This window comes from Actinokineospora baliensis, from assembly GCF_016907695.1.
Classification (GTDB): domain Bacteria; phylum Actinomycetota; class Actinomycetes; order Mycobacteriales; family Pseudonocardiaceae; genus Actinokineospora; species Actinokineospora baliensis.
Map to the genome: position 1 here is coordinate 3,613,186 of NZ_JAFBCK010000001.1, position 230,686 is coordinate 3,843,871.

The following is a 230,686-nucleotide window of genomic DNA, read 5'->3' on the forward strand; positions in this document are numbered from 1 at the left end:
GGCGGAACCCGGTGCAGCGCGCGGGTTCGGTGCCCTCGAACTGGATCTGCTGGCTGTACTCGGCGACCGGGGCGAGGAACTGCCGCCAGTAGAACGACACCGGCGGCCCGGGCGCCGCGGCGAACTCGTACTCCACCACCGCGTGCTCGCCGACCCGCAACGGCCGGTCCAGCAGCAGTTCGGCGACCATCAACCGGCCCGATTCGTCCACCCGCACCCGTCCCCGGCTGCAGAACCGCACGTCGACCAGCGCTGGCGGGTAGTCCGGGTTGTCCGCTTGGTACTTCACCAGGCAGCGGGTGACCCGGCCGCGCTCGCCGCGCACCACCAGCCGCGTCCAGGTCCCGCGCTCGGTGTGGTCCTCGGCCACGGTGAACACGTCGTGCGCCGAGACCAGCGTGTACTCCCCCTCCTCGGGGTCGTCGAACTCGGCGGACAGCGGCATCTCGCTCTGCCTGCGCAACCACCTGCCGCGCGGCTTCGGCGGCCCGAGCAGGGTGATCAGCGAGGTCGCTGGCAGCCCGAGCAGCGCCTCCAGCGCCCGCACCGCCCGCAGCGACTCCTCCCGCTCCGGCCGCCTGCGGTCGCGCCGCCAGTAGCTCAACGTGGCAACGCTGACGTCAACGCCCTGCTCGGCGAGGTGGTAGCGCACCCGGTCCAGGGTCAAGCCCCGCGCGGTGATGGCCGCGTCGAGCACCTGGGCGAACGAGCCGCCCCTGGGGACCCGGCTCAGGTCGCGCCCCAGTTCAGGTAGACGGGCCGATCGCGCCATCGACTGCCTCCATGGGGTCCCGGCCACGGGTGGGTTACCACTATCGGTCGCCGCGACCCCGGTGTCCAGCACTGGGCGTGCAGGACAACCAAGACCGCGTTCTGCGGGCGCGGACCTGCGGATTCTCGCTCGTTTCCGCCGTTTTCGCGTGGTCGATTCATTACCCCGCTCAGACCAGCGAAACAATAGGGGGAGTACTAGGTAGGCACCCCTGGAAATTGCGTTCCGGGTCGCGCGGGGCGCTGGGCGCGGTGCCCGGCACCGCAGGCGGTTCGGGGAGCGGGCGAGCGGCCCGCGGCTGTCTGTGATGATCACGGGTCTTCCGGCCCTTGTTCGCTCACCGTGATCGGGCCGATTCCCGCTGTGACGATTTGCCTCGCGCGCGCGGGTAAAAGCGTGCCCGCGCCTGTTGAATAACCCGACCCGATCACTGTTAAGCCGCCGCGGCGATCCCTGTTATGCGCGGGTGCCGGTCGGCGGATTGACTGGGGGACCCGGGTGCGGCTGGCTGGTGTTCCCTGCAAGCAGTGAAGGAGCACGCATGCGGTCCCCGTACCGTGTCGCGCTGGTCGCCGCGCTCGTCGTCACCGGTGGTGTCCCCTTGGTCACCGGAACAGCGGGCGCGCGCGAAGGCGCGACCACAGCCATGCTCGAAGAACGCGTCTACGTCGAGACGACTGTGGACACCGACAACAACGGGCGGCTCGACCGGGTCGCCATCGACATCTCGCGTCCCGCGGGTAGTACTCGGGTGCCGGTCGTGTTCGAGCACAGCCCCTACGTCAAGGGCTTGAACACGGCGCCGAACCACAACCCCAACGTCGACCGGTTGCCCCAGGAGGGGCTCTTCGGCCTCAACGCCGCCGGGGGAGTGGACGCGCTGCGCCCCGCCCCCGACCTGCCGGACTGGTACGACGACTACTTCGTGCCCCGCGGCTACGCCGTGGTCATGGGGCACAGCATCGGCACCGGCGACTCCGACGGCTGCCCGAGCACCGGCGACCGCAACGAGACGCTGGGCGCTACCGCGGTCATCGACTGGCTCAACGGCCGCGCCAAGGCCTACAACGCCTCGGGCACCGAGGTCCAGGCGAGCTGGAGCACCGGCAACGTCGGCATGATCGGCATCTCCTACAACGGCACGCTGCCCAACGCCGTCGCCGCGTCCGGGGTGGCGGGCCTCAAGGCCATCGTCCCGATCGCGGCCATCTCCCGCTGGTACGACTACTACCGCGCCAACGGGCTGGTCGTCGCACCAGGCGGGTACCAGGGCGAGGACGCCGACGTGCTCGCCAAGGCCGTCGTGGGCAACGCCTCGCGCTGCTCGGGGCAGATCGCCAACCTCACCCGCGACCAGGACCGGGTCAGCGGTGACGCCACCGCGTTCTGGCAGCAGCGCGACTACCTGCGCGACGCCAACAAGGTCACCGCGGGCGTGTTCGTCATGCACGGGCAGGCCGACTGGAACGTCAAGGGCCAGCAGTACGCGCAGTGGTGGGAGGCGCTCAAGGCCAACAACGTCCCGCGCAAGATCTGGCTGCACCGCGGCGGCCACGGCGCACCGTCGCGTTCGGACTACCAGGCGACGGTGCTCAAGTGGTTCGACTACCACCTCAAGGGCATCGACAACGGGATCATGACCGAGCCCAAGGCCGAGGTGCAGTTCCCCGACGGCACCTGGCAGCGGTTCGCCGACTGGCCCGACCCGGCCGCCCGCGAGGCCGTGTTCCGCTTCGGCGCGACCTCGGCCACCGCGCCCGGTACGTTGACGCTCAACGGCACCGGCGGCGACGTGAAGCAGACCTTCGTCGACAACGGACGGACGACCAACGCGACCTCGCTGGTCGCCAGCCCGGACACCGCCAACGGCAGCAGGCTCGTCTACCGCAGCGAGGCGTTGCCCAGCCAGGTCAAGCTGTCCGGGACGCCCAGGGTGACGTTGCGGATGGCGGTCGAGAACCGCAAGGACGCCAACGTGACCGCGCTGCTGGTCGAGTACGGCGGCGCCTCACCGGTGATCGTCACCCGCGGCTGGATCGATCCGCAGAACCGGGCGGGCTCAGGCTCCGGCCAGGCCGTGGTGCAGGGCCAGGAGTACGACCTGACGTTCGCGCTGCAGCCCAAGGACCACGTGTTCGCCGCGGGCAGGCGCATCGGGCTCGTCGTGATCTCCACCGACTACGACTACACGCTGCGGCCGACCGCGGGCACCCAGTTGCGGCTGGCGCCGTCGCAGAGCTCGGTGACCATCCCGTTGACCGGGGTCGCCCAGCCCAGCGGCGACTTCTCCGTCGCGGTCAGCCCCGCGGGGGGCACCGGCATGCCCGGCCAGACGACCACCACCACGGTCACCACCGCCACCACCTCGGGCAGCCCGCAGCAGCTCAACCTCACCGCGACCGGCCTGCCCACCGGCGCCACGGCGACCTTCACCCCGGCCACGGTCACCTCCGGCGCCCAGTCGACGCTGTCGATCGCGCTGGCCGCGAACACCCAGCCGGGCAACTACGCGGTCACCGTCCGGGCCCAGGGCACCAGCACGGCCAAGACAGCCAGTTACACGCTGCAGGTCCCGGTGGTGGACAACGGGTGCCTCAACCGCAACGACACGCGGGTACCGATCCCGGACAACTCCACAGTGGAGAGTTCGCTGCGGATCTCCGGTTGCCCGCAGGCGCCGTCGGCCACCAGCAAGGTCGACGTCGACATCGAGCACACCTACCAGGGCGACCTCGTCGTCACCCTGGTCGCCCCGGACAACACGACTTACGTGCTGCACAACCGGACCGGTGGTTCGGCGGACAACATCGTGCGCAGCTACACGGTGAACCTGTCGACGCGGCCCGCCGAGGGGCTGTGGAAGTTGCGGGTGCAGGACGCCGCGACCAACGACGTCGGCGCCATCCGCAGCTGGGCACTGAACATGCGCTGACCGCGCGCCAATCTTGTTAGGAGACAAGGTGAAACCCATCAAGGTCGTACTAGCGGGCGCGGTCACCACGCTGCTCGCCATCTCCGTCACGGCGGGCATCGCCAACTCGGTGCCCGCGGCCGTGCACGCACCGGCGTCCGTGTCGGCCGCACCGGAGATCCCGGTCGAGAACGTCATGGCACACCTCAACCAACTGCAGACCATCGCCACCAACAACGGCGGCAACCGCGCGCACGGCAGGCCCGGCTTCCGCGCGTCGGCCGACTACGTCAAGGGCAAGCTGGACGCGGCGGGCTTCACGACCACGCTGCAACCGTTCACCCACAACGGCGCGACGGGGTGGAACGTCATCGCCGAGTGGCCCCACGGCGACGCGACCAAGGTCGTCATGGCCGGGGCGCACCTCGACAGCGTCCCCGCGGGGCCCGGCCTCAACGACAACGGATCCGGCACCTCGGCCGTGCTGGAGGTCGCCCTCGCGGTGTCGCGGGCGAACCTGCGGCCGGAGAAGCGGTTGCGCTTCGGGTGGTGGGGTGCGGAGGAACTGGGCCTGATCGGCTCGAAGTACTACGCCGACAACCTCGCCGCCACCGAGCGCAGCAAGATCACCGCGTACCTCAACTTCGACATGGTCGGCCAGAAGGACGTCACCACCTGGGGCGTCTACAACCACAACGCCACCATCTCGGGGTACTTCAAGGAGTACTTCCAGGCCAAGGGCATCCCGACCACGGCCATCTCGTGGAACGGCAGCTCCGACCACTCCTCGTTCACCAAGTACAACATCACCGTCGGCGGCATCGGCTCGGGCACCGACCCCTGCTACCACGCGGCCTGCGACACGATCAGCAACGTCGGCTCGCGCACGATGGGCCACAGCACCAACGCGATCGCGCACGTGGTGTGGAAGCTGGCGGGGGTTTCGGACACCCCGGTGAACGACTTCTCGGTCTCGCTGTCGCCGACCGCGGGTGAAGGGATGCCGGGCAACACGGTGACGACCACGGTCGCAACAGCCACGACGTCCGGTCAGAGCCAGCAGGTCTCGCTGTCGGCCTCCGGCCTGCCCGCCAACGCCACGGCGACCTTCAGCCCGCAGACGGTGACCTCGGGCCAGCAGTCGACCTTGACGATCGCGCTGACGGCGGCGTCCCCGGTGGGGACGTACCCGGTGGTGGTGACCGGCACCGGCACGGGCGCGACCCGCACCGCGACCTACACCCTCACAATCCGCAACGACGCCCCCGCGGGGTGCCGGGCGACCAACGGGGCGGACGTGGCGATCCCGGACAACACGACCGTGGAGAGCCGGATCACGCTGACGAACTGCCCGCTGCAGGGCGCCGCGAACAGCACGCTGGCGGTCGCCATCCAGCACACGTACCAGGGTGATCTGGTGGTCACCCTGGTAGCCCCGGACGGAACCCCCTACGTAGTGCACAACCGCACGGGGGGCAGCGCGGACAACATCAACAAGACCTACCCGCTCGACCTCCGCTCGGAAACCGGCAACGGCACCTGGACCCTCCGAGTCCGCGACGCCGCCACCAACGACACCGGCAAGATCGACTCCTGGACCCTCGACCTCCAACCGGCGGTCCGCTGACCCACCGGCCGCCGCGGGACCGCGGCGGCGCCCTGAATCGAGAGCGGTGCTCACATTGTGAGCACCGCTCTCGACCATGAGCACCGCTCTCGCGGTATCGGGATCAGCTGGCTCGCATGATGCGGTGGCCCAGGGCGGGCGACACCCGCATGATGGCGTTGAGCAGGCCGGTCTTGCCGATGTACGCCGTGGGGGTGCCGCGGCGGGTGCTGGTGAGCACCGCGGCCGCGGCTTCGGCTGGGGTGATCTTGTTGCTTCCCCTTCCCCGGGTCATATCGGTGTCGACCAGGGGGAAGACGGCGTCGATGACCTTCACGCGGGGGGCGTCGGCTTCGCACTGGTAGCGCAGGGCCCTGGTGAAGGTCCGCACGGCCGCCTTGGTCGCGCAGTACACCGGGGCCGAGGCCTTGGGCGCCAGGGCGAGACCGGTCGTGATGTTGACGATGGCCGCCGAGTCGTGGGTGCTCAGGTGCGGCAGCAGGCCCGTCGACAGGGTGATCACGGCGTCGAGGTTGACCGCTATCTCCTGGCGCGCCGCCGCGAGGGTGGTGGGGGTGGGGTCGTGCAGGTAGGCCACCGGGGTCTGCACCCCGGCGTTGTTGATCACCACCGACAGCTCCGGGTGCGACCGGACCACCTCCGCCACGAACGCCGAAGTCGCCTCGGGGTCGGCCAGGTCCACCACGTACCCCGACACCCGGGACCCGTGTTCAGCCGCCACCGCGTCCAGCGCCGCCGAGTCCCGGCCCACGGCGACGACGTGCGCCCCCAGGTCCACCAACTGCCGGGTCAGTTCCCGGCCCACTCCCCGCGCCCCGCCCGTCACCAGCACCGTCCGCCCGGCGAACTCCACGACCTACCTCCTCCATCACGGCGCCACCAGCGGCGCGCATCAACGTCAGTCCTGCCCGAACGCCGCTCGGTACGCCGACGGGGTCATCGCGGTGCGGCGGGTGAAGTCGCGGGTGAAGTGCGGTTGGTCGGCGTACCCGCAGGCGAACCCGATCGTGCTCAACGAATGCCCGCCGGACAGCAGCAACCCCGCCGCCGCCTCGGTCCGCGCCGCCCCCACCATGTCCTGGAAACCGCCCGCCGCCCGCAGCCGCCGTTGCAGCCCGCGCCGCGACACCCCCAGCCGTGCGGCCAGGTCATCCACGGTCCACCGCCTGGCGAGATCGCCGCCGAGCAGGTCGCGTGCCGCCGCCGCCAGGTCGGCCTCGGGAACCTCCACCGGTTCCGGTTCCGCTGTTCCCGTCCACCGCAGACACCACGCGCCGGCCCCGGCCTCCGGCAGCGGCGCGACGAACTCCCCGTCGACGCACACCACCCGCCCGCCGGCAACGACCCCGACACCGCGGACGCCGATCAGGACGAGCAGCGACACCAGTACCCCCAACACCACCGCGTCCTCGGCGGGTTCCGGCGCCAACCCCGGTGGCCCGACGTGCGCCAACCGCAGTTCACCGGCACTGGAGCCGATGACCTCCACCCGGTGCCGCGAGTGCGTGAACCGCGACAGCCGCCGCCACCGTTCGACGAGGTCCCCGGGGGTGTCCGACCGCGACAGTGCCGACACCGCGGGGTCCGCCGCCAGTTCCGGGAGCACAGCACCCACCCGCGACAGCGGCAGCAACCCGTGCACCCGCGCTATCTCCGCCAGGTACTGTCGTTTCGCCGACAGCGGCAGCAGCGCACCCCGGCTCGGCGGAGCGGTCGTCTCGATCCCCGCGGCGGCCAGGCCCCGGCGCACCAGGCCCACCAACCGCGCGCTGGCGAACTCGTCCACTGGAACCTCCCCGCCCGTTCGGCCGCGATGGGGCAAGCGTAGGTCCGAACGGGTGCGTGGTCTTGAACGATCGCGCCACCGCGCCGCCGGGATCTTCCGCGCTCGCGCGACCGGCATACGGTTTACAGCCGACCGGGATGAATAGGTGGTTCCGGTTCAATTCTGTCAAAGTAAGTACCGCTTCTACAATTTATACGTGTCCGGTACGGATTGATCACCCTCTGTCGCCATCAGCACTATTTGCGGGTGTCCCCCTGCACGGCCCGGTGTCCCGCCGGGCCGGTCGACAATCCGCGCACCCCTGTCCCGGCGCGGAGGAAAGCGATGGCACATGAAGGTGTTCAAAGCTGTAGTCGCACTGGCCGCGGTCGCCACGGCGATCGTCCTCGCCCCGTCCGCCTCGGCCAAGCCCGCCCCGCCGGAGGAGCCGGGCGCCAGCGTCCAGATCATCGGCGGCGGTACCTACAACCAGAGCGCGCCGTGGGCGGCCCGGCTGTTCCTCAACGGAACGCAGAACTGCACCGCGACGCTGATCGCCCCCCGCTACATCCTCACCGCCAGGCACTGCGTCGGCGGGTCCCTGTCCTTCCGCATCGGCAGCCTCGACCAGACCTCCGGCGGCACCATCGCCTACGGGTCGCAGACCACCACCCACTCCGCGGCCGACCTGGCGATCGTGCGCCTGGACCGCGCGGTGAACAACACCCCGTCGCCGTTGGGCACCACCGCCGACGTCGCGGTCAACCAGTACGTCTCGGTGCTGGGCTGGGGCGCCACCTGCACCAACCAGGCCGAGATCAACTGCCAGTCGCGCTACCTCAAGGTCGCCACGGTCCGGGTGTCCACGGTCAACGACCGCGACTACTTCGGCGGCGTCGGCGTGGGTGCCTACTGGTACAACGGCATCACCGCGGGCGGCGACTCCGGCGGCCCGATGTTCGCCAACGGCCGCCAGGTCGGGGTCGCCTCGACCAGCAACCGCTACGACTACACCACCTACACCAACATCACCCGCTACCGCTCGTGGATCCAGTCCATCGCGGGTGTCTGATGTGGACTGATCACTGAAGTGACCAGGGGCGGGTGGCAACGGCGCCACCCGCCCGCTGGCGATGGGAGAGCCATGACCGGCCACGAACCGCACACCCAGCTCATCGGTCGCGACCACGAGCTGGGTCTGCTGCAACTGGTGGTGCGCCGCGGTCCCGCTCTCGTGCAGGTGGAGGGCGAGGCCGGGGTCGGCAAGAGCAGGCTGGTCCGCGAGCTGGTGGCCGCGATGGGCGCCGACGCCCCGATCGTGCTCATCGGCTACTGCCAGCAGTTGCGCGAGCCGTTCGTCCTGGGCGCGGTGCTCGAGGCGCTGCGGCACGCCCGCGAGCGGTTGTCCCGCTGCGCCGAGCTGAGCCCGGTCACCTCGGTGCTGCGCACGGTGATCCCGGAGTTGGCCGACGTGCTGCCGCCGCCGCAGACGGTCACCGCGGACCCGGCGTTCGACCGGCACCTGCTGTTCCGCGCGATCCGCGAGGTGCTCGCCGCGCTGGGGCCCGCGCTGCTGGTGGTCGAGGACCTGCACTGGGCCGACGACGGAACCCTGCAGCTGCTGCGGTTCCTGATGGCCGACCCGCCCCCGGAGCTGGCGGTCGTGGTGACCTACCGGCGCGAGGACGTCTCCGGCGACATGCCGCTGGGCACCGCGTACCGGCCGGGTGCCGGGGTCGGCGCGGAACTGGTGCGGTTGCGGCCGTTGGGGCCTGAGCAGGTCCGGCTGCTGGCCGCGGCGATCCTGCGCACCGACGCGGTGAGCGCCGCGTTCGCCGCCGAGCTGCACGAGCAGACCGCCGGGCTGCCGTTCGTGCTCGAAGAGGTGCTGCGCGCGTTGCGGGCCCGGGCGCTCGCCGAGGGCACCGACGTCACCGAGATCACCGCGCGGCGGCTGTCGGACCAGGGTGAGGTTCCGGTGCTGCTGCGCGAGTCCGTCGCCGAGCGCCTGGCGGCGTTGTCGGAGGAATCGGGCCGGTTGGTGCGCGCCGCGGCGGTGTTCGCGATCCCGGCCGGTGTCGAGCTGCTCGGGCAGGTGGCGCGGTTGTCCGGCGACCGGTTGCGGGCCGCGGTGGAGGAGGCCGCCGCGTGCTCGATCCTGCACGACCAGGGCGACGGCACCTGTGCGTTCCGGCATACCCTCGCCCGCCAAGCCGTGTACAGCACGATCAGCGCGATGGAGCGCCGCGAGCTGCACGCCAGGGCGGTGCGCCTGCTCAGCGTTCTCGACCCGCTGCCGCTGGTGCAGCTCGCCGAGCACAGCAGGCTCGCCCACCGCCGCGCCGACTGGCTGCGCTACGGCGAGGCGGCCGCGGACCAGGCGCTCGCGGTCTCCGACGCGACCACCGCCACCCCGCTGCTGCGCCGCCTGCTCGCCGAACCGGCGCTGACCGGCGCCGACGTCGACCGCCTCGGCGTGAAACTCGGTGAGGCGTCGCTGATCGGCGTCGACATCCGCGGTTCTGCGCTGCTGCTCAAGCGGTTGCTGGTCGACCGGCGGCTCTCGGCCGCGGCGCGCGGTGAGGTCCGGATGCAGTTGGGGATACTGCTGTCGCGGCAGAGCGATTCGATCGCCGAGGGCCGTGCTCAGCTGGAACTGGCCGTGGACGAGCTGTCCGGGCGCGAGGACCTGGCTGCCAAGTGCATGAGCGCGTTGGCGCAGCCGTTCACGGGGGACACCCCGCTGGCGTTGATCGCTCCGTGGATGCGCAAGGCCGACGCGGTCGTGGCGCACTGCGCTGACCAGGAGTCGCGGATCTGGCTGATGGCCAACGTGGTCGGCTCGATGGTGGCCATCGGTGACCCGGAGCTGCGCGACCGGCTGGAGACGCTGCCCACGGTGGCCAGGACCCTGGGCGAGCAGCGGCAGATCGCCCGCGCGCACAGCAACCTCGGTGATTCGCTGACCATCATCGGCCGCTTCGACGCCGCGCGGCACCACCTGCGTTTCGGTACCCGGGCCGCGGAGGAGAGCGGCGCGCTGTACGTGCTCAGCACCGCCCGCAGCACCGCCATCCGCCTCGACTGGTTCACCGGCTCCTGGGACGGGCTGGCCGCGCGGGCCGAGTCGCTGCTGGTCGAATACCGCGAACTGGTCGCCGTGGCCACCGAGCTGAACCTGGTCCTCGGCCAGCTCGCCCTCACCCGGGGCGAATGGGCCGCCGCCGCGACGCACCTGACCGACACCGGCATCCGCACCCCCCGCAACGCGATCACCCCCATCGCCTTGGGCGGTAGCGCGGGCCTGATCCGCTTGGCCCTGCGCGACGACGACCCGGTGCTGGCCGTGCTGGAGGCCGACGCGGGCATGGCTCTGTTGCGCCGCAAGGACGTCTGGGCTTGGGCGGGCGAGTTGGCCCCCGCCGCGGTGGACGCCTACCTCGCCGCGGGCCGGGTGCACGACGCCGAGGACGTCGTCCGGTGGTTGGCCGAGGGCCTCACCGGTGTCGTCGCGCCCTTGGCCGCCGCGGCCCTGCACACCTGCAAGGGCGCCGTTGCCGACTACCTGGGCAAACCGGGGACGGACCACCACGTCGCCGCTGCCCGCGCGTACGAAGACCTCTCGGCCCCCTACCTGGCCGCTGTCGCGTGGGAACGGGCCGAAGCCCACCGGCTTCCCGCTGGCGATCCCGCCGCAAGCGAGGCGTACAGCCGCTGCGCGGAACGCTACGAGGACCTGGGCGCCAGCCACGACGCTGCCCGGTGCAGGCACCTGTTGCGCACCCTCGGCATCGCCACCCCGTCCCGGCAGGGCCGCCGCGGCTACGGCAACACGCTGTCCCCCCGAGAACGCGAGGTGGCGCACCTGCTGGCCGCGGGCCACACGAACAACCAGATCGCCGAGATCCTGTTCCTGTCCCCCCGCACCGTCGAACAACACGCCGCCCGAGTCCTGCGCAAGCTCAAGGTCGTCTCCCGCCGCGACCTGCGCGCCGCCGACCTGCAGTGACCGGGTAGCGCCGGGTCACTGGCCGCGGAACTGGTCGAGCACCCGCCGTTCCCGTTTCGTCGGCCGACCCGCGCCCCGCTCCCGCTTGGCCACCGGGACCACCACCTCCGGCGGCGGCTTCGGGGTGCGGTCGATCATGCAGGTGGCGGCGACCGCCGCGCCCACGCGCTTGCGGATGGTGTCGGTCACCTCGACCACCCGGGTGGTCCCGGCGACTCGGAAGCGGACCTCGTCGCCGGGCACCACCACGGTCGAGGGTTTGGCGGGGCGGCCGTTGACCCGGACGTGGCCGCCCCGGCAGCCCGCCGCCGCTTCCGGCCGCGTCTTCACCAGCCGGACCGCCCACAACCAGGTGTCCACCCGAACCGACTCCATCAGCCCATCATGCCGGCAGGTGGCTGGGCCGGTGGGGTCCTATGTGGCGGGCGGGATGTTGTGGTTCACCCGGAACAGGTTCGTCGGGTCGTACTGCCGCTTCACCTGCCGCAACCGCTCGTACGCGCCCGGTTCGTAGGCCGCCCGAACAGTGGCTTCACCCGCCTCGTAACTGCCGATGAAACACGCGTAGGGCCCACCGGTAGACCAACGGCTCACCGCCTCGATCACCTTCGTCTGGTACTCCAGAGCCTCCGCGACCCCCTCCTCCGGCGGCACGCTCGCCAAGAACAGACTGAACGCCGCGTCCCGGAAACCCACCGCGCTGGGAACAGCGGGCTCCCGCGAGAGAGCACCTCCCAGTTGTCGGATCTCCACGGCCAGCAGCGGGCTGTTCGCCTCCGGCCCGATCAACCCGATGATGGTCTCGAGCGCGTCGTCGTCCAGCGACCGCAGAAGCGTCGAGCGCTCGTAGTACGGCCCGGGCTCCGTGGGGTCGTTGTTGATCGTCCCCATCTCCGTGTAGGGCATGTCCGCCACCGTGTCCACCAACCGCGGACCGATGGCGCGCAACGGGGTGATCAACCGCTCGCCGTCGGCCTCTGAGCCGAAGTAGAACACCCTGATGTGGGCGATGTACCTGCCCCGCAGGGGTTCCGGGAAGACCTCGAGGTCGGGGAAGCGGATGAACGCGATGGAGGAGGCGAGCGTCTCGGGAGTGGTGGTGGTCCAATCCCGGTAGGTGCGCAGGATGTCGGCGGCGTTGGTGCCGTCGAAGAAGAGGCCGCCGCCGTAGAGGCGGGTGACCGGCAGGAGGGCGATCTCCATGGCGGTGACGACGCCGAAGTTGCCCTTGCCGCCGCGCAGGGCGAAGAACAGGTCGGGGTTGACCTCCGCCGAGGCGGTGCGGGCCTCACCGTCGGCGGTGACCACGTCGAACGACCGGACGTGGTCCACGGCGTAGCCGTGGGCGCGGCCGAGGGGGCCGACGCCGCCGCCGATGGTGTAGCCGATGGCCCCGACCAGCGGCGATGACCCGTTCGGCGGTGCCAGGCCCTCCTTGGCCGCCTCGGCGACCACCTTGCCCCAACGGGCTCCCGCCTCGATGCGCGCCACGCGCCGGACCGGGTCGACGGTGACGCCGTCGAGGGCGCGGGTGACGACGAGCAGGCCGTCCGCCGCGGTGGTCGACGGGCCGTGGCCCGTGGCCTGGACCGCGACCGGCAGGCCGTTGGTGGCGGCGAACGCCACGGCTTCCCGGACGTCGTCGGCGTCGGCGGCCAGCACGGCCACCGCGACCCGGTGCGGCGCCGTCTGGTTGTGCGCCGCGACGGCCTCGGCGTAGCCGGGGGCGTCGGGCAGCAGCACGTCGCCGCGCAGCCGGAAGTCCAGGTCCAGTGCGGCTTCCCGCAGCGCCGGGGTGCCAGTGCTCACTGCGTGTCCTTTCTCGTGGGGGGTGCGGACCGGCGGGGACCGGGGCGGGCCGATCGGCTCAGTAGCTGAAGAAGTCCTCGGTGATCGCGGTGTGCAGCACCCGGTAGCCGCCGGTGTAGAACACCAGCGGGTCGCCGTCGCGGAAGTCCAGGTGCTCGACGTGTCCTATGTGGAGCACGTGGTCACCCGCCTCGTGCGCGTCCACGACGCGGCAGGCGATCCGCGCCAGCGCACCGACCAGCAGCGGTGTGCCCGCGACGTGCTCGAACTCCGGATCGAGCGAGGCGACCGGGCGACCGGCGAAGTGCCGCGAGTGGACTTCCTGGTGGTCGGCCAGGATGCTCACCCCGAAGCGGCCGGTCTCGGCCAGCAGCGGCAGCATCCTGGTCTTGCGGTCGAGGGAGATCACCACCAGCGGCGGGTCCAGCGACACCGACATGAACCCGTTGGCGGTCATGCCGTGCACCTGGCCGTCGGCCTCGGTGGTGATGACGGTGATGCCGGTGCTGAACCGGCCCATCGCCGCGCGGAAGGTGGTGCTGTCGAACCGGGTTCCCGTCGCCATGGCCGTCCTCAGGCCGCGAACGAGGCCAGGTAGGCGTGGGTGCGCTCGGCCGAGGACATGATGTCCCACTGCCGCTCGGGGAAGTTGAAGTTGTCCACCACGTCGCGGCAGACGCGGTCGTCCTCGGCCATCGTGGCGAACAGCTCCAGCAGGTGCGGGGCGGGCTCGCGGCGGACCATGAAGTTGGCCCACTCGGCGGCCGACATCAGGTGCCCGGCCCTGCGGTTGGCGATCCGCTCGCACAGCCGCTCGTCGAAGCCGAGGTCCTCGACGATGGCCGCGCCCACGGTGAACGCCGAGTACGACGCGGTGTTGGCGCCCTGGCCGATCATCGGGTCGACGGTCAGGTGCGCGTCGCCGAGGGCGATGGCGTACTTGCCGTTGGGCAGCCGGGTGTAGTCCTCGCGCACGACCGGGGTGACCCCGCCCTGCAGGACGTCCTGCGGCCGGGTGACGCTGAACAGGTTCGGGTCGACCCGCTCGAACACGCCGGGGAAGTGCTGCTGCAGCTTGGCCAGCACCAGCTTCTCGAACGCGGCCGGGTCCTCGTCGTAGCGGGTGAGCGAGAGCTCGTTGAGGTCGCTCGCGCCGGGGATGGCCTCGAAGAGCAGGCCGGTGACGTGGCCCTCGTGCGAGTACATCGGGATCTCCAGCAGCTCGCCGTGCCCGGGCGAGACGCTCAGCGACAAGCCCTTGGGGGCGTTGTCGGCGACACCGTGGTAAAGCCCGACGGCCAGGTTGCGCTGCGGCGAGTCGTAGGGCGACTTGTCGGCGCGGCGGGCGAACATCGCGCCGAGGCCCGCGCGGCCGGTGGAGATGACCATGATGTCGTGCCGCTCGGAGAGGTCGACGATGGTGCTCGGGGTCACCGGGCGCACCTCGAGGGTGCCGCCGCGCTCCTCGAAGTCCTGCGCCAGGCGGGGCAGGTAGACGCGGTAGTCCAGCGCGCGCGACGGGGTGGGGAAGTCGCCGCGGAAGTACAGCGGCTCCGGGCCGCCGATGTAGTGGTGGTTGCAGAAGTAGCCGTACTCGTCGAGGTCCCAGTGGTCGACGCCGAGTTCGGTCTCCCGCTCGAGCGTGGTGCGGTGGTGGGCGACGGTGTTGAGCAGGCGCCCGCCCGCGAGCTGCTCGGCGGTCTTGTCGCTGTAGATGGTCACGTCGATGTCGTGCTTGCGCAGGTAGAGGCCCAGGTGCAGGCCTGCGATACCGCTGCCGACGATTCCGATGTTGGGCACGGGCGGCACCTCTCGTTCTCGGGGTGGGGTGCGGGTGGGATAAGCGGAATCGCTTCCTCTTACGGTCGAGGCTATACGCGGCGCGGTCGGTCCGCAACCGTAAGTGGAGGGAATTCCGGTAATCTCGGCGCAGGGGTGCGCGGGGCCCCGCACCGCCGCGTAACCTGCGTGGCGAGCACGCTGCAGGAGGGAGCCGGAGGTGGCGAGCGAGCCAGTGGAGCTGCCCGTGGACGGCCTACCCGTCCTCGGCCTGCCCCCGACCGAACGGGCCGACGCGGCCCGCAACCGCCGCAAGATCCTCGACGCCGCGGCGCACATCGTCGCCACCGCGGGCGTGGACGGCCTATCGATGGAAGAGGTCGCCCAACGCGCGGGCGTCGGCATAGGCACCGTCTACCGCCGCTTCGGCGACCGCGCGGGCTTGGCCTACGCGCTGCTCGACGAACGGGAACGCGAACTGCAAACCGCTTTCCTCACCGGTCCGCCCCCGCTCGGCCCGGGCGCGCCACCGCTGGAGCGCATCAAGGCATTCCTGCACGCCCTGCACGACCGCGTGGAAGCCCAGCCCGACCTGCTCACCGTCGCCGAGATGAACTCCCCCCACGCCCGCTACACCGGCGGCGCCTACGCCGTGCACCACACCCACCTGGTCACCCTGCTCACCCAGGCCCACCCCGCCTGCGACGCCCACTACCTCGCCGACGCCTTACTGGCCCCACTGGCGGCCAGCATGATCACGTACCAGCACACGAGGGGCATGAGCTCGAAACGGATCAAGGCCGGGTTGGACGAACTCCTCGCGGGACTGGCGAAGCCGACCACTTGAAGAGCGGTCCTCCGCCCAGCTCCCCGACGTCGCAAGCGTTCGCGGGGCTAACCGTCCCCTGTGGATGATCACCTGCCGCGGGGCAGGGTCACGCGCAACACTGTAGGGCCGCCGGGTGGGCTGGTGAGGTCTGTGCGGCCGTCGAAGGCGTCTGCGCGGCGGCGGATGCCGGTGAGGCCGGTGCCCTGGGACTCGTCGGCGCCGCCGTGGCCGTTGTCGGTGATCTCGATGTTCACGGTGTCCGGGGTCGCGTGGAGCGCCACCGTCACCGTGGTGGCGCCGGAGTGCTTGGTGGCGTTGGTGAGGGCCTCGGCGATGATGAAATAGGCAGCCGCCTCCACTGCGGCGGGTTGGCGGCCTATAGGGGAGATCGCTAGCACGCAAGGGATGGGGCAGCGGGCGGCTAGGGCCGTGACCGCTCCGTCGAGTCCTCGGTCGGAGAGGATCGGCGGGTAGATGCTGCGGACCACGTCGCGGAGTTCGGTCAGGGCTGAGAGTGCGGTGTCCTGGGCTTTCTCGACCATGGCGAAGGCGGCGTCGGGGTCGCGGGTGCGGAGTTGGCCGACGATGCCCAGTTGCATGATGACGGCGGCGATGCGGGCTTGGGTGCCGTCGTGCAGGTCGCGTTCGATGCGGCGGAGTTCGACCCCGTGAGCGTCGAGGGCGGCGGCTCGGGACGCGGTCAGCTCGGCGACCTGGTCGGACAGGACGACGCCCTTCGCGGGCCGGAGCAGGGCGTGGCCGAAGTTCGCCTGCCACCGCGCGGCGGGCGGCAGCACGAGCAGGGCGACGGTGATGCAGCCGAGGGAGATGCCCAGGCAGAGCCAGGCGATGCCCCACGACGTGACGGCGATGCCGAACGAGGTCACCACGGTCTCCGGCACCCACCACCAGTAGGCCATGAGCAGCGCCCCGTTGATCGACTCCGAAGCCAAGCCGATGGCCAACGCGCCGAGGAGGGTCCCGGTGACACAATGCAACACCAACCACGCTGCGTCACGTCGAGTAGCCGGGTCGAGCGCGAGAGTGCGCAGCTGCGTGCGCAGAGCCCCCGACAGCGGCCTATAGGGCTCGGGAATCACCAGGTCCAGCCGCCGTCCGATGCGGCGCCTCTCCAGGTTGGCCAGTCGCCGGACCATGCGTAGTGCCTCGGGGACCGCGGGCAGCCCTAGCCCGAAGAGGAGGCACAGGATCGTCACGACCACCAGGCCGCTTAGGGCGATGAGCGCCATCATCGCGGTGAGGCCACCGAGTAGCAGGTAGCGCAACGCGGGCCAGCCCCGAGCGAACACAGCGTCGAGGCGGCCGAAGGTGGACGTGGCGCTCATACCGCCGATTGTGCGGTAGTGCCGCCTGCCACAGTCAGGCGGTAGTGCAGGCACCACCATCGATTCGCCCGCCAACGGGATCGAGCTCTTGGCGCAAGAGAACCAGACTTTCCCCAGATCAGAACACCGGGCGAAGGACATGGGGATGCAGGCGCTGACGTTGGAGGCCGTGCGGAAGGTGTACGGCAAAGGGGACGGCGCGGTCACTGCGCTGGACGGGGTCACCGTAGGACTGCCCAAGGGCAGCTTCACCGCCGTGATGGGACCGTCGGGTTCCGGTAAGAGCACGTTCCTGCACTGCGCGGCCGGGTTGGACCGGCCGACGGCGGGCCGCGTGATGCTCGGGGACACCGACCTGGCCAGCCTGAGCGAGAACGACCTGACCCGGCTGCGGCGCGGCAGGATCGGCTTCGTCTTCCAGGCCTACAACCTGCTCCCCTCACTCACGGTGGTGCAGAACATCACGCTGCCGCTGCGGCTGGCCGGTGAGCAGCCGGACCGGGCCTGGTTGCGGCAGGTGGTGGACCGGGTCGGGATAGGCGACCGCTTGGGCCACCGGCCCGCCGAGCTCTCCGGTGGCCAACAGCAGCGGGTGGCGATCGCCCGGGCCCTGGTGACCCGGCCGGAGGTGCTGCTGGCGGATGAGCCCACCGGTGCCCTGGACACCCGCACGGGCAGGCAGGTTCTGGAGCTGCTGCGCACCTTGGTCGACACCCTTGGCCAGACAGTGCTGATGGTGACCCACGACCCGGTCGCCGCTTCTTACGCCCATCGAGCCCTGTTCCTCGCGGACGGTCGGTTGGCGGGATCGCTGGAGCGCCCGAGTGCCGCCGCGGTCGCCGAGCGCATGACGCACCTCGGGGAGTGGTGAGCCGTGCTGAGCCTTTCGTTGCAGACGGTCCGGACCCGGTTGAGCGGGTTGGTGGGCGCGTTCCTCGCCGTGTTGTGCGGGACTGCGCTGGTCGGAGCATGCGGGGTACTGATCGAGTCGGGCATCCGCGCGGGGGTGCCCACCCAGCGCTACGCGGCCGCGGCGGCGGTCGTCGGCGGCAAGCAGTCGGTGCGACCGGAGGGGGTCGATGCGATCGCGGCGTTGCCCGCGTCGGAGCAGGCGGCGGTCGACGCGGGCCTGATCGATCGGGTCGCCGCGGTGCCGGGGGTTCGCGCGGCGGTCGGTGAGGTGGACTTCCCCGCGACGCTGGTCACCGCTTCCGGTCCGGTGGCGACCGATACTCGCGGGCACAACTGGGCGGCGTCGGTGCTGGGGCCGTTCCCGATCACCGCAGGCGCCGCTCCGACCCGTGCCGACCACGTGGTGCTGGACGCGAACCTGGCTGCGCGTGCCGGGGTCGTGCCAGGTCAGCGGGTACGGGTGGAGACACCGCTGGGCATCCGGGAGTACGAGGTGAGCGGGCTCGCGGCGGCGGACGGGCTGACCAGGCAGTCGGCGCTGTGGTTCGCCGAGGACCAGGCAGCCGCGTTGTTCGGCAGGCCGGGGCAGGTGCACGCGATCGGGGTGCTCGGCGACGCGTCGGGGGTCGAGCGGGCGCTGGCGGGCGCCGACCTGGAGGTGGCGACGGGCAACGACCGCGGCACGGTCGAGTTCGCCGACGTCAGCCAGGCCAGGGCGATCCTCACCGCGCTGGCCGCGTCCCTCAGCGGCGTGGTGGTGCTGGTCATGGTGTTCGTCGTGGGCAGCACCCTCGCGCTGTCGGTGGCGCAGCGGCGGCGTGAGTTCGCCCTGCTGCGGGCGATCGCGGCGACGCCGAAGCAGATCCGGGCGCTGATCGGTGCCGAGACGCTGCTGGTGACCGGGGTCGCGGGCCTGCTCGGCGCGGTCGGGGCGATCCCGGTGGCCGGGCTGCTGCGGGACGCGTTCGCCCGGATCGGCATCGTGCCGTCCGATTTCGAGCTCGCCATCGGACCGCTGCCCCTCGTGGCGGCCTTGCTTCTCGGCGTGGGCGCGGCCAGGTTCGCTGCCTACACCGCCGGTCGCGGCCCTTCGCGGATCTCACCGGTCGAGGCGCTGGGGGAGGCCGTAGTGGAGCGGCGCGCGCTAGGGCGTGGGCGGACCGTGGCTGGGGTCATCGCGCTGGCGGTCGGGGTCGTCGGGTCAACGCTGCCGCTGTTCCTGCACGGCCCGATCGTCGCCGGGCTCAGTGCGCTGGCGGCGTTGGTGATCGTGATCGGCGTAGGCGCGCTCGGCCCCCGGGTCGTCGGTGCGGCGATCCGTTTCGTCGCTGGACCTCTTGGCCGCGTGTCGCGGGTCGGTGGCTACCTCGCGGCAGCCAACAGCCGCGCCAACACACGGCGGTTGGCGGCCGCGATCACGCCGCTGATGCTCGCGGTCGGGTTCGCCGTCGCCCAGTTCTTCAGCCAGACGACGCACACCGCGGCCGTGCAGCGGCAGACCGAGCTGAGCACCGTCGCCGACTACGTAATCACCAGCCAGTCAGGTGGGCTGCCACCGTCGGCCGCGGTCGCTGTGCGCGAGGTTCCTGGCGTCGCGGCGGCGACCCCGGTGGTGCGCACGCAGGTGTTCACCACGACGAAGATGGGCGAGAACGTGGAACTCCGCGCGGGAGCCGCCCTCGGTGTCGACGGCGACCAGGTGCGCGGCACCGTCGACCTCGGTTCGGTGACCGGTGACCTCACCGCGCTGACCGGCGACACCGTCGCGCTGAGCGAGTCCCAGGCGAGCTGGATGGACAAGCGGATCGGCGACCGCGTCCCACTGCACTTCGGTGACGGCCGCGCGGCCGAACCCCGCCTGGTGGCCACCTACACCCACGACCTGGCCTTCGGCGACTTCGTCCTCCCCGCCGCGACCGCCCGCGCCCACACCACCAACCAGACCGACAGCTCCATCCTGGTCCGCCTGACCCCCACCGCCGACGGCGCCCCGGTCGCCGACGCCCTACGCGCCCTGACCGCCCGATTCCCCACCCTCGTCGTCGGCGACCGCACGGCGATGACCGCCGCGGGCACAGCCGTGCGGGAGCAGCAGTTCTGGGTCAACGTGGTCGCCTTCGGCGTGGTCCTCGGCTACATCGTCATCTCGGTGGCCAACACCCTCGTGATGACCACGGCCCAACGAGCCCGCGAGTTCGCCCTGCTCCGCCTCATCGGCGGCACGAGGCGCCAGGTCAAGCGCATGATGCGGATCGAGGCCCTGCTGGTCGGCGGCATCGCGGTCGTGGTCGGCAGCCTGATCCCGTTGCTACCCTTGACGTTTCTCGGCATCGGTCTGGCGGGCAACCCGGTCCCTTCCGGACCGTTCCTGACCTACCTCGGCATCATCGGCTCAGCGCTGCTGCTCGGCCTGATCGCGATCACCGTCCCCACGCGACTGGGGTTGCGCGCCCGCCCGATCGACGCCATCGGCCTGCGGGATTGAGACTTGGAGGGATTGCTCATGTTGTTCTGGCGGGCGGGAATGGCGGATCCGATCATCCAGTGGAGGTGGTGGTTGCCGCCGCTGGTGCCCAGCCGGGAGGGGAGCACGGAAGGTGGGCCCGGCGAACCGGGCCCACCTCCCTACACCCGCGCGGCCGTCAACCCCAACCGCGAAACGACCTCGCGGGTCGCCTTGGAGCGGTTCAACGTGTAGAAGTGCAGTCCGGGAACACCTTCGGCCAGCAACTCCTCGCACAACTCCGTGGCCAGGTCGATGCCCGCCGCCCGGAACGACACCTTGTCCTCCAGCCACGGTTCCAGTCTGGACAGCACCCGGGCGGGGGCGGGCACCCCGGCCAACTCCACCGCCTTCGCGAACGTGCGCGGTGCGGTGAACGGCATCACCCCGGGCAGCATGACCGCGTCGCACCCGCGGTCGGCGACCCGGTCCCGCAGCCGGAGGAAGTCGCCCGCTTCGAAGAACAGTTGGGCTATCGCGAAATCCGCTCCCGCGCGCAGCTTGCGCACCAGGTACTCGGTGTCGGTGGCCAGGTCGGGGGAGCGGGGGTGGCCGTACGGCGAGGCGGCCACCCCCACGCAGAAGTCGCCCAGTTCGCGGATCAGGGTGACCAGTTCCGCGGCGTACTGGAGACCGGCGGGGTGGGGGACCCACTCGCCGTGGATGTCGCCGGGTGGGTCGCCGCGGATGGCCAGGATGGTGCGCACGCCCACGGCGGCGTACCAGCCGATGACGTTGCGCAGTTCGGCCACGGAGTGGTCCACCGCGGTCAGGTGGGCCACCGGGAGCAAGGTCGTCTCGGTGGCGACCCTGGCCGTGGTGCGGATGGTGCGGTCCCGCCGCGAGCCGCCAGCGCCGTAGGTGACCGAGATGTAGGCCGGGTCGAGGGGTTCGAGTTCGCGGATCGTGCGCCACAGCAGGCGTTCCTCGTCGTCGCTGCGGGGCGGGAAGAACTCGACCGAGAACACCGGGGCGCGGCCGCGCAGGCGGTCGAGGGCGGTCGTCATCGCCTAGCCGACCACCTGGCGCAGCGCGTCGGCCCGGTCGGTGCGCTCCCACGGCAGGTCGACGTCGGTGCGGCCGAAGTGGCCGTAGGCCGCGGTCGGCGCGTAGATCGGCCGCAGCAGGTCGAGGTCGCGGATGATCGCCGCGGGCCGCAGGTCGAACACCTCGCGGATGGCCTGCTGGATCTTCACCGGGTCCAGCGTCTCGGTGCCGAAGGTCTCCAGGAACAACCCCACCGGCGCTGCTTTGCCGATGGCGTAGGCGACCTGCACCTCAGCCCTGGTGGCCAACCCGGCGGCCACCACGTTCTTGGCCACCCAGCGCAGCGCGTACGCCGCCGAGCGGTCTACTTTGGACGGGTCCTTGCCGGAGAACGCGCCACCACCGTGCCGCGCCATGCCGCCGTAGGTGTCGACGATGATCTTCCGACCGGTCAGCCCGGCGTCGCCCATCGGCCCGCCGATCACGAACCGGCCCGTCGGGTTCACCAGCAATCGGGTGTCCGAAGAGGACAGCCCGAGCGCGGCCACCTCGGGCTCGACCACCTGCTCGCGTACGTCCACCGCGAGCATCTTCTCCAGGTCGACCCCGTCGGCGTGCTGCGAGGACACCACCACGGTGTCCAATCGCACCGGCTGGTCACCCGCGTACTCCACGGTCACCTGCGTTTTGCCGTCCGGGCGGAGGTACGGCAGCGTGCCGTCCTTGCGGACCGCGGTCAGCCGCCGCGACAGCCGGTGCGCCAACGCGATCGGCAGCGGCATCAGCTCCGGGGTGTCGGTGCAGGCGTAGCCGAACATCAGGCCCTGGTCACCGGCGCCCTGCTGGTCGATCTCGTCGGCGGCGCCGCCCACCCGCCGCTCGTGCGCGGTGTCCACGCCCTGCGCGATGTCGGGCGACTGCGCCCCGATCGCCACGTTGACCCCGCACGAGTTCCCGTCGAACCCCTTCGCCGAGGAGTCGTAGCCGACGCCGAGCACCACTTCCCGCACGATGGTGGGGATGTCGGCGTACGCCCCGGTGGTCACCTCCCCGACCACGTGCACCTGGCCGGTGGTCACCAGGGTCTCCACCGCGACCCGCGAGCGCGGGTCCACCCGCAGCAGCGCGTCGAGCACCGAGTCGCTGATCGCGTCGCAGAGCTTGTCCGGGTGGCCCTCGGTCACCGATTCGCTTGTGAACAACCTCGAGGACATGTCTTCTCCTAAGTCAGCGCTTGTGCGCGATGACGACCCCGTTGGCGCCGACCGCGTCGAAGGCGACGACCTCGGGCTCGGCGAACCCGACGTCGGTGAGCCACGCCGCGTACTCCGCGACGGTGTAGTTGCGGCCCTCGGTCTCGACGAGCTTGTTGAGGCTCATCATCGCCGCGGGCAGCGGGCCGGTCTTGTCGTCGTCGACGAGCAGCTCGCACAGCACCACCGCGCCGCCGGGCTCCAGCGCCTCGAACGACTTGCGCAGCAGCACCCGGTTGCGGGCCTCGTCCCAGTCGTGCATCACCATCGAGAACAGGTGCAGGTCGTGCCCGCCGGGGAACGCCTCGTCGGTGAAGAAGTCCCCGCTGATCGTGCCGACCCGCTCGGTGGCGCCCGCCGCCTTGATGTTGTGCTCGGCGATCTCGGCCACGAACGCGAGCTCGTAGACGTTCGCGCGCAGCTGCGGGTAGGCGAGGGTGAGTTCGATGTCGAACGCCGCGGAACCGCCGCCGACGTCGAGCAGCCGGTGGTAGCGGCTCAGGTCCACATGGGACGCCAGGGTGCGCGCGGTCTGGGTGGACATGGCGTGCATGGCCTCCCAGAACACCTCCAGCATCCTCGGGTCGGCGCTCTCGAACAGCGAGCGCTCCCGGTCTGGGTCCCAGGTGGTCGGCCGGTTGGTGCGGATCGCGGTGGTCAGCTTGTCCCAGCCCGCGTACAGCCGCTGGTCGAACATGGTGATCAGGCCGCCGAGGTGGCTCGGCTTGCCCGGCACCAGGTACTCTTCGCTCATCGCGCTGTTGCCGTAGCGCCCGTCGCGCTTGTCGAGCAGCCCCAGCGCGGTGCAGCCGGTCAGCAGCATCTCCGCGGGCCGCTCCTCGATCCCGAGGTCCGCGGCCAGCTCGGCGGCGGTGACGCCCGCGGTGCCCGACAGCCGCGCGAACAGGCCGAGCTCGTAGGCCGAGGCCAGGGTCTTGAACTGCCAGAAGCTGGTGGCCAGCCCCATCAGCGGCAACGGGGACGGCGAGTCGGTCGGTGCCATGGTTGGGTCCTCTCCGGTAACGGGCTCAGGCGGGGACGGCGACGATCACGCTGGTCGGCGACGAGGTCGGCCGGATCTCGGTGATCCGCAGGCCCGCGGCCTCGAACAGCGGGACGAGCTCGGCCTCGGTGCGGATGTGCCCGGTCAGCAGGGTCAGCATCACGATGTCCTCGAACTTGCCGAAGTGCGGCGCGTCGCCGGGCGGCGGGACCTCGTCGATGACGATCAGCGTGCCGTCGGCGGGCAGCACGGCGCGGATGTTGCGCAGCAGGGCAACGGAGTCCTCGTCGTCCCAGTCGTGCAGCGTCCACGACACGATGTACAGGTCGCCGCCGTCGGGCACCCACTCCAGGAAGTCGCCACCCACGCACTTCGCCCGGTCGGCCACGCCCTCGGCGCGCAGCACCTCCTCGGCGGCGGGCACCACGCGCGGCAGGTCGTAGACGACCGCGGTCATCTCGGGGTAGCGCTTGAGGATCGAGGCGACCAGGTGCCCCTTTCCGCCGCCGACGTCGACGAGGTGCTTGGCGCCGCTGAGGTCGTAGCTCTCCAGCGTGGCGCCGTTGACCAACTGGGACATGTTGCCCATCGCCGCGTTGAACACCGAAGCGAGTTCTCCGTGCGAGGTCAGGTACTCCCACCAGCTCACGCCGTGCACGTGGTCGAACGCCGGGGTGCCGGTGCGCACGCTGTGCAGCAGCGCGCCGAACGCCTGCTGCCGCGGCGCCAACCCGACGTAGCGGGCGAGGTCGCGCATCGACCCGTCCGCGTCGCCGCGCAGTGTCGCCGCCAGCGGGGTGAGGCCGAACACGCGCTCCTCGACCTCGGTGAACACACCGATGCTGGCCAGCGCGCGCAGCGCCCGGTACAGGCTGCCCGGGTGGCTGTCGGTCAGCTTCGCCAGGTCGTCGACGTGCCTGGACTCGCCGTCGCCCAGGTGGTCGGCCACCCCGAGCTCGGCGACGGCGATCAGGAGTTGGCTGGTCACCGAGCTGTACAGCAGCTCGTACATCCGCACTGCGGGGGGGACGTCCTGCGGCATCACGACTCCATCGGTCGGGGGTTCGGGGACCGCACCGCCGCACCGGCGCGTGCGCTCGTCACCTGCTCCTCCATCTTCACCGCGGCCGCGCGCCGCGCGCATCACGCGATCGCGCGACCTGGCCGCTCAGGTGGCGACCTCGTCGCGCTCGCCGTCGCGGACCACGACCTTGCGGGTCAGCTCGACCCGGCTGTTCACCCCGAGCTTGCTGAAGCTGTGCCGCAGGTGACTGTCCACAGTGTGCGGTGAGAGGAACAACCGGTTGGCCACCTCCCGGTTCGTCAAGCCCTCGGCGACCAGCCGCACCACCCGCAGTTCCGACTGGGTCAGACTCGCCCAGCCACCCGCGGCGGCCGGTTCCCTGCGGAACCGACGTCGGACCCCCATCCGCCGCAGCGCCCGCTTCGCCCGCGCGGCGTCCCAGGTCGCCCCCGCGTCCAGCCACACGCCCAGCGCCTCTTCCATCAGCTCCACCGCGTCACCCGCGTGCCCGGCCGCGTCCTCGGCCAACGCGAGGTCCTCCACCGCTGCCGCGCGGGCCAGCACGCGCGGGCTCGACCGGTAGGTCCGCACCGCGGTCCGCAACAGCCCCAGGTCACCGCGCCACACCCCTTCGGCGTGCTGGGCGGCGGCGACCAGCGACGGCACCTCGGCGTTGCGCTCGGCCAGCAAGCGGGTCGCGGTGACCGCGGATTCGGCCCGCGCGTCGGCGCCCGCGCTCCGGGCGATGCGCACCACCTGCGCGCCGACCCGGGTGTCGTGGGTGAACAGCTCCAGCCGGTCCGGCACGGCGGTGAGGGCCTCGGCCAGGCTCGACATCGCCGCCGCGGGCTCGCCCGCGATGTCGTGCAGCAGCGCGGCGGTCCACGCCACGTCCTCCCGCGCGGCACCGACCCCCTCGCGCACCAACGACTCCGCGCGGTCGAGGTGGTGGCGCGCCAGGTCCAGGTCTTCGCGCTGCATCGCGATCCTGGCCAGCAGCGTCAGCAGCGGCACACCCCTGGCGACGGTGGCCAACCGCTCGGCGAAGCGCAACCCCGCCAACGCCTGCGTCTCGGCCTCGTCGAGCCTTCCCCACGCCAGCAGCAGTTCCGCGCGGTAGAGGTGCCACAACGGCTGCGACCACGCAGTGCCCAGCTGCTCGGCTTCGCGCTGCCCCATGGTGAACGCGGCGTCGGCGTCGGCGAAGCGGTCCACCGCGGTCAGCGTGCGGCCCAGCCACAGCTGCGGGTGCTGGTGGCGCACGATGCCACCGATGCTGTCGGCCAGCCCGACCGCGGTCTCGCCGTGGGTGACCGCCTCCGCGAGCTTGCCCTGGATCCGGGCGGCGACCCCGCGCGCGGCGTTGCCGCACACCCACGCCGGGTTCACCCCGATCGACTCCGCCAGCGCCGCCGCGTCCCGCCCGGTCCGCTCCGCCTCCTCGACGTTGGGCTTGTCCAGCAACGCGTACGCGCGGATCGCCATGAGCTGGGCGCGCACCGGCCCGGCCAGTTCGGGCCGGGCCAGCGCGCGGGCGGTGTACTCGGCCGCGGGATCGGTGAACCCGGCGATGTAGAGCGCCTCGGCCAGCCCCAGCAGCAGCGTCGCCTCGTCGTCGACGCTCAACCCCGCGTGCAGCGCCCGTTCGCCCAACTCCCTGGCGTGCTCCACCCGGCCTGCCGAGGCCAGTAGCCGCACGGCGTGCGCGACCAGCCGGGGCCGGGGCGCGTCGTGCTCGCCCATCAGCTCCAGCATCCGCAGGATGAGGTCCGCCGCTGTGTGCGGTGCGGTCGGGGCGAGCTCGCGCACCGCGTTGCCCAGCACGTCCATCGCCTGTTCGTCGCCGGTGCGGCCGCTGCGCACCAGGTGCTCGGCGACCTCGACCGACGAGCGGCCCTCGCCCTTGACCACCTCGGCCGCCTCGCGGTGCAGCGCCAGCCGGATCGGGCCGGGCAGCGCGGTGTAGAGCGCTTCGCGCACCAGGTCGTGCCGGAAGCTCAGCTCGGTCCCGCCGACCAGCACCCCCTCGTCGACCACCTCGTTGACCAGCGGCACCACGTCGACCGCGGGTTGCCCGAGCAGGCCGGCGACCTCGTGCACGGTGAACGGCCTGCCGAACACCGATCCGGCGTCGAGCAGCCAGCGGGTGCGCTCGGAGAGCCCGCTCAGCCGCCGGTGCACCGAGTTCAGGAACCCCACGGGCAGGTCGTCGCGGTCGATGGCGGCCACCCCGTTGGCCACGCGCACGGTGCCCGCGTGCGGCAGGGTGGTGAGCAGTTCCTTGAGCAGGAAGGGGTTTCCCTCGGTGCGCTCGGCCAGCGCCAGCAGCCGCCGGTCCGGTGCGCCGCCGAGCACCCGCGCGCACAGGTCGGCGATCGCGGTGGAGTCCAAGGGGCCGAGGCGGACCCGGGGCGCGCCGTCGGCGATCAGCGCGTCGATGCTGTCCTGGCTGGGGCCGCGGGTGGGGGAGGGGCGCCGGGTCAGCAGCCACAGCACGGGCGCGTCGGCGAGCGTGGGGACCAGGCAGCGCAGGATGAGGCCGGTGAGCTCGTCGGCCCAGTGCGCGTCGTCGAGCAGGACCAGCAGCGGGCGGGTGGCGGCGCAGCGGGCGACGCGGTCGCCGAGCTTGGCGGCCAGCCGGGCCGGGTCCGCCCTGGGGTCGGCGGTGTCGGCCTCGTCGAGCGCGACGATCTCGTTGGCCCGCAACAGGGTCCGCAGGGTGCGCAGCGGCGCGGCCCGGTCGAGCCGGGCGGCCCGGCCGAACACCGTGGTCACCCCGGTGCCCGCGGCGTCGGCGACCGCGCCGATCACCCGGCTCTTGCCGGTGCCCGCCGGGCCCTCGACCACGAAGCAGCCCCCGGTGCCGCCCGCCGCCGCCCGCACCGCGTCCCCCAGCAGTGCCACCGCTGAATCCCGGCCCACCAGCGGAAATTGGACCATCGCCGGTTCACCCCTCCCCATGATGGATTCCTTGGATGTCCACGCAGCATCTTTCTTGACCGCCGCGGGGGACACGGACCACCATTTGGGTGAAAGGGAAACAAACTACCGGTCGGACTAGTTGATCTTGTTCGAGATGTACCCACCTTTCGCACCGCATGGCGAAGGGGTAAGTGCCATCGGGGCGGGTGGAATGGAAAGGGCGGGGCCGACCGGGCGCGCGGGCCCCGCCCTTTCCCCCTTCATACGCCCGGCGGGCGCAGGGGGTTCAGGAGCGGTTCGAGTGGAACCGCGCGGCGGTCAGCGCGACCCGCCTGCCCTGGAAGTTCGCCGCGGCCAACTCCTCCTTGGTGGGGTCCTTCTCCACGTGGATGCTGCTGGCGCCGTAGGGGTTGCCGCCCGCGGCCGAGACCACGTCGTCGGCGTAGCCGGGGGTGACGATGATGGCGCCCCAGTGCATGAACACGTTGTACATGCTGATGATCGTCGACTCCTGGCCGCCGTGCACCTCGTCGGAGCTGGTGAACCCGCTGACCACCTTGTCCACCAGCTTGCGCTCGAACCACAGGCCGCCCGTGGTGTCGATGAACTGCTTGAGCTGCGCGCTGACGTTGCCGTAGCGGGTGGGCGAGCCGAACAGGTACGCGTCGGCCCACAGCAGGTCCTCCAGCGTGGCCTCCGGCACGTCCGCGGTCGCCGCGGCGTGCTCGGCCCAGTCCGGGCTGCCCGCCACGACCGACTCCGGTGCCAGTTCGCGCACCTTGCGCAGCCGCACCTCGGCGCCGGTCTCCAGCGCGCCCTCCTCGATCGCCTTCGCCAACTGGTACACGTGCCCGGTGGAGCTGTAGTAGATGACCGCGACTTTGACGCCCATTGTTGCTTCCTTCGAAGGGTGGGGTTGTTGTTTACCTGAGAGTGCGCCGCGGCATTGCCGGGAGTGCCGTCGCGTCCGTTGTCCGCGTTGTGCGTTCGAACGCGGGTACACCGGCCATAAAGGACCGCCGAACGCGCAAATGGGTGTTTATGTGCTCAGTCGATGGCCCGGCGCAGGAGATCCTCGTACACTGTTGGATCATCACGCTCGATCACCGGGAATCCGATTCCCCATTCGCCTTCCCAGCGCAGCGCGATACCCGGGTTGTGGTGCGCGGACCCGTCGGGCAGGAACAGCGTCGGCGAGCCCTGCACGGTGTCCCCGGCGCACAGCGGGACCTGGCGCTCGATCTCCGCGCGCGCCGAGCCGTCCACCAGCCCGGCCTTGATGGCCTCGGCGTCGAGCCCGGCCTCGGCGGCGACCGCCAGCACCACGTGCCGCATCGAGATGTTGCGGCTCTGGCCGAACAGCGCCACCCGCAGCGCGAGGTCGAGCGCCTCGCTCGCGGCAAGGCCCTGCTTCTTGGCCACCTCCACCGCCTCCATGGCCAGCACGGTGGTGACCGGGTACTCGTGCGCGGGGGCCTGCCACACCTGCCAGCGCGCCTGCGGAGCCAGTGCGCCCGCGACCGGGATCTCGGCGTCGAGGATCAGCTTCGGCGTGGCCATGTCGTTGATCAACTCGAGCGGGAACGCCCGCACGTCGAAGCGCACCCGCTCGGTCAGGCCGAGCCGTTGCCGGGTGGTGTGCAGCCGGTAGGCGGCGATGTGCGCCCACGGGCAGCCGAGGTCGGCGTAGAAGACGATCGTCCCTGGGGCGACCTCGATCGCTGGGGTGTCCACGTGGTGCTCCTCACCGGGGTCCACCGGAGCGGCTAACCGGAACCTGCTCCGCATCTGTGCCCAGGTTATCCGGAGTCGCCTCCGGGTGCAACAAGCGGAGGTGATTCCGGATCGTTGCGGCGCGCGTGCTAAAAGGCCCCCGACCTCGGTGAGGTCGGGGGCCGTGAGCCGGGGAGCGGGCTAGCGGGCGGCGTAGACGGGAGTGGGTGCGCTGGTGGGCAGCCACGCCAACGGGATGTGCGCGTGGGTGTAGAGACCCGCCGCGGCCCACCGGGGCCGTGTCGTGAGTGCGAGGCTCGCGCGGGCGATGGCATCGGCGTCGCCGAGGATCACCGAGTCGACCCCCGGCCGGATCCCGGCGGCGGTGACCCAGTGCACGGCCTCGGTCGGGATCCCGAAGGCGAACCGCCGCGAGTGGGCGCGGCCCTGCCCGTCCAGCACGTGATAGGGCCGCCTGGTGACGGCGAGGCCGCCGGTCTCGTACTCACCGATGCGGTACGGGACGCAGTCCCCGCTCGCGCGCAGACCCCCGATGAGCGCATCGGTGGTGTGCCGGACATCGACCTCCGGCAACCGCGCCTCGACGAGCGTGCTGACCACCACCGCCGACCCCGGCACCAGGTCCGCGCGCACCTGGAACCCGTCCGGCAGCGGCCGCACCGCCATCCCCGGGCCGAGCACGCGCAGCACACCCGCCTCGACGAGCGCGATCATCTCCTCGATCCGGCTGGTCGGCGGCCCGATCGACAGGTAGGCGTTGAGCGGGGTGTACCAGCGCTGCAGCTCGGTGCGATAAGACCGCCCGCTGATCCCGCTGTGGTCCACGACGAGCCGGATCTCGTTGCGCAGGTCCCGCAACACGTCCAGCGCCGCCTTGAGCGGATCGCTGACGTTGCCCCGCCGCGCGGCGGTGACATCGGCGCGCAGGTGCTCGAGCAGCCAGTCGTGGAACCGATCGGGGTCGCCGAACTGGCGGTCCCCGTAGGGCTTGGCGATCAGGTCCCAGTCCCAGCGGGCCTCGATCCCGTACTCGGTGAGCAGCTCCTCCTCGCCCGCGCCCGCGATGTAGGACAGCTGGAACCGCTCGGCGTCCTCGGTCCGGCCCTGTTGTACCAACAACGCCCGGTAGTAGGTCAAAGTGACCTCTTTGGACACCAGCGGCCACACCCGATCGCCGAACTCCGCCGGGGTGCCCGCTTCCGCCGCGGTCCGCAGGTCCGCGATCACCTCGGCGGTGACGAACACCGGCTCGTGCCTGCCCGACACGCCCTTCTCGTTCTCGCCGCGCGCGTGGTACGGCACCCCGCGCCGCGAACCCGCGACCAGCACCGGCTCCGCGCCAGAGGGCAGGTACACCAACCCGCGCTCACCGTCGACGAACCGCCCGCCCCGGCCGGAGGTCAGCAGCGTCAGGTAGTCGAAGAAGTTCAACCCCATGCCGCGCAACGCGACGACCTCCCCCGGGCGGATGAAGTCGAGGTCGACGTCGGCCGGGTTCGACGGCGGCACGTAGCCGAGGCCGTGCTCGGCGGCGTGTTCGGCCAGCCGCAGGTCCTGCGCCGCGATCGGCATGTCCACGTGCCCCTGCGCCAGGACCACCGCCGACAGGTCCGCGAGCACCCGGCCGTCGGCGAGGGTGACCACCTGCCCGCCGTCGGGACCGTCGGTGACCGACACCGCCACCGTCCGGTGCGTGCGCACCGTGACACCCGGCGGCGCGGTGAGCACCAGCCTGCGCAGCACCCAGGCCAGGTAGTGGCCGTAGAACGCCCGTGACGGGTAGGAATCCGGGCCCAGCGCCGCCGCTTCCCGCCGCAGCGGCTCGGGGTGCTCGGCGAAGCCGTCCACGGTGGCCAGGAACCGGGCCCACTCGTGGAGGCTGGGTCCGGGCACGACCGGCCCCGCGCAGCCCACGCTGTCGTCGGTGTACATGGTGACCTGCGAGGCGATCGTGTTCATCAGCAGCAGGGGCGACTGCCCGACCCGCCACACCCGCCCACCCTCGCCGACGTGCGGGTCGACCACGTGCACCACCACCGGGTGTGTGGCGTTGGCGCACAACCGTTCCACCACCGAGATCCCGCGCGGGCCCGCGCCGATCACGCAGACCGCGGCCGTGCGGTCGCCTGGTGCACCCATCAGGCCTCCTGTGCTCGAAGGGAGCGCGTGGAATCCACAAAGGACATCCTGCGGCGCTCTTTCGCCCGCACCACAGCCTAGTCGGCGGCGCCGCCCGCGCATCCCGTCTTGACGTGATGTTCGCGTGGCGCGACGGCTCCGACCGGCAACATCACGCGTTCCCGGGATTACCGACCGCGACCGGCTGGGTAGAAAGGGAAGCGTCCGCTGTCGAGTCCTGCGGGGGTGCGATGAGCACGACCGTGTTGAAGTTCGGTGGGACGTCACTGGCGACCCCCGACAAGATCCGCCGGGTCGCGGCGCTGGCGCACCGCGCGCACGCCACCGGCACCGGCACCGTGCTCGTGGTGTCGGCCAGGGGGAAGACGACCGACGCGCTGCTGGCCGCCGCGGCCGAGGTCAACGCCGCGCCGTCGGCGCGCGAGTCCGACCAGTTGCTGGCCACAGGGGAGAACGCCTCCGCGGCGCTGGTGGCGCTGGCGCTGCAGGAGCGCGGCGTGCAGGCGGTGTCGCTCACCGGACCGCAGGCGGGCATCCTGGCCACCGGTCCGCACGGGGCCGGGATGATCGCCGCGATCGACCCTGGCCGGGTCGGCTCGCACCTGGCCCGCGGTCGGGTCGTGGTCGTCGCCGGGTTCCAGGGCGAGGGCGACGACGGCGACATCGTGACCCTGGGCCGGGGCGGTTCGGACACCACGGCCGTCGCGCTCGCGGTCGAACTCGGCGCCCGCGCCTGCGAGATCTACACCGACGTCAACGGGGTGTTCACCGCCGACCCCCGGCTGGTCCCCGGCGCCCGCGTGCTGGCGCGGGTCGACCCGGTGGTGATGGCCGAGATGGCCTTCTCCGGCGCGCAGGTCATGCACTCGCGGGCGGTCGAACTGGCCTCGGTGCACGGGCTGGACGTGCTGGTGCGCAACACGATGACCGACGGCGGCGGCACCACGATCCTCGGACGGAGCAGCGACATGATCGAGAAGCGGGGTTTCATCACCGCGGTCACCCACGACCGCGCGGTGCTGCGGGTGGTCCTGCGCCGCGGCCGCCGCGACGTGGACCTGGCGACCACCGTGCTCGGCCCGTTCGCCAGGGCCGCGGTGCCGGTGGACATGCTCGCCTGGCACACCGACCGCGGCCGGGTCGACCAGGTCGGCTTCGCCGTGCACGCCAGCCACCTGCTGGCCACCCGGCGGCTGCTCGGGCACCTGGGCACCGCGCACGGGCTCGACACCGAACTCGACGAGGGCGTCGGCAAGCTCTCGGTGGTGGGCACCGGCTTGCTCAACCGCCCGGAGTTCCTGGCCAGGATGCTCGCCGCGCTCGCCGGGGTCGGCGTGGCGCCGGACTGGTTCGCCACCGCCCAGTCGCGGATCTCGGTGCTGGTGCCCGCCGACCGGCTCACCGGGGCGGTCATCGCGCTGCACCGCGAGTTCGAGCTCGACCGCGACGGAGTCGCCGCGCAGTCCATGACGCCCGCCTAGACCACCCGGCCAGACGAGAGGGGACACCAGTGTCCGCGAACAGATCTTTCGGCTCCCAGGTGCGGCTGCAGCGGCTGTTCCGCCACGCGGCGAACCGGCTGCTGGTCGTGCCGCTGGACCACTCGGTCGCCGACGGCCCGATCGTGGCCAACGGCGACCTGCCCGGCCTGGTCGGCTCGCTGGTCGGCAACGGGGTGGACGCGGTGGTGCTGCACAAGGGCAGCCTGCGCGCGCTCGACCCCAGGGTGTTCACCGGGACCTCGCTCATCGTGCACCTGAGCGCGAGCACCGCGCACGCCCCCGACCCGGACGCCAAGTACCTGGTGTCCACTGTGGAGCAGGCGCTGCGGCTGGGCGCGGACGCGGTGAGCGTGCACGTCAACGTCGGCTCGGCCGACGAGCGCCGCCAGGTCGCCGACCTCGGCGCGGTCGCCGACGCCTGCGACAGGTGGAACATCCCGCTGCTGGCCATGATGTACCCGCGCGGCCCCAGGGTGGCCAACCCGCCGACGCCGGAGCTGGTCGCGCACGTGGCCACCCTGGCCGCGGACATGGGTGCCGACGTGGTCAAGTCCGTCTACGCCGGGTCGGTCGCGGCGATGGCCGACGTGGTGCGCGCCTGCCCGGTCCCGGTGATCGTCGCCGGTGGTCCGCGCAAGGCGGGCGCCGAAGCCGTGAAGTCCTATGTGGACGAGGTGTTGCGGGCGGGTGCGGCCGGGGTCGCCATGGGGCGCAACATCTTCCAGGCCCCCGACCCCGGCGCCAGGGCCGCGCAGGTCGCCGCCCTGGTGCACGGCGGCCACGCGGGCTCCTCGCTGGAGCTGGAGCTGGCCGCCAGCCTGCCCAGGCGCTGAACCGCGCCGCACAAGACAGAGACGTCCGGGAAAGACAGACGAAGGAGCGAACACCGATGAAGCTCTGCTGGCTTGATGTCCGCGACACCGGGCCGTCGCGGGCGGCGATCCTGGAGGAGGCCCTGCACCAGCGGGTGGACGGGGTCGTCGCCGACGACGCCGCGGCGCTGGCTGGCCTGCCGCCCACCGTCACCAAGGTCCTGCTGCCGCGCGGCAAACCGCTGCCCGAGTCGCTGGAGGGTGTCGACGTCGTCGTCGTCGACCCCGACCGCGACGCCGACCACGCCGAACTCGCCGCCCGCCACCCGTCGGTCCAGTTCGGCCGGTTCGTCGAGATCGTCGACGCCGACACCCTGGAACTGGCCTGCCAGGCCGCGCGCACCGAGGCGTGGTCGGTGCTGCTGTTCCGCGACCCGACCAAGATCCCGCTGGAGATCGTGATCGCCGCCGCGGCCAGGTCCACCGGCAGCATCGTCACCGTTGCCGCCGACGTGGAGGAGGCCGAGATCATCTACGGCGTCCTCGAACATGGCTCCGACGGCGTGCTGATGGCCCCGGCCAAGGTCGGCGACGCGACCGCGCTCAAGACCGCCGCCATCGCCACCACGCCCGACCTGGGCCTCGTCGAGCTGGAGGTCACCAGGACAACGCACATCGGCATGGGCGAACGGGCCTGTGTGGACACCTGCACGTACTTCCGCGAGGACGAGGGCATCCTGGTCGGCTCGCACTCCAAAGGCATGATCCTGTGCGTCAGCGAGACCCACCCGCTGCCGTACATGCCCACCCGCCCGTTCCGGGTCAACGCGGGCGCCATCCACTCCTACACGCTCTCGCAGGACGAGCGCACCCACTACCTCAGCGAGCTCAAGTCCGGCAGCAAGGTCCTCGCCGTCGACGTCAAGGGCCAGACCCGCCTGGTCACCGTCGGCCGGGTCAAGATCGAGACCCGCCCGCTGATCTCCATCGACGCCGTGGCCCCCAACGGCACCGAGGTCAACCTGATCCTGCAGGACGACTGGCACGTCCGCGTCCTGGGCCCCGGCGCCGCCGTCCTCAACAGCACCGAACTCCGCCCCGGCGACGTCGTCCTCGGCTACCTCCCCTCCGCCGACCGCCACGTCGGCTACCCGATCGACGAGTTCTGCCTCGAGAAGTAACCCGCCTCGTCTTGTGCCCGGCGACCGCGCCCCCTCGGTCGCCGGGCACAGCCCTTTCAGTGGCACGACGCGACGAAACCCCTCCCGGGTCGCCGGGAGGGGTTTCGCGGGTGGGGCGCCTTCAGTTCGGGTGGGCGATGAGCAGGCTGGTCGGGGCGGTGGTGGGGCGGGTTTCGACGTGGGTGAAGCCCGCTCGGGACAGGAGGGCGGCGAACTCCGACTCCGTGCGGGAGCGGCCGGTCAGCAGGGTCAGGATGACGATGTCCTCGAACTTGCCGAAGTGCGGCGCGTCGCCCTCGGGCAGGACGTCGTCGACGAGCAGGAGTTGGGAGCCGGTGTCGGCCATCGCGGTGCGGACGTTGCGCAGGATCCGCACCGAGTCGTCGTCGTCCCAGTCGTGGATGGTCCAGGACAGCAGGTAGGTGTCGCCGCCGGTGGGCACGGACTCGAAGAAATCGCCGCCGACGCAGGTCGCCCGGTCGAGCACGCCAGCGGCGCCGAGCACCGCTTCGGCCTCGGGGATCACCCGGGGCAGGTCGAACACGACCGCGGTCAGCTCGGGGTAGCGGGCCAGCAGGGTGGCGACCAGGTGCCCCTGACCGCCACCCACGTCGACCAACCGCCGCGCGCCGGACAGGTCGTGCGCGGCCAGCGTCGAGGAGTTCACCATCCGCGCCATGTTGCCCATGGCCCGGTCGAACAGCGTCCCCAGTTCGCCGCGCGTGGTCAGCAGCGACCACAGATCGGTGCCGTTGACGTGGTCGAACGCCGGTCGCCCGGTGCGCAGCGTGTGCGCCATCGCGCCGAACGAGCGCTGCCGTTCGGGGCGGCCGAGGTAGCGGGCGAGGTCGCGCATGGAGTCCGGGCCGTCGCCGCGCAGCGTGCGGGCCAGCGGGGTCAGCGTGAACACCTTGGGCGCGACCTCGCTGAACACCCCGACGCTGGCCAGCGCCCGCAGCGCGCGGTAGAGGGACTCGGTGTGGCACCCGGTGCGCCGCGCCACCTCCGCCACGTGCTCGGGCCCGTCGCCGAACACGTCCGCGGCCCCGACCTCGGCGACGGCGATCAGCACCTGGCTGACCAGGGAGCTGTAGAGCATCTCGTACATGCGCACCGACGGCGGGACCTCGGGCGCGCCCTGGTGGGTGTCGGTCATCTCGCTCCTCCGCGTGACTGGGCCTCAGGGGCGCTCCGGTACCGCTGTCCGCTCGCGTGGGCGCGTCAGCGCGTCGGCGAAGTGCTCCCTTAGCTTGCGCTTGAGTACCTTGCCGGTAGCGCCGGTGGGGAAATCGGCGTCGTCGACGGCCAGCACCGCGCCGTGCAGCCTGCTCAGTCCGCGAGCCGCCAGCGCGGCGTTGAGCGTGCTGAGCACGTCCTCGGGCGCGCTGTGCCCCGGGCCCATCTTGATCGTCGCGAACGGGACCGAGCCCGTGCCGGAGGGTGCGTCGACGGCCACCACCGCGCAGTCGGCGATCTCCGGGCAGCCGACGAGGATCGCCTCCTCCAGCGGCAGGCTGTACACCGGGCCGGTGGCGGTGTGGATCACGTCCGGCACCCGGTCCAGGTGGAAGAACCGGTTGCGCTCGTCGCGGTAGACCACGTCGCCGGTCAGCCAGAACCCCGACAGCGACGACTGCGCGGTCAACTCCGAGTTGTTCCAGTACCCCGGGGTGCGCGTGGGGGTGCGCACGCCGAGCCTGCCCACCTCGCCCGGCCCCAGCGTGCGGCCGTCGTCGTCGAGCACGGCGGCCTCGGTGACCACCTTCACCGGGGATCCGACGCAGCGGCCGTAGTCGGTGCTGGTCGGGTCGCTCACCTTGCGGAACAGGGCCATGCCCATCTCCGAGGACCCGAGCCCGTCGACGAACTCCGACCCCGGCTTGCCCGCCCTGCCGCGCTTGCCCGGCCGGTACCCGTTGCGCACCAAGGCTTTGATGTGCGCCTCGTGCGCGGAGTCGCCGGTGTTGATCCAGGTGCGCACCTCGTCGGCGGCACCGGTCAGGTCCAGCTGCGCCAGCTCGGCCCAGGTCTGCGGGAAGGCGAGCACCAGGGTCGGCCGGACGGCGAGCATCATCTCGCGCACCGCCGCGCCGGAGGTGTCGGCCATGACCACGATCGGCAACCCGAGCAGCGTCGCGGTCATCAGGTAGCTGATGCCCGCCGAGTGCGACTGCGGCAGCGCCGAGAGCGCGCGGTTGCGGCGCGCCGCCGGGAAGCTCCACAGCCGGTGCCGCTTGCCGAGGAAGAACTGCCGGTGCGCGAAGACCGCCGACTTCGGCGGCCCGGTGGTGCCCGAGGTGTGGCACAGCATCACCGGGTCGTCGTCACCCGGCGGGTACGGGAACAGGGAAGGCAGCGCCGACCGGTTCGGCGCGGTCGTGGGCAGTTCCTCGACCGCGGTCTGGAAACGCAGCGACCCGGGCAGGGCGCCGGAGGCGTCGAGCGCGTCGAGCCCGCCGCGGTCGGCGACCACGCCGACCGCCCCGATCCGCGCGGTGTAGGCGGCCGCGATCGCCGGGTCCATCCGACCGTTGACCAGCGCGGCGACCGCGCCGAGCGAACTGAGCGCCAGGAAGTGCAGGAACGGGTCGACGCCCTCGCCGAGGTACACCGCCACCGGGTTGCCCTTGCGCACCCGGTGCCCGTGGTACCAGGCGGCGAGGGCGTCGCGGATCTCGGTGATCCGGTCCAGGCTCAGCGGTTCGACCGCGCTGCCCCGGTCGGTGATCCGCTGCGCGAACAGGAACGGCGCCGCCGGGTCCGGGCTGACCGCGCGGGCCTTGTCGAGGAAGTTGCCGACCCCCAGCTCACCGTCGGCCAGCAGCCGCAGCCGGGCGGGCAGCGGCATGGCCGCCGCGGTCGTGATGGCGGGGGTCGCCGTCAGGGTGTCAGTCATGTCGTGGGCTCCCGTCGGGGAGGACGCGGTGGTTTCGGGGGTGGTGTCGGCAGCGGGCGCCACCGGCGCCCGCTGCCCGTGCCGATCAGCCCTCGTAGACGGTGAGCTCGTAGCCGTCGGGGTCCTTGAACTGGAACTCCCGCCCGCAGAACCCGTCGCACGGCGGCTTGGTGATCGTCACCCCCGCGCTGGCCACCACCTCGGCCAACTTGTCCGGGTCTTCCGCCTTGATCCACAGCACCACGCCCCACCCCAACTCCGGCACGGAGTCCAGGTCGATGACCGCCTTGCGCAGCGCGATCTTGATCGGCTGGGTGTCGAGCACGACGGCGTTGGGCGCGGCGGTCTCGGTGGTGGTGAACCCGACGGTGTTCGTGTAGAACTCGCGGGCGCGCTCCAGATCGCGGACCTGCAGCGTGAGGAAGTTCGGTCCGATCGCGTTGTTGGGCATGGGATCTCCCTGTTCACGTGCGGCTCTGACCATCCCAGCTTCGCCCCGGCGGCCGAGGCGATCATCACGTGTTCGCGTGATCCTGCCGCCAGACGGTCTACTGTGGACCTGCGGTCTCCTTGTGGCGCGGCCAGATGCCGTGTTCCAGCTGCCAGGCAAGCCGTTCGTGTGCCGCCTCGGCCGATATCCGGTGTGACACTTCGCGAACGGCCTGCGTGGGAAGAGAGTTCGCGTGGCCAGATCTTGTGCTCTGATTGCCGCGCCAGCTGTTCGCGCGCCGCCTCGCTCGAGGCGCACGGCGCCGCGCGGGCCACGTTCGACTGCCCCGTAGCGGAGACAACGGTGTGGCCGCGTCACCTCGCCCCAGTCCGGCCTGCTGTTCGCTCTCCGCAGTAGTCGGCCGGTGGTGGAGGCGGCTATCACCTGCTCGCCCGATTCCGCCGCCAGTTCGTCGACTATGGGCATCGGAGTTCGCTGTGGCGCGGCCAGATTCCGTGTTCCGGCCGCCAGGCAAGCTGTTCGTGTGCCGCCTCGGATGACACGCGGTGCGATATCTCCCGCACCGCCTCGGTCGAGGTGCCCGGTGCTCGTGCGCCTTCGTGGTCGGCCAGTCCGCGCAGGTAGTCGGCCACCAGCAAGGGCTCGTCGGCGATGTTGAGCACCGCGCCGCGCAGGCCGCGTTCCACCGCCGCCGCGGTGGCTGTGGCGAAGTCGGCCGTGTGCACCAACGAGACGTACCCGTCGTTCGGGTGGGGGTGGGCTGTGCCCGCGCGGATCCGTTCGCGGATCGTGTCCTGGGTCGTTCCGGCGCCGACGAACCGGGCGCCGCGCAGGATTGTCCATGCCACTTGATCTCCGCCGATGTCGCGGACCGCCTGCTCCATCGCGGCCACCGGTGCCACGATCGAGGCGCGGGCCGGGTCTTGGTCGAACGGGGCGGTTTCGGTCAGCCAGTGGTCGCCGCCGTCGGCGTAAGCCATGGTGACGCTCATCTGTACGACAGCGGGGACGTCCGCTGCCACCACCGCCCGCATCAGTCGGGCTGTGCCTTCCACGCGCAGGTTGGTGTTGCGGTCCCAGGCGCCCGGTGCGGTGAAGTCGCGGGGGATGGCCGTCGCGGCGTTGACGACCACGTCGACCCCGGTCAGCGCTTCGGTCAGCCGGTCGGTGATCCCGGGGTCGAGTAGGTCGGCGCGGACCCGGCCGACCCCGGGCGGGAGGCGGTCCAACCGCGCTCCCGGGGACATCACGACCACCTCGTGGCCGCGTCGCACCAGCTCCGGCACCAGGTGGCGGCCCAGCACGCCGGTCGCGCCGACGGCGAAGACGCGCACGCCGCTCACCCGCTCAGCGCGTGGGCGAGTTCCGGTACCACTTCGGCGAAGTCGCGCGGTGGCCGCCCGGTCCAGTCGAGGACCGCGGTGCTCACCCGCTCCGCCGTGCCCGCGCGCAGCGTGCTGTAGAGGCCGATGCGCGCCGCGACCGCCCAGTCCGGCATGCCGTTGCCCAGCATGACCGCCGCCGCGTCCGCAGGCGAGATGTCGACGTGGGTGATCCGCCGACCGACCACTGTGGACACCAGCGCGGCCAGCGCCGGGTAGCTGATGGCCCTCGGTCCGGTCAGCTCCAGCACCTGGTCGTCGGTGCCGCCCTCGGTGAGCACAGCGGCGGCCACCTCCGCGATGTCGCCAGCGTCGATCATGCTGACGCGAGCGTCGCCGACCGGCAGCACGATCGCGTCCCGCGCGCGGATGGTCGGCGCCCACTGCGCCACGTTCTGCATGAACGTGTTGGAGCGCAACAGGGTGTACCGCAGCCCGGACTCCAGCACCGCCTGGTCGCCCTCGCCGTGCTGGCGGTGCACCGACACCGGTGACGCGGGATCGGCACCCAGCGCCGACATCCGCACCACGTGCTGAACCCCGGCGCGTTTGGCGACGTCCACCAGGCCCCGGTGCACCGCGCCCTGGTCCGGGTGCAGCGGGGTCAGCAGGAACAGGTCGCTCACGCCGTGCAACGCTTCGCGAAGGCTCTCCGGCCGCTCCAGGTCCGCTTCCACGACCTCGACCAGCTCCCCGGCGGGCCGCCGTCCGCCGGGGCGAACGACCGCGCGCACCCGGCAACCGCGGCCGACCAGCCGCGACACCAACCGCAGGCCAACGGTTCCGGTGGCCCCGGTGACCGCGATGACCATCTACGCCGCCTCGAGCGCGTCCGCACCCGCGCGCTCCAGCGCCTCGGGCAGTTGGTCCTTCTCCGCGGCGTCGGCGAGCAGTTCGCCGAGCGCGGGTGCCATCTTGAACAGGTTGTGCCCGGCGATGGTCGTCACCCCGGGTCGGTGCCAGGCCCGCAGCGCGTCGCTTCCCTTGGGCAGCTTGGTCATCACGCACACCCGCGCGCCGACCGGCTCCGGGTCCAAGCCGGGCAACGCCTTCGCCACGTACGCGCTGACCCGCCGCACGTGCTCCTCCATGTCGGTGCCCGGGGGGAGCCCGCCGTCCGGTCCAAAGGGGACATCGACGGCGGGGCCGATCATCCCGACCACGTACGTGCCGGTCGCGCCGATGGGGGAGCCGTACACGTTCACGCCGAACTCGCCGGAGATGTCCACCCAGCAGGGCAGCGGCGTGCCTGCGAACTCCGGGCGCACCCGGAAGTGCGGGCGCGCGTGCAGCGCGCTGCGCACCGGGATGTCGAACCCGACGCTCGCGCCCAACCGGGTCACCGCCGTGCCCGCGCAGATCACCACGTGCCTGGCCCGGTAGATCGCCTCCGTGGTCTGGAACTCCGCTCCGTCGCCGTCGGAAGGCACCGTGACGCTGTGCACGTCGGCCTGGACGATCCGGTCGCCGACCCAGTGCGCCAGCGCATCGATCGTCCGCTTCGCCCTGATCGCGCCCGCGCCCGGGTCGACCAGCAGCGGCGTGCCCACCCGCGCCAGCGCGGGGAACACCTCGCCACCCACCGCACCGGGGACGAACGAGTGCTCGACCCGCTGCGCCGCCATCCCGGTGACGTGCGAATGGTCCATCCCGTGGTACACCGCGCCTTCCGGCCCGATCAGCTCGCGCCCGAGCCGCTGCTCCCAGCGGGCGAACCCGCGCCGCCCCTCCACCGCCATCGCCACGTGCAGCTCGTTGTCGTGCCGGTGCCGGAACGTCCTGGTGAGACCGCCCGAGAGCCCGGCGCCCGGCGGCCGCCCGTCGAACACCAGCACGTCGGCCCCGCGCCGCACCAGCGCCTCGGCCGTGGCCAGCCCCAGCACCCCGGCCCCGATGACCGCGATGTCGACTTCCCGTCGGTGAGTCATGTCCCTCTCCCGCGCCGAAGGTCCACCCCTACCCCTCCGAGCCTCGCGCCGAGGGCTCCCCTGCTCCATCCCGTGTTCGCGTGATCTGCCGAGAACCAGGCCCCGCCCCGCTCGGGGCCTGGGCGACACACCCACTACATGTGGGGTCCCGGAACCGTCGGGACGGCCATGTATGGTGCCGACAGCTGGTTCGGCCGCTCAGCCAGAGCGGTCGTCGCAAGAGGGAACCCGGTGCGAGTCCGGGACTGCCCCGCAGCGGTGAACGGGAACGAAAGCCGTCAACGAAGCACTGGACGCCCGCGTCTGGGAAGCGACGGCCGGTAGGCGCCTGCCCAGGCACGCCCGTGAGTCCGAAGACCTGCCAGCACCCCGCCCGCGACCCGCGGGCGGGTGTCCGCGGCCCCGTGGGAGGGCGTGAGGACGTGGCGGTCGCGCGCGCCCGTGTCCTCCTCGACCCCGGGGCCCAGGCTCGCGAGGAGACAGGTTGTGACGACCGTCGACACGGTCACCACCATGCGGGTGCGCAAGCGCGACGGGGCGCTGGAGCCCGTCGACGTCGACAAGATCGTGCGCGCCGTGCGGCGCTGCGCGGAGGGGCTGCGCGAGGTCGACCCGCTGCGGGTGGCCACCAAGACGATCAGCGGTCTCTACGACGGCGCCACCACCGCCGAACTGGACCGGCTGTCCATCCAGACCGCCGCCGAGCTCGTCGCCGAGGACCCCGAGTACTCCCGGCTCGCCGCCGGGCTGCTCAGCGCCTACATCGACAAGGAGGTCCGCGGCCAGGGGGTGCACTCGTTCAGCCAGAGCATCGCCCTCGGGCACGCCGAGGGCCTGATCGGCGACAGCACCGCTCGGCTGGTCGCGGCCAACGCGCGCAAGCTCGACGACGCCATCGACCTCACAGCGGACCGCCGGTTCGAGTACTTCGGCCTGCGTACCGTCTACGACCGCTACCTGCTGCGGCACCCGTCGCGCCGCAGCGTTGTCGAACTGCCGCAGTACTGGCTGCTGCGAGTCGCGTGTGGCCTGTCGCACACCGCCGCCGAGGCGATCGACTTCTACCGGCTGATGTCGTCGCTGGCCTACCTGCCCAGCTCCCCGACGCTGTTCAACTCCGGCACCGTGCACACCCAGATGTCCTCCTGCTACCTGCTGGACTCCCCGCGCGACGAGCTCGAGTCGATCTACGAGCGGTACGCCCAGATCGCCAGGCTCTCGAAGTTCGCGGGCGGCATCGGCGTGCAGTGGTCGCGGGTCCGCTCGCGCGGCGCGCTGATCAGGGGCACCAACGGGCACTCCAACGGGATCGTGCCGTGGCTGCGCACGCTCGACGCCTCGGTCGCGGCGGTCAACCAGGGCGGGCGGCGCAAGGGCGCGGCGTGCGTGTACCTGGAGACCTGGCACCCCGACATCGAGGAGTTCCTGGAGCTGCGCGACAACACCGGGGAGGACGCGCGCCGCACGCACAACCTCAACCTGGCCAACTGGATCCCCGACGAGTTCATGCGCCGGGTCGAGGCGGACGCGGACTGGTCGCTGTTCGACCCCGACGAGCTGCCCGAGCTCGTCGACCTGTGGGGCGACGACTTCGACCGCGCCTACCGGGCCGCCGAGGAGGCCGGTCGCGCGGTGCGCACGGTCAAGGCGCGCGAGCTCTACGGCAAGATGATCCGCACCCTGGCGCAGACCGGCAACGGGTGGATGACCTTCAAGGACACCGCCAACCGCACCTGCAACCAGACCGCCGAACCGGGCGACGTGGTGCACCTGTCCAACCTGTGCACCGAGATCCTGCAGGTCACCAGCGACGACGAGACCGCGGTGTGCAACCTCGGGTCGGTCAACCTCGGCGCGCACGTGCTCGGTGACGAGGTGGACTGGGAGCGGCTGCGGTCCACTGTGCGCACCGCGGTGGTGTTCCTGGACCGGGTGATCGACATCAACTACTACCCGACCGAGCAGGCCGGGCGCGGCAACCCGCGCTGGCGTCCGGTCGGGCTCGGGGTGATGGGCCTGCAGGACGTGTTCTTCAAGCTGCGCCTGGCTTTCGACTCTGAGGCCGCCCGCGAGCTGTCCACCCGCCTCGCCGAGGAGATCTACCTCACCGCGCTGGAGACCTCGGCCGGTCTGGCCGCCGCGGCGGGCGCGCACCCGGCGTACTCGCGGACCCGGTCCGCGCGCGGTCAGCTGCAACCGGACCTGTGGGGTGTCACGCCGACGCAGACCGAGCGGTGGGCCGCGGTGCGCGAGCGCATCGCCGAGCACGGCCTGCGCAACTCGTTGCTGGTGGCGATCGCGCCCACCGCGACGATCGCCTCCATCGCGGGCTGCTTCGAGTGCATCGAGCCGCAGGTGTCCAACACGTTCAAGCGCGAAACGCTGTCCGGTGAGTTCTTGCAGATCAACTCGTACCTGGTGCGAGAGCTCAAGGGCCGTGGCATGTGGACTGACGAGGTCCGGGCCCGGCTCAAGCGCGACGAGGGATCGGTGCAGGGGCTCACCGAACTGCCCGACGAGGTGCGGTCGTTGTTCCGCACCGCGTGGGAGTTGCCGCAGAAGGCGCTGATCGACCTGGCCGCCGCGCGTGGCCCGTACATCGACCAGAGCCAGTCGCTGAACCTGTTCGTGGCCTCGCCGACGATCGGCAAACTGTCCTCTATGTACCGATACGCCTGGCAGAGCGGCCTCAAGACCACGTACTACCTGCGTTCCCGCCCGGCGACGCGCATCCAGCAGGCCACCGTGACCGCGGCACCCGCCGAGGCCATCGCCTGCTCCCTGGAAAACCCCGAGTCCTGCGAGGCCTGCCAGTGACCACGCTCGAGAACACCACCCGCAAGCACGCCCTGCTCGACCCGGGCATGGACCTGACCCTGCGGCCCATGCGGTACCCGCAGTTCTACGACCGCTTCCGCGACGCCATCAAGAACACCTGGACCGTCGAAGAGGTCGACCTGCACTCGGACCTGGCGGACCTGGCCAAGCTCTCGGCCGCCGAACGGCACCTGGTCAACCGCCTGGTCGCGTTCTTCGCCACCGGGGACACCATCGTCGCCAACAACCTCGTGCTCAACCTCTACCAGCACGTCAACGCCCCGGAAGCCCGCCTCTACCTCTCGCGGCAGCTGTTCGAGGAGGCGGTGCACGTCCAGTTCTACCTGACGCTGCTCGACACCTACCTCCCCGACGACAACGACCGCGCCGAGGCGTTCGCCGCCGTGGAGACGATCCCGTCGATCCGCGCCAAGGCCGAGTTCTGCTACAAGTGGATCGACTCGATCTCCGCTCTGTCGCGTTTGGACACCCGGGAGGACAGGCGGGGTTTCCTGCTCAACCTCATCTGCTTCGCCGCCTGCATCGAGGGCCTGTTCTTCTACGGCGCCTTCGCCTACGTGTACTTCCTGCGCTCCCGAGGCCTGCTCAACGGCCTGGCGTCGGGCACCAACTGGGTCTTCCGCGACGAGTCCATGCACATGGCCTTCGCCTTCGACGTGGTCGACACCGTCCGCCGCCAGGAACCCGACCTGTTCGACGACGACCTCAACGCCCAGGTCCGCCAGATGCTGCGCGAGGCGGTCGACGCGGAGACCCAGTTCGCCGAAGACCTGCTCGACCAGGGCGTGGCGGGCCTGTCGGTACCGGACATGCGCGCCTACCTGGAACACGTCGCCGACCGCCGCCTGGCCGCCCTCGGCCTGGAACCGGTCTACGGCAGCAAGAACCCGTTCGGCTTCATGGAATTGCAGGACGTCCAAGAACTCTCGAACTTCTTCGAACGCCGCGTCTCCGCCTACCAGGTGGCCGTCCCCGGCACGGTCACCTTCGACGAGGACTTCTGACCCGACCGACCCGCGACACCCGCCCGGGTGCCGCGGGTCGGCCGTTCACCGAGCAGGTCACCCGGGAGCGAGACGAGTGCGCGCTTAGTTCTCGTCGGCCCCGGGCCCGTGCCGGGCGGCGCGCACCAGTGGCCGGGTCAGTCCCACCACCGCCGCGCCCGCCAGCGCGAACACCCCGCCCAGTGTGAGCCAGCCGAGGGTGCCCGCGGTGACGCACAGGGCCATGGCGCTGGGTCCGACGATGTCCTGGCCGACCACGCCGAGGTTGAACACGCCGAGGTAGACGCTGCGGCGCGCGGGCGGGGCGAGGTCGTAGGAGATCTCCCACGCGCCCGCCGAGTGCAGGAGCTCGCCGAGGGTGTGTGTGGCCACGGCGAGCACGAGGGCCGTGATCGCCAGCCACAGCGCGGGGGTGGCGCTGACGGCCAGGCAGGCGCAGGTGGCGGCGAGCGCGAGGCCAGAGCCGAGGCAGCAGTTGGCCGCGTGCCGCAAGCTGCGCACCCGGCTGGCCACGACCGGCTGGAACAGCACGGCCAGCACCATGTTGCCGGAGATCAGCAGCGGTACGTACGCCCCGTCCACCGCCGTGTGCGTGGTGACCCACAGCGGGAGACCGACCGAGAGCACCGTCAGGTACATCGCCAGCACCCCGTTGACGGCGGCGAGCAGCAGGTAGCGCCGGTCCCGCAACACCGCCGTCCTGGATACCCGCCCGCGCTCCGGTTGTCCGCTGTGGACGATCGGTACCAGCCACACCAGCACCGCCGCCACCGCGAAGGAAGCGCTGTTGCCCAGCGGGACCACCTGGTCCCAGCCGAGCGCGAGCGCTCCCGTCGCGGTCAGCGCGCCGACGGTGAACCCGACGTTGCGGACCGCCCGCACCACACCCATCACCACGACCCGGTCGCCCGCCGGGGCGACCGAACCGATCGCGCTCTGCAGCACCGGCGAGGCCACCCGGTCGGCGATCCCCGTGAGCACCGCGACTGCCAGGTAGCCGCCGAAGCCCGTGACGAACGGGTACGCGCAGAACCACAACGCGCGCCACGCGTGCAACACCCCCAGCAGCCGGACCGGGGGGTACCGGTCGCCGAGAGCGCTGATCGGGACCGAGCACACCAGTCCGCAGACCGCCGCGACGCTGAGCCCGAGCAGGACCTCGCCCGAGCTGAGCCCGGTGCGGGTGAGCAGGTACACCACGAACGCCGACCGGAACAGGCCCGTCCCGACCGCGTCCACCAGCGCGGCCCGCACGAGCCGACCGGTCGCGCCGCGGTCGGTCAGCGCCCGTCGGACGCCGGGGCGGGTGGTGGTCGAGGTCATGGTCGCTCCTAGTCGGGGGCGGTTCACCCGCCCCGGTCGGCGTTGTGGTCCTAGATCGCCGCGGCGCGCGACATCGCGGCCAGTTCGAGCACCGAGGTGGACGCGATCAGCTCACCGCAGCCGGTTTCCACCAGGCCCCGAGCGGTCTCGGGGTCCTTGCGCACCTCGCCGCAGACGAACACCGGCGTCCCGTGCTCGGCGGCCACGCGCCGGATCTGCGCGACCACCGAGCGGTTGACCGCGCTGAACGGGTCGACCGCGAGCTCGGGGTGGTTGCGGTCCACCCCGTTGATCAACGCGAACAGGTCGGAGGTGCCGATGCCGATGAACGCGGGCCTGCGCTCGGCGAGCAGGTCCGAGAGCGCGTAGACCATCGCGGGCACCTCCAGCGTGATGCCCAGCCCGATCCGGTCGAGCACGCCTACGTCGGCGAACATCGCCGACACCACGTCGAACTCCGCCACCGTGGACACGAACGGCACGCTGACCTGGAACTCGGTGTCGGGGAACCGGGTCACCACGTGCTCGATCGCGCGGACCTCGACCGCCCACCGCCCCGGCGCGCGCGGCCCGCGCACCCCCAGTTCGGGGTTGTCCTCGACCGGCACCTCGACCCCGAGCTCGCGCAGCTCGGCCGAGGTCGGGTCGGAGAGCACGACCCGGATCCGCCGCCAGCCGTGCTCGGCCAGCGCCACCAGGGTCGCGCTCAGGTGCGCCTCGACCGCCGCCGGGTCGCCGTAGGCCGTCCTGTCCCCGGCCAGCAGCTCGAACAGGCAGAACTTGAGCCGGAAGTAGCCGATGTCGGTGACGTTCCACGACCGGTACAGCTCGACGTTGGCCCGGGTCATCGTGGAGCAGATGGCGGTCACCGGCACCGACAGGGCGCCGAGGTCGACGATGCCCTCGGCGTCGACCTGCAGCCGGTCGCCGTCGGCGATGCGCGCCAGCGGCTCGTGGCAGGTGACCAGCGCGACCCGGCCCTCCTGCAGCATCTTGCGCGCGTGGTCGGCGATCCGGCTGGATCCGACGACCACCCCGCGCACCCGGGGATCGCGCAGCGCCGCCCCGGTGATGTGGAAGGTGAGCTCGGGTGCCACCAGGACGATGGGGCCGTCGTGGTCGGCGGGAGCGGCACCGTGGAACGCCGTCGCGGCGAACGGCAGGTCGGGTCGGACGACGGTTTTGGCGGCGATCGTGGCCGACCCGCTGATCGGGTCGGTGCGCTCTGGCGTGGCCAGCGTCATGTCAGCATCCCCTCGTCGGTGCTCACAGCAGCGTCACCGGGCCCCGGCCGAGCAGCCGGGCGCCCGCGTCGAGCACCGCGCCGCAGTAGCCGGTGGTGTTGTGCACGAAGGACTGGGTGATCACCTCGACGATCCCCGACCCGGGGAACGGGTCGCGGGCGACCAGCAGGTGCTCCGGTGTGGTGATGACGGTCGCGGCGGCCGGGCTGAGCGAGAACGCGCGCGACCCGATGGCGACATCGGTGGTGCCGATGACCCCGGGCAGCGCCGCCGCGGCGGCGAGCATGCCCGCCCGCACCGTCTCGTGGTCCAGCGGTGCGCGCACGAAGAACCGGCACACCTGGTAGCCCGGCGGCTGGGTGAGCACCCGCAGCGACACGGTGTTCACCGACGACACCGGGGCCAGGCGCGCCATGGACGCGCTCAGCTGCGAGTGCCCCGGCCGCAGGTTGTCCCTGGCGTCCTCGGCGCGCGCACCGACCCCGGCGGTCCCGAACCGGCTGGAGGCGGTGTCGGGGTGCACGATCTCCACCTCGACGCGCACCAGCCCGAGGTCGTCAACCCCGGCGAGCACCGCGGCCTCGATCAGCCCGCGCAGCGGGACCGCCCAGCCGACGCACTGGCAACTGCCCAGCGCGTACACGCCCCCCTCGGGGTCGAACGGCCGCGGTACCCGCCCGATGCGCGAGAGGTCGGCCCCGGCGAGCGGCGCGTAGAACCCCGGCAGTTCCGCGTTCTCGGCGACCCCCACGACGTGCTTGGCGACCTTGCGGAACCGCCCCATCAGCGCGGCGTCGCGCACGTGCGCGCGGGTGGTCGCCACGATGGCCAGGCCGAACTGGCCCAGCTCCAGCACTTCCGGGTCTTCCGCGTCGAGGAAGTGCACCCGCACCAGCCTGCCGTCGACCAGCAGCGCCTGTTCGCCCTCGACCGGTTCCACCCGGCCGAGCATCGCGGGATCGGCCAGCAGCATCCGCGCGACCAGTTGGCCGAGCGCGGTGACCCCGGGGCCAGGGCGGACGGCGTGGGTGACCACGTCGCCGATCAGGAAGCCGTCGCGGTCGGGGTCGTTGCGGGCGATGAGGTTGCTGCCGATGTCGGCGCCGAACCCGAGCAGCAGCGCGCGTTCAGCCACGGTTCTCGCCCCCGGCGAAGGCCAGACCCAGGTCCGCGCCCGCGTCGAGCAGCGTGCGCACCTGCCCGGCCGCCGTGCGGGTGGTCGTGGCGCGGGCGGTCCAGTCGACCGCGTGCGCCATCCTGGCACGCAGGGTCGGCTCGTCGTCGGCCCGCAGGATGAGCCAGCCGCCGTGGTCGCGGTTGGCTTGGCGCAGGTCGGGCATCGTGGCACCGGGCAGGGTCGCGGTGTGCGCCGCCACGGCACCGGGCAGGGCCAACAGCTCCTCCACCCCGGGCGCGGACTCGACGTACCCCGGGACCACGGGTAGCGCGGTCTTGCCGAAGATCCCCGGCTGCGGGGCCGGTAGCGGCGCGGCCGGGGCCCCGAGCACCGCGTCCACCGCCAACCCGACGAGGTCGACGCCGAACTTGTGGGCCACCAGCTCGATCGCGGCCCCGCCGCCCGGCCGAGCCGCGCACTCGCCGAAGGACACGGTTCCCTTGCTGTGGAACAGTTCCATGTGGAACGCACCGTCGCGCAAGCCGAGGGCAGCCAGCGCGGGACCGGCGGTGGCCAGGGCCAGGGCGTACCGGTCGGCGTGCGCGTCGGGGTCGAACACGTACTTCTGCGGCAGGCCGCCGCCGGTCACCGCCAGGGGAGGGGCCACGTACCGGCCGACCGAGGCGAACCGGAGCACGCCGTCGCCGACGACGCCGTCGACGAACCACTCCTCGTCGAAGGCGACCAGGTCCTCCAGGACGAACTGGCCGGTGACCCCGTCGGCGAGCAGCGCGGCGGCGGTCTCGCGCACGGCAGGGGTGTCGGTGACCAGCCGGGTCGCCTGGCAGGCGACCCCACTGGTCGGTTTCAGGACACCACCGGTGAAGCCGGGCAGGTCCAGGTGCGCGAACTCGGCCAGCCCGGCCACGGCGCGCACGGTCGCGGTCGGTATCCCGGCGGCGCGGACCCGCTGCTTCTGGACGACCTTGTCCCGGCACGCGACGGCTGTGTCCACCGGCAGAGCGGCGACCCCGAGCGCGGCACCGAGCAGCGCGGCCGCGACGACGCCGGTTTCCTTGGCCGAGAGCACGCAGCCGATGTCCGACAGCGGCACGCCCGCGCGGGCGAGCGCGCCGAGGAGCTCATCGGCGTTGGCGTGGTCGGCCACCTCGACGAGGGTTTCGCCCGGTAAGGCGGGATCGGTGCCGGTGGCACAGGTGATGGGGCGCAGGCCGCGGTGTGCGGCGGCCGCGCGCAGGTGGGGGTGCGGGCCGAGCAGCAGTGCTCGGCCCAAGTGGACAGACATGCTGGAGTCCCTTGTGTGGTGGGGTTTCAGGCCGCTTCGCGCAGGGCGTGGCGCAGGATGCCGAAACCGAGGTCCAGGTCGGTCGTGGTCGCCACCAGCGGGACCAGGACGCGGATGACGTTGCCGTGCGCACCGCAGCTCTTGACCAGCAGGCCCGCCCCGCGCGCCGCCTCGACCACCGCGGCGGTCGCCTTCGGCGCGGGTTCGCGGGTGTCGCGGTCGGTCACCAGCTCGATGGCCTGCATCGCGCCGAGGCCGCGCACCTCGCCGATCAGCGGGATCTCGGCGGCGAGCTCGTCGAGCCGCGATCGCAGGTCCGCGCCGAGGTCGGCGGCCGCGCGCTGGAACGCCGGGTCGAGCACCTGGTCGAGGGTGACCCTGGCCGCCGCGCAGGACAGCGGGTTGCCCCCCATCGTCCCGCTGGCGATGCCGCCCGGCGGTACCGCGTCCACCAGTTCCGCCCGACCGGTGACCCCGGCCAGCGGCAACCCGCCGCCGAGGGACTTGCCCCAGGCGATGAGGTCGGGGACGGCGCCGGGGACGTGGGCGCAGGCCGCGGGCGGGCCGGTGCGGCACATCCCGGACTGGATCTCGTCGAACACCAGCGCGATGCCGTGCTCGGTGCAGATCTCCCGCAGCCCCAACAAGAACTCCGGCGGCGCGGGGAGGAACCCGCCCTCGCCCTGCACCGGCTCGAACACGACCGCGGCGACGTCGGCCGGGTCCACCTCCCGCGCCAGCAGCGAGCGCACCGAGGCCAGGGCGTCCTCGGCGCTCACCCCGCGGTAGGGGTAGGGGGCCATGGCCCGGTGGGTGTCCGGCACGGGGAAGGCGCCAGGCCGGTCGGTCAGCGCGGCGGTGAGCAGGGTTCTGCCGTGGAATGCGCGGTCGAACGCGATGACCGCGCTTCGCCCGGTCGCCACCCGCGCGATTCGCACGGCGTTCTCCACGGCTTCCGCACCTGATCCCACCAGCAGCGCTTTGTACGGCCCCTCGCCAGGGTGGCAGGCCACCAGCCGCTTGCACACCTGCGAATAGCCGTCGTATTGTGCGGCCGAATAGCCTACGTGCAGGTGTGCTTCGAGTTGTTCCCGTATGGCTACGACGACGGCGGGCGGGGTGTGCCCGCCGTTGAGCGCGCCGACGCCGCCCGCGAAGTCGATGTACTCGTTGCCGTCGACATCGCGGATGCGCGCACCCTCAGCACTGGCCACGACCAGCGGGGATGTCAGCACAGCCGCGGCGACGTACCTTCTGCGCTCAGCGTCCAAATCGGCTGAAAAAGGGTGCACACGGGCACCATTGTGAAATGTGAACAAAGCAAACCCCCAAGGTTCCTCTGTGTCTCGTGGGCAAGCATAGGTGGCGGCGCGACCAAGATCACCAACGTTCTTGGATGCTGAGATATAGCCAACAGACGCCGTCGCGCACCCGACCGGTCTATTGCTCGAAAGCGCGCGGCTGCGATACCCGCGCACTGCGGTGCGAATGGTCCTTACCAATTGCGCTGCGGGTCTGAATTGTCTGTCCACAAAGGAAGTGGCTATTCGATGTGGACATCGATCACGCCGGAGGCCGCGCCCGCCACCAGGTCGATGCGGTGCGGCCGCTGGGCGGGGGCGAGGGTCGTCCACCAGTGCAGGGCCGCCGCCGTGGCTGAGGGGGTGGTGGTGGAGGTGGCCGCGATGGCCGGGCCGACGCGGGGCCAGGCCCGGGTGGTGCCGTCCGCGCCGACGGCGGTGACCAGGCGGGCGGCCGGGTACCTGGCGAGCAGGTCCCGCGCGTGGGTGCCGTCGTCGGCCGCGATGGTGGTCCAGACGACCGCGGCCGCTTCCAGGAGGGCGATGTCGGTGGTGGTGTCGGCGGTGCTCAGCCAGCCGGGGGACCAGCGGCCGGTGGTCCTCGCGATCGCCAGCCGCGCGCGGCCCCCGTCGAGGTGGGCCTGGGTGACCGTCGTCCGGTAGTGCGACGGTTGGGGGAGGTCGACGCGCGGCCGGGGGACCGGGGTGACCGTCGGCCGCGCCACCGGCAGGCCCATGAGCTCGTAGAACACCTGGTCCACGGTCGTCGGTCCGGGGTGGAAGACGGCATCGGTGACCGACCGGGGCGCCGGGGCGGGCAGGTCGTCGGGGACCCCGTCGGCGGGGAGCCGGGGCAGGGTCGACAGCAGGTCCGCGAGCGGCGAGTGCGGGACGACCTCGGGACCGCCGTCCGCGGCGAGCAGCACGGGACGGCCCGCGGCCGCGGCGTAGGCGGTCACCGAACCGTGGTCGGAGACCACGACGTCGGCGGCGAGCAGCCCGGGGCGCCAGTCCTCGGTCGGGGGGATCAGCACCAGGCCCGCCTCGACCGCGGGCCGCAACCACGCGCGGACCTGCAGCGGGCCGTGCCGCTGCCAGACGTTGGGGTGCAGGGTCATGGCCACCCGGTACTCGTCGACGGGCAGCGACGTGACCAGTTCCTCGGCCAGTCCCGGGTTCGTGCCCAGCAGCGAGTGCCTGCCCCAGGTCGAGCACAGCAGCACCACCCGCCTGCCCTCGGCGTCGAAGTGGCGGCGGTGGTGCGGGCGGTGCGGTTCGCTCGCGGTGATCCGGTCCAGGCACGGGTCGGTCGCCACCACCGCGTGCCCGGCCAGCCGAGGGTCGACCGACGCCAGCGCCGCGACCTGGCGCGGGTGCGCCACGACCACAGCGCGCGGCAGGACCCGGCCACCCGCGACCAGCGCCGACGCGCGCAAGCCGGAGATGGCCGCCGGATCGCTGGTCGAGCGGCGGTGGTAGCCCGCCCCGTGCGGCATGAGGACCAGCGGGGCGGCGAACCGGCGCAGGTCGCTGTTGTCGCTGGCGGCCACGGCCAGGTCGAACTCGTCGCGGCCCGCCCGCGCCCAGGGCACCACCAGCGCACCCGAGTCGACCAGCCGCTCGGTGAGCCCGGCGGAGAACACCGACCCGGTGTCGACGGTGAACACCACCTCGACGCGGGGATCACCGACCACCGTGCCGAGCGCGTCCTGCAACCGCAGCAGCGCCGCGGGCGTCCGCACCACCACCAACACCCTGCGCTGCGGCGCGACGGTGTCCCACCGCCCCGCTCGTGCCGGTGTGCCCACCGTCCCCCGCGATCTCCGCCCCGAACTCCCGCAGCGGGCACCGTAGCAAGGCGCCGCGCGGGCCGAGCCCGTGCAGTACCGTGCTGCTCACGGATCATCACGGGGGGCCGAGTGGGTACCGACGGAGTGCACAACGTGCAGGCCGGTGTTGCGGCGCAGGTGGTGCAGGCCCGCGACATCGGGACCGTCACGTTCCTGGCGCCGCAGGCCCCGGCGTCGATCCCCGCGCTCGTGCCGCCCGGCCCGGCCGCCTTCGTCGACCGCGTCGAGCACCTCGCCGCCGTCCGCTCGCTGATCGGGGCCGAGCCGACGCCGGGGCGGCCGGTGGTGGTCGCCGTCCGGGGCATGCCGGGCGTGGGCAAGACGGCGTTGGTGCGCCAGGTGGCCACCGTGCTGGCCGCGGACTTCCCCGACGGTTCCCTGCACGCCACTTTCGGTGTCGGCGGCGAGTCGCCGTCGGAGGCGCTCGGCAGGCTGCTCAAGGCATTGGGCGTGCCCGACGCGTCGGTGCCGACCGACTTCCGGCGCAGGCGGGACCTGTACCGCTCGCTCACCGCGCGGACCAGGCTGATCACCGTGCTCGACGACGTCACCGACGCTGGACAGGTCGAGGCGCTGCTGCCCAACTCGGCCGCGGGTCTCGTCCTGGTCGCGAGCAACACGGCCCTGGAAGACCTGCACGCCGACGGCGCGGTGCCGCTGGTGGTGGAGCCGTTGGAGATCAACGACGCGCTCGACCTGCTGCGCCAGGTCTGCGCCGATGGACGGGTCGACCGCGATCCGGCCGCGGCCGCCGAGCTCGTCGACCTGTGCGGGCGGTTGCCGCTGGCCATCAGGGCGGCGGGCGCGCGGCTGGCCGTGCGCCCGCGGTGGGCGCTCGCGCGCCTGGTCGAGGAGCTGCGCGGCACCGAAGCCGATCGCGTGCTCGACCGGGTCAACACCGTGTTCGACACCGTCTACGCCGACCTGCCGCCGCGCGCCCGCGCCGTCTACCGCGTGCTCGGTTTGCTGGTGGGCCGGGACTTCTGCGTCGAAGTGGTGGCCGCGGTCGTCGACGAACCGGTCGCCGAGGTGCGCGAACTGCTCGACCAGCTCGCCACGGCCGCACTGGTCGAGGAGCGCGCCGACGACCGCTACGCCGTGCACCGCCTGGTCCGGGCGCACGCGCTGCGGGTCGCCGACGAGCACACCACCGGGCACGACCGCGAGAACCTGTTGCTGCGCGCCGTCGACTGGTGGCTCTTCGGCGCCACCGCCGCCGATGTCGCCGCCACCGGCCGCGAACGCCTGCGCGTCGCCGACCCCGACCGCCTCCTCAGCGGCGTCGAACTCACGATGAGCCCCCACGCCGCACTGGCCTGGTTCGACCGCGAGCACACCAACATCGCGGCCGCCATGCGCGCGTGCGCCGAAAAGGGGTGGCACACGCTCGTGTGGCAACTGTTCGAGGCCACCTTCGCCTACTACGACGCCCGCAGGCCGCTCGCATCCTGGGTCGAGACCGGAATCCTCGCCGTCGAATCGTCCGTTGTGGACGGTGATGTCGCCGCCGAGGCCCGCTGCCGGTGCCTGCTCGCCAAGGCGTACCAGGAGCTGGAGCGCTACGACCTCGCCGAGTCCGAACTGGACAAAGCGAGGGCTCTGCCGGTCGGCGACCGTCTCCAGGGGTCGACCTACGATTTCACCGGGAATCTGGCCCTGCGCACCGGCGACTTCGAGGACGCGCTGCACTGGTTCACCATGGCCCGCGACATCAACGTCCGACTGGATCGCAAGCGCGGCACCGCCATGCAGACCCTGTTCGTCGGCCGAGCCCTCGCAGGCCTCGGCCGCACCGCCGAAGCCCTGACGACCTTCACCGAAGCGGCAGGCTTGGCGCTCGACGCAGGCGCCCACAGCGTTCTGGCCAAAGCCTTCCTGGCCACCGCGGCCGCCCACTCCACCACCCACCACCACGCCGAGGCCGACCAAGCCCTCGCCGAGGCCGAGCGGATCGCGCACGAGCTCGACAACACCGCGCTGCAAGCTGAGATCCACCTGCTCCGAGCCACCACAGCCACCACCCAAGGCGACCTGGAAGCCGCCCACTCCCACCGCCAAGCCGCCGCGGCCGCCTACGAACGCATGGGAAGCCCGAAGGCCGCCCGCCTACTGGCAGGCCACTAGCCCCCGCCTGTCCACGCTGGGGGAGCCGGCGGGCTGATGCTGACAAATTGCCCAAGTTCCACACTTGGCCCGCCTGAGGCCGCCTCGCCGTCATCTGCGGCCACCCTCCGAGGGGTGCGCCCGCACGCCTGCGGCCCCGCTCAGACCCCAGTCACCGCCGGGCCTCGAACGGCGTCGCCAGGTCTGTCACGGGTTACGCCGTGCAGCATGTGCTCTAGTACTTCCGGTCCCCGCACCACCTGCGGCCACACTTGGCCCGCCTGAGCCGTGTCTCGGCCATCCTGCGAGGCCGCGCCGCCCGGAGCGCCGCACAGACCCGGTCACCCGCCGGGCCTTCAACGCCTCGTGCCATTCCTCCGCCTCCGCGCACCACCTGCGGCACGCTGGCCCAACAGAGGCCACCCTGCCAGGTCCGCGCCCGCCCCCGGAACGCCGCTCAGACCCCAGTCACCCGCCGGGCCTCCAACGGTGTCACCGGATCTCCCACAGCCACCCCGTGCAGCACCCACGCCAGTACCTCCGCCCCCCGCACCACGCGAGGTCCCGGCCGGTTGAAGTACGCGGGTCCGTCAACCACCCACACCTCTCCCGTCCGAACCGCGGGCAGCTCCGCCCACCCCGCCCTCCCGGTCAGCGCCCCCACCTCCGCCACCGTCCGATCAGGCGCCAACCCACAAGGCATCAACAGCACCACATCCGGACGAGCCGCCACCACCGCGTCCCACTCCACCGGTGACGTGTGTTCCCCCGCCGCCGCCAGCAGCGGCGAGCCTCCAGCCGCCGTGATCTGCTCGGGCACCCAGTGCCCGGCAGGCCACACCGGGTCAAGCCACTCGATCGCCACCACCCGGGGCCGCGCCCGCCCCGCCACCGCTGCTTCGACCGCCGCCCAACGGTTCCGCAGCTCGGCGACCCGCGCGCCTGCATCAGCAACGCCCAGCATGTTGCCCACCCGGGACACGCAGTCGAGCACATCCGCCGTGGTGCGTGGTTCCAGGCTCACCACCCGAGGCCCGACGTCCAGTACCCGTACCGCGTCGGCGACCCGCTGGTAGGACACCGCGCACACGTCGCACAGGTCTTGGGTCAGGACCAGGTCCGGCTCCAGTTCGGCGAGCCGCGCTACGTCCAATGTGTACAGTGATGAGCCGTGGTGGCCCGCCACCGCCGCGGAGATCTCCCGGCTGGTCAGCCGGTCGGGATCCACCCCGGTCGCGGTGACCACCGGGACGGAAGCCACCTCGGCTGGCCAGTCGCACTCGTGGGTGCGGCCGACCAGGTCGCCCGCCCGGCCGAGGACCGCGACGATGTCGGTCGCGGCGGGCAGCAACGACACGATCCGCATGGGGTCAGGGTAAAACACGTCCGGGCCCGCCGAGGTCGGCGGGCCCGGACGCGGGGTCGATCGGATCAGACGTCGTAGCGGTCGAGGTCCATGACCTTGGTCCAGGCGGCCACGAAGTCGGCGGTGAACTTCTCGCCCGCGTCGGCGGAGGCGTAGACCTCGGCGACGGCGCGCAGTTCGGAGTTAGAGCCGAAGAGCAGGTCCACGCGGGAGCCGGTCCACTTGACCTCGCCGGTCGCGCGGTCGCGGCCCTCGAAGGTCTCCGCGTCCGAGGAGGTCGGCTTCCACTCGGTGGCCATGTCGAGCAGGTTGACGAAGAAGTCGTTGCTCAGCGTGCCCGGCCGGTCGGTGAGCACCCCGGTGCTGGACTGGCGGTGGTTGGCGCCCAGCACGCGCAGGCCGCCGACCAGCACGGTCAGCTCCGGCGCGCTGAGCCCGAGCAGGTTCGCCCGGTCCACCAGCAGGTACTCCGCCGGGAGGCGGTGGCCCTTGCCCAGGTAGTTGCGGAAGCCGTCCGCGGTCGGCTCCAGCGGGGCGAACGACTCGGCGTCGGTCTGCTCGGCGGTGGCGTCGGTGCGGCCGGGGGTGAACGCGACGGTCGCGCCGCTGGCCCGCTCGACCGCGGCGCTACCACCGAGGACGATCAGGTCGGCCAGCGAGACCTTCTTGCCGCCGGTCTGCGCGGAGTTGAAGCGCTCCTGGATGCCCTGCAGGGTGCTCAACACGCCACCCAGCGCGTCGGGCTCGTTGACCTCCCAGCCGCGCTGCGGCTCGAGGCGGATGCGGGCACCGTTGGCGCCACCGCGCTTGTCGCTGCCGCGGAAGGTCGACGCCGACGCCCACGCGGTGCTGACCAGCTGTGCGGTGGTCAGGCCCGAGTCGAGGAGCTCGCGCTTGAGCGCCGCGATGTCCTCGGCGTCGACCAGCTCGTGGTCGACGGCGGGCAGCCGGTCCTGCCAGATCAGCTCCTCCTGGGGCACCTGCGCGCCCAGGTAGCGCTGGATCGGGCCCATGTCGCGGTGGGTCAGCTTGAACCAGGCGCGGGCGAACGCGTCGGCGAACTGGTCCGGGTTCTCCAGGAAGCGCCGCGAGATCTGCTCGTAGACCGGGTCGAAGCGCAGCGCCAGGTCGGTGGTCAGCATTGTCGGCGGGCGGGTCAGCTCACCGGTCTCCGGGTCGGGCACGGTGTTGGCGCCCGCGCCGTCCTTGGGCTGCCACTGGTGCGCGCCTGCCGGGCTCTTGGTCAGCTCGTACTCGTGGCCGAACAGGTTCTCGAAGAACCCGTTGCTCCACCGGGTCGGCGTCGAGGTCCAGGTGACCTCGAGACCGCTGGTGATCGCGTCGCGGCCCTTGCCGGAGCCGAAGGAGTTGCGCCAGCCGAAGCCCTGCTCCTCCAGTGCCGCGCCCTCGGGCTCGGCACCGACGTGCACGTCCGGGTCGGCGGCGCCGTGCGCCTTGCCGAAGGTGTGGCCACCGGCGATGAGCGCGACGGTCTCCTCGTCGTTCATCGCCATCCGGCCGAAGGTGTCGCGGATGTCGCGCGCGGCGGCCAGCGGGTCCGGGTTGCCGTTGGGGCCCTCCGGGTTGACGTAGATGAGTCCCATCTGGACCGCGGCCAGCGGGTTCTCCAGGTCGCGGTCACCGGAGTAGCGCTCGTCGCCCAGCCAGGTGCGCTCGGGGCCCCAGTAGACGTCCTGGTCGGGCTCCCACACGTCGGCGCGGCCACCGGCGAAGCCGAAGGTGGTGAAGCCCATGGTCTCCAGCGCGCGGTTGCCCGTGAAGATCATCAGGTCCGCCCAGGAGACCTTGCGGCCACACTTCTGCTTGACCGGCCACAGCAGGCGGCGCGCCTTGTCCAGGTTGCCGTTGTCCGGCCAGCTGTTGAGCGGGGCGAAGCGCTGCATGCCCGCGCCAGCGCCGCCGCGGCCGTCCTGCACGCGGTAGGTGCCCGCGCTGTGCCAGGCCATCCGGATCATGAAGGGGCCGTAGTGGCCGAAGTCGGCTGGCCACCAGTCCTGCGAGGTCGTCAGCACCGCGTCCACGTCGGCGGCGAGCTCGTCGAGGTCGACGGTCAGGAACTCGGCCGCGTAGTCGAACTCGCCGTGGAACGGGTCGGCGACCACGGAGTGCTTGCGCAGGATGGCCAGGTTGAGCTGGTTGGGCCACCAGGTGTGGTTGGTGCCGCCCTCGGTGGGGTGGTTGAACCGGCCCGCGGACACCGGGCAACCGCCGGCGCCCTCCTCGTTCATGTCACCAACGCGGGCGTTCGGGCTGTCGGACACGCGAATCCTCTCAGGACGGGAACGTGGTTCAGCAGGAGCAGGTGGGGCACAGGCCCCGGTAGACGACCTCGGCCTCGTCGATGGTGAAGCCGTGGGCGTCGGAGGCGGTCAGGCACGGGGCGAACCCCACGGCGCAGTCGACGTCGGCGATCGCGCCGCAGGAGCGGCAGACGACGTGGTGGTGGTTGTCGCCCACCCGCGCCTCGTAGCGCGCGACCGAACCGGGCGGCTCGATCCGCCGCAGCAGCCCGGCCGAGGTCAGCGCCCGCAGCACGTCGTAGACGGCTTGGTGCGACACCCCGCCGAGCTCCCCGCGGACGACCCCGATGATCGAGTCGGTGTCGGCGTGCGGGTGCCCGTGCACCGCGGAGAGCACGGCCAGTCGAGGCCCGGTCACCCGCAGTGACGCGTCGCGCAGCATCTGCCGGAAGTCGGAGGCTGTGGGCACGCGCCGAAGTCTGGTGGGCTTTCTGGAATTAGTCAAGTTAACACCACCCATCGCCACCCGGTCGTGGCGGTGACGCGACCATGATCCACATCCGGCCCGACTGTTGTCACCGCGGGTGCCCGCGCACCGGCACTGTGCTCCGCCGTGCCCGTGGTCCGCAGGGCCACGTTGATGCGGCTATCCCGCCGCGCCTGCGCATGCGGCCACCATCCAGTCGTGGCGGTGCCGCCTCCATGATCCATATGCGGCCCGCTCGCCGGCGCGGCGCCGTCTTCCTGCGCATCGGCACTGCGCTATATCCCCCGTGGTCCGCGGGGTCACGCTGGATCCGGGCTATCCCGCCGCGGCGGCCACCATCCCGGTGGTGGCGGGGTTGCCTCCGTGGTCCACATCCGGCCCGACTGCTGCCGTGGGTGCCGCGCGGCGCCGTCTCCCTCCACATCGGCACCCGAGCTACATCGGCGCCGAGTTCCGCCGTGCTCGCCGTCGGCTGTCGCCGCGCTGATCCGAGTCATCCCGCTGCGGCATCCGCTCCATGCGTCCACCATCCGGTCGCGACACTTCCGCCTCCACGCAGGCGCGCGTGCTGTCAGGTGGGGAGCACGCAGACGGGGCAGGCACCGGGTGGGTGTCTGCCCCGTGGGGTGTGGGACTACTCGAACTCCCACCACTGCTGCGGCTGGAAGTTCTTGGCCCACAGCTGCGCCTTCGCGCCGTTGCCGCCGTGGGAGACGTCCCGGTCGACGACGGTGTTCTTGCCGTTGAAGAAGCGGCCGTTGTAGATGGCCAGGTCGTCGTAGTAGCGGAGCCACTTCTGCTGGTCGGAACTGTTGCAGGTCCACAGCTGCAGCTTGGTCCCGTTGGCGCCACCGCCGTTGAGGTCGGCGTCGAGGCACGCCCAGAACTTCTTGTTGATGAGCTGCTTGTTCTCGAAGTCGAGCAGCCACTGCTGCTGGTCAGAGCCGTTGCAGTCCCACAGCTGCACCTTGGTCCCGTTGGCCCCGCCGCCGTTGAGGTCGGCGTCGAGGCACTGGTTCTGGCTGCCGTAGAGGCTCCGGATCTGGATCCACTCCGCCGTCGCGGAAACCTCGGGTGCCGGGCGGTTCGGCGTGGTCGAGGCGTTGGCCGGTGTGGCTGTCAGCAGCAGCGGGGCCGCCGCCGCGATCGTGATGAGTGTCCTCAGGGATCTCCGCACGGGTTCTCCTGTCACATGACGGCCACCGACCCGCGCCGACATCGCGGCGCGTCACCTCCGGTGGCCTTCTCCCCAGTGGGCGGGCGGTCGCGCCCGACCCGGTTCGATCGTAAGCAGGAGAATCACCGTGGATCAATTGGCGCCGGGTGTTTCCGCCGGTTCCCTGAGAGAACTGTCATTCGGCCGCTACCGGGCCTCGACCACCCACCACTGCTGCGGCAGGAAGTTCTTGGCCCACAGTTGCGCCCTGGCGCCGTTGCCCGGTTGGTTGGCGTCCCGGTCGACGACGGTGTTGTCGTTGTTGCTGAAGCGGATGTTGTAGAGGGCCACGTCGCCGCCGCCGTTGAGGTCGGCGTCGAGGCGCCGGTCCTTGTTGCCGTAGAGGCTGCGGAAGCGAACCCACACGGCCGCGGCGGGCGCCGCGGTCGACTTGCCGGATTTGAGCGTGGCGCCGATCGGAAGGCGCTCGGCTGTCGGGGACGCTCCGCTCGGGGTGGTGCGCAGGGAACTGTGAACAGTTAAGAGAGCGTCGGAGGATCGGGAGCCCCTGCGGCACTGGGTTTTTCACCTGTCTGGTTGCCATTGGCCGGTGGGAACCGGTGGGAATGCTGGGAAAGGGATCCGTGATTCGATGCGTACCAGGCGCGGTAGCGGTAGGTAGAGATATCCGTATGGCCACCCCACCTGCGAATATGCGATTTGTGCGATACGTCTTGCTTCCTCGAGTGCGGTACTCGTACGGTGTGCGCGGGTCGGCCGTCCCCTGTGTCCGGCCCGTTCACCCTGCGAAGTGAGGAATTCGGCAACCCATGAGGAAAACAACGCTGAAGGTGGTCGCCGGTGCGGCCGCCGTATCGGGAATGGTCGCGTATTTCGTGACGCCCGCGTTTTCGGCCGAGCAGGCCGAGCAGGCCGCCCAGCCCGCCGCCATCGTGAACGCGAACTCCGCCGACGCGGTGCCCGGCCGCTACATCGTGGTGTTCAAGAGCCAGGGCCAGGGCGTCCAGTCGGCCAGTTCGACCGCCTCCGCGGTGGCCGGGCAGTACGGCGGCACCATCCGGCACACCTACGGCGCCGTGGTCGACGGCTACTCCGCGGCGATGTCGGCCGAGCAGGCGGCGAAGGTCGCGCTCGACCCGAGGGTCGGCTACGTGCAGCAGGTCACCCGCTACACCGTCGCCGACACCCAGAACAACCCGCCGAACTGGGGCGACGACCGCATCGACCAGCGCGACCTGCCGCTCAACAGCGCCTACACCTACCCGAGCAACCCCGGCCAGGGCGCGCGCGTGTACGTGATGGACTCCGGCATCAACGCCGGCCACACCGACTTCACCGGCCGCATCGCCCAGGGCTACGACTTCGTCGACGGCGACAGCACCCCGCAGGACTGCCACGGCCACGGCACGCACGTCGCCGGTACCGCGGCGGGCACCACCTACGGCGTGGCCAAGAAGGCCACCATCGTCGCGCTGCGCGTGCTCGACTGCTCCGGCAGCGCCACCGACGACGACCTGATCGCGGCCATGAACTGGGTCAAGACCAACGCGGTCAAGCCCGCGGTCGTCAACTACAGCATCGGCTGCCGCTCGCGCTGCACCAACCAGACCATCGACAACGCCGTGAAGGCCGTTGTGGACAGTGGTGTGCAGTGGGTCCAGGCGGCGGGCAACTCCAACGACGACGCCTGCTACTACAGCCCGCAGCGCCTCGGCGCGGCGATCACCGTGGGCAACAGCACCAAGACCGACACGCGGCGCAGTGACAGCAACTACGGTTCCTGCCTGGACATCTGGGCGCCGGGCGACAACATCGTGTCCGCGTCCTACAGCAGCAACACCGGCAGCGCCACCATGTCCGGCACCTCGATGGCCTCCCCGCACGTCGCGGGCGCCGCGGCGGTGTACCTGGCGAAGAACACCTCGGCCACCCCGGCGCAGGTGCGCGACGCCCTGGTCACCAACGGTTCCACCAACAAGCTGACCGGCATCAACACCGGTTCGCCGAATGTGTTGCTCTACAGCGGTTTCCTCAACACCGACACCCCCGGTTCGGTCACCGTCGCCAACCCCGGCAACAAGACCGCCACCGTCGGGCAGGCGTTCACCCTGGACAACTCGGCCACCGGCGGCACCGCGCCCTACACCTGGAGCGCGACCGGCCTGCCCGCTGGCCTGTCCATCGCGTCGTCGACCGGCCGCATCTCCGGCACCCCGACCGCCGCGACCACCGCGAACGTCACCGTGACCGCCACCGACGCGGCCAACAAGTCCGGCTCGGCGAGCTTCACCATCACCGTGTCCACCACCGGCGGCTGCGGCGCGGTCACCAACGACACCGACGTCGCGATCCGCGACAACGCCACCGTCGAGAGCCCGGTCACCGTCTCCGGCTGCTCCGGCAACGCCTCCGCGACCGCCTCCGTGGCGGTCAACATCGCCCACACCTACATCGGCGACCTCGTCGTCACCCTCGTCGCCCCCGACGGCAGCACCTACGTCCTGCACAACCGCACCGGCGGCTCGGCCGACAACATCATCAAGACCTACCCGGTCAACCTCTCCGCCGAGGCCAAGAACGGCACCTGGAAACTCCGCGTCGCCGACCAGTACGTCAACGACACCGGCAAGATCGACACCTGGACCCTGACGGTCTGACCCACCCGCGTTGATCGAGATGCCCGGCGAGTCCCACTCGCCGGGCATCTCCGCGTTTGGCCGATCCCCGGGATTGTCTCGATTGTCTAAACTTCGCGTGGAGGACTGACGGGCGCACGGGAATGTTCGACACTGGGCAACGCCGGGACTCGAAGTTGATCGCCTACGTCCACAGTAGAAACATCTACCCCGCGATACCGCTGTGTGGTAGGGGATCCCGCGCGCGATGGCGATTCGCCGCGATTACGCCTTTGGGCGTATTCCCAGCGGCCACCCCGGTCTGGTTGAGTCCAGAACTGCTGTACTCACTGGGGCTCGTGATTTCACTGGGGTGTGAAATGGATCAACGGCTGTCCTACGACGCTGTCCTGATGCCGCGACGCGGCAGATCGGTGCTGGTGCCGATCATCGTGCTTGTTCTGATCTTCTCCGGCCTCACCGCGGTGCGGCCACCCGAAACCGCCGCCGCGCCGTCGCGGCTGCCGAAGGCGGCGCCGGACAAGGTGGTCGGTCACACCGTCCACGTCCCGCCGCCCAGGGCCGCCGCCGCACCGACCGATACCGGTCCGCGCGCGGCCACGGCCTGGCCCGCCGCGGGATCGGCCGAGGTGGTGCTGGGTGCCGACCGGCCGACCGGGCGCGCCGAGCGGGGCAACGCCGCTGAGCGCGCCGCCAGGACCCCCTCGGTTCGCCGGGCCGGTTCCCTGCCGGTCACCATCGCCTCGGGCACCGAGGAGCGGGTCCGGGTCGAGGTCACCGACCAGGCACTCGCGCGCCGCGCTGGCGTGCGTGGCGTCTTGGTCGGCGTGCGCTCCGCCAAGGCCGTCGACTCGGCCACGGTGTCGGTCGACTACGCCTCCTTCCGCCACGCCGGTGGCGCCGACCTGGGCAGTAGGCTGACCCTGGTGCGGCTCCCGGAGTGCGCCCTGACCACCCCGGACGTGCCCGCCTGCCAGGTGCAGACCCCGCTGGCCGCGCGCAACGACTCCGCGGCCCAGTCGGTGTCCGCTGCCGTCCCGGTGCGCGGCACGACGGTGCTGGCCGCCACCGCGAGCGGCTCGGGCGCCAACGGCGCGTTCACCGCCAGCTCGCTCACCCCGGCCACCGCCTGGGGGGTCACCGGCAACTCCGGGGCGTTCACCTGGAGCTACCCGATCGAACTGCCGCCGACCGCGGCGGGTCCCGGCGCGCAGCCCAAGGTCGAGCTGTCCTACAACTCCGCCTCCGTGGACGGGCGCACGTGGGCGACCAACAACCAGAGCTCGTGGGTCGGTCAGGGCTGGGACTACGCGCCCGGATTCGTCGAGCGCACCTATCGCCAGTGCTCCGACGACACCACCCTGCCGCAGGCCCAGCGCACCGGTGACCTGTGCTGGGCGGGCCAGGTCGTCACGATGAACCTCAACGGCCGCTCGACCTCGCTGGTCCGCAACGACGCGGATGGCACGTGGCGTTCGGCCAAGGACGACGGCACCCGCGTCGAGCTGCTCACCGGCGTCAGCAACGGTGCCCGCAACGGTGAGCACTGGCGCATCACGACCACCGATGGCACCCAGTACTACTTCGGCCGCAACGACGGCCCCGGACGCACCACACAGGACACCACCAACTCCACCTGGACCACCCGCGTCTACGGCCCGCGCTCAGGCGACCCCTGCTACAACGCGAGCGGATTCGCCCAGTCCCACTGCGCCCAAGCCTGGCGCTGGAACCTCGACTACGTCGAAGACACCCACGGCAACGCTGCCCTCTACTACTACACGCCCGAAACCAACTTCTACGGCGCCAACAACGGCACCACCGGCATCGCCTACACCCGCGGCGGCACCCTCAAGCGCATCGACTACGGGCTCCGCAAGACCAGCGGTTCGGTCTACGGCGCGGTGGCTCCTGCCCAGGTCGTGTTCGACATCGCCGAGCGGTGCACGCCTTCCGGCGCGATCACCTGCGACCCGGCCCAGTTCACCGCGGCCAACGCGGCGTCGTGGCCGGACACCCCGCAGGACCAGCAGTGCCTCTCCGGCGCGACCTGCAACATCCACTCGCCGACCTTCTGGTCCACCAAGCGGTTGACCACCATCACCACCACGTACGACACCGGTTCCGGTCCGGTCAGGGTCGAGTCGCACGCGCTGACCCAGACGTTCCCCTCGATCGGTGACCCCGAGCTGCGGCTGGACCAGATCGTGCGCACCGCCTACGACGCCGCCCAGGTCGGTACGGCGCTGCCGCCGGTGACCTTCACCAGCCAGCTGCTGGACAACCGGGTCAGTGGCTACAACGGACAGTCCGCCATGGCGCACTGGCGGTTGACCACCGTAGGCACCGGCACGGGTGGCCGCGTCCAGGTGTCCTACCTGCCGACCGAGTGCACCGCGACCACGGTCCCGACCGACCTGGCGAACAACACCAAGCGCTGCTTCCCGGTGTACTGGACGCTCCCGCTCAACCAGAACCCCACCCTGGACTTCTTCCACATCCACCCGGTGTCGCGCGTCGAGGTGCAGGACGCCAACGCCATCTCGCCGACCGGTCGCACGGACTACGCCTACCTGGGCACCCCCGCCTGGCACTTCGACGACAACGAGCTCGTCAAGCCCGCCAACCGCACCTACGGCCAGTTCCGCGGCTACGCCCAGGTCGAAACCCGCACCGGCAACCCGGCCAACCTCACCGACGGCGTCGCCGACCAGCAAACCCTCACCAAGACCACCTACCTGCGCGGCATGCACGGCGACACGCTGCCCGGCAACCAGCAGCGCACGGTCTCGGTCACCAACTCCCTCAACGAGTCCGTGGTGGACGACAACCTCTTCGCCGGTGGTGAACTGGAAACCCAGACCTACCTGGGTTCCGGCGGCACCCGCCTCACCTCGACCCTGACCGAGCCGGTCAAGGTCGCCACCACCGCCACCCGCGCTCGCACCGGGTTGTCCGCGGCGACCGCCGACATCGTCGCGATCAACCGCACCCGGACCATCACCGACCTCGCCGCGGGTGGCACCCGGGTGACCTCATCGGTCAACCGCTACGACGCGATCGGCCGCAAGGTGTCCACAACGGACTCCGCGACCGGTTTGCCGGACAAGTGCACGACGACCTCCTACGCCGACAACACCACGTCGTGGATCCGTGGTCGGGTCGCCGAGGTCCAGCAGTCCTCGGTGGCGTGCCCCACGTCCGGACCGGTCGTCGCGCCCAGCCCGGTCGTCGCGGCCGAGCGCACCTACTACGACGGCCAGGGCACCCTCGGTGCCGTCTCCGGAGCGGGTGACGCGACCAGGGGCGACAAGGCCACCGCCAACACCGGGGGGTCGCTCACCTTCGCCACGGTGTCGACCGCGCAGTTCGACGCCTCGGGTCGTCCGGTGTCCCAGAAGGACGCTCTCAACCGCGAGACGAAGACGGCGTACACCCCGGCCGATGGCGGGATCGTCGCACAGGTCGTCACCACCAACCCGAAGAACCAGACCACCACGACCACCCTCGAGCCGAGCCGGTCGAACACCACCAAGGCCGTGGACGTCGGCAACCGCGCCACCGAGGCGACCTACGACGTCTTCGGCAGGACCACCGCGGTGTGGAAACCCGGTCGGGTCAAAGCGAACGGCGACGCTGCCAGCGCCTTGTACACCTACCTGGTGCGCGACGACGGTCCGCTCGCCGTCACCACGAAGACCCTGGTCGACTACGGCACCGGGACCAACTACGTCACCTCGGTGACCCTGTACGACGCGCTCGGCAGGGTGAAGCAGACCCAGACCGACGACGTCAGCAACCCCGTCGCGGTCGCCAACCGGGTCGTGTCGGAGACCTTCTACGACTCGCACGGCTGGGCCGTTGAATCGCACAACCGCTACGTCACCACCGGTGTACCGAGCACAACTCTGGTGACCGCGCCGGACGCCTCGGTCGACGACCGGACCGTCACCGGCTTCGACAACAGCGGTCGGGTCGTGCGCGTGGTGTCGCACCAGGGGCTGACCGCGAAGGCGACGACCACCACCGTCTACGGCGGCGACCGGGTGACCACCATCCCGCCGACCGGTGGTGTCACGAAGATGGTCGTCTCCGATGCCCTGGGCAGGAAGTCGGAGATCCGCGAGTACAGTGCCGCGCCGACGGTGACCGGCAACGTCGTCAGCGGTGGAACGAGCCGCAACTCGGCGTTCGAGTACGACGCGCTCGGCAACGTGGCGCGCGCGACGGACGGCGCGGGCAGCCAGTGGGTGTACGCCTACGACTTCCTCGGTAGGCAGACCGGCCTGACCGACCCGGACGCGGGCCAGGCAGGCCTCGCGCTGGACCCCGCGGGCCAGATCACCTCGACCACGGACGGTCGTGGCCAGGTGCTCAGCTTCGACTACGATGTCCTCGGGCGAAAGACCGCCGAGTACAGCGGGGTCGGGCCGGGGCGGACGATGCTGGCGTCGTGGGTGTTCGACACGGCGACGGCCGGTGTCGGCAAGCTCCACTCCTCGACCCGCTACACCCCGTCCGGCAACTACCAGGTGGGCGTGTCCGGGTACAACTCGGTCGGCCTGCCCACCAACAAGGTCGTCTCCGTGCCCGCCGCGGAGACCGGGCTCAACGGTTTCCACACGACGACCTACTCGTACACCACGACCGGCCAGCTGACCGGGACGGCCTTGCCGACCAAGGGCGGGTTGCCCGGCGAGGCGCTGACGTTCGTGGTCAACAAGTACGGCAAGGAGTCGCAGACCCGCAGCGGCGTGTGGGACTACGTGTCCGACTCTGTCTACACCGCCGCGGGTGAGGCCTCGGAGTACTCGCTCAGCTCGGGCAACAACGCGGGCAAGCTCACCTACGAACGCGACCCGCGCACCCACGTCGTCAACCACACCAACCTGTCGGTGCAGGCGGCCACCCCGCTGGTCGACGACCTGCGCTACACCCGTGACCCGGCGGGCAACCTCACCAAGGTCGTCAACGCCCGCCCGGCCAACACCCGCACGCAGTGCTTCGGCTACGACTCGCTCAACCGGCTCGACAACGCGTGGACCGCCACCGACGGCTGCGCGGCCCAACCGAGCGGCTCGACCGTCGGCGGCCCGGACCCGTACTGGACTTCGTGGACGTTCAGCGCGGTCGGCCTGCGGACCGGTCAGACCAAGCACGGGATCGGCCAGGGCGACACCACGACCACCTACACCTACCCGGCCGCGAACGCCGCACGACCGCACGCGGTGACCTCGACCTCGACCACCGGACCCGGTGGCACGGTCGGCGCGAGCTACGGCTACGACAACGCGGGCAACGCCACCACCCGCGGTGCGCACACCCAGACCTGGAACGAGAACGGGAAGCTGGCCCAGGTCCAGTCCCCGGCGGGCACCACGTCGTACGTCTACGACGCCGACGGAAACCAGTTGCTCCGCCGCGACCCCGGGAAGGTGACGCTCTACCTGCCCGGTCAGGAATGGGCTCGCGACACCGCGACCGGCACGATCACCGGTACCCGCTACTACACCCACAACGGCACCGTCGTGGCCCGCCGCGTCGGCTCCGGCAACCCCGCGTACCTGTCCTCCGACCAGCACGGCACCACCCAGGTCTCGGTCTCGGCCGTCGGCTTCGCGGTGACCAGGCGCGAGGTGGACCCGTACGGCAACCAGGTCGGCGCCGTCCAGGGTGGACCGTGGGCGGACAACCACGGGTTCCTCGACAAGCCGACCTCGGCCGCCACCGGTCTGGTCGACATCGGGGCGCGCAAGTTCGACCCCGAGCTCGGTAGGTTCATCTCCGTCGACCCGGTGTTCAACCACGAGGACCCGAGCTCCTGGACCGGCTACACCTACGCCAACGACAACCCGACCACCCACTCCGACCCCACCGGGTTGTTCTGCGACGGCTGCGGCCTCGACACCGTCGCGGGCAGCACCGTCGGGTGCTCCCTGTCCACCGGCCGCGTCTGCCGCAGTGAAGCGGAGGAGAAGGCCGCGTGGAAGAAGGAGATGGCCGACCGCCGCAAGGCGGAGTTGCGCAACATCCGCAACCGCTACCAGGTGGCACCCGACCCGAAGGGCAAGGTGAAGTACCGGGGCAGCGGGCTCGCCGGACTGGCCGCGCGGCTGACGGGAGTGAAAGAGCAGGAAGTGGCCCACAGCGAGATGGTCATCTTGTCGAACATGTCCTTGTCGGAGACGAACACCTTCCACTCCATCTTCAAGAAGACCCTGTGGATGGGCAAGCACGCCTACGAGGGCAGGGGCGAGACCGACGGGCACGCGGACGCGTTCCGGCACATGTACTGGAACGCGATGATGTCCCGCCAGTTCGGTGAGCAGTGGACCATCGAGTACACCACCGCCCACGAACGCAAACCGGATGCCAACAAGGTCGCCATGGCCATGGACCTCTACAACAACGAGCAGGGGCGGCGGATCGCGCGGGAGAACCCGCACGCCTCGGAGCAGCAGCTGGTCAAGATCATCGACAAGGCCATCCGCGACGGCGAGGCGGTGGTGATCCACGAGAAGGATCTCGCTTACAGTAACGACAACGGCGGGCCCGGTGTGCCGTCCGGGATCGGGACGTACGAGGTCAACTACCAGGACGGGTACTAGATGCGAAAGCCCATGGTGTTCTCGTCCTTCGTGCTGGCGCTGCTGGTCACCGCGGTGGCCTGCGGTGCGGCGGAGGTGCCGGTGGGGCACGAGGACGCGGTGGACACCCGGTTCACCGAGTCGCTCGCCGCGAGAGCGGACCGGCCGCTGACCGAGTTCGTCGGCCGCGACTGGGACCTCGTCCACGTCTTCCCGTTGGAGACCGCCACGAAGGAGAGCGTGGAGGCTGAGGTCGGCACGCCGCTGGACTTGCCGGACTACTACCTGGGCAAGGGCGGCACGCTGTTGGTGTTCAAGTCCGGCGGCGAGGTGGTGCGGGCGCTGGAGGTGCACTCGATCACGCTCGGCCCTGGCACCTTCGACCGCGACGCCCACGTCGACTACGACGAGCGCGACGAGTACTTGCACCTGCTCGACCGCTGATCACGTGCGGTGACGCTGACCGCCCCACCGGGCTCCGGTGGGGCGGTCAGCGCGTTGCGGGTCAACTCGCGGTCGCGGGCATGTCGGCGTAAGTCTTGGTCACCTCGTGGCGGGAGGTGAGGTGGAGTTTGCGCAGGACGTTGGCCACGTGTTGTTCGACTGTGCGGCGGGAGAGGAACAGGACGTCGGCTATGTCTTGGTTGGAGCGGTGTTGGGCCAGCAGTCGGACGACTTCTCGTTCTCGGGGGGAGAGTTGGTCGCCGTAGCTGCGGTGGCCTCGGCGGAGGTGGGGGATCGCGCCGTTGTCCCGCAGGAGTTGGCGGCAGCGGTTGGCGTCCAGGGTCGCGCCGAGGTGGCCGAGGTAGTCGACCAGGGTGAGCAGGTCGGTGGCCGCCGCGGGGGAGGGGAGGCGGCAGCGGGCGGCGGACTCGGTGTGCCGGGTGGCGCTGTAGCGGGGGCTGGAGCGCCTGGCGCGGGTGTAGAACTCGGCGGCGGCCTTCTGGTCGCCTTCGGCTTCGGCGACGAGGGCTTGGCATTCATCGGCCACTGTGGACGGGAGGTTCATGGTCGCCGTGTGGCGCAGGAACTCGGCTGTCAGTTCGCGGGCTTGATCTGCCCGGCCCGCGCGGCGGTGTGCGGTGACGGCGGCTGGGACCACTTCGCCCGCCCAAGCCCAGTTCCCCTTGCAGCGCAGGAGGTCTAGTCCCTGCCGCACGGCTTCTTCGACTTCCTCTGGTCGATCGCGGTGCAACCACATGCGGATCGCCGCCGCGTGCGCTGCCAGTACCACCGGCACGCTCGCGTCCGCGGGGATCGCGGCCAGGTTCTCCTCCGCCGCGCTCCAGTCGCCCGTTGCCAGTGCCAGCCAAGCCAGCACGAGCGACCCCTCGGCGGTACCGGAAGAAGCCGCCCGTTCGGCCAAGCCGCTCCACTGTCCACTGTGGAAGTCCAACACCAGCTCGACCGGGCTCCCAGCACGCGCGTGCTCGCGCGCCAACCCGTGGTGCCCCGTCCACGCCGCCGCCTCGGCGACCGCGGGACTCGGCTCGGGCACCATCGCGATCATGTCCCACGCGACCGGGTCGGCGGTGTGCAGCCGGTTGGCCGCCACAGCGGGCAGCAGCGGGCCCCTGATGTGCGCCGCCGCGGCCAGCACCCGCTCGGCCCGGTCCATCCACACCACGTTCTCCGCCACCGGCCGCCGCCCCAGCGTTGGCGTCGCCAGCACCACCATCCCCCTGGCCGCCGACTCCTCCGGCAGGTCCGCCACCGCCCGCTCCACCTCGGCGACCCCCTCGACGGCCCCGCCGCGCACCAGCAGCAGGCCCCGCCCCAGCCGCACCTGCGCCCTGGCCGCGTCGGTCAACCGGTCGTCGAGGACCAGTCGCGTCAACACCGGGAGACCTTCCGTGTCGACCTCGCGCGCGTACCTGACCGCCAACCGGCACAGGTCCTGCGCGGGCACCGCCGGTTCGGCCAGCACCCCGGCCAGCGCGTCGACGGTCCCCACCGCCTCCGCGTGCGCCACCCAGTCACCCAGCCGACCGGCCAACCTCGCGTGCTCGGCCAGCACCCGCCCGTCGATCCCCGGCACCCCGCGCAACGCCCGCAGCGCACGCCGGTGCAGTTCGATCCGTTCGAGGCCGGTCAGCCCGTCGCGCAGCACCCGCTGGTACACCCCGTTCGCCACGGCGAACGCGTCCGGTCCGTGCTCGGCCAGCGCCCCCGCCCGCAACGCGGCCACCACCGCGTCCCGGCCACCGGACACCCCACCTACCCGCGCCAGCACCTGCGCCGAGGTGGGCACGCCGACCACCGCGGCCGCCACGACCACCGCCCGCGCGTCGGCCCCCGCGCCCGCGAGCCGCGCTTCGAGGTCGTCACCAGCCGCCGCGGGCACCGAGACGCCACCGCGCACCGTGGCCGCCACGAGGTAGGGAACCCCGCCCGTGTGCGCCAGCAGCGCGTCGACGTCCTCCAAGTCGACGTGTTCGAGGAGGTCCTCGCGCGTCAAAGGCCCGAGGTCGACCCGGGTACCCGGCACCCCGCACCGCCCCGGTCGGTAGGTGAGCACCACCGTCACTCGATCCGCCGCGGTGCTGATGAGGAAGCGCAGCAACGCATTGGTGTCCGCGTCCGCCCAGTGCGCGTCCTCGACCACCAGCAGCACCGGACCGCTCGCGACCAGCAACTCCCGCATCGCGCGCAGCACCAGGTGCCGGTCGGTGGGGTCGGCCACGCAGTCCGGTACCGGCGGCAGGGACTCGGCGACCTCCGGGAGCAGCGGGCGCAGCACCCCGGTGATCGGGTTGAGCGGCGCGGACCCGTGCCCGGCCACCACCGCGCGCAGACCGTCGACCACCGGCCCGAACGCGAACGCCCCCACCGGCGGCGGCTGGCACACCCCGCGCACCACCCGCCGCCCGCGCACCGCCGGGTCCGCGACCAGTTCGTCGACGAACCGGGTCTTGCCGTAGCCCGCCTCGCCGACCACGTGCAGCGCCCCGCCCTCCCCGCGCACCGCGTCGACCGCCGCCGCGAGTTCGGCCCGCCGCCCCATCAGCACACTGGTCACCGCATTCCCCTTTCCGCGATTCTCCGGGCATTTCCGAGCCTACGTAGGTAGCCCGGTAGCGGGCGGTACGGCGATTAAATGGGTATCTCCACTTAATGGCGTGCGGATTGGCGCGCGGGTCCGTTCGGGGAAGGTGGGTGCCGGTGGTCGCCCGTTCCACACCCTGCTCGCGACCACTCGCCACAGGTGGCACCGCCCCTGGGCGCGGTGAATGGAGTTTCCATGAATTACAGGCATTTGACGCGGCTTCTCGCCGTGACGGGCGTGGTGGCGGGCGCGGCGCTCGCCGTCGCGGTCGCCCCCGCGCTCGCCGCACCGGCCGAGGGACCGATCCGCAGCGCCGGTGTCCCCGGCTCGGTCTCCGGTAGCTACATCGTGGTGCTCAAGGACGTCGCGGGCGCCCAGGCGGTCAACAGCGTGTCGGCCGACCTGACCGCCCAGTACGGCGGCCAGCGGAAGCTGACCTACTCCGCCGCGCTGAGCGGGTTCTCGGTGTCGATGTCCGAGCAGCAGGCCCGCAGGCTGGCGGCCGACCCGAAGGTCGCCTACGTCGAGCAGGACGGCACCGCGCACGGCTTCGGCGAGCAGCCGAACCCGACCTGGGGCCTCGACCGCATCGACCAGCGCAACCTGCCCGCGGACAGCAAGTACGCCTACCCCAACGACGGCGACGGCGCGACCGTCTACGTCGTGGACACCGGCGTCTACCGCGGCCACTCGGACTTCGGCGGCCGCGTCACCTCCGGGCGCGACTTCATCGACAACGACGCCGACGCCTCCGACTGCCACGGCCACGGCACGCACGTCGCGGGCACCGTCGGCAGCGCCACCTACGGCGTGGCGAAGAAGGTCAAGATCGTCGCCGTCCGCGTCCTGGACTGCCAGAGCTCCGGCCAGTGGTCGCAGATCATCGGCGGCTTCGACTGGGTCGCGGCCAACGCGGGCGCCAACTCGGTGATGACCGCCAGCCTCGGCGGCAGCTCCAACTCCTCGGTCGACGACGCGGTGGCCAAGGTCGTGCAGAAGGGCATCACCTCCACCATCGCCGCGGGCAACAACAACGGCGACGCCTGCCAGACCAGCCCGGCCCGCACCCCCAGCGCGATCACCGTCGGCGCCTCCGACAACGCCGACAAGCGCTCGCTGTGGACCAACGGCCAGGGCTCGAACTACGGCAGCTGCGTGGACCTGTTCGCCCCGGGCACCAACATCCTCTCGACGCTGCAGAACGGCTCGTCCGGGACGATGTCGGGCACCTCGATGGCCACCCCGCACGTCGCGGGCGCCGCGGCGCTGTACCTGACCGCCAAGCCGGGCAGCACCCCCTCGCAGGTCACCCAGGCGCTGCTCGCGGCGACCACCCCGGACAAGATCTCCGACCCCAAGGGTTCGCCGAACAAGCTGCTCTACGTCAAGGAGCTCGGCGGCGGCACCCCGCCCAACCCGGGCACCTGCAACCCGCAGACCAGCTCCGGCGCCGTCGCCATCCCCGACGCCGGGTCCGCGGACTCCCCGGTGACCATGGCCAACTGCACCGGCAACGCCTCGTCCTCGACCACGGTCAAGGTCGACATCGACCACAGCTTCACCGCCGACCTCGCGGTGTCGCTGGTCGGCCCGTCCGGCGCGGTGTTCCAGCTGCGGCCCTCCGGCGGCATGGGTGACGGCAACGGCATCCACACCACCTACACCGTCAACGCCTCCGGCGAGGCCAAGAACGGCACCTGGAAGCTGCGCGTCGCCGACGTGTACCGCTTCGACACCGGTTCCATCACCTCGTGGACGCTGACCCCGTGACCGCGCCTGACCTGGAGAAGACGATGTTGAGATCCAAGCGTTCCGTGCGCATCGGCGCGGTCGCTGTCGGTGTCGCGGTCAGCGCGCTCGCGGTCGTCGCGGTCGCCAGCGCCGCCCCCGCCAACGCCAAGGCGGCCACCTTCGAGGGCGACACCCCGGTGCCCGCCCCCGACGCCACCGCCCAGATCTACAAGGGCGTCAACGCGACCCTGTCGGACTACCCGGCGGTCATCGGCGCGCTGCGCGAGGGCGGCTCCCGCCCCAAGGGCCAGTCCTGCACCGGCTCGGTCGTGGGCAAGCGCAGCATCCTCGTCGCCGCGCACTGCTACGACCTCGCGGGCACGAAGACGTTCCTCTACGGCCTCGACGACCTGTCCGTCGGCACCGGCACCACGCTGACGGTGAAGTCCTACGAGAAGCACCCGAAGTACGTCAACTTCGACCAGGGCTACGACGTGGCCGTGGTGACCACCAACGAGGACATCCCGCTCTCGCAGGACAAGTGGGCCAAGTTCGCCACCTCCGCCGACGCGGGCAACGTCTGGAAGGTCGGTGACTCGGCACTGAGCATCGGCTACGGCAAGAAGACCCACGACGACGTCCCCGCCGACGTGTCGCTGGACAAGCAGAACTTCCCGATCGTCAACGGCGACTCGGTCTGCCAGGGCGTCGGCGCCGGGTTCAAGTCCGCGTACATGATCTGCGCGGGCTACCCCGACGGCCGTTCGACGATCCTGCCCGGCGACAGCGGCGGCCCGCTGGTGGTCAACGGCAGGCTCGTCGGCGTCGCGTCGTGGAGCCGCTCGGACTTCAAGTGGTACGGCATCTGGGCCCGGCTCGACAACGAGATGGGCGACTGGGTCAAGGAGAAGGTCGGCTCGACCACCCCGCCGACCACCGAGTTCGGCGTCGCGGTGAACCCCTCCTCGGTGCGGGTCAACGCGGGCTCCAGCGGGTCGGTCGCGGTCAACACGACCGCCGGGTCGACGCCGGAGGACGTGGCGCTGTCGGTGACCGGCCAGCCCTCCGGGGTCGAGGCGGTCTTCCAGCCGACGTCGATCAAGACCGGTGAGGGCGCCAAGCTCTCGCTCAGCGTGGCCTCCGGCACCCCGGACGGCACGCACACGCTGACCGTCACCGGCAAGACCGCGTCGGGCACCAAGCAGGCCAACCTGACCCTCACCATCGGCCAGGGCGGCCCCGGCGGCGAGTTCGGCCTCGGCGTCAGCCCCGCCGCGCTCAAGGTCGACCCGGGCAAGAACGCGTCGACCAACATCACGAGCACGGTCGGCGGCGGTGGCGCGGTGACCGTGTCGCTGTCGGCCAGCGGCCTGCCCTCGGGCGCCGAGGCGGTCTTCCAGCCCACCTCGATCACCTCCGGCCAGACCGGCAAGCTCACGGTCACCACGACGTCGAGCACCCCCAAGGGCGAGTACCGGGTCACCATCACCGGCACCTCGGGCTCGGTCAGCAAGCAGGCCACCCTCACCCTGACCGTCGGCGACGGCGGCCAGGAACCCCCCACCGGTGGCCTCACGGTGACCCTGTCCCCGTCCTCGGGCACGGTCGCCAAGGGCGGCGCGGCCTTCCCGCAGATCCGCGTGACCGGCGGCACCGGCCAGGTAACCCTCTCCACCAGCGGTGTCCCCTCGGGCGTCACCGCGCAGCTGGTCCCCGCGACCATCAGCGGTAGCCAGACCTCGATGTTGTTCCTGACCGCCTCCTTCTCCGCGGCCCCAGGTACCTACACCATCAAGGTCACAGCCACCGGCGGCGGCAAGACGGGCAGTGCGAACTACACACTGACCGTGCGGTAACCGCCGCGAGGTGATCGCGTTCGACGGGCCGGGTGGGAGGCTGCAGGACCTCCCGCCCGGCCCTGCCCCTTTCCCGGGGAGGAGCCGGAGTTGTCCACACCCGACCAGTCACCCACCCCGCCGCGGCGGCGATCCCCGGTAGGCTGGATACGGGGGCTGCTCCGCCCGCTTTGATCTTGTTCCGGGCCGTTCCGCCCTGGGGAGCCGGAGTTGTCCACAGGCGACTACTCGCCCACCCCGTCCCGAGAGTGATCGCCGGTAGGCTGGTTTCGGGGGCTGCTCGACTCGTTTTGATCTTGTTCCGGTCTGCGCCCGAGCGCCCGCGGGTGGTCGCCCCTGGTAGGTCGGGCAGCTCTCGCGGGAACCGCGTTGTCGGGCCGGAGCTGCTCTTGGGAACCGCGGTTGTCCGCAGCCGACCAGTCGCCCACCCCGTCCCGGATGCGATCCCCGGCAGGCTGGATCCGGGGACCTGCTCCACTCGATTGGATCTTGTCCCGCTCCGAGCGCCCGCGGGTGGTCGCCCCGGCGGGTCGGGCAGCTCTCGTGGGAACCGCGTTGTCCGGCCGGCCGGAGTTGCTCTTGGCACCCCCGGTTGTCCACAGGCGGCCAGTCGCCCGCCCCGCCGCGGCGGCGATCCCCGGTAGGCTGGTTTCGGGGGCTGCTCAGCTGCCTTTGATCTTGTACTGGGCCGCTCCGAGCCGCGGGTGGTCGCCCCGGCGGGTCGAGTAGCTCTCGCGGGAACCGCGTTTGTCGGGCCGGAGTTGCTCTCGGCAGCCGCAGTTGTCCACAGGCCACCAGTCGCCCACCCCGTCCCGGCGGCGATCACCGATAGGCTGGAAACCGGGGCTGCTCTGCTCGCTTTGATCTTGAGGCGCGTTCGGTTGATCCCCGAAGCCCCCAACCCCGGTGCCTAGGACTCGCCCGCTTCGAAGGCGGCCCGCGAGCTCAAGCCCAGTTTCCGCATCGCCTTGGCCACGTGGTGTTCCACGGTGCGCGGCGACAGATAAAGCTCCTGCGCGATCTGCCGGTTCGTGCGCCCCGCCGCGACCAGGTCCACGACTTCGCGCTCCCTGGGCGACAGGTCGTCCCCGTACCCCTTGCGCCCGCGCGGCGTTCCCCGGCGGAACCGGCGGGCGATCTGGCGGCAGCGGGCTTCGTCCCGGGTCGCGCCGAGGTCGGCGAAGACCGTGGTCGCCGTCGTGAGGTGGCGGGTGGCGGTGGCGGTGTCGCCGAGGTCGAGGGCGCAGCGGGCGGCGGCTTCGAGGGCTGAGGCGCCCGCGTGCGGGTGGGGTAGCGCCGTGTAGTGCTCCCCGGCCGCGGCGTACTGGGCGACCGCTTCCTCTTGGCACCCCCGGGCGGCCGCCAGGACGCCCCGGGCCAGTTCGGCGCCCGCGGTGGCCAATGGCGCGTCTCGTCCCGCGATGCCCGCCACGTATTCGTCCACCAGGTCCGCCGCATCCGCGATCCGTCCGCTGCGGACGAGGGCACGGGTCGCCCACGGCGCCAATTCCGCGGCCCACACCCAATTCCCTTTATTGCGCACTTCGCCGATCGCCCGATCCGCGCCGACCGCCGCAGCGGCTACGTCACCGCGGGCCAGCGCGATCGACAGCCGCCCGGTGGCGACGGCTAAGGACACGGGCGCGTTCTCGGGGGCGGACAGCAGCGCGTCGTCGAGGTGGCGGGCGGCGCGGTCGCGGTCGTCGCGGGCGATGGCCAGCCAGGCGAGGGCCAGGTGCGCGTCGGCGGCCAGGTAGCCCATGTCACCGGCCTGGTCGATCAGGGCGGCCGCCGCGGCGGGCAGGCCGTCCCAGCGGCCCGCGGCGACGTCGAGGCGCAGGCCGGTGCCGGTGGCCAGCATGGACAGGAACGGCACGTCGGCGTCGGCGAGCAGGGAACTCCCCGTCCGCAGGTACTCCCGCGCGGCCCCGTAGTGCCCCAGCCAAGCCGACGCGTCCGCCAGGTTGTTGTACGCCCGGCTCAGCTGCCGTCGCACCCGCGAGGACCGCGCGGACTCCGGCAGAGCCGCCGCCGCTGCCCACATCCGCGGGTCGCCCAGCTGCGCCAGCGCGGTGACCTCGTTGGCCCGCACCGACGCCACCAGCTCCTGGTCGCGCACCCCGTCGAGGACCCGGACCGCTTCGTCGAGCCACCGCAGGTGGAACTCGACCGGGCGGGCGCCGAAGCTGGGGATCGACAGCGCGGCCATGCCCCTGGCCGACAGCAGCGGGCGGTCACCCAGGTCGTGGATGGCGATCTCGATCTCGTTCTGCCCCAGCTCCATCCGGCCCGCCTGGTTCATCAGCAACCGGCCCAGGTTCAGCCGCACCTCCCCGCGCGCGGCCCGCCCCAGCGACCCGTCGCGCAGCAGCGCCCCCAGCCGTTCGACGGTGCCGCTGGTGGCGATCGCGTTGAGCGCGACCCGGCTCAGCCGCACGGCCAGGGTGTTGCGGGCCCGGCTGGGCAGCGCGTCGTCGACCAGCGCGTCCTCCAGCAGTTGCAGCGCCAGCGCGGTGTCGCCGACCTCGGTGGCCTGGTCGACCGCGGCGAGGGTCTTGCGCACCCAGTCGGTGAGCTCGCCCGCGCGCCGGTGGTGGTGGGCCAGGCGGACCACCGGCGGGTCCGCCGCGGCGGCCAGCAGCCGGGCGGCCCTGGCGTGCAGGCGCTGCCGCTGCGGGCCGGGGACGCAGATGTAGGCGGCCTGCCTGGCCAGCGGGTGCCGCAGCGCGTACCGGCCGGTGTCGGTCTCGTGCAGCACCGCGGCGGCCAACGCCCTGGTCAGCGCGGTACCCACCCGGCGGGCGGGCAGACCGGAGACGGTGCCGATCTCCTGCTCGGTCGCGGGCATGTCGAGGACCGCGGCGGCGTGCACCACGGCGGCGACGGTGGGCCCGAGCCGGGCCAGCCGGTCGGACATGGTGTCGCGCAACAGGTCCGGGATGTCGACGAGGTCGAGCACGACCGGCCGCGGCGCGTCGCCGGTCTCGCGGACCTCGCGCAGCACCTCCTCGATCACGAACGGGATCCCGGCCGTGCGGTGGTGCAGCGCGAGCGCGAAGTCCTCGGGGACCTCGGTGCCCAGCAGGTCGGCGGCCAGCGCGGCCACCGGGCCCGGCTCGAGCGGCCGCAGCCGCAGCAGCGAGTTGCGCGCGTCGGCCAGCAGCCGGTAGCCGGACCCGGGCAGCGCCGCGCCCTCCTCCTTGCGGTAGCTGAACACCGCGGACAGCTCCGGCGGCGGGGGACTGGTCAGGAACCGCAGCAGGTCCTGGGTGCCCTCGTCGGCCCAGTGCACGTCCTCGAGCACCAGCAGCGTCGGGCCGTAGGCGGCCAGCAGCTCGCGGACCGCGCGGAACACCCGGTGCCGCTCGATGGCGACGTCACCCCGGTCGAGCTCGGGCGGCAGCAGGTCGGCCAGCTCCGGCAGCAGCGGCCGCAGCGCCCCGGTGACCGGCGGCAACCGGTCGGCGATCCCGGCCAGCAGGTCACCGGTTTCGCGCAGGATGTCGACCACCGGGCCGTAGGGCAGCGGGGTCCGCATCGGTTGGCACGCGCCGACCAGCACCGTGCGCGCCGCCACCTGCGGCAGCCGCAGCAGCTCGCGGACCAGGCGGGTCTTGCCCACCCCCGCCTCGCCCTCCAGCAGCGCCACCGCGGGCGGCCTGCGCACGCAGCCCGCCAGCTCGGCGAGCTCGGTGGCGCGGCCGACGAACAGCGAGGTCGGCAGGCGAACCGGGGGCAACGGGGTCACGTGCGCACGTTACCCGGCGGTCGCCCAACGGCGAAGTACCGCTATTGCCACTTCCGTCCGCCATTGCCATTTCCGGACTTTGAATAGGGGTACCCATCAAACCACTCATCAGTTCTCCACCGGCCGGTCGGGCCGCATTGTGGTGTCGCGGCGGTGCGTCCCTTTCCCTGCCCCTTTTCACCGCGCGCGAAGGAGTTCACCAATGTTGAGTCGGAAAGCAGGCCTCGCCGCGCTCGCGGCTGGCGTCGTCTGCGCCGGGGTGGTCATCGCCATCCCGGCTGGTGCCGCACCCGCGGTCGGCACCGTCGTGCAGGCGAAGGAGCACTACACCGGTCAGTACATCGTCGCCCTGCGCGACGCGTCCGCCTCCGGCGCCGCGGTCGAGGCCAGTGCCCAGTCGCTGACCTCCAAGTACGGCGGCACGGTCGCCTCGCTCTACAAGGTCACCGCGCGCGGCTACTCGGTGCACGGCATGACCGAAGACCAGGCCAAGCGGTTGGCCGCCGACCCGGCCGTGCGCACCGTCTACCAGGACGGCAAGATGCGCGGCTCCGACGTGCAGACCAACCCGACGTGGGGTCTGGACCGGGTCGACCAGAAGGACACCACCCTCGACCGCAAGTACGAGTACAACGCCACCGGCGAGGGCGTGACGGTCTACAGCGTCGACAGCGGCGTGCGGATCACCCACCAGGACTTCGAGGGCCGCGCCAAGTCCGGCTACGACTTCCTGGACAAGGACAACGACGCCTCCGACTGCAACGGGCACGGCACGCACACCTCGGGCACCGCGGTCAGCAAGACCTACGGCGTGGCCAAGAAGGCGAAGCTGGTCGCGCTGCGGGTGCTGGGCTGCGACAACAACGGCCCGGACTCGCTGCTGTCGGACGCGGTCGAGTGGATCACCGCGAACGGCACCAAGCCCGCCGTCGTCAACATCAGCATCGGCCAGTTCGAGACCGGCATCGGTGACGAGCAGATCCAGGCGTCCATCCGCGCGGGCTTCGTCTACGCGGTGGCCGCTGGCAACAACAACGCCGCCAGCGCGTGCAACTACAGCCCGGCCCGCGTCCCGGAGGCGATCACCGTCGCCTCCATCGACCAGGGCGACCGCCGGTCCAGCTTCTCCAACATCGGCAGCTGCGTGGACATCTTCGCGCCGGGTGCCAACATCACCTCGCTGTCCTACAGCAGCGACACCGGCACCGCGGGCAACTCCGGTACCTCCATGGCCACCCCGCACGTCGCGGGCGCGGCCGCGCTGTACCTGCAGGGCCACCCGAACGCCAGCCCCGCTGACGTCGCCAACGCGCTGATCTCGATGTCCACCCCCAACAAGGTCACCGACGCGGGCAGCGGTTCGCCGAACAAGCTGCTCTACACCAAGGAGATCACCGCCACCCCCGGCCCCGGCCCGGACCCGACCTGCGCCAAGCAGACCAACGGCGACGACGTGGCCGTGCCGGACGCCGGTGCCGCCGCCACCAGCTCCATCGCCGTCAGCGGCTGCACCGGCAACGCCTCCAGCACCGCCTCGGTCGAGGTCGCCATCGCCCACCCCTACCGCGGTGACCTCGCCGTCGAGCTCATCGCCCCCGACGGCACCGCCTACCGCCTCAAGGAGGCCTCCGCGGGTGACCCCGCCGCCGACGTCCGCGCGACCTACACCGTCAACCTCTCCAGCGAGGCCAAGAACGGAACCTGGCGCCTGAGCGTCCGCGACATCTACCGCTTCGACAGCGGCACCATCGACACCTGGTCCCTCACCGTCTGACCCACCAGGTAGCCGCACGGCGGGCCTCACCCATTTCCGCGGGTGAGGCCCGCCGCTGGCGTTTCGTGAGGGCGATACCCTGACGTGCATGGCGGAAGGTGTTGGGGGAGTGGGGACTCAGGGGTCCGTGCCCGAGCGGCACATCCGGTTCGAGCGGCTCCGGAACTTCCGCGACCTGGGCGGCTACCCCACCGCGGACGGTGGAACCGTGCGCTGGCAGGCGGTCTACCGGGCCGACACGTTGGGGAAGTTGCGCGGTGCGGACTGGAGCCGGTTCCTCGAGCTGGGGATCCGCTCCGTCGTCGACCTGCGCTATCCCTGGGAGGTCGAGCGCGACGGGGCGGTGCCTGAGGTTGAGCGGTTCGACTACGTCAACCTCAGCATCGAGCACCGCCCCTACGACCAAGCCGCCACGGATCCGGACATCGACCCCTGGCGGTTCCTGGCCGATCGCGCCGCGGAGGTCGTTGAGGACGGGGCCGGGGAGATCCGGCTGGCCATCGAGCACATCGCGGACGCGCGGGGGCCGGTGGTGGTGCACTGCACGTCGGGCAAGGATCGGACTGGGCTTGTCGCCGCGTTCCTGTTGACGTTGCTCGGTGTTGACCGCGCTCAGGTCCTCGACGACTTCGCGCTCACCGAGCTCGCCTCCGCGCACCTGCTCGCCGACTGGCAGGCCGCGTACCCCGACAAGACCATGCGCTGGCCCTTCTACGGTCGGGCCCCCGCGACGGTCATGGACCACGTCCTCACCGACCTGGCCGACCGCTACGGGTCCGTGCACGGCTACTTGGCCGACCGGGTGGGCATCAGCGACGCGACGGTCGCTCGACTACGGAAACGGTTGATCGTGCAACCAAAAGTCACGTAGAGTCGCGTCTAACGGCGGCAGATCCCGCTGTTGTGCACGCTCCGTGTTCGAATGTCCGGAAAATCGCGCTGGTCTCACTTCGCACCCTGGCCTAAATTAGGTTAGGCAACCCTTAGCGAAATGGTGGACTATGACTGCGGTGGACGAGGGTTTCGCGGCTCGGCTGCGGACCGGGACCCGGGACGAGCACGAGCGGGCCGAGCGATCCGCGTTCGTCGAGGCCCTGCTGGGCGGCGCGCTCGAACGCGCAGCATATGCCGGACTGCTGGCCCAGAGCTACCTCTTCTACGCCGTCCTCGAGGACGCGACCGAGGCCTGGCGCGGCGACCCGGTGATCGGCGGGTTCGTCATCGACGGCTTGGCCAGGCGCGAGGCGCTGGAGCGGGACCTGGCGTACCTGGTCGGGGCGCGCTGGCGCGAGGAACTCCACCCGCTGCCCGCCACGCGGTCCTATGTGGACCGGCTCAACGAGGTGTGCTTCACCGACCGCGGCGCTTTCGTCGCGCACCACTACACCCGCTACCTCGGCGACCTCTCGGGCGGGCAGGTCATCCGCCGCCGCATGCAGGAGACCTACGGGCTCACCGACGACGGCGTTCGGTTCTACGTGTTCGACCAGGTCGCCAAGCCCAAGCCGTTCCGGGACCACTACCGATCGCTGCTCGACGGCGCGCCTTGGCAGGCGGGGGAGCGCGACGCGTTGGTGCAGGAGGCCAATGTGGCCTTCCGGCTCAACCGCGCCGTCTTCGACGATCTGGCCACTGTGTACTGCTGAGAACTGTTCCAAGGCAAGGGGTCCGTCTGACGGACCCCTGTTCAGGGCTGTCCGCAGTTCCTCTGTGGACAGTGTGTCGGCCGTCGCTCTTGTCAAGCGTCGAACCTCGTAGTTAGGCTAGCCTTACCTAATTACGACCGAGCTCGGGGTCCGCGCGGTCCGACGCAGGAGGAAACGCACATGGCAAGACCACTCGCGGCCAAGGCGGTCGCCGTGGGGGCGGCGGCGGTTCTCGCCGCCACCGTCCTCGGCGCCACCCCGGCCGCAGCGGCGACCGCGACCGTCACCGACGCCACCTTCGTCTGGGGCCTGAGCGGCTACGCCCAGATCGGCGTCTTCGGACCGTGGAACATCAAGGACCTGACCGGCAACGCCGCGCTGCTCGCGGGTTCGGTCTCCGGCGGTTCCCAGACCCAGTACAGCGTCGCGCCGGTTCCGGCGACCTCGATGCCGGTCTCGTCCCCGCAGAAGACGCCCAACGCGGTCAAGTTCACCGCGGGCACCGGCACGGTCGACCCGGCCACCGGCGCGGGCCAGTTGTCCTTCACCGGCAGCTACACCGTCAACGCCTACCCGGCGCAGTTCAACGCCCCCAACGAGATCTACAAGAACCCGGTCGTCACCGTGGCCGCCAACGGTTCCGGCTCGTTGTCGGTGGAGTTCAGCCTCGGCGCGGGCGTCGACGTCTCCGGCAACCCCACCCCCGCGCAGGACTTCGGGCGGCTGACGCTGCTCACCTACGACGCCGGGTCGCTCAGCGGCCTGTCCGCCACCGGTTTCCGGGTCACCCCGGACTACCAGGGCGTGCAGGTCGACATCACCGGCGGCACCGCGCAGACCCGCACCTGCGAGTCCGGCACCGGTTGGTGGGGCTCGTGGTCGCCGACCTTCGTCAACACCGTGCCCGCCTCGGTCCGCCCGCACTTCTACTCCACCGGCTGCGGCGGCAACCAGGACTACAAGCCCGCGCTGCCCTTCGACATCGGCTACACCGTCGCGAGCACCCCGGACCCGCAGCCCTCGGCCACCGAGCAGGACGTGCGGGTGACCGTGCCCGCCGTCGTCGAGCCCGGCGAGTTCGTCTGGACCATCGACGGCACCAACGGCCTGGTCAACCTGGGCACCGCCACCGCGGCCGGTGACCACTACCTGGCCACCGGGTCGATCAACCCGGTCCGGGTGACCGACACCCGCGCGGGCGCCCCGGCGTGGTCGGTGTCCGCGCAGGTCAGCGACTTCACCGCGGGGGCGACCTCGTTCGACGGCAAGTACCTCGGCTGGGCCCCCAAGGCCACCGAGAACTCCGGCGGCGCGGTCGCCGGTGCCACCGTGGCCTCCGGTTTCGATGGTGGTCCCGGCCTCAAGCAGCCCGCGACGCTCGGTAGCGCGGCGCTCGACCACGCCTCCGGCTCGGTGCTGCTCGGTGCCGACCTGACGCTGAAGGTCCCGGCGAGCGTGGGTTCGGGGACCTACGACGCCACCCTCACCCTCACCGCCCTGAGCTGATCCCCCAGGTCGTGGGCGCCGCCGCCGCGAGGTGGCGCCCACGACCGCCCCTTCCCCGGACTGGAATCCCCACCATGAACCGCGTCCTCGCCGCCATCACCGCGGCGGTGCTGCTCGTCCTGGGTGTCCCCGCCACCGCCGCGGCGCAGAACGTCACCTGGGGTGTGCGCCCCGCCGACTCGACCCTCGGGCAGAACCGGCCCAACTTCGCCTACTCCGTCGCGCCCGGCGCGGAGTTGACCGACGCGCTCCTGGTGAGCAACCACGAGCAGCGCGCGCTGACCTTCGCCGTGTACGCCGCCGACGCCTTCACGACCTCCTCGGGTCAGCTCGACCTCAAGCCCGCGGGCGAGACCTCGACCGATGCGGGTTCCTGGGTGCGCTTCGACGCCCCGACCATCACCGTCCAAGCTGGACAGACCGCGTCGGTTCCCTTCACCGTCAGCGTTCCCGCGACCGCGACCCCCGGCGACCACAGCGGCGGCGTGGTCACCTCGCTGCGCGTCGAGTCCGGGTCCGGCGTCACCGTCGACCGCCGCCTCGGCGCCCGCATGCACTTGCGCGTGGCCGGGACCCTCACGCCGAAGGTCGAGGTCCAAGACCTGAAGGTGGAGTACGACGGAACGCCCAACCCCGTCGGCAAGGGCACGACCACCGTCACCTACACCGTGGCCAATACCGGCAACACCCGCTTAGCCGCGACCCACGGGGTCCGGGTCTCAGGCCTGTTCGGGTGGTTCGCCACTGACGCCGCTGTCACGCCGCTACCGGAGTTGTTGCCAGGGGAACGGGTTACCCGGGTGCTCAGCGTCGGGTCGTTACCCGCGGGCCGCGTGACGGCCGATGTGACGGTGACACCTTCGGTGCCCGGTGGCGCGCAACTCCCGCCAGTGGTCGGAACCGCTGGTGCGCTGGCGCTTCCATGGGCCGCCGCCGTGTGCTTGTTGCTCGTCATCTGCCTGCTGCTGGCGTTGCGAGCTCGCGGGAAGTCCCGAGCTGCGGGGGAGCAGCAGCGCATCAAGGCCGCTGTCGCCGCGGCGTTGCAGGAGCGTGAGGCCTGATGCGGGCAGTTCTCCTCGTCGCGCTGCTGGTGCTCACCGGGTGTTCGGTCCCACCCGGTCACGGGAGTTCCGGGCCGACCAAGGCAGGCGACCGTCCGCCGCTGTCGGCGTTGACGCCGGTGGCCGATCCCCGCACGCACTCGGGCCCGACTACGGCCTTGGTCGCGCAGGACGACGTCGTCCCCGTCGACAAGCCAACCCCGCGGTTGCCGGTGACGCTCAAGGACTTCCAGGACACGCAGGTCACCGTCACCGACGTCAGCCGCATCCTCGCGCTCGACGTCTCCGGCACTCTAGCGGCGACCGTTTTCGGACTCGGGCTGGGAGATCGCGTCGTCGGGCGGGACATCTCGACGGGTTTCCCCGCCGCGCAACACCTCCCGCTGGTCACGGTCAACGGGCACCAGCTCAACGCCGAGGCGATCTTGCGCCTGCGGCCCACGGTCGTGCTGACCGACACGACGCTCGGCCCGTGGGACGCCGTGCTGCAACTGCGGGACGCGGGTGTGCCCGTGGTCGTCCTGGATCCCAAGCGGGCCATGGAGACCAACACCCCGATCGTGCACGCGGTGGCCAAGGCGCTCGGCGTCCCCGCGGCCGGTGAGCTGTTGGGTCGCCGCATGGAGGCCGAGATCGCCGACACGATCGCGCAGATCAAGCGGCTCGCTCCGGCTGAGGAAGCCCGCAAGCCGCGCGTGGTGTTCCTCTACATGCGTGGGCAAGCAGGCGTGTACTACCTGTTCGGCAAGGGATCCGGCGCTGACTCGCTGATCCAGGCGCTCGGCGCGGTCGACGTGGCGACCGAGTCCGGGATCGAGGGCATGCGCCCGATCAACCCTGAGGCCCTGGCCAAGTCGAAACCCGATGTCATCCTGATGATGACCAACGGTCTGCAGTCGGTCGGCGGTGTCGAGGGCGCACTCGCGGTGCCCGGTGTCGCGCAAACCCCAGCGGCGCAACGCAGGCGGTTCGTCGATATGGCCGACTCGGTGGTGCTCGGCTTCGGCCCGAGGACAGCGGCCGTCCTCGACGGCCTCGCCCGAGCCCTGTACGCGCCATGACCGCGGTCGCCCCTGCGCGGTCCCGCAGGCACACGAGGGTGGTGGCCCTGTTCGCGGTCCTCGTGGTCGCGCTGGTCGTGGTGTCTCTGGTGTCCGCGGGCGCCGGGCAGTACGGGCTCCCGGTGTCGGACGTGCTGCGCGCGGTGTTCGGCCAACCGCTGGCGGATCCGTTCGCCGAGGGCGCGCTGTGGGCGGTGCGCTTCCCCCGGGTTGTGATGTCGCTGCTGGTCGGCGCGGTGCTCGGGGTGTGCGGCGCGTTGATGCAGGGCACCTTCGGCAACCCCCTCGCCGAACCGGGCGTGGTCGGGGTGTCCTCCGGTGCGGCGGTCGGCGCCTGTCTGTCCATTGTGTTCGGTTGGACGTTCCTGGGCGCGTTCACCACCCCCGGCGCCGCGTTCGTCGCCGGACTCATCACCACCTTCGCCGTCTATGCGTTGTCACGCTCAAGCGGCCGCACCGGCACGGTCTCGATGATCCTCACCGGCGTCGCGGTCAACGCCGTGGCCGGTGCGATCGTGGCGTTGCTGATGTTCATCGGCGACCAGGCCGCGCGTGAGCAGATCGTGTTCTGGCAGCTGGGATCCGTAGCAGGCGCCCGATGGGCCTACGTCTGGGTCGCGGCCCCACTTGTCCTGGTCACCGCGATCGCCGCCCTCTCCGTAGCCCGCCGTCTGGACCTGCTGGCCCTCGGCGACCGACAAGCGCGCCACCTGGGCATAGACGTCGAACGCCTACGCCTGGTAGTGATCTGCGCCGTAGCCGTTGGCGTCTCAGCCGCGGTGTCCTACGCGGGCATCATCTCCTTCGTCGGCCTGGTCGTCCCCCACCTGATCCGTATGGTCGTAGGACCAGGCCACCGAGTGCTGGTACCCGCCAGCCTCCTCGGGGGTGCGGTGCTGCTGGCCGCCGCTGATCTGCTGGCGCGGACGGTGGTCGCGTACGCGGACCTGCCGATCGGCATGGTGACGGCCCTGATCGGTGGGCCGTTCTTCTTCTGGCTGCTGCGCCGCAACCGGACCAAGGCGGGTGGTTGGCTGTGATCACCGCCGATGGTGCCGCCGGGTGGCTTGATGGGATGTGGTTGGAATCGACGGCGGGCGACGTGGTGCCTGCCTCGTTGGTTGCGAACCTGCTGCTTCGTGGGGTGTCCGGCGAGTCGCCAGGGTCGGCTCCTGTGCCGGTTGGCGCGGGGGTGGGCTTCTTGTGGTGCCGGTGTCGGGCCAGGGCCGTACCCGTCGCCGATGAGGCCACCGTGCAGCCGGGCGGAGTGGCTGCGCTCGCTCGCCCTTTCAGCGGCAGAGCGCCCGTGGTTGCCTGCCCTGTTAAGTACAGCGTGTCCGCTCAGCTGCTGGCGGCCGTTCCTGCGCCAGCCAGCGCCTCCGCGCGGCGCGTATCCGGGACGAAGGCGGGTGGCTGGCTGTGATCACCGCTGAGGATGTCTCGGTGCGGCTTGGCGGGGCCTTGTTGGTCGACGGGGTCTCGTTGGAGTTGCGGGCCGGGGAGGTGTTGGTGCTCGTCGGGCCGAACGGGGCGGGGAAGTCGACCCTGTTGGCGGCGTTGGCCGGGGACTTGCCGCTGGCGGGTGGGCGGGCGTTGCTCGACGGTGCGCCGGTTGCGCAGTGGCGGGCGGTGGCGGCCGCGCGGCGGCGAGCTGTTCTGCCCCAGCACAATCCGGTGTCGTTCCCGTTCGATGTCCAGGCCGTGGTCGAGATGGGCCGGGCTCCTTGGCGCAACACCGAGGCTGAGGACGAGGATGAGATCGCGGTTGCCGCCGCCCTGCGTGACACCGGGGTCGAGCACCTGGTCGATCGCGCGTATCCCACGCTCTCAGGCGGCGAACAGGCCCGTGTCGCGCTGGCCCGTGTGCTGGCCCAACGCACGCCTGCTCTGCTACTCGACGAACCGACCGCCGCGTTGGACGTGCGGCACCAGGAAATGGTGCTGTCCCTGGCCCACCGGCACGCGCGCGGTGGTGGCGGAGTTCTCGTCGTCCTGCACGACCTCGGCCTCGCCGCCGCGCACGCCGATCGTGTCGCGGTGCTCGACAGCGGCAAGCTCGTCGCGATCGGCCCGCCCGCCGAAGTGTGCACCGCTGATCTGCTCAGTGCCGTCTACCGGCATCCCGTTGAGGTCTTCCCGCACCCGCGCACGGGCGTTCCCGTCGTGCTGCCCGTGCGTGGCCGAGAGGAGGAAGAGTGTCTTTCGTAGCCAGGGTCGCGGCCGCCGCGGTTCTCGCCATGGGTGTGCTGTCACCGGGTACGGCCGCCGCGGCGGCTCGGGTGAGCCTTTCAGTGTCCACAGCGGACCCGGACTACGCGACGCCCGTCGAGGTCCGCGGAACCGGTTTCCAGTCCGTCGCCAAGGCTCACGGCGGGATCTATGTCCTCTTTGGATGGGTCGCCGACGGGTCGTGGCAGCCGAGCAAGGGTGGCTCAGCCGGGACCACCTATCGCTACGTCCAGGACAGCGAAGCCAAGGACAACAACGGGTACCAGCGGTTCGTGTCCTTCCCGGGAAGCGACACCGCCAGCAGCGCCAACGGTGGTGTGGTGGCCGCCGACGGGTCGTGGAGCGCGCGGATGGTGATCCCCGGCGCGCGGTTCAAAGCCGTCGACCGCACGGGCAATACCACAGAGGTCGACTGCACCAAGGTGACCTGCGGCATCATCACGATCGGCGCCCACGGAGTCGTCAACCCGACGAACGAGACCTTCACGCCGGTCCGGTTCGCCGCCCCCACCGGCGGGCAGCCGACCGCGACCCAGCCCGGTCCCACAACCGCGGTGCCGACCGGCAACCCCGCTCCACCCACAGCCGCCCCGTTGCCCGTGCGCGCGGCCACGGTGTCCGCGGCGTCCGGCGTGGTGGCCGCTGGGGGTTCCGTTTCCGTTACGGGGTCAGGGTTCTCGGCGGACGAGCAGGTGAACGTGGTGCTGCGCTCGGACCCGCTGTTCCTGGCCCCGGCGAAAGCCGACGCCGCCGGAGCGGTCTCCTACAGCGCGGTCATCCCGGCGGACGTGCCCGCAGGCGCCCACACGCTGGAGTTCACCGGCTCGAAGTCGGGCGCGGTCGGATCTGTCCCGTTGACGGTGTCCGCGGCTGCTCCCGTCGCGGCTCCGGTCCAGCCCGCGGCTTCGGAATCGGGGACCGGGTGGTGGCCCGCCGCTGTCGGCGCTGCCGCGGTTCTGCTGGTTGTTGTTGTGGTCGCGTTGCTGCGTAAGCGAAAGAAGGTCAAGTCGTGAGCATCCCCGTAGTCGCGGGACTGATCCTGCTGGCGGTTCAAGGCCCCACCACCACAACTCCACCGACCACAACGGTAACCACCACCACGACTGCTCCCGGTTGCGATCTGACACCGGCGAACGCACGACAGGGCGACCTGGTCTGGGGCTTCAAGAAGAGCTTCCGCCAGTACGTCGGCGTCGGCCTGGCCGGGGCCACCGGGAACTCCATCACCGCCACCGGCGGCGCCACGATCACCGCGCTCGACGAGGTAGTCCGCGACGGGATCCCGAACCCGGCGGGCATCGCCACCGGCGCCTACCGCTTCACCTTCGACTCAGCCGACTACACCAGCCCGACCCAGTTCACCGCCCGCTACCGCGGAACCGTGACTTTCGCCTACCCCACCCACTTCTTCACCCTCCTCCTGTCCGACCCCTGGGTGACAACAGCCAACGGCACCACCACCCTGCACGCCGACATCGAGCTCAAAGCGACCCCAGGCGCCCCCACCCAACCCACCACCCTCCCCGACGTCGCCCTAGCCCGCGTCACCCCACCCACCACAACCCCCGTCAACGGCCTCCTGACCTGGCCCGCAGCCCCAGCCACCCTCACCAGCTCCGAGGCATTCGCAGGCTTCTACCAAGCAGGCGCCGACCTGGACCCCCTAACCCTCACCCTCGCCGCCGACTGCGCCACACCCCCAACCACCCCACCCACCGCTAACCCGGTCGTCCCCCCAGCGGCCACCACGGCCGAGAACCTCATCCCCACAGCCCGCTTCCGCCCCACCCCAGCCCTGGCCGCAACCGGAGTGGCGACCGAACACACCCTGTGGGCAGGCGTAGTCCTCTTCCTGACAGGCCTAGCACTCGTACTGGCCGCCTACCGCCCCAGACGGTTCCACTAGAGCTCACCAAACCCGGGTTCGCACTGCTCACCCACAGCGGTGACATCGAGCGGGTGCGCCTGCGGCACGACGAGAGCTCCACACAGGACCACCGTGGGGGTTCCCCGAACAGTGGATCTTCTACGGTGATCGTCAACGGTGGGAACCGTTCGCCCGCACGCGGTGTAGAGCCCCAGTGGTGTGGTACGAGGATCACCGGTTCGGTGGATGACGTGGGTCCGCGCCTGCCACACAATTTCGGGATTCTCGAAGGGGGGCGACCGGGTGGGCCGGGACCAGGGGTACGACGAGTTCGTGGTGGGGATCGGGCGGGCGGTGGTGGCCGAGCTCGCGCCCGAGGAGTCGGCGGTAGTCGACCTCGTCGGCCGGGAGTTCCTGCGCGATCCTGGCAGGTTGTTGGCCGGCGGTGGCGGTCGCGCCCCGGTACTCGGTTCGGGGATCGGGACCGTCGTGTCGATGGTGGCGCCCGTGGCGCTGGCCGTGGGGGCCTCGGTCTACCAGCACCTGGTGGGCAAGGCGGGGGAGTCGCTGGCCAAGGGGACCGTCGCGCTGGTGCGCAAGGTCTTCCGCAAGCAGGAGGACGCCGCCGCCGAGGTGCGGCGGGTTGTGGTCGCGCGGGCGCTGGAGTTGGGGCGGTCGGCGGACGAGGCGGAGCGCATCGCTGACGTGGTGATCGCCGAGTTGGGCCGTGACGACGACGCCTGAGCGGGTCCCGGCCGGGACGACGTTCCGGTTCCTCACGCTGGTGGGCCTCGCGGTCGCGATCACCGCCTACGTCGCGGACAACCTCACCGCGTTCACCGTCGCCAACCAGGGCGTGGCGAGGCTGCGCTGCCAGGTGACCAGCGACCTCTACGTGAACGCGATGATCGTGATCGAGCCCGACGAGGCCAAGTGGCGCGTCTACAACGACTGCCTCTACCGGCTGCGCGGCACCCAACTGCTCTGGGTCGGCGGCTTCCTCCTGCTGCTGGCCCTGGTGACCTGGCTGTTCTACGTGGCCCAACCCCGCTGGCGGATCCGCCGCGGCAGGCTGGTGCCGCTGCGCGAGGTGCCCGCCCTGTGGGAGCGGCTGGAGCCGACCCTCACCGAACTGACCCGCAAGGCCGGGTTGAGCACTCTGCCCGAGTTCCGGCTCGACGCGCGCAGCACCCGGGCCGGTGGCCTCGCCTTCGGCACCCACCGCAGGCCCATCGTCGCCCTCGACGTCGGCCTGGTGTTGCTGCACGACCGCGACCGGCCCGCCTTCGAGGCCGTCGTGCTGCACGAACTGGCCCACCTGCGGCACCGGGACGTGCCGATCACCTACGGCACGATCGCGGTCTGGCGTGCGGTCCTGCTGGTCGCCGTCCTGCCCTTCATCGTCAACCTGCTGGCCGGGGTGACCCTGACCGCGGCGACCTGGCCGTACCTGGTGTGGTTCCCGGTGCTGATCGCCCTGGCCTACGTGGCGCGGCTGTCGGTGCTGCGCGCCCGCGAACACCACGCCGACGTGCTGGTCGCGCAGTGGACCGGGTCGACGGACCCGTTCCAGACCCTGCCGGAGCTGTCCAGCCCCCGCTTCGGCAACCACCCCAGCCGCGCGGCGCGGGCCGCGGTCACCGCCAACCCCGCGCTGCTGCTGCGCCCGGGGTGGCGGCCGTTCTTCCTCAGTGGCCTCATGTGGCAGGTCCTCGTCAACACCGTGACCATGGGTGCGGGGATGCTGTGGTTGCGCTCGGAGTCTTCCGGTCCCGCGGTGCTGCGGTGGGCGTGGTCCCTTGGCGTGGCCGTCTTCGTGTGCGTGGCCGCTTGGCGCGGCGCGGAGTACGTACGCCAGGGTGGGAACCGCCGACGGGCGTTCCTCGAACCCGGCCTCGGTCTCGGCGCCGGACTGGCGTTGGGCGTCCTGGTCGTCCCCAGCACTCTGCACGACCCCCTTGCTTCACAGACCTCGCTGCTGTCGCTGGTCCTGCGGTTGGTGGGCGTGGCCGTCGCCGTCCTGGTGTGCGGGTGGGCCGGGTGGTGCGCGCTCCAGTTGGGTGACCGCGCCCGAGGTGTGCGTGGCGCCGCGGTGGCCGCCGCCGTCCTGGTCGTGTGCTGGAGCTGCCTCGGCTGGTTGCCCACGGCACACGGGTACGAGTTGGTGTGGGACTCGCAACTTGGTCCCGCCGTGGCACGGCTGGGTGACCTCGCGGGCGGCGGGTTCAGCGGGGCGGTGCTCCAAGGTGCCTTCCTCACGTTCATCGGCAACACCGACCCGGTAGCGAGCACCATCGCGCTGGCACTCGTGTGGTTGGTGCCCGCGCTGCTGGTCCGACCGCCCCGAGCCGCGTTCCTCGTGGGGGCCGCGGGATCGGTCGCCGCGGCGTTGGCGGTCGCGGTCGTGGCTTGGCCGGCAACGAGCACCCCCGAGGGCGAACTGGCGGGCACGGCACTGCAATTGCTGCTGGTCGCGGTTGTCCAGCTGGGTACGGCCCTGGTGGCGCGCCGCGCAGGGGTCACGGCGGCGTTGATCGCGGCGTGGCTGACCGCGCTGGCAGGGGCTACGGCGATCTGGGTCGCGCACGGTGCTGTTGGCGGGGTCGACGCGATCCTGGCCCGGCGGCCGACGCAGGTGTTGCTGTTCACCGCGACGGCGGCCGCGGTGCTGGCGGCCCTGGTCGGGCGTCGTGCCATCGAGTCCCGTTCGGTGCCGAGGTGGGCGCTGGCTCCCGTGGCGGCCGCGAGCGCGGTCGCCTTGGTGTACCACCCCTTCGCCGTGCCGCCCTCCGTGGCGCTGATGCCGCCGCAACCGACGGTCGGGGTGATCGATCCCGTCGCCGCGGTGGAGATCTGGACGCAGGCGGGCGGGATCGCGCTGCTCGTCGACGTGTCACTGGCGCAGAACGAGGCTGTTCAGGCCATGGTCGACCCCGCCGTCGACCGCGGCGCACAAGTGGCGCGGTGCCGGAACCTGCAGGCCCGCGTCGGTGTGGCCCGCGAGTTCCCCGGGCCACCGGAACCGGTCGCCCGGGGCCACTGGAACCGGAACCTGGACGCGGTCCAGCGCGGCGCGGACGAGTGCGTCCGCCTGTTCTCGGCCCCCGAAGGCGATCCGAGCCCGGTCACGATCGCCTTCGAGGAGGCCATCACCGAGGGCACCGCGTTGCTGCGGCTGTTGCCCTTCGGCAATGGGGCGATCGCACACCAGGGGGGAAACCCGCCGTCCACCACCACGACAACGACCACCACGACGGTTGTACCGACGACCACCACCCCGCCGCCCCCGGTTGAGCTGGGTCCGTCTCTTCTGACCCTCGCCGACCTGCCCGCGGGCACGAAGGAGAACCCGCCCTCGACCGGCGGCGGGGGCTCCTCGGACATCAGGCTCGAACCAGCCGAGTGCGGCACCACGATCGGTCCCGCGGCGGAGAACCAGGTCGAACGCGGCTTCACCCTCCGGGACGGGGCCACGGTCAGGCACACCGTCTACCGGTACACCGGCGACGCCGCCGCGGTGCTGCGGGAGGTCGAGGCCAACTACACGCGGTGCCACAAGTACCGCGTCATCTCCGGGACGATCGTCCAGAACGTCACCACCGACATCGTCGGCGGCGCACCGTGGATCGCCGACGTGACCTACAAGGGGCCCTACCTGACGTTGCGCAACCGGCAGGTGTGGGTCCTCAAAGGATCGGTGCTCACCTGCATCTCCTACATGAGCAAGGGCAAGGTCAACGTGTCCCTTGTGGACGAACTCGCCGCGAAGGTGGTGGCCAAGCTCGCGTGACCCGGGCGCGTCAGGCGGAGAGCACGCCGCGGGACACGCGCTCGGCGATCGCGGCGACCATCTTGCGGGGCCGACGCGGTGACAGGTGCGCGTTGGCGGCGTTGACCAGGCCGGGCACGAGGTAGCCGCGGTCGCGGTCCAGCGCGCGCAACGTGGCGGCGACAACGGCTTCGGCGGACATGAACTTCCCGCCGATCGCAGCTTTGCGCCCGACCTCCACCGTGTCGAAGAACTTCGTCTCGGTGGGGCCGGGGCACACGCACAGCACCGTTGCGCGGCCCTTGAGCTCCGCGCGCAACGCGAGGCTGAAGTTGAGCACGAACGTCTTGCCCGCCCCATAGGTCGCGAAGTACGGCGTGGGCTGCAGGGCTGCGGTCGAGGCGACGGTGATGACCGCGCCCTTGTCCGCCAGCACCTGCGGGATCAACGCCCTGGTCAGGGCCACGAGGCTGACCACGTTGACCATCAACTGGTCCCGGTCGCGGCCGTCGGCGATCTCTTCGAACCGGCCCGCCGTGCCGAACCCGGCGTTGTTGACCAGGGTGTGCACCGAGATGCCCTTCGCGGCGAGTCGGTCGACGATCGAGGGCACGGCCTCGGGGGCGCTGAGGTCCTGGGCGATCACCTCGGCCCGCACGCGGTAGGTCTCGCGCAGGCGCCGCGCGAGCTCCTCCAGCCGTTGTTCGCTGCGCGCCACCAGCACGACGTCGTACCCGCGCGCGGCGAACCGCTCGGCGAACTCGGCGCCCAACCCGGCGGACGCCCCGGTGACCAGTGCGGTGCTCATGGGTCTGTCTCCTCCTGCTCGAACTATCTGCACCATATGTGTAGCAGATAGGCGGGTAAATGCACCAGCTCTGTCGCAGATAGTGGTCCCGGGGTACCGTACGGCCGTGGCCACCCAGGAGCGCCCCCTGCGCGCCGACGCCGAACGCAGCATCCGCACCATCCTCGAGGCGGCGGAGAAGGTCCTGGCGGTCAACCCGACCGCGTCCCTCGAGCAGATCGCCGAGACCGCGGGCGTGGCTCGCACGACGATCCACCGCCGCTTCGCCAACCGCCAAGCCCTCGTCGACGCCATGGTCCGCAACGTCCTCGACCAGCTCGACGCCGTCATCGAGTCCGCGCACCCCGAGACCGCGCCGCCGTTGGTCGCCCTGCACCAGGTCACCGCGGAGGTGCTGCGGGTGAAGCTGGGCTGGCCCTTCGCCATGACCGAGTCCTTTGCCCCCGGTTCGAAATGGGCCCAGGGCCAACACCTCCTGGTGACCCGCTGCCTGGCCCTGCTCGCCCGAGCCCAATCCGCGGGCCTGCTGGCCGCGGACGCCGACCTCCCCTGGACCTGCCAGGTCTACTACGCCCTCATCGGCGAAGCCGCCCACAACACCACCGCCACCGACCCCCACGAACTCGCGACCAAGGTCATTGACACCCTCCTGCACGGCGCGGGCCCACGCTCCTGACTTCCGTGACGGGACTGGTCTAGTTTTCGTCAACAGTGGGCGTAGATTCCCGAGGGCGTGGATAGACGGCCAACTCCATGGACCGCGGAATGGCGGTTTCCGCAACGCGGCGTAGTTTTCCGGTCCATGTTGTGGATGATGGACCGCACATCGGAAATGAGGGTTGTGCAGCTTTCCGGCAACCGGCGAAATCTCGCCACCGGAACCACCTGTGCGGGTGAAATTCCGCCCTGAAGTGGGTCTGCCTTGCGCCTTTCTCTCCTATTTGCTGTCCTTGGCAACGTGGCGCGGATGTCCACAACTTGGCCAGTGGTTCTCCGTAACGGGTACCCGGGTGGCGCGATCTTGTGAAGGCGAGCGGGCGCACTCGACGTCGCTTACCCGAGGAGGTGGACCGGGGATGACCAGAATATTCCTCAGCTACTCCTCCGCTGATGTCGAAATCGCCCGCAGGGTCGCCGGGGTGTTGCGCGAGCGCGGTGCCGATGTCTACTTCACCTCACCCGAGCAGCGGGGCGGCCAGTCCGAGGCGGCCATCGAGCGCGAGGTCGAACTGGCGGACGCGTTCGTGATGCTGATGTCGCCTTCCGCCCAGGACTCGCCGCGCTGCCGGGCGGAGTTCCAGATGGCGACCGACCGCCACCTCAAGGAGGACCGCGCCCTGCTCTACGTCTACAAGGTCGCCGAGGACGGCGAGCGGGGGTGGGGGCGGCTGTGGGACCAGATAGACCTCCTTCCCCCGGTTTCCCAGGACAAGTTGGTCGGCGCACTCGGTGTGGTCCCCATCGATGGAGACACCGTGCCCGCTACCGCACCACCCCGAGAGGAACCCTTCCGCAACCGCCGCGACGAGCTCAACCTCGTCGCGGACGCGATGAGAACATCGGGCGGACAGGACTTCTGGGTCGTCACCGCGCCGCCGAAACTGGGCAAGACGTGGTTCCTCACCAAGGTGCGAGCGAGGTTGGCCGAGAAGCGGAAGGTGGCCGCCGCGGTGGTCGACCTGCGCGAGCAGTCGCTGGACCTGCGACGGGACGCCAAGGGACTGCTGTGCGCGCTGCTGGACACCGAGGCAGACGCGAACCGCTCGGACGAGCAGTTGGTCGGCGACATCGTGAAGTCCCTCGCCAAGCGGGAGCGCCACCACGTGGCGATGCTCGACAGCGCGGAACTGCTGCACCGCTCGACCGTGGACTCCCTGCGCATCCTGACCAGCCGGGTGTTCGACAAGGTGAACAGCGGGGCGCGCAACCCGGACGTCCGGCTGTCCCTGATCGTCGCGAGCCGTCGAGCCGACGAGTGGTCCGGCCTGGATTGCCAGGGCGAATCGGTGCACCACTTCCGGGCCCTGCACCTGAGCCAGTTCGACGACCACGTGGTCCGCGACATGCTCAACGACATCACCGAGGCGACATCGGTCCGCTTCGACGGCGACATCCTGCACCAGTGGACCGATGGGTTGCAGCAGTTGAGCGTCGGGTTGCCCGCACTCCTGGTCCGGTCCGTGGCGTGGGCGCGCCACGAGCAGTTCTACGACCACGGCGAGTGCTACACCCCGGACGTGTTCGACAACGTGGTCCAGCCCTACGTCACGAGCGAGCTGCTCTCGATGCAGACCCTGCTCGAACCCGGCGACAAGATCGCCGAGCGCTACCGGGTCGTGCTCAAGGCCCTCGACCTGATCTCGGTCTACCGGATGGTCACCACCTCCCACCTCAAGCACCACCTCGACGACGACGTCGAGTTCGGCGCCGCGCTCGCCGAGGCGGCGTGGGCGGTCGAGGACCTGTGGGAGGCCATCGGCAAGACCGCCCTGGTCACGGGGGTCTCCGAGTTGTGGCACTCGCTGTTCCCCCCGTTCCGGGCGTTGCTGTGCAAGCACTTCCACCGCGATGACGAGCGCAGGCGGGTCGTGCACTCCAGCGCCCGCAAGCTCTACGAGGGCTTGGCCGCCAACGGCGTCAACGGCAGCGACCGGGTGCGGGTGTTCCTCGAACTGATCTGGCACGAGGCGATGCTGCTCCAGTGCACCGACGCGCGGGGGTTGGCCGCCAAGCTGCCTGACGCGGCGGCCGCCCTGACCAAGCGGGTCATCCGGCCGGACACCTTCGGACCGGCCTTCGGGCCAGCCGAGTTCCGTGCGTCGGTCCGCAAGCAGCTCAGCGCGGACCGCGAGTTCGCCGCGCTGACCAAACCGCACAACGGGCTGCTCAACGCGGTGCTGACCAGTGTGTGCCAGAACATCGAGGGAGGCACCTGAGATGTCCACGCCCGAGTCCGACTACGTGCCGCGCGCCGCCGAGCAGCGGTTGCTCGCCGAGATCGATCAGGTGCGCGAGAGCGGGGACAGCAAGGTGGTCCTGCTCTACGGGCCGGGCGGTGTCGGCAAGACCAGGATGCTGCGCTCGCTCGCCGACCGGGCACGTGCGGACTCGGGCACCACCTGGCTGGAGCCGCTCGACGTCGACGACTCCGAGTACTGGGCGCTGGAGAACGTGCAGCGGCGGGTGGCCGAGGCGCTCGACCCCGACCGGGTGCACTTCGACGACTTCCTGACCTACCTCACCAGCGCGCAGGCGTTACCGCGCGCCGGGGAGACCGCCTCCGGCGTGCAGACCCGGATCCGGGCGCGGTTCCGGCGCTGCTACGGGCGGTTCCTCCGGCGCACCGGCGCCACGGTCGTCATCCCGCTCGACACCGTGGAGGTCATCCGCGACTCGTACCTGCTCACCACCCTGGTGGCCTGGATGGCGGAGCTCCCGGCCACGGTGTTCGTGCTCTCCGGCAGGCCGCCCGACGGCGATGACGCCATCGCCGACCAGGTGCGGACCCTGACCACCACCGTGCTGGAACTGGGCGGCTTCAGCGAGGTCGAGGGGCACCGGTTCCTCGACGGCAACGAGATCGGTCGCCGCTTGCCGCCGGAGCTGGTGACAGCGCTCGTGGCGTTGACCGACGGCCACCCGCTGTGGCTCGAGCTCGCCGTCGACTACCTGCGCGGCAACAGCCTACCGCCGGAGATGCCGAAGCCGCCGTACGACGGGCTGCAGCGCGAGGCGTTCCGCCGCATGCTGATCGCCCCGTTCCGGGGCACGGGCTTCTGGGCCGAGGCGATCAAGCGGCTTGCGGTCGTGCGCCACAGCGTGGACCAGGGGATCTGGCGATCGCTCATGGCCAACCGGGAGCTGCCCGCTGACGCGCCGGAGTGGCCTCTCGCCTGGGCAGCGCTGCGCGCCCGGCCCTGGATCCGGTTGCGCGCCAACGGCCAGGAAGTGACGCTGCACGACGCCTTGGCCGAAGAGCTCATCCGCAGGTTGATCCCGTTGCACGACCACGACGCCTCCTGGCGCACCGCCCTGTGGCGAACCGCGGCAGCGGCGTTCGCCGCCAAGGAGAACGAGTACGAAGACGTCGTCCCGACCATCGACGCGACGCTGGTCTACGACGACCAGGACGAGCGGGGCAGCGTCAAGACCCAGCAGTTGGCCAAGCTCGACGTCCGCAAACGGCAGCTCGACCGGATGCGCGCCGCCCGGCTGCACTACGTGCTCCTGTCGGACTTCGAACTCGGGGCCGAACAGGTCGCCGCCGAGTTCCGCACCGCTGCCACGCGCGACGACCTGCGCTTCATGCAACTGGTGCACCACGAGATCCGCCGGTTCCTGCCCGCGGGCGACCAGCGACCCGCCTTCGACGCCATCGGCGTGGTCGTCGAGAAGTTCCGCGAATGGCTCACCGGCAAGCCGCAGCGGTGGCTCGACATCGTGCTGAACGTGGCGCGGTACCTGGTGCAGACCTCGCAGGCCAAGCCTGCCGTCGCCCTGCTCGGCGGCCTACCCCCGGTGCGCGAACCGGAACGGGCATACGAGGTGGCCAGGGAGCAGGGCAACGCGTTCATGCGGCTGCCCGGAGGGATGATCGACGCCGATCGGTACTTCAGGGAGGCGTTGGAACACGCGCAGTCCTGCGATGCCCCGCGCCGGGAGCGCTTGACCGCCCAGGCCCGCAAGGAGTTGGGGTTCTTCGCCCGCAACGTCGGCCGCTGGGGCGATGCCGACGAGCACTACGGGCACGCGTCCGCGGCCATCGCGCGGGTCGGTGCCACCTCTGACGTGCGCGGCGAACATGCCTCCATCTCGACGAACTGGGCCTATCTGAAAGCCTTGCGCGGCAACTACACCGAGGCCACGCACTTGGTGGACGAGGCGCTGCGGTTGCGCCGCGATCTCGGCAATCCGTTGGGCATCGCGATCTCGCACAGCACCGCGGGGGAGGTGTGCCGCTACGACCAGCGTTTCGACGACGCCTGGAACCACTACCTGCAGGCGGAGTTGCTGCTGGCGGGGATGGGCAACCAACCGTGGCTCGGGCAGATCTACCAGGAGCAGGCGATCTGCCTGTTGCAGGCCAGCCGCGAGGGGACCGACCTCGAGGAGCAACCGCTCGACCGGGCCAAGGAGCTGATCGACCGGGCGCTCGACATCTGCCGCGAGCACGCCATCCGGTGGTACCCGTCCGCACTCAACCGGGCGGGGCGCATCCACTACGCCGATGACGCCGACCGCGGGCTGCTGTACCTGCGCGAAGCGATCGAGAAGGCCGAGTTGGTCGCGGACGGGTGGTTCCAGTCGGCCAGCCTCATCGAGTTCCTCGAGCTCAACTACGCCACCTGGGAGGCCACCGGGAACCAGTCCTACCGCGACACCATCGCCGACTGGAAGCCCAAGGTCTTCAGCACGATGGAGCAGTTCGAGTTCGCCGACCTACGACCCCGCTGGGAGCTGATCAACGCTCACCTCGCGGTGCACGACGCGGTGCGGGCGGGCAGTGCGGACGGGCTGGACCCGGTCGCCCGCACCTACGGTCGGGCGCTGCTCGCGCTCGCCCACAACCGGGTCGGTTCGCACGGGGCCGCGGCACTCGACAGCGAGTTCACCCGGTTCGGCAAGCTGTACGTGCGGCTGGGCGCCCCGGTGCGCGGTAGGTGGTACGAGCTGCTGCGCGCTCACTGGGCCGCGGACGCGCCCCCGCTGGTGGAGCGGCTCGACCGGTTGCGTTGACCCGAACCCGAGATGGCCGCGAAGCCCGCGCCGTGAAAGGCTCCTGTGATGACGTCGACGGACCGGCGCGTGGTCGTGCTGTCCACAAGGGATATCCCCGGCGACCGTGAGCACGTGGTGCACAACTGCGAGGACTGCGCCTGCCCGGTCAGCGGCGAACGCGCCGCGCGCGAGCTGCCCGAGCTGCCCGCCGCTCCTCTCTTGCGCGCGCGTGAGGTTGTCGAGGTGCCGCTGGAACCCGGGTACTTCGCGTTGTTCAGCCCGCACGGGGGCGGTGGTGTCGTGGTGGTCGACACGGCGGGGCGCGAGCTGCTCGAGACCTTCGCCGAGCCGACGCCCGCCTCGTCCGTCGTCGCGGGCTCTCCTTCGCTCGAACAGGCGATCCGCACCCTGGTCGGGTTCGACGTGCTGCACCCGGTCGGCAGGCCGCCCGCACCGGTGTTCGAGCCGAGCACGGAGCTGACCGCGTGGCTGCACGTGACCAACAAGTGCAACCTGCGCTGCCCGTACTGCTACGTCCACAAGTCCGAAGAAGCCATGGACGACGACGTCGCCAAGGACTCGGTCGACGCGCTGGTCGCCTCCGCCAAGCGGCACGGTTTCCGGTCACTGCGGTTGAAGTACGCCGGTGGTGAGGCGAGCATGAACGCCGCCGTCCTGCTGCACCTGCACGACCACGCGACGGCGCTGTGCCGCGATGCCGGGCTGGGGTTGTCCGCGGTGCTGCTCAGCAACGGGGTCGCGCTCAACGGCGCGCTCGTGTCGGCTTTGCGCACCCGCGACATCCGGGTGATGATCTCGCTGGACGGCCTGGGCGAGACCCACGACGCGCAGCGCCCCACCGTGGGCGGGAAACCGTCGTCAGCCCTGGTCCTGCGCACCATTGACCGGCTGCTCGACGCGGGCATCTCTCCCCACCTGTCCATCACGGTCACCAACCGCAACGTCGACGGGATCGCGGACGTCGTGCGCATGGCGGTGCGCCGCGACCTCACCTTCAGCATCAACTTCTTCCGCGACAACGACTGCGCGGCCTCCTTCGACGACCTCCAGTACGCCGAACAGGCCATGGTCGAGGGGCTGGACCGCACCTTCGCGGTCATCGAGGAAGTGCTGCCCCGGCGCAGCGTCCTGGGGTCGGTGCTCGACCGCGGGCAGTTGGTCGCGCCGCGCAGGCGGGCCTGCGGTGTGGGCGACGACTACGTGGTGATCGACCAGAGCGGCGGGATCGCCCAGTGCCACATGGAGATCACGCGGGTCGTGGGGAACGTGCGGACCGACGACCCGGTGTCGGCGATCAGGTCGGGCCAGGGGGTGCGCAACCTGCTCGCCGACACCAAGACCGGCTGCCGCGACTGCAGCTGGCGGAACTGGTGCTCCAGCGGCTGCGCCGCGGCCACGTTCCGCGCGACGGGCCGGTGGGACGTCCAGTCGCCCAACTGCGGGATCTACCGCGCGATCTACCCGCGGGCGGTCCGGCTGGAGGGCCTGCGGATCCTCCGGTACGCGCGGCGCTCGGCCTAGCCCTGGAAGTCAGGGGCGGCGACCGGAGAGGTCGAGGAGGCGGTCTTGGAGGGACGCGGACTCGTCCAGGTCGCCGCTGGGGCCGGTGCCGAACATGCCGAGGGTGCCGATGACCGGGGCGAGTGCCCGCATGTTCTCCCAGGTCTGCTCAACAAGTGCCGGGTCGAGCTTGTCGTCGACGTCCAGGGCTCTGGCGAGGTCCCAGGCGTGCACGAGGTACTCGGCGATGCGGAAGTCGACGGCTTGGCGGGCGGGGACCGGGCCTAGGGGGTGGGGGACGATGCGGTCCAGTGCTTCGGGGACGGCTGCCCGGTCCAACGCCTCGGCTGACGCGGTGAACACGGCCAGCGGGTCGTCGTCCCCGATCCAGTCGGCGCCCAGCGCTTCGACGGCGGTGTCCGCGGTGCCGCCGGTGAGCAGGGCGGTGGTCATCCGGTCACCGCCGATGACGTGGTTGACCAGGTCGCGGACAGCCCACACCGGGCATGGCGTGGGCGCCGCGAGCGCGTGGGGCGTGAGGTGGACAAGTCGACGTCGGAACTCGTCGCGGGCGGTGTGCAGCACGGTGTCTCCTCAGTTGGGGGTGCGGGTGAGCGGCCAGAAAACCTCGGTCCGCCGCGCGCCGGGCTCCAGCGAGGCGTCGAAGTAGGCCTCGCGCAGCGGCCCCGCCGCCCCGAGCCCCAGCTCCGCGACGTGGGCCCCGAGCGCCCCGTACGTCTCGTCCAGGTCCTCGTACCGCCCCTGGTGCACCGCGACGGCGAGCGTGGCCCCGGGGACGACCAGGGTGGGGGTCAGCGTGCTGACCGGCCGGAACACGGTGACCTCCCCCTCGCCGTCGGCGAACAGCTCCTCGGGGAACAACGCCCCCATCGGCCCGCTCCCGTCGTCGGGCAGGGCCAGGTACGCCTGCTGGCAGAACCGCCTGACCTCGGTGCGGTCCACGAACCGGGTGATCCCCACCGCGGGCTGGTCGGCCACCACCCGGTACCGCACCACGGCCGCCACCGCCTGCTGCGCGAGCAGCCGCCGCAACCCCGCGATGGCCACCCGGGTCCGGTCGAGCTCACCCTCCAGGTGGTCCAGGTGGGCCAGCAGCACCCGATCCCGGTCCGCGGGGTCCTCCGCCGCCAACAACGCCTTGACCTCGGCCAGCGGCATGTCCAACTCCCGCAACCGGCGGATCATCCGCGCCGCCCGCACCTGCCCCGGGTCGTAGGTCCGCAACCCCGTGCGGGGGTCGACGTGCCGGGGTTCGAGCAACCCCAACCGGTGGTAGTGCCGCAGGGCCTTCACGGTCAGGTGCGTCATCTTGGCGAACTCGCCAATCGGAATGGTGCCGGGCATGGGGTGAGCATCCACGCTCCCCCAGGGGGAGCCGCAACCCCCTCCCCGTGCTCTGCGCCGTCCACAACGAACCCCGTACCGCAGTTCCATCGTGTACCCGCCCGCCGCCCGCGGATGCCGTGGGTCTGGGGTCGGCGCTGCACCCGGTGGTCTCCGACATCCAGGGCTAGTCGCGCGGGCCGGGAGTGGTGCCTTGTGAGCAAAGGGAAATCCGCACGCGATTCTTGGCGGCTGGACGAAACGCGGCGGTTGTCGGAGGAGTTGCTGGACCGGGCGGTGGGCGGTGGTCCGATGTCCTGGCGCGACTGGGACGAGCTGACCTGGTCCATCGCCTCGGTGCCTGGACTCGCGCTGGCGCCGTCGCGGCTGTGGAACCAGGTGGCGCAGCGGCTGCTGGTGGAGTCGCACATCGCCGACGGGGTGCCGTGGATGGTGCGGGCGGAGGCCTACCACCGGTTGATCACCCACCCGGTGGGCGGGCGGCGGGCGATCGCGGTCGCCGCCGAGTCCGCCGCGGACCGGGGTGCGCAGAGCATGATCGGCATGCTCGCCGCGTTCTCCGCCACCGCTGACCCGATGGCGACCACGACCGTCCTGCGGCACATCACCGACCCGGTGACCGAGCGGACCTTCTACGGCGCGCTGCTCACCGCTGTCAAGGTGCTCGACCACGGCCACCTCGACCCCGCGATGGCCAGGGCGGTGCTGCCCACCCTGGTCGACCTGATCTCCGATGGCGGCGAGCTGGCCCTGCTCGCCGCGAGCCTGCTGCGGCGGCTGCCCGCCGAAGCCAGGGGCGGGCTGTCGGCGCGGCTGTTGCGGGAGGTCGCCTGCCTGGTCGAGGTGCCTGCCCGGCCGCAGCTGCCGGACTCGGTGGTAGCGGAATTGGCGGGTGTCGCGGGCGCGCTGGCGGACCCGCTGCTACCCGTGTGGGTCACCGAGATGACCCGCCACCCGGTCTTCGACATCCGCCTGCTGGCGACCTTCCACATCTACGCGAGCCCGCTGCGGATCCCGCTGGCCAGGGCCCTCGCCGCCGACCTCGAGTGCCTACTGCGCGCACGCGCGTCCGGCACCCGGGTGCACCGCCTGTTCCAGATCCTGCGCAAACTGGGCGGCCCCGAGCAGCGGCGCATGGTCGAACGCCTGCTGACCCACCCCGAACTACCCGCGACCGTCCTGGACTCCGCCGCCTACTCCCTGGGCCACCTCGGCGGCCACACCCCAGCGAACTGGTTCCGGCAGGCGGTCCGCCACCACCTCGCCCACACCCGCGAACCCGCCCACATCAGCGTGCTCGACCGACTCGTCTACGCGATGGGCATGTCCGGCCACGACGCGGTGCTCACCGAACTGCTGTCGGTACCCGACCTCCCGAACCCGGTGCGCACAGCGGCCCGGTGGTGGCTTGAGCTGCCCACCCACATCCGGGAGAGCGCCCGCACCTGACCCGCGCCCGCATCTGTCCTGGATCTGTCTGGCTCCCGCTGTTCCCCCGCCGCCCCGTTCCCGCCATCATGCCGACATGAGCGTGGTCTTCCTGAGCTACACCTGGTCCGACCTCGCCCACGTGAACCGCATCGACCGCGCCCTGCGCCGGGAACCGGGCGTCCGCGTCTTCCGCGACACCGATATCGCCACGTTCGACCGCATCACCGCGACACTCGCCGCCGAGGTTGACGCCGCCGAGTTGTTCGTCGTCTTCTACTCCCGCCGCTATCCGACCAGGTATGCGTGCCAGTGGGAGCTCACCCGCGCGTTCCTCGGTGCGCACGGGGACCCCATGGGGAAGATCCTCGTGATCAACCCCGAGCCCGATGAGCACCACATCGCCCCGGTTGAGCTCACCGATGCGGGCTACTACGACTGGTACCGCGATCCCGACCCGCGCAAGGTCGCCGCGCTCGTAGCGGGCAAAGCGGGTTCTCCCAGCGTGGGCCTAGTCACCAACGACCTGGATCCGGAAGTCGTCAAGCCCAGGCGGTTCGTGGGGCGGTACCGTGAGATGTGGACGGTCCACAGTGCACTCCACGGCGGCTTGCTCTCGGCGGTGACCAAGCCGTACGGACACTCCGTCGCCGTTCTGAAGGCGCCCAACGGTATGGGCAAGAGTGCGACCGCTCGCCACTACGCCTTCCTCTTCCGCGACGCCTATCCCGGCGGTGTGCTCTGGTTGAACATGGACGGCAGCGGGTTGCGGATCGCGGGGAAGGATGTGCTGACTCACTTCGCCGAGCAACTGAGGGCCGCCGCGCGGTTCGGCAACCGGCTCGCGGATCTGCCGCCGGACCGGGTTGGGCCCGCCGCGGCGGGGCTGCTCACCGAGGACGTGCTGATCGTCGTCGACGACCTCCCGCCCGGGTTGACCGCCGACGTGCTCGACCAGTTGGTCGTCCCCTCGCCGCGCGCCCACACGCTGATCACCGCGCGGTCCATCACCGCTCAGTGGCCGGTCACCCACGTCGAACTCGGCGGCCTGGACGGCGCCGAGGCCGAGGAGTTGTTGCGGGCTCAGTGGCACGACCTCGACGACCGTGAGCGGGACGCGATCCACTCGCTCGCCCAGAGTTGCGGCGGTCATCCAGAAACGCTGTCCATCGCGGTGAGCAGGCTCGCCGCGGCGCGGGGGACCGGAGCCATCGAGCAGTTCGACGAGGAGTTGGCGGCGATCGCGCGCGGCGGCGTCGACCTGCACGCCGCACAGGTTGACGCACAGTCCAAGGTCGCCCGGCTGGTCCTCGGGTTCACCGCGGCCCTCGCCGACGCGCCGTTCAGCGGCGGGCTCGTCGCCACCGGGCTCGTCGCGGGTGGGCGGGCGACGGCGGTCCAGGTCGCCGCGGCACTGTCCGAACTCGCCGAGCAGAGCCTCCTGCGGCGCGTCGACCCGGACGGCTGGCAACCGCAGTCGCTCGTCGCCGACGCGACCCGCGGCGAACTCGGCCCCGACACCTGCGGTGACCTGGCCAGGCTCGCCGCGCGCACCGTCGCCGCCGCGTTGCGGACCGAACCGGTGGACCGCCGCCTCCTGCTGCACGCCCGTGTCCTGGCCGGAAACGCCGCCCTGCCAAGGGATGAAGCCTTGGAACTGCTCCGGTTGACAGCGCGCAGGCACGAGGACCTCGGCGACGCGCCCTCCGCCCGCGACGCCATCGAGCAAGCGATTCGCCTGGCAGGCCTGCTGTGCGCGACCGGCGACCTGCTCACCGCGGCACGACTCGCCGTCGCCGCCCGCGACCGGGCCGCGATCACCCACGCCACCCTCGCCGTCGACCGAGCCGCCACCTCGGGTGACCGGGAAACCGAGTACCGCGCCAGGTTCCTCGCCGCGACCGCCCACGACCACGCGGGCGACTACCACGCCGCCGACGCCGTGCTGCCCGACGCGATCCCGGGATGGCTGCCGGAAACCGAGCGACCAACCGCCCTGGTGGCGCGATCGGCGGCCCTGCGCCGCCGAGGCCGGTTCGCCGAAGCGCTCGCCGTGATCACCGAGGTGCACCCCGAGATCCGCCGTGAACACCCCGGCGGCGCCCACCGGGGACCCTGGCCCGCGGCGACCGTCGAACTCGCCGCGACCCTCGTGCTCGCCGGGGAGGTCGACCGGGCACGGGACCTCGCCCGGTCGGTCGTCGACCTGTTCGCCGAGGTCGGCCTCCCCGAGCACGGCGTCGCCAAAGACGCCGAAGCGACCGCGGCGGACGCCGACGTCGCGATCGCGTTCGCCGACTGGAACTGGACCGACGAGCGGTGGCGCGCGGCGACCGACCGGCTCGGCGTGCTCGCCGCGAGGTCGGGGGAGTGGTTCGGACCACACAACCCCCGAACCCTCGACCTGCGCGTGCGGCACGCGCGCGCCCTGGTCGCGAGCAAGCAACCCGGACCCGCGCTGGACCTGTTGTCCCCGTTGGACACCAGCTTGATCGACGTCCTCGGTGCCGATCACCCGCTGCGGCTGCGCGCCCGTTCGACGGTGGGTGCGGCCCGGGTCGCCGTGACCGACTGGGAGCGTGCCCGGGAGGTGCTCGCCGATGTCCTGCCGCGCCAGGTGGCCGTCCTCGGTGAGGCCCACGTGGACGCGATCTCGACCCGTTTCGAACTGGGCATCGCGACGCTCGGGTGCGGACGCCGGGCCGAGGCTTGCGCCCTGGCCGACCGCGCGGCCCGGTTGCAGCGCGACAACTACGGCGCGACCACCGAGCAGGCGTTGGAGATGACCATGCTCGGCGCGAGCTTGAAGGTCACGCCGCGCTCGTTGCTCGCGGGCCTGGTCCGGCTCCGCAGGCCCCGGTAGCGGGCGCGCGCGTTGCGGCGGTCGGGTGAACCCGGCCGCCACGGCGCAACACGCGGGTGCGGGTGAGCGAACAGCTATCGCGTGCGCGCCAAGATGGCCCGCGCGGGGCACCACGACCTCCCCGGCCGGTGTCCGCGGAAAGGACCCGCATGCCGATCACCGCCGAGGCACTCGTCACCGACCTCAAACCGTTGCGCCAACGCCGGGGCCTGGGCAGCCCGCACGTCGCGCGGCAGATCACCGACCGGGTGCGCCAGGTCTTCGGACTGCACGGCGACGACGCGCGGGTGGTCGCCGTACTGGCCGAACAGTTGCGCGAGTTGGCCGAACCGTTACCGCACGACCTGCGCCAGGCCGTGCTCATCGCCTACGCCCTCACCCCGCACAGCAGACTGCCCACGCTGACCGACCGGATCGACCTGATCGCCGGGGAGCTCGACCGCGACAGCCGCACCGTGATCCGCCGCATCGACGACGGCCTGCTGCTCATCGCCCAGGGCGCGCTCGCCCGCCACGAACGGCTCCCCGAACCCCCGCCCGCCGACGTCCAGCCTTGGCGCACAACGACACTGTCGAGCACGGTCGTGCTGGACCAGGCCACACCGCAGGTGTACGAGCGGTGGCGGATCCTGGTCACCGGCCAGCCGTTGAGCGCCATCGACCTCGAGTTCTCCGTCCCGGTCGGTACCGACGACAGCGGCCTGTCCCCGGACAACCCCCACCTCGACGTCCTCTACGGCGGCACGCTGACCACGCACCTGCGCCACTCCCGGTCCCGCCTCGGCTACGGACTGGTGCTGCCGAGGGAACTCGCGCCCGGCGCCGAACACGAGTACCACCTGCGCTACACCTTCGCCGACCGCGCGACGATGTCGTCGTTCTACCTGTGCACGCCCCGCTTCCCCTGCTCCCGCTTCGACCTGCGCGTCCGCTTCGGCCCCGCCAACACCCCCGCCAAAGCCTGGCGAATAGACGGCGTCCTGCCGACCGAGGTGGACGACCACACCGCCCCCCGAGAACCCCTCGACCTCGACCCGGTCGGCGAGGCGCACCTGAGCTTCACCAACCTCAAACCCCACCTCTCCTTCGGCGCCGCCTGGACCCAAGACCCCCTCACCGCCGACCCCGACCCGCTCGGGCCAGACGGCGGGTAGGTAGCAACGGGAACACCGCCCCGAGCGCGACCAGACCTTCCGCTGGCTGCAGCCACCACTGACTGCGCCGCCGTGGGTGGTCCGGGCAATGCCATGAGGTCTCCTGCGGCTGGCGTGGCCCCATGGCCCCACCGGTTGGGATTGTCTGGGCGCCTCCCAGTGGCACACTTGTTGCGCGGCAACGGTGGACCGCGGTTGCCTCCGGGCGGTTCGGCCGTCTGGCCTGGGCGCCCTCACCGCCCACCCCGACCGGATCGGGCCAAGCGGCGGGTGAGTAGCAACAGGAACACTGCCGCGAGCGCGACCAGTACGCCCCCCGACAGCAGCCACCACGGTGGGCTGTGGTGCCACAGGGGGTCGTCCTGCATGCCCGGCAGCGCACTCAAGTCTACAGTGGATGCCCCCGCCGCGTAGCCCCACCGACTGGGAGCCAGCCAGGACACCTGTGCCAGTACCACCCGACCCGTCACCGGGATCATGCCGCCGCAGAGGACGAGTTGGGCCATGACGACCACCACGAGTACCGGCATCGCCTGTTCCGCCGAGCGCACCACGCTGGACAGGAACAACGCCGCCGCGCACGAGGTGAAGCCGGTCAGGGCCGCGGCGACCGCCAGCTCCAGTGCCGGGTTCACCAACACCACCGCCGACTCCGGGGCGGGTTTCACCAACACGGTCCCGCCGACCAGCAACGTCGCCTGCGCCGCGCACACCACCGCGAACACGACCGCCTTGGCGACGACGTAGGCGCGCACCGGTAGACCCGCCGCGCGTTCTCGGTGGAAGATCGCCCGTTCCGCCACGATCTCCCGGATCCCGCACGCGCCACCGGTGAACGCCGCGCCCACGAACAGCAGTACCAGCAGTTGGCCCGCTTCGCCTGGGTCGTCCGGATCCGGTGGTCCGAACCCGCCCTTCCCCGGCACCGCCAAAGCCAGCACGGCCAGCACCAAAGGCATGCACAGCAGGAAAGTCGCATAGGCTCGGTCCGCTGCGATCAGTGCAATGTGCCGGATCACCAGGGTTCGGGCCTGCGCGCGCCATGAGCGCACAGCAGGCGCAGGCGCCGAGCCCGTCCCCGCTGGACGTCGTGGGGCTGGTGTGCGCAGGGGTTCCGGCGCGCTGTGCCGTGAGGCTTCCTCGAAGATCTCGGCCCAGTCGGCTGTACCGAAGCGCACCCGCAGGTCGGCCGGTGGTCCCAGGAAGATCGGCACGCCGCCCGGTGCGGCCAGGATGAGGATCCGGTCGCACCAGGCCAGGTTGTCGGTGCTGTGGGTGACCACGACCACCGACCGCCCCCGGTCGGCGATGGACCGCAGGGTGGCCATGATCTGCCGGTCCAGGTTCGGGTCGAGGCCGGAGGTCGGTTCGTCGAGCACCAGCAGCGGGGGAGAGGTCAGCAGTTCCATCGCGATCGACACCCGCTTGCGCTGACCGCCGGACATGTCCTTGACCCGCGTACCCGCGTGCTCCAGGAGGTCCACTTGCGACAGTGCGCCGTCCACGACGTCCCTGCGCTCCGCGCGCCCTGTGTCAGCGGGCAACCGCAGCGCGGCGGTGTGCGCGAGTACGGCGCGCGCCGACAACGACGTGTGCAGCACGTCGTCCTGCGGGACGGTCCCGATCAGGGTCCGCACGGCACCGTGACCGCACATATCGGTGCCGTCGTAGGTCACCCGCCCCGCACTCGGCGCCAGGTCGCCTGTCATCACCTTGAGCAACGTCGACTTGCCCGCCCCGGAAGGACCGACGACCGCGACGAACTCGCCGGGCGCGATGTCCAGCGACACCCCCGAGAGCAGGTTCCGCCCGTCGGGCAGCGACAGCGTCACGTCGTCGACCACCAGGTGGTGCGCCGACCGCGGGACCTGGCTCAAGCCGTGCTCGGCCACCACGACCTCGCTGGACCCCAGCGTCAGCGTGTCACCGACCCGCGCCAGGGTGCTCCCGGTGATCGCCGCGCCGTTGAGCAGCGTCGGGTTGCGCCCGCCCAGGTCGGTGACGAGCCAGTCGTCGCCGCTGCGGCGGGCCGCCGCGTGCCTGCGCGAGACCATCGGGTCGACCAGGACGATGTCGTTGTCCGGCGCGCGCCCGATCCGCACCTCACCACCCGGCGCGCGCTCACCGACGTGCAGCACCACCTCCACCGCGTCGGCCAGGCGCACCACGGTCTCCTGGCCGACGGTGAACCGGGACACGCGCTCACCGCGCAGGCTGGTGCCGCCGGAGGACGAGCGGTCGCGGACCACCCACCCGCCGTCGTACTCGGCGAGCAGGTGCTCCCGCGACACGGCCGGGTCGTCGACCACCACCTCGCAGGTCGGCGCCCGGCCGATGCGCACCACCACCCCCGGCGCGAACGCCCAGCGGCGCGCGCCGGAGGTGACCACCAGGTCCCGGTCGGACGGTGCCACCGGCTCAGCCGGTGGTGGTCGTGGTGCTGGGGCTGGAGCTCCCGCTGGACCCGCTGCTCGGCCGCGGCGGCAGACCCGACACCGGCACCTCGCTGGCCAGGCCCAACAACTTCGCCTCACCGAGGACCAGGAGGTTTCTCCCGCAGGTCTCGGCCTTGCTGGTGACGATCCACTGGAACTTCAACCGCAGCACGTTGGTCAGGTCCAAGTCCAGCGGCTCGACCTTGCCGAACTCGATCGGCTGGCTGATCAGTTGCCGCCCGTCGGCGAAGACCTCCAACTGCAACTTGAAGTCGGTCATCTGAGCGTCGTCGGCGATGCCCACCGAGGTCACCAACCGCCGGAAGCCCTTGGAGAGATTGTACTCCACCGACACTGATCTCGACGTGCACGAGTAGTGGGAGTAACCGCCCCAGGCCAGCGAGTGGAGGAACTGCTTGCCACCCATCGCCTTGGTCCCGTTGTCGGACCACTCACCCAAGGTGGTGGGCAGCTCGTCCAGGTACACCGTCACGGCGGGACGGGCGACGACCAGCTTGACCTTGTCGTCCACCTTCTCGCCTGCGGCGGGCTCCTGGGTCAGCACCGTGCCGTCGGGACTCTTGTCGTCGATCTGGTCGACGATCTCGACCTCCATGGACTGCGGGAGCTTGTCGCGCGCCTCGCCCAGCTTCAGCCCGACCAGGTCCGGCATGGACTCCAGCCGGATCTCCGGTTTCGTCGTCCGCTGCGCCGAGGTTGTCGTCCGCCCACCTCGTGCGGACGTCGTCTCGGAGGTCGGCTCCGAGCCGCTGTCGCCCGAGTCCGAACTGGTCGGGTTCGCGGCGTTCTCCCGTGTCGCCAACGCCCAGCCCCCACCCGCAGCCACGACGAGCAGCACCGTGGCGGCGGCGATGATCGGCAAGCGCTTGCGCTTCTTGCGCGGGGCAGGCGGGCCGACCGGTCCAGGCATGCGCAGCACCGTTTCGTTCGTGTTCCCCTGCCCCATCGGCAATCCCGGCGGCGGCGCCTGCAACCGGGGCGCGACCGGGATCTGCGCCTGCCAGAACCGCTGCGCCAGGCTGGCGAGCGCGGCACTGACCTGCCCCGCCGACTGGGGTCGCGCGGCAGGGTTCTTCTGCAGCAGGCTCCAGATGACGTCCCACAGTTCGTCGGGGATGCCGTCCGGGCGGCCGGGCAGCTTGTCCGCGTGGCTGCGCAGCACCTGCAGCACCGACTCGCCGTGGAACGGCGGGACACCGCAGCACATCTCGTAGAGCGTGATGCCCAGCGAGTACAGGTCCGCGGCGGGCGTCACGGACTGGCCGTCGGCGACCTCGGGGGCCGCGTACTGCGGCGTGCCCGCCATCACCGTGCTGCGCCCGACCCGGGACCCCTCAGCCATCTTCGCGATCCCGAAGTCGGTCAGCCTGGGCGTGCGGATCGGTGCCGCGTGGTCCATGAGCACGTTCTCGGGTTTCACGTCGCGGTGCACGATGCCCGCCTGGTGCACCGCGTGCAGCGCGTTGGCGATCCCGGCGCCGATCCTGGCCACCTCGGCTGGCAGCAGCGGCCCGGTCGCCGTCAGCTGCTCGCGCAACGTCCCGCCGGAGACCAGGTCCATCACGATCGCCGCCGTGTTGCCCTCGATCACCAGGTCGTGCACGGCGACCAGGTTCTCGCCGCGCAGCGCGACCAGGATGGACCGTTCCTGGTGGAACCGGGAGACGAAGTCGGCGTTGTCCACCAGATCCCCGCGCAACAGCTTGAACGCGTACTGGTGCCCCTGGTGGTCGGTCCCCCGGTAGACCTGCCCCATCGCGCCGGAACCGAGGAGTTCGCCCAGCGTGTACTGGCTCCCCAACGCACGATCCATGGTTGTTCCCTCACATCCTCGCCGCGCGGCTGCCCACCCGCAGACGCGTCATGCCGCCCTCCCCGGAGCGGACCGGCTAATCGGAACACCCGGGTGCGACGCGCGTACAGGACAACTTCCGGAAGAAAGCAGGACAAAAGGCAAAGTACGCCGTGGTGCGGAGTTGACCCCTTTTGTACCAAGGTAAGCATTCGCCTGCCGAGTCGGTCTATGGTCGCCACATGGAGCGCCTTCTCGACATCTTCTTGTCCTACAGCGGTGATGACCGCGAGCGCGCGGAGCAGCTCTACGCCGCGTTGACGAAGGCGGGGCTGAAGGTCTTCATGGACAAGCGCGACATCCACCACGGGCACAGCATCACCCGCGATATAGAGACCGGCCTGCGCACGTCCAAGACCCTGCTCGCCTACTACTCCAACTCCTTCGCGCACCGGTCGGCCTGCCAGTTCGAACTGCACCACGCCTACCTGTCGGCGTTGCGCGCCAACGAGGTCGAGCGGCGCATCCTGGTGATCAACCCGGATGACCCGGCCACCGGCCACCTCGGTCCGCTGCACGCGCGCGCCCACCGGTACTGGAACACCTGGACCTCCGACCGGGAACTCGCCGAGCTGGTCGCGCAGGTGAAGGTGGCCGTCGACCTGGTCGGCACACCGTTCCCCGGGTTGAGCTTCGCCGATCCGGTGACACCGCGGGAGAACGCGGCGACCGTGCCGACCGCCACGTTCGTCGGCAGGTACGGCGACCGCTGGCGCCTGCACAGCGCGCTGCACCGCGGGGAGGAACCACTGGTGGAGGTGACCAGCGGGCCGCCGATCGCCGCCGTGAGCGGGATGACGGGGATCGGCAAGACCGCCTTGGTGCGCTCGTACGCCCGCGACTTCGGATTCCTCTACCCAGGCGGCGTGTACTGGATCTCGCTCGCCGGGGCGAGCGATGTCGACCTCCGGTACTGGTACACCGCCGAGTTGGCCGCGCTCGATGAGTCCATTGTGGATCGTTCGAGGTCCGGTGTGCTCGCCTGGTGGCGGCAGCACCTGGACCTGCCGTCGTTGTGGGTGATCGACGACGTGCCGAGCGGTCTCGCCGAGGGGGCGTTGGCCGAGCTCGTGCTGCCCGCGTCGAACGTGCACACGATTCTCGTTGCGCGGCAGGAGTTCCCGCCTGGGTTCGCCGACCAGGTCCGCGTGCGCGGGTTGGTGCCGGAGGACGGGCGGGAGCTGTTCACCGCCTACCAGAAGCACTCCGAGGAGGAGGCCCTCGCCGTTGACGAGTTGGTCGCGAAGCTGGGCGGGCACCCCTACGCCATCCTGCTCGCGGCGGACGGCTCCCGCGGGCGTGAAGGGCTCTGGGAACTGCGGGACCGGGTCGCTGATCTGACTTCCGACGCCGCCGTGCTCGACGTCGCGCTCCTGGCGGTGCGGCGAAGCATCGAGGGGATCCCGGGTCCGCAGCGCCTTATCCTCGCCCTGGCCGCGATCTGTGCGTCAACGCCGCTACCCGCTCGCTTCGTCGACAGGGTCCTCGCCGCGCTCGCCCCCGGTGTCGCCACCCACACGCTGCTCGCCGAGCTGGACAAGGCTCACCTGGTCGAGCGGGTGGGCGCCGCGTGGCAGGTCCACAACCTCGTCCGCACCGCCGCCAGGCAGGACGCGGAGCCGAGCACCCTGCTCTCCACAGCGGTTGTGGCAGCCCATGAACTGCTGCAACTCGCCGACGGCACAACAGGTCTCGTTGAACACGCGGTCGCTCTGCTCGACCACGTCGTCGGATCCGCCTACGTCGAACCCCTCAACGTCCTCGCCGCCGCGCACTACGAGTCCCACGGTGAACCGGTCTTGGCGGCCCCGCTGCACGAGAACCTCGCCGACCTGCGACCGGACACGCCCCGCCACCTGGTGCGAGCCGCCCAGGCGAGACGGGCCGCTGGGCACCTTGCCGAGGCGACGGCCCACCTCGACCGCTTGGATGCGCTGGACCTCGACCCCCCGACGCGCCTACTCGTCACCTCGCTGCGCGCCACGGTCCTGGACGACCTCGGTGCGCACCGCGACGCCGAAGTCCGGTGGCGCGAGGTCCTCGCCGGTCCGCTGCACGCGCTGACCGACGTCGAGCAGGTCGAGATCCGCACCGCCCACCTCCGCAACGTCCGCCTCCTCGGACACCTGCGGCGAGCTCGCGACCTGGCCCGTGAGCTCGTCCGAGCGGCGGTGCCGTTCGAGGTCCTCGTCCCCGCCCACCTGGAACTCGCCTGGTTGGAGGCCGACATCGGCGACCGGGAAGCCGCCCGCTCCACCGCCCGCCGGATCGTCGACCACTACCGCGACCGGGGGATGCCAGAGCACCAGCACGCCGTCGACGCCGCCACCCTCCTGCACGCCGCCCACCTGAAGATCTTCATCCTCCAGCCGATCCCCGGAGCCGAGCAACGGGCGGCGGCGGAGGCCGAGCTGCGCGACCAGTTCGCCATCACCCGCCACCGCCACGGCCCGGACAACCCGAAGACCCTCGCACTCGCCGTGACCCACATGGAGGCCATGGTGGGCGTGGGCAAGTGGCCCGAGGTGCTGGACCGCTACCGAGACCTGCCCGACCTCCTCTCCCGCCGCCTGGGCCCGACCCACCGGTTGTGCCTGCGCTCCCGCCACTTGATCGGCCTCGCCCACAACGGCCTCGGTTACTACGCCACGGGTGGCGCGATCTTCGCCGAGGCGTACGAGGCCCAGTTGGCGGCCATGGGCCCGACGCACCCCTTCACCCTGGAATCCCACTACGAACTGGGCCTGGTGAAGTGGCACGGCGGTGATGGTTCCGGCGCGCGGGAGATCTTCCACGCGGTGAAGGCGGGCGCCGACCAGGAGATCGGCCGGGCCAACGACGTCTACGGCAAGGCGTTGACCGCCATCCCGTTGTCCTTCCTCCCTGGTGGGTTCTTGCGCTGGTTCCGCAGCTGAGTGCGGCCTGCCTCGGTGGCGACGGTCCTCACACCTCGACGATGACCTGGTCCAGACCCTTGCGGACCAGGTCGGGGACCACGGCGTCCGGTGCGGGGTAACCGATCGGGATGACCGCGAACGCCTTCTCGTTGCGCGGCCGGTTGAGCACCTCGGACAGGAACCGCATCGGGCTGGGCGTGTGCGTCAGCGCCGCCAGTCCGGACAGGTGCAGCGCGGTGAGCAGCATCCCCACCGCGATACCGACCGATTCGCCGACGTAGTAGTGCTTGTGCTGCTCGTCCCCGTCGAGGAAGTACCGCTGCTCGAACACCACAAGCAGGTAGGGCGCGTCGGTGAGGTGCGGCTTGTGCATGTCGGTCCCCAGCGGCAGCAGCGCCGAGAGCCACTCCTCACCCAGGCGCCCGTCGTAGGAGAGCCGCTCCTCCTGTTCGGCCGCCTCCCGGATCCGCGCCCGCACCACGGGATCCTTGACCAGCACGAACGTCCACGGCTGCTGATGCGCCCCTGACGGCGCCGTGGCCGCCACCGCGATCGCGTCGAGCACCAACTGCTCCGGCACCGGCTCCTCGGAGAACGCCCGCACCGTCCTGCGCTGCTGCATCCGCACCCGCAGGTCGGCCGCGACCCGCAACGCCTCCTCCGCCGGAATCCGCTCCGGCCGGTAGGGCACCGGCGTGTAGGGCTTGCTGTGCATGGGCGACCAGGTAGCCATTGCCCGATCGTAACCACGGTCCTTCCGATCACGCCAGATGCGGCCGCGGGTCAGCAGGTGTTCGGCTGGTTCCAGCGGTGGAACTCCTTGGCCCCCAGCGGCCGCCCATGCACCTCGGACACCGGGTCCTGCGAGTTGGTGTAGTACCGCTTGTACCAGTCGACGTCGGACTGGGTCATGGCCTGGGCGGTGAGCATGTAGTCGTTCTCCTCACCGGGGTTGCCGACGTAGATGTTGTTGGCCGTCCACGTGCCGTCGCCGTGGAAGTCGATGGGCTGTTCGTAGAAGACGTTGGGGCTGTCGACCTGCCGGACCAGGATCACCGCTCGGCCTTCCGGCGGAACCGTGCCCCAGCCGCTGAGGTCCGTGCAGTAGGTGACCGGTCCCGTTGTGCTGAAACCGAAAGCGGTCGGTGGCGGTGGCGGTTGGTTCGTCGTGGTCGTGGTGATCGGGATGACCACTCTGGTCGTGGTGGTGGTCGAAGCCGGGGTCGTCGGCGCGGGTACCGGGTTCACCGGGGTGGACGACTGACCGGCGGCGGTCGTGGTGGTGGTCACCGTGACCACGGACGTGGTTGTCGTGGCCGTGACCGCTGTGGTGCCGCCACCCGAGGCGCCCGACGCCGGTGGCGCGACCGGTGCCCGCAGCGTCGCCCCGACGAGCACCCCACCGCCCGCGCCGACCACCACCAGGACCACCTGCACCAACACCGACAGTGCCGTTCGGCGGCCGCTGTGCTCCCGGAACAGGACGTACGCCAGGATCACCGCGCCGATCACCACCGTCCCCGCGCCCGCGGTGACCAGCGCCCACACCGCGTTCTCGGTGAACGGCTGGAAGAACTGCTGCAACGCCGCACAGGCCCCGAAAGCGGTCGCGTACACCGACAGCAGGCGGTACAACCGCCGCTTGCCGTCGGGTGAGAGGAACGGCTTGGCCATGTGATCACCTCACCTGGTCAGTCGCTGCCCGCTCGGTGTCCGTTAACCCCTCGTGGGCGGTTCAGCGGTAGCCCAACGCCTGGAGCTCGGCGGTGACGGCCTTGGCCAGTTGGACCGCGGGGACAGCCGGGTCCCAGGAGTAGGCGCTGACGATGACGGTTCCGGTGTGGAGGGTGATGGAGTCCTCGCCGTTGCCCCGCATCGCCCAGGTGCCGATGTCGGGCACCAGGGGTTTCGGCTCGACGTCGGCGTTCAGGCCCGCGGACGCCAGGTGCGCGCTGGTGGCCAAGGCGGCCGCGTCCTGGGGGTCCGCCGCCGTCCAGTCGACGGTGATCATCGCGGGGACCGAGCCGTCCAGGTCGGTGTAGGAGCAGTGGATCGGGTGGGGGAGCGGTTGTGACAGGAGTGTTCCCGGTGTGCCGACGGGTTTCGGCGGACGGCCTGGCCACCACTGTTCGAGCTGCTCGGCGGGCAACAGCTCGCACGGGTCGGGCCACCGGTCGATCGGCGCGGCGGCGTTGGTGTGCTCGATGGCGCCGCCAGCGGTGAGGGGGACCGCGTTCAGGACGTTCCCGGTGAGGGCGAGCAGGGTGCCGTCGGCGACGGCGAACCACTCGCCCAGGCCGGTCACCGTGAGCGGGGTGGACCGGATCGTGCCGGTGGCGGGGTCGATGCTGTCCACCACGACGGGCAGCAGGTTCGCCCACAGGAAGAGCCCGTCCGGGGTGCCACCCGGCGAAGAGCGGTAACCGAGGACGGCGTCACCCGATGCCGTCATGGCCCGGTAACCGTTGCGCCGGAGGTTGTTCGTCGGGAGATCACCGCTGGGCCGGGGCAGCGACCACCGCACGCCCCCGCCGCGCAGGTCGATCCCGAGGAGCGGGTCGTCGGTGCCCGCCATCCCCGACACCACCACCGTGTCACCGACCACGGCCATCACCGGCTGTTCGGGGGGCAAGTGCCCGGTGTAGACCACGCGGCCGTCGGCCGCGAGCACGGTTCCCGGGCCGAACTGCGTGACGACCAGGACGCCGTGGTCCATCAGCAGGTATCCCGGCTGTTCCGGCGGGATCGGCGTTGCCCACTTCGGTTCGCCGGTGCGCGGGTCGAACCCGAACACCACCCGACCCTGCGCGCACCGGGCGACCACCGCGGCCAGGGTGTCGTCGGCCACCACCAGCGGGAGGTCCTCCAGGGTGAGGTCGCTGACCGTGACGAGGCACCCGCTGAACCCCGCGAAATCCAACTCCGCGAGGGAAGTGCTCCACGCGATCGCCCCGGTGCGGGCCTCGACGCCCACCAACTCGGAGTCACCGTTGTCGTCGTACCACGGCGTGATCACGATCCCCGCGCTCGCGGCGAGGTGTACCGGCGGGCCTTCGACGGCGAAGTAGTCCAGTGACGGCAGCAGTTCCTCGCGGTCGATGTCCCACAGCCGCCCGCCGGTCGCCGCGTCGAGCCCGATGGTCTGCCAGTCCGCCTCGACGTCGAGTTCGGTCACCTTGGTCGCGTCCACCGCGACCGTGACCGCACGGCCGGTCACCGCCCAGCTGACGACGTTCATCCCCTCCGGCGACTCGAACCGCCACATCGTCCGACCGGTCTTGGCCTCGACTGCGGTCACACCGCCCTGCGACCCGGCGAACACCGTGCCGTCGACGAGCGCGTACCCGTTGCCCGGCACCTTGGTCCGCCACGCCAGCCCTGGTGTCGGTGGTGGCTTGGGCGCCTCGGACGGTGCGGGGGTGTCGGCGGTGCACCCGGCCACCAGCAAGAGGCAGGCGAGCACTGTCCTCATCGGACGCACACGTCGGTGGGCAGGGTGCCGCACGGGTGCCACCCCCCACCCGCCGGGAAGTTCGGCAGGAACACGGTTCCGTAGCGGCCGTCGACCGGTTTCCCGGTGACCTGGAACGGCACGCCGCCCTCCGCGGAGACGGTCAACCGGCCTGCTGTGCCGTCGCCGTCGATGTAGTCGACCACGATCCGAAACGAGTAGGACGCGAGCTTGCCGAAGAACGTCACCGAGAACTGCTGGTTCTCGCCCTTGGCCAACTCGACGCGGTGCTCGGAGAACCACCGCGTGTCCGGCTTCGCCGGATCCCGCACGATCAACCGGGGGTCGTCGAGGCCTGCGCTGAGGTCGATCGCGGTCTTCTCGTTGCCGGGCGGGGGGTAGACCAGCAGCGTGCCCGCCAGCGGTGGCCGCCGCTGCGTGATATCCGGCTTGACGTCGGTGATCTGCACCGGCGTGGACCTGTTGCCTTTGACCAAGAACGACACCGTGGTCTGGCCAACCGGGACGTACCGGGTGTCCGACGGCACGTGGTACCCCGGGTCGCTGGTGTCCAGGAGTCCGTCGTACTCCGCACCCGGACCGAGTGGCTCGGGCAGCGCGTACTCCAACCCGCCGACCGCGGTCGCCGTGCCCACCTGCGCCACGGGCTCGCCGGGTTCCGGTGGTGTGGGTGCGGTGATCTCCAGGAGGAACCAGCCCGCCGCGACGACCAGCACCACCACGGCCGCGATGACCGCACTCCTGGGCGGCCGCCACGGCGCGTGGTGGTGATGGGTGTTCTCGAACGTGGCCGTGTGCGCCTGCACCAAGAGTCCGTTGACCACTGACGACTCGACCGCGTTGGCCACCTCAGCCGCGCGGTCGTCCCCGTCCGCCGCGCGGCGCTCACGGATCCCCATGGCCGCCCCCCGATCCCAGGAACAGCCAACGGTATCGACCCCTGGCGCCCTTGCCTACCGGTCCACCCCGATGGAGGAACTCCGCGCGCTACGCGACGGCGGTGCCCTCGAGTTCGACCATCAGGCTGGGGACCGCCAGCCGGGTCACCCCGAGCATCGAGGACGGAGGCGCGACCCCGGCCGCACCCAGCCTCGCCGTGAACCCGCCGTAGTGACGCAACAGCAGGTCGACGTCGGTCGTGTAGACGGTGAGCCGGACGAGGTTCGCGAGCGTCATGTCCGCCGCCGCGAGGACGGCCTCCAGGTTGTCGAGCGCGAGCGCCAACTGCGCGGCCATGTCACCTTCGTGTTCGGGCCGACCGTCGGCGTTCACCGCGGTCTGCCCGGAGCAGTACAGGGTCCTCGTCTGTCCGGAGACGACTTCGCCCTGGTTGAACCCCAATTCGATCGACCACGTCACCGGGTTGATGGTCGTGCGCTCCACTGCCATGCCAGCTCCTCTCGGGTTGTGGTCAGCAGTCTCCTGGGTCAATCACGACATCCTGTGTCATGTATTTCGGGTAGAGTTCGACCGTGCGAGCCGACCGGTTGGTGGCGATCGTGCTGCTGCTGCGCCAGCACGGTCGGCTGTCCGCGACCGCCTTGGCGCGGGAACTGGAGGTCTCCACCCGCACTGTGCTGCGCGACATCGAGGCGCTCTCGGCGGCGGGCGTGCCGGTCTACGCCGAACGGGGCCGCACCGGCGGGTTCGCCCTGCTGCCCGGCTTCCAGACCGAACTCACCGGCCTCAACCACGACGAAGCACTGGCCCTGCTCGTCGCCGGGTCCCGCCGCGGCGCCCAGGCGTTCGGCCTCGGCACGGCACTCGCCTCGGCGATGCGCAAGGTCGTCGACGCCCTCCCCGAGTCCTACCGCGCCACCGCCGCGGGCGCGGTCCAGCGGTTGCTGATCGACCCCGAGACCGACCTGCTCGGCCGCAAACCGGCCCCCGAGGAGATCCCCACCGCCGTCCTCGCCGAAATCCGCCGCGCCGTCTTCGCGGGCCACAAACTCCGCCTCCACTACGCGGCGGCCGGTCAACCCCCGAAGTGGCGCACGGTCGACCCGATCGGCCTGGTCACCGTGCGGGGCCAGGGCTACCTCCTGGCCACGAGAGCAGGCGCCGACCGCACCTACCGCCTCTCCCGCGTCCTGGCCGCCGAGGAACTCGCCGAACCCGCCCAACGCCCACCCCAGGTCAACCTCGACCGGGCCTGGCAAGACCGGAGCACCCGCTTCCGCGCAGGCGGCGACCAAGTCCCCGTCCTGCTCCGGCTGCACCCCGACCACCGCGAAACCCTGCTCAACACCGCCCTGGCGGCGACATCCGAATCCACCGAACCCAACGGCTGGCTGCGGCTGGAGGTGACCTTCCAAGACCCCAGACACGCGGAGTGGGCCCTGTGGCAGTTGGGACCGAACGCGGAAGCCCTGTCCCCGCCGTGGCTGCGCACCACCCTGCACAACCGCGCCACCACCATCGCGGCCAGGTACGAGCCCTAGAACCGCGAGCCTCGGCGTTCTCGACCACCAGGTGGGTGCGGCCGAGGTAGCCGGGCCACCTCGGCCGCGGGCGCGCACCTAGCGCCGCGTGGCGAAGAACGCGCGGATGTCGGCGGCCACCAGTTCGGGGACTTCCAGGGCCGCGAAGTGACCGCCCTGGTTGAAGCGGCTCCAGTGGGTGATGGCGGTGTTGTCGCGTTCGGCGAAGACCCTGATGGTCTGGAAGTCGTCGCGGAAGACGGCCACTCCGGTCGGGCTGTTGTTGACCGCCGTGGACTCGGGCGCGTTCGCGTTCTCGTAGTACGAGCGCGCCATTCCCGCGGCCGCGTTGGTGAACCAGGCCACGGAAACCTCCAGCAGCACCGTTTCCAGCGGGACGAGTGACGTGCCGTTGCCGAAGGAGTGGAACAGCTCGCTGTAGGCGAGGAGGCCGACGGGGGAGTCGCTCAGCCCCGCGGCGATGGTCTGGGGGCGGCTGGCGTTCATCGTGTTGTAGCCGCCGACCTTCTGGAACCACTGCATGTGCTCCAGGCTCGCGTAGTCCTGCGGCTCCAGGCGCTCGAACTCGGCCGGGTCGCCGGAGGGGAAGGAGAACAGCTGCAGCACGTGCAGGCCCAGGAACCCGGCGGGGGCGAGCAGGCCCAGCTCCCTCGCGATGATCGCGCCCTGGTCGGACCCGTGCGCGCCGTAGCTGTCGTACCCGAGGCGGCGCATCAGGGCGTCGTAGGCGGGGGCGGTGCGGGCGGAGGTCCACCCGGCCTCGGTGACCGGCGTGGAGAACCCGAACCCGGGCGCGTCCGGGATCACCAGGTGGAACGCCTGCTCACCCGCCGCGGGGTGGACGAGCTGGTCGATCATGTCCAGGTAGTCCACCGACGACCCCGGGTAGGTGTGCAGGAGCAGCAGCGGGACCGCGTCGGCGCGCGGCGACTCGACGTGGATGAAGTGGATCGGCTGCCCCTCGATGTCGGTGATGAAGTGCGGGTGCGAGTTGATCCGCTCCTCGGCGGCCCGCCAGTCGAACACCCGCCACGCGACGACGGCCTGGCGCAGGTAGTGGTTCGGCGTGCCGGTGGCCCAGTCGTCCCCGGGCGCGGGCTGGGGCAGCCGGGTCCTGGCCAGGCGGTCGGCCAGGTCGTCCAGGTCGGCCTGGGGGATCTCGACGCGGAAGGGGCGGATGCTCGTGTTCGTCATGACCACAACGCTAGAGTGCATATAGGAACGTTTACTTCCTAATGGAGGAGCCCGTGGCCGACACCCCAGCCCGGTTGCTCACCCTGCTCTCGCTGCTCCAGTCCCGACCGGTGTGGAGCGGCACGGAGCTGGCCGAGCGCCTCGGCGTCACCACCCGGACCGTCCGCACCGACATCGAGCGGTTGCGGGCGCTGGACTACCCCGTCCACGCCACCCGGGGCGCCCTCGGCGGGTACCGGCTCGGCGCGGGCGGGAAGCTGCCCCCGCTGCTGCTCGACGACGAGGAAGCGGTCGCCGTGGCCATCGGGCTGCGCGCTGGACGCGGCATCGCGGGGATCGAGGCCGCCAGCTCCCGCGCCCTGGCCAAGCTCGAACAGGTCCTGCCCCCGCGCCTGCGGCCCGCCGTCGAGGCCGTGTCGTCGGCCATCGAGCACGCGCCCGAGAACACCGCCACCGACGCGCCGGACCCGGAGGTCGACCCGGACACGTTGCGGGCTGTCGCGACCGCGATCCACAGCACCGAACAGCTCCGCTTCGACTACGACGACGCTGCGCGCCTGGTCGAGCCCTATCGACTGCTGTCCTGGCAACGCCGCTGGTACCTCGTCGCCCGCGACCCCGCCACCGGCGAGTGGGACGTATACCGGGCCGACCGCCTCACCCCGCGCATGCGCACCCACCGCCGCTTCACCCCCACCCCCATCGAGGACGGCGACTACACCGCCTTCGCCATGCGCCGCATAGCCTCCAGCGGCTGGAACGTCCACGCCCGCCTCCGCGTCAACGCCCCGGCCGAAACCGTCCTCTCCCGCATCAACCCCGCCGTCGGCGCCGTGGAATCCCTTGACCCCACCACATCCGTCCTCGTCACCGGCGCCGACACCCTGGAAACCGTCGCCGTCTTCATCGGCCTACTAGGCATGGACTTCACCGTCGAGTCCCCGGCTGAATTGCGCCCCCTCCTGCGCGTCCTGGCCGACCGCTACGCCCGCGCGTGATCAATGGGAATGTCCATTGTGGGCAGTATGAGGGTTGACGGGTGTTCCGGAGATGTCGAAGCGGCAACCGCGCGCTGGAAGCCGTCATGACGTCCTCACCTCGACCAGCGTGGTCCTCGAATCCGATGTGGAGGCTGTCGGCCCGGTGGGGCCACCATCCGGATCCGGTCCTCACTTGAGCACACCGCCCTCGTCCTGCGCCCTTGCGACGTGGACACAAAGGCCGCTCCACCAACCTGTCCTTGGCCCCGGCTGCCCGTCCCAGTTCTCCTGATGATCAACCCGCTTCGGTGGTCACAGCATCCGGCCGGTGTGCTGGAGGGTCAGCGTTCGTACTGGTCGAGCTCGCGAATCAACCTCTTCCGATCCTGCCGAGCCGTTCGTCTCGCATGCTCAGCCGCTGATTCGCCCTGTCGGACATTGTGGGCCGCGCTCGCGCAGCGTGAGCACCACTCGCGCGCGAGGACTTCGTCGGCGACTAGCGGCTCGCCATACAGGTAGATCGCGACCGGGCCGATGAACCTGTCGGAGGCCAACGCCGAGTCGAAGTGGCTGGCGACAGCCTGGCACCCGAACGGGCTGCCCCAGTGCTTGACCGATCCTTGCCCGCCGGACGAGTGCACGACGGAGTAGGACGGCGCCTGCACGCAGTAGAGCTCTGGCTCTCCGTGGACATCGGGCGCGATGAAGTGCTGGCCCGGTGCGGAGTGCCGACACCGCTGACAGGTCCACCTCTCGGTGATGGACATGGCCAGAGTCGCCGCACTCGCCAACTCGTCGTCGTCCGGGCGGTCGGGCGTGTCGAAGGTATGACCGGGAGCCGCCAACCAGCAGTCAGCCGGTGATCGGTACCTGGAATAGTCGCGGTTGCGCAGCCAAGCGGAGTGTTGGGGCGACCACTTGACGCGTCGCCCCGCTCCGGCTCGGTGGTGGAGAACAACGGCGTAGAGAGTCGAGAAGGCGTCGAACACCTCTCGGTTCGTTGCTGTCACAGAGCCAGTATCCCGGTGCCGTGTGACGCCCGGATCACCACTCCACGTTGGCGAAGGGGGTGAACCAGCCGACGCGTTTGCCGTCGACGGTGGCGACGCCGCCGTGGAGGCCGTAGCAGAGGGCGCCGTCCTGGAGGGCGGACAGGACGGGGCCGCCGCTGTCGCCGACGGCGGTGGGTTGGGTGTAGTCCACGACGACAACGTTGTGGACGAGTTCGCCGGTTGTGCCGTCGCGGACGTCGGCTGACTTGTGCAGGACCTTGCCGGTCACCGCGCCGGTGTTGGCGCCCTGCAGCACGACCGCCGCGCCGATGTCGGGCAGGCCGGGCTTGTCGAACTTCACCGTGATGGTGGTGTTCTCGTCGACCCACACCGCGCCCACCTTCGCGGGCACCCCGACCGATCCGCTGATCACCGCCAGGTCCGCGCCGTCGCTGAGCAGGTTGGTCTGGACGACGCCCGCGATCGAGGTCAACGTGGGCTGGCCGACGAGGTCGCCCTCGGCGCCGACGGCGTGCCCGGCGGTCACGAACCGGAACAGCGGCCCATTGGCGTCGATGACGAGCCCCAACGTCGCCGAGGCGAGCCGGTCGGTGCCCCGCCTGCCCTCGACGCGGATACCGCCGACCAACGGCCGGATCTGCTTGTTCCCCGCTGCGGGCATCTGTTGCCTCCCAAGACCGTGCTCACGCCGACCCCGCAGAGCTACCACCCGCCCGCTGCCGACCACCAGCCGTTCCGCCGAGGTGCGCGGCAAATCGACCGGTTCACGCCGACCCCCTAACGCCCGGATTCAGAACAGGGTCGCGGGCTCCACCGGTTCGGGTTCGGGTAGCGCCTCGAGCTCGGGCACGAGCGCCCGTACGTCGTCGTGGAACCGGCGCGCGAGTGCGGGCGCCTCGTCGTTGTCGGGCGTGTGCAGGAACACCGTCGGCGACCGGCCCTCGCGCAGCCACCCGGCGACCACCTCCGCCCACGGCCCCCACCCCTCGACGGTCTCCGCGACCGAGTCCCGCCCCAGGTACCGCACAACCGGCCGATCGGTCAGCGCCCGCGTCCGCCGCGGCAGCCGGGGCTTCTTGCCCCAAGCGTCCTGCTCGGCCTCGCTGGTGGGCGGCCGCCCGAAGAACACCGTGGTGTCGAACGGCACCCACTCGGCCCGCACCCGATCCAGAACACCCTCCAACCCCACGGCGGCGTCGGCGAAGAACTCGGGGTGCCGCACCTCCACCGCGCGCCTGCGATCGGCCGGGAGCCTGCGCAAGAACCGCTCCAGGGTGTCGGTGTCGTTGGGCCCGAACGAACTGGGCAACTGGGTCCACAGAACAGCCCGCTCCCCAAGGGGTTCGATCGCGTCCAGGAACGCCCGCATCTCGGTCTCGACCCCGACCAACCGGCGTTCGTGCGTGACCACCTTGGGCACCTTGACCACGAACCGGAAATCAGCCCCGGTCTGCCCAGCCCAACCCTCAACCGTCTTCCGCGCGGGCGTCGCATAAAAGGTCGTGTTCCCCTCGACCGCGTTGCACCACCCCGCATACCCCCGCAACCGCTCCTTGGCAGGCAAAGACGCGGGCACAAACCGCCCCGCCCACGCCTTGTGCGTCCACATCGCACACCCAACATGAAGCCGCACCACCGCGCCACCAACTCCCTGGACTCAGAGTCAAGATAGCTGCTGGACGCTGTCGCACCACTGCGGGTACGGAGTGTCAGACCTGGCCGGCAGACTGGGCTCGTGACGGTGCTGTTCGAGGATGACGTGTACGTGCACTACGGGCAGTTCTCCGTGTTGAGCCAGCCGGAGCTCAACATCGATGGGGAGGTGCGCGCCGGGCAGGTCAACGGTCTGTGCGGCGCCGCTGTGCCCGGTTCCCTGTTCCTCGTCACCGGTTTGCACACCGGCGAGGTCAGGCTCACCGTCGAGCTCCACGACCGCCCAGTGCCGCTCGCCGACGAGTGGGAGGAGGTCGTCGAGGTCTCCTTCCGGCCTGAGACCGGGTCGGTGCGGCTCGTGCAGTGGGCCGGGGAGGCGAGTTGGCCGCTGGCCTTGGCCGAGGTCGACTACCGGGTGCGGTACTGCGCGACCGGCATGGATGCCGCGAGTGATCAGGACAGCCGGTTCGACGACGAGCCGAGGTTCGACCGGTACCTGCTGCAGTTCTGGCCCGCTCCACCTGCCCCGGACGCGGTCCTGCGGCAGACGAGCGACAGCGCGGCCTACTGGAACGCCCACGCCAAGACCCTCCCGCCGCCGTAGGGGTAGATCTGAGCCGTGGTCGACTCCTTTCACTCCCTCGTCAAGATCTCATCGAGCACCCGACGTGGGCCCGCCGCGTCCGTGTTGTTGGCGTAAGAAACCAGTGTCTTCCACAGTGCCCAGCCGCGACCGCGGGACCACAGCTCATCGTCGACTCCTAGCCGCTCCCGGAAGATGTCGCGGCTCGAGGTTGTCAGCAGTGTCCACGCGATCGCCAGGTCGCACGCGGGATCCCCGACGCCGCAGGTGCCGAAGTCGATGACGGCGTGGAGTTGGCCGTTGTTGAGCAGGAGGTTGGCTTCTGCCAGGTCGCCGTGGAACCAGAGGTCGGTGCCGTCCCAGCGGGAGTTCACCGCGTGTTCCCAGATCTCCAACACCAACTCGTCGTCGACGAGCCCGCGGAGGTCGTCGAGCGCGCCACGCAACACCGTGTCGTAGGTGCGAAGTGTCCCGCCCCGAAACCAGTTGTGGATTCCCGGTTGCGGCCCCGCGGAGGCGTCGATGCGCTGCAATGCAATGAGAAACTCGGCTAGCTCATCCGCGAGGCCGATCTGGTCAACGGCCCCGAAGCTCGCGGCCTCGCCCTCGATCCACTCGTACACCGACCACGAGAACGGGTAACCCACCCCCGGTTCGCCCTTCGCGAGCGGCACCGGAATCGGCAGGGGCAGCGACTGGGCCAACACCGGCAGCCACTGGTGCTCCTTGTCGACGGCCAGGGCGTACTCCCGCGCACTGGGCAGCCGGAGCACCATCGTGTCACCGAGTCGGAAGGTCCGGTTGTCCCAACCGCCCCTCGCCACCGGTGTGATCGGCAGCGAAGCCCACCGCGGGAACTGGTCGGCGACAAGTCGCTCGACCTGCCCCACGTCGACGGGGATACGTTGCGGCACTGGGCCGAGGTCCAAGGGATCATCGTCCTTCAGCGTGGAACACGGTCAGCTCACCGTAGCGCGACAGGGTGCCTGCGAGGTCCCCGGATCCGCCGCGCAGAGCCGAATCCAGGAACGCGAGAGAGGCCCCTGCGACAACCCGTGCGCTTTCGACGCGGCCCAGAGAGCCGACGATCGAGGGCACCGGTGGCAGGTACAGCGGCCCGTCCATGAAGGTGAGGTGTGCCGCGCCCGGGATGGTGAGGCGGTAGTTGGTCGCGGACCCGTGGGTGAGGACCTCGGTGAGTTGGGGCAGGTAGCGCGGGTCGGTGTCCGGGGTGATGGCCTGGGTGAGGGCGAGTGTCGGCTGGCTGAGTTCGGGTGTCAGCGAACCTCGGGGGTAGCCGTCGAGGTCGATGACGGCGTCGATGCGGGGGTCTTTCCTGGCCGCCTGTAGTGCGGCGGCGCCGCCCATGGAGTGGCCGGTCGCGGCGACCCGGCTGGTGTCCAGGTGGCCTTCCAGCGGGTCGAGGCCCTCCAGCCTGGTCAGCGCGAAGCTGAGGTCGGCGGCGCGGATGGCGGTCCAGTCGTCGGCCAGTCGGTCGTCCTGGTCGCGGTCGCCGGTGGAGGCGGTCGCGGTGGTGATGGTCCGGCCGTCGGCGAGGACGACGGCGGCGGAGTCGTACGGGTGGTCGAGCGCGGCGACGACGTAGCCGTGGCTGGCGAGTTCCTCCGCCCACGCGGTGTTCTGGGTCCGCACCCCGCTCGACCCCGGCGAGAACAGCACGACCGGGTACCGCCCGTCCGCCGCCGGGGCGTCGACGATCGCGTGGGTGCGGGCGCGCGGCACACCGTCGAACAGGAACCCCGGCAGGCCGACGCCGCCCGCGAGCGCCTCGGAGACGGTCCGTGCCTCGTCCTCGGTGCGTCCGAGGTACTGGGCCCGCGGCCCCGACGAGCCGTTCCGCGCCGGGTACCAGAGCTGGACCACGACCGTCCGCCGGTCCTGCGGGTCCTCGGTGAAGGTCTCCGGGCGGTCCTGGTCGGTCCACTGCAGCACCCGGGTGCCGACCGCGTGGTCACCGGTGAGCTCGGGGAAAACGGGAACGGGGAGGGCCCACGCAGCCACCGGACCCACGACGATCAGGCAGGCGCAGGCCACCGATCCCGGCAGCGCCAGCCACCAACGGGCCCGCCGCGCACGGCCCCGCACCAGGGGCAAGAACGCGAACGGCGCCGCGACAATCGCGCCCGCCAGCACCGGCAGCATCTGCCAGCGGAACCCCGTCACGAGAAGCAAGATCGTGGACAGCAGGAACACCGCCCCAGCCGCGATGGTGACGCGTGGGCGAGCAGCGGCGGGCAGCCAGCGCGCCACCACCAGCACAACGGCACTGAGCAAGGTCAGGATTTCCAGTGGGGACATGTTCAGCCCCGTGATTGTCTCGGTCACCAGGCAATGTTCGGCACCGGGCACATGCGGTCACATCGCTCCCCGGACGCGACCACCGTGCCGCCTCCAGTGGCAATCGGACCCCCGGATTCGGCGGCTGCACTACGACCACGGGAGGTACCGGGACTCCTACCGTGGTCGCAATCCGACCCGCCTCCGTCAGACGGCGGGCTCATGTGCGCGGACGCGCCGTCGACCTACCATCGCCATGTGATGACCGAGCGGCACTGGGCGTCCCGGCTGCCGAAGGCGGTGTGGGACTGGCTGCTGGCCGCGCTCCTCCTGGTGAACGTCCTGACCATGTGGCCACCCGCGGAGTGGCCGGTGGCCGCAGGGCTGACCGCCGCACTCGCACTGCCCTTGGTGTGGCGGCGCAGGGCCCCGCTCGCGGTGTTCGCCGCCATATCGACTGCGGCTTTCGTCCAGTTGCTTGTGGACATTCAACTGCCCGCAGACGTCGCGCTGCTGGTTGCCCTCTACACGGTCGCCGCGAACTCGAGCAGGCGCGTCACGCTCGTCGCCGTCACCGTCGTGGAGATCGGGGCTGTCGTCGCCTGCCTGCGCTGGGCGACCGACGGCGCCTTCCTGACCCCGCTCGCCGCGCTCACCGCGATGGTCGTCGCCGCGGCCGTCCTCGGCGTGAACGACCGGACCACGCGCGCCTACCTGGAAGCCCTGGGCGAACGGGCCGTCGCCGAGGAACGGGCCCGGATCACCAGGGAGATGCACGACATCGTCACCCACAACCTGTCCGTCATGGTCGCGCTCACCGACGCCGCCGTCCTCGCGCAGCCGAGGTCGCCGGACAGAGCCACCACCGCGATGCTGCAGGTCGCCGAAACCGGCAGGCAAGCGCTGACCGACATGCGGCGCTCACTCGGCATCCTGCGTACCGACGAACCGGACGCGGCGCGTCACCCGCTGCCCGGTATCGCACAACTCGAGTCCCTCGCGGGCCAGATGTGCGCCGCAGGGCTGCCCACCGGCCTCGACATCGACGGGAGCCACGCGCACATACCCGCGACCGCGCAACTGACCGTCTACCGCCTGGTGCAGGAAGCCTTGACCAACACCTTCAAGCACACGCCCCCAGGCACACGCGCGACCGTCCGGATCGAGTGCGCCGCCGAGACCGTCACGGTCGACGTCACCGACACCGGCCCGCCCGCGTCCCAGCTCACTTCCGCGGGCCACGGCATCACCGGCATGCGCGAGCGTTCGGCGGGCTACGGTGCGACCCTGCTCGCCGGACCGCTCCCCGGCGGCGGCTGGGGAGTGCGCACCCGTCTCGTCCTCGGCGGTGCGGCATGACGATCCGCGTCCTGATCGCCGACGACGAGGCCCTGCTGCGCATGGCGTTCAGCATGATCCTCGAGGCCCAACCGGACCTGACCCCCATCGCCGAAGCCGAGGACGGCGCCACCGCCGTCCGCCTCACCACCGAGCTGCGCCCCGACGTGGTGCTGATGGACGTCCGCATGCCCGGAACCGACGGGATCGAGGCGACCCGGCAGATCATCCGGACCTGCCCGCGGACCAAGGTGCTGATCCTCACCACCTTCGACCTGGACGAGTACGCCTTCGCGGGCCTCAAGGCCGGAGCCTCGGGTTTCCTGCTGAAGAACGCCCGACCCGAGGACCTGCTCACCGCGATCCGCACCGTCGCCGAGGGCGACGCGGTGGTCTCCCCGCGCGTCACCCACCGCCTCTTGGAGAAGCTCCGCCCCCACATCCCCGACGCCACCACCACCGCCCGCGACGAGCGGCTGAGCGCGCTCAGCGCCCGGGAACGGCAGGTGCTCGTCCAAGTGGCTTCGGGCCTGTCCAACGCCGAGATCGCCACCACCCTGCGCCTGGCCGAGGCGACGGTGAAGTCCCACCTGGGCCGGATCCTGCACAAACTCGACCTCCGCGACCGGATCCAGGCCGTGATCTTCGCCTACGAGACCCGCCTCGTGCACCCCGCGTGACGCCCAAGGGCGCCCCGCACCCCGTCGGGACAGCCGGGGTGCGGGGCGCCCGCTTCAGGACGCCGGGATCACCCGGTCGTCAGGCGCGCGGATCGTTCAGGGACCTTGGACCTCCCGGTAGCGGCTCAGCGGCGAACCACCGCTGCACCGGGTTTGGTTGCGCACCACCAGGTACCCCGCGTCGGTCAGGGCGAAGGAGAACACGCAGCCGTCGCGGTCGACGGCCGCGGCGGGCTGGTCGACGTGCACCGAGCCGACATCGGACCACGAGGTGGCGTAGCCCGCGTTCGGGCCGGTCTGCCTGGTCGTGCTCTGGCCGGTTCCCGCGTTCCCGGTGAAGACCAGGATGCGCGAGTCGGTGACCGCCGCGGAACCCGCCCACGGACCGGGCGCGTCGCTGGCGGCCACGGCGCCCACGCCCCCGTGGCCGCCGATCTGCTCGCCGCGCGGGCTGAACGACTCGTCGGAGCGCTGCCACGTGTGGCCGACCAGGCCCGCGTAGTCGTTGCTGGAGTTGGTGGCCAGCCGGTAGAACACGTCGAGCCTGCCGTCCTTGTTGTGCACCACCGTGGGCGGACCGGCGGGCTCGAACCCGGCCAGCTTCGGCTGCGCGGTGTAGCCCTGGCCCGGTGCGGCGCGCCAGTGCCGGATGCCGCCGACCCCGTTGTCGATGGAGTACGCGAACACGTTGACGCCGTTGGTCCGGTCGACCCCGAGCGCGACCGGGTCCTGCACGCCCGGCCCACCGCCGAGGTCGGCCCAGGTGGTGGGCCACGTGCCGTTGGCCACCCGCTGGGTGATCAGGCTGACCCCGCCGCCACCGTTCTTCACCGCCACGCGCAGCAGCCCGTCCGGGCCCAGCACCGCGACCGGGGCACCGACCTGGGCCTCGTTGTTCGACCCGGAGTTCGGGTTGCCCAGCGACGCCCACTGGCTGGAGAACACGTCGTTGACCCGCACCTGCCAGGTGGTGACGATCTCGCGGGTGTCGGCGCGGCGGGCGAACACCTGGAGCCTGCCGTCGGCGTTGCGGCCGACGGTCAAGCCGGGCACCAGCGGCCACGGGGTGGTCAGCACCTGCCCCCGGCCGAACTCGCCGTCGGCGCGCTGGTACCAGGTGACCAGGCGACCGCTGAGCACGGCGAACGCCTCCAACCTGCCGTCCGCGTTCGCCCCGACCCAGGTGGTGCCGGTCGGGTACCGGTGGTACATGCGCTTGGTCCAGCCCAGGTAGGTCGAGCTGGTGTCGGAGGTGTAGAGGTCCCAGCCGTCGTAGGCGAAGTAGGTGGCCGCTTTCTGGTCGCGGCCGCCGTCGGGCCGGTCGGCGAGCCCGGTCAGGTTCTGCTGCCCGTCTGAGATGTTGTAGTCGCGGTAGTTGACCAGGTCGACCGCCGCGCTGCCCGTCCCGTCCGTGTGCTCCCTGGCCGCCTCGTCGGCGAAGCGGGCGGTGCGGATGTGGTCGGCGTGGTCCTCGGCGTACCTGAGGTCGGGCTCCGGGTCCTGGGCCCGGATGACCGTCGGGCGGTAGTGGTCGAACAGGCCGCGCAGCACGTCGACCAGCCGGTCGTGGTCGTAGGTGTAGCGCGGCGCGTGGGTGCCCCAGGTCAGCACGGTGTTCGCGGTGCCGGTGCGCTCCCACAGGTGGACCAGGCTGCCCTCGCCCTGCGGGGCGACGTCGGGGTGGCCGTCGGCGTTCTCCGGCAGGTTGAGGAACACCAGAGCCAGGTCGGGCCTGCCGCGCAGGGTGTACTCGTCGACGGTGACCGGACCGTCGCCGGTGTCGACCGACACGGTGCCGTGGTCCCACACGTCGGCGCGGCCCGCCATCAGCGCGTACCCGGCCATCGCGCCCCGCTGCCTGCAGTAGGCGTACTCCTCCCGGACCAGGTCGTGGCCCGCCTTGCAGGTGTCGCGGTCGGGCAGCGGGCCGACGTCGCCGGGGCCGTGGGTGTTCTCGCCCGCGGTGACGAAGATGGTCTTGACCGGTCGCCCGACCCGGATCGAGTTGTGCAGGTCGGGGTTCATGAACAGGATGTCGTCGTCCTGGTGCGCGACGACGTGGACGATCACCGGCGCCGGTCCGGCCACGGCTGCGGGTGTTCCGGCCGCGGGCACGGTCGCCAGCGCCACCCCCACCACGGCGACAGCGGCCGTGATTCTCTTCCTCATCAACATTCCTCCACGGTGTGGTGCGGTCGGACCCGCACGTTTCCCCCATCGGAGAGGCCATCCGCACTTCGCGTGCGGCCCCCGGATCAAGTGCAGCACGCGATCACGCCGGGGGACACGAAGAACGACCGGCAGGAACCGGAGCACCGGTTCTCCTGCACTACAACGGTTTCCCCGTCACCGGTTCGCCCACCGTGGGAGACTCCAGGCCACGGTGCCGGGAGGGGGCCCATCGCATGGCGAGTGCTGCGTTCGGGGATTTGCTGCGGTTCCACCGGTTGCGGGTGCGGTTGACGCAGGAGGAGTTGGCCGAGCGCACCGGGGTCAGCGTGCGGGCGATCCGCGAGGTGGAGAACGGCCGCGCGCGCAGGCCGCAGCGCAGGACCGCGCGACTGCTGGCGAGCGGCCTGGAACTGGCCGGAGAGCGCGAAAGCGAGTTCCTCGGGTTCGCGGGCGGGGACCAACCGTCGGTGGCCGGGGACATCGCTGCGCACGCCGGGATGTGCGCGTTGCCGCCGGTCGTGGTCGAGGTCACCGGCCGCGACAGCGAACTGCGCGAACTCGAGGCCCAAGCCACCGCCAGGCCGGGGACCGTGCTGGTGCACGGACTTCCCGGTGTGGGGAAGACCGCCTTGGCCGTGGAAGCCGGACACCGGCTGGTACACAACTTCGAGGGCGGCTGCCACTTCCTCGACCTGCGCGGCATGAGCACAGACCCGCTCACCCCCGCGGCAGCGGCGCACCAACTGCTGGCCGCGTTCGGCGTCAACGAGATCCCCGACGACGACGAGGACCGGCTGGCCCTGTACCGGTCGGTGGTCCGCGAACGCCCGCGGCTGCTCGTCCTGGACAACGCCGCGTCGGAGGCGCAGGTGCGGCCGCTGCTCGCGGGCGGCCCGGGAACGATGGTGCTGGTGACCAGCCGCGGCACACTGGCCGGGTTGGCGGTGCGGCACCGGTTGGTGCTGGGGGTGCTGTCCACCGAGTCTTCCGTCAAGCTGCTGGCGGTGGTCGCGGGCGCGCATCGGGTGCTGGCCGAACCCGCGGCCGCGGCCCGAGTGGCGCGGCTGTGCGGTGGCATCCCGTTGGCGCTGGTCATCGCGGGTAACCGGCTGACCAGCCGCGGCCGGTGGACGATCGAGCACCTGTGCGGGCAACTCGAAGGCCAGCGCTGCAGGCTTTCCGTACTGGCAGCGGGCGACCTGCGCGTACGCACGGCATTCGAGCTGTCCTACCGGCACCTGCCCCCCGACGTGGCACGGGTGTTCCGCGGACTGGCACTGGTCGCGGGCCGCGAGACGTCCGTGGAGCAGGCCGCCGCGACCTCCGGGTTGCCACCTGCGGCCGCGGAAGCCGCATTGGAAGAACTGGCCGACGCAGGCCTGATCGACGCCGCCGAGACCCCCGGCCGCTACACCCACCACGACCTCATCCAGCTGTTCGCACGAGAACAACTGGAGCGCGAAGAGGGACCCGATCCGCTGCCGGACGCGGAATCCACGCAGGGGTGTTAGTTCGGCCAGCTTCGACGTGCAGCTCACGCCGTCAGCCCCGCTGGACTTGTCCACCGCGATGGCGGTCGAGGTCACCCTCCCAGCACAACCTTCCCGCCCCGCCTGCCATCTGGACACCCTCGGGCAGCAAGGTCTAGATCAATCGTGGCGGCCCCCGGCTCGATGTCGCCGCTCGGCCAGTACATCACCCGCCGCGCGAGCACCACGCGGAACGACCGGCGGGAACGGACCGGACCGGCAGTAGTGCGCGGCCGAGCCCCTTGAGGCCAGGGCACGCCCGTGGTTCATTGGGCGCGTGGTGAAGGCTCCGCAAGACCCGCATCCCGAGGACCTCGGCGCACTGGTGCGGAAGCGCCGGGAACGCGCGCGGCTGACGCAGGAGGAGCTGGCCGAGCAGGCGGGGATCAGCGTCCGGGCGATCAGCGACATCGAGCGCGGTGTCGCCAAGAGCCCGCAGCGGCGCACGATCGCGGCGCTGGCAGGCCCGTTGCAGCTCTCCGAGGTCGAACTGGGTGGCCTGCTGGCAACAGCGAAGGCTGCCCGGCCGAGAGCGGAGCTGGCAGCGCCCGCCACCGCGACCGCGTCGGTGTTCAGCCCGGCGGTGGTCGGTGTGCTGCCCCCGGAGGTAGCGGACCTCACCGGGCGCGCAGCGGAGCTGGCCGGTGTGCGGGAGTTGGCGGAGGTGGCCGCGGCGGGTGGTCGGGCCGGGGAGGTCCTGGTGCTGAGCGGTCCGCCCGGTACGGGCAAGACGGCGATGGCCACCAACGCCGCCCACGCGCTCGGCAGGCTGTTCCCCGACGGCCGGATCTTCCTCAAGCTGCGCGGGATGGCCGAGGTGCCGGGCACCCCGGCCGACCTGCTGCACGTCGTGCTGCGGTCGCTGGGTGTCGACGGTGTCCAGGTGCCCGCCGAGGTCGAGCAGCGCACCAACCTGTGCCGATTCCTGCTGCGGGACCGCCGGGTGCTGATCGTGCTCGACGACGCCGCCGACGAGGCGCAGGTCCGCCCGCTGCTGCTCGGCGGGAGCCGGTGCCTGACCCTGGTGACCAGCAGGCAGATGCTGGTCGGCCTGGCGGGCGTGCGCCGCACCGCCCTCGACGTGCTCAGCCCCGACGCTGCCGTGCGACTGGTCACCTCGATCGTCGGCCCGCCCAGGGTAGTTGCCGAACCCCAGGCGTCGGCCGAGCTGGTCGAGCTGTGCGGCAGGCTGCCGCTGGCGCTGCGCATCGCGGGCAACCGCTTGGCCAGCCGACCGCGGTGGCCGATCGACCGCCTCGTCGACCAACTGCGCGACCGCGGCGGCAGGCTGACCGCGCTGACCGCCGGGGACCTGCGCTTGCGCGGCGTGTTCGACATGTCCTACCGGCAGTTGCGCGAGCGGGCGGCTCAGGCTTTCCGCAGGCTGTCGCTGGTTCCCGGCGCCGATTTCGCGGCGGGCGCGGTCGTCGCGCTCACCGGGTCGGACGAGGCAGACGACCTGCTGGAGGAGTTGACCGACGCGAGCCTGCTGCAGCCGTCGCCGGAACAGGGCCGCTACCAGTTCCACGACCTGCTGCGCGTCTTCGCCGCCGAGTGCCTGGTGCGCGACGAGGTGCCAGAAGCCGCGCGGGAGGCCGAGGACCGGCTCACCGCGTGGCTGGTGCGGACCGCGACCGGCGCCGCGGGCGGCCACTTCCGCCCGTCCGGCGCACCGGAGGTCGCCTGCCCCGACCTGCCGGACCACGTCGCCGCAGGCCGGTGGCTGGAGGTCGAGCGGACCAACTGGCTCCCGGCGCTGCGCCGCACCGCCGCGCGTGGCGGGCACCGCGAGGTGATCGCGTTGGCGCGCGTGATGCACTGGTACTCCGAGATCGGCGGTACCGCAGCCACCTGGCACGAGGTGTTCGGCCTGGGCCTCGCCTCGGCCTTGGCCTTAGACGACCGGCTCGCCGAGGCCGCGCTGCGCAACTTCCTGTCCTGGACCGAGTTCACCCTCTTCGACCGCCCCGCGGAGGCCGCCGAACTGGCCAGGTCGGCCCGCGCCGCCGCCGAAGCGGCCGGAGATCCACGAGAACAGGCCTGGGCGCGCGTGTACTTGATCAACTCCGATCCCGAAGCCGACCACACCACCCTGCTGGACGAGGCGATCGCCCTGTTCGCCCGCGCGGGCAACCCCTTGGACCTGCACATAGCCCGCATGCACCGCGGCACCCGCCTACACCAGTCCGGCGACCACCGGGCAGCCGCCGTAGAACTGGCCGCCTGCATCGACTACTTCTCCCGCCCCACCAGCGAGAACACCCCGGTAGACGCCACCGTCCACGGCTACCTGATGTGGCGCTCCGCCGAAAACCTCGCCGCCCTCGGATCCCCAGACCTCGCCCTGCGGCACTGCGCGCAAGCCCTGGCGTTGTTCCAGGCCGCCACCGCCACCATGGGCGAAGCGACAGTCCTGCGCACCTGGGGATCCATAGCCCACTCCCAAGGCGACCTCCCCGAAGCCCAAACCCGGTTGCAACAAGCCCTAACCCTCTTCACCCACCTAGGCCAACCCCACCGCCAACTGGAAACCCTCGACGAAATCGCCACAATCACCCAACAAACCGGAGACGCCCGCGCCGCCCACCGCCACCGCGAACACGCCACCGCCCTCCGCGCCGCCCTCGCCGAGACCAACGTGGCAGGCTACGCGGGATGTGAAGGCGGGGGGAGCGGTGTTGACCGAGTCCAATGACGACCGGCGGCCGGACACCATGCGGATGGACTGGAGCCTGACCCCGCTGTGTGATCTGGTGTGGATGCTGATCCCCGAGGCGCGCCCGTTCGTGGCCGAGGAAGCCAAGAAGGACCTCGACTGGGCGATCGAGCACAACAAGTTCTTGGGCGTGATCTCAGAGGGGGAGGTCGTCCGACACCTCCGTTACGACCTCATCGTCCCCGCCCTCGGTAACCCGGACGGCGACGACCTCATCCGACGCTGCCTGCTACATGCGCAACCGCGTCAGCGAATACGAGGAAATGCGCAACCTCTACGGCGACGGCTCCGACTGAGAACCCGTCAGCAAAGCGCCCAGTCGGGTAGTGGTTCGCAGGCGGCACGCCAGGCTGTGGGGAGCCCGGCCCGGCCGAGGTGCGCCGCGACGACACCACCGACGATGGCGCAAGTGGTGTCGACATCACCGCCGGTGCTGGCAGTGGTCCAGATGGCCTGTTCGTAGTCGCCAAGGTTGCGAGCGGCGGCCCAGAGCGCGTAGGGGACGGTGTCCCAGGCACTGGTGTGGCGACCGTTGCCGAGCTGACGCATGGCAATCTCAGCGGAGGGGACGTGGGCGAGGCCGCGAGCGGCCCACATGCCGTGCTGCACACGTCCTGGCGGCGTCAGTTGTAAGACAGTGTCGAGGAAGTCGCGCGGTGCGAGCGGTTCACGATTGGCAGCGAGCGCCGCAGCGACAGCAACGGCGATCGCGCCCGCAACAGCCTCTGGGTGAGTGTGGGTGACCTCAGCGGACAACGCCGCTTGCCGAGCGGCCTCATCGAGATCATCGGCGAACCATGCCCCAATCGGCGCCACGCGCATAGCGGCACCATTACCCCAGGACCCTTGACCGTCGAACAGGTCCCGAGACAGCTCCCGCCAGTCGCCCCCTTGACGGATCTGCCGCAACAGCCGGTTCATCGCAGGCCCGTACCCACGATCGAAGTCATGGTGGACGGCGAAGCCTGCGGCCAGCGCGTCCTGGTCAATGTGCCCATGCCCCTGCAGAACAGCGAAAACCGAACACGCCATCTCAGCGTCGTCGGTCCACTGCCAAGGGGCAGGCGGGGGCTGGCGCCCTTCGAGTGCGGTGCGGTTGGAGGGGACGAAGAACTGGGATCCCAGTGCGTCCCCGAGAGTGAGCCCGTAAAGCGAGTCCAATGCGCGTGTGCTGCGGTCGATGGTCATGTCGCTGGCCATCATCGCAGGCAGGTCTGGCCTCCGGCACACACTTTTGCGCCTGATCGCCAGCCAAGTGTCCCAAGTGGGTCCCAAACGGTCCCCAAAGATGATCAACGACAGAGGGTCTCTGAGCCGCATAACCCCAGCTCAGAGACCCTCTAGTCGACCGTCGGGCTGACAGGATTTGAACCTGCGACCCCTTGACCCCCAGTCAAGTGCGCTACCAAACTGCGCCACAGCCCGGCCGCATCCGCTCTTCGCGGGTGCTGGGGAAGCTTAGCGCACGGGGTGGGGGTGGGGTTTCGGGGGGTCGGGGGTGGGGGTGATCGCGGGGGGTCGGCGACTATGTGGGGGTGTTGAGGGTTCTGGTGGTGGGGCTGGTGCTGCCCTTGTTGACCTTCGCTGCCGGGGGGTTGGGGGTGGTGGTGGCGGAGGCAGGACACGTGGGGCTCTTGGTGCTGGTGGTCCTGGTGACGATCGTCTTGGGGGCGATGTCGGTCTATGGGGTTTTCACGATGTTCGTGGCTGACCCCCAGGACGTGGAGAGTGTGGCTGGGTTGGGGTGGATCTCGGCGTTCTTGCTGGTCTTCGCGCTGATGTTCGACTGTGTGCTGGGGCTGTCGGCGTGGATGTCTATGGCTGATGCTCAGGTGCTGCGGTGCGAGGTGTTGTCCGTGGACGATGGCGAGATCGTTTCGACGGGGGATGGGGACTACACGCTCTATAGGCACGTCGTCGCGTGTCCTGGGGGGTATCCGGGGGCCTACGCGGTGGACAGTCGCCATACGGGGGTGGTGGATCTGTTGGTGGACCCTGAACGCGAAGACACCCCTGAGGATCTCAGGGGTGCCGACGTGCTCGCGACTGTGGCGTTGTGGGGTGGGGCGCCGACGACCGGGTTGTTCTTCGTGGTCAGCCTTGGTCGGGCCGTTTACTGGTTCAGGACTTCCGGGCCTTCTTCTCGCGGACCCGCACCGAGATCCTGACCGGGCTGCCGGTGAAGCCGAACTGCTCGCGCAGCTTGCGCTCGATGAACCTGCGGTAGCCCGCCTCGAGGAATCCGCTGGTGAACAGGACGAACGTCGGCGGGCGGGTCTGGGCCTGGGTCGCGAAGAGGACCTTGGGCTGCTTGCCGCCGCGCACCGGCGGCGGGGTGGCCGCGATGAGGTCGGAGAGCCAGGAGTTGAGGTGACCGGTGGAGATCCGCTGGTCCCACGAGTCCAGGGCGGTCCGCAGGGCGGGGGCCAGCTTGCGGACCGAACGGCCGGTCAGCGCGGAGACGTTGATCTTGTCGGCCCAGGGGACCCGGACCAGGCCGCGGTCGAGCTCGCGGTCGAGCTGGTGGCGGCGGTCCTCGTCGACCAGGTCCCACTTGTTGAACGCCAGCACGCACGCCCGGCCCGTCTCCACCACCATCGACAGCACCCGCAGGTCCTGCTCGGCGATGGGTTCGGACGCGTCGAGTAGCACGATGGCGACCTCGGCCGACTCGATCGCCGCCTTGGTGCGCAGCGAGGCGTAGTACTCGGTGCCGCTGGCGAAGTTGACCCTCTTACGCAGCCCCGCGGTGTCGACAAAGCGCCAAATCTGGTCGTCCAGCTCCACCAGGGAGTCGACCGGGTCGACTGTGGTGCCCGCCACGGAGTCGACCACCGCGCGGTTCTCGCCGGTGAGGCGGTTCAGCAGGCTGGACTTGCCCACGTTCGGCTTGCCCACCAGCGCCACGCGGCGGGGGCCGCCCCGGACGCCGAAGTTCTCGCGCGGGGTCTCGGGCAGGGCCGCGAGGATCGCGTCGAGCAGGTCACCGGAGTTGCGCCCGTGTAGTGCGCTGACCGGGAACGGCTCACCCAGGCCCAGCGACCATAGAGACGCGGTGTCGGCCAAGAGGCGCTCGTCGTCGACCTTGTTCGCGACCAGGATCACAGGGCTCTTAGACCGCCGCAGGACCTTGGCGACAGCCTCGTCCGTCGAGGTAGCGCCAACGGTCGCGTCGACCACCACGACCACCGCGTCCGAGTTCGCCATCGCGTACTCGGCCTGGGCCGCGATGGCGCGCGGCAGGCCGTCCAGGCCGGGCTCCCAGCCACCCGTGTCGAGCACGGTGAACCGGCGCCCGTTCCACAGCGCGTCGTAGGCGACCCGGTCCCGGGTGACCCCCGGGATGTCCTGCACCACGGCCTCGCGGCGGCCCAGGATGCGGTTCACCAGGGTCGACTTGCCCACGTTGGGCCTGCCGACCACGGCCAGCACCGGCTGCGCCACCGCCGGGTCCGCGTCGCCCTCGGCCAGGGAGTCGACCTCGGCCCATTCGGACTCGTCGGACCAGGTCCCGTCCAGGGCGTCCTCGTAGGTCCCATCAAGCTCAGTCATGACCCCGTCTTCCGTGCAACATCGAGTTCTCGGACCAGGTCCGCCAAGCGGACCCGGATCTCTTCGGTGGCCGAGGCGAGCCCGGCACGTCCTTTGCCCACCGCGAGCGTGAACGGCGCGCCCACCAGTACGTCCACCGGGGGCCTGAACCGCCGTCCACCCCCCTCTGGCCTGCGGGTACCCCGGGTGGCGATCGGCAGCACCACCGCGCCGGTCGTCCGGACCAGCCACGCCGCGCCCTGCTCGGCGGCGGCGACGTCGCCAGCGCCGCGGGTGCCTTCCGGGAAGATCCCGACCAGCCCGCCTTCGCGGAGGATGCCGACCGCGACCGTAAGAGGGGTCCGGTCGACCTCGCCCCGGCGCACCGGGATCTGGCCTATAGCGCGCAGGCCCCAGCCCGCGGCGCCGCGGAACAGTTCGTCCTTGACCAGGAACACCGACCGCCGCGGCAGCATTCCGAAGATCAGCTGTGGCTCCAGCATCGAGCTGTGGTTGGCGACCAGCACCACCGGGCCGGTGCGCGGGACCCTGGCCAGGCCGTCGACGCGCAGCCGCAGCGCGGGGCGGAAGACGACCTTGCCGATCAGTCGGCACAGGTCGTGCAGCCAGGGCTTGGCCCCGGCGGGCAGGTGGGTCACCGGGTCGCCGCCACGTCGCGCAGGCCCCGCTCGCCGACCATCGACAGCAGCCGCTCCAGCACGCCGTCGACGTCCAGGTCGGTCGTGTCGACCTCGACCGCGTCGACCGCGGGGCGCAGCGGGGACGCCGCCCGGGTGGAGTCCAGCAGGTCGCGGCGCTGCACGTCGGCCAGGGTGGCGTCCACAGTGGAGCTGCGGCCTGCCGCGCCGTCCTGGGCGGTGCGGCGCGCGGCGCGGGCGTCGGCCGAGGCGGTCAGGTAGACCTTGAGCCCGGCGTCGGGGACCACCACGGTGCCGATGTCGCGGCCCTCGACCACGATGCCGCCCAACCGCCCCTTGGCCTCGCTGATGATTCGGCGCTGGGTCGCCACCAGCAGCTCCCGCACCTTCGGCACCGCCGAGACGGCCGACACGGCGCGGGTCACCTCGGGGCCGCGGATCTCGGCCGACACGTCCTCGTCGCCCAGCCGCACGTCGGCCGAACCCGGGTCGGTGCCGATGCGCAGGTCGGCGGTCTCCGCGCAGCGCAGCACGGCGGCGCCGTCCTCCTGGTCGACGCCCGCGCGCAGCACCGCCAGCGTCACCGCCCGGTACATGGCGCCGGTGTCGAGGTAGGCGGCGCCGAGAGCCGTGGCCAGCCCGCGGGCGACGGTGGACTTGCCGGTGCCAGACGGGCCGTCCAACGCGACGACGCCCCGCAGCTCACCCTGTCCCACCACATGCTCCTTCAGCTCGCCTGGCCGACCTTTGGCGCACCATTCTGCCTGGCCGTGTTCGTGTGACCTGGACTAGGGGCTTCGATGTGCCGGGATCCACGACAGAATGGGCGGACATCCCCCGAGTGTGAGGACGTGCCTGTGACCGATCCCACCTGGCTCGCGGCCCAGCGGCGCGCCCTCGTCACCTTCGCCGCCAAGGCCGCTGACCCTGCGGGGGGCTTCGGTTGGTTGGACGCGGAGGGTGGGCGGGTCGCCGAGCAGCCCGTGGCCACGTGGATCACCGCGCGCATGACGCACGTCTTCTCGCTGGAGGACGGCCTGGGTGACCCGGCCGCGGCGGCCCTGGCTGACCATGGCATCGCTGCGCTCAAGGGACGCCTGCACGACGATGAGCACGGAGGCTGGTACTCGTCGGTGGCCGACACGACCAAGGCCGCCTACGAGCACTCCTTCGTCCTACTCGCGGCTTGTAGTGCCTACGCCGCTGGGCGGCCGGGGGCGCAAGAGTTGCTCACGGAGGCTCTAGAGGTAATCGAGACGCGGTTCTGGGACGGCGAGATAGGCCTACCGTTCGAGAGTTGGGACCGCACGTGGTCGACGACAGAGGCGTACCGCGGAGCCAACAGCACGATGCATTTCGTCGAGGCGTTCCTGGCGGCAGGCGACGTCACCGGCGATAAGAGGTGGCACGAGCGTGCTCTAGGCCTAGCCGAACGGATCGTGCACGTCACCGCGGCAGCGCACGGTTGGCGCATCCCCGAGCACTTCACCGAAGACTGGCGTCCCGACCTCAACTACAACCACTCCAACCCAAGGCACCCCTTCCGCCCCTTCGGCTCCACCATCGGCCATTGGCTCGAATGGGCTCGCCTATTGCTGCACCTGGAGGCCGCCCTAGGCGAGGAAGCCCCCTCATGGCTGCTGCCCGACGCCCGCGCCCTCTTCGACTCCTCAGTCCGCCGCGGCTGGGGCGTGGACGGCTACCTGGGCTTCGTCTACACCCTCGACTGGGACGACCTACCCGTAGTCCGCGAGCGGATGCACTGGGTAATCGCCGAAGCCGTCATGGCCGCCTCCGCCCTCCACACCCGCACCGGCGAAGACCCCTACGCCGACTGGTACGCCACCTTCTGGGAGTACGCCCGCAAGCGCCACATCGACCCCATCGGCGGCTGGCGGCACGAACTGGCTCCCGATGGCAGCCCGTCGGCGGGGGTGTGGGCGGGGAAGCCTGATACGTATCACGCTTACCAGGCCACCCTGTTCCCCGTGCTTCCTCTTACCCCTGCGGCTGCCCTGGCCGTCCGCTGACGGGCGGAATTGCTTGACAGCAAAGGGAAATCAATCGTAGACGGCACACCAGCCACGCTCCTAGGGTCGGATCATGAAACGGGTCTGGGTGGCGTTGGGCGCGGTGGTGTTGGCCGTGGGCGGGGTCGGGGTGGTGCCCGCGGCGGCGGAGGTCGGGCGGCCGGGGGTGGTGTGGGGGGAGTGCCCACCGGATCCGGGGCCGGGGCCTCGGCTGCGGTGCGCGGAACTGGAGGTGCCGCTGGACTACCGGGCGCCAGGGGGGAAGAAGATCAAGCTGACGATCTCGCGGTTGGCGTCGGCCAAACCGGGGTTGCGGCGGGGGGTGCTGCTGCACAATGGCGGTGGGCCGGGGGAGCCCAGTTTGTTCTTGCCGAGCCGGTACGCGTTGGCGTATTCGACGGAGGTCTTGCAGCGGTACGACCTCATCGGGTTCGATCCGAGAGGGGTGGGCTACAGCACGCCGATCACCTGTGGGCGGTCGCCGGAGGAATTGCCCAATGAATGGGTGCTGCCCTTCCCGGCGCCGGACGGGTCGATCGCGGGCAATGTTCGGTTCGCCGGAGAACTGGCGGCGGATTGCCTGACCGGCGACGTGGTGCGGCAGGTGACGACGGCGAACACGGCTCGGGACATGGATCGCATCCGGATCGCCCTGGGGGAGCGGAAGATCTCCTACTCCAGCGGTTCTTACGGCAGCTACCTCGGCGCGGTGTACGCGTCCTTGTTCCCCGAGCGCACGGATCGGATCGTCCTCGACTCCAATGTGGACCCGAACCGGGTGTGGCACCGGCAGTGGTCCTTGTGGGACAGCGGCGCCGAAGCGCGGTTCCGCGATTTCGCCGCGTGGGCGGTGCGGCAGGGCGGTTTCGGGACCACCGAGGCCGAGGTGCGGGCGAGGTTCCTCGCCCTGGCGGGCGAACTCGACCGGCGACCGGTGACGCACCCGGAGGCGGGGCCGGTCAACGGGAACCTGTTCCGGGCCATCCACCGCGCGTACTCCTACCACACGCTCTACTTCCCCGAACTCGGCGCGTGGTGGCACTTCCTCACCGGTGACGGCCCGCCCCCGGGGTGGGGTGAACCGCCGAACGTGCCCGGGATACCGAGGGACAACAGCACCGCGGTTCTGCTCGCGGTCACCTGCGGCGACGCCAACTGGCCGCGGGATCCGGGCGTGTACCAGAGGGAGGTCCTGGCCAATCGGGCGAAGTTCCCGATCCTCGGCGGGATGGGCGCCAACATCTGGCCGTGCGCTTTCTGGTCCGCACCCGTGGAACCCCCGGTGCGCGTCTCCGACCGAGGGCCTGCGAACATCCTGCTGCTGCAAACCAGGCGTGATCCAGCGACCCCTTACGCGGGCGCGCTGGGAATGCGCGCGGCACTGGGCGGACGCGCGCGCATGGTCACGGTGAACACCGGCAACCACGGCGCCTACGACCCGAGCACGCCGTCGTGCGCGGTCACCGAGGCGCACCGGTTCCTGGTCACCGGGGTGCTGCCGCGCCGCGACCTGGCGTGTGAACCCGACGCGCCCGGTACCGGGGGAGTTCGGGCGCCTTTGTCCGTATCCCCACTTTCGGACGGTGTGCGGCAAATCGGATATATCTGGCCATAGAGCGGGGCGATAGGTTTGGTGGCATGTCTGGCTAACTGGGAAAAATCATCCCATGTTCTGGTATTGCCGGGGTTGCGGGCGCATCACGAACGGGTGCATATTCGGTTGGCGAAATCGAGTCCCCTGGATTTCGCGCAGATAGCTGCCATATGTATTCGCCAACCCTGCATTGGAAGTCTCTTATGCGCAGATTCCTCACCGCCCTGGCCGGGGCCGGTGTCGTGGTGCTCTCGGTCCTGGCCGGGACCGGTTCCTCCAACGCCGCCGAGCAGTCGCCCGCCATCATCGGCGGGCACAACGCGACCGAGACCTACTCGTGGATGGTGTCGCTGAGCAACGGCTGCGGCGGCAGCCTCGTCGCCCCGCAGTGGATCGTGACCGCGAACCACTGCGGCAGCGCCACGCAGGGCCGGGTCGGCTCGACCAACAAGAACTCCGGTGGTGAACTGCTGCGCATCGACCGGCGGGTCACCAAGCCCGGTACCGACCTGACCCTGATGCACACCAGCACCGCCTCCCGGCAGGCCCCGGTCAGGATGGCCACCGCCAACCCGGCCGCCGGGTCCGCCGTTCGCCTGCTCGGGTGGGGCTGCCTGCGCTGGCCGTCCTGCTCGACGCCGACCACGCTGCAGGAGATCGACCTGACCATCCTGGCCAGCAGCCGCTGCGCCGCGGGTGGCGGCACCTCGACCGACGTCTGCGTCTCCGGTGACCGCACCCACTCCGCCTGCCACGGCGACTCCGGCGGTCCCGCCGTGGTCGGCACCCGCGGCAACTGGACCCTCGTCGGGGAGACCCACGGGCCCGGTGACAACGGCGGCGAGTGCGCCACCTCCACCCTCTACACCGGGATCGCGGCCAACCTGAGCTGGATCCGGCAGCAGACCGGCACCTGAGGTCACCGCGCTACCGCCACTTCAGCACGCGACAGGCGGTAGCCCGGACGATCGGCGCACGCGGGCAGGACGGTGCCCGCGTGCGCCGATCTGCGTTCGTACTTGGTTGGGCGTGGGGTGGCGGCGTCCGCGGCGATGAGTTGGCTGCGCGACTCACGCGCCGGAGGGGCGGGTCAACCGGTGCCTTAGTCACCGCCTGCACCGCGTGCGCCGATCAGCCATTGCTCTCGGGACCGCGCGGGAGCTACCTGGATCGTGCCGAGACGGCGGCGTCTGCGGCGCCGGGTTTGGTCGAGCGATGCGCCTCGGTCACCGCCTGGCGCTATGTGTGTCGATCAGTCGTCTGGCCCCGGGGGCGCTGGTTGCGCGTCTCATGCGCTGCCGCGGCGTTGGTGGGGCAGGGTAACTGGTGCGCCGAGCGCCTCGGTCATCGCCAGGACCGCGTGGGCGGCGGAGGCGAGTGTCATGTGCCGGTGCCAACCGGCGAAGGAACGGCCGGTGAAGTCGCGCATGCCTGCTCGGTCGGCGAAGCGGGCTAGGTCGTGGTCGACCCTGGTGAGCAGTTCGCTCAGCCGCAGCAGGTCCGCCGCGCTCGCCCCGGTCTGGTCCGACAACCACAGTTGCTCGGGCCACGGGTGTCCGGCGGACCCGAAACCGAGCAGCACCAGTTCGTCTTGTCCCCCAGGAAGTCGTACCAGCGTTGACGCGGCCAGCAGCGGCCAGCGACCCGCCACGGGGCGGCGGGATTCGCGCACCGCCGCCATGATCTGCCTCGCCGCCAACGGTTCGGTGCCCAGTCGGGTCGCGGGGTCCACGGCTGTCAACGGCTGTGTCGCGCTCACCCGCACCAGCAGCGGGGCTCCCGCGCCGCGTAATCGGGTCACCGCGGCGGGCACGTCACCGACCCGCGCGTCGAGCACGACCGGCAACCGCGCCTGCCCCGCAACCCCCAGGTACGCCTCGATCCCGCACTCCAGCTCGGTTTCCGCGCGCACGCAGTCGGGGATCGCGGCCCGGTCGCGCCGCCCCGCGTCGGCGGCCCACGCCCGCGACAGGTGCAGCCGCCAGTCGACCGGGACCGCCACCTCGTCGCCTACCGACCACACGCCCATCGCTCGTTGCGCGTTGAGGGTCTGCCCCAGATCGGGCGAGAAGTGCTTGTCGACACCGACGGAGTGCTTGCCCGCCTTGGGGATCAGCAGTGGTCGCACCACCAGCGCCCTCGGCCGCGCCACCCGCGCGACGTAGTCGGCCAGTGCCCGGCGGACCGGGACCGCCTCCCAGGTCGAGTCGCTGATGAAGTGGTGCAGGTACTGCTCGGTGGCCTGGTCGCCGATGGCGTGCGCGATGTTGCGGATCGACTTGCGCCCGGTGGCGCGCAGGAGCCCGTGCAGGTACTCCACCCCCTTGCGCCGCTGGTCGTGCCGGGGCAGCGAGGCGAACAGCGGCGCGCACAGCTCGTCGAGCACCGACTCATCCGCCACGGCCGTGCGTTCGGCGACGTGACCCGCTGACGACATGGACTCCCCCTGAACGTGGTGGTGGACCTCGGACAGCCTCCACCGTGGCCGGGAAACCAGGACGTGCCTAGGTTTGTTGAACACCAACATCGGTCGCTGTGCGGTGGGCTGACGCCACCCCGCCCGCGCTGACCAGGCGCGGGCCAGGCCCCCGGCGCGGTCGGCTGTGTTCGGCGCACGCGCCCGTTCGGTCCAGCCGGTTGCCCTGGCCGGTGCCCGCACCGGCGGGATCCCGCCACCGCGCGGGGAGCGCTCCCGGGATCGGGCGGACCTGATGGAGTGCGCCGAACTTGACGGATCGATGTCCGATTCGTTGCCCCGACGCCGGGCGCGCCCGCACGATCGAGTGGTCGACCACGTGGTGTTCCGCCGCGCGGTGCCGCCGGGGGAACGGCGGTCGTGCCCCGCTCCTCCCGTGATTGGAGTCCCAGTGGACAACGCCGTGTCCGACACCCTGCCCAGGATCGCCCTGCAGCAACCGCCGTGGCCGGACCAGGCGCTGGTGCGGCGGGTGAGAACCGAACTCGCGAGCAGGCCCGGCCTGGTCACCGCCGCCGAGGTCCGCCGGTTGCGCGAACTGCTCGCCGTCGTCGCCGCGGGCGAGGCCCACGTCGTGCAGGCCGGGGACTGCGCCGAGGACTTCGCCGAGTGCGAACCCGGTTACGTGGCGCGCAAAGCCGGTCTGCTCGACCTGCTGGCCGGGACGGTCAAGATGGCCACCAGGTTGCCGGTCGTCCGAATAGGACGGATCGCGGGCCAGTTCGCCAAGCCCCGGTCCAGCCCGGTCGAGGTGGTCGGTGACCTCGAGCTGCCCGTCTACCGCGGCCACATGGTCAACACCCCCGAACCTGACCCGCACGGCCGCGTCCCCGACCCCACCCGGCTGCTGCTGGGCTACCGCGCCGCCCACGAGGCCACCCGGCTGCTCGGCTGGGGCGGCGGTGACCGGCACCTCGCCGAACCGCCGGTCTGGACCAGTCACGAGGCGCTGCTGCTCGACTACGAGCAGCCCATGCTGCGCCCCGACCGCGCGGGCGAGGTCTACCTGTCCTCCACGCACCTGCCCTGGATCGGCGAACGCACCCGCCAGGTCGACGGCGCGCACGTCGACCTGCTCGCGGGCGTCAGCAACCCGGTGGCGTGCAAGGTCGGACCCACCACGGCCACCGACGAGCTGCGCACCCTCGTCGAGCGGCTGGACCCGCACCGCGAACCGGGCAGGCTCATCCTCATCTCCCGCATGGGCGCCGACCTCGTGGCCGACCGGCTGCCCGCCCTCGTCGCCGCTGTGCGCACCGCCGGGCACCCGGTGATCTGGTTGTGCGACCCGATGCACGGCAACACCGCGCGCACCCCGGAGGGCCTCAAGACCCGCTACGTCGAGACCGTCGTCGCCGAGATCACCCGGTTCCAGGCCGCGGTGCGCGGTGCTGGCGGGGTCGCGGGTGGTCTCCACCTGGAGACGACCCCTGACGACGTCACCGAGTGCGCGCCGGACCCGGCGCACGCCGATCACGTCGCCGACAAGTACACCAGCTTCTGCGACCCGCGCCTCAACCCGGTCCAGGCGATCACCGCCGTGGCCGCCTGGAGCGCCTGACCCGCCGAGCCCGCAGACGGAGGACCACGAATGACAGGCATCCCGCCCATCGAGCCCTACCCGCTGCCCGCGGCGGACGACCTGCCCGCCAACACCGCGGCGTGGGCGGTGGACCCGGCGCGGGCGGTGCTGCTGGTGCACGACATGCAGCGCTACTTCGTCCGCCCCTTCGCCCATGGCATGCGCGACCGGATCGTCGGCAACATCGCCGGGCTGCGCGAGACCCTCACCGCGGGCGGCGCGCGAGTTGCCTACACCGCCCAGCCCGGCCGGATGACCGACGAGGAACGCGGTCTGCTCAAGGACTTCTGGGGACCCGGGATGCGTACCAGCCCCGCCGACCGGGAGGTCGTCGACGAGCTCGCGCCCCGCGATGACGACTGGGTCTTCACGAAGTGGCGCTACAGCGCCTTCTTCCGGTCCGACCTGTTGGCGCGGATGCGCGCGGACAACCGCGACCAGTTGGTGCTGTGCGGTGTGTACGCGCACGTCGGTGTCCTGGCGACCGCGATCGAGGCCTATACCAACGACATCCGCACGTTCTTGGTCGCTGACGCCATCGGCGACTTCTCCGAGCGCTACCACCGACTCGCCATCGACTACGCCGCCGAGCGGTGCGCCGTCGTCGCCACCACGGCCGCCGTGCTCGCCCAGGCCGAGAACCGGGAGAAGGTGGCACTGTGACCGACCTGCTCGACCGGATCCTCGCCGACCCCCAGGTCCCGTTCGCGCTCCTGCACCGCACCGAGTCCGGCCGCGACCGGGTTGACGTCCTGGCAGGCGCGATCACCGAACTCCGGGAACTGGCCGACCTCCCGCTCCGGGACGGGGCCGTCGCGCTGCCCACCCACGACGTGCTCGCCGTGGTGCCCTACCGGCAGATCCGCGAGCGCGGGTACGCCCACCGCGACGACCACGAGCCGCTGCTGGCGCTCGAGGTCGCCGATCAGGTCTCGCTCCCGCTCGACGACGTGCTGTCCCGGTTGCCCGACGTCCCGTTGCGGCTCGACCGGGGCCGGTTCGACACCGACGACGAGACCTACGCCGAGATCGTCCGCCGGGTGCTCGCCGAGGAGATCGGCACCGGCGAGGGCGCGAACTTCGTCATCCGCCGCTCCTACGTCGCCGAGGTCGTCGGCTACACCCCGGCGTCCGCGCTATCGCTGTTCCGCCGGTTGCTGCGCGAAGAGACGGGTGCTTACTGGACGTTCGTGGTGCACACCGGTGACAGGGCCTTCGTCGGCGCCACCCCGGAGCGCCACATCAGCGTCTCGGGCGGTACCGCGGTGATGAACCCGATCAGCGGCACCTACCGGTACCCGCCAAGCGGCCCCGCGCTGGACGGCGTGATGGAGTTCCTGGCCGACCGCAAGGAATCCGACGAGCTCTACATGGTGCTCGACGAGGAACTCAAGATGATGGGCCGGGTCTGCGACGACGGCGGCCGCGTGGTCGGGCCGTACCTGCGGGAGATGGCCAGGCTCGCGCACACCGAGTACTTCATCGAGGGCACGACCACCCGGGACCCGCGCGACATCCTGCGGGAGACGCTGTTCGCGCCGACGGTCACCGGCAGCCCGCTGGAGAGCGCGTGCAAGGTGATCAGCCGCCACGAGCCGACCCCGCGCGGGTACTACAGCGGGGTGATCGCGCTCATCGGCCGCGACCGGGGCGGGCGGGTGCTCGACTCGTCGATCCTCATCCGCACCGCGGACATCGACGCGCGCGGTACCGTCCACATCGGAGTCGGTGCGACGCTGGTCCGGCACTCGGACCCGATCGCGGAGGTCGCGGAGACGCGGGCGAAGGCGGCGGGATTGCTGGCCGCGCTCGGTTCCGAGGACCGGCGCGGGTTCGCCGAGCACCCCGACGTGCGCGCCGCGCTGTCGGGCCGCAACGACGGCATCGCCGACTTCTGGCTCTCGGCCGACCGGGTCCACCGGGCAGCCGACCCGGAGTTGGCGGGCAGGCGGGTCCTGATCGTGGACGCCGAGGACACCTTCACCTCCATGCTGGCCCACCAGTTGCGGGCGCTGGGGTTGCAGGTCGTGGTCCGCCGCTTCGACGAGCCCTACGACCAGGACGGGTACGACTTCGTGCTGCTCGGCCCCGGCCCTGGCGACCCGCGTGAAGCCGGGCACCCGAAGATCGCGCACTTGCGTGCGGCGGTGGACTCGTTGCTCGCCGGTGCGGTGCCGTTCTTCGCGGTGTGCTTGAGCCACCAGGTCCTCAGCGCGCGGCTGGGCCTGGACCTGGTGCGCAGGGAGGTCCCCAACCAGGGCACCCAGTTGCCGATCGACCTGTTCGGCACCGCCCGCCGCGTCGGGTTCTACAACACCTTCGCCGCCGTCAGCGCCGAGGACGTGGTGCACCACCCCGGTTTCGGCGCGGTCGAGATCAGCCGCGACCCGGCGACCGGCCAGGTGCACGCCTTGCGCGGTGGGCACTTCGCGTCCATCCAGTTCCACGCCGAGTCGGTGCTCACCCAGGACGGCCCGGCCATCCTCGGCGGGCTGCTCGCCGGGCTCAGCGCGACCGCACCGATGCCCCGGGCGAGCACCGAGTCCTTTCCCCGACCGGCGAGCGCGCTGCGCTGACCCACCGAACGGGCTGCCCCCGCTGTCCGGCGGGGGCAGCCGCCACCACTAGGAGTTCTCGATGCCCCGATCACCCCTGATCGCAGCCATCGCGGCCGTGTGCCTGCTGGCGAGCGGGTGCGTGACTGTCCGCGCCGCGGCGGTGCCCACGGAACCCGCCGAACCCGGTGTGACCGTCGGGAGTGGACAGTCGGTGCGCGTGGCGGTGTTCAACAACTACCCGCCCGCCGAGTTCACCGCCAACGGCAAGCTGGCCGGGTGGATGATCGAGTTCCTCGACCCCATCGCGCGCGAGACCGGTCTGCGCATGGACATCGTGCCCGTCAACAACTTCAGCACCATCATCCCCGGCCTGCAGAGCGGCCGTTTCGATATCGCCGCGGCCAACCTCACGGTCTCCGCGGAGCGCGTGAAGATCATCGACATGGTGACGGTGGACGCCGTGGGAACCGGCTTCTCGACCGCCGCGGGCAGTGGGGTCGCGATCCGCTCCGGGCGTGACGTGTGCGGTCGCGCGGTCGCGGCGCTGGCGGGTTCGGTGTACGAGCCGCAGTTGCGCGCGATCAACGACGAGTGCGCCGCCGCCGGGCTACCACCCGCCCGCACCAGCCTCTACCCGGACAGCAGCGCCGCCGTGCTGGCTGCGGGCACCCGGCGCGCCGACGTGTTCATGGGCTCGTACTCCGAGGTCGTGCACTCGGCGCGGGAATCCGGGCAGCTGACCGTGCAGGACTACCAGTTCGCCCGGCTGCCGGAGGCGATCGGCTTCCCGAAGGGGTCGCCGCACACGGAGAAGGTGCGGGCCGCGGTGAACAAGCTGATCGCGGGCGGGCAGTACCGGTCGGTGCTGCACAAGTGGGGGATGGCCGACATCGCGATCACGGAGTCCCAGCTCAACCCGGAGGTCCGATGAGCACCGAGGCCCCGACCGCCGCACCGCGCACCCCCCGCCGGGTCGACACCCGCAAGCGGGTCAAGGCACCGCTGCACCTCGGCTGGTGGATCGGTACCGCCGTCGTCGGGCTCACGGTGCTCAACATGGGCAACGTCGTCGTGCGCAGCCCGAACCTGGACTGGTCGGTGGTGGGGGAGTACTTCCTGTCCACCGAAGTCCTCTTCGGACTCCTGCGCACCGTCGAGCTCACCGCGATCGCGATGGCCCTGGGCATCGCGGGCGGTCTGCTGCTGGCGATCATGCGGCTCTCACCTGTTCCGGTCGTTTCGTGGGCCGCCAAGGGTTACGTCTGGTTCTTCCGCGGCACACCGCTGCTGGTGCACATCCTGTTCTGGTACAACCTTGCCGCTCTGGTGCCCGCGGTCGCGCTGGAGATCCCCTTCGGCCCAACGCTGTTCGAGGCCAACACCAACGACCTCATCACCCCGTTCCTCGCGGCCGTGATCGCGTTGAGCCTCAACGAAGCCGCCTACATGGCCGAGGTCGTGCGCGGTGGCCTGCTCTCGGTCGACCCCGGGCAACGGGAAGCAGCGAAAGCACTGGGCATGACCCACCGGCAGACCCTGCGCAGGGTCGTCGTCCCGCAGGCGCTGCGGGTGATCATCCCGCCCACCGGCAACCAGGTCATCAGCATGCTCAAGGCATCGGCCCTGGTCAGCGTCACCTCCACACCGGAGCTGCTGTACTCGGTGCAGGTCATCTACAACAACAACTTCAAGACCATCCCGCTGCTGGTGGTCGCCAGCGCCTGGTACCTCGTCGTCACCAGCCTGCTCTACGTCCTGCAGCACTACCTGGAGCGCCGCTACTCGCGAGGTGATCGCCGTGGCTGAGACCGTGCTGAGCCTGCGCGACGTGCACAAGAGCTTCGGCCACCGAGAGGTGTTGCGCGGCATCGACCTCGACATCGCCGAGGGCGAGGTCGTGTGCCTGCTCGGTCCGTCCGGATCGGGCAAGAGCACGCTGCTGCGCACCATCAACCACCTCGAACCCCTCGACCGCGGCGCGATCTTCCTGCGCGACGAGCTCATCGGCTACCGGGAGCACAGGGGCAGGCTCGTCGAACTCGACGACAGGGCGCTGTCGCGGCAGCGGGCCTGGTTCGGCATGGTCTTCCAGGGTTTCAACCTGTTCCCGCACATGACCGCGCTGGACAACGTCGTCGAGGCGCCCGTCCTGGTCAAGCGCGAGGACCCAGCGCACGCCCGCGCCAGGGGCCGCGAGCTGCTCGCCTCCGTCGGACTCGCCGACCGCGTCGACGCCTACCCCCGTCAACTCTCCGGCGGCCAGCAGCAGCGGGTCGCGATCGCGCGGGCCCTGGCCATGTCGCCCGAGGTGCTGCTGTTCGACGAGCCGACCTCCGCGCTGGACCCGGAACTGGTCGGCGAGGTGCTCGACGTCATGCGCGGGCTCGCCGCCACCGGGATGACCATGCTGGTGGTCACCCACGAGATCGGCTTCGCCAGGGAGGTCGCCGACCGCGTGGTGTTCCTCGACGGCGGCGTGGTGGTCGAACAGGGCGCCGCCGCCGAGGTGCTGACCAACCCCCGGCGGCAGCGGACCAGGCAGTTCCTCACCCATGTCCGGTGAGCCGCTAGTGGGCCTCGGCCCCCTCGCCGAGCAGTCCGCGGACCAGCAGCAGCCGCAGCGCGAGCTGGATCTCCAACGCCCGCGCCGGTTTCTGCCAGTCCGCCCCCAGCAGCTCCTTCACCCGGTCCAACCGGCGGGTCACCGTGTTGGTGTGCACGTGCAGCCGTTCCGCGGCGTAGGTCGGGCTCGCGCCCGCCTCGAAGTACGCCTGCAACGTGGGCACCAGGTCGGTGAACCGCTCCTTGTCGTAGCCGAGCACCGGGCCGATCACCTGCTCGATGAACCCGCCGACGTCCTGGTTGCTCGACACCAGCGACCCGACGAACCCCAGTTCCCGCACCGACGCGGCGCCCCCGCTGACCCCCAGCGCCACCACCGCGTCCAGGCAGCGGATCGCCTCCCGGTAGCCCGAGGGCACCGACTCGGCCCCCGACAGCGGACCGGCCGCCCCCACCGAGATCGGCGTGCCGAGCGCCTCGGCCATCGCCGAGGACACCTCCCTGGCCAGCGCGCCCGCGTCACCGCCGGGCAGCAGCAGGATCAGGTGGCTGTCGCGGAAGCTGCGCAGCCCACCCCGGCGCCGCGCGTACCCCGCCGCCCACGCGTTGGCCCGGCAGTGCAGCGCGGCCGCGGGCTTGGCCACCACCATCAGGTACGGCCCGGACAGGTCCAACCCGATCCGGCGCGCCCGCTCGGCCAGCTGCTTGGGCAGGTGCTGCTCGTCGCTGAGCGCGTCGTCGAGCAGCTTGTCCCGCACCTCGCTGTCGAGCCCGGCGGCGACCTTGTCCTGCCGGATGAACAGCACGGCCATCCGCGCGAACAGCCGCAGCTGCGAGCGCCGCGCGGGTTCCAGCTCCCCGGGCACCCGCAGCACCAGCGCGCCGAGGTAGTCCTTGCCCCGGCACAGCGGCGCCACCCACCCGCCGTCCCCGGTCAGCACCGGCTCCCCGCTGACCATGTCCGGCGCGGACGCCAGCGCCGCGGAATCGTCCCCGCCGACCGGCTCACCCGCGGTCACCAGCACGTCGCCGCCGGAGTTGTAGACCGACACCCGCCCGCCCAGCGAGGTGGCGGCGAACGCGGCCATCGCGGGCAGGTCGGCGTCGGCCAGCAGCATGTCCACCAGCCGCGACTGCAGGTCGCAGTACTCGGTGAAGCCCGCGGCGGTCGTCGCGACCTGGGCCAGCCGGTCCTCCAGGGCCGCGGTGCGCTCGGCGGCGGCCAGCCGCTGGCGGGTGGACTCCAGGTAGGCGCCCGCCAGGATCCCCAGCGACCCGATCAGCGAGCGCTCGTCGGCGGTGAAGTGGTGCACCTTGCGGCTGGCGACGTAGAGCATGCCGCTGGGTGGGTACCTGGTCCGCTGGTGCGCCCGCTCGCCCCAGTGCGTCGGCTCGTCGCCCAGCGGCACCGCGATCATCGCGTGCATGCCCTCGACCCTGGCGACCTCCTCGAACGCCGAGTTCAGCGTGATCCGCTCGTCGGTGAGCAGGTCGTGCGTGGCGAACGGCGCGGTACGGGCCTGACCGGCGGCGGTGATGCCGTCGTCGGCCGGTAATCGCAGGCCGACCCCGAGCCCGGAGGTGTGCCCGTCGGCGGCCAGCACCTGGATGTGGCCGCCGTCGGCCTCCAGCAGCGCGACGTAGGCCATGTCCATGCCCAACAGGTGCCGCGCGCGCCTGGCCACGGCGTGCAGCAGGCTCGCGGTCGACTCGTGCGGCACCGCGAGCTCGCGGGCCGCGTCGACCAGGGCGGCCAACCCGGCCTCCCGGCCCCGGCCGCGCTGGATCTGCGCGTGCACCCGCATCGCCCGCCACACCGCGGCCTTCATGTCGACCGCGCTCGGGGCTACCGCCCGACCCGCCGCGGCACCCGCTCGATCATCGAGCAACCGCTCGAACACGTCCACCGGGGCGCCACTGGCCAGCAATTCCAATAACTCGTCAATGCCACCGCTGACTGCCAGTTGCGGGGACACAAAAGGGCCCATCATTAGGTCACCGCCCGCATAGAGTCCATAGCGGTCACCCGTTTGAACTATCACGTTCGTCGGATGCCCGCGGTGCTTGCCCACTGTTCCTGTTTGGTCATCCTCAGCGTATCGAAAATGTCCGGTCTTGGTCCGGTGACGCCGGTGGGCGCGGGTACCCGTGAGTGGGCGGGGGTGGCCCCCGCCCACTCACCGAACAATTCCCGCAGCCTGGCGAAACTACGCCCGTTCGTCCGCGGTGGTTTTCCGGCGCAGGCCCTGGGCGAGCAGCGTGAGCACCGCGAAGCCCAGGATCACCCAGACGCCGGGGTAGAGATCACCCAGCTGGACGGCTGGCACGATCACCGCGGTCACCACCGCGAGGCCGAACGCGCCACCGACCTGCAGCGAGCTGTTGAGCAACCCGGCGGCCAGGCCCTGCTCCTGGTCGGAGACGCCGTTGGTGCCCGAGACCATCAGCGCGGCCAGGCTCAGCGCGAAGCCGAAGCCCCAGATCACCGACACCGGCACCAGCACGGTCCACAGCGCGGGCTCCGGGCCGATGCGCAGCAGCAGCAGGTAGCACGGGATGAAGGAGATCAGGCCCACCATCAGGACCTTGTTGACCCCGAAGCGCTCCATCAGGTCACCGAGCTTGGGCCCGATGACCACCACCATCAACCCGGCGGGCAGCAGCACGAAGGACATGTGCCACGGCTCCCAGCCGTTCATGTTCTGCAGGTACAGCGCCAGCACGAACTGGAAGGCCATCGCCCCGCCGTAGAGCAGGAAGGAGCTGACGTTGGCGGCGACGATGTTGCGGTCGCGGAAGATGCCCAGCCGGATCAGCGGGTCGGCGACCCTGCGCTCGATGAGCACGAAGGCGACCAGCAGCGCCGCCGACAGGACGAACCCGCCGATGGAGCGCCAGGACCCGAGGCCGACCTCCGGTGCGGACACCACGGTGAACACCAGCAGCAGCATGCCGAGCAGCAGCGTCAGCGCACCGCCGATGTCGAGCCTGGCCCGCTCGGTGCGCGGCTCGTCCTTGGGCAGGAACTTCAGCGCGCCCAGCATCAGCAGCACGGCCACCACGGCGGGCAGCACGAACGTGGTCCGCCAGTTCAGCGCGGCGAGCAGACCGCCGATGAGCAGGCCGGAGGAGTAGCCGGAGGCCTCGAAGACGTTGAAGATGCCGAACGCCTTGTTGCGCTCCGGCCCCTCGCGGAAGGTCGTGGCCAGCAGCGACATCGCCGCCGGTGCGGTGAAGCCCGCCGCCATGCCCTTGACGAACCGGGTCACGATGATCAGCAGCGCGTCGTCGGCGAAGGCGCCCAGCAGCGAGATCACCGCGAACACCGCCATGCCGACGACGAACACCCGCTTGCGGCCGAACAGGTCCGCGCAGCGGCCGCCCAGCAGCAGGAAGGCGCCGAAGGCCAGGATGTAGGCGCCGGGCACCCACTGCGCGGTCGCCGCGCTCACCCCGAACGCGGCCTGGATTTCCGGAATGGCCACCGCGATCATCGAGTTCTCGAGCCCGTCGAGCATGATGGCCCCGCTGAAAATGAACAGCAGGATCCACTGCCGCGCCTTCCAGCGCACGGGGCCACCCGCTGCCGCGGGGCCCGCGACGGCGTCACCGTCCCGTTTCTGCTCGTCGGGAGTCAAGCTGGTCGACATCTCATACCACCCTTCAAAGACCCCAGCCGGGACACGGCGGCAGCCGAACCGGCGAATCGGTCGATTTGGTCCGGGACTATTTCCGGAAAGATCTCCGGCCCGCGCGCGTGCCACCGGTGCGGGCCCGGTCGGCGCCCCGGGGGTTGCCCCGGGCGGGTAGCCTGATCCCTACGCGCACACTACCGGCGTCCGAGATAGTTGCACACGCGCTATGTTGCACGCAGCTGATGATGCCGTATGCAAGCAGTTGGCCGCAAGGAGGGACGGGTCCCCGTGGAGATCGCCGACGACCTCGCCGAGACCAGGGCCCAGGGTTGGCGGACCCTGGCCGCGCTGCACGCGCGGATCGAGGACACCCTGGAACGCGCGCTGCAACGCGCCCACGACCTGTCGGTCAGCGAGTACAGCCTCCTCGACGTCCTCTCCCGCCAAGAGACCTTCACCGGCTGCTACCTGCGCATGACCCAGCTCTCGCGGGCGGTCGTACTCAGCCAGTCCGCCACCACCCGCCTGGTCACCCGCCTCGAACGCCGAGGCCTCCTCCAGCGCTACCTCTGCCCCGATGACCGCCGAGGCATCTACACAGAGGTAACCCCCGAGGGCCGAGCCGCCCTGGACCGCGCCCGCTCCACCCACGACGAATCCCTGGCCGAAGCCCTGCGAGAAGCGTCGGAACTCCCCGAACTAGCCCCCTTGGTCGAAGCCCTGGCCTCCCTCCACGCAGTCCCGGCCACGGACGCGAGCTGAGCTAGGCACCAGAGCCAAGGCCTATAGGGCCAGCCTCGCCAGCCCGGCCTCTGGATACTCGGAAGCCGCCCACCCAAACCCGGCCCTTCGGGCCAGCCCTGCCCCGCTCCCGGAAGTCGCCGCCCCCAACTGCTCGATGGGGCGAACTTGTTTTGCGCGGGGCCCCTGCGCCAGCCGTGGCAGGACCGCAAAGCTGGGGCCGAAGAGCGTGGCCCTGTCCGCGCAGAACGCTACGACTGCCGCCACCCCACGCAAAACAAGTCCGCCCCATCGAGCCGCCGCGCCCAGCCCCCCGAGCTGGCCCACCCAACCCAGCCCCCCGAGTCAGCCCCGTCAGCCCAACCACCCGACTCCGACGGCATTGCCAGCCACTGGACACTCGGAGTCGCTGGTGCCAACTGCTCGATGGGGTGGACCTGTTTTGTGTGGGGGAGCGACACCCGTAGCCTGACCGGCGGCTGGCTGGGCCGTCCCTTTGGCCCCCAGCTTTTAGGCCCAGCACGGGTGTCGCAGGGGCCCCACGCAAAACAGGTCCACCGCATCGAGCCTGCACTTAAATCGCGGATCCACGCCGATGGCGCAGCCGAGGCGAGGATCCGACGGCGAAGCCGAATCCCGAGACCCGCGCCACAAGATCATCAGATTCAAGCGCCCCCGATTCACATCCTACCGAGATCCACCGACAACCCAGGCGCCGCAAGGAAACCTGTGCACAACCACCCCTGTTGTGGACAACCCAGCGCCACCCCCCGGCCACATCCTGCCGACATGACAGATCCGCCTCCGGGATCCCCCCACCTCCCCACCCCCTGGGTAGCGTCAACCCCACAGCCAACAAGTGATCCGGCCCGCAAGGGCCAAAGCGCGGCAACGCGATGTGGAGATCAGGATGCGCTTAACGCAGACGGTGGCGGCAGTGATGGGGCGGTTCGCGGATCGGCCCGCGGTGGGGGAGCGGGTCAAGGAGATCGCGCGGGATCCGGCTTCTGGTCGGACTTCGGTGCGGTTGCTGCCCCGGTACGAGACCGCGACCTTCGCCCAGGTGTGGGCGCGGACGCGGGCGGTGGCCACTGAGCTGTGGGCCAATCCGGTCCACCGGTTGCTACCGGGCGAGCGGGTGGCTTTCCTCGGGTTCGCCGGGTACGACTACACGACCTTGGACCTGGCGTGCATCCTGCGGGGCGCGGTGTCGGTTCCGTTGCAGACCAGTGCGCCGATTGGGCAGTCGCACGCGATCGTGGCCGAGACCGAGCCGACGGTGGTCGCGGCGAGTCTGGATCGGCTCGACGTCGCGGTGGAGCTTGTGCTGCGGAGCTCTTCTGTGCGGCGGGTGTTGGTGTTCGACTACCTCCCGGAGGTCGACGACCAGCGGGAGCGGGTCGAGGCGGCGCGGGTGCGGTTGCTCGACTCGGGTAGGGACATCGCTGTTGAGTCCTTATCGGACAGTGCGGCGCGCGGCGGTGAGTTGGCCGAGGTGCCGCACTTCGTGGCCGACGAGGGCGACGACCCGCTGACCATGCTGATCTACACCTCGGGCAGCACCGGCACCCCCAAGGGCGCCATGTACACCGAGAAGCTGGTGGCGGCCATGTTCGGCGGGGGTGGCTGGGCCGACCTGTTCTCCGACATCCAGGCGGTCACCTTCCACTACATGCCGATGAGCCACGTCGCCGGGCACTCCTCGGTGAAGAACACGTTGGCGCGTGGCGGGATCAGCTACTTCATGGCCAGCGGTGACCTGTCCACCTTCATGGACGACATCGCGCTCGCCAGGCCAACGGAGCTGTCGCTGGTGCCCCGGGTGTGCGAGATGCTCTACCAGTACCACCGCAGCGAGGTCGACCGGCGCGTGGTCGGCGGCGGTGACCGCGCCCAGGTCGAGGCGCAGGTCACCAAGGACATGCGCGACGAGGCTCTCGGCGGCCGGATCGCTTGGGCCAGTTGCGGTTCCGCGCCGCTGTCGGAGGAGTTGCGGGTCTTCATCGAGGGGCTGCTCGGTCTGGAGCTGCACATCCTCTACGGCGCCACCGAGATCGCGGGCGTCTCGGTCGACGGGAAGATGCTGCGCCCGCCGGTCATCGACTACAAGATCGTCGACGTCCCCGAGTTGGGCTACTACCGCACCGACACCCCGCACCCGCGCGGCGAGCTGCTGATCAAGACCGACTCCGTGATCCCTGGCTACTACAAGCAACCCGAGGTGTCGGCGACGCTGTTCGACGCGGACGGCTACTACAAGACCGGTGACATCGTCGCCGAGGTCGAGCCGGACCGGCTGGCGATCCTGGACCGGCGCAACAGCGTGCTGAAGCTCTCGCAGGGCGAGTTCGTGGCGACTCCGAGCCTGGAGGCCACCTTCGGCACCAGCCCGCTGGTCCGCCAGATCTTCGTCTACGGCAACAGCGCCCGCTCGTACCTGCTGGCCGTCGTGGTCCCCACGCCGGACGCCCTGGAGCGCTACGGCGCCGAGTCGATCGCGATCAAGGAGCGGCTCAGCGAGTCGTTCCAGGCTGTGGCCAAGGAAGCAGGCCTGAACTCCTACGAGATCCCGCGCGAGTTCCTCATCGAGCCCGAGCCGTTCACCCAAGCCAACGGGCTGCTCTCCGACCACCGCAAGCTCTTGCGGCCGCAGCTGCTGGAGGCATACCGGGAGCGCCTGGAAGCCCTGTACTCCGACATCACCGCGCGCGAGTCCGAGGAGCTGCTGGAGATCCGCCGCACCGGTGCCCAGCGGCCGGTGCTGGAGACGGTCCAACGGGCCGCGCGGGCACTGCTGTCCGGTTCCGACGTCAGCCCCGACGCGCACTTCCGAGACCTCGGCGGCGATTCGCTCTCGGCAGTGCCCTTTGTCACGCTCCTCAACGACATCTACGGCATCACAGTCCCCGTGGACATGCTCATCAGCCAGGCGACCGACCTCCGCGCCCTCGCCGAGTACATCGCGGCCAAGCGTCAGTCCGCTGTGGACCGGCCTACCTTCACCTCGGTGCACGGCAAGGCGAGTGACGAGGTGCGCGCAGAAGACCTGACCTTGGACAAGTTCCTCGACGCCCGCCTCATCGCCGGAGCGGGGTCGCTGCCCGAGGTCGAGGGCCCGCCGAAGATCGTGTTGCTGACCGGCGCGAGCGGCTACCTCGGGCGCTTCCTGACCCTGGAGTGGTTGCGGCGCTTGGCACCCGAGAACGGCAAGCTGGTGTGCGTCGTGCGCGGCAAGGACGCGGCGGCCGCGCGGGAGCGGCTGCTGTCGGCATACGCGACCGGCGACGACGGCCTGGTCGCGGACGTCGAAGCCCTGTCCGCCCACCTGGAGGTCCTCGCCGGGGACATGGCCGAACCTCGCCTCGGCTTGGACCAGCGGACCTGGGACCGGCTCGCTGACGAGGTCGACCACATCGTGCACGCGGGTGCCCTGGTCAACCACGTGCTGCCCTACAACCACCTGTTCGAGGCCAACGTCGTCGGGACGGCCGAGTTGATCCAGTTGGGGATCACCGGCAAGCTCAAGCGGTTCGCCTACGTCTCCAGCGTCGCCGTCTCGACCTCGCACCCCGGGCGGCCGCTCGACGAGGACACCGACGTGCGCGCCGCGATCCCGACCCAGCCGGTGCACGAGGGCTACGCGGGCGGCTACGCGACCAGCAAGTGGGCCGGGGAGGTGCTGCTGCGCGAAGCGCGCGAGGTGTGCGGGTTGCCGGTCACGGTGTTCCGGTCCAACATGATCCTCGCGCACAGCCGGTACGCCGGTCAGCTCAACGTGCCGGACGTGTTCACCCGCCTGCTGTTCAGCGTCCTCGCCACCGGGATCGCCCCGAAGTCGTTCTACGGCAACGAAGGCGATGGTGGGGCCCATTACGACGGACTGCCGGTCGATTTCACCGCGGCCTCGATCGCGGAGCTCGGCCCGGCCGACGGGTTCCGGACCTACAGCCTGGTGAACCCGCACGACGACGGGATATCCCTGGACACCATCGTCGACTGGCTGGCCGCCGAAGGGCACCGGGTCGAGCTCGTCGGCGACTACGCCGATTGGGCGCGCCGCTTCGAGTCCGCCCTGCGCGGCCTGCCCGAAGCCCGCCGCCAGTACTCCGCTTTGCCGCTGGTACACCGGTTCGCCGAACCGGAGCCGGTCGTGCGCGGCTCGGCGATCCCCTCCGAGCGGTTCCAGTCCGCCGTCCGCGACATCCCCCGGCTCTCGCGGGAGTACATCGCCAAGTACGCCGCTGATCTGCAGGGCCTGCTGTCCGCCTAAGAGCCAGGAAGAGAACCCATGAACCAGCAGTCCGCGACCTTCGACGAGCGCTACCGGATCGGGCGCAAGCTCGTCGACGAACTCGGTCCCGCCCAAGACACCGAGCCCAGCACCTTCGAACTGCTCGGCCTGGAGTGGGACCTGGTGCCCGGCACCTACGCCCCCAAACCCGGGACCGGCACCGAGTACTACACGACCGCCATCCCGTACCCCGAGGGCGGCAGCTTCCTGGAGATCGGCTGCGGTGCGGGCGTCACCGCCGTCTGGGCCGCGCTCAACGGCTGCGCGCACGTCACCGCCACCGACGTCACCGTGACCGCGGTGGCCAGCGCCGAGCTCAACGTCAAGCGCCACGGAGTGGCCGACCGGGTCCACGTCCAGCGCAGCGACGTGTTCGCCGACCTGGACCCGGACGCCAAGTTCGACACGGTCTTCTGGAACTGCAGCGTGATCGAGGCGCCGGAGGACTTCCAGTTCACCCAGGACTTCGAATGGGCCATCTTCGACCCCGGCTACGCAGCGCTCGGCCGCTATCTCGCCGAGGTGCACGGCCGCCTGCTGCCCGGCGGCCGGGCCCTGGTGACCTTCAACAGCCTCGGCGACGCTTCGCGGGTCGCCGAACTCGCCGACGACAAGGGTGTCACGCTGTCGCTTGTGGACAGCTCGACCCGAGTGCTCACCGGCGAAAAGGTCACCTACAAGGTCTTCGAGATCACCCGGCACTGACCGAGAAGGGGAGAAGTCGTTGTCCACACGTTTGTTCACCTCCGAGTCGGTCACCGAAGGCCACCCGGACAAGATCTGCGACGCGATCAGCGACGCCGTCCTCGACGCACTGCTGACCGGGGACTCGCGCTCGCGGGTCGCCGTCGAGACCCTCGTGACCACCGGTCAAGTCCACGTCGCGGGGGAGGTGACCACCCGGGCCTATGTGGACATCCCGAGCATTGTGCGGGACGTGATCCTGCGGATCGGGTACGACTCGTCGGCCAAGGGGTTCGACGGGAACTCCTGTGGTGTGAACGTGGCGATCGGGGCGCAGTCGCCCGACATCGCGCAGGGTGTGGACACCGCGCACGAGACGCGGGTGGAGCAGGCTTCGGACGAGATCGACCGCCAGGGTGCTGGCGACCAGGGGTTGATGTTCGGGTACGCGACGACCGACACCCCGGAGTTGATGCCGTTGCCGATCGCGTTGGCGCACCGGCTGTCCAAGCGGCTGACCAAGGTCCGCCGCGATGGCTCCGTCCCCTACCTGCGGCCCGACGGCAAGACCCAGGTCACGATCCAGTACGAAGGCGACCGGCCCGTCCGGCTCGACACCGTCGTCGTGTCCTCGCAGCACGCCGAAGGGGTCGACCTGGAGAACCTCCTCGGGGTCGACGTCCGTGACGGGGTTGTGGCTCCCGAACTCGCGGGCCTGGACATCGACACCTCCGACGTGCGGTTGCTGGTCAACCCGACGGGTCGATTCGTGATCGGTGGACCGATGGGTGACGCGGGCCTGACCGGCCGGAAGATCATCGTGGACACCTACGGCGGGATGGCCCGCCACGGTGGTGGCGCGTTCTCGGGCAAAGACCCCTCCAAAGTAGACCGTTCGGCGGCGTACGCGATGCGCTGGGTGGCCAAGAACGCCGTCGCCGCGGGCCTCGCCGACCGCATCGAGGTCCAAGTCGCCTACGCCATCGGCAAGGCGGCTCCCGTAGGCCTGTTCGTCGAGACCTTCGGCACCGAACGGGTTGACCCGGCTCGCATCCAGTCGGCGATCAGGGAAGTCTTCGACCTCCGTCCGGCCGCGATCATCCGCGACCTGGACCTGCTGCGCCCGATCTACGCCCAGACGGCCGCCTACGGGCACTTCGGTCGCCCGGAGCTGGACCTGCCGTGGGAGCGCACCGACCGCGCCGACGACCTCAAGCAGGTCGCCACGAGTTGACTTGCCGGGTGGCGTTCGCTCGCCCCCCTAGCGAGCGCCACCCGGCCGCCCGGCCAACTCCGCGAACGCCCGGACCACCTCCTCGACCAGCACCGGGTCGTCAGACTCGGTCGGGTGCCCCATGTCGATCGAGTGCAGCTGCACGGTGCTCTCGCCGACCGAGTTCGGGTGGTAGATCTCCATTGCCCCGCACTCGTCGCACTCCTGGACCACCAGGTACGGGTGCAGGTCCAGCAGGTGTTCACCGTCGACGAGCGCGTAGGTCCGCCCCGGGTACAGCAGCTGCGTGACCCGGCGTTCCTCCACCGCCCACACCGGGTTGTCGCCGCGCAGCACCCGGAACCGCACCTGGTACGCCGGTGCGGTGTCCTCGGCGACCGGGCGCACGGACTCGACGTAGCCGAACTGCCACCGCGCCAGGAAACTCAGCGAGCGCAGCAGAGTGCGCAGGTCCACCTGGACCGCGGCGAGTCGGGTGCGGAACTCGGCGGGCACCCGCGGATGCCTGCCGTGGATCCGGTTGCGCTCGTCGATCAGCGCCCGCATCGCCGCGGGCGCGGGGGAGTCCCCGTCCTGGAACGCCTGGCACAGCCCGCCGTCGTTGTGCACCCGCTCCGCCTTGGCCGCAACGGCCAGCAGGGCGGTGTGCCGCGCCCCGATGGTCGCGCCGCGCCGGGTGACCGTCTTCGCCCAGTCGGACAACGGCCCCACACCGGTGATCCCGGCCGCGCGGGCGGTGGCGGCCGCGAGCGCGACCAACACCACCGACACCGACTCCACCAGTTCGTGGACGACGAGGTGGTACTCCTCCCGAGGCGACACGGCACCGTCGAGCGCCCGCAACGTCCGCGCGATCGGGTACGGGTAGGCGACCTTCGCCATGCCGACCTCTTCGCTGATGTCGGTCGCGACCCGCAGCGCGGCCGCGATCCCCTGCACCACACCGAGTTCGGTGCCGAAGTCGCGGTCGACGTCGTAGATGCGCTCGGCCGATTCGCGCAGCGCCCGCAGTTCCAGCTCCATCGCGTGCAGCCGCTGCTCGAACGCGTCGAGCACCCGGTCGACCCGCCACGGGTCGACCTCGCACGGCGGGACGAGGATGTTCTTCAGGTCCCGCACCGAGATCCGCTGCACCACGCCGGACACGATCGCCGACAGCCGCGCCCTGCCCGCCCCGGATCGCAGGAACCCGAGCAGGTATCGCGAACCGGCCGTGCCGCGGCTGCGCAGGACGACCGTGTGGTCGCCCGCCAGGGCGGGGCCGTACCGCGCGGGCACGATTCCCCACCGGCCGTGCGGGCCGCTGGTGCTGCCGATGATGTCGCCCGGCAGCACCACCGCTGACGTGCGGGTGTGCGGCGTCGAGCGCGCCAGATCATCCCAGTCGGCGACGGTCGCCCCGATGTCGCGCGGCTGGACGACGCGGAACTCCGGATCGCGTTCCTGGACCGCCTTGGCCGCCCGGTTGCGCCCGGGCATGACCTCGAACAGGCGGTCCAGTGGCACTTCTGCCCGCATGGCTGGCGGATCCTCCGGTCGGCGGCCACCGGGTCGGTGGTGGACCAGTGTGGCACGCGAGCGGCGCCGCCGACCGCGAACCGGGGGATCGGTTGGCTAGTGCTGGTGGTCGCTCAGTATGGCCTCGCCCTTGGTCAGCCAGGACACGCCGAACGCGAGGATGGCTATCGATTCCAGCCACAGCGCGGGCTTCAGGTCCGCCAGTGCGCCGTCGAACAGGAACACGCTCGTCGCCAGCAGCGCCAGGCACGCCAGCATGATCACCCCGCACACCAGGTAGACCCGGTTGCGGGCGATCTTGGCCGGGGTGGGGGTCGGGTCGTCGCTGCGGCGGAACAGGACCAGGCTGAAGTAGGCCAGCGACAGGAAGAACACCACCGAGCTGATCAGGTGCAACGTGCTCACCAGCCCGTCGCCGCCCATCGGGTGCGCGGGCGCGGTCGGGAAGATCGCCACGCCGACGGCGCCGAGCGCGGCGAGGTTGGACACGACGTTGTCGATCGGCTCGTAACCCCGGTAGGACAGCAGGAACACCCCGACCGCGCACATCGCGCCGACCATCACGTCGCGCACGTCGCTGTAGTAGTAGCCGCTGATCGAGGCGCGCAGCCCGTCGCCGAGGACGAGGTTGCCCACGACCAGGACGACCGGCAGGCCGATCCCGATGGCGCCGATCGCGCGGCGCAGGAACAGGTAGGAGTGGACGAGGGTGTCGTGCGGGGAGTGGGTGGGTGTCGCGACCATGGCCGCCTCCGGGGGTGTTTCGCGCTGGTGAACAAATGTAACTCCCCGGTCCGCTTTCACCGTGCCAAGGCGCGCAGAACCGCCCTTTCGGCCCTGTCCGGGCGGGTGCCGAGCCGCTCGGGGTGCCCCGGCAGCGGCGGGTACGACCGCGGCGGCGGGCACAAGAAGTCTGGGTGCGGGTAGAGGACCGCACCCAGTGTCGTGATGGCCCGTTCCAGCACCGCGCGCACCGTTGGCATGCGCGGAAGTGTGGCGACCGGACGGCCCGAGCGCCGCCGTTCCCGGAACGTGGACGGTTCAGCCGCCGGGGCAACGGGTACTTCCCTTCCGTACCCCGAGTCCCAGCCCGCGGCAGGCGCGGGCGGTACCGAACACGAGCCCGGTTCGCGGGCGGATGGGAGGTCGATGATGGGAATCTCGACTAAGGGAATCGTGGGCAGGGCAGTTGGCGTGACCGCCGCGGCCGGGCTGGCTTTTGTGCTGGCCGCCCCGCAAGCGCAAGCGAGCCCCGCCCCGTGCAGTGCTGCCGCCAAGGCCTGCGTCGCCTTGGGCGCCAACTCGGCCTGGCTGATGAACGCGGGCACCGTCACCTACGGCGCGGTCCCGATCACCAGCGGCAAGCCGGGCTATCGCACCCCGGTCGGCAGCTTCACGGTGACCTACAAGGACATCGACCACTGGAGCAAGGCGTTCAACGGCCCGATGCCGTACTCGGTGTTCTTCACGACCAGCGGTGTGGCCTTCCACGAGGGCAGCCTCTCGCAGCTCTCGCACGGCTGCATCCACCTGTCCCCGGAGGCGGCGCGGGTGTTCTACACCTCGCTCGCGCCCGGTGACCTGGTCGAGGTCGTCAGGTAGCAGACGCGAACACAGGGGCCCGGGGCGATCCGGGCCTCTGTTCGTCCCTCCTTGCGCCGCCGGACAGCTCGGGTTCACCGAGGTCTGCGACGGTGCGTCGATCATCGTCCGGGGTAGCTGGGGAGACGCGCTGACATGGGTCGTGGCTGGGTCGTGGTCGCGTTCGCCCTGGTGGCGGTCCTGCTGGACGCCACAGCGGCAGGCGCGGAGCCGACCCAGACCGTCGCGGTGTCGGTCGACGACGGCGACCTGCTGGTCTCCGTCGACCGCGCGGGCACGCTGTCCGGGTTGACCGTGGTCGACACCCGTGCGGGCAACCCGGGCTGGAGCGCTGCGGGCCAGTTCCACGACTCCGGCGACGCGCCGCTGTCGTGGAACCCCGCGGTGGTCGACCAGTCGCCGGTGCAGGTGCTCACGCTGGGGAAGTCGATCGTCGGCATGCGGGGCAGCCGGGTGCTGGCCGTGGCCGACCCGGCCGCCGGTCGCGGCACCGCGCGCCTGACCGCGGGGTTCCGGCTGCTGGTGACCAGGCCGACCGGCTTCACCGCCACCCTGACACTCACCGTCATCTGAGCGGACCGCTCGGTTGCGCCATTCGTCGTTCACCCACGTGGACCACACCATTCACACCCGCGTGCGATGTTGCCGCGTCGGGTCCGAACTGGGGAGAATCGTGCGTCGATCACTGTGTGCCGCTGTAGTCGCCGTCCTGCTGGGAGCGGTCCCGGCAACCGCCCAGCCGGTCGCGGTGTCGGGCGCGGGGTCGACCAGCGCCTTCAACCTCGTCGACCAGTGGCGTGCGGACAGCAGGCTGCGGGTCAACTACGCCGGGACCGGCAACACCGACGGGCTCACCCAGTTCGAGGCCCGCCACGTCGACTTCGCCGTCACGGAGACCACCTACCCGCAGGCGGGTATCCCGACCACCCGGCCGCTGACCTACATCCCGGTCGCCGCCCAGGCGATCACCGTCGCCTACAACGTGACGGTTGGCGGCCGCAAGCTCACCGGGCTCCGGCTGACCCCGGCCACGGCGACCAAGATCTTCACCGGTGCCGTGACCCGCTGGGACGACCCCGTCATCGCGGCGGACAACCCGGGCTTGGCGCTGCCCGCGGTCCCCGTCGTCGCGGTGGTGCGGTCCGACTCCTCGGCGACCACCCGGCACTTCACCGCGTGGATGAACACGGTGGAAACCCAGCTGTGGCAAGCGTTCTGCCCCGGGTGCGGGCAGCAGTCGGTCTACCCGACCGCACCTGGACTGGTCGCGATGACCGGCTCGATCGGCGTGACGAACTACCTCCGCCAGGCCAACGGCTCCATCACCTACGTCGAACGCTCCTACGCCAGCAACGCCGCATTGCCGCAGGCGAGCCTGCGCAACCAGCGCGGCGAGTTCGTCGCTCCCGAAGCCGGGTCTGTCCAGTTGGGACTGTCAGTCGCCCGTCAATCCCCGGACGGCAGCGTGGACTACGGGCCGGTGTTCCGCGACCCGACGGCGGGCAGCTACCCCCTGGGCTTGTACTCCTACCTCATCGCTCCGACCACAGTGGAGGGTCAGTTCGGCCAGGATCGCGGCGCGGCACTGGCGGAGTTCGCCAGGTACGCGCTGTGCGAGGGCCAGGCCGCCGGGCTGCGGATGGGGATGGCCCCGTTGCCCACCAACCAGGTCCGGGCAGGCGTCGCCCTGCTCAACCGCATCCCCGGCGCCGCGGTGACCACCTGCGCCCCACCCGGCCCGCCGACGCAGACCATCACCACCGAGGTCGAGGCGGGCGAGCTGCTGATGTCGGTCGAAGCGGGCGGCGTCACCCTGCCCTCCCCGGTCATGGCCGCCGACGGCTCCGTGCTGACCACCACCGGCAGGCTGCGCACGATCACCATCACCGACACCCGCGCGGGCAACCCCGGCTGGTCGCTGTCGGGCCAACTCACCGACTTCACCGGCACCTCCGGCACCATCGACCGCGCCAACGCCGCCTGGACCCCCATCGTCCTCGACCGCGCCCCAGGCCAACAGATCACCGAAGGCGCCGTGGCCGACCTCTCCACCTCCCGCACCCTCGCGGTCGCCACCAAGGGTGCGGGCACCGCGCATCTCACCGCCCGCATCGACCTTTGGGCCCCCACTTCGACTCGGGCGGGCGACTACTCGGCCTTGCTGACTCTCACGGCGATCTGACGGCGCCCACCGAGGGGGGCGAGTTGGCTGCGGGCTCGATGCGGTGGACGGGCTGGCGGGGCTGGCTCGATGGGCTGGCTTGTCGGTGTGTCTCGGTAGGATGTGAATCGGGGGCGCTTGAATGGGTTGATCTTGTGGGGCGAGGGATTTGTTGCCTTCGCGGTCGGTTCGCCTGCGGCATCGGGCGCGGATCTGTGGGTGGTGCGGTGTGCTCGATGGGGCGGACTTGTTTTGCGCGGGGCCCCTGCGCCAGTCGTGGCAGGACCGCAAAAGCCGGGGCCGAAGAGCGTGGCCCTGCAGCGAGGCAAGGCTACGACTGCCGCTCCCCCACGCAAAACAAGTCCGCCCCATCGAGCAGTGTGTGGGCGGCTTCCTGGGGGCGGTGGTCGGGCTGGCGGGGTTGGCTCGGTGGGTTGGGTTGGCGGGGCTGGCCCCGTGGTGGTGCGGTGGGCTCGATGGGGCGAACTTGTTTTGCGCGGGGCCCCTGCGCCAGCCGTGGCAGGACCGCAAAGCTGGGGCCGAAAAGCATGGCCCTGTCCGCGCACAACGCTACGACTGCCGCCACCCCACGCAAACCGAGTCCGCCCCATCGAGCATGGGGTGGGCGGCTTCCGGGGAGCGGTGGTTGGGCTGGCGGGGTTGGCTCGGGGGCTGGGGTGGCGAGGTTGGTTCGTGGTGGTGCGGTGTGCTCGATGAGGCGAACTTGTTTTGCGCGGGGCCCCTGCGCCAGCCGTGGCAGGACCGCAAAGCTGGGGCCGAAAAGCATGGCCCTGTCCGCGCACAACGCTACGACTGCCGCCACCCCACGCAAAACAAGTCCGCCCCATCGAGCAGTTGGCACCGGAAGGTCCGAGTGTCCAGTGGTCGGCACTGCTGTCGGAGTCGGGTGGTTGGGCTGGCGGGGCTGGCGCCGCGCATCTCACGCCGTATCTACTCGTGTGGGCGGTTGCGTCGACTGCTGACCCTCGCCGCGATCTGACCGTGGTCTGTGGGCATCCCGCCCGGGGTGCTGCTTTCACGCATCCACGATGCGGCCGTCCACCAACTCGACCACCCGGTCCACCTCCGCCAGGTGTGAGCGGTCGTGGGTGACCAGCACTGTCGCGATGCCGAGGGTGCGGGTTCGGGTGGTGATCAGTTCGATGATCGCCGCGCCGTTGGTGTGGTCGAGGGCGCTGGTTGGTTCGTCCACCAGGAGCACGTCCGGTTGGTTGACCAGGGCTCGGGCGATGTTCACCCGCTGCCGTTGGCCGCCGGAGAGTTGGTGGGGGCGGCGGTGGGCAAGGTCGGCCAGGCCCACGTCGGCCAGGTGTTCTGTGCCGCCGCGGCGGCCGTCGATTCGGGTGATGACCTCTAGTTGTTCGGCGGCGGTCAAGGCGGGCAGCAGGTTCGGCTGCTGGAAGACGATTCCCAGGCGGCGTCGCCGGAGTGTGGACAGGGCGGTGCGGCTGAGTCCCGCCGTGCTGGTGCCGCCGATGGTGACGGTGCCCGTGTCGGGGGTGATCAGGGTCGCCGCGACGGCCAGGAGGCTTGACTTGCCGGATCCGGAGGGGCCGACGACGGCGGTGGTGGTGCCGGGTGGCACGTGCAGGGTCACGGCGTCCAGCGCGGTCAGGCGCCGGTCGCCGTCGGGGTAGGTGAGGGTCACGGAGTCCAGGGTCAAGGTCATCGGGCACTTCCCAGGGCGGTGAGCGGGTCGACGGTCGTGATGCGGCGCAAGGCGAGCGCCGCGCCCGCGAGCCCCAGGCCGATGAGCGCGGCGGCGGGCAGGACCAGCGTGGGCAGGTCCAGGACGAACGGCACGCTGTCGGGCAACACGGCGCCGACGGTGGCCGCTATCGCTGTGCCGAGGGCGGTACCGACCGTCAGCAGGACCGCCGCTTGGCCGACGGCGTCGCGCAGCAGGTAGCCGGTGGGGGCGCCGAGGGCTTTGAGGACCGCGATGTCGCCGGAGCGCTGGATCGTCCACACGGTGAAGAACGCACCGACCACCAGCGCGGAGATCGCGAACAAGAACCCGCGCATCAGCAGCAGCGACCCGTTCTCGGCGGCGAACGAACCGATCCGCTCGACGGCGTCCTCGACCGGTTCGGTCGTCGTTCCCAGAAGCCGGTCCGCCGCCGCGATGTCGCAGTCTGATGTGGACAGAACAAGTACGGAGAACCGGCTCCCCGGCGGCAATGGCACCCAGATGACCGGGGCGTGGCTGAAGTAATCATCCTTTGTGGATGTTCGAGCGACGGTGTCGAGGTCGCCGATCCGAACCCGGTCCCCGTCCGCGACACCCAGCGCCGCGCCCGCGCCCCGCGACAGCACGACCTCCTCGACCGTCGAGGACGCGAACACCGCCACGCCCGTGCTCCGCCCGCCCGACTCCGCCCGCCCCATCGACACCGCCAACCGCCCGACCCGCTCCACACCCGCGGTGGCCGACCACCCCAGCGCCGTCGACTCGTCGAGCTCCGTGCCCTCGAACCGCCCCTCCGCCCCGGCGAACACCACGTGGTCGCCGCCGAGCCCCAGGACCGCGGAGGTGTTGCGCCCGGCGAGACCGCCGGTCAACCCCGACAACAACCCGACCAGCACCGTCACCAGCACGACGACCCCGACCAACAACCCGAAACGGCCCCGCGCGAACCACAACTCACGCCACCCGACGAACACCAGCCAGCTCCTCACCTCGGCAACCCCACCAACCCTGCCGGGGGAGACCGCTCCCGCCATCGCTCGTGCGATCGCTTTCGCGCGATCGCGCGGTTGCCCTCCGGCTCAACCTTTCGATTGATGCGGCCGGGCCCGGGCCGTGGCTACCCTGGCGAGCATCGTGACCTCAGTGGACTCCCCAGCGCTGCACCGCCTGCTCACCGCAGGCCCTGACGTCCTCGCGGCCGCCTTGGTCCTGGTGCCCGTCGTGAACGACCCGCGGCCGGTCGTCCTCGCGGTCAGCGCGGCGCTGTTGCTGTCCGTGGTCGCTGGCTTCGTCAAGAGACAGCTGGGATCGCTGGTGGCGGTGGGAGCCTTGTGGGTGACTCTGCTGGCCATCACCCCGGGCGCGGTGTGGTTCGCGTTTCCCTTGTACTTCCTGCTCCTGCGTGACCTGCCGCGCCGACCGGCGATCGCCGCCGTGGGTGCCGTGGCGCTGGTCGCGGTCGCCGGGTTCGGGTGGCACCAACACGTGCTCACCGTCGGGACGGTCCTGGGACCGCTGCTCGGCGCCGCCGTCGCCGCGGCCACGGTGGTCGTCTACCGGGAGAGCGAGCGACGCAGGGAGCTGACCGAGGACCTCGCCGCCGCCGAGCGGGCCGCGGGCGTCCTGGCCGAACGCGAGCGGCTGGCCAGGGAAGTGCACGACACCCTCGCCCAGGGCCTGTCGAGCATCCACCTCCTGCTCAGCGCCGCCCTGCGCGGCGACACCGAACGCCACGTCCACGCCGCCCGCGCCGCCGCGGCCGACGCCCTGGCCGAAGCGCGCCGGTTCGTCCGGGCCCACAACCCACCCGCCCTCGACGGCGGCTCCCTCCCCGAGGCCCTCCGCGCCGCCTGCGCCACCACCACGGCCACCACCGCCCTCACCGCCCACTGCCACATCACCGGCGACGAGGTCCCCCTGCCCACCACCCACCAGGTCGCCCTCCTGCGGATCGCCCAATCCGCTCTCGGGAACGCCGTCGAACACGCGGGCGCCACCGAGGTCCAGCTCACCCTCACCTACCAGGACACCGAGGTCATCCTCGACATCGTCGACAACGGCCACGGCATCACCGGCCCCACCGCCCCCGACCGCGGCCACGGCATCGCCGCCATGCGCGCCAGGGCCCAGGCCCTCGCGGGCGCCCTGGTGGTCGAATCCGACAGCCGCGGCACCGCGGTGGCCGCGACCCTGCCGGTGGTGTCGGGGTGAGCGGGCCGAATGGTTCCCCCGGTGGGGTGATTCGGATCCTGGTGGCCGACGATCACCCGATCGTGCGGTCTGGGCTGCGGGCGGTGTTGGGCGGCGAGCCCGACTTCACCGTCGTCGACGAGGCCGCCACTGCGGCGGAGGCGGTCGCCAAGGCGCCGTTTGTCGATGTTGTGCTGATGGATCTGCGGTTCGGCGACGGGGTGTCCGGTGCCGAGGCCACCGCCGCCATCACCGCTGGTCAAGGGGCTCCGCGCGTGTTGGTGTTGACCACGTACGACACCGATGCCGACATCCTGGCGGCGATCGAGGCGGGGGCGACCGGGTACCTGCTCAAGGACGCCCTCCCCGAGGACCTCGCCGCCGCCGTCAGGGCGGCCGCGGGTGGGCGGGCGGTGCTCGCGCCGAGTGTCGCCGCCCGGTTGGTGGACCGCACGCGTAACCCCGTCGGGTCGTTGTCGGTGCGGGAGGCTGAAGTGCTCGGGCTGGTTGCCGATGGACTGTCCAACCTGTCCATCAGCAGGCGACTGCACCTGAGCCAGGCGACGGTGAAGTCTCACCTGGTGCGGGTCTACGCCAAGCTCGGCGTGGACTCCCGCACCGCGGCCGTGGCCGCCGCCCTCGCGCGGGGGCTGATCCGGCCCCACCGGTGAGATGAACCCCGGCGCAATACCTCAGGGGCGGCCGCCGCTCGCCGATGAAGGCGTCGACACCGGACCTGGAAGCGTGGTGGAGCGTGGAAGACTTCGATGATGTGGTCCAGGAATTCCTGGTCGAGTCCTATGAGAACCTCGACCAGTTGGACCAAGACCTCGTCGCGCTCGAGCGCGACCCAACGGCGCGCGACCGTCTCGCGAGTGTTTTCCGCACCATTCACACCATCAAGGGCACCAGCGGGTTCCTCGCGTTCTCGAAGCTGGAGCAGGTGACCCACGCGGGTGAATCGCTGCTGGCCCGGCTGCGCGACGGCGCGCAGGTCCTCGACCGCCGCGGCGCCGACGTGCTGCTGCGCGTGGTCGACGTGGTCCGGGCGCTGCTGGCCCAGATCGAGCGCGACGGCCAAGAGGGCGACATGGAGCTCGGCGACGTGATCGCCGAGGTCGAGGCGTGCATCGCCGGTGCCCCCGCGCCCGCCAAGCCCGCTCAGGAGCCGGTCGCCGAGGCCGCGCCCGCCGCCGACGCGCCCGCCCCGGTCGCCGAGCAGGCCCCGGTCGCCGAGGCCGCGCCCGCCGAGACCGCCCCGGCCGCCCCCGCGCAGCCGGAGACCCCCGAGGCCGCGACCCCGGCACCCGCCGAGGAGACCGCCAGCCGCCGCGGTGTCGCCGACACCTCCGTGCGCGTCGACGTCGACCTGCTCGACAAGCTGATGCGCCTGGTCGGCGAGCTCGTGCTGACCCGCAACCAGATGGTGCGGGCCACCGAGCACAACGGCGACCACACGCTGAGCCGGGCCGCCCAGCGGCTCAACCTGATCACCAGCGAGCTGCAGGAAGGGGTCATGAAGACCCGCATGCAGCCCATCAGCCACCTGTGGTCCAAGCTCCCCCGGGTCGTGCGCGACCTGAGCAACTCGATCGGCCGCCAGGTCCGCCTCGAGCTCGAGGGCGCCGAGACCGAACTCGACCGCAGCCTGCTCGAGGCGGTCAAGGACCCGCTGACGCACCTGGTGCGCAACGCCGTCGACCACGGCCTGGAGTCCCCCGAGGACCGGGTCAAGGCGGGCAAGAGCCCCGAGGGCACGCTGACCCTGCGCGCTTACCACGAGCACGGCCACGTCGTGGTCGAGGTCGCCGACGACGGCAAGGGCGTCGACCCGAAGCTCATCGGCGCCACCGCGGTCAAGCGCGGTCTGCTCACCGCCGAGCAGGTCGCGGCCATGGACGCCGACGAGGTGCTGCGCCTGGTGTTCCGGGCCGGTTTCTCCACCGCGGCCAAGGTCAGCAACGTCTCCGGCCGCGGCGTCGGCATGGACGTCGTGCGCACCAACCTGGAGGCCATCGGCGGCGCGGTCGACCTGCGCTCGGTGGTCGGCAAGGGCACCACCTGGCGCCTGACCATCCCGCTCACCCTGGCCATCGTGCAGGCGCTGATCGTGGAGAGCGCCAACGAGCGCTACGTGCTGCCGCAGATGTCGGTCCGCGAGCTCGTCTCCGTGGAGGGCCAGACCTCCGCGCGCATCGAGTACGTCTCCGGCGCCCCGGTCTGCCGCCTGCGCGGTCGGCTGCTGCCGCTGGTCCGGCTCAACGAGGCGCTCGGTGGCGCCCCGGAGCGCCCGGAGGAGAACGGCGAGGCGATCTACATCGCGGTCCTCAACGGCGAGGGGCACGAGTTCGGCCTGGTGGTCGACCGGGTGCTCACCACCGAGGAGGTCGTGGTCAAGCCGCTGGCCAGCCACCTCAAGGACGTCGGCTGCTACGCCGGTGCCACCATCCTCGGCGACGGCCGGGTCTCGCTGATCCTCGACGTGCTGGCCCTGGCCCGCAACGCCCACCTGGGCAACGCCGAGCGCGCCGCCGCGGCCGCCGCCGCGCTGGCCGCCGAGGCGGTCAAGGTCGAGTCCCGCGACCGCCTGCTGGTCACCCGGGTCAGCGACCGCCGCGTCGCCATCCCGCTGAGCATGGTCACCCGCCTCGAGGAGTTCCCGGTGCAGGCCGTGGAGCGCGTCGGCAGCCGGGAGGTCGTGCAGTACCGCGGCCAGATCCTGCCGGTGCTGCGGTTGTCCGGGCTGCTCGGCTCGTGGTCGGAGGACGTCTCCGACACCGTGCCCGCGGTCGTGTACTCCTCCGGCGGCCACTCGGTGGCCCTCGCGGTGGACGGCATCCTCGACATCGTCGACGACACCGCCCCGCACGGCCCCTCCGACGGCGACGGCCTGTCCGGTTCCACGGTCATCGACGACAAGGTCACCGAGCTGCTGGACATGCGGCGGGCGATCATGGCGGCCGACCCGGATTTCGAACTGCCCGAGTACGAGACCCGTGACTCTTTCGTGGAGGCGTCGTGAGCACCGTCCGGTACGCCACCTTCGAGGTGGCCGACCAGCTGTTCGGCCTGGAGGTCGGCGAGGTGCAGGAGGTGCTCGCGTTCTCCGAGTACACGCCGGTCCCGCTCGCCCCCGGCCACGTCGGCGGCCTGTTCAACCTGCGCGGCCAGGTCATCGCGGCGCTGGACCTGCGGGTCCGCCTCGGTGAGCGGGCGCAGGAGCGCACCGGCCCGGCGATGAACGTCATCGTCCGCACCGACGAGGAGTCGGTCAGCCTGCTCGTCGACCGCATCGGCGACGTGGTGGAGCTGGAGGACACCGCGGCCGAGCCGATCCCGGACACCCTGTCCGGCCCGGCCCGCGAGCTGATCACCGCGGCCTTCCCGCTGGCCGACCGGCTGATGCTGGCCCTCGACGCCCGTGCGGCCGTGCGCGGCAGCGAGGCCTGACCCGACACCACCTGGAGGCTCCGGGGCCACTGGCCCCGGAGCCTCCGGCACAGGCGGCCAGCCGCCCGCACCTCCCCGACTCCCAGCTCAGCCGCCGTTGACGGCGCCACGGAAGGGCTCACGCAGATGGCCGACTCGACCCCAGGGGCCGACACCGCCGACCCCGGCACCCGCAAGCGCGGCTTCGTCGGGTTCCTCGCCGACCGCTCGCTGGCCACCAAGATCTTCGCCGCCATCGCGCTGCCCGCCGTCGTGGCCATCGGCGTGGGCGTGCAGGGCATCGTCGCCACCGACAGCGGTGCGCACACCTCGGCCAGGCTGGGCAAGAACGCCGCCGCGGTCGGGGCCATCAGCAACTTCAACGGCGCCGCCATCGCCGCGATCCAGCACCTGCTGAGCTCGTTCATCAGCACCGACAACGCGAGGGTGAAGAAGGAGGTCGAGGACACCACGGCCGCCATCGGTGTCCTCAACGGCGCGCTGACGAAGTTCCAGCAGGGCATCGAGGCCGACCCCGAGTTCAGCGCCGTGCCGCTGGCCACCGTCAAGCGGGCGATCAACAACCTCAACCGGGTTTCCTCCGTCGTGCAGGAGGACGTCTTCCCCGCGGCCCTCGCGGGCCAGTCGCAGGTCGCCCTCGCCCGTTACAACAACAAGGCCGGGCCCGCGCTCGACGACCTGAGCGTCGACCTGGTGGAGATGCAGAAGGTCGAGCTCGCCGCGGTCAGCGCCGAGGTGGCCGACGCGGACTCCGAGAGCCAGCAGGCGCTGTGGACCACGCTCATCCTGCTCGGTGCCGGTCTGCTGCTCGCGCTGCTGGTCGGCTGGTTGATCATCCGCGGCATCACCCGCTCGGTGCGCGGGGTCTCCAGCGTCCTGGAGTCCGTGGCGCACGGCGACCTCACCCGCAAGGTCGAGGTCCGCACCAACGACGAGGTCGGTGTCATGGCCGCCGCGCTCAACACCGCGACCGCGAGCATGCACGACACCGTCACCGCCATCTCCGACGGCATCCAGTCGCTCGACGGCGCCACCAAGGACATGGCCACCATCGCCAGCAAGGTCAGCGACAGCACCGACGAGACCTCCGCCCAGGCGGGCGTCGTCTCGGCCGCTGCGGACCAGGTCGCGCGCAACGTGCAGACGGTGGCGACCGGTGCGGACGAGATGTCGGCGTCGATCAAGGAGATCGCGCAGTCGGCGAACGAGGCCGCTGGTGTGGCCGGTCAGGCCGTGTCGGTCGCCGCGGCGACCAACGGGACGGTCGCCAAGCTGGGTGAGTCGTCGATGGAGATCGGCAACGTGGTCAAGGTGATCACGAGTATCGCTGAGCAGACGAACCTGCTGGCGTTGAACGCGACCATCGAGGCCGCGCGTGCCGGTGATGCCGGTAAGGGCTTCGCCGTCGTCGCGAACGAGGTCAAGGAACTCGCTCAGGAGACGGCGAAGGCCACTGAGGACATTTCGCGTCGGGTGGAGATGATCCAGGCGGACACGGCGAACGCGGTGAACGCGATCGACGAGATCTCCGAGATCATCGGTCGGATCAACGACTTCCAGCTGACCATCGCCTCGGCGGTGGAGGAGCAGACGGCGACGACGACGGAGATGAACCGCAACGTCGGTGAGGCCTCGGCCGGTGTGTCCGAGATCGCCGCCAACATCGCCGGGGTCGCCGACGGCGCCACCAACGCCACCAACAGCATCAGCGAGTCGAACCAGGCGATGGCGGCCCTCACCCGGCTCTCCGCCCAGCTGCAGGACCAGGTCAACCGCTTCACGACCTGATCCGGGGTGATCTCGCGGAGATCACCACCGGCGTTCGACCAGGCGGCGCCGTCCCTCACCCCCCAGGGACGGCGCCGTCGCTGTGTGTAATGGTTCACCCGATTTGGTACTGTTTCCGTAATCGAGGGTGCATACTTCTGGGGTGTACAGCCTCGTCAGCGCCCCGGTGTTGGGCTTCGACCTCACCCGGATGGCGGGCGGCCCTGCGACGGCGGAGATCTTGCTGACGCTGCTGGGCCACTCGACCTCCGAGGTCGAAGCGCTGGCCGAACGGGCCGCTCCCCAGTCCCCAGCCCTCAGCCTCGCCCGGTCGCACGCGCTCGCGGCCGCCTCGCAGCTGCCCAGCGTGCGCGACCTGTCGGGTCCCTCCGCGGTCACCCTGCTGCAGCACGCCCCGATCGGGTCGCTCGCGGGCTTATTGCACTGCGTGCGCACCGACGTCTTAGTCCCCGACCGGGACACCTTCCCCGCCGGAACCGCTCCCGAACCCCCCGACGGCGCCGTCGCACTGGTGACCGACGCGGTCTGCGCGACCTACCTGCGCCAACACCTCACCGACACCGACCGCCGGGTACTGGGCGCCGCGTGGCTCGCCGCCCGCCGCGACCTGCCTGAGCCCGCGCTGCACCTGGGCCCCACCCACGACCTGGTGCACCGGCTGCTCGACCGGATCCGGGTCGCGCACCCCGCCGAGGTCCGCGCGCTCGCCGTCTCCGCCGACCGGCTGCGTGCCGAACAGCAGGACTGGGCCGCTGCGATGCACTCCTCCGCGTGGGCGGTGCACGTCTCCGGTCGCATCCGGGCCGCCGCGGCGGCGCAGCTGCTGCTGGTCCGCGCGGTCGACCTCGCCGGTGTCTCGCTCGACGACCGGGCGAGCGGGGTGTGGAACGTGCTCAGCGGCGCGGTGCAGGCGCTGATGGTCCGCGACCTCGTCGACTCGGCCTCCGCCCAGGAACTGCTGGTCCCCTGCCTGGCCGCGTTCGGCCCGGATTGGCTGGTCCAGGCCGGGTAACGGGCTCGGGCGCTACCCGAACGGGTCGTCCAGGTAGCGCCCGCCCGACAACAGAACAAGCCCGTTTTACTGTGAGTGTCGTGAGAAGTCGGCTCAGCTGACCACTCAGGACCGGCCAGGTGCGGCCGATGCCACGGTTGTCGCGGGGGCAGCTGCCCCCGCCGCCGACCCTGGAGGCCCACGTGATCTCAGTACTGGTGGTGGACGATTCGGTGGTCATCCGCCGACTCGTCACTGACGTGCTGTCCGCGGACCCGAAGGTGCGGGTCGTGGGGACCGCGCCGGACGGGCGGATCGCGCTGGCCAAGATCGCCCAGCTCAAGCCGGACGTGGTCACCCTGGACGTGGAGATGCCCGTCCTCAACGGGGTCGAGACGGTGCGCGAGCTGCGCAAGACCAACCCCACCCTGCCGGTCATCATGTTCTCCACGATGACCAGCGACGGCGCCGAGGCGACCGTGGCCGCGCTGGCCGCGGGCGCCACCGACTACGTCACCAAGCCCGCCAACGCGGGCAGCGTCAACAAGGCGGTCACCGAGGTCCGCGAGCAGCTGCTGCCGCGCATCCACGCGCTGTGCGGCAAGCCCGCCTACACCGCGCAGCCGCTGCGCCCGACCACCCCGGTCAAGCGCCCACCCGCGAGCACCGCCCCGCGCAAGCCGGTCCAGGCCGTCCTCATCGGATCGTCGACCGGTGGCCCCGAGGCCCTGCGCGCCGTGCTCACCAAGCTCCCCGGCACCCTGCCGGTTCCCGTGCTGGTCGCCCAGCACATGCCGCCCGTGTTCACCACCATGCTCGCCCGCCGCATCGACCAGGAAGCCGCGCTGCGCGTGGTCGAGGCCCGCGACGGTGAGCCGCTGCTGCCCGGCAGTGTCTACATCGCACCGGGCGGGCGGCACATGGAGGCGGCCAAGACCCCTGGCGGGGCCAAGGTCCGACTGCACGACGGACCGATGGAAAACCACTGCAGACCTGCTGTCGACGTGCTGTTCCGCTCTTGCGCGCGCGTCTTCGGTTCGGCGTCACTGGCGGTCATGCTCACCGGCATGGGCCAGGACGGCAAGAGAGGCACCGAGGAGCTCGTCGCCCTCGGCGCCGGTGTACTGGCCCAGGACCAAGCCACCTCGGTGGTCTGGGGAATGCCTGGTGCGGTTGTCAGCGCGGGCTTGGCCGACGCGGTGCTGCCGCTCGGTCTCATCGCGGAGAACATCGTCGCCCGCTTGCCCGCATCGGCGGCGGCAACAGGAAGGGAGGTGGCGCGGTGGAAATGACCCCGGCGCTGTTCGGCTTCGTGGCCGATCTCGTCTACCGAGAGGCCGGCATGGTCCTGCGCCCCGGTAAGGAATACCTGGTCGAGTCCAGGCTCAAGCCGGTGGCCAAGCTCACCGGGCACGACACCGTCGGCTCGCTGGCCAACGCTCTGCGGACCGGGACCGCCGCCCTGCGCACGCAGGTCGTCGAGGCGCTCACCATCAACGAGACCTCCTGGTTCCGCGACCGCGAGCCGTTCTCCGCGCTCACCGACACGATCCTGCCCGACGTGCTCGCCCAGTCCACCCGCCCGGTGCGGATCTGGTCCGCGGCGTGCTCGAGCGGTCAAGAGCCCTACAGCATCGCCATCACCCTGGAGAAGGCTCTGCCCCCCGGCCGGGGCTACCAGATCATGGGTAGCGACCTGTCCGAGGAGATGCTGCGCCGTTCCCGCGCGGGGCGGTTCAACCAGCTGGAGGTCAACCGCGGCTTGCCCGCGACCGACCTGGTGACCTACTTCCAGCGCGCTGGCGCGGAGTGGGAAGTGGTTCCCCGGATCAGGCAGAACCTGTCGTTCCAGCGGGTGAACCTCTGCGCGACGTTGCCGCCCATGCCTAAGTTCGACGTGGTGTTCCTGCGCAACGTGCTCATCTACTTCGAGCCCGAGACCAAGCGCGCGGTGCTCGACCGGGTCCGCCAGGTGCTCAACCCAGGTGGTTGGCTCCTGCTGGGCGCGGCCGAGTCCACTGTGGGCATTGACTCGGTGTTCGAGCGGGTACCCGTTGGACGGACAGCCATCTACCGGGCGCCGGCCCGAGATCGCCAAATGGTGAAAGAGGTGACGCAGTGCTAGGGATTGTGATCGATGATTCCCGGGCCATGCGCAAGATTCTCCGCGGCCTGTTGGCCGACCTCGGGTACGAGGTCCTGGAGGCTGGCAACGGCCGGGAGGCACTGGATCTGCTCCAGAGCACTGGCCGGGTGCCCGACCTGGCGCTGGTCGACTGGAACATGCCCATCATGACCGGACTCGAGTTCGTCATCGAGGTCCGCAAGATCACCGAGATGCGTCAGATGACGCTGATGATGGTGACCACCGAGAGCGAGCACGGGCAGATCGTCCGCGCGCTCGCCGCGGGAGCGCACGAGTACGTGATCAAGCCGTTCACCCGCGACGGCATCATCGACAAGCTGGCCCTCCTCGGGCTCGTCCCGGTGGGAGTGTCCTCATGACCAACGATGTGTCTACCGCTGTCGAGGTCGACCTCGACATGATCGCCGAGCAGGTGTGGTCCGCGTTCCTCAACGGTGACAACGAGGAAGAGACGATCTTCGCCGCGCCCGACACCGGCGCGCACACCGACCTCGCGGCCTCGGTCGCCATGGTCGGCGCCTACGAGGGTCACCTGGTTGTGTCCTGCTCGCACAAGGCTTCCCGCGACGTCGCCTCGGTGCTGTTCGCGATGGAGCCCGACGAGGTCACCGCCGACGACGTCGGCGACGCGCTCGGCGAGCTCGCCAACGTGCTCGGCGGTAACGTCAAGTCCGTGCTGCCCTCCCCGTCCCAGCTCTCCCTCCCGCGGGTTTCGGCGACCGCGCACGAGCGCTGGCCCGGGACCGTCGAGGTCTGCCGGACCGTCGTCCGGTGGCGCGACGAGGCGTACGTGGTGTCCTTGCTCAGCGGTGGACAGTCCGGGTCCAACAACGCACAGGAGGCGTGAGCATGAAGATCCTGGTCGCTGACGACAGCAGGGTCATGCGGCAGATCGTGGTCCGGACCCTGCGCCAGGCGGGGTTCGAGGACCACGAGATCGTCGAGGCCCCGGACGGCGCCGAAGCGAAGAGCAAGGTGGAGAGCGAGAACCCCGACCTCGTGCTGTCGGACTGGAACATGCCGAACATGTCGGGCATCGAGCTGCTGCACGCGTTGCGCGCGGGCGGGAACACGGTACCCTTCGCCTTCGTCACCTCCGAGTGCTCGGACGAAATGATCGCCAAGGCCGAGGCGGGCGGTGCCCTGTTCCTGATCAGCAAGCCGTTCACCGCGGACACCTTCCGCGACAAGCTCTCCGACATCTTGGGGTGAATACATGACCGAAGCTCTGCCGGTTCCCAAGCAGGTCCTCGACACGTTGAAGGACCTGCTCGGCAGGGAGGTCACGGTCAACGTGACCGACCCCGCGGGCGACGCGCCCGTTGTGGCTGTGTACCAGCACAACGACCAGTCGCTGGCCGGGGTCATCGGGTTCACCTTGCCGCTGGCGGCCAACACCGCCGCGGCCATGGGGCTGGTCCCGCCGGGTGGTGCCGAGGCGTGCGTCGAGGACGGTGAGCTCTCGCCGCTGCTCACCGACATCCTCGGCGAGGTCAGCAACATCCTCACCGGGTTGTTCAACCTCGCGGGCAGGCCGCACGTGAAGTTCCACGCGCTGCACACCTCCGACGTGCCCGGCGACGTCCGCTCCCAGCTGGCGTCGCTGGGCAGCAGGCTCGACCTGACGGTGGACATCGCGGGCTACAAGGGTGGCGTGATGTCCATTGTGGTGCCGCTGAACTAGTCCTTTCTGGACTGATTCACGCGAAGGTGGGCGTGTCGTCACCCGGTTGGGTGAATGTCGGGTCCACGTAGTTGCTTCAGGTGCTGTTCGGGGAAGTTCGTGGTGGCAGGTCGCCGGTTCGGGGCCTGCCACACCCGTCTCATTACCCGCTGGGTAATCGAAATCGGTGTGCGCCCCGGCTGTTTTCCCGGTCCAGACCCCCGTTCGGGGCGCGGACCCACTAGCGGTTCGGCGTCGGCTCGGCGATGCTCTTGTGGAGTAATGCTCAACAAGGCTCCCGCCCGGCCGATGAACCGTCCGACGTGGAGCCAGGAAGGCAGCACCAGGCCAGGACGGCCGCACACCGGACTTCCCGGGATGGACGGATGAACTCCAGGCGTTTGAGCCAGTTCGCGGTACCCGCGGGCGTCATCATGATCATCGTGCTGATGGTCGTGCCGATGCCCACGTTCCTGTTGGACATGTTCATCGTGCTCAACATCGCCCTGGCGCTGCTCATCGTCCTGATCGCCATGCAGGTCCGCAAGCCGCTGGAGTTCTCGGTCTTCCCGTCGATCCTGCTGCTGGCCACGCTCTTCCGCCTCGCGCTCAACATCAGCGCCACCCGCCTGGTGCTGCTCGACGGCGACGCGGGCGCGGTCATCGGCGCGTTCGGCCACGCGGTCGTCGGCGGCTCGCTGGTCGTCGGCCTCGTCGTGTTCTTCATCCTCATCGTCATCCAGTTCGCCGTCATCACCAACGGCGCGGGCCGCGTGGCCGAGGTCGGTGCCCGCTTCACCCTCGACGCCATGCCCGGCAAGCAGATGGCCATCGACGCCGACCTCAACGCCGGGCTCATCGACGAGCCCGAGGCCCGCAAGCGCCGCGCCGAGGTCACCGCCGAGGCCGACTTCTACGGCGCGATGGACGGTGCGTCCAAGTTCGTCAAGGGCGACGCGATCGCCGCGGTCGTCATCACCCTGATCAACCTCATCGGTGGCTTCTCGGTCGGCCTCATCCAGAAGGGCATGGCCCCCACCGACGCCATCAACACCTACAGCCTGCTGACCGTCGGCGACGGCCTGGTCTCCCAGATCCCCGCCCTGCTGCTCTCGGTGGCCACCGGCCTCATCGTCACCCGCGCCGCGGGCGAGCAGAACATGGGCACCCTGGTGTCCACCCAGTTCGGCGCCAACAAGATGGCCATGCGCATCGGCGGCATCTCGCTGCTGGCGCTGTCGCTGATGCCCGCCATGCCGATGCTGCCGTTCCTGCTCGTCGGCGGCGGCCTGATCATCGCCTCCACCCGCGGCCCCAAGCCGGGCGAGGAGGTCGTCGAGACCAGCGAGTCCACCGAGGTCGCCGAGACCGCGCCGGACGCCACCGAGGCGCTCATCGCCGAGATGCGGGTCGACCCGCTGGAACTGGCGCTGGCCACCGACCTGGTCGACGCCGCCGGTGGCGACCTGCTGGAGCGGGTCCGCGCGTTGCGCCGCAAGATCGCCCTCGAACTCGGTGTCGTCATGCCACCGGTGCGCACCCGCGACGACCTGGACCTGCCGCTGTCGAGCTACGTCATCCGGATCAACGGCGCCGACGTCGCCCGCGGCTACGCCCCACCCGGCACCGTGCTGGCCATCGGCGACGACCTCGACGCGCTGCCCGGTCGCGCGGGCGTGGAGCCGGTGTTCGGCCTGGCGGGCAAGTGGGTCCCCGCCGAGCTGCGCCACCAGGCCGAGGCGCTGGGCGCCACCGTCGTCGACCGCGCCTCGGTGCTGGTCACCCACCTCGCCGAGGTCACCCGCACGCACGCGGGCAGGCTGCTTGGCCGGGAGAACGTCCGCGCCCTCACCGACGTCGTGCGCCGCACCCACCCGGTCGTGGTGGAGGAGCTCACCCCGGCCCTGATGAGCCTCGGCGAGATCCAGCGGGTGCTGCACCGGCTGCTCGACGAGGGCGTCCCGATCCGCGACCTGGTCGGCATCTACGAGGCGCTGTCCCCGGCGGCCAAGGCGGGCGCCGACATCGACCGGCTGGTCGAGGCCGCCCGCGCCGCGCTGGGCCCGGCCATCGCCGCCCGGCTCGCCGTCGACGGCGTGCTGTCGGTCATCACCCTGGACCCGAGGGTCGAGCAGACCCTGCTGGAGAGCGTGCGCGTCACCGAGATGGGCGACCGGCTCGCCGTCGACGCGGCCACCCTGGAGGCGCTCGTCGGCGACGTCGCCGGGCTGGCCAGCCGCGCCGAGAGCCAGGGGCAGGCCGCCGTCCTGGCCTGCGCGCCCCGGCTGCGCACGCCCCTCTACCGCCTGGTGCACGCCGCCGTGCCGCGGCTGGCCGTGCTGTCGTATTCCGAGCTGTCCGGTGGTACCCACCGGATCGAGACTGTCGGGGTGGTGAACAGTGGCTACACGCTTGCTGCTTGAGGGTCCTGACCTCGAAGCACTGCTGGACCGCGTGCGCACCGAGCACGGGGCCGACGCCCGCATCGTGTCCGCCGACCGGTTGCGCAAGGGTGGCGTGGCAGGCTTCTTCTCCAAGCAGTGGTTCGAGATCGGCGTCGAGGTGCCCGAGCCGGGCGACCCGAGGCTCCCGCGCGAGCAGGTGCTCTCCGTGGCCGACCTGATGGACATGGCCGACAAGGCCGACGGTGCCGCCGAGGAGTCCGCCGTGCCCGAGCCGCGCGCCGGGGTCGTCGAGGACGAGGCCCCCGGGCCCGCCGGTGACCCGTTCGCCCGCTTCTTCGCCGAGGCCGGTGGCCCGGTGACCAACGGGGTCGAGACCGCCCCCGGGATCTCCGCCGCCCAGGCCCGCGCCGCGGGCCCCAAGCCGCGCGGTCAGAGCGCGGGAGAGTGGGCCGCCGCTGTGCGTCCGCGCACCGAGGACCAGCCGACGTCGCGCCCGACCGCGCCGCGCCCGGGGTCGACCCGACCCGTGACGCCGCGCCCGGCCGCCCCGCGCACCGCCGAGCAGCGCGAGGCCGACGCCCGGCTGCGCGCCGCGGTGCTCGGTGAGCAGCCCGCCGACGAGGCGCCGGTCGACGAGCTGACCGACGAGCAGCTGCGGGAGGTGCTGCTCGGCGCGCAGTCCGCGCCGCCGCGCCCGATCGAGACCCCCGCGGTTCGGCCCGCCGAGTTCCCGGCCGTGTCGCGCCCGGCCGCCGGCGGCCGGGTGTTCGAGGCGCAGCCCGCGATCGAGGACGACGTCGACGAGCAGCCCACGCCCGCCCCGTTCGGTGAGATGCTGGTGCCGCCGAGGATGCCCTCGTCCACGGCCCGCCACGCGCTGCCCGAGGACGACGCGGACGAGGACTACCTCGAGGAGCCCGCCGCCGAGCCGATCAGCGCCGAGCCGATCAGCGCGGTCGAGGACGACGACGACACCGATCTCGACACCGATCCGGCCTGGCCGACCGCCGACGAGCCGCGCCTGGTCGCCGACCGCAGCCCCCGGCCCCGCCGCCGCTGGGACACCCCGGTCCCGCGCGACCTGCTGGTCTCGCTGCCGGGCAAGGTGATCGTGGTCGCGGGCGCGCTGCAGGAGGCCACCGCCGCTGCGGAGTGGATCTGCCAGAAGATGCGGCTGGGTCCCGGCGCGGTGCAGGTCGCCGGTCCGGACCAGATCGGCCGCGGCCGGGTGCTGGGTCCCGAGCACGCCGCCGAGCTCGCCTACGACCTCAAGCGCAGCCCGGTGCCGTCGGTGGTCGCCATCGCCTCCGCCGTGGAGGACCCCGAGGGTGGCCGGTGGGCCGGTGCGGTGGCCAAGGCCCTGGGCGCCAAGCACATCGTCGCCGCGGTCGACGCGACCCGCAAGACCGCCGACCTGCGCAGGCACCTCGCGGACCTCGGCGGCGTCGACGCGCTCGCCGTGCACGGCGCGGCCGCCAGCGCCGACCCCGACTCGGTGCGCGAACTGGGCCTGCCGATCCTCACCATCGATGGCGTGCCGCCCAGCACGGCCAGCCACCGGAGGACCTGATGTTCCGCTACTCCACGCTGCTCGCGGCCCTGGTCATGGCCTCCCCGTCGCTGTGGGGCGCCTTCGTCGCGGGCACCCTGGACCAGACCGACGCCCTGATCCGGCTGCTGATCGCCGTCCCGGTCGCCGCTGTCCTGCTGGCCATCCCCCGGGCGGCCTACGCCCGCTACGCCCGCACCATCCCGGCCAGGGAGATCCCCGCGGGCCCGCCGGTGCTGCAGGCCACCACGACCAGGGTCGACCGCGACCGCTGACTCCACTGTGCACATACCGGGACCCGGGCCCTGAGGGGCCCGGGTTCTCGCGCGCCGCGGGTATGTTGATGTTGGCTCGCTGCCAGGCCGTGGGGTGCGGGTGGGTGGGACCGGTGCGCGGCCAGCCGAGGGAAGGTGGGGTGCCGGGTGCCGGACGAGGGGTTTGGGGACGTGACCGCGCTGGTCGGGCGGACACCGCTGGTGCGGCTGCGGCGGGTTGTCCGCGGCGCCCCGGCCGCGGTGCTGGTCAAGGTCGAGGCGGCGAACCCGGCAGGCAGTTCCAAGGACCGGGCCGCGCTGTCGATGGTCCGGGCGGCGGAGGCCTCCGGGGCGCTGGCGCCGGGTGGGGTGATCTTCGAGGGGAGCTCGGGCAACACCGGTATCGCGCTGGCGATGATCGGCGCCGCGCTGGGTTACCGGGTGGTCGTCGTCGTGCCGGACCGCAGCAGCCAGGAGAAGTTGGCGCTGCTGCGCGCCTACGGTGCCGAGGTCGTGGTCACCCCGGCGCTGCTGCCCGCGGAGCACCCCGACCAGGTGCGCGCGCTCGCGGCCCGGCTCGCCGCCGAGACCCCCGGCGGGTGGTACGCCGGTCAGTACGACAACCCGGCGAACGTCGACGCGCACTACAGCACCACCGGGCCCGAGATCTGGGCGCAGACCGAAGGCCGGGTGACGCACCTGGTCGCCGGGATCGGCACCGGCGGCACCCTCACCGGCGCCGGGCGCTACCTGCGCGAGGTCTCCGGCGACCGGGTCCAGGTGGTGGGCGCGGACCCGGAGAGCTCGGTCTTCGGCGGCGGCTCCGGCCGCCCGCACCTGGTCGAGGCGACCGGCCGCTTCGTGCACCCGCAGACCCGCGCCGACGTCTGGCCGCGCTCCTTCGACCCGGCGGTGACCACGGGCATGCGCCGGGTCCCGGACCGGGCGGCGATCATGACGACCCGGGCACTGGCCAGGGAGGAGGGCCTGCTCGTCGGTGCCTCCGGCGGGCTGGCGGTGGCGGCCGCCGTGGCCCTGGCGCACACCCTGGGTCCCGACGACGTGGTGGTCGCCGTCGCGCCCGACTCGGGCCGCTCCTACCTCAGCAAGTACTTCGACGACGAGTGGGTGAGCCAACGCGGTTTCGGGCCCGACGGTGGCCCCGCCCCCGCGGTAGCGCCCGCGAGCGAGACGATCGCGCACACGACGACCGTCGAGCAGGCCAGGGTCGCGCTCGGGCAAGGCCACGCGCTGCCGGTGGTGCTGCGCCAGGCCGACCAGGGGGAGCCGGTCGCCGTCGCCCAGATCATCGGCTCGGTGTCGCTCGACGGCCTGCGCGCTGCCGCGCCCGAGGAGTTGGTGGCCGACCACCTGGGCCCCGCGCTGCCGTTGGCCGGCGCGCACGAACCGGTGTCGGCGGTGCGCGAAAGGCTCGCCCAGGCCCACGACGCGGTGGTGGTCACCCACGACGGGCTGGTGGTGGCGGTGCTGCCGGTGTCCGAACTGGACAGTCGAGCCGAGGTGATCGGGGACCTCGTCCCGTAGGCCGTCGATCGGGTGCGGGGGCGGAGCCGGCCGCAATGGGTGACCACGACGCCCCTGGCCGTCCGGTGGAGTCGGGTCTGCGGCGACTTGGCCTCAGGTGGAAAGGAGCGGCGGCGGGACGCGGTGGGGCAGTAGGCGTCGACCATCGACCGGCCCGGCGCGCGGCGGGCCGCCGGTTCAGCCGCGCACACGTCGCCGCAGGCGTGTGCGAGATGCGTTGCTCGGCAGGCATCCGGTCGTCGGAGCGCACGCCGAACCGTTGGGCCTCTGCGGCGGCGGAGCTGGTTGCAGTGGTTGACCGCGGCGCCCTTGGCCGCACGGTGGAACCGGATCGGCGGCCCCCAGGTTCCCGGTGGAAAAAGTGCGGCGGCGGGTCGCGGTGGGGTAGTAGGGTTTCGCGGCGCCTGGTCGGCGTCGCGGACGAACCCCTGGATCGCTTGAGATGAGTGGTACCCGCGCGGCCTCGGGTCGCGCCGAACTGGAAGCCGAGCGCGCCCACCTCGACCATGCCGTGGACTGCTTGCGGCGCAGCAGGACCGAGCTGCTGGACATGGCCGAGCGGGCCATGAGGACCAGTGACGACGAGCTCGTCATCTGGTTGCTGCGGCGGGCCCGGCAGATCGAGGACGACGACGGGCGTCCGCTGTTCTTCGGGCGGATGGAGCTCGAGGGCGCCGAATCCGTCTACATCGGTAGACGCCACGTCGGGGACCCGGCGCGCGACGGCGAGATCGTGGTGACCGACTGGCGCACCCCGATGGCCGCGCGCTTCTACCGGGCGAGCCGGACGGATCCGATGGGCGTGCTGCGCAAGCGGCGGTTCGGCTTCGCCGAGGACAACACGCTCACCAGTTTCGACGACGAGCCGGTGCGCGGCGCCGAAGACGGCTTGAGCGCGCTGGTGCGCGAGGAGATCGAACGGCCGCGGTTCGGGCCGATGCGCGACATCGTGGCGACGATCCAGCCCGACCAGGACGCGATCGTGCGCGGCGGCCTGGCCGAGACGCTGATCATCCAGGGCGGGCCGGGCACCGGCAAGACCGCGGTCGGGCTGCACCGGGCGGCGTACCTGCTGTTCGAACACCAGGCGCTGCACCGCAGGGGAGTGCTGGTGGTCGGCCCGAACGACCTGTTCGTCCGCTACATCGACCGGGTGCTGCCCGCGCTCGGCGAGAAGGACGTCCGGCACGTGGTGCTCGAGCACCTCACCGGGCCCGCGCGGGCGCCGGTCCCCGAGCGGCCGGAGGTCGCCGCGGTGAAGGGCGACGCCAGGATGGTCGCGGTCATCCGCCGGGTGATGGCTGCGAGGGTGGGCGCGCAGACCGAGGACCTGCTCGTCCGCGAGACCAGCCCGTTCGTGCGGGTGTCCCCGGAAACCGTCGCCGACCTCGCCGCCGACCTGATCGAGTCGGGCGTCGCGTGGGACCTGGCCAGAGCCCACCTGACCGACCGGCTCGTCGACCATGTGCGCAGCGTCTTGGAGCAGCGCGGCCGTTCTCTCTCGGATGCGGAGGCGCGGCGGGTCGCCAGGACGAAGGGGGTGCGGGCGGTTGCCACCGCCATCTGGCCAGTGGCGAAACCGGAGCGGGTCCTGCGGGAACTGCTGGCCGACCCAGCCGCAGCGGCGGGAATCCTCGACCCGGCCGAGTGCGGGCTGCTCGCCCCCACGACCACCAAGTGGTCCGCGGCGGACCTGTTCCTGCTGGACGAGATCAGCGCGCACCTGCGAGAACCCGAACGCCACGGCCACTTGGTCGTCGACGAAGCCCAAGACCTGTCCGCGATGCAGCTGCGCGCCATCGGCCGCCGCTGCATCGACTCGGCCACCGTCCTGGGCGACATGGCCCAGCGGACCACACCTTGGGCAGCGGCCGGATGGGACGTCGTCCGCGAACACCTGGGCCTGCCGAGCCGGGTGGTGACCCTGAGCCGCAGCTACCGCGTCCCCGCCGAACTCCTAGCCGTGGCGAACCGACTACTACCGCACATCGCCCCAGACCTCCCACCCACCGAATCCGTCCGCCACGCCCCCAGCGCCCTCACCACCACCCGCGTCCCCGACATCGCCGCCGCGCTGGTAGCCGCGATCACCAACGACCACACCCCCGAAAGCACCGGCATCATCGCCCCCGACAACCACTACCCAGCCCTCCACGCCGCCCTCAACCTCCCCGTCGCCGAAACCATCACCACCGCCCTAATCCCCGCCACCCTCGCCAAAGGCCTAGAATTCGACCACGTCTACCTCCTGGAACCGGCTGCCATAGCCGCTGACAGCCTCACGCTCCTCTACATAGCCCTAACCCGAGCAGTCTCGCGGCTGACAATCCTGCACACTGGGGATCTGCCGGAGTTCCTGGGCGGCTCGGTAGGGGCGAGAGAATGATTCTGGCGTGCTTTGGGTCGCATGCGACACCCGATTGTTAGCCTCAGTGTGGCGTGGTGATGAGCACTTTTGCACTGGTGGCGGAACGGGCGATGTTTACGCCGTGCAGGTGACACTGGACAACGAGAACTCCTACGATCTGATGCTAGACCCCAGGTCTGGCTTGTGGTGGTGACTCGTTCAGCCTCGCTGAGAAACGAGATGGCAGGAGGCTTGGTCGCCACGTAAGGTCGTCGGATGAGTTGGCGCCCGCTGAATGAAGTGTCGCCAGAGTCGCTGCGCGGTGCGCGGGTAACCAGGGTGACCGAGTTCCGCTTCGAGGATGGCTCGCTCAGCTCAGTGCGGCTGGCGATCGCGGGCGGCTCAGCTGTTGTTCTGATGGTGTGGACAGACTGGGTGTTGGTCGTTGATCTGCAGGAAGACGGTGAACTACCGTCCTACCTCCAGCCGGTGGAGGAGTTCCGGACGCGAGACCTGCCTGGCCTGCCCGCGACGGGAGCGGTGGTCGAGTCCATAGAGGACCACTACTCGGAGTACGACGACCTGGTACGGCTTGTGTTGGTGCTGAACGGACGCAGGCTGGTAGCGGGAATGTGGGCCGGTGACCTCACCTGGGCCAGCCAACCGTTCCCCATCGGTGCACCCGAGGAACGGACCCACCCTTGTCCGTGTTGCGGGTACCGGACGTTCGACCAGCCGCCGGGTTCGCACTTGATCTGCGAGGTGTGCTCCTGGGAAGACGACGCGGTGCAGTTGCGGAAGCCGTGCTCGACTGCGGGTGCCAATCGGGTGTCGTTGGTGGAGGGCCAGGTGAACTACCAGGCGGTGGGGGTGTGCGATGTGGGCCTTGCCGCACAGGTTCGGTCTGGTTTGCCAGAGGAGAGCCGTGATCCGGGTTGGCGGTCGATCGACTTGGCGGTCGACAGCTTTGAGGGCCAGGATCAGTGGGGCGAGTGGCCCACTGATCTGACCACTTTGTACTGGTGGCGGGACACGTTCTGGCGGGCGGGGCGGCGATGAACCGTATGTGGGCCGGCGAACTCGAGGGACTCTTGGCGACCGCTGATCAATCCGCGTCCTGACCAGGCCATGCCGGAGTACCTGTGGCCGCCGGAGGCGATCTTGGTGCGTGAGTTGGTGATGGATCTGCCAGCAGAGGGGGCGGCGGTTGGTGTGGTGGGGGAGCAGGTACAACGAGGTTGGTGACTTGGTCGGGCTGGAGCTCGCTGTGCACGGACACCGGGTGGTCCTGGGTATCTGGGGTGGGGACCTCACCCTGGAGTTGCGGTGAGCGGACAACGCCATGCCGCGTGGGCCGACGCCGTTACGTTGGTAGTCGGTGAGCTGATGGCCGGGTTCGAGGCCCACTACGGTTACGAGCCGGATGACAACGAGGTGGTTCGTCGGTCCACGGTGGTTGACGGTTCGACGATCACCGCCTTGGTCGAGCTCGGGGCACCGGATGATCTTGTCGCGTTCTAAGGCGGGGATGTGGGCACGCGACCTCACGCTGGACGTTCAAGATCGAGAGGTCTGATGCCATGAGATCCTTCCCCTGCCCGTGTTGCGGGTATCTGACGCTGGCTGAGCCGCCTGAGTCGTATGAGGTTTGCGGTGTGTGCTTCTGGGAGGATGACAGTTCGCAGTTGCGGTGGCCGCATTCGACGGAGGGGGCCAACTACGTGTCGTTGGTGGAGGGGCAGCGGAACTTCGTGGAGTTGGGGGCGTGTGAGGCCAGGCTTGTGGCTCACGTGCGGCCCGTTCTGCCCACCGATGTCCGCGACCCCGCGTGGCGTCCGATAGATCCGGCTGTCGACAGCTTTGAAGACGAGGACGAGTGGGCGGCTTGGCCTGAGGACCGCACCGTCTTGTACTGGTGGCGGGATACGTTCTGGCGCAAGGGCTAGGCCGCTGCGCCAGCGGGCATGTTGTGGATGCCTGCTGCGGAGCCTCGGCTGCGGAGGCGGTGGAGGAAGGCCAGGACGTGGGCTACCGGGCCGAACAGGTCCATGGGGATCTCTTGACCGACCTCGCACGCGCTGTAGAGCGCCCGGGCCAGGGGGATGTCGCGGACGATGGGGACTCGGTGTTCTGTGGCGAGTTCGCGGATCTTGGCGGCGATCTCGCCCGCGCCCTTGGCCACCACGCGGGGGGCGCCCTTGTCGGGGTCGTAGCGCAGGGCCACGGCCACGTGCGTGGGGTTGGCCATGATGACGTCGGCGGTGGGGATGTCGGACATCATGCGGTTGCGGCTCATGGCCATCTGGCGGGCCCGGATCTGGCCCTTGATCTCGGGGTTGCCGTCGGTGTTCTTGTGTTCGTCCTTGACCTGCTGCTTGGTCATCCGCAGCTCCTTGCCGACCCGGCGCTTGGCCACCAGGTAGTCGGCGACGCCCATCGCCAGGCCCGCGACGGCGGCCAGGCGGATCAGCGACAGGACCGTGTCGCCCAGGGTGGCGACCAGGGCCTGCAGCGGCAGCGAGCCCGAGCCCATGATGGTGGGGACCAGGTCCTTGACCGCGGTGTAGAGCACCACCGCGAGGATCCCGCACTTGAGGATCGTCTTGACCAGCTCCCACACCGACTGCGGGCCGAACATCCGCTTGAGGCCCTTGAGCGGGTTGAGCCGGGTGAACTTGGGCTTGAGCAGCTTCATCGCGGGCCGCAGTCCACCTTGGACGCCCGCGCCAGCCAGCACCGCGAGCAGCGTCGCGCCCAGCAGCGGGGCGACGGCGAGCGCGCCGTCCTTGAACGCGTCACCGAGCAGGGTGAAGGCGTCGGCCTGGTCGGGGTTGGCGATGAACTTCGCGATCCGGCGCAGCAGGCCCGCGCTGCTGTCGAACAGGTCGCTGAACACCCCGGGGATGACCCAGGTGGCGACCAGCACCGCGGCCCAGGCACCCAGGTCCTGGGTGCGCGCGGTCTGGCCCTCTGACCTGGCCTCCTTGAGCTTCTTCGGTGTCGGCTTCTCGGTGGCGTCCTTGTTCCCGCTCATCGCCCGATCGCTTTCAGTACGGCGTTGGTGGCTTCCTCGGCGATGGCGTGCACCGCCTGCGGCAGCAACGTGATGGCCAGCCCGACCATCACCAGCGTGAGACCCACCTTCGCAGGGAAACCCACGGAAAACGGGTTCAGCGCGGGTGCGACTCGGTTGAGCAGGCCAAGGCCGATGTCGGCGCAGAACAGCACCACGATCATCGGGCCCGCGATGAGCACCGCCGCCAGGAACAGCCTGCCTAGCCCGGTGGTGAGCAGGTCCGCCAGCCTTTCGAGGGAGAAGCCGCCACCGAGCGGGATCGCTTCATACGACAGTGTGAAGCCGCGCATCACCAACTGGTGGGCGTCGGTGGCGAACATCAGCGCGGTGGCGGTCAGGCCGTAGAACCGGCCGAGCACACCGGCGTTGCCGGAGAACGACAGCGGGTCGTAGGCGAAGGCCAGCGAGAACCCGCCGAACACGTCGAGCAGGTCGCCTGCGGCCTGCACCCCCGCGAAGATCACCGCGGTGAGGAACCCCAGCCCCGCGCCGACCACGACCTGCTCGATCGCCGCGATCATCAGCGTCCAGGTCTCGGAGCTGGGCACGTTCGTCGACAGCTTGGGCACCAGCGGCAGCACCATCGCCACCGCGAGCATGGCCTTGATCGTCCCGGGGATCGCCCGCCCGTTGAACGGCGGGCAGGTGATCAACCACGCCACGCACCGGATCACGGCGAGCAGCAGCGCCGTGAGCGTCCCCGGGGCGAGCGCGGCCTCCACCTCAGCCGACCAGCGCCGGGATCCGCTCGTAGAGGCCGCCGGTGAAGCTGACGATCTCGTGCACCATCCAGGACCCGGTCAGCAGCAGCGCCGCCGCGACCCCGATCGCCTTGGGCACGAACGACAGGGTGACCTCCTGGATCTGGGTCACCGACTGGAACAGCGAGATGCCGAAACCGACCACGAGGGCGGTCAGCAGGATGGGGGCGGCCAGCTTGCCGGTGACCAGCATGGCCTGCACGCCGAGCTCGATGATGGTGGTGTCGTTCACGGCGGATCCCTTACGAGTAGGTGCCGACGAGGGCGGTGATGAGCAGGCCCCAGCCATTGGCGAGCACGAACAGCAGGAGTTTGAACGGCAGCGCGACGGTCACCGGGGGCAACATCATCATGCCCAGTGACATCAGCGACGCCGAGACGACCATGTCGATGACCAGGAACGGGATGAACAGCACGAAGCCGATGAGCATGGCGGCGCGCAACTCGGAGAGCACGAAAGCCGGGATCAGCGTGCTGGTCGGCACGTCGGTGGCGTTCGCGGGCTTCTCGTTGCCCGCCACCTTCGTGAACAGCGCGATCTCCTCCGGTCGGGTCTGCTTGAGCATGAACTCGCGCAACGGCTTCATCCCGTCGTTGAACGCGACCGACTGCGTCTTCTCGCCCTTGAGGTAGGGCTGTACCGCTTGCGAGTTCACCTCGCTGACCACCGGGCCCATGATGAACAGGCTCAGGAACAGCGCCAGTCCCGCCAACACCTGGTTCGGCGGGACGTTGGTCAATCCAAGGGCATTGCGTGTGATGCCGAGCACAACGAAGATTTTGGTGAAGCTGGTGCACAGCAGCAGCAGCGACGGCGCGACCGACAGCGCGGTCAGCAGCAGCAGGATGACGATGGACTCGGACGGCTTGTCCGGGGTGCCGACGGTGACGGTGACGCCGCTGGGCTCGCTGGGCTGGATCGGCTCGACCGGCTGGACCACCGCGGCCGGGACGGTGACCGGCCCGGTCTGCGCCGAGGCCGACCCGACCGAGCCGAGCAGTCCGATCAGCACCACCAGCATCGCCAGGACGCTGGAGCGCCGGATCCGGCCCAGCCGGGCGGCACCTGCCACCGCCGCGCTCACTTGCGCACCGACCGCTCGCGCAGCGCGTCCAGCGCCTGCTTCCAGGTGCTCGGCGACAGCGCCGACCCGGCCAGCGAGCCGGGCTGGTCCAGCTCCGGCTTGAGCGGCGGGCGCGGCTCGGGCACCGCGAAGGCGTCCGCGTCGGCCACGTGCAGCAGGTTCACCTGGTGGTCGGTGACGCCGAGCACCAGCGCGGTCTTGTCCACCTGGATGACCGCGACGCTGGCGCCCCGGCTGAGCTGGGTGCGCGCCAGCACGTCGAGCGCGCCGCCGCGGCGCCGGTTGCGCATCGGGCGCCGCGCCAGCCGCGCGGCCAGCCACAGGGCGGCCAGCACCAGCAGCAGGGCGATGAACACCCGCAGCAGGTCCGCCATCAGATGGCGTCCGCCGCCGCGCCCGCCAGGATCTCGGTGATCCGGATCCCGAAGTTCTCGTCGACCACCACGATCTCCCCGCGCGCGATGAGCCTGCCGTTGACCAGCACGTCGGCCGGGGCGCCCGCGGCCCGGTCGAGTTCGATGACCGACCCGGAGCCCAGCGAGAGCAGCTCGCGCACGGTCATCCTGGTGCGGCCGAGCTCGACGGTCACCTCCATCTCCACGCCGCTGAGCAGGTCCATCGCCGAGGTGGCCGACCGGGTGGGGTTGGCCGACTGGCGCGGCGCTGGCGCGCTGGGCTTGGGGGTGGACAGCACCACGACCGCCTGCATCGCGGCACCGGCGGTCAGCGGGACGCCGATCAGCGTCCCGGTCTCGGCCATCGAGGCCAGCGCGGCCTCGGGGGTGCTCTGCCTGCCCGGTCCGGCGACCGAGCCGAGCACCTTGGCCGCGGCCTCCAGCGCGGGCGCCACGGCCGCGCCGAGGTCCAGTTCGCCGAGCGGGCTGGACTTGAGCGCCTCGACCAGCTCCTGGTTGACCAGCACCGCCAGCGTGCCCTGGGTCTGCCCGCTGAGGTCGGCGCACACCGCGGCGCCGGGCAGCGCGAGGGACCCGGCGTCGCCGACCGGCGCGCCGACGGTCAGCGCCTCGCTGGCGGGCAGCACGGTCAGCGCGGCCTCGGCCGCGGCGCGCACGGCGGCGGAGGAGTCGGTGTGCGTGCTGGTCATAGCTGGATGTCCTCCGTGTTCGCGGCCACGACCTGGCAGGCCAGGCGGGCTCCCTGCTTGGTGGCGACGGCGTGGCCGAAGACCCGGCCCGCCGTGGTGATGTCGAGCGGGCGGTCCACCGGGTGGCCGAGTGCGAGCAGGTCCCCCGGGCGCAGGTCGAACAGGTCGTTGGAGCGCAGCTTGGCCGGGGCGAAGCGCACCGCGATCTCCACCGGCACCTCGCGCAGGCCCTGGGTGAGCAGGTCGCGGGCGGCCTGCTGGGCGGCGCGCTCACCGGCGGTGGTCTCGTCGCTCTCGCTGTGCCTCTGCAGCGAGGGCAGCACCGACTGCAGCGGCACGGTCAGCGTCAGCGTGCTCTCCGCGTCGGCGACGTGCAGGTCGAACCTGGCGGTGACCATCACGTCCGCGGGCCCGCCGACCTGCACCAGCTGCGGGTTGTACTCCAGGGCGCCCAGGATCGGGTCCACCCTGACGAACTCGGCCAGGCCGATCTTGAGCTCGGTGAGCACGTCGCCGAGCAGGTCGCGGATGAGCGGGGTCTCCAGGTCGGTCAGCGGCCGCACGTGCTGCTTGCCGCCCGACCCGCCGAGCAGGTGGTCGATCAGGGTCAGCGCGGTGACCTGCGGAACCTCCAGGACGGCGACGCCGGGCAGCGGGTCGAAGCGCAGCGGCGCGACCACGACCGGTTCGGCCTCGCGGGCCAGGAACTCGTCGACCGACATCTGCTCGACCGAGGCGACGGTGACGCGGCAGACCACGCGCAGCTGGGAGGTCAGCAGGATGGCCAACCGGTGCGCGAACGTGTCGTAGGCCAGCTGCAGGGTGCGCAGGTGCTCGCGCGGCAGCTTCGCCGGGCTCAGGAAGTCGTAGCTGGCCAGCCGACGCCCGTCGGTGACGAGCCCGCCGGTCTTCGCGCCGCCAGCCCGACGGCCCGGTGATGACGAAGGTGTCTGCACTCCGCCTCTATCGGCCGGGTCGCCGGGTATCTGAGTGAGGTACCGCTCGATGTCCTCCGATCGGGTGATGGGTCCGATTGGGACCGAGGTTCATCCGATCGGTGTTGGTGTGCGGGATTCCGCCTGCCACCCGCGGGGTGAGTCCGATCGGGACCGGGGCTGGGTCGGTCCCGATCGGACTGCACGATCCCCGCGAAGGGGGAGCACGGGTCCTACTGCATGACGAACTCGGTGAGGTAGATGTCCATCACTTCCTCGTCGTAGGCCTTGCCGATCTTCTCCTTGAGCTCCTTCTTCTGCTCCTCGCGCGCGGCGTTGCTGGAGAGCTCGGCGACGGTCTTGTTGCTGAACTGGGCGACCGCCAGGTCCAGTGCCTTGCTGCCGTCGAGCTTCTCGGTCACGTCGGCGGTGGCCTGCAGCGCCATCTTGAGCTTGAGGTAGTGCCCGTCGGTGAGGTTCATCGTCACCGCGTCGAGCACCAGCACCTCGCCCGGCTCCGGGGGAGCGGGCTCGCTGGAGCGGAACAGGAAGAAGTACGCCCCGCCACCCCCGCCCAGCAGTACCACGAGCACCAGGATCAGCAGCAGCTTCTTGTTGCCCTTCTTCTCCGGCGCTTCGGTCTCGTCGGTCTTCTTCTCGGTCTTGCCCATGGTTCCTCCCTCCGGATCAGTGTTCGGTCGCCGCGGTCGGCAGCAGGGCCTTGACCTCGGCGGACTGGTCGGACATCACGACCACCTCGACCCGCCGGTTGCGGGTCACCGACAGCGGGTCGCTCGGTGCGTACAGCGGCTTGGTGTCGGCGTAGCCCGCCGCGGTCATCCGCGACGAGGGGACACCGTGCCCGAGCAGGTAGCGCACCACGCTGGAGGCCCGCGCCGTCGACAACTCCCACGAGCTCGGGTAGTTGCGCGTCGGCACCGGCAGCTGGTTGGTGTGCCCGCCGACCTCCAGGTGGTTGGGCAGCATGGCCAGCGACGGCGCGATCGCGTCGAGGACCTCCTTGCCCTGCACCAGCAGTTCGGCGCTGTCGCCCGCGAAGACCACCGAGCTGGTGACGATCGTGACGACCAGGCCGCGCTGGTCGATGGTGAACTGCACCGAGTCGGTGAGCCCGGCCTTCGCCAGCAGTTCGGTCATCTGCTTCTGCACCTCGCGCAGCTTGGCGACCTCCTGGCGGGCCTTCTCCAGGTCGGCCGCGGCCTTGGCCCGGTCGGACTGCTGGACCGCCTTCTCCGCCTCCTGCTTGCTCATCGTGGTGACGTCGGCGCCCTCGCCGCCCGCCGCGGACTGCAGGTCGATCTTGTCAGGGCTGACCCCCGAGGTGTCCGGGCTGCCGGAGGCACCCCCGACGACCAGCGACTGGCTGCCGCCGAAGGCGCCTGCCAGGCTCTCCTTGAGCTGGTCGAACTTCTTCGCGTCCACTGTGGACATCGCGAACATGACGATGAACAGCACCATCAGGAGCGTGATCATGTCGGCGTAGGTGAGCAGCCAGCGTTCGTGGTTCTCGTGTTCTTCCTCGTGGCCGCCGCCGCGGTGCTTGCGCTTGCCCGACATCAGGCTGCCTTGTCCTGCTCGGCGCTGGCGGGCACCAGGCTGCGCAGCTTGCGGGCGACCAGGCGCGGGTTGGACCCGGCCTGGATGGCCAGCACACCCTCGAGCGCGAGCATCATCTGCTCGCACTCCAGCTCGCTGATCCGCTTGAGCCGGTTGGCCATCGGCAGCCAGAACACGTTGGCCGTCATCACGCCGAACAGCGTCGCCACGAAGGCGCCCGCGATCAGGTGGCCCAGCTGGCTCGGGTCGGCCAGGTTCTCCAGCACGTGCACGAGGCCGAGCACGGTGCCGATGATGCCGATGGTGGGCGCGAAGCCGCCCATGTCGGTGAAGATCTTGGCGCCGACCTTGTCGTGCTTGCGCTTGGTCTCGATCTCCGCCTCGAGGATCTCGCGGACCTCGTCGGAGTCGGTGCCGTCGATGGCCAGTTCCAGGCCCTTGCGCAGGAACGGGTCCTCGACCTTCTTCGCCTCGTCCTCCAGGGCCAGCAGGCCCTCGCGGCGGGCGCGGTCGGCGAGCTTGACCACGACGTCGATGACCGCGCCGCCCTCGATCTTGGGCGAGAGGAACGCGCGCTTCATCAGCGCGATGACGCCGACGGCGTCCTTGAGCATGCCGCCCGCCATCGCCACGCCGAAGGTGCCGAACACCACCAGGATGATCGGCGGCAGCAGCAGGATGGACATCGGGTCGCCGCCCTCCATGAGCATGGAGACGACGATCGCGACCAGTGCGAGGCCTACGCCAGCGAGACTTGCCGGATCCATCAGATGCCCCTTTCCGGCAGGTGCAGCAGGGTGGCCTCGCCGGAGTCGACGAGGGTGGGAACCGGCCGGTGGTGACCGTGGTCCGCGGCGTCCTGGGCCTGGCCGAGGATCTCCGCGCGGTGCTCGCGCACCAGGGCGGCGAGCTCGTCGAGCGACTGGGCCACCACGTACTTGGCGCCGTTGACCAGGGTGATGACCGTGTCCGGGGTGGACTCGGCCCGCTCCAGCAGGTCCGGGTTGAGCGCGAAGGGTTGGCCGTTGAGCCGATTCAGCAGTATCACAGCGTCCGTCCTTGGGGTGCCGTCCGAGTTGGGCCCGTCCGTGGACCCCCGTTGGTTCAACCATCGGCAGGCGGCTCACCCGGTTGAGGTGAACCGCCCGCCGCCGGTCGACTAGCGCTTGAGGTTCATCAGGTCCTGCAGCAGCTCGTCCGAGGTGCTGATGATCTTGGAGTTGGCCTGGAACCCGCGCTGGGCGATGATCAGGTTGGTCAGCTCCTGGGCGAGGTCCACGTTGGACATCTCCAGGGCGCCGGAGACCAGCACGCCCATGCCGTTGCTGCCGGGGGCGTTGACCTGCGCGGCACCGGAGTTGGCGGTGGCGCGGTAGAGCGAGCCGCCGATCTTCTCCAGGCCGGTGACGTTGGAGAACTTGGCGATCGAGATGCGGCCGATGTTCTGCTGCTGGCCGTTGGAGGCCAGGATGCCGACCAGGGTGCCGTCCGGGGACAGCGAGTAGCTGGCGTAGGTGGTGGAGTCGATGGTCAGCGCGCCGATCGGCTGCGACTGGTCGATGACACCGGCGGTGCCCATCCAACCCTGCACCAGGCCGCCGTCGGCGGAGGTGAGGCGGCCCTGGGCGTCGGAGGCCATCGAGCCCGCGCGGGTGTAGGCCTGCTGGCCCGCGTTGTCGATGACGAAGAAGCCGTCACCCTGGATGAGCATGTCGCCGGTGCGGTTGGTCAGCTGGCTGTTGCCCTGGGTGAAGTTCACGCTGGTGCCCGCGGTCTTGACACCGAGACCGACCTGCGCGGGGTTCTGCGCCGCGGTGTTGGCGCCCGCCGCGGCGGCCGTGCGGATGCTCTGGCTGAGCGCGTCCTCGAACACCACCGCCGAACTCTTGAACCCACTGGTGTTGACGTTGGCGATGTTGTTGCCGGTGACGTCCATCATGGTCTGGTGGCTGCGCAGGCCGCTGATGCCCGCGAAGAGGGAACGCAACATAGGGTTTCCAGCCTTCTTCTCGTGGTCGACTACAGGTCTAGGGGTGTTGGGGTACTGGGGTGGGTCAGGCGGTGCGCTGACCGGTGACCAGCGACAGCGGGACGTCGGCGTTGCCGATGCGCACCGTGGGGCTGGCGCCGAAGGTGGCCGAGCTGACGGTCCCGGTGAGGGTCTCGCCGTCGACCTTGGTCTTGTAGCTGACCGCCTTGCCGACCAGGGCGCTCGCCTGCGCGCTCAGCTGCGAGGTGAGCAGGCTCGACTGCGAGTCGGCCAGCGCGGTGAGCTTCTCCACCTGGGTCAGCGTCGCGGTCTGGGTCATGAACGCGGTCGGGTCGGTCGGGCTGCTCGGGTCCTGGTAGCGCAGCTGCGCGACCAGGAGCTTGAGGAACGCCTGCGAGTCGAGGCCGGTCAGCGCGCTGCTGTTCTTGGCCGTGGTCGCCGCGGGGGCGCCTGCCTGGGTTCCCGAGATGGGGGCGGTCATGTGTCTCCTCGCTCCTAGGCGTGCAGGTCGAGCACACCCGCGGAACGCGCGGGCGCGGCTGGGCCGGTGGTCTGGTGGTCGGGTGCGGTGCGGACCTCGCCGCGGCTGGTCGCCGCGGCGGTCCACTGGTCCCACTGGGCGCGCTGCGCCCACTGCTCACCCGAACCGGCGTTGGTGCCCGCGAAGGCGCCGTCACCGACCAGGCACGAGGTGAACCCGGCGCGCTCGAGCTCGCGGCGCAGCTCCGGGAGGGCGGCGCGCAGCGCCTCGCGACCGGCCTCGGTCGCGCTGCCCAGGTCCAGGTGGATGTCCCCGCCCTGGATGCGCGCGGTGAGGCTGACCGGGCCGAGGTCGACCGGGTGCAGGTGCACGGTGAGGGTGTGCTCGCCGTTGTGGCCGTGCAGCGGGCTGAGCTCGCTGGCCAGCTGGTGCGCGTTGTGCACGTGCACCGGTGCGGCCGGGGTCTGCGGCGCCTGCGCGGCGTCGACGGCCTGGGTGCGGACCGCGGTGAAGTCCACCCCGGTCAGCGGCGCGGCGACCGGGGCGACCGGCTGGTCGGCGGTCGGCGTGGCCTGAGTGGACACAGTGGACGCCGTTGCCTGCGCGGCGGCGGTGTCCACCAGCGACAGCTGCTGGACTTCGGCGCTCGCGGTCGGGTCGATCCCCGCGGTCGCCCGCTCGGTGCCGGACTTGTCGTCGCGGTCGGACTTGTCGCCGTCGGTGGCCTTCTCGCCCGGCTTGACCGTGGCGGTGCCCTGGGTGGAGTTCACCTGGGCGTCGCCGGTCTCGGCGGAGGTGGCCTCGGTCGACTGGGCCTTGGCGGTGTGGCTGGGCAACGCGACCTCGACCGGGGCCGCGGGCTGGGTCTGAGCCAGCACGGTCCCGGTGTCGGTGGTCGGCGCGGTGGCCGACAAGGTGGTCGCGTTGTCCACGGTGGAGTTGTCGGCCGCCGCGGGCCGGGTCTGCAGGGGGACACCCGTCTCGCTGCCGGTCGGCACCTGGTTCGCACCCGTGGGGCCTGTTGTGGGGGTCTGCGCGGCGCTGAGGGCCTCGCTGCCCACCTGGACGGCGGTCTCCGGCGCGGTTGTCCCGGGTGCCGCGGCGAGGGCGGTAGCGGGCGACTCGGGGGCGGTCTCGGTGGACACCGCCGCCGCGGCGGGCTGGGACGCCGCGGCGGCGGGAGTCTGCGGACCCGGCACAACGATCGGGACGGCCGTCGCCATCGGGGCCATCGTGACGACCGGGTCGGTCGAGACGGGAGTGGCCGGTGTTTCCGCGGTGAAGTTGGTGTTCGCGGGCGGTGTGGCCGCCGCGGGGGGTAGACCGAGAGTCGGCACCCCGAGGCCGGACATGAGCACCGCGGTGGCCTGTCCCGCCGCGTCCGGTGCGCTTTCCGCCGCAGGGCCGTCCTCAGTGGACTCGCTCAGGCCCGCGGTGAGCGCGCTCAGCAGGGAAACCTGCCCGGTCGCGCTCGGGTCTGCGGTGGTCGGCGCTGCAACGGTCGCGGAGGTCGCGATGGCCTGCAGCAGGTCGGCGAACGCGGGTGCGGCGGTCGAAGCGGTCTTGTCGCCGGTCCCCTCGGCGGTGCCGCCAGTGGTGGTGGCGGTGGTGGTGGGCCTGGTCAGCGCCGGGCTCATACCGGGGATGGTCATGCCGCGGCTCCCGCGTTGAGGTTCGCCATGATCTTCTTGACGTAGTTCTGGGTCTCGTTGTACGGCGGGATGCCGTCGTACTTGCGCACCGCGCCGGGGCCCGCGTTGTAGGCGGCCAGCGCGAGCGGGACCGTGCCGAAGGTCTCCAGGTGGCTCTTGAGCAGCCGCGCGGCACCGTCGACGGCCTGCGTCGGGTTCATCGCGTCGACGCCGAGGCCCTTGGCGGTGGCGGGCATCAGCTGCATCAGGCCCTGGGCACCCGCGCTGCTGACGGCGTTGGGGTTGTAGTTCGACTCCTGCTTGGCGACCGCCGAGAGCAGCCCGGACGGCAGGCCGTACTTCTGCGTCGCCTGGGTGAACAGCGACGAGTACACCGAGGACCCGCCGCTGGAGACCCCGTACTTGCCGGTGAGCGCGGTGAGCGTGTCCGCGCCGGTGAGCCCGGACAGCGAGGACAGGGCGGAGGTGTTCGAGGAGGTCTCCGGCAGCACCCGTCGGATCGCGGTCGGCGTCTCGTAGACCTTGCCGACCGTGACGTCCTGGCCCGCCTCGGGCGCGTGGATCATCTGGCCGTCGCCGATGTAGATGCCGATGTGGTGCACCGGCGAGCCGAAGGCGACGAGGTCGCCGGGCTTGGCCTGGTCCAACGAGGGCACCGCGGTGCCCACCTTGGCCTGGTCGCGGCTGACCCGGGGCAGGTCGACACCCAGGTCGCCGTAGACCCGCTGCACCAGGCCGGAGCAGTCCAGGCCGGTCGCGGGGTCGGTGCCGCCCCAGACGTAGGGGATGCCGAGGTACTTCTGCGCCGCGGTGACGGCGTCGGCCCCGGTGGCGGTGCCCGCGGACTCCGCGTCGCCCAGCGCGCCGGTCAGCGCGGAGGCGAACTCGGTGCCGGAGCTCGCGTCGACCTGCTGGGTCTTGCCCGGCAGGAGGGCGTCGATCTCCGCCATCCGCGACATGATCGCCTGGATACCGCTCATAGGTTGTCTCCCCGCCCGTCACCGCGTCGTGTTCCGGCCACTTCGTCAGCCACCCGCTGCTCGGCCGCCAGATCGGCCAGCCGCTGCTCCTCGGTCACCCGCTCGACCAATTTCTCCACGCCGCGCCGCTTCTGCGCCGCTTCGCGCAGAACGCCGTTCTCGGCCTCGCTGGCCGCCCGCGCGGCCCGCTCGTGCGCTCGGGCCTCGCTCAGCGCCACGGCCAGTGCCCGGCCCGCGGCGATCGCGGCGACGTAGCTGGCGGAGTCCCCGTCGCGGGGACCTGCCCACGCGCGCAGCGACTCGGCGCGCGACTCGGTGTGCGCGCCCGCCTCGGCCAGCACGGCGTTGGCCCGGGTCACCGCGCTCTTGGCGATGTCCTCCTGGGCCTTGCGCGCGCGCAGCACGGCTGCCAACTTGGTGCGGATCGTCATCACAGACCCCCATCGGCAGCACCGTGCAGCAGCTGAGACAACTGCTGCCACGCCACATCCGCCGACACCTGGTCGTCGATGCTCTGGCGCAGGAACTCGTTGATCGGGCCGCGCAGCGCCAGCGCCCGGTCGGCGTCGGGGTTGGTGCCCGGCACGTAGGCGCCGATCTCCACGAGCTCGCGCACGTCGCGCTGGGCGGCGAGCAACCGGCGCAGGGTCGACGAGTCGCCGCGCTGCGCCGGGGTGGTGATGGCGCCGGTGACCCGCGACACCGACTCCAGCACCTCGATGCTGGGGAAGTGGCCCGCGGTGGCCAGTTTGCGGTCGAGCACCACGTGACCGTCCAGGATGGACCTGGCCGCGTCGGCGATCGGCTCGTTGTGGTCGTCGCCCTCCACCAGCACGGTGTAGAGCCCGGTGATGCCGCCGACCGGGGCGGGCCCGGCCCGCTCCAGCAGGGTGGGCAGCAGCGCGAACACCGACGGCGGGAAGCCGCGGGTGGCGGGCGGCTCGCCCGCGGAGAGGCCGACCTCGCGCTGCGCCATGGCGATGCGGGTGAGGCTGTCCATCATCAGCAGCACGTTCTTGCCGGTGTCGCGGTAGAACTCGGCGATCCGGGTGGCCACGAACCCGGCGCGCAGCCGCACCAGCGGCGGCTGGTCGGAGGTCGCCACGATGACCACCGAGCGGGCCAGGCCCTCGGGACCCAGGTCGTGCTCGAGGAACTCGCGCACCTCGCGCCCGCGCTCGCCGATCAGCGCGATCACGGTGATCTCCGCCTGGGTGCCCCGGGTGATCATCGACAGCAGGCTGGACTTGCCGACGCCCGAGCCCGCGAAGATGCCGATGCGCTGCCCGTGCCCGCAGGGGACCATCGTGTCCAGCGCCCGCACGCCCAGCTGCAGCGGCTCGCTGATCAGCGAGCGCTCCATCGCCGACGGCGGCGCCATGTCCACCGACACCCGGCTCATCCCGCTCAGCGGCGGCCCGCCGTCCATCGGCCTGCCCAGCCCGTCGAGCACCCGCCCGCGCAGCTCCTCGCCGACGGCGATGCGCAGCGGGCCACCGGTGTTGACCACCGGGCTGCCCACGCCGACCCCGCCGAGCGGGCCCAGCGGCAGGCACACCACGCGCTCGTGGTCGAGCGCGACGACCTCGGCGAGCAGCGGCTGCTCGTCGGGGCCGATCTGGACCAGGTCGCCGATGCGGGCGACGATGCCCGACACGGTGACCGCCAGGCCGACGACGCCGACGACGACGCCGGTGCGGGTGGGCTTGGCGGCGGGCAGCAGCGAGGCGAACCGCGCGCCGAACACGGGGTGGTCGATGGTCTGGGTCACGGGGCCAGCTCCGCTCGGATCCGGGCCAGTGCGGCGCCCAGGGTGGCGTCAACGGTGGTGACGGCGGTCAGCGCGATCGCGTCACCTCGGGACACGGTCTGGTCGGCCACCAGGGTGACCTCCCGACCGGGGGTGGGGTCGCCGTCGGCGGTCAGCTCGGCGAGGTCGAGCGGGTTGACCCGCACGGTCACCGCCGCGGTCGCGGGCAGTGCCCCGACCGCGCGGGCCAGACCGGCGCGCGCGCTGTCGGTCACCGCGACCGAGAGCTGGGTGCCCAGCATCGCCTCGGCCAGCTCCACCGCGGCGGCCAGCACCTGCTCGGCCAGGTCCTCGGCGCGGCGCACCGTGGTGGCCAGCACCTGCCTGGCCGCGGTGTCCACTGCCGACACGGCGAAGTCGGTGCGCTGGGCGCGCTCGCCGAGCAGCCGGTCCAGTTCGGCCTTGGCGCGGTCTCGGGCGGCCGTGGTGGCCTCCCTGGCCTCGCGCATGCCCTGCGCCCAGCCGGTGGCGTAGCCCTCGGCGTGCGCACCGGCGCGACCGCTCTGGTTGGCGGAGGTGACACCGATCTGGAACGGCACGGCGGCGTCCCCGCCGCGCACCACGGTCCCGATCCGCTCAGGCGACGAACTCATCGTCATCCCCCCGCCGCAGCACGATCTGACCGGACTCCTCGAGCGTGCGGATCTCGCCGATGATCTTGGCCTGGGCCTCCTCGACGACCCGCAGGCGGATCGAGCCGAGCACCTCGATCTCCTCGACCAGGCTCTCCGCGGCGCGCTCGGACAGGTTGCGCAGCACCTTGTCGCGCACGTCCTCGCGCACACCCTTGAGCGCGGTGGCCAGGTCGGCCGGGGTCACGTTGCGCAGCACCAGCTGCAGCGACTTGTCCTCGATGCCCACCAGGTCCTCGAACATGAACATCTGGCTGCGGATCTCGTCGGCCAGCTCGGGGGAGCGCTTGGCCAGCCCGTCGAGGATGGAGCGCTCGGTGGCCCGGTCGGAGCGGTTGATGATGTCCACCAGCGGACCGACGCCGCCGATGGTCGACACGTCCGAGGGCTGCAGCAGCGACGAGAGCTTGCGCTCGAGCTGGTTCTCCAGCTTGCGCACGATCTCCGGGGAGGTGCGGCCCATGGTCGCCACCCGCAGCGCGACCTCGCTCTGCCGCTCCGGGGCCAGCCCGCCGAGCACGGCGGAGGCCAGGTTCGCAGGCATGTGCGCCAGCACGAGGGCCACCGTCTGCGGGTGCTCGTCCTGCACGAACGAGAGCACCTGGCGCGGCTCGGCCCGCTGCAGGAAGCGGAACGGGACGTCGACCATGGTGGCCCCGATGCGCCCGACGATCTCGTCGGCGCGGTCGTGGCCCAGGGTCTCGATGAGCAGCTCGCGGGCGTAGTCCATGCCGCCGTGCGCCACGTGCTTGCGCGCCTTGGCCATCGCGTGGAACTCGTCGAGCACGGTCTTGGTGTAGGTGGCGTCGACGGCGCCGAGCCGGGCGACCTCGGCGGAGAGCATCTCCACCTCGGCCTCGCGCAGCTTGGACAGCACCTTGGCCGACCCGTCCTTGCCCATCTGCAGCAGCAGCACCGCGGCCTTGCGCAGGCCCTCGGGGGTGTTGGCGATCTCGGACATGTGGGTCAGGCCCCCTTCGTCGCGAGCCAGCCGCGCAGCAGCCTGGCCACCTCGTCGGGCTGCTCGTCGACGAGCGCCTCGATCTCCTTGAGCTTGCGTTCCTGCGCGCCGTCCACGTCGCCACCGGTGCCGCTGCCGATCGCGGCCAGCTCACCGGCCGCCGACTCCAGGCGGGCCTTCTCCTCGGCGGCCTCGATGGCCACGGCCCTGGTGCGCTCGAGCTCAGCCTTGATCTCGTCCAACCGCTGCAGCTCGGCGGCCTGCAGCACCCGGTTGCGCTTGCGGCGGCGGCGGGAGGCGAACCAGGTCACCAGCAGCAGCACCAGCACCGCGAGCGCCACGGCGCCCTGCTTGATCAGGCCCATCTGCTCGGCCTTGGTGGCGTCGGCGGTCTGCGTGGCCAGTTCCTGCTGCGCGGCGTCGGCCGCGGCGGTGTTGAACTTCATCGAGCTGACCGCGAGGGTGTCGCCGCGGGTGGCGTCCAGGCTGACCGCGGAGGCGGCCAGTTCCCGGATCTGCGCCAGGTCGGCGTTGGCCAGCGTGGTCTCGTCCAGCAGCACCGCGACGCCGAGCTTGCGGACCTGGCCGGGGGCGTTCTGCCTGGTCTCGATGACCGAGTTGACCGCGTTGTTGCGCACGGCCTTCTGCTGCGAGTAGGTGCCGTTGCCGTCGGTGGTGGTGGAGCCGGTGCTGGTGGTGTCGCCCTCGGTGCCGTTGGTCTGGCCGAGGACCCCGCCGTTGGCGCCCGAGGCGCCCGCGCCGGTGCCGGTGTAGGTCTCGTCGGTGGTGTTCTCCGACAGCGCAGGGGCGTCGGACTTGGTGTAGGTCTGGCTCTTGGTCTCCGAGGTGTCGAAGTCCAGGTCCGCGGTGACCTTGACGACCGCGTGGTTGGGGCCGACGACCTGGGTCAGCAGCGACTGCAGCGAGCTGGACAGGCGCTGCTCGTAGGCGGCGGTCTCCTGCTGGCGGGTGCTGGTGGACCCGGTGTCACCGGCGCCGGGGGCGGCGAGCACGGTGCCGTCGGACCCGGCCACGGTCACGTTGTCGGGGTCCATGCCCTCCACAGCCGAGGCGACCAGGTGCACGATGGTCTGCACCTGCTCGGAGCCCAGCTTCTTGCCCGCCGAGGTGGCGACCATGACCGAGGCGGTCGGCTTGGTCGCGTCGTCGGAGAAGACGTCCTTGGTGGGGATGGCGAGGTGGACCGAGGCGGCGGTGACGCCGTCGATCGACTTGATGGTCTTGGTGAGCTCACCCTCCAGCGCCCGCTGGTAGGTGACCTGCTGCATGAACTCCGAGGTGGTCACGCCCTGCTGGTCCAGCAGCGAGTAGCCGGTGTCCTCGGAGGCGGGCAGACCGGCGGAGGCCATCTTCAGCCGCAGCGAGTACAGCTGGTCGGCGGGCACCATGATCGTGGTGCCGCTGTCGGCCAGCTCGTAGGGGATCGCGCTCGCGTCGAGCTCGTCGACGATGGCCGAGGCGTCCTTGGCCGCGAGGTTGGAGAACAGCGGCGAGTAGTTGGTGGTCGCCGAGAAGAACGCGAAGTAGACCCAGATCCCGATAGCCGCGACGAGCACGCCCGCCACCACGACGATCTTCTGGCCGAGCGAGAAGGCCTTGAAACCGTCGACAACCCTGCGCAGCAACACCATGATCCGGTCCTGGTTCACGCCTGCAGCCTCATGATCTCCTGGAAGGCCTCGACGGCCTTGTTGCGGACCTGGACCGTCAGCTGCGTGGTCAGGTTGGCCTCGGTGGCCGCGGCGAGGTAGTTGTGCACGTCGATGTCAGAGCCGGTGGCCGCCTTGACGGCGAGGTCGGCCGCGCGGTCCTGGACCTGCTGGCTGTTCTGCAGCGCCTGGCCGATCATGGCGCCGAAGTTGGCACCGGAGGCGGCGTTCGCGGCGGAGGTGTCGGCCACCGAGATCGGGGCGACGACGGCGGGCGGTGCGATCGCGGACGTGATCGCGCTGATCGGGCTGCTCACGCGTTCTTCCCCAACTGTAGGGCGGCCTGGTAGGCCGAGGTGGCCCGCTCGACGGCGGCGATGTTTGCCTGGTACCCGCGCTGGGCCATGATCAGGTAGCCCATCTGCTCGCTCAGGTCGATGTCCGGGTACCGGACGTAGCCCTTGGCGTCGGCCAGCGGGTGGGTGGGCTCGTAGACCATCCGGCCGGTCTTGTCGCCCGAGAGCACCTGGGAGACCACGGTGCCGTTGTGCGTCGGCAGCTCCTTGGCCACGACGAAGCGCTCCTGGAAGGCGGGACCGTTGGTGGAGGCGACGTTGTTGATGTTGGCCATGTTGTCGGCGACCGCGTCGAGCCACTTGCGGTGGACCGAGACGCCGCTGGCGGCCGTGTCGATGATGTTGAACATGCTCAGCGCACACCCTTCAGCACGGTGCTGACCAACCCGTAGCGGTCGTCCATGGCGCGCAGCATCAGCTGGTAGCGCAGCCCGGTCTCGGTGGAGCCCAGCGTCTCCTCGTCGAGGTTGACGTTGTTGCCGTCCTGGCGGGCGGCCAACCGGGAGGTCGACACCGAGGCGCGCACACCGGTGGCGCCGTCGCCGTCGGAGATGGCCTGCGCCAGCGCGGTCTCGAACTCGACCTTCTTGGCCTTGAAGTGGGGCGTCTCGATGTTGGCGATGTTGTTCGCCTGGACCCGCTGGCGCATCGCCAGACCGTCCAATGAGGCCCGCACGGCCTGGGTGGTCAGATCGTCGAACACGACCGGTGCTCCTTCATGCCGGTTGGTCGCCGATCCGTGGCGGGTGAAACTGAGCGTTCCGTGCTCACGGGCTTCTTCGGCGTCGTGAGGAGAAGTCTGAGTTCCGGGTGGTGGTGTCGCGGCTGCCGTTCGGTTGCCACTCGGGTGCTCTTTCACCAGGTCATCGCCATGGTCACCGGAGTGGCCCCGATCACAGCCCGCGCGCGTTCGCGATCATCCGACCGCCGGGTACCGACACCGGCGCGGGAATGGACCGCGCCCGCGACCCTGGGAGGAGGTGGGTCGCGGGCGCGGTCGTACACGCGGCCGGGCACTGGCCGCGGGTCTACTGGGGTTGTTTCTCGCCTAACCGGTCACGCGGCTATGTCGACTCACATGGCCACGTCGACGTAGCTGGGGCGGGCGGGGTCGCGGCCGTCCTCGACCATCTTGCCCAGCACCAGCGAGTGCATCGCCGCACCCGACATCGCGGCGGCCAGCTTGGTGGCCACCTCCAACTGCCTGCGCAGCACCGCGTCCGCGCGCGGGCGCATGTCCAGCGGCAGCGGCCCCAACCCCGCTGGCGGGGTCCACGGGTCGAACTTCGGCAACTCGCGGAGCATGTGCTCCTCGGTGAGCAGTGCCTCGGCGGAGGCCACATCGGACTCCAACCGGTCGAGCGCCGTGGCCCAGGCCAGGTTCCAGGCGCCCGCCGTGTCGCTCACTTCGACCCGTTCGCCGGGAGGGCTTCCACAGCCTCCCGCCAGGCGTCGCGCAGCGGTTCGACCACAGCGAGCGCGGCACGCACGGCGGCGGCGTCCTGCTTGAGGTTGGCGCGCATCAGCTCGGCCAGCAGGAACGCGTACAGCCCGGCCAGCTCCTTGCCGCCCTCCCAGGCCTCCGGGCGCAGGGAACCCTGCAGCTCCAGCAGGATGTCCTGGGCGTGCAGCAGCAGACCCGACGCGGTCTCGCGGTCGGCGGCGTCCAGTGCCTCGGCGCCGCGGGAGAGGTCAAGGCACAGGCGGTCGTAGAGCATCACGAGCAGGCGACCGGGGGTGGCGGTGGTGACCGAATCCGCGAGGTAGCGCTGGCGCAGTGCGGGGCTCGACATCAGGGTTCTCCTCGGCTACGAGCTCAGGCCAGCGAGCTGGCTGGAGAGCCAGCTCGACTGGTCCTTCAGCTTGCCCAGCGCGGTTTCCAGGTTCGTGTACTGCCGTTGCAGGGCGACCTTCTTGGACGCCAGCCTGCCGTCCCAGTCGGTGATCTGGTCGTTGAGCTTGCGCACGTAGGCGTCACCGTTCTGGATGACCAGGGTGAGCTTGCCGGTGGTGCTGTTGCTGACCCCGTCGGCCACCTCGGTGTAGCGGCCGGTCAGCGTCGTGCCGATCTGGGCCTTCACCGCGGCCGGGTCCTTGCCCGCCGCCGCCAGGAACGCGGTGCGGTCGAACTTCAGCGCGCCCGTGCGGTCGAGTGACACACCGGAGGTGCTGAAGGTCCCGTTCGGGACGCCGCTGCTGACCGAGGTGAGCAACTGCTCGCGCAGGCTGCGCACCATCGGGTTGCCCGCCAGCACCCCGGCGGTTTTGGTGGTGGCGTTGTAGGCGGTGTAGCCGTCGATCAGCGACAGCGCCGAGTTCACCGCGGTGACCAGCGACTGGGTGGCGTCGGCCGCCTTGCCCTGGTCGGCGGTCGTCGAGACGGTGATGCCGGACTCGACCTTGGCCGCGGTCACCGTCACACCGGGGATCAGGCCGGTGAAGGTGTTGTCCGCGCTGGAGAGCTTGTAGCCGCCCGCGTTCGGGTTCCCGACGGTGACGATGCCGTCCGCGCCCTGCGTCATGACCGCGGTCGCGTTGGTGAGCCCGGAGACGCTGAACGACTTCGCCGCGCCGGTTCCGGTCGCGGAGAACTGCAGCACCTGGCCGGTCGTGGTGGTCAACACCGTCGCGCGCACACCGGCGTTGGCGCCGTTGATGGCGTCGGCGACACCCTGCGGGGTGTTGGTGGTGACCGCGACGTTCACGGTCTTGTCGGCGAAGACCAGGTCGAGCGAGGCACCCGCGGCGGGCGTGCCGTTGCCGGGCACGGCGGAGGTCAGCACGTGCGTGGTCGCCAGCGAGGTGACGTCGAAGGTGGCGGTACCCGGCAGCGCGGTGGTCGACGCGGCGACCGAGACGGCCGAGGACGAGGACGTCGCCTTGACCGCGGTCCACGTGGTCGAGGCCGCCAGGTCCTTGGCCGCGTTCTGCACGGCCAGCATCCTGGCGTTGATGGCCTGGTAGGCGGTGGTGAGCTTCTGCTGGTCGCTCACCTTGCTCTTGAGGCGGGTCTGCGGCGCCGCCTCCAAGCTCATCAGCTGCGAGATGATGGAGGTGGTGTCCAGGCCGGTGACGAGTCCGTCGACACTTGTCATGTGAGGGGCCTTCTTCTTCGTCCGGGGTCAACCACTACATCGGCCCGGCGGGGCCGGGCATGAGAAAAGCCCGGGCACTGATCTGGCTGATCAGTGCCCGGGCCGAGTTCACTCAGCCACGCAGGAGCTGCAGAACGCTCTGCGGAGCCTGGTTCGCCTGGGCGAGCATCGCGGTGCCCGCCTGGGACAGGATCTGCGACCGGGTGAACTTGACCATCTCCTGCGCCATGTCGGTGTCGGTGATCGCCGACTTGGACGCCGAGAGGTTCTCCACCTGGACGTTGATGTTGTTGATGGTGTGCTCGAACCGGTTCTGGTACGCACCCAGCTGGCTGCGGGCGGTCGACAGGTTCTTGATCGCCGCGTCCACCGCGTCGATCGCGTTGCGCGAGTTGGTGGTGTTGCTCAGCGACACGGCGGTGCCGACACCCAGGCCAGCGCTGTCGAAGCCGGTGGCGGTGGAGCCGGTGGTGCCCGCGACCGCGGTGCCCGCGGTCAGACCAGCAGCCGACGAGGAGACGGTGATGGTCTCGGACTGAGCGACCTTGGACGAGATCTTCAGGTCCGCGCCCGCCTTGGTGGCGACGAACGAAGCGCTGAAGGAAGCGTTGCCGTTGAGCTGGTTGACAACGTCGTCCAAGCTGGACGGGCTGTTCAGCGTGACCGTGGCACCGTTGCCGCCGATGGAGGCGGTGATGGTCTCGGTGTCGAGGGCCGCGCTGAAGGTGCCCGACAGGGTGTTGCTGGCCTTGGTACCGGCGGCACCGAACACCGACGCGTTGAGCGAGACGTCGATGCGGTCGTCGGTGGTGTTGTTGGCGCCGACCTGGAAGGAACCGGTGTAAGCGGTACCGCCAGCGGTGCCAACGGCCAGCAGCTTCTGGCCGCCGAAGGAGGTGGTCTTCGCGATCCGGTCCAGCTCGGACTGCAGCTGGCCGAACTCGGTCTGAGCCGCCGCCTGGGCGTTGGTGTCCTGCGACCCGCCGTTGGCGGACTGGACAGCCAGGTCACGCATGCGCTGCAGGATCTCGGCCGACTCGTTCAGGGCGCCATCGGCGGTCTGAACGACGTTGACGCCGTCCTGGGCGTTGCGGGTCGCGACCTTGAGGCCACCGATCTGGGCCTGGAGGCCCTGAGCGATCGACATGCCCGCGGCGTCGTCCGCGGCGCGGTTGATCCGCAGGCCAGACGAGAGCTTCTCCAGCGAGCCCTGCATCTGCTTGTCGTTGACCGACAGGTTGCGGTACGCGTTCATGGCAGCGATGTTGGAGTTGATGCGCAGACTCATGATGTTTCCTCCTTGAAGAGAGTCCCTATCCCCGCCCTTCCGTGGGCAGGCACCGAGTAATTCGGCGCTCCCGGCCCGGACCTGAGCGCCGGCGGGAAGATTCTTTGTAGTTGGTCTTGCTTTTCCACTTCCCGCACGTCAACGCGTCAATTCGGCACGACGAGCGACAAACTGAAGCGGGACGGAAGCCTGTTACTACGCGGACATGTCGACCGGGACGCCCTGGGCGGTGGTCTTGGCCAGACGGGTCCGCAGGGTGCCCTGCGCCGCGACGGCGGCGTAGTAGGAGGCGCGGCGGCGGGCGGCGCAACCGTCCGGCTTGTCCGCCGACGACACGCGCTCCGGGTCGAGCTGGGAGTTGATGCCCTCGCGCAGCAGCGCGGTGGCCTCGGCGCGCAGCTGCGAGACCCGCGACTCGGTGACCCCGAGCCGCTCGGCGATCTCGGCCATCGGCCGGTTGTTGAAGTAGTACTCCTCGACCACGACGCGCAGCCGCTCCGGCAGCACCTCGACGGCGTCGCGCAGGTAGCCGACCCGCTCGCGCTCGACGATGAGGTCCTCGGGGGTGGCGCGCTCGTCGGGGATGACCATCTCGCTGGCCTCGGGGCCCTCGGAGACCACCGACTGCAGGCTCACCACGAAGGAGCGCTGCACGTCGTCGCGGATGGACACCACGGTGCGCACGTCGGTGTCCAGCGCCGCGGCGAGCTCGGCGTCGGAGGGGACCCGGCCGTGCTCGGCGACGAAGGCGTCGCGGGCGCTCTCCAGCTTGCGGACCTTGCCGCGCACCGAGCGGCTCGCCCAGTCCTGGCCGCGCAGCTCGTCGAGCAGCGCGCCGCGGACGCGGACGGCGGCGTAAGCGGGGAAGGGGACACCGCGACCGGCGTCGTAGGCGTGCGCCGCGGCCACGAGGGCCTCGGAACCGGCGGAGAACAGCTCGTCGCGGCGGACGTGCGCGGGAACCCGGGCCAGCATCTCCCGGACCACGTGACCGACCAGCGGCAGGTTCGCCGAGATCAGGCTGTCGGTGTCGGTGGTACGGGTGGTGGTGGGGTTCTCCGACATTGCTTCCTCCGCCGCTCATCCATCTGGGACGCCTTGGGCGGTTGGTGTGTCCGCCCTGATGACGTCAAAGGTGGGGGTCGGAGGGTGCGTCCCAAGTGCCTCACGGGTGCGTCTGGGGTGCGAGGTCCGGAAACGCTTTGCTGCGGTTTCCTCAAGCGTGCCCCCACCGGGCCGATAGGGCTTGTTGAGAACCTCAGACCGCCCACCGGAGGCCGTGCAGATGAACCCCGTAGAGACCTCGGCGATCCTCTGGCGGCAGCGCGAGCTGCTGTCCCTGCTGCTGTTCAAGCTCGAGGTGGAGAGCCTGCTGCTGGCCGCGGGCCGCACCAGGTGGCTGGGGTCGGCGACCTACGAGGTCGAGCTGATGCTCGAGCGCATCCAGAGCACCGAACTGCTGCGGGCGGCCGCCGTCGACGAGCTCGCCGAGACCCTCGGCCTGGCGCCCGGCCCGAGCCTGGCCGCGCTCACCGACGCCCTCGACGAGCCCTGGAAGGCCGTCTTCAGCGAGCACCGCACCGCGCTGGCCACGCTGTCCGCCGAGATCGAGGCGGCCGTGGAGGCCAACCGCGACCTGCTGACCTCCGGTCGCCGCACGGTCGCCGAGGCGCTGCGCGTGGTGCGCGGCGGCGGCGACGGCGACCTGTACCGCGCCGACGGCAGCACCGCACCCGCCGCAGTGGGTGCCCGACTGGTGGATGAGGCCCTGTAGTGAGTTCCTTCAACGGGATCAACACCGCCCTCACCGCCCTGCGCACCCAGCGCCAGGGCCTTGAGCTGGCCGGTCAGAACATCGCCAACGCCGGGACCGAGGGCTACACCCGCCAGCGCCTGGAGACCACCTCCGTCGGCGGCTCCCCGGTGCCCGCCTTCTGGTCCACCCCGAACAAGCTCTCCACCGGCCAGGGCGTGCAGGTCACCTCGGTGAACCGGCTGCAGGACGCCTACATGGAGGCCAGGGTCCGCTCCGAGCACGAGCGCAAGGCCACCACCGAGACCGCGCACGAGGTGCTCACCGACGTCCAGCGCGTCTACAACGAGCCGAGCGACAACGGCCTGCAGGCCCAGCTGACCGACCTGTGGTCGGGCTTCGCCGACGTGTCCGACAACCCCGGCGACGTCGGGTCGCGCACGCAGCTGCTCACCCGCGCCCAGTCGGTGGCCAACACCCTCAACGCCGCCTCCGCCCAGCTCTCCGACCAGTTCACCGCCCGCCGCGACCAGCTGGTCAGCACCGTCAACGACATCAACGCCGCCGCCAAGCAGCTCGCCGGGCTCAACGACGCCGTCGTGCGCGCCAAGGCGGCTGGCGTCAGCCACAACGAGCTCGCCGACCAGCGCGACAACGCCGCGCTCAAGCTCGTCGAGCTCACCGGCGCCCAGCTCACCCGCGGCGCCGACGACTCGGTGACGCTGACCCTCGGCGGCTCCGCCCTGGTCAGCGGCGGCACCTCGCGCGACCTCAAGGTCACCAACGGCGCCGACATCGCCTCCGCCGTGTCGGACCCGGTGACCCTCAAGTGGGTCGACACCGACACCGCCGCCACCGGCGCGGGCGGCACCACCGGCGCCCTGGTCAACGGCCTCAACAACGTCCTGACCGACCAGCTCACCCGCTTCGACAAGGTCGCCGCCGCGCTCACCACGACGGTGAACACCGCCAACGCCGCGGGCTTCACCAAGGCGGGCACCGCGGGCGGGGCGCTGCTGTCGGGCACCACCGCGGCCACCATCAAGGTCGCCACCACCGACCCGGCCGCCATCGCCGCGTCCTCGAGCAACACCCAGGCCCTCGGCGGCGGCAACGCCGACGTGATGGCCAGGCTCGGTTCGAAGGCGGGCGGCGCCGACGAGGTCTACCAGACCAACACCGCCGACATCGGCATGCGGGTGCGCGCCGCCGAGCAGGCCGTCGCCACCCAGACCACGATCTCCAACCAGGTCGACGCCGCCCGCGCCGCCGCCTCGGGGGTCAACCTGGACGAGGAGCTCACCTCGATGATCACCTACCAGCGCTCCTACGAGGCCGCCGCGCGCGTCATGTCCACGGTGGACTCCATGCTCGACACGCTGATCAACCGGATGGGGGTCTAAGCCGTGGTCGCATTCCGCGTGACCGAGCAGTCCACTTCGGCCAAGGTGCTGGCCGGTCTGCGCACCAGCGCCAACAACGTCGACCGGCTGCGCGAGCAGATGACCACCGGCAAGCAGGTGGCCAAGCCGTCCGACTCGCCGACCGGCACCGTGTCGGCGATGCAGCTGCGCAACGACATCGCCGCCCGCGAGCGCTACGACCGCAGCGCCACCGACGGCGTCGCCAGGCTCAGCACCGCGGAGGCCGCGCTCTCCACCGGCGGCGACCTGCTCAACCGGGCCCGCGACCTGGTGCTGCAGGGCATGTCGCAGCCCGCGGTCGGCGATCCCGCCGCCCGCGCCGGGATCGCCGTCGAGATCCGCGGCCTGCGCGACAACATGATCTCGGTCGCCAACACCTCGTACCTGGGCCGCCCGGTCTTCGGCGGCACCACCGACAAGGACCGCGCCTTCCTGGACACCGGCGCGTACCAGGGCGACACCGGCAGCGTGCAGCGCCGCGTCGGCGACAGCTCCCAGGTGCGCGTCGACGTCTCCGCCGACGTGTTCGGCACCGCGGCGGGCAACGTCTTCGACGTGCTGGACTCGATCGCTACCGGCCTGGAGACCAACCCGGCCACCCTGTCGAGTGACCTCAATCGGTTGGATTCGGCCAAGTCGCGCTTCACGAACGAACTGACCGCGGTGGGCAGCCGCTACAGTCAGCTCACCGCGGCCCAGGACACCGCCAGCACCCAGGTCCTGGCGCTGACGTCGCGGTTGTCCGAGATCGAGGACATCGACATGGCCAAGGCGGTGATCGACCTGCAGACGCAGAGCGCGGGCTACGAGGCCGCCCTCGCGGCGACCGCCCGGGTCGTGCAGCCCTCACTGCTGGACTTCCTGCGATGACCGCCGGACCCTCCACGCTGACTGCTGGACCGTCCACGCTGATCGCTGGACCTTCCACGCTGTCCGCGCCAACGCCCCGAGGAGGCACCGCGTCCGCCGTGAGCACCACCGAAGCCAAGGCCCTGCCCACGATCGAGTTCCGCACCCCGATGCCCGGGTTCCCCGAGCACCGCGAGTTCGTGCTCGTCGCGGTCGACGAGGACGGCCCGCTGTTCACCCTGCGCTCGGTCGACGACCCGGACCTGAGGTTCCTGGTCGTGCCCCCGGCGCCGTTCTACCCCGACTACGCGCCCCGGGTGGGTGAACAGGTGCTCGAGCAGTTGGGCACCACCGACCCGAACGACCTGCTGGTCCTGCTCGTGGTCACCGCCGCTGGCACGGTCGCCGAGGCCACCGCCAACCTGCTCGCGCCGGTGATCGTCGACCAGAGCACCCGACGGGCGGTCCAGGTCATCCTGGAGGAAGATCTCCCCATCCGTGCCCGGTTGCTGCCCGCCTGATCCCGAGGGCGGGGGAGGAGTGATCACGTGCTGGTGCTGACCCGTCGAACCGGTGAGAGCGTGCGGATCGGGGACGAGGTCACCGTCACCATCCTCGACATCAGGGGCGACGTGGTCCGCGTGGGCATCCAGGCGCCCCGCTCGGTCACCGTCCACCGCGATGAGGTCTACCGGGAGTTGCGCAAGGCCAATGAGGCGGCGGCGCGCACGGCGGAGCAGGGGGCGGCGTTGTTGACGGACGCGTTGCGGAAGCGGGTGCAGGAACCGCGTGGGCCTGTGCCGGGGCCGCCTGTGCCGCGGCCGCCGGTGCCTGGGCCGCCTGGGAGCTGACGGCTCGTCGCTTCGCGCCTTGCGACCTGGTCTGTGGTGGTGCGGTGTGCTCGATGGGGCGAACCTGTTTTGCGCGGGGCCCCTGCGCCAGTCGTGGCAGGACCGCAAAGCTGGGGCCGAAAAGCATGGCCCTGTCCGCGCAGAACGCTACGACTGCCGCTCCCCCACGCAAAACAGGTCCGCCCCATCGAGCAGTGTGTGGGCGGCTTCCGAGTGTCCAGTGGTTGGCTTGAGTGGGCTGACTCGGTGGGCTGGGTTGGCGGGGTCGGTTCGTGGTGGTGCGGTGTGCTCGATGGGGCGAACTTGTTTTGCGCGGGGCCCCTGCACCAGCCGTGGCAGGACCGCAAAAGCCGGGGCCGAAAAGCATGGCCCTGCAGCGAGGCAAGGCTACGACTGCCGCCACCCCACACAAAACAAGTCCGCCCCATCGAGCATTTAGGTGGGCGGCTTCCTGGGAGCGGTGGTCGGGCTGGCGGGGCTGACTCGGGGGGCTGGGTTGGCGGGGTCGGTTCGTGGTGGCTGGGGGTGCTCGATGGGGCGAACCTGTTTTGCGCGGGGCCCCTGCACCAGCCGTGGCAGGACCGCAAAGCTGGGGCCGAAAAGCGTGGCCCTGCAGCGCACAACGCTACGGCTGCCGCCACCCCACGCAAAACAGGTCCGCCCCATCGAGCTGTGTGTGGGCGGCTTCCGAGTGTCCAGTGATCGGGCTGGCGGGGTTGGCTCGGTGGGCGGGGTTTGTGTGGGCTGGCTCGGTGGGTTGGGTTGGCACCAGCTGCTTCGGGGGGCGGTGGCCGGGCTGGCGGGGTTGGCTCGGTGGGGCTGAGGTGGGTGGGCTGGCTCGGTGGGGTGGGCTGGCACTGGACCTCCAGGATCTGGGGCAATTCGCCCAGGGGTGGAGGAATCGGTGCTGCCCCAGGGAACCTGGGGGTTGATGGGGGCGCAGGGGGCGTGGAGTTGGGGCATGCTGCTCCCGTGCAGGAAGCCAGCCCGCAGGCGGAGATCGTCGAGCCCGAGTACCTCGTCCCGGCTGAAGTGGACTCGCCGAGTCAGGGGGGTGTGCCGAGGCGGCCGTTGGTCAGGTGGCTGCTGAAGCACCGGGTGCAGCCGGTGGGGCGGGCGGGGGAGGAGGAGCACGGGGAGCCCCAGGCCTGGTGGAAGGTGATGTGCCTGACGGGGGTGGACTACTTCTCCACGTTGTCGTACCTGCCTGCCATCGCCGTGGTCGCGGCTGGGGCGATCTCGCCGATCGCGACCGTGTTGATCGTGGTGTTGACGTTGTTCGGGATGTTGCCGATGTACCGGCGGGTCGCGCACGAGAGCCCCAACGGGCAGGGGTCGGTGGCGATGCTGGAGAAGCTGCTGCCGTTCTGGCGGGGCAAGGTGTTCGTGCTGGTGCTGCTCGGGTTCGTCGCGACGTCGTGGATCATCACGATCACGTTGTCGGCGGCGGACGCCACGGTGCACATGGTGGAGAACCCGTTCTTCCCGTCGTTCCTGCACGGGCACGAGGTGCTGGTCACCGTGGTGCTGCTGCTCGTGCTCGGCGGGGTCTTCCTGCTCGGGTTCAGCGAGGCCGTCTCGGTCGCGATCCCGTTGGTGGCGGTGTTCCTCGCGCTCAACGCGGTCATCGTGGTCGTGGGGATCGGGGAGTTGGTCACCCACGGGACCCAACTGGCGGACTGGTGGACCGCGCTCACGGCGGGCGGCGACATCGCCGGTACGGCTGTGCTCGCGTTCCCGTTGCTGGTGCTGGGGTTGTCCGGGTTCGAGACCGGGGTCAGCATGATGCCGCTCATCGCCGCCGAGGGGGCCGACGCGAAGCAGCGGCTGGCCAACCGGATCCGCAACACCCGTAGGCTGCTCACCACCGCCGCGCTGATCATGTCGGGCTACTTGGTGGCCACCAGCCTCATCACAACCGTGCTGATCCCCAAGGAGAAGTTCGACGAGGGCGGCGAGGCGGCCGGGCGCGCGTTGGCGTACCTGGCGCACACCCGCCTCGGTGACGCGTTCGGCACCGTCTACGACATCAGCAGCATCCTGATCCTGTGGTTCGCGGGTGCCTCCGCGATGGCGGGTCTGATCAACATCGTGCCCCGGTACCTGCCTTCTTATGGCATGGCGCCGGAGTGGGGTCGGGCGATCCGGCCCGTTGTGCTCGTCTACACCGCGATCTGCGTGGGCATCACCATCGCCTTCAAGGCCGACGTCAACGCCCAGGCGGGGGCCTACGCCACCGGGATCCTGGCGATGATGGTGTCCGGTGCCTTCGCGGTGACCGTGTCCGCGTTCCGCCGCAAGCAGACCCGCCCCGCCGCCGGGTTCACCGTGCTGACCCTGGTGCTGCTGTACGCGTTGGTCGCCAACGTCGTGGAGAAGCCGGACGGCATCGCCATCTCGGCGGTGTTCGTCGCCGGGGTGATCGTGGTGTCGCTGATCTCCAGGGTCACCCGCACCACGGAGCTGCGCGCCGACCGCATCGAGTTCGACGAGGCCGCCAGGGGGTTCATCACCGACTCCATCAACCACGACGGCAGGCTCAACATCATCGCCAACAAGCGGCAGGCTGGCGACGCCGAGGAGTACGCGGCCAAGGAGGTCGAGCAGCGCGGGCTGAACCCGGTGCCGGGCAGCGCCGACATCCTGTTCCTGGAGATCGACGTGGTCGACCCGTCGGACTTCAGCGACGTGCTGCGGGTGCGCGGGGTCGACGTGACCGGCCACCGGGTGCTGCGCGCAGACAGCCCCGCGGCGCCCAACGCGATCGCGGCGCTGCTGCTGGCCCTGCGCGACGCGACGGGGGTCAAGCCGCACTGCTACTTCGAGTGGTCCGAGGGCAACCCGCTCACCCACCTGTTCCGGTACCTGCTGCTGGGCCAGGGCGACACGGCGCCGGTCACCAGGGAGATCCTGCGCACCGCCGAACCCGACCCCGAGCGCAGGCCAGGCATCCACGTCGGCTGAGGCGGTGTGGTGTTTTCCTCATCTCCGGCCCACCCGAGCCGAGTGTCCGGGAAACGAACGCGGTTCGGTGAGGAGATGGTCGTGGCACTGTTCGCCCCTGCGAGCGCCCTGCTGGGCAGGCTCAAGTACGCGCACAAGATCCTCCTGCTCACCGTGGTGCTGCTGCTGCCGCTGGGCTTCGTCGCCTGGGGCTACATCGGGATCCAGAGCTCGCAGATCGACTTCAGCGCCAAGGAGCGCGACGGCGTCGCCTACCTGCGGCCGGTGCTCACCCTGACCGCCGCGACCGTCGAGGCCCGCGCCGCCGCTTCCGCCGGGACGTCGGTGTCGTCGATCTCCGACGAGATCACCGCCGTTGACGCCGTCGATGCCACCTATGGTGCCGAGCTGGGTGTCACCGACGCGTGGCGCACCGCGCGCACCGCGCTGACCGCCGCGGCGGGCACCGGCCAGAGCGCCTACGACAGCTACACCAAGGCGTCCTCGGCGCTGCTGACCCTGATCGTGGCCATCTCCGACACGTCGAACCTGACGCTGGACCCCGACCTCGACTCGTACTACCTGATGGACGCGCTGGTGTTCCGCCTGCCCGCCCTGCTCGACACCACCGGCCAGGTCGTCGACGACGCCAAGCTGGCCGTCGCCGACGGGTCCGCCGAGGGCCTGCAGACGACCAGGCTGCGGCTGTCGAAGGCGTCCGGGGCGCTGGAGAGCACCCAGGCCGCGGTCGGCACCGGCATGAAGACCTCCTTCGAGAAGACCGCCCGCACCGAGCTGGCCGCCGCGAAGTCCGATGTGGACGCCGAGCAGAAGGCGTTGCAGGCGATCCTGGCGCAGGTCAACACCGCGGTGGAGACCGGCGACCTGACCGCGGTCACCGCGGCCACCGGCGACACCGCGCGCACCGAGCTCGCGCAGCTGATGGCCAAGCTCGGCCCGGAGCTCGACGAGCTGCTGCAGACCCGCATCGCCGCGTTCGAGCACAACGCGCTGGTCGTGGAGATCGCCACCCTGGTCGCGGTGCTGCTGGTCGGCTACCTGCTGGTCGGCTTCTACCTGTCGGCCACCGTGCCGCTGCGCCGCACCGTGCACACCCTGCGCGCCCTCGCCGACGGCGACCTCACCCAGCGCGTGTCGGTCGACACCCGCGACGAGGTCGGCCAGATGGGCCACGCGCTCAACGAGGCCCTCGGCCGGGTCAAGTCCGCCATCGAGGAACTGCAGGGCGACGCCGAGGGGGTCGCCAGCGCCTCGACCGAGCTGTCGGCGGTCTCCGGCGAACTGCGCCGCACCGCCCAGTCCAGCGCGGCCCGCGCCGGTGAGGTCGGCTCCATCGCCAACCAGGTCTCCGCCCACGTCACCTCGGTGTCCACCGGCGCCGAGGGCATGACCTCCGCCATCGACGAGATCTCCTCCGGCGCCAGCAAGGCCGCCGCCGTCGCGGTCGAGGCCGTCGACGCGGCCCTGGCCACCCAGGCCACCATCGGCAGGCTCGAGGACAGCTCCAAGCAGATCGGCGAGGTCGTCAAGGTGATCACCGCGATCGCCGACCAGACCAACCTGCTGGCGCTCAACGCGACCATCGAGGCCGCCAGGGCAGGCGAGTCCGGCAAGGGCTTCGCCGTCGTGGCGGGCGAGGTCAAGGACCTGGCCCACGAGACGAGCAAGGCCACCGGCGACATCTCGGCCAAGGTCGACGCCATCCAGGCCGACGCCAAGGCCGCCGTCGAAGCCATCGAGGGCATCGCGGGCGTCATCGCCCGCATCAACGACTTCCAGACCACCATCGCCGCCGCCGTCGAAGAGCAGTCCGCCACCACCGGCGACATGAGCCGAGCCATCGGCCAGGTCGCCTCCGGCGCCCGAGAAATAGCCGACGGCATCAACGACGTCGTCACCGAGAACGAACAAACCACCACCGGCGCCGTGTCGACCGCAGCAGCCGCCGACGAACTGGCAGGCACCGCCGAACGCATGCGCGGCATCGTCAGCCGCTTCACGATCTAGCCCCCTTGGTGGCCCCGTTCCCTTTGCCGGAGCGGGGCCACCGAGCTGGCACCAAGATCAAACCACCCCAAGCACCCCCCAATACACAGCTTACCGACCACCAACGACAGAAACCCTCTGCGCGACTTAGGGCCTGTGGACAACCGGCCGAGGATCCTTGGACAACCGCTCTGTCCGGATAGGCCTCAGTGGACAGCGCCATCCTGGGAGATACACCCGAAGTGTCGGTGCCAGCCCAACCACCGCTCCCCGGAACCCGCTGGTGCCCACCCAACCCGCCGAGCCAACCCACCTGGTCGACCACCGCTCCTCGGAAGCCATCGTGCCAAACCCGCCCACCGAGCCAGCCCACCCACCCCGGCCCGCCGAGTCAGCCCTGCCAGCCCAACTCACCGGGCCAACCCACCTGGTCGACCACCGCTTCCCGGAAGCTGGCGTGCCAACCCAACCCACCGAGCCAGCCCACTCAACCCCACCACCGCTCCCGGAAGTCGCTGGTGCCAACTGCTCGATGGGGTGGACCTGTTTTGTGTGGGGGAGCGGCAGTCGTAGCGTTCCTGCGCGGACAGGGCCATGCTTTTCGGCCCCAGCTTTGCGGTCCTGCCACGGCTGTCGTAGGGGCCCCACGCAAAACAGGTCCACCACATCGAGCTGGCAGTTAAATCGCGGATCGGCGCGCGATGCCGAAGGCGAGCCGATGATCCGATGCAAGGCGCGAAGCGACGAGCCGAAGATCATCTACCCCAGCAGCCCCCGATACACAGCTTACCGAGGCGCGCAGACAGAACGGCAGCAGAAAACCAGCCTGTGGACAACCAACCCCGTTGTGGACAACCGAAGCTACGCCACAGCCAACGCTCGCGTCACTGCTCCCGCACACCCCGACACCACAATCGCCGTAGCGTTGTCCGCTGACCCAGCAGCCGCCACCAACGCAGCAGCAGCATCCTCCCGCCCCGCCAACGCCCCCATCCGCTCCACCGACAGTCCCTTGTGGACCCCATCCGTCGTCAACACCAGCGTCGCGCAACGATACGTATCCACAGCACCGATCGCACCCGCCTCAACCGTCCGCACGCTAGCCGTCACCACATTCGCCAGACGCGCCGCGACCGCCACTCCTCGGCTCGCGAAGTACTGCGCCACCGTGTGGTCCGTTGTCAGCTGCGTAAGGGAGCCATCCCACGTGTAGGCGCGCGTGTCGCCCACCCAAGCCACCCGGTAGCCGCCAGGAGTCGCATGGGCGACCACGAGGACGCAGTCGCCGGTGGGGAGGGCTCGGACGGCGCGTTGGGCGGCCAGGACGCCTTCCAGGGGGCTCCAACCGACAGTGGTGGCGGCTGCGGTGGCCACTCGGGCGGCCATGGCGGCCTCCGGGGTGTCGCCTATGCCGTCGGCCAGGGCCAAGACGAGCGTGTCGCCGATGGTGCCGGATGCGGCGGCGTCGGCGTTGAAGCGCCGCTTGCCTTGGGTTCCCGCCAGGTGCCAGTCCACGAGGGCCTCCTCACTCCATGCACCCCACGGTGGGCCCGCATGCTGTGAGATTGCTGTGGACGGCCTGATCGCGGCTTATGAACTCGGCCCGGCCACCGGCAGCTCCACCCGGATCACGGTCCCGTTGCCGCTGTGCGCCGGGGTCAGCAGCATCGCCCCGCCGTGGCGCTCGGCGATCGCGCGCGCCAGCACCAGGCCGAGGCCGGACCCGATCAACCGGTCGCCCTCGCCGCCGAAGGGCATGGTGGTGAACAGCCTGCCGGAGTCGCCGGGCAGCGGGTTCTCGTCGGTGACCTCCAGCACCCAGTCGTCGGCCTCCACCGCGCAGCGCACGTGCACCGAGGCCGACGGGGGCGAGCTGCCGATCGCGGCGGCGACCACGTGGTGCACCATGCGCGCCAGCAGGTCCCGGTCCCCGGTGAGGACCGTGACGTCGGTGCCGCGGTCGTTCACCACGGTCACCCCGCGTTCGGTGGCGGGGCCGGTGAGCGTGGCGATCTGCTCGGCCACCAGCGGTTCCACCCGGATCGGCGCCAGCTCCAGGTGCCGCGAGTGCGACTCGAGGCCCGCCAGGAACAGCAGCGTCTCCACCAGCGTCGCCATCCGGTGCACGTTGCGGTCCACCGCCAGCGCCAGCGTCCGGTCGCCCTTGCCGTCGGTCAGCAGCGGGGTCAGCGACGTCAGCGTGGTCAGCGGGGTGCGCAGCTCGTGCGACACCGTCGCGATGAACTCGGTCTTGAGCGAGGCCAACCGCGACAGCTCCGCGTTGCGGCGCTGCAGGGACCGCTGCGACTCGACCTGCTCGGTGACGTCGCGCAGCACCCACAGGTGCCCGAGCCGCTCCTGGTCGAACTGGACCGGCACGAAGTCGACCTCCAGCACCCGGTCCGGCCCCAGCTGCACCGTCGCCCCGCGCACCGGGACGCCCTCGCGCATCCACCGCTTGGCGAGCTCGTCGATCGCCACGTAGTGCCCGGGGGGCAGCCCGCGCAGCTCCCGGACCACCTCGGCGTGCAGCCCGGTCAGCTCCGCCGAGGGCCTGCGCAGGTCCAGCATCGTGGCCGCGGCCGTGTTCGCGGTCAGCACCACGCGGTCGTCGTCCTGCAGCAGGACACCGACCTCCAGCGAGTCCACCAGGTACCGCAACCGGGCCGCGGCCACCCTGGTCTCCCGCTGCGCCTCCTGCAGCGCGGTGATGTCGTGCGCGAAGGCCACCAGCCCGCCGATCACCGGGTCGTCGATGCGGTCGAGGAAGTCGATGTCGAGCACCCGCCAGCCCAGCGGCGTGCGCACCCGCGCCGAGTGCCGGATCTGCCCGCCGCGGTCCTCGGTGTGCAGGTTCTCGATCAGGCCAGCCAGCCGCCGCTGGTCGTCCGGGTGCACCAGCGAGGTGATCGCCGACAGCGTCGTCTCGCCGTAGCGGACGGGGGTGCCGTCGGGCCAGTGCACCATGTTGCTCCAGCGCAGCACCCCGTCCGGGGTGAACAGCGC

182 protein-coding genes, 1 tRNA gene and 1 riboswitch (2 of these 184 running past the window's edge) are annotated in these 230,686 nt (G+C 71.0%); of the genes, 89 read left to right on the forward strand and 94 right to left on the reverse strand.

Annotated features, from left to right (window positions below; translation table 11 throughout):
* Positions 1-772, reverse strand: partial view of an XRE family transcriptional regulator gene (locus JOD54_RS17085; protein WP_204451483.1) — the 5' portion only. It extends 119 nt beyond the left edge of the window; 772 of the gene's 891 nt are visible here — the first part of the coding sequence; the start codon lies at positions 770-772; its stop codon lies off the left edge, out of view.
* 541 nt (positions 773-1,313) lie between these two features.
* Between JOD54_RS17085 and JOD54_RS17090 the strand changes: the two genes are divergently transcribed.
* Together JOD54_RS17090 and JOD54_RS17095 are read left to right on the forward strand one after the other, a co-directional pair.
* Positions 1,314-3,704, forward strand: coding sequence for a Xaa-Pro dipeptidyl-peptidase (locus JOD54_RS17090; protein ID WP_204451484.1), 2,391 nt, complete (start codon positions 1,314-1,316; stop codon positions 3,702-3,704).
* A gap of 28 nt (positions 3,705-3,732) precedes the next feature.
* Positions 3,733-5,310 (forward strand): M28 family peptidase, encoded by a 1,578-nt coding sequence (locus tag JOD54_RS17095; protein ID WP_307860127.1) that lies wholly within the window; start codon positions 3,733-3,735, stop codon positions 5,308-5,310.
* 103 nt (positions 5,311-5,413) lie between these two features.
* Here the strand turns inward: JOD54_RS17095 and JOD54_RS17100 are convergent, their stop codons facing one another.
* Positions 5,414-6,163, reverse strand: coding sequence for an SDR family oxidoreductase (locus JOD54_RS17100; RefSeq protein WP_204451485.1), 750 nt, complete (start codon positions 6,161-6,163; stop codon positions 5,414-5,416).
* A 45-nt stretch (positions 6,164-6,208) separates the two neighbouring features.
* Positions 6,209-7,096 (reverse strand): helix-turn-helix transcriptional regulator, encoded by an 888-nt coding sequence (locus tag JOD54_RS17105; RefSeq protein ID WP_204451486.1) that lies wholly within the window; start codon positions 7,094-7,096, stop codon positions 6,209-6,211.
* A gap of 331 nt (positions 7,097-7,427) precedes the next feature.
* On the opposite strand from JOD54_RS17105, the gene JOD54_RS17110 reads away from it, so the two are divergent.
* Positions 7,428-8,147 (forward strand): S1 family peptidase, encoded by a 720-nt coding sequence (locus tag JOD54_RS17110; RefSeq protein WP_204451487.1) that lies wholly within the window; start codon positions 7,428-7,430, stop codon positions 8,145-8,147.
* Positions 8,148-8,219: 72 nt separating this feature from the next.
* Positions 8,220-11,084, forward strand: coding sequence for an ATP-binding protein (locus JOD54_RS17115; protein ID WP_204451488.1), 2,865 nt, complete (start codon positions 8,220-8,222; stop codon positions 11,082-11,084).
* A 15-nt stretch (positions 11,085-11,099) separates the two neighbouring features.
* Here JOD54_RS17115 and JOD54_RS17120 read toward each other — a convergent pair whose 3' ends face one another.
* The 4 genes from JOD54_RS17120 to JOD54_RS17135 are packed head-to-tail and all read right to left on the reverse strand — an operon-like array spanning position 11,100 to position 14,693.
* The gene (locus JOD54_RS17120) at positions 11,100-11,459 is read right to left on the reverse strand and encodes an RNA-binding S4 domain-containing protein (RefSeq protein ID WP_204451489.1); all 360 of its coding nucleotides are present in this window, start codon (positions 11,457-11,459) and stop codon (positions 11,100-11,102) included.
* 39 nt (positions 11,460-11,498) lie between these two features.
* Positions 11,499-12,893 (reverse strand): FAD-binding oxidoreductase, encoded by a 1,395-nt coding sequence (locus tag JOD54_RS17125; RefSeq protein ID WP_307860128.1) that lies wholly within the window; start codon positions 12,891-12,893, stop codon positions 11,499-11,501.
* Positions 12,894-12,951: 58 nt separating this feature from the next.
* Positions 12,952-13,458 (reverse strand): flavin reductase family protein, encoded by a 507-nt coding sequence (locus tag JOD54_RS17130; RefSeq protein WP_204451490.1) that lies wholly within the window; start codon positions 13,456-13,458, stop codon positions 12,952-12,954.
* Positions 13,459-13,466: 8 nt separating this feature from the next.
* Entirely contained in the window at positions 13,467-14,693 is a 1,227-nt protein-coding gene (locus JOD54_RS17135; protein ID WP_204451491.1) for a styrene monooxygenase/indole monooxygenase family protein, read from the reverse strand.
* 199 nt (positions 14,694-14,892) lie between these two features.
* Between JOD54_RS17135 and JOD54_RS17140 the strand changes: the two genes are divergently transcribed.
* Positions 14,893-15,519: a TetR/AcrR family transcriptional regulator gene (locus tag JOD54_RS17140; protein ID WP_307860129.1), complete on the forward strand. Its 627-nt coding sequence runs from the start codon at positions 14,893-14,895 to the stop codon at positions 15,517-15,519.
* Positions 15,520-15,587: 68 nt separating this feature from the next.
* Here JOD54_RS17140 and JOD54_RS17145 read toward each other — a convergent pair whose 3' ends face one another.
* Complete coding sequence (locus tag JOD54_RS17145) at positions 15,588-16,847, reverse strand: sensor histidine kinase (RefSeq protein ID WP_204451492.1); 1,260 nt, start codon at positions 16,845-16,847, stop codon at positions 15,588-15,590.
* A gap of 145 nt (positions 16,848-16,992) precedes the next feature.
* Here JOD54_RS17145 and JOD54_RS17150 point away from each other — a divergent pair, with 145 nt between their 5' ends.
* Together JOD54_RS17150 and JOD54_RS17155 are read left to right on the forward strand one after the other, a co-directional pair.
* Positions 16,993-17,718: an ABC transporter ATP-binding protein gene (locus JOD54_RS17150; RefSeq protein WP_239573404.1), complete on the forward strand. Its 726-nt coding sequence runs from the start codon at positions 16,993-16,995 to the stop codon at positions 17,716-17,718.
* 3 nt (positions 17,719-17,721) lie between these two features.
* Positions 17,722-20,244: an FtsX-like permease family protein gene (locus JOD54_RS17155; protein WP_204451494.1), complete on the forward strand. Its 2,523-nt coding sequence runs from the start codon at positions 17,722-17,724 to the stop codon at positions 20,242-20,244.
* 140 nt (positions 20,245-20,384) lie between these two features.
* On the opposite strand, the gene JOD54_RS17160 is transcribed toward JOD54_RS17155, so the two are convergent.
* The 8 genes from JOD54_RS17160 to JOD54_RS17195 all read right to left on the reverse strand — a co-directional run bounded on the left by JOD54_RS17160 (position 20,385) and on the right by JOD54_RS17195 (position 31,324).
* Positions 20,385-21,269: a methylenetetrahydrofolate reductase gene (locus JOD54_RS17160; protein ID WP_204451495.1), complete on the reverse strand. Its 885-nt coding sequence runs from the start codon at positions 21,267-21,269 to the stop codon at positions 20,385-20,387.
* 3 nt (positions 21,270-21,272) lie between these two features.
* A complete protein-coding gene (gene metK / locus JOD54_RS17165; protein ID WP_204451496.1) occupies positions 21,273-22,463 on the reverse strand; it encodes a methionine adenosyltransferase in 1,191 nt (396 codons plus the stop codon).
* Between the two features lie 13 nt (positions 22,464-22,476).
* A complete protein-coding gene (locus JOD54_RS17170) occupies positions 22,477-23,505 on the reverse strand; it encodes a methyltransferase (RefSeq protein ID WP_204451497.1) in 1,029 nt (342 codons plus the stop codon).
* A 25-nt stretch (positions 23,506-23,530) separates the two neighbouring features.
* Positions 23,531-24,547: a methyltransferase gene (locus JOD54_RS17175; protein WP_204451498.1), complete on the reverse strand. Its 1,017-nt coding sequence runs from the start codon at positions 24,545-24,547 to the stop codon at positions 23,531-23,533.
* A gap of 126 nt (positions 24,548-24,673) precedes the next feature.
* Positions 24,674-27,490: a helix-turn-helix transcriptional regulator gene (locus JOD54_RS17180; protein WP_307860544.1), complete on the reverse strand. Its 2,817-nt coding sequence runs from the start codon at positions 27,488-27,490 to the stop codon at positions 24,674-24,676.
* A gap of 247 nt (positions 27,491-27,737) precedes the next feature.
* Complete coding sequence (gene wrbA / locus JOD54_RS17185) at positions 27,738-28,343, reverse strand: NAD(P)H:quinone oxidoreductase (RefSeq protein WP_204451500.1); 606 nt, start codon at positions 28,341-28,343, stop codon at positions 27,738-27,740.
* Positions 28,344-28,498: 155 nt separating this feature from the next.
* On the reverse strand, positions 28,499-29,185 hold the full coding sequence (locus JOD54_RS17190) for a DsbA family oxidoreductase (RefSeq protein ID WP_307860130.1): 687 nt from the start codon (positions 29,183-29,185) through the stop codon (positions 28,499-28,501).
* Positions 29,186-29,365: 180 nt separating this feature from the next.
* Positions 29,366-31,324: an FAD/NAD(P)-binding protein gene (locus JOD54_RS17195; RefSeq protein ID WP_204451502.1), complete on the reverse strand. Its 1,959-nt coding sequence runs from the start codon at positions 31,322-31,324 to the stop codon at positions 29,366-29,368.
* 230 nt (positions 31,325-31,554) lie between these two features.
* On the opposite strand from JOD54_RS17195, the gene JOD54_RS17200 reads away from it, so the two are divergent.
* From JOD54_RS17200 to JOD54_RS17210, 3 genes are read left to right on the forward strand one after another with little or no spacing between them, the layout of a single operon-like run.
* Positions 31,555-32,805: an aspartate kinase gene (locus JOD54_RS17200; RefSeq protein WP_204451503.1), complete on the forward strand. Its 1,251-nt coding sequence runs from the start codon at positions 31,555-31,557 to the stop codon at positions 32,803-32,805.
* A gap of 29 nt (positions 32,806-32,834) precedes the next feature.
* The gene (locus JOD54_RS17205; protein WP_204451504.1) at positions 32,835-33,659 is read left to right on the forward strand and encodes a 2-amino-3,7-dideoxy-D-threo-hept-6-ulosonate synthase; all 825 of its coding nucleotides are present in this window, start codon (positions 32,835-32,837) and stop codon (positions 33,657-33,659) included.
* A gap of 56 nt (positions 33,660-33,715) precedes the next feature.
* Positions 33,716-34,819 (forward strand): 3-dehydroquinate synthase II, encoded by a 1,104-nt coding sequence (locus JOD54_RS17210; protein ID WP_204451505.1) that lies wholly within the window; start codon positions 33,716-33,718, stop codon positions 34,817-34,819.
* Positions 34,820-34,940: 121 nt separating this feature from the next.
* Here JOD54_RS17210 and JOD54_RS17215 read toward each other — a convergent pair whose 3' ends face one another.
* From JOD54_RS17215 to JOD54_RS17240, 6 genes are all read right to left on the reverse strand, one after another.
* Positions 34,941-35,975: a methyltransferase gene (locus tag JOD54_RS17215; protein ID WP_204451506.1), complete on the reverse strand. Its 1,035-nt coding sequence runs from the start codon at positions 35,973-35,975 to the stop codon at positions 34,941-34,943.
* A 24-nt stretch (positions 35,976-35,999) separates the two neighbouring features.
* Positions 36,000-37,715: a class I adenylate-forming enzyme family protein gene (locus JOD54_RS17220; RefSeq protein ID WP_204451507.1), complete on the reverse strand. Its 1,716-nt coding sequence runs from the start codon at positions 37,713-37,715 to the stop codon at positions 36,000-36,002.
* A gap of 85 nt (positions 37,716-37,800) precedes the next feature.
* Positions 37,801-38,166 (reverse strand): VOC family protein, encoded by a 366-nt coding sequence (locus JOD54_RS17225; protein WP_204451508.1) that lies wholly within the window; start codon positions 38,164-38,166, stop codon positions 37,801-37,803.
* Between the two features lie 455 nt (positions 38,167-38,621).
* A complete protein-coding gene (locus JOD54_RS17230) occupies positions 38,622-39,500 on the reverse strand; it encodes an NAD-dependent epimerase/dehydratase family protein (RefSeq protein WP_204451509.1) in 879 nt (292 codons plus the stop codon).
* Between the two features lie 5 nt (positions 39,501-39,505).
* The gene (locus tag JOD54_RS17235) at positions 39,506-40,360 is read right to left on the reverse strand and encodes an SDR family oxidoreductase (RefSeq protein WP_204451510.1); all 855 of its coding nucleotides are present in this window, start codon (positions 40,358-40,360) and stop codon (positions 39,506-39,508) included.
* Complete coding sequence (locus tag JOD54_RS17240; protein ID WP_204451511.1) at positions 40,361-41,476, reverse strand: NAD(P)/FAD-dependent oxidoreductase; 1,116 nt, start codon at positions 41,474-41,476, stop codon at positions 40,361-40,363.
* Positions 41,477-41,645: 169 nt separating this feature from the next.
* Positions 41,646-41,856, forward strand: a riboswitch (cobalamin riboswitch).
* A 106-nt stretch (positions 41,857-41,962) separates the two neighbouring features.
* On the opposite strand from JOD54_RS17240, the gene JOD54_RS17245 reads away from it, so the two are divergent.
* Entirely contained in the window at positions 41,963-44,293 is a 2,331-nt protein-coding gene (locus JOD54_RS17245; protein ID WP_307860132.1) for a ribonucleoside-diphosphate reductase subunit alpha, read from the forward strand.
* Positions 44,290-45,318: a ribonucleotide-diphosphate reductase subunit beta gene (locus JOD54_RS17250; RefSeq protein WP_307860134.1), complete on the forward strand. Its 1,029-nt coding sequence runs from the start codon at positions 44,290-44,292 to the stop codon at positions 45,316-45,318. Before JOD54_RS17245 ends, JOD54_RS17250 begins: the two co-directional genes overlap by 4 nt.
* A gap of 84 nt (positions 45,319-45,402) precedes the next feature.
* Here the strand turns inward: JOD54_RS17250 and JOD54_RS17255 are convergent, their stop codons facing one another.
* The 6 genes from JOD54_RS17255 to JOD54_RS35555 form a co-directional block, all read right to left on the reverse strand.
* On the reverse strand, positions 45,403-46,641 hold the full coding sequence (locus tag JOD54_RS17255; RefSeq protein ID WP_204451512.1) for an MFS transporter: 1,239 nt from the start codon (positions 46,639-46,641) through the stop codon (positions 45,403-45,405).
* A 50-nt stretch (positions 46,642-46,691) separates the two neighbouring features.
* Positions 46,692-47,885, reverse strand: a complete 1,194-nt coding sequence (locus tag JOD54_RS17260) for a putative PEP-binding protein (protein WP_204451513.1) — start codon at positions 47,883-47,885, stop codon at positions 46,692-46,694.
* A 22-nt stretch (positions 47,886-47,907) separates the two neighbouring features.
* Positions 47,908-49,020, reverse strand: a complete 1,113-nt coding sequence (locus JOD54_RS17265; protein ID WP_204451514.1) for a hypothetical protein — start codon at positions 49,018-49,020, stop codon at positions 47,908-47,910.
* The gene (locus JOD54_RS17270) at positions 49,013-50,308 is read right to left on the reverse strand and encodes a hypothetical protein (protein ID WP_204451515.1); all 1,296 of its coding nucleotides are present in this window, start codon (positions 50,306-50,308) and stop codon (positions 49,013-49,015) included. The genes JOD54_RS17265 and JOD54_RS17270 overlap by 8 nt, the downstream gene beginning before the upstream one ends.
* Before the next feature lie 26 nt (positions 50,309-50,334).
* Entirely contained in the window at positions 50,335-51,543 is a 1,209-nt protein-coding gene (locus JOD54_RS17275) for an aspartate aminotransferase family protein (RefSeq protein WP_204451516.1), read from the reverse strand.
* 308 nt (positions 51,544-51,851) lie between these two features.
* A complete protein-coding gene (locus JOD54_RS35555; protein WP_204451517.1) occupies positions 51,852-53,417 on the reverse strand; it encodes a hypothetical protein in 1,566 nt (521 codons plus the stop codon).
* Between the two features lie 111 nt (positions 53,418-53,528).
* On the opposite strand from JOD54_RS35555, the gene JOD54_RS35560 reads away from it, so the two are divergent.
* The gene (locus tag JOD54_RS35560; RefSeq protein WP_307860136.1) at positions 53,529-55,583 is read left to right on the forward strand and encodes an NB-ARC domain-containing protein; all 2,055 of its coding nucleotides are present in this window, start codon (positions 53,529-53,531) and stop codon (positions 55,581-55,583) included.
* A 436-nt stretch (positions 55,584-56,019) separates the two neighbouring features.
* Here the strand turns inward: JOD54_RS35560 and JOD54_RS17290 are convergent, their stop codons facing one another.
* The 5 genes from JOD54_RS17290 to JOD54_RS17310 all read right to left on the reverse strand — a co-directional run bounded on the left by JOD54_RS17290 (position 56,020) and on the right by JOD54_RS17310 (position 61,258).
* A complete protein-coding gene (locus tag JOD54_RS17290) occupies positions 56,020-56,928 on the reverse strand; it encodes a cobalamin-binding protein (RefSeq protein ID WP_204451518.1) in 909 nt (302 codons plus the stop codon).
* Positions 56,929-56,993: 65 nt separating this feature from the next.
* Positions 56,994-59,210, reverse strand: coding sequence for a catalase/peroxidase HPI (gene katG, locus JOD54_RS17295; protein WP_204451519.1), 2,217 nt, complete (start codon positions 59,208-59,210; stop codon positions 56,994-56,996).
* A 28-nt stretch (positions 59,211-59,238) separates the two neighbouring features.
* Positions 59,239-59,658, reverse strand: coding sequence for a Fur family transcriptional regulator (locus JOD54_RS17300; protein WP_204451520.1), 420 nt, complete (start codon positions 59,656-59,658; stop codon positions 59,239-59,241).
* Positions 59,659-60,310: 652 nt separating this feature from the next.
* Positions 60,311-60,853 (reverse strand): RICIN domain-containing protein, encoded by a 543-nt coding sequence (locus JOD54_RS17305; RefSeq protein ID WP_204451521.1) that lies wholly within the window; start codon positions 60,851-60,853, stop codon positions 60,311-60,313.
* A gap of 186 nt (positions 60,854-61,039) precedes the next feature.
* On the reverse strand, positions 61,040-61,258 hold the full coding sequence (locus JOD54_RS17310; protein WP_204451522.1) for a hypothetical protein: 219 nt from the start codon (positions 61,256-61,258) through the stop codon (positions 61,040-61,042).
* Positions 61,259-61,662: 404 nt separating this feature from the next.
* On the opposite strand from JOD54_RS17310, the gene JOD54_RS17315 reads away from it, so the two are divergent.
* The 3 genes from JOD54_RS17315 (at position 61,663) to JOD54_RS17325 (ending at position 70,520) form a co-directional block, all read left to right on the forward strand.
* On the forward strand, positions 61,663-63,510 hold the full coding sequence (locus JOD54_RS17315; RefSeq protein WP_204451523.1) for a S8 family peptidase: 1,848 nt from the start codon (positions 61,663-61,665) through the stop codon (positions 63,508-63,510).
* A gap of 338 nt (positions 63,511-63,848) precedes the next feature.
* A complete protein-coding gene (locus JOD54_RS17320; RefSeq protein WP_204451524.1) occupies positions 63,849-70,097 on the forward strand; it encodes a DUF6973 domain-containing protein in 6,249 nt (2,082 codons plus the stop codon).
* Positions 70,098-70,520, forward strand: coding sequence for a hypothetical protein (locus JOD54_RS17325; protein ID WP_204451525.1), 423 nt, complete (start codon positions 70,098-70,100; stop codon positions 70,518-70,520).
* A 61-nt stretch (positions 70,521-70,581) separates the two neighbouring features.
* Here JOD54_RS17325 and JOD54_RS35075 read toward each other — a convergent pair whose 3' ends face one another.
* Positions 70,582-73,095, reverse strand: coding sequence for a helix-turn-helix transcriptional regulator (locus tag JOD54_RS35075; RefSeq protein WP_204451526.1), 2,514 nt, complete (start codon positions 73,093-73,095; stop codon positions 70,582-70,584).
* A 222-nt stretch (positions 73,096-73,317) separates the two neighbouring features.
* On the opposite strand from JOD54_RS35075, the gene JOD54_RS17335 reads away from it, so the two are divergent.
* The gene (locus JOD54_RS17335; protein ID WP_204451527.1) at positions 73,318-74,892 is read left to right on the forward strand and encodes a S8 family peptidase; all 1,575 of its coding nucleotides are present in this window, start codon (positions 73,318-73,320) and stop codon (positions 74,890-74,892) included.
* Positions 74,874-76,709: a trypsin-like serine protease gene (locus JOD54_RS17340; protein ID WP_204451528.1), complete on the forward strand. Its 1,836-nt coding sequence runs from the start codon at positions 74,874-74,876 to the stop codon at positions 76,707-76,709. The genes JOD54_RS17335 and JOD54_RS17340 overlap by 19 nt, the downstream gene beginning before the upstream one ends.
* Before the next feature lie 910 nt (positions 76,710-77,619).
* On the opposite strand, the gene JOD54_RS17345 is transcribed toward JOD54_RS17340, so the two are convergent.
* Positions 77,620-80,457: a helix-turn-helix transcriptional regulator gene (locus JOD54_RS17345; protein ID WP_204451529.1), complete on the reverse strand. Its 2,838-nt coding sequence runs from the start codon at positions 80,455-80,457 to the stop codon at positions 77,620-77,622.
* A 202-nt stretch (positions 80,458-80,659) separates the two neighbouring features.
* Here JOD54_RS17345 and JOD54_RS17350 point away from each other — a divergent pair, with 202 nt between their 5' ends.
* The 12 genes from JOD54_RS17350 to JOD54_RS17405 all read left to right on the forward strand — a co-directional run bounded on the left by JOD54_RS17350 (position 80,660) and on the right by JOD54_RS17405 (position 95,391).
* A complete protein-coding gene (locus JOD54_RS17350; RefSeq protein WP_204451530.1) occupies positions 80,660-82,231 on the forward strand; it encodes a S8 family serine peptidase in 1,572 nt (523 codons plus the stop codon).
* An 88-nt stretch (positions 82,232-82,319) separates the two neighbouring features.
* The gene (locus JOD54_RS17355) at positions 82,320-83,102 is read left to right on the forward strand and encodes a tyrosine-protein phosphatase (RefSeq protein WP_204451531.1); all 783 of its coding nucleotides are present in this window, start codon (positions 82,320-82,322) and stop codon (positions 83,100-83,102) included.
* A gap of 130 nt (positions 83,103-83,232) precedes the next feature.
* Positions 83,233-83,877, forward strand: coding sequence for a biliverdin-producing heme oxygenase (locus JOD54_RS17360; RefSeq protein WP_204451532.1), 645 nt, complete (start codon positions 83,233-83,235; stop codon positions 83,875-83,877).
* A 180-nt stretch (positions 83,878-84,057) separates the two neighbouring features.
* Positions 84,058-85,383, forward strand: coding sequence for a hypothetical protein (locus tag JOD54_RS17365; RefSeq protein WP_204451533.1), 1,326 nt, complete (start codon positions 84,058-84,060; stop codon positions 85,381-85,383).
* A gap of 74 nt (positions 85,384-85,457) precedes the next feature.
* Positions 85,458-86,444: a WxL protein peptidoglycan domain-containing protein gene (locus JOD54_RS17370; protein WP_204451534.1), complete on the forward strand. Its 987-nt coding sequence runs from the start codon at positions 85,458-85,460 to the stop codon at positions 86,442-86,444.
* Entirely contained in the window at positions 86,444-87,505 is a 1,062-nt protein-coding gene (locus JOD54_RS17375) for a heme/hemin ABC transporter substrate-binding protein (RefSeq protein ID WP_204451535.1), read from the forward strand. The genes JOD54_RS17370 and JOD54_RS17375 overlap by 1 nt, the downstream gene beginning before the upstream one ends.
* The gene (locus JOD54_RS17380; protein ID WP_239573406.1) at positions 87,502-88,545 is read left to right on the forward strand and encodes a FecCD family ABC transporter permease; all 1,044 of its coding nucleotides are present in this window, start codon (positions 87,502-87,504) and stop codon (positions 88,543-88,545) included. The genes JOD54_RS17375 and JOD54_RS17380 overlap by 4 nt, the downstream gene beginning before the upstream one ends.
* Before the next feature lie 379 nt (positions 88,546-88,924).
* Positions 88,925-89,713 carry a heme ABC transporter ATP-binding protein gene (locus JOD54_RS17385; protein WP_204451536.1) on the forward strand — a complete coding sequence of 263 codons (789 nt, stop codon included), beginning with the start codon at positions 88,925-88,927 and terminating at the stop codon, positions 89,711-89,713.
* Positions 89,701-90,747 (forward strand): hypothetical protein, encoded by a 1,047-nt coding sequence (locus tag JOD54_RS17390; RefSeq protein WP_307860138.1) that lies wholly within the window; start codon positions 89,701-89,703, stop codon positions 90,745-90,747. The genes JOD54_RS17385 and JOD54_RS17390 overlap by 13 nt, the downstream gene beginning before the upstream one ends.
* The gene (locus tag JOD54_RS17395; RefSeq protein ID WP_204451537.1) at positions 90,744-91,640 is read left to right on the forward strand and encodes an HtaA domain-containing protein; all 897 of its coding nucleotides are present in this window, start codon (positions 90,744-90,746) and stop codon (positions 91,638-91,640) included. The genes JOD54_RS17390 and JOD54_RS17395 overlap by 4 nt, the downstream gene beginning before the upstream one ends.
* A gap of 264 nt (positions 91,641-91,904) precedes the next feature.
* Positions 91,905-92,345, forward strand: coding sequence for a hypothetical protein (locus tag JOD54_RS17400; RefSeq protein ID WP_204451538.1), 441 nt, complete (start codon positions 91,905-91,907; stop codon positions 92,343-92,345).
* Positions 92,329-95,391, forward strand: coding sequence for a M56 family metallopeptidase (locus JOD54_RS17405; RefSeq protein ID WP_204451539.1), 3,063 nt, complete (start codon positions 92,329-92,331; stop codon positions 95,389-95,391). Before JOD54_RS17400 ends, JOD54_RS17405 begins: the two co-directional genes overlap by 17 nt.
* Positions 95,392-95,401: 10 nt before the next feature.
* On the opposite strand, the gene JOD54_RS17410 is transcribed toward JOD54_RS17405, so the two are convergent.
* Positions 95,402-96,178, reverse strand: coding sequence for an SDR family NAD(P)-dependent oxidoreductase (locus JOD54_RS17410; protein WP_239573407.1), 777 nt, complete (start codon positions 96,176-96,178; stop codon positions 95,402-95,404).
* A gap of 106 nt (positions 96,179-96,284) precedes the next feature.
* Here JOD54_RS17410 and JOD54_RS17415 point away from each other — a divergent pair, with 106 nt between their 5' ends.
* The 4 genes from JOD54_RS17415 to JOD54_RS17430 all read left to right on the forward strand — a co-directional run bounded on the left by JOD54_RS17415 (position 96,285) and on the right by JOD54_RS17430 (position 103,438).
* Entirely contained in the window at positions 96,285-96,854 is a 570-nt protein-coding gene (locus tag JOD54_RS17415; protein WP_307860139.1) for a TetR/AcrR family transcriptional regulator, read from the forward strand.
* Positions 96,855-97,254: 400 nt separating this feature from the next.
* Positions 97,255-99,114, forward strand: a complete 1,860-nt coding sequence (locus JOD54_RS17420; protein ID WP_204451541.1) for a toll/interleukin-1 receptor domain-containing protein — start codon at positions 97,255-97,257, stop codon at positions 99,112-99,114.
* A gap of 1 nt (position 99,115) precedes the next feature.
* On the forward strand, positions 99,116-101,914 hold the full coding sequence (locus JOD54_RS17425) for an ATP-binding protein (RefSeq protein ID WP_204451542.1): 2,799 nt from the start codon (positions 99,116-99,118) through the stop codon (positions 101,912-101,914).
* A 48-nt stretch (positions 101,915-101,962) separates the two neighbouring features.
* Positions 101,963-103,438: a radical SAM/SPASM domain-containing protein gene (locus tag JOD54_RS17430; RefSeq protein WP_204451543.1), complete on the forward strand. Its 1,476-nt coding sequence runs from the start codon at positions 101,963-101,965 to the stop codon at positions 103,436-103,438.
* Positions 103,439-103,447: 9 nt separating this feature from the next.
* Here JOD54_RS17430 and JOD54_RS17435 read toward each other — a convergent pair whose 3' ends face one another.
* Positions 103,448-104,002: a TIGR03086 family metal-binding protein gene (locus JOD54_RS17435; protein ID WP_204451544.1), complete on the reverse strand. Its 555-nt coding sequence runs from the start codon at positions 104,000-104,002 to the stop codon at positions 103,448-103,450.
* Between the two features lie 9 nt (positions 104,003-104,011).
* The gene (locus JOD54_RS17440; RefSeq protein ID WP_204451545.1) at positions 104,012-104,782 is read right to left on the reverse strand and encodes a MerR family transcriptional regulator; all 771 of its coding nucleotides are present in this window, start codon (positions 104,780-104,782) and stop codon (positions 104,012-104,014) included.
* A gap of 195 nt (positions 104,783-104,977) precedes the next feature.
* Here JOD54_RS17440 and JOD54_RS17445 point away from each other — a divergent pair, with 195 nt between their 5' ends.
* The 3 genes from JOD54_RS17445 to JOD54_RS17455 all read left to right on the forward strand — a co-directional run bounded on the left by JOD54_RS17445 (position 104,978) and on the right by JOD54_RS17455 (position 110,227).
* On the forward strand, positions 104,978-106,231 hold the full coding sequence (locus tag JOD54_RS17445) for a hypothetical protein (protein ID WP_204451546.1): 1,254 nt from the start codon (positions 104,978-104,980) through the stop codon (positions 106,229-106,231).
* 76 nt (positions 106,232-106,307) lie between these two features.
* The gene (locus JOD54_RS17450) at positions 106,308-109,073 is read left to right on the forward strand and encodes a tetratricopeptide repeat protein (RefSeq protein WP_204451547.1); all 2,766 of its coding nucleotides are present in this window, start codon (positions 106,308-106,310) and stop codon (positions 109,071-109,073) included.
* A gap of 149 nt (positions 109,074-109,222) precedes the next feature.
* The gene (locus JOD54_RS17455; RefSeq protein ID WP_204451548.1) at positions 109,223-110,227 is read left to right on the forward strand and encodes a hypothetical protein; all 1,005 of its coding nucleotides are present in this window, start codon (positions 109,223-109,225) and stop codon (positions 110,225-110,227) included.
* A 233-nt stretch (positions 110,228-110,460) separates the two neighbouring features.
* On the opposite strand, the gene JOD54_RS17460 is transcribed toward JOD54_RS17455, so the two are convergent.
* Positions 110,461-112,641, reverse strand: a complete 2,181-nt coding sequence (locus JOD54_RS17460) for an ATP-binding cassette domain-containing protein (protein WP_204451549.1) — start codon at positions 112,639-112,641, stop codon at positions 110,461-110,463.
* Positions 112,642-112,645: 4 nt separating this feature from the next.
* Positions 112,646-114,496: a protein kinase domain-containing protein gene (locus JOD54_RS17465; RefSeq protein WP_204451550.1), complete on the reverse strand. Its 1,851-nt coding sequence runs from the start codon at positions 114,494-114,496 to the stop codon at positions 112,646-112,648.
* Between the two features lie 221 nt (positions 114,497-114,717).
* Between JOD54_RS17465 and JOD54_RS17470 the strand changes: the two genes are divergently transcribed.
* Entirely contained in the window at positions 114,718-117,450 is a 2,733-nt protein-coding gene (locus tag JOD54_RS17470) for a tetratricopeptide repeat protein (RefSeq protein ID WP_204451551.1), read from the forward strand.
* A 28-nt stretch (positions 117,451-117,478) separates the two neighbouring features.
* Here JOD54_RS17470 and JOD54_RS17475 read toward each other — a convergent pair whose 3' ends face one another.
* The 5 genes from JOD54_RS17475 to JOD54_RS17495 form a co-directional block, all read right to left on the reverse strand.
* Complete coding sequence (locus JOD54_RS17475; protein WP_204451552.1) at positions 117,479-118,165, reverse strand: nitroreductase family protein; 687 nt, start codon at positions 118,163-118,165, stop codon at positions 117,479-117,481.
* Positions 118,166-118,215: 50 nt separating this feature from the next.
* Positions 118,216-119,106 (reverse strand): hypothetical protein, encoded by an 891-nt coding sequence (locus JOD54_RS17480; RefSeq protein ID WP_204451553.1) that lies wholly within the window; start codon positions 119,104-119,106, stop codon positions 118,216-118,218.
* A 61-nt stretch (positions 119,107-119,167) separates the two neighbouring features.
* On the reverse strand, positions 119,168-120,904 hold the full coding sequence (locus JOD54_RS17485) for an outer membrane protein assembly factor BamB family protein (protein WP_204451554.1): 1,737 nt from the start codon (positions 120,902-120,904) through the stop codon (positions 119,168-119,170).
* Positions 120,901-121,803 (reverse strand): hypothetical protein, encoded by a 903-nt coding sequence (locus JOD54_RS17490; RefSeq protein ID WP_204451555.1) that lies wholly within the window; start codon positions 121,801-121,803, stop codon positions 120,901-120,903. The genes JOD54_RS17485 and JOD54_RS17490 overlap by 4 nt, the downstream gene beginning before the upstream one ends.
* An 88-nt stretch (positions 121,804-121,891) precedes the next feature.
* Complete coding sequence (locus tag JOD54_RS17495) at positions 121,892-122,287, reverse strand: RidA family protein (RefSeq protein WP_204456341.1); 396 nt, start codon at positions 122,285-122,287, stop codon at positions 121,892-121,894.
* A gap of 89 nt (positions 122,288-122,376) precedes the next feature.
* On the opposite strand from JOD54_RS17495, the gene JOD54_RS17500 reads away from it, so the two are divergent.
* The gene (locus JOD54_RS17500; RefSeq protein ID WP_204451556.1) at positions 122,377-123,345 is read left to right on the forward strand and encodes a helix-turn-helix transcriptional regulator; all 969 of its coding nucleotides are present in this window, start codon (positions 122,377-122,379) and stop codon (positions 123,343-123,345) included.
* 78 nt (positions 123,346-123,423) lie between these two features.
* Here the strand turns inward: JOD54_RS17500 and JOD54_RS17505 are convergent, their stop codons facing one another.
* Positions 123,424-124,539, reverse strand: a complete 1,116-nt coding sequence (locus JOD54_RS17505; protein ID WP_204451557.1) for an epoxide hydrolase family protein — start codon at positions 124,537-124,539, stop codon at positions 123,424-123,426.
* A gap of 53 nt (positions 124,540-124,592) precedes the next feature.
* Between JOD54_RS17505 and JOD54_RS17510 the strand changes: the two genes are divergently transcribed.
* Positions 124,593-125,537: a helix-turn-helix transcriptional regulator gene (locus tag JOD54_RS17510; RefSeq protein WP_204451558.1), complete on the forward strand. Its 945-nt coding sequence runs from the start codon at positions 124,593-124,595 to the stop codon at positions 125,535-125,537.
* A gap of 1,026 nt (positions 125,538-126,563) precedes the next feature.
* On the opposite strand, the gene JOD54_RS17515 is transcribed toward JOD54_RS17510, so the two are convergent.
* Both JOD54_RS17515 and JOD54_RS17520 read right to left on the reverse strand, forming a co-directional pair.
* Entirely contained in the window at positions 126,564-127,193 is a 630-nt protein-coding gene (locus JOD54_RS17515) for a chymotrypsin family serine protease (protein ID WP_204451559.1), read from the reverse strand.
* A gap of 129 nt (positions 127,194-127,322) precedes the next feature.
* The gene (locus JOD54_RS17520; RefSeq protein WP_504739768.1) at positions 127,323-128,168 is read right to left on the reverse strand and encodes a DUF72 domain-containing protein; all 846 of its coding nucleotides are present in this window, start codon (positions 128,166-128,168) and stop codon (positions 127,323-127,325) included.
* A 99-nt stretch (positions 128,169-128,267) separates the two neighbouring features.
* Between JOD54_RS17520 and JOD54_RS17525 the strand changes: the two genes are divergently transcribed.
* Positions 128,268-128,789 (forward strand): hypothetical protein, encoded by a 522-nt coding sequence (locus tag JOD54_RS17525; protein ID WP_204451561.1) that lies wholly within the window; start codon positions 128,268-128,270, stop codon positions 128,787-128,789.
* 29 nt (positions 128,790-128,818) lie between these two features.
* Here JOD54_RS17525 and JOD54_RS17530 read toward each other — a convergent pair whose 3' ends face one another.
* The gene (locus tag JOD54_RS17530; protein WP_204451562.1) at positions 128,819-129,682 is read right to left on the reverse strand and encodes an aminoglycoside phosphotransferase family protein; all 864 of its coding nucleotides are present in this window, start codon (positions 129,680-129,682) and stop codon (positions 128,819-128,821) included.
* 19 nt (positions 129,683-129,701) lie between these two features.
* Positions 129,702-131,114 (reverse strand): alpha/beta hydrolase family protein, encoded by a 1,413-nt coding sequence (locus tag JOD54_RS17535; RefSeq protein ID WP_307860140.1) that lies wholly within the window; start codon positions 131,112-131,114, stop codon positions 129,702-129,704.
* 213 nt (positions 131,115-131,327) lie between these two features.
* On the opposite strand from JOD54_RS17535, the gene JOD54_RS17540 reads away from it, so the two are divergent.
* Both JOD54_RS17540 and JOD54_RS17545 read left to right on the forward strand, forming a co-directional pair.
* The gene (locus tag JOD54_RS17540; RefSeq protein ID WP_204451563.1) at positions 131,328-132,425 is read left to right on the forward strand and encodes a sensor histidine kinase; all 1,098 of its coding nucleotides are present in this window, start codon (positions 131,328-131,330) and stop codon (positions 132,423-132,425) included.
* Positions 132,422-133,084, forward strand: a complete 663-nt coding sequence (locus JOD54_RS17545; RefSeq protein ID WP_204451564.1) for a response regulator transcription factor — start codon at positions 132,422-132,424, stop codon at positions 133,082-133,084. The genes JOD54_RS17540 and JOD54_RS17545 overlap by 4 nt, the downstream gene beginning before the upstream one ends.
* A 96-nt stretch (positions 133,085-133,180) precedes the next feature.
* Here the strand turns inward: JOD54_RS17545 and JOD54_RS17550 are convergent, their stop codons facing one another.
* Positions 133,181-135,253, reverse strand: a complete 2,073-nt coding sequence (locus tag JOD54_RS17550) for a DUF8189 domain-containing protein (protein ID WP_204451565.1) — start codon at positions 135,251-135,253, stop codon at positions 133,181-133,183.
* A 236-nt stretch (positions 135,254-135,489) separates the two neighbouring features.
* Here JOD54_RS17550 and JOD54_RS17555 point away from each other — a divergent pair, with 236 nt between their 5' ends.
* Complete coding sequence (locus JOD54_RS17555; protein ID WP_204451566.1) at positions 135,490-136,767, forward strand: helix-turn-helix domain-containing protein; 1,278 nt, start codon at positions 135,490-135,492, stop codon at positions 136,765-136,767.
* Between the two features lie 295 nt (positions 136,768-137,062).
* Positions 137,063-139,480 (forward strand): ATP-binding protein, encoded by a 2,418-nt coding sequence (locus tag JOD54_RS17560; RefSeq protein ID WP_204451567.1) that lies wholly within the window; start codon positions 137,063-137,065, stop codon positions 139,478-139,480.
* Positions 139,481-139,804: 324 nt separating this feature from the next.
* Here the strand turns inward: JOD54_RS17560 and JOD54_RS17565 are convergent, their stop codons facing one another.
* Both JOD54_RS17565 and JOD54_RS17570 read right to left on the reverse strand, forming a co-directional pair.
* A complete protein-coding gene (locus tag JOD54_RS17565; protein ID WP_204451568.1) occupies positions 139,805-140,689 on the reverse strand; it encodes an ADP-ribosylglycohydrolase family protein in 885 nt (294 codons plus the stop codon).
* Positions 140,690-140,852: 163 nt separating this feature from the next.
* Positions 140,853-140,926: transfer RNA gene (locus JOD54_RS17570), tRNA-Pro, on the reverse strand.
* 110 nt (positions 140,927-141,036) lie between these two features.
* On the opposite strand from JOD54_RS17570, the gene JOD54_RS17575 reads away from it, so the two are divergent.
* Positions 141,037-141,669: a hypothetical protein gene (locus JOD54_RS17575; RefSeq protein WP_204451569.1), complete on the forward strand. Its 633-nt coding sequence runs from the start codon at positions 141,037-141,039 to the stop codon at positions 141,667-141,669.
* Here JOD54_RS17575 and der read toward each other — a convergent pair.
* Genes der through cmk form a run of 3 tightly spaced genes read right to left on the reverse strand, consistent with a single transcriptional unit; the run spans position 141,623 to position 144,407 of the window.
* Positions 141,623-143,053 carry a ribosome biogenesis GTPase Der gene (der, locus tag JOD54_RS17580; RefSeq protein ID WP_204451570.1) on the reverse strand — a complete coding sequence of 477 codons (1,431 nt, stop codon included), beginning with the start codon at positions 143,051-143,053 and terminating at the stop codon, positions 141,623-141,625. The two genes, JOD54_RS17575 and der, sit on opposite strands and share 47 nt — an antisense overlap.
* Positions 143,050-143,691: a lysophospholipid acyltransferase family protein gene (locus JOD54_RS17585; protein ID WP_204451571.1), complete on the reverse strand. Its 642-nt coding sequence runs from the start codon at positions 143,689-143,691 to the stop codon at positions 143,050-143,052. The genes der and JOD54_RS17585 overlap by 4 nt, the downstream gene beginning before the upstream one ends.
* Positions 143,688-144,407 (reverse strand): (d)CMP kinase, encoded by a 720-nt coding sequence (cmk, locus tag JOD54_RS17590; protein WP_204451572.1) that lies wholly within the window; start codon positions 144,405-144,407, stop codon positions 143,688-143,690. Before cmk ends, JOD54_RS17585 begins: the two co-directional genes overlap by 4 nt.
* A gap of 141 nt (positions 144,408-144,548) precedes the next feature.
* On the opposite strand from cmk, the gene JOD54_RS17595 reads away from it, so the two are divergent.
* From JOD54_RS17595 to JOD54_RS17605, 3 genes are all read left to right on the forward strand, one after another.
* Positions 144,549-145,721, forward strand: coding sequence for an AGE family epimerase/isomerase (locus JOD54_RS17595; RefSeq protein ID WP_307860141.1), 1,173 nt, complete (start codon positions 144,549-144,551; stop codon positions 145,719-145,721).
* A gap of 73 nt (positions 145,722-145,794) precedes the next feature.
* Complete coding sequence (locus JOD54_RS17600; RefSeq protein WP_204451574.1) at positions 145,795-147,336, forward strand: alpha/beta hydrolase; 1,542 nt, start codon at positions 145,795-145,797, stop codon at positions 147,334-147,336.
* A 182-nt stretch (positions 147,337-147,518) separates the two neighbouring features.
* On the forward strand, positions 147,519-148,232 hold the full coding sequence (locus JOD54_RS17605; RefSeq protein WP_204451575.1) for a S1 family peptidase: 714 nt from the start codon (positions 147,519-147,521) through the stop codon (positions 148,230-148,232).
* A 371-nt stretch (positions 148,233-148,603) separates the two neighbouring features.
* Here JOD54_RS17605 and JOD54_RS17610 read toward each other — a convergent pair whose 3' ends face one another.
* Positions 148,604-149,752, reverse strand: coding sequence for an IS701 family transposase (locus JOD54_RS17610; protein WP_239573410.1), 1,149 nt, complete (start codon positions 149,750-149,752; stop codon positions 148,604-148,606).
* Between the two features lie 430 nt (positions 149,753-150,182).
* On the opposite strand from JOD54_RS17610, the gene JOD54_RS17615 reads away from it, so the two are divergent.
* The 6 genes from JOD54_RS17615 to JOD54_RS17640 all read left to right on the forward strand — a co-directional run bounded on the left by JOD54_RS17615 (position 150,183) and on the right by JOD54_RS17640 (position 156,494).
* On the forward strand, positions 150,183-151,352 hold the full coding sequence (locus JOD54_RS17615; protein WP_307860142.1) for a 3-deoxy-7-phosphoheptulonate synthase: 1,170 nt from the start codon (positions 150,183-150,185) through the stop codon (positions 151,350-151,352).
* Positions 151,353-151,382: 30 nt separating this feature from the next.
* Positions 151,383-152,036, forward strand: a complete 654-nt coding sequence (locus JOD54_RS17620; protein WP_204451577.1) for an isochorismatase family protein — start codon at positions 151,383-151,385, stop codon at positions 152,034-152,036.
* A complete protein-coding gene (locus tag JOD54_RS17625) occupies positions 152,033-153,949 on the forward strand; it encodes an anthranilate synthase family protein (protein WP_204451578.1) in 1,917 nt (638 codons plus the stop codon). The genes JOD54_RS17620 and JOD54_RS17625 overlap by 4 nt, the downstream gene beginning before the upstream one ends.
* Positions 153,950-154,010: 61 nt before the next feature.
* Entirely contained in the window at positions 154,011-154,862 is an 852-nt protein-coding gene (locus JOD54_RS17630) for a transporter substrate-binding domain-containing protein (RefSeq protein WP_204451579.1), read from the forward strand.
* Positions 154,859-155,737, forward strand: a complete 879-nt coding sequence (locus JOD54_RS17635; RefSeq protein ID WP_239573411.1) for an amino acid ABC transporter permease — start codon at positions 154,859-154,861, stop codon at positions 155,735-155,737. Before JOD54_RS17630 ends, JOD54_RS17635 begins: the two co-directional genes overlap by 4 nt.
* Positions 155,730-156,494 (forward strand): amino acid ABC transporter ATP-binding protein, encoded by a 765-nt coding sequence (locus JOD54_RS17640; RefSeq protein WP_307860143.1) that lies wholly within the window; start codon positions 155,730-155,732, stop codon positions 156,492-156,494. Before JOD54_RS17635 ends, JOD54_RS17640 begins: the two co-directional genes overlap by 8 nt.
* Before the next feature lie 4 nt (positions 156,495-156,498).
* On the opposite strand, the gene JOD54_RS35565 is transcribed toward JOD54_RS17640, so the two are convergent.
* Entirely contained in the window at positions 156,499-158,400 is a 1,902-nt protein-coding gene (locus JOD54_RS35565) for a helix-turn-helix domain-containing protein (RefSeq protein ID WP_204451580.1), read from the reverse strand.
* Positions 158,401-158,700: 300 nt separating this feature from the next.
* A complete protein-coding gene (locus JOD54_RS17650; RefSeq protein WP_204451581.1) occupies positions 158,701-160,143 on the reverse strand; it encodes an MFS transporter in 1,443 nt (480 codons plus the stop codon).
* 273 nt (positions 160,144-160,416) lie between these two features.
* Between JOD54_RS17650 and JOD54_RS17655 the strand changes: the two genes are divergently transcribed.
* The 4 genes from JOD54_RS17655 to metK (JOD54_RS17670) all read left to right on the forward strand — a co-directional run bounded on the left by JOD54_RS17655 (position 160,417) and on the right by metK (JOD54_RS17670) (position 167,078).
* Positions 160,417-160,890 carry a MarR family winged helix-turn-helix transcriptional regulator gene (locus JOD54_RS17655; protein ID WP_204451582.1) on the forward strand — a complete coding sequence of 158 codons (474 nt, stop codon included), beginning with the start codon at positions 160,417-160,419 and terminating at the stop codon, positions 160,888-160,890.
* Between the two features lie 889 nt (positions 160,891-161,779).
* Positions 161,780-165,139 (forward strand): carboxylic acid reductase, encoded by a 3,360-nt coding sequence (car, locus tag JOD54_RS17660; protein ID WP_204451583.1) that lies wholly within the window; start codon positions 161,780-161,782, stop codon positions 165,137-165,139.
* A gap of 18 nt (positions 165,140-165,157) precedes the next feature.
* Positions 165,158-165,865 (forward strand): methyltransferase, encoded by a 708-nt coding sequence (locus tag JOD54_RS17665; RefSeq protein WP_204451584.1) that lies wholly within the window; start codon positions 165,158-165,160, stop codon positions 165,863-165,865.
* Between the two features lie 31 nt (positions 165,866-165,896).
* Positions 165,897-167,078: a methionine adenosyltransferase gene (gene metK / locus JOD54_RS17670; protein ID WP_204456346.1), complete on the forward strand. Its 1,182-nt coding sequence runs from the start codon at positions 165,897-165,899 to the stop codon at positions 167,076-167,078.
* Between the two features lie 27 nt (positions 167,079-167,105).
* Here the strand turns inward: metK (JOD54_RS17670) and JOD54_RS17675 are convergent, their stop codons facing one another.
* From JOD54_RS17675 to JOD54_RS17685, 3 genes are all read right to left on the reverse strand, one after another.
* Positions 167,106-168,596 carry a restriction endonuclease subunit S domain-containing protein gene (locus JOD54_RS17675; protein ID WP_204451585.1) on the reverse strand — a complete coding sequence of 497 codons (1,491 nt, stop codon included), beginning with the start codon at positions 168,594-168,596 and terminating at the stop codon, positions 167,106-167,108.
* 96 nt (positions 168,597-168,692) lie between these two features.
* A complete protein-coding gene (locus tag JOD54_RS17680; RefSeq protein WP_204451586.1) occupies positions 168,693-169,340 on the reverse strand; it encodes a DUF998 domain-containing protein in 648 nt (215 codons plus the stop codon).
* A 56-nt stretch (positions 169,341-169,396) separates the two neighbouring features.
* Positions 169,397-169,579 carry a hypothetical protein gene (locus JOD54_RS17685; RefSeq protein ID WP_204451587.1) on the reverse strand — a complete coding sequence of 61 codons (183 nt, stop codon included), beginning with the start codon at positions 169,577-169,579 and terminating at the stop codon, positions 169,397-169,399.
* Between the two features lie 169 nt (positions 169,580-169,748).
* Between JOD54_RS17685 and JOD54_RS17690 the strand changes: the two genes are divergently transcribed.
* From JOD54_RS17690 to JOD54_RS17700, 3 genes are all read left to right on the forward strand, one after another.
* Positions 169,749-170,198, forward strand: a complete 450-nt coding sequence (locus JOD54_RS17690; RefSeq protein WP_204451588.1) for a L,D-transpeptidase — start codon at positions 169,749-169,751, stop codon at positions 170,196-170,198.
* A 135-nt stretch (positions 170,199-170,333) separates the two neighbouring features.
* On the forward strand, positions 170,334-170,771 hold the full coding sequence (locus JOD54_RS17695; protein ID WP_204451589.1) for a hypothetical protein: 438 nt from the start codon (positions 170,334-170,336) through the stop codon (positions 170,769-170,771).
* Positions 170,772-170,871: 100 nt separating this feature from the next.
* Entirely contained in the window at positions 170,872-172,380 is a 1,509-nt protein-coding gene (locus tag JOD54_RS17700) for a substrate-binding domain-containing protein (protein WP_204451590.1), read from the forward strand.
* A 1,015-nt stretch (positions 172,381-173,395) separates the two neighbouring features.
* Here JOD54_RS17700 and JOD54_RS17705 read toward each other — a convergent pair.
* Both JOD54_RS17705 and JOD54_RS17710 read right to left on the reverse strand, forming a co-directional pair.
* Positions 173,396-174,049, reverse strand: a complete 654-nt coding sequence (locus tag JOD54_RS17705; RefSeq protein ID WP_204451591.1) for an ABC transporter ATP-binding protein — start codon at positions 174,047-174,049, stop codon at positions 173,396-173,398.
* Positions 174,046-175,059 carry an ABC transporter permease gene (locus JOD54_RS17710; RefSeq protein WP_307860145.1) on the reverse strand — a complete coding sequence of 338 codons (1,014 nt, stop codon included), beginning with the start codon at positions 175,057-175,059 and terminating at the stop codon, positions 174,046-174,048. Before JOD54_RS17710 ends, JOD54_RS17705 begins: the two co-directional genes overlap by 4 nt.
* Positions 175,060-175,204: 145 nt before the next feature.
* On the opposite strand from JOD54_RS17710, the gene JOD54_RS17715 reads away from it, so the two are divergent.
* The 20 genes from JOD54_RS17715 (at position 175,205) to JOD54_RS17810 (ending at position 196,344) form a co-directional block, all read left to right on the forward strand.
* Entirely contained in the window at positions 175,205-176,281 is a 1,077-nt protein-coding gene (locus JOD54_RS17715; protein ID WP_307860146.1) for a sensor histidine kinase, read from the forward strand.
* Positions 176,282-176,307: 26 nt separating this feature from the next.
* Complete coding sequence (locus JOD54_RS17720) at positions 176,308-176,931, forward strand: response regulator (protein ID WP_204451592.1); 624 nt, start codon at positions 176,308-176,310, stop codon at positions 176,929-176,931.
* Positions 176,932-177,014: 83 nt separating this feature from the next.
* Positions 177,015-179,282, forward strand: coding sequence for a chemotaxis protein CheW (locus JOD54_RS17725; protein WP_204451593.1), 2,268 nt, complete (start codon positions 177,015-177,017; stop codon positions 179,280-179,282).
* On the forward strand, positions 179,279-179,710 hold the full coding sequence (locus JOD54_RS17730; protein WP_204451594.1) for a chemotaxis protein CheW: 432 nt from the start codon (positions 179,279-179,281) through the stop codon (positions 179,708-179,710). Before JOD54_RS17725 ends, JOD54_RS17730 begins: the two co-directional genes overlap by 4 nt.
* Before the next feature lie 126 nt (positions 179,711-179,836).
* Positions 179,837-181,498: a methyl-accepting chemotaxis protein gene (locus tag JOD54_RS17735; RefSeq protein WP_204451595.1), complete on the forward strand. Its 1,662-nt coding sequence runs from the start codon at positions 179,837-179,839 to the stop codon at positions 181,496-181,498.
* Positions 181,499-181,640: 142 nt separating this feature from the next.
* On the forward strand, positions 181,641-182,510 hold the full coding sequence (locus JOD54_RS17740) for a hypothetical protein (RefSeq protein WP_204451596.1): 870 nt from the start codon (positions 181,641-181,643) through the stop codon (positions 182,508-182,510).
* 128 nt (positions 182,511-182,638) lie between these two features.
* Entirely contained in the window at positions 182,639-183,781 is a 1,143-nt protein-coding gene (locus JOD54_RS17745; RefSeq protein WP_239573414.1) for a protein-glutamate methylesterase/protein-glutamine glutaminase, read from the forward strand.
* Complete coding sequence (locus JOD54_RS17750; protein ID WP_204456350.1) at positions 183,778-184,614, forward strand: CheR family methyltransferase; 837 nt, start codon at positions 183,778-183,780, stop codon at positions 184,612-184,614. The genes JOD54_RS17745 and JOD54_RS17750 overlap by 4 nt, the downstream gene beginning before the upstream one ends.
* Positions 184,615-184,619: 5 nt before the next feature.
* The gene (locus JOD54_RS17755; RefSeq protein WP_204451597.1) at positions 184,620-184,994 is read left to right on the forward strand and encodes a response regulator; all 375 of its coding nucleotides are present in this window, start codon (positions 184,620-184,622) and stop codon (positions 184,992-184,994) included.
* Entirely contained in the window at positions 184,991-185,482 is a 492-nt protein-coding gene (locus tag JOD54_RS17760) for a chemotaxis protein CheX (protein WP_239573416.1), read from the forward strand. The genes JOD54_RS17755 and JOD54_RS17760 overlap by 4 nt, the downstream gene beginning before the upstream one ends.
* Before the next feature lie 2 nt (positions 185,483-185,484).
* Entirely contained in the window at positions 185,485-185,847 is a 363-nt protein-coding gene (locus JOD54_RS17765; RefSeq protein WP_204456352.1) for a response regulator, read from the forward strand.
* A gap of 4 nt (positions 185,848-185,851) precedes the next feature.
* The gene (locus JOD54_RS17770) at positions 185,852-186,319 is read left to right on the forward strand and encodes a hypothetical protein (RefSeq protein WP_204451598.1); all 468 of its coding nucleotides are present in this window, start codon (positions 185,852-185,854) and stop codon (positions 186,317-186,319) included.
* 365 nt (positions 186,320-186,684) lie between these two features.
* The gene (locus JOD54_RS17775) at positions 186,685-188,721 is read left to right on the forward strand and encodes a flagellar biosynthesis protein FlhA (RefSeq protein ID WP_204451599.1); all 2,037 of its coding nucleotides are present in this window, start codon (positions 186,685-186,687) and stop codon (positions 188,719-188,721) included.
* Complete coding sequence (locus tag JOD54_RS17780; protein ID WP_204451600.1) at positions 188,699-190,273, forward strand: hypothetical protein; 1,575 nt, start codon at positions 188,699-188,701, stop codon at positions 190,271-190,273. Before JOD54_RS17775 ends, JOD54_RS17780 begins: the two co-directional genes overlap by 23 nt.
* A complete protein-coding gene (locus JOD54_RS17785; protein WP_204451601.1) occupies positions 190,273-190,527 on the forward strand; it encodes a hypothetical protein in 255 nt (84 codons plus the stop codon). The genes JOD54_RS17780 and JOD54_RS17785 overlap by 1 nt, the downstream gene beginning before the upstream one ends.
* A gap of 171 nt (positions 190,528-190,698) precedes the next feature.
* Positions 190,699-192,051 (forward strand): PLP-dependent cysteine synthase family protein, encoded by a 1,353-nt coding sequence (locus JOD54_RS17790; protein ID WP_204451602.1) that lies wholly within the window; start codon positions 190,699-190,701, stop codon positions 192,049-192,051.
* A gap of 442 nt (positions 192,052-192,493) precedes the next feature.
* Positions 192,494-194,437 carry a HelD family protein gene (locus JOD54_RS17795; protein ID WP_204451603.1) on the forward strand — a complete coding sequence of 648 codons (1,944 nt, stop codon included), beginning with the start codon at positions 192,494-192,496 and terminating at the stop codon, positions 194,435-194,437.
* 300 nt (positions 194,438-194,737) lie between these two features.
* Positions 194,738-195,457 (forward strand): CPCC family cysteine-rich protein, encoded by a 720-nt coding sequence (locus JOD54_RS35570; RefSeq protein ID WP_307860147.1) that lies wholly within the window; start codon positions 194,738-194,740, stop codon positions 195,455-195,457.
* 267 nt (positions 195,458-195,724) lie between these two features.
* Positions 195,725-195,919 (forward strand): hypothetical protein, encoded by a 195-nt coding sequence (locus tag JOD54_RS17805; RefSeq protein ID WP_204451604.1) that lies wholly within the window; start codon positions 195,725-195,727, stop codon positions 195,917-195,919.
* 59 nt (positions 195,920-195,978) lie between these two features.
* Positions 195,979-196,344, forward strand: a complete 366-nt coding sequence (locus JOD54_RS17810) for a CPCC family cysteine-rich protein (RefSeq protein WP_204451605.1) — start codon at positions 195,979-195,981, stop codon at positions 196,342-196,344.
* Here JOD54_RS17810 and JOD54_RS17815 read toward each other — a convergent pair.
* The 28 genes from JOD54_RS17815 to JOD54_RS17950 form a co-directional block, all read right to left on the reverse strand.
* Positions 196,341-197,432 (reverse strand): EscU/YscU/HrcU family type III secretion system export apparatus switch protein, encoded by a 1,092-nt coding sequence (locus tag JOD54_RS17815; RefSeq protein WP_204451606.1) that lies wholly within the window; start codon positions 197,430-197,432, stop codon positions 196,341-196,343. The two genes, JOD54_RS17810 and JOD54_RS17815, sit on opposite strands and share 4 nt — an antisense overlap.
* Positions 197,429-198,196, reverse strand: a complete 768-nt coding sequence (locus JOD54_RS17820) for a flagellar biosynthetic protein FliR (protein ID WP_204451607.1) — start codon at positions 198,194-198,196, stop codon at positions 197,429-197,431. Before JOD54_RS17820 ends, JOD54_RS17815 begins: the two co-directional genes overlap by 4 nt.
* Before the next feature lies 1 nt (position 198,197).
* Entirely contained in the window at positions 198,198-198,467 is a 270-nt protein-coding gene (gene fliQ / locus JOD54_RS17825; protein WP_204451608.1) for a flagellar biosynthesis protein FliQ, read from the reverse strand.
* Positions 198,468-198,477: 10 nt separating this feature from the next.
* On the reverse strand, positions 198,478-199,320 hold the full coding sequence (fliP, locus tag JOD54_RS17830; protein ID WP_307860148.1) for a flagellar type III secretion system pore protein FliP: 843 nt from the start codon (positions 199,318-199,320) through the stop codon (positions 198,478-198,480).
* On the reverse strand, positions 199,317-199,694 hold the full coding sequence (gene fliO, locus JOD54_RS17835; protein ID WP_204451609.1) for a flagellar biosynthetic protein FliO: 378 nt from the start codon (positions 199,692-199,694) through the stop codon (positions 199,317-199,319). Before fliO ends, fliP begins: the two co-directional genes overlap by 4 nt.
* The gene (fliN, locus tag JOD54_RS17840; RefSeq protein ID WP_204451610.1) at positions 199,694-200,425 is read right to left on the reverse strand and encodes a flagellar motor switch protein FliN; all 732 of its coding nucleotides are present in this window, start codon (positions 200,423-200,425) and stop codon (positions 199,694-199,696) included. The genes fliO and fliN overlap by 1 nt, the downstream gene beginning before the upstream one ends.
* Positions 200,422-201,381 carry a flagellar motor switch protein FliM gene (locus tag JOD54_RS17845; protein ID WP_204451611.1) on the reverse strand — a complete coding sequence of 320 codons (960 nt, stop codon included), beginning with the start codon at positions 201,379-201,381 and terminating at the stop codon, positions 200,422-200,424. Before JOD54_RS17845 ends, fliN begins: the two co-directional genes overlap by 4 nt.
* Before the next feature lie 212 nt (positions 201,382-201,593).
* Positions 201,594-202,031, reverse strand: a complete 438-nt coding sequence (locus JOD54_RS17850; protein ID WP_204451612.1) for a flagellar basal body-associated FliL family protein — start codon at positions 202,029-202,031, stop codon at positions 201,594-201,596.
* A 16-nt stretch (positions 202,032-202,047) separates the two neighbouring features.
* Positions 202,048-202,938, reverse strand: a complete 891-nt coding sequence (locus JOD54_RS17855; RefSeq protein ID WP_204451613.1) for a flagellar motor protein MotB — start codon at positions 202,936-202,938, stop codon at positions 202,048-202,050.
* The gene (locus tag JOD54_RS17860) at positions 202,938-203,705 is read right to left on the reverse strand and encodes a flagellar motor protein (RefSeq protein WP_204451614.1); all 768 of its coding nucleotides are present in this window, start codon (positions 203,703-203,705) and stop codon (positions 202,938-202,940) included. The genes JOD54_RS17855 and JOD54_RS17860 overlap by 1 nt, the downstream gene beginning before the upstream one ends.
* Positions 203,705-203,986, reverse strand: a complete 282-nt coding sequence (locus JOD54_RS17865; protein ID WP_204451615.1) for a flagellar FlbD family protein — start codon at positions 203,984-203,986, stop codon at positions 203,705-203,707. The genes JOD54_RS17860 and JOD54_RS17865 overlap by 1 nt, the downstream gene beginning before the upstream one ends.
* Positions 203,987-204,097: 111 nt before the next feature.
* Positions 204,098-204,928, reverse strand: coding sequence for a flagellar hook-basal body complex protein (locus JOD54_RS17870; protein WP_204451616.1), 831 nt, complete (start codon positions 204,926-204,928; stop codon positions 204,098-204,100).
* A 64-nt stretch (positions 204,929-204,992) separates the two neighbouring features.
* A complete protein-coding gene (locus JOD54_RS17875) occupies positions 204,993-205,409 on the reverse strand; it encodes a flagellar hook assembly protein FlgD (RefSeq protein WP_204451617.1) in 417 nt (138 codons plus the stop codon).
* Between the two features lie 14 nt (positions 205,410-205,423).
* Entirely contained in the window at positions 205,424-207,061 is a 1,638-nt protein-coding gene (locus JOD54_RS35080; protein ID WP_204451618.1) for a flagellar hook-length control protein FliK, read from the reverse strand.
* The gene (locus JOD54_RS35085; protein WP_204451619.1) at positions 207,058-208,041 is read right to left on the reverse strand and encodes a transglycosylase SLT domain-containing protein; all 984 of its coding nucleotides are present in this window, start codon (positions 208,039-208,041) and stop codon (positions 207,058-207,060) included. The genes JOD54_RS35080 and JOD54_RS35085 overlap by 4 nt, the downstream gene beginning before the upstream one ends.
* Positions 208,038-208,472 (reverse strand): flagellar FliJ family protein, encoded by a 435-nt coding sequence (locus JOD54_RS17890; RefSeq protein ID WP_204451620.1) that lies wholly within the window; start codon positions 208,470-208,472, stop codon positions 208,038-208,040. The genes JOD54_RS35085 and JOD54_RS17890 overlap by 4 nt, the downstream gene beginning before the upstream one ends.
* On the reverse strand, positions 208,472-209,812 hold the full coding sequence (locus JOD54_RS17895; RefSeq protein ID WP_307860149.1) for a FliI/YscN family ATPase: 1,341 nt from the start codon (positions 209,810-209,812) through the stop codon (positions 208,472-208,474). Before JOD54_RS17895 ends, JOD54_RS17890 begins: the two co-directional genes overlap by 1 nt.
* A complete protein-coding gene (locus tag JOD54_RS17900) occupies positions 209,809-210,444 on the reverse strand; it encodes a FliH/SctL family protein (protein WP_204451621.1) in 636 nt (211 codons plus the stop codon). Before JOD54_RS17900 ends, JOD54_RS17895 begins: the two co-directional genes overlap by 4 nt.
* Entirely contained in the window at positions 210,428-211,444 is a 1,017-nt protein-coding gene (gene fliG / locus JOD54_RS17905; RefSeq protein ID WP_204451622.1) for a flagellar motor switch protein FliG, read from the reverse strand. The genes JOD54_RS17900 and fliG overlap by 17 nt, the downstream gene beginning before the upstream one ends.
* Positions 211,445-211,449: 5 nt before the next feature.
* Positions 211,450-213,114 carry a flagellar basal-body MS-ring/collar protein FliF gene (fliF, locus tag JOD54_RS17910; protein WP_204451623.1) on the reverse strand — a complete coding sequence of 555 codons (1,665 nt, stop codon included), beginning with the start codon at positions 213,112-213,114 and terminating at the stop codon, positions 211,450-211,452.
* The gene (fliE, locus tag JOD54_RS34215) at positions 213,111-213,431 is read right to left on the reverse strand and encodes a flagellar hook-basal body complex protein FliE (protein ID WP_204451624.1); all 321 of its coding nucleotides are present in this window, start codon (positions 213,429-213,431) and stop codon (positions 213,111-213,113) included. The genes fliF and fliE overlap by 4 nt, the downstream gene beginning before the upstream one ends.
* Positions 213,428-213,820 carry a flagellar basal body rod protein FlgC gene (locus JOD54_RS17920; protein WP_204451625.1) on the reverse strand — a complete coding sequence of 131 codons (393 nt, stop codon included), beginning with the start codon at positions 213,818-213,820 and terminating at the stop codon, positions 213,428-213,430. The genes fliE and JOD54_RS17920 overlap by 4 nt, the downstream gene beginning before the upstream one ends.
* 2 nt (positions 213,821-213,822) lie before the next feature.
* Positions 213,823-214,173, reverse strand: a complete 351-nt coding sequence (locus JOD54_RS17925) for a flagellar basal body rod protein FlgB (RefSeq protein ID WP_204451626.1) — start codon at positions 214,171-214,173, stop codon at positions 213,823-213,825.
* Positions 214,174-214,544: 371 nt separating this feature from the next.
* Positions 214,545-214,877, reverse strand: a complete 333-nt coding sequence (locus tag JOD54_RS17930) for a hypothetical protein (RefSeq protein ID WP_204451627.1) — start codon at positions 214,875-214,877, stop codon at positions 214,545-214,547.
* Positions 214,874-215,263 carry a flagellar export chaperone FliS gene (gene fliS / locus JOD54_RS17935; RefSeq protein ID WP_204451628.1) on the reverse strand — a complete coding sequence of 130 codons (390 nt, stop codon included), beginning with the start codon at positions 215,261-215,263 and terminating at the stop codon, positions 214,874-214,876. The genes JOD54_RS17930 and fliS overlap by 4 nt, the downstream gene beginning before the upstream one ends.
* Before the next feature lie 15 nt (positions 215,264-215,278).
* Positions 215,279-216,565, reverse strand: coding sequence for a flagellar filament capping protein FliD (fliD, locus tag JOD54_RS17940; RefSeq protein WP_204451629.1), 1,287 nt, complete (start codon positions 216,563-216,565; stop codon positions 215,279-215,281).
* A 112-nt stretch (positions 216,566-216,677) separates the two neighbouring features.
* Entirely contained in the window at positions 216,678-217,853 is a 1,176-nt protein-coding gene (locus tag JOD54_RS17945) for a flagellin N-terminal helical domain-containing protein (RefSeq protein ID WP_204451630.1), read from the reverse strand.
* A 195-nt stretch (positions 217,854-218,048) separates the two neighbouring features.
* Positions 218,049-218,918: a sigma-70 family RNA polymerase sigma factor gene (locus JOD54_RS17950; protein ID WP_204451631.1), complete on the reverse strand. Its 870-nt coding sequence runs from the start codon at positions 218,916-218,918 to the stop codon at positions 218,049-218,051.
* 220 nt (positions 218,919-219,138) lie between these two features.
* Here JOD54_RS17950 and flgN point away from each other — a divergent pair, with 220 nt between their 5' ends.
* The 7 genes from flgN (at position 219,139) to JOD54_RS17985 (ending at position 227,701) form a co-directional block, all read left to right on the forward strand.
* A complete protein-coding gene (gene flgN / locus JOD54_RS17955; RefSeq protein ID WP_204451632.1) occupies positions 219,139-219,627 on the forward strand; it encodes a flagellar export chaperone FlgN in 489 nt (162 codons plus the stop codon).
* Entirely contained in the window at positions 219,627-221,009 is a 1,383-nt protein-coding gene (flgK, locus tag JOD54_RS17960; RefSeq protein ID WP_204451633.1) for a flagellar hook-associated protein FlgK, read from the forward strand. Before flgN ends, flgK begins: the two co-directional genes overlap by 1 nt.
* A 3-nt stretch (positions 221,010-221,012) precedes the next feature.
* Positions 221,013-221,900, forward strand: a complete 888-nt coding sequence (locus JOD54_RS35575; RefSeq protein WP_204451634.1) for a flagellin N-terminal helical domain-containing protein — start codon at positions 221,013-221,015, stop codon at positions 221,898-221,900.
* Positions 221,901-221,998: 98 nt separating this feature from the next.
* Complete coding sequence (gene fliW, locus JOD54_RS17970; protein WP_307860150.1) at positions 221,999-222,400, forward strand: flagellar assembly protein FliW; 402 nt, start codon at positions 221,999-222,001, stop codon at positions 222,398-222,400.
* 27 nt (positions 222,401-222,427) lie between these two features.
* Positions 222,428-222,730: a carbon storage regulator CsrA gene (gene csrA, locus JOD54_RS36015; RefSeq protein ID WP_204451635.1), complete on the forward strand. Its 303-nt coding sequence runs from the start codon at positions 222,428-222,430 to the stop codon at positions 222,728-222,730.
* Between the two features lie 972 nt (positions 222,731-223,702).
* Entirely contained in the window at positions 223,703-225,694 is a 1,992-nt protein-coding gene (locus JOD54_RS17980; protein WP_372440324.1) for an APC family permease, read from the forward strand.
* Positions 225,695-225,775: 81 nt separating this feature from the next.
* Positions 225,776-227,701, forward strand: a complete 1,926-nt coding sequence (locus JOD54_RS17985; protein ID WP_204451636.1) for a methyl-accepting chemotaxis protein — start codon at positions 225,776-225,778, stop codon at positions 227,699-227,701.
* 840 nt (positions 227,702-228,541) lie between these two features.
* Here the strand turns inward: JOD54_RS17985 and JOD54_RS17990 are convergent.
* Together JOD54_RS17990 and JOD54_RS17995 are read right to left on the reverse strand one after the other, a co-directional pair.
* Entirely contained in the window at positions 228,542-229,195 is a 654-nt protein-coding gene (locus JOD54_RS17990) for a PP2C family protein-serine/threonine phosphatase (RefSeq protein ID WP_204451637.1), read from the reverse strand.
* A gap of 75 nt (positions 229,196-229,270) precedes the next feature.
* A protein-coding gene (locus tag JOD54_RS17995; RefSeq protein ID WP_204451638.1) for a sensor histidine kinase crosses the window boundary here: on the reverse strand, positions 229,271-230,686 show its 3' portion. It continues 339 nt past the right edge of the window; 1,416 of the gene's 1,755 nt are visible here — the last part of the coding sequence; its start codon lies off the right edge, out of view; its stop codon occupies positions 229,271-229,273.

Excerpts from the sequence above, each read along its gene's own strand:
- JOD54_RS17090 (WP_204451484.1), top strand. The coding sequence starts at position 1,314 with ATGCGGTCCCCGTACCGTGTCGCGCTGGTCGCCGCGCTCGTCGTCACC.
- JOD54_RS17110 (WP_204451487.1), top strand. The coding sequence starts at position 7,428 with ATGAAGGTGTTCAAAGCTGTAGTCGCACTGGCCGCGGTCGCCACGGCG.
- JOD54_RS17115 (WP_204451488.1), top strand. The coding sequence starts at position 8,220 with ATGACCGGCCACGAACCGCACACCCAGCTCATCGGTCGCGACCACGAG.
- JOD54_RS17120 (WP_204451489.1), bottom strand. The coding sequence starts at position 11,459 with ATGGAGTCGGTTCGGGTGGACACCTGGTTGTGGGCGGTCCGGCTGGTG.
- JOD54_RS17130 (WP_204451490.1), bottom strand. The coding sequence starts at position 13,458 with ATGGCGACGGGAACCCGGTTCGACAGCACCACCTTCCGCGCGGCGATG.
- JOD54_RS17145 (WP_204451492.1), bottom strand. The coding sequence starts at position 16,847 with ATGAGCGCCACGTCCACCTTCGGCCGCCTCGACGCTGTGTTCGCTCGG.
- JOD54_RS17150 (WP_239573404.1), top strand. The coding sequence starts at position 16,993 with ATGCAGGCGCTGACGTTGGAGGCCGTGCGGAAGGTGTACGGCAAAGGG.
- JOD54_RS17160 (WP_204451495.1), bottom strand. The coding sequence starts at position 21,269 with ATGACGACCGCCCTCGACCGCCTGCGCGGCCGCGCCCCGGTGTTCTCG.
- metK (WP_204451496.1), bottom strand. The coding sequence starts at position 22,463 with ATGTCCTCGAGGTTGTTCACAAGCGAATCGGTGACCGAGGGCCACCCG.
- JOD54_RS17170 (WP_204451497.1), bottom strand. The coding sequence starts at position 23,505 with ATGGCACCGACCGACTCGCCGTCCCCGTTGCCGCTGATGGGGCTGGCC.
- JOD54_RS17175 (WP_204451498.1), bottom strand. The coding sequence starts at position 24,547 with ATGCCGCAGGACGTCCCCCCCGCAGTGCGGATGTACGAGCTGCTGTAC.
- JOD54_RS17180 (WP_307860544.1), bottom strand. The coding sequence starts at position 27,490 with ATGGGGAGGGGTGAACCGGCGATGGTCCAATTTCCGCTGGTGGGCCGG.
- wrbA (WP_204451500.1), bottom strand. The coding sequence starts at position 28,343 with ATGGGCGTCAAAGTCGCGGTCATCTACTACAGCTCCACCGGGCACGTG.
- JOD54_RS17195 (WP_204451502.1), bottom strand. The coding sequence starts at position 31,324 with ATGGGTGCACCAGGCGACCGCACGGCCGCGGTCTGCGTGATCGGCGCG.
- JOD54_RS17200 (WP_204451503.1), top strand. The coding sequence starts at position 31,555 with ATGAGCACGACCGTGTTGAAGTTCGGTGGGACGTCACTGGCGACCCCC.
- JOD54_RS17210 (WP_204451505.1), top strand. The coding sequence starts at position 33,716 with ATGAAGCTCTGCTGGCTTGATGTCCGCGACACCGGGCCGTCGCGGGCG.
- JOD54_RS17215 (WP_204451506.1), bottom strand. The coding sequence starts at position 35,975 with ATGACCGACACCCACCAGGGCGCGCCCGAGGTCCCGCCGTCGGTGCGC.
- JOD54_RS17220 (WP_204451507.1), bottom strand. The coding sequence starts at position 37,715 with ATGACTGACACCCTGACGGCGACCCCCGCCATCACGACCGCGGCGGCC.
- JOD54_RS17225 (WP_204451508.1), bottom strand. The coding sequence starts at position 38,166 with ATGCCCAACAACGCGATCGGACCGAACTTCCTCACGCTGCAGGTCCGC.
- JOD54_RS17235 (WP_204451510.1), bottom strand. The coding sequence starts at position 40,360 with ATGGTCATCGCGGTCACCGGGGCCACCGGAACCGTTGGCCTGCGGTTG.
- JOD54_RS17240 (WP_204451511.1), bottom strand. The coding sequence starts at position 41,476 with ATGACTCACCGACGGGAAGTCGACATCGCGGTCATCGGGGCCGGGGTG.
- JOD54_RS17255 (WP_204451512.1), bottom strand. The coding sequence starts at position 46,641 with ATGACCTCGACCACCACCCGCCCCGGCGTCCGACGGGCGCTGACCGAC.
- JOD54_RS17260 (WP_204451513.1), bottom strand. The coding sequence starts at position 47,885 with ATGACGCTGGCCACGCCAGAGCGCACCGACCCGATCAGCGGGTCGGCC.
- JOD54_RS17270 (WP_204451515.1), bottom strand. The coding sequence starts at position 50,308 with ATGTCTGTCCACTTGGGCCGAGCACTGCTGCTCGGCCCGCACCCCCAC.
- JOD54_RS17290 (WP_204451518.1), bottom strand. The coding sequence starts at position 56,928 with ATGCGGATCGTGTCGTTGCTGCCCGCCGCGACCGACATCGTCGCGGTC.
- JOD54_RS17315 (WP_204451523.1), top strand. The coding sequence starts at position 61,663 with ATGAGGAAAACAACGCTGAAGGTGGTCGCCGGTGCGGCCGCCGTATCG.
- JOD54_RS17320 (WP_204451524.1), top strand. The coding sequence starts at position 63,849 with ATGGATCAACGGCTGTCCTACGACGCTGTCCTGATGCCGCGACGCGGC.
- JOD54_RS17325 (WP_204451525.1), top strand. The coding sequence starts at position 70,098 with ATGCGAAAGCCCATGGTGTTCTCGTCCTTCGTGCTGGCGCTGCTGGTC.
- JOD54_RS17335 (WP_204451527.1), top strand. The coding sequence starts at position 73,318 with ATGAATTACAGGCATTTGACGCGGCTTCTCGCCGTGACGGGCGTGGTG.
- JOD54_RS17350 (WP_204451530.1), top strand. The coding sequence starts at position 80,660 with ATGTTGAGTCGGAAAGCAGGCCTCGCCGCGCTCGCGGCTGGCGTCGTC.
- JOD54_RS17355 (WP_204451531.1), top strand. The coding sequence starts at position 82,320 with ATGGCGGAAGGTGTTGGGGGAGTGGGGACTCAGGGGTCCGTGCCCGAG.
- JOD54_RS17360 (WP_204451532.1), top strand. The coding sequence starts at position 83,233 with ATGACTGCGGTGGACGAGGGTTTCGCGGCTCGGCTGCGGACCGGGACC.
- JOD54_RS17365 (WP_204451533.1), top strand. The coding sequence starts at position 84,058 with ATGGCAAGACCACTCGCGGCCAAGGCGGTCGCCGTGGGGGCGGCGGCG.
- JOD54_RS17370 (WP_204451534.1), top strand. The coding sequence starts at position 85,458 with ATGAACCGCGTCCTCGCCGCCATCACCGCGGCGGTGCTGCTCGTCCTG.
- JOD54_RS17375 (WP_204451535.1), top strand. The coding sequence starts at position 86,444 with ATGCGGGCAGTTCTCCTCGTCGCGCTGCTGGTGCTCACCGGGTGTTCG.
- JOD54_RS17380 (WP_239573406.1), top strand. The coding sequence starts at position 87,502 with ATGACCGCGGTCGCCCCTGCGCGGTCCCGCAGGCACACGAGGGTGGTG.
- JOD54_RS17410 (WP_239573407.1), bottom strand. The coding sequence starts at position 96,178 with ATGAGCACCGCACTGGTCACCGGGGCGTCCGCCGGGTTGGGCGCCGAG.
- JOD54_RS17420 (WP_204451541.1), top strand. The coding sequence starts at position 97,255 with ATGACCAGAATATTCCTCAGCTACTCCTCCGCTGATGTCGAAATCGCC.
- JOD54_RS17425 (WP_204451542.1), top strand. The coding sequence starts at position 99,116 with ATGTCCACGCCCGAGTCCGACTACGTGCCGCGCGCCGCCGAGCAGCGG.
- JOD54_RS17430 (WP_204451543.1), top strand. The coding sequence starts at position 101,963 with ATGACGTCGACGGACCGGCGCGTGGTCGTGCTGTCCACAAGGGATATC.
- JOD54_RS17440 (WP_204451545.1), bottom strand. The coding sequence starts at position 104,782 with ATGCCCGGCACCATTCCGATTGGCGAGTTCGCCAAGATGACGCACCTG.
- JOD54_RS17450 (WP_204451547.1), top strand. The coding sequence starts at position 106,308 with ATGAGCGTGGTCTTCCTGAGCTACACCTGGTCCGACCTCGCCCACGTG.
- JOD54_RS17455 (WP_204451548.1), top strand. The coding sequence starts at position 109,223 with ATGCCGATCACCGCCGAGGCACTCGTCACCGACCTCAAACCGTTGCGC.
- JOD54_RS17465 (WP_204451550.1), bottom strand. The coding sequence starts at position 114,496 with ATGGATCGTGCGTTGGGGAGCCAGTACACGCTGGGCGAACTCCTCGGT.
- JOD54_RS17470 (WP_204451551.1), top strand. The coding sequence starts at position 114,718 with ATGGAGCGCCTTCTCGACATCTTCTTGTCCTACAGCGGTGATGACCGC.
- JOD54_RS17475 (WP_204451552.1), bottom strand. The coding sequence starts at position 118,165 with ATGGCTACCTGGTCGCCCATGCACAGCAAGCCCTACACGCCGGTGCCC.
- JOD54_RS17480 (WP_204451553.1), bottom strand. The coding sequence starts at position 119,106 with ATGGCCAAGCCGTTCCTCTCACCCGACGGCAAGCGGCGGTTGTACCGC.
- JOD54_RS17485 (WP_204451554.1), bottom strand. The coding sequence starts at position 120,904 with ATGAGGACAGTGCTCGCCTGCCTCTTGCTGGTGGCCGGGTGCACCGCC.
- JOD54_RS17490 (WP_204451555.1), bottom strand. The coding sequence starts at position 121,803 with ATGGGGATCCGTGAGCGCCGCGCGGCGGACGGGGACGACCGCGCGGCT.
- JOD54_RS17505 (WP_204451557.1), bottom strand. The coding sequence starts at position 124,539 with ATGACGAACACGAGCATCCGCCCCTTCCGCGTCGAGATCCCCCAGGCC.
- JOD54_RS17515 (WP_204451559.1), bottom strand. The coding sequence starts at position 127,193 with ATGCCCGCAGCGGGGAACAAGCAGATCCGGCCGTTGGTCGGCGGTATC.
- JOD54_RS17540 (WP_204451563.1), top strand. The coding sequence starts at position 131,328 with ATGACCGAGCGGCACTGGGCGTCCCGGCTGCCGAAGGCGGTGTGGGAC.
- JOD54_RS17545 (WP_204451564.1), top strand. The coding sequence starts at position 132,422 with ATGACGATCCGCGTCCTGATCGCCGACGACGAGGCCCTGCTGCGCATG.
- JOD54_RS17550 (WP_204451565.1), bottom strand. The coding sequence starts at position 135,253 with ATGAGGAAGAGAATCACGGCCGCTGTCGCCGTGGTGGGGGTGGCGCTG.
- JOD54_RS17555 (WP_204451566.1), top strand. The coding sequence starts at position 135,490 with ATGGCGAGTGCTGCGTTCGGGGATTTGCTGCGGTTCCACCGGTTGCGG.
- JOD54_RS17565 (WP_204451568.1), bottom strand. The coding sequence starts at position 140,689 with ATGACCATCGACCGCAGCACACGCGCATTGGACTCGCTTTACGGGCTC.
- der (WP_204451570.1), bottom strand. The coding sequence starts at position 143,053 with ATGACTGAGCTTGATGGGACCTACGAGGACGCCCTGGACGGGACCTGG.
- JOD54_RS17600 (WP_204451574.1), top strand. The coding sequence starts at position 145,795 with ATGAAACGGGTCTGGGTGGCGTTGGGCGCGGTGGTGTTGGCCGTGGGC.
- JOD54_RS17605 (WP_204451575.1), top strand. The coding sequence starts at position 147,519 with ATGCGCAGATTCCTCACCGCCCTGGCCGGGGCCGGTGTCGTGGTGCTC.
- JOD54_RS17610 (WP_239573410.1), bottom strand. The coding sequence starts at position 149,752 with ATGTCGTCAGCGGGTCACGTCGCCGAACGCACGGCCGTGGCGGATGAG.
- JOD54_RS17620 (WP_204451577.1), top strand. The coding sequence starts at position 151,383 with ATGACAGGCATCCCGCCCATCGAGCCCTACCCGCTGCCCGCGGCGGAC.
- JOD54_RS17630 (WP_204451579.1), top strand. The coding sequence starts at position 154,011 with ATGCCCCGATCACCCCTGATCGCAGCCATCGCGGCCGTGTGCCTGCTG.
- JOD54_RS17635 (WP_239573411.1), top strand. The coding sequence starts at position 154,859 with ATGAGCACCGAGGCCCCGACCGCCGCACCGCGCACCCCCCGCCGGGTC.
- JOD54_RS17650 (WP_204451581.1), bottom strand. The coding sequence starts at position 160,143 with ATGTCGACCAGCTTGACTCCCGACGAGCAGAAACGGGACGGTGACGCC.
- car (WP_204451583.1), top strand. The coding sequence starts at position 161,780 with ATGCGCTTAACGCAGACGGTGGCGGCAGTGATGGGGCGGTTCGCGGAT.
- JOD54_RS17665 (WP_204451584.1), top strand. The coding sequence starts at position 165,158 with ATGAACCAGCAGTCCGCGACCTTCGACGAGCGCTACCGGATCGGGCGC.
- JOD54_RS17675 (WP_204451585.1), bottom strand. The coding sequence starts at position 168,596 with ATGCGGGCAGAAGTGCCACTGGACCGCCTGTTCGAGGTCATGCCCGGG.
- JOD54_RS17680 (WP_204451586.1), bottom strand. The coding sequence starts at position 169,340 with ATGGTCGCGACACCCACCCACTCCCCGCACGACACCCTCGTCCACTCC.
- JOD54_RS17685 (WP_204451587.1), bottom strand. The coding sequence starts at position 169,579 with ATGCCAACGGTGCGCGCGGTGCTGGAACGGGCCATCACGACACTGGGT.
- JOD54_RS17690 (WP_204451588.1), top strand. The coding sequence starts at position 169,749 with ATGGGAATCTCGACTAAGGGAATCGTGGGCAGGGCAGTTGGCGTGACC.
- JOD54_RS17695 (WP_204451589.1), top strand. The coding sequence starts at position 170,334 with ATGGGTCGTGGCTGGGTCGTGGTCGCGTTCGCCCTGGTGGCGGTCCTG.
- JOD54_RS17705 (WP_204451591.1), bottom strand. The coding sequence starts at position 174,049 with ATGACCTTGACCCTGGACTCCGTGACCCTCACCTACCCCGACGGCGAC.
- JOD54_RS17735 (WP_204451595.1), top strand. The coding sequence starts at position 179,837 with ATGGCCGACTCGACCCCAGGGGCCGACACCGCCGACCCCGGCACCCGC.
- JOD54_RS17745 (WP_239573414.1), top strand. The coding sequence starts at position 182,639 with ATGCCACGGTTGTCGCGGGGGCAGCTGCCCCCGCCGCCGACCCTGGAG.
- JOD54_RS17750 (WP_204456350.1), top strand. The coding sequence starts at position 183,778 with ATGACCCCGGCGCTGTTCGGCTTCGTGGCCGATCTCGTCTACCGAGAG.
- JOD54_RS17760 (WP_239573416.1), top strand. The coding sequence starts at position 184,991 with ATGACCAACGATGTGTCTACCGCTGTCGAGGTCGACCTCGACATGATC.
- JOD54_RS17765 (WP_204456352.1), top strand. The coding sequence starts at position 185,485 with ATGAAGATCCTGGTCGCTGACGACAGCAGGGTCATGCGGCAGATCGTG.
- JOD54_RS17770 (WP_204451598.1), top strand. The coding sequence starts at position 185,852 with ATGACCGAAGCTCTGCCGGTTCCCAAGCAGGTCCTCGACACGTTGAAG.
- JOD54_RS17775 (WP_204451599.1), top strand. The coding sequence starts at position 186,685 with ATGAACTCCAGGCGTTTGAGCCAGTTCGCGGTACCCGCGGGCGTCATC.
- JOD54_RS17785 (WP_204451601.1), top strand. The coding sequence starts at position 190,273 with ATGTTCCGCTACTCCACGCTGCTCGCGGCCCTGGTCATGGCCTCCCCG.
- JOD54_RS17795 (WP_204451603.1), top strand. The coding sequence starts at position 192,494 with ATGAGTGGTACCCGCGCGGCCTCGGGTCGCGCCGAACTGGAAGCCGAG.
- JOD54_RS17810 (WP_204451605.1), top strand. The coding sequence starts at position 195,979 with ATGAGATCCTTCCCCTGCCCGTGTTGCGGGTATCTGACGCTGGCTGAG.
- JOD54_RS17815 (WP_204451606.1), bottom strand. The coding sequence starts at position 197,432 with ATGAGCGGGAACAAGGACGCCACCGAGAAGCCGACACCGAAGAAGCTC.
- fliO (WP_204451609.1), bottom strand. The coding sequence starts at position 199,694 with ATGGCGGACCTGCTGCGGGTGTTCATCGCCCTGCTGCTGGTGCTGGCC.
- fliN (WP_204451610.1), bottom strand. The coding sequence starts at position 200,425 with ATGACCAGCACGCACACCGACTCCTCCGCCGCCGTGCGCGCCGCGGCC.
- JOD54_RS17850 (WP_204451612.1), bottom strand. The coding sequence starts at position 202,031 with ATGGGCAAGACCGAGAAGAAGACCGACGAGACCGAAGCGCCGGAGAAG.
- JOD54_RS17855 (WP_204451613.1), bottom strand. The coding sequence starts at position 202,938 with ATGTCGGGCAAGCGCAAGCACCGCGGCGGCGGCCACGAGGAAGAACAC.
- JOD54_RS17860 (WP_204451614.1), bottom strand. The coding sequence starts at position 203,705 with ATGGATCCGGCAAGTCTCGCTGGCGTAGGCCTCGCACTGGTCGCGATC.
- JOD54_RS17870 (WP_204451616.1), bottom strand. The coding sequence starts at position 204,928 with ATGTTGCGTTCCCTCTTCGCGGGCATCAGCGGCCTGCGCAGCCACCAG.
- JOD54_RS17875 (WP_204451617.1), bottom strand. The coding sequence starts at position 205,409 with ATGACCGCCCCCATCTCGGGAACCCAGGCAGGCGCCCCCGCGGCGACC.
- JOD54_RS35080 (WP_204451618.1), bottom strand. The coding sequence starts at position 207,061 with ATGACCATCCCCGGTATGAGCCCGGCGCTGACCAGGCCCACCACCACC.
- JOD54_RS35085 (WP_204451619.1), bottom strand. The coding sequence starts at position 208,041 with ATGAGCGGTATCCAGGCGATCATGTCGCGGATGGCGGAGATCGACGCC.
- JOD54_RS17890 (WP_204451620.1), bottom strand. The coding sequence starts at position 208,472 with ATGACGATCCGCACCAAGTTGGCAGCCGTGCTGCGCGCGCGCAAGGCC.
- JOD54_RS17900 (WP_204451621.1), bottom strand. The coding sequence starts at position 210,444 with ATGAGTTCGTCGCCTGAGCGGATCGGGACCGTGGTGCGCGGCGGGGAC.
- fliG (WP_204451622.1), bottom strand. The coding sequence starts at position 211,444 with ATGTCCGAGATCGCCAACACCCCCGAGGGCCTGCGCAAGGCCGCGGTG.
- JOD54_RS17920 (WP_204451625.1), bottom strand. The coding sequence starts at position 213,820 with ATGTTCAACATCATCGACACGGCCGCCAGCGGCGTCTCGGTCCACCGC.
- fliS (WP_204451628.1), bottom strand. The coding sequence starts at position 215,263 with ATGTCGAGCCCCGCACTGCGCCAGCGCTACCTCGCGGATTCGGTCACC.
- fliD (WP_204451629.1), bottom strand. The coding sequence starts at position 216,565 with ATGACAAGTGTCGACGGACTCGTCACCGGCCTGGACACCACCTCCATC.
- JOD54_RS17945 (WP_204451630.1), bottom strand. The coding sequence starts at position 217,853 with ATGAGTCTGCGCATCAACTCCAACATCGCTGCCATGAACGCGTACCGC.
- JOD54_RS17950 (WP_204451631.1), bottom strand. The coding sequence starts at position 218,918 with ATGTCGGAGAACCCCACCACCACCCGTACCACCGACACCGACAGCCTG.
- flgN (WP_204451632.1), top strand. The coding sequence starts at position 219,139 with ATGAACCCCGTAGAGACCTCGGCGATCCTCTGGCGGCAGCGCGAGCTG.